212 protein-coding genes, 4 tRNA genes, 2 pseudogenes and 1 riboswitch (1 of these 219 only partly in view) are annotated in these 229,146 nt (G+C 56.9%); of the genes and pseudogenes, 127 read left to right on the plus strand and 91 right to left on the minus strand.

Annotation, left to right across the window (positions count from 1 at the left end):
- From DBY73_RS00005 to DBY73_RS00020, 4 genes and pseudogenes are all read left to right on the plus strand, one after another.
- Nucleotides 1-143: pseudogene (locus DBY73_RS00005) on the plus strand (dimethyl sulfoxide reductase subunit B); the annotation flags it as partial.
- A 1-nt stretch (nt 144) separates the two neighbouring features.
- Entirely contained in the window at nt 145-1,008 is an 864-nt protein-coding gene (locus DBY73_RS00010; protein WP_112009197.1) for a dimethyl sulfoxide reductase anchor subunit family protein, read from the plus strand.
- Between the two features lie 275 nt (nt 1,009-1,283).
- A complete protein-coding gene (locus DBY73_RS00015) occupies nt 1,284-2,432 on the plus strand; it encodes an MFS transporter (protein ID WP_112009198.1) in 1,149 nt (382 codons plus the stop codon).
- Nucleotides 2,433-2,555: 123 nt separating this feature from the next.
- The gene (locus DBY73_RS00020) at nt 2,556-3,077 is read left to right on the plus strand and encodes an anti-virulence regulator CigR family protein (protein ID WP_112009199.1); all 522 of its coding nucleotides are present in this window, start codon (nt 2,556-2,558) and stop codon (nt 3,075-3,077) included.
- 36 nt (nt 3,078-3,113) lie between these two features.
- On the opposite strand, the gene pflA is transcribed toward DBY73_RS00020, so the two are convergent.
- From pflA to ycaO, 4 genes are all read right to left on the minus strand, one after another.
- Nucleotides 3,114-3,854 (minus strand): pyruvate formate lyase 1-activating protein, encoded by a 741-nt coding sequence (gene pflA, locus DBY73_RS00025; protein WP_014883212.1) that lies wholly within the window; start codon nt 3,852-3,854, stop codon nt 3,114-3,116.
- Nucleotides 3,855-4,056: 202 nt separating this feature from the next.
- Nucleotides 4,057-6,339 carry a formate C-acetyltransferase gene (gene pflB / locus DBY73_RS00030; RefSeq protein ID WP_112009200.1) on the minus strand — a complete coding sequence of 761 codons (2,283 nt, stop codon included), beginning with the start codon at nt 6,337-6,339 and terminating at the stop codon, nt 4,057-4,059.
- Nucleotides 6,340-6,390: 51 nt separating this feature from the next.
- Entirely contained in the window at nt 6,391-7,248 is an 858-nt protein-coding gene (focA, locus tag DBY73_RS00035; RefSeq protein WP_146745730.1) for a formate transporter FocA, read from the minus strand.
- Between the two features lie 405 nt (nt 7,249-7,653).
- Entirely contained in the window at nt 7,654-9,414 is a 1,761-nt protein-coding gene (ycaO, locus tag DBY73_RS00040) for a 30S ribosomal protein S12 methylthiotransferase accessory factor YcaO (protein WP_181573180.1), read from the minus strand.
- A 127-nt stretch (nt 9,415-9,541) separates the two neighbouring features.
- Here ycaO and DBY73_RS00045 point away from each other — a divergent pair, with 127 nt between their 5' ends.
- The 13 genes and pseudogenes from DBY73_RS00045 to DBY73_RS00105 all read left to right on the plus strand — a co-directional run bounded on the left by DBY73_RS00045 (nt 9,542) and on the right by DBY73_RS00105 (nt 24,449).
- The gene (locus tag DBY73_RS00045; RefSeq protein WP_112009203.1) at nt 9,542-10,234 is read left to right on the plus strand and encodes a DUF421 domain-containing protein; all 693 of its coding nucleotides are present in this window, start codon (nt 9,542-9,544) and stop codon (nt 10,232-10,234) included.
- A 162-nt stretch (nt 10,235-10,396) separates the two neighbouring features.
- The gene (serC, locus tag DBY73_RS00050) at nt 10,397-11,485 is read left to right on the plus strand and encodes a 3-phosphoserine/phosphohydroxythreonine transaminase (protein WP_112009204.1); all 1,089 of its coding nucleotides are present in this window, start codon (nt 10,397-10,399) and stop codon (nt 11,483-11,485) included.
- 69 nt (nt 11,486-11,554) lie between these two features.
- Entirely contained in the window at nt 11,555-12,838 is a 1,284-nt protein-coding gene (gene aroA, locus DBY73_RS00055) for a 3-phosphoshikimate 1-carboxyvinyltransferase (RefSeq protein ID WP_112009205.1), read from the plus strand.
- Nucleotides 12,839-13,023: 185 nt separating this feature from the next.
- Nucleotides 13,024-13,707, plus strand: a complete 684-nt coding sequence (gene cmk / locus DBY73_RS00060; RefSeq protein ID WP_112009206.1) for a (d)CMP kinase — start codon at nt 13,024-13,026, stop codon at nt 13,705-13,707.
- Nucleotides 13,708-13,818: 111 nt separating this feature from the next.
- Nucleotides 13,819-15,492 carry a 30S ribosomal protein S1 gene (gene rpsA / locus DBY73_RS00065; RefSeq protein ID WP_010429251.1) on the plus strand — a complete coding sequence of 558 codons (1,674 nt, stop codon included), beginning with the start codon at nt 13,819-13,821 and terminating at the stop codon, nt 15,490-15,492.
- 168 nt (nt 15,493-15,660) lie between these two features.
- Nucleotides 15,661-15,948: an integration host factor subunit beta gene (gene ihfB, locus DBY73_RS00070; RefSeq protein ID WP_014069584.1), complete on the plus strand. Its 288-nt coding sequence runs from the start codon at nt 15,661-15,663 to the stop codon at nt 15,946-15,948.
- A gap of 201 nt (nt 15,949-16,149) precedes the next feature.
- Nucleotides 16,150-18,413, plus strand: a pseudogene (locus DBY73_RS00075) (ComEC family protein).
- A 36-nt stretch (nt 18,414-18,449) separates the two neighbouring features.
- Complete coding sequence (gene msbA, locus DBY73_RS00080) at nt 18,450-20,198, plus strand: lipid A ABC transporter ATP-binding protein/permease MsbA (RefSeq protein ID WP_112009207.1); 1,749 nt, start codon at nt 18,450-18,452, stop codon at nt 20,196-20,198.
- On the plus strand, nt 20,195-21,172 hold the full coding sequence (gene lpxK / locus DBY73_RS00085) for a tetraacyldisaccharide 4'-kinase (protein ID WP_112009208.1): 978 nt from the start codon (nt 20,195-20,197) through the stop codon (nt 21,170-21,172). The genes msbA and lpxK overlap by 4 nt, the downstream gene beginning before the upstream one ends.
- A gap of 44 nt (nt 21,173-21,216) precedes the next feature.
- A complete protein-coding gene (locus DBY73_RS00090; RefSeq protein ID WP_112009209.1) occupies nt 21,217-22,446 on the plus strand; it encodes a winged helix-turn-helix domain-containing protein in 1,230 nt (409 codons plus the stop codon).
- A 45-nt stretch (nt 22,447-22,491) separates the two neighbouring features.
- Nucleotides 22,492-22,674, plus strand: coding sequence for a protein YcaR (ycaR, locus tag DBY73_RS00095; protein WP_112009210.1), 183 nt, complete (start codon nt 22,492-22,494; stop codon nt 22,672-22,674).
- Nucleotides 22,671-23,417 (plus strand): 3-deoxy-manno-octulosonate cytidylyltransferase, encoded by a 747-nt coding sequence (kdsB, locus tag DBY73_RS00100; RefSeq protein ID WP_112009211.1) that lies wholly within the window; start codon nt 22,671-22,673, stop codon nt 23,415-23,417. Before ycaR ends, kdsB begins: the two co-directional genes overlap by 4 nt.
- Nucleotides 23,418-23,555: 138 nt before the next feature.
- On the plus strand, nt 23,556-24,449 hold the full coding sequence (locus DBY73_RS00105; RefSeq protein ID WP_112009212.1) for a YcbJ family phosphotransferase: 894 nt from the start codon (nt 23,556-23,558) through the stop codon (nt 24,447-24,449).
- Here the strand turns inward: DBY73_RS00105 and elyC are convergent.
- Nucleotides 24,426-25,205, minus strand: coding sequence for an envelope biogenesis factor ElyC (elyC, locus tag DBY73_RS00110; protein WP_112009213.1), 780 nt, complete (start codon nt 25,203-25,205; stop codon nt 24,426-24,428). The two genes, DBY73_RS00105 and elyC, sit on opposite strands and share 24 nt — an antisense overlap.
- A 124-nt stretch (nt 25,206-25,329) precedes the next feature.
- Between elyC and cmoM the strand changes: the two genes are divergently transcribed.
- The 7 genes from cmoM (at nt 25,330) to DBY73_RS00150 (ending at nt 35,961) form a co-directional block, all read left to right on the plus strand.
- Nucleotides 25,330-26,109, plus strand: coding sequence for a tRNA uridine 5-oxyacetic acid(34) methyltransferase CmoM (gene cmoM, locus DBY73_RS00115; RefSeq protein WP_112009214.1), 780 nt, complete (start codon nt 25,330-25,332; stop codon nt 26,107-26,109).
- 3 nt (nt 26,110-26,112) lie between these two features.
- Nucleotides 26,113-27,435 (plus strand): chromosome partition protein MukF, encoded by a 1,323-nt coding sequence (mukF, locus tag DBY73_RS00120; RefSeq protein WP_112009215.1) that lies wholly within the window; start codon nt 26,113-26,115, stop codon nt 27,433-27,435.
- On the plus strand, nt 27,416-28,120 hold the full coding sequence (gene mukE / locus DBY73_RS00125; RefSeq protein WP_112009216.1) for a chromosome partition protein MukE: 705 nt from the start codon (nt 27,416-27,418) through the stop codon (nt 28,118-28,120). Before mukF ends, mukE begins: the two co-directional genes overlap by 20 nt.
- Nucleotides 28,120-32,568 carry a chromosome partition protein MukB gene (gene mukB, locus DBY73_RS00130; protein ID WP_112009217.1) on the plus strand — a complete coding sequence of 1,483 codons (4,449 nt, stop codon included), beginning with the start codon at nt 28,120-28,122 and terminating at the stop codon, nt 32,566-32,568. Before mukE ends, mukB begins: the two co-directional genes overlap by 1 nt.
- Nucleotides 32,569-32,744: 176 nt before the next feature.
- Nucleotides 32,745-34,565, plus strand: coding sequence for a L,D-transpeptidase (gene ldtD / locus DBY73_RS00135; RefSeq protein WP_112009218.1), 1,821 nt, complete (start codon nt 32,745-32,747; stop codon nt 34,563-34,565).
- Between the two features lie 176 nt (nt 34,566-34,741).
- The gene (locus DBY73_RS00145) at nt 34,742-35,293 is read left to right on the plus strand and encodes a YcbK family protein (protein ID WP_112009219.1); all 552 of its coding nucleotides are present in this window, start codon (nt 34,742-34,744) and stop codon (nt 35,291-35,293) included.
- A gap of 20 nt (nt 35,294-35,313) precedes the next feature.
- Complete coding sequence (locus DBY73_RS00150; protein ID WP_112009220.1) at nt 35,314-35,961, plus strand: MBL fold metallo-hydrolase; 648 nt, start codon at nt 35,314-35,316, stop codon at nt 35,959-35,961.
- Between the two features lie 51 nt (nt 35,962-36,012).
- Here DBY73_RS00150 and DBY73_RS00155 read toward each other — a convergent pair whose 3' ends face one another.
- From DBY73_RS00155 to pncB, 4 genes are all read right to left on the minus strand, one after another.
- Nucleotides 36,013-37,203, minus strand: a complete 1,191-nt coding sequence (locus tag DBY73_RS00155; protein WP_112009221.1) for an amino acid aminotransferase — start codon at nt 37,201-37,203, stop codon at nt 36,013-36,015.
- 185 nt (nt 37,204-37,388) lie between these two features.
- Nucleotides 37,389-38,447 carry a porin OmpF gene (gene ompF / locus DBY73_RS00160; RefSeq protein ID WP_112009222.1) on the minus strand — a complete coding sequence of 353 codons (1,059 nt, stop codon included), beginning with the start codon at nt 38,445-38,447 and terminating at the stop codon, nt 37,389-37,391.
- A gap of 605 nt (nt 38,448-39,052) precedes the next feature.
- Nucleotides 39,053-40,453, minus strand: coding sequence for an asparagine--tRNA ligase (gene asnS, locus DBY73_RS00170; RefSeq protein ID WP_112009224.1), 1,401 nt, complete (start codon nt 40,451-40,453; stop codon nt 39,053-39,055).
- Between the two features lie 166 nt (nt 40,454-40,619).
- Nucleotides 40,620-41,822, minus strand: a complete 1,203-nt coding sequence (pncB, locus tag DBY73_RS00175; RefSeq protein ID WP_112009225.1) for a nicotinate phosphoribosyltransferase — start codon at nt 41,820-41,822, stop codon at nt 40,620-40,622.
- 255 nt (nt 41,823-42,077) lie between these two features.
- On the opposite strand from pncB, the gene pepN reads away from it, so the two are divergent.
- Nucleotides 42,078-44,690, plus strand: coding sequence for an aminopeptidase N (pepN, locus tag DBY73_RS00180; protein ID WP_112009226.1), 2,613 nt, complete (start codon nt 42,078-42,080; stop codon nt 44,688-44,690).
- 102 nt (nt 44,691-44,792) lie between these two features.
- Here pepN and ssuB read toward each other — a convergent pair whose 3' ends face one another.
- The 6 genes from ssuB to DBY73_RS22030 are packed head-to-tail and all read right to left on the minus strand — an operon-like array spanning nt 44,793 to nt 49,285.
- Nucleotides 44,793-45,563, minus strand: a complete 771-nt coding sequence (gene ssuB, locus DBY73_RS00185; protein WP_112009227.1) for an aliphatic sulfonates ABC transporter ATP-binding protein — start codon at nt 45,561-45,563, stop codon at nt 44,793-44,795.
- On the minus strand, nt 45,560-46,351 hold the full coding sequence (gene ssuC / locus DBY73_RS00190; RefSeq protein ID WP_112009228.1) for an aliphatic sulfonate ABC transporter permease SsuC: 792 nt from the start codon (nt 46,349-46,351) through the stop codon (nt 45,560-45,562). Before ssuC ends, ssuB begins: the two co-directional genes overlap by 4 nt.
- 10 nt (nt 46,352-46,361) lie before the next feature.
- Nucleotides 46,362-47,507, minus strand: a complete 1,146-nt coding sequence (gene ssuD / locus DBY73_RS00195) for an FMNH2-dependent alkanesulfonate monooxygenase (protein WP_112009229.1) — start codon at nt 47,505-47,507, stop codon at nt 46,362-46,364.
- Entirely contained in the window at nt 47,504-48,466 is a 963-nt protein-coding gene (locus tag DBY73_RS00200) for a sulfonate ABC transporter substrate-binding protein (RefSeq protein WP_112009230.1), read from the minus strand. The genes ssuD and DBY73_RS00200 overlap by 4 nt, the downstream gene beginning before the upstream one ends.
- Entirely contained in the window at nt 48,459-49,034 is a 576-nt protein-coding gene (ssuE, locus tag DBY73_RS00205) for an NADPH-dependent FMN reductase (protein ID WP_112009231.1), read from the minus strand. The genes DBY73_RS00200 and ssuE overlap by 8 nt, the downstream gene beginning before the upstream one ends.
- 29 nt (nt 49,035-49,063) lie before the next feature.
- Nucleotides 49,064-49,285, minus strand: coding sequence for a hypothetical protein (locus DBY73_RS22030; protein ID WP_146745731.1), 222 nt, complete (start codon nt 49,283-49,285; stop codon nt 49,064-49,066).
- On the opposite strand from DBY73_RS22030, the gene pyrD reads away from it, so the two are divergent.
- Together pyrD and zapC are read left to right on the plus strand one after the other, a co-directional pair.
- Nucleotides 49,284-50,294 carry a quinone-dependent dihydroorotate dehydrogenase gene (pyrD, locus tag DBY73_RS00210; protein WP_112009232.1) on the plus strand — a complete coding sequence of 337 codons (1,011 nt, stop codon included), beginning with the start codon at nt 49,284-49,286 and terminating at the stop codon, nt 50,292-50,294. The two genes, DBY73_RS22030 and pyrD, sit on opposite strands and share 2 nt — an antisense overlap.
- Before the next feature lie 166 nt (nt 50,295-50,460).
- Nucleotides 50,461-51,003 (plus strand): cell division protein ZapC, encoded by a 543-nt coding sequence (gene zapC / locus DBY73_RS00215; RefSeq protein WP_112009233.1) that lies wholly within the window; start codon nt 50,461-50,463, stop codon nt 51,001-51,003.
- Here the strand turns inward: zapC and DBY73_RS00220 are convergent.
- Nucleotides 51,000-52,109, minus strand: coding sequence for a YcbX family protein (locus tag DBY73_RS00220; RefSeq protein ID WP_112009234.1), 1,110 nt, complete (start codon nt 52,107-52,109; stop codon nt 51,000-51,002). The genes zapC and DBY73_RS00220 overlap by 4 nt on opposite strands.
- A 98-nt stretch (nt 52,110-52,207) precedes the next feature.
- Here DBY73_RS00220 and rlmKL point away from each other — a divergent pair, with 98 nt between their 5' ends.
- The 6 genes from rlmKL (at nt 52,208) to rmf (ending at nt 60,133) form a co-directional block, all read left to right on the plus strand.
- Nucleotides 52,208-54,316: a bifunctional 23S rRNA (guanine(2069)-N(7))-methyltransferase RlmK/23S rRNA (guanine(2445)-N(2))-methyltransferase RlmL gene (gene rlmKL, locus DBY73_RS00225; protein WP_112009235.1), complete on the plus strand. Its 2,109-nt coding sequence runs from the start codon at nt 52,208-52,210 to the stop codon at nt 54,314-54,316.
- A gap of 12 nt (nt 54,317-54,328) precedes the next feature.
- On the plus strand, nt 54,329-56,236 hold the full coding sequence (locus DBY73_RS00230) for an ABC transporter ATP-binding protein (RefSeq protein WP_112009236.1): 1,908 nt from the start codon (nt 54,329-54,331) through the stop codon (nt 56,234-56,236).
- 13 nt (nt 56,237-56,249) lie between these two features.
- Nucleotides 56,250-57,503: a membrane integrity-associated transporter subunit PqiA gene (gene pqiA, locus DBY73_RS00235; protein WP_112009237.1), complete on the plus strand. Its 1,254-nt coding sequence runs from the start codon at nt 56,250-56,252 to the stop codon at nt 57,501-57,503.
- Nucleotides 57,504-57,507: 4 nt separating this feature from the next.
- Complete coding sequence (gene pqiB, locus DBY73_RS00240) at nt 57,508-59,148, plus strand: intermembrane transport protein PqiB (protein ID WP_112009238.1); 1,641 nt, start codon at nt 57,508-57,510, stop codon at nt 59,146-59,148.
- The gene (gene pqiC, locus DBY73_RS00245; RefSeq protein WP_112009239.1) at nt 59,145-59,711 is read left to right on the plus strand and encodes a membrane integrity-associated transporter subunit PqiC; all 567 of its coding nucleotides are present in this window, start codon (nt 59,145-59,147) and stop codon (nt 59,709-59,711) included. Before pqiB ends, pqiC begins: the two co-directional genes overlap by 4 nt.
- A gap of 254 nt (nt 59,712-59,965) precedes the next feature.
- Nucleotides 59,966-60,133 carry a ribosome modulation factor gene (gene rmf, locus DBY73_RS00250; protein WP_010429337.1) on the plus strand — a complete coding sequence of 56 codons (168 nt, stop codon included), beginning with the start codon at nt 59,966-59,968 and terminating at the stop codon, nt 60,131-60,133.
- Nucleotides 60,134-60,204: 71 nt separating this feature from the next.
- Here the strand turns inward: rmf and fabA are convergent, their stop codons facing one another.
- The gene (fabA, locus tag DBY73_RS00255) at nt 60,205-60,723 is read right to left on the minus strand and encodes a 3-hydroxyacyl-[acyl-carrier-protein] dehydratase FabA (RefSeq protein WP_006174537.1); all 519 of its coding nucleotides are present in this window, start codon (nt 60,721-60,723) and stop codon (nt 60,205-60,207) included.
- Between the two features lie 68 nt (nt 60,724-60,791).
- Nucleotides 60,792-62,552, minus strand: coding sequence for a Lon protease family protein (locus DBY73_RS00260; RefSeq protein WP_112009240.1), 1,761 nt, complete (start codon nt 62,550-62,552; stop codon nt 60,792-60,794).
- Between the two features lie 185 nt (nt 62,553-62,737).
- Between DBY73_RS00260 and matP the strand changes: the two genes are divergently transcribed.
- Entirely contained in the window at nt 62,738-63,190 is a 453-nt protein-coding gene (gene matP, locus DBY73_RS00265; RefSeq protein ID WP_112009241.1) for a macrodomain Ter protein MatP, read from the plus strand.
- 64 nt (nt 63,191-63,254) lie between these two features.
- On the opposite strand, the gene ompA is transcribed toward matP, so the two are convergent.
- Nucleotides 63,255-64,310 carry a porin OmpA gene (gene ompA / locus DBY73_RS00270; protein ID WP_112009598.1) on the minus strand — a complete coding sequence of 352 codons (1,056 nt, stop codon included), beginning with the start codon at nt 64,308-64,310 and terminating at the stop codon, nt 63,255-63,257.
- Between the two features lie 355 nt (nt 64,311-64,665).
- Nucleotides 64,666-65,175, minus strand: a complete 510-nt coding sequence (gene sulA, locus DBY73_RS00275; RefSeq protein WP_112009242.1) for an SOS-induced cell division inhibitor SulA — start codon at nt 65,173-65,175, stop codon at nt 64,666-64,668.
- Nucleotides 65,176-65,392: 217 nt separating this feature from the next.
- Between sulA and DBY73_RS00280 the strand changes: the two genes are divergently transcribed.
- Entirely contained in the window at nt 65,393-66,019 is a 627-nt protein-coding gene (locus DBY73_RS00280) for a TfoX/Sxy family DNA transformation protein (RefSeq protein WP_112009599.1), read from the plus strand.
- Here DBY73_RS00280 and yccS read toward each other — a convergent pair.
- Together yccS and DBY73_RS00290 are read right to left on the minus strand one after the other, a co-directional pair.
- A complete protein-coding gene (gene yccS, locus DBY73_RS00285) occupies nt 65,976-68,138 on the minus strand; it encodes a YccS family putative transporter (protein WP_112009243.1) in 2,163 nt (720 codons plus the stop codon). The two genes, DBY73_RS00280 and yccS, sit on opposite strands and share 44 nt — an antisense overlap.
- Before the next feature lie 18 nt (nt 68,139-68,156).
- Nucleotides 68,157-68,603: a YccF domain-containing protein gene (locus DBY73_RS00290; RefSeq protein WP_112009244.1), complete on the minus strand. Its 447-nt coding sequence runs from the start codon at nt 68,601-68,603 to the stop codon at nt 68,157-68,159.
- A 122-nt stretch (nt 68,604-68,725) separates the two neighbouring features.
- Between DBY73_RS00290 and helD the strand changes: the two genes are divergently transcribed.
- Nucleotides 68,726-70,780 carry a DNA helicase IV gene (helD, locus tag DBY73_RS00295; RefSeq protein WP_112009245.1) on the plus strand — a complete coding sequence of 685 codons (2,055 nt, stop codon included), beginning with the start codon at nt 68,726-68,728 and terminating at the stop codon, nt 70,778-70,780.
- Between the two features lie 84 nt (nt 70,781-70,864).
- Here helD and mgsA read toward each other — a convergent pair whose 3' ends face one another.
- Complete coding sequence (mgsA, locus tag DBY73_RS00300; RefSeq protein WP_112009246.1) at nt 70,865-71,323, minus strand: methylglyoxal synthase; 459 nt, start codon at nt 71,321-71,323, stop codon at nt 70,865-70,867.
- A gap of 80 nt (nt 71,324-71,403) precedes the next feature.
- Nucleotides 71,404-72,066: a DUF2057 family protein gene (locus tag DBY73_RS00305; protein ID WP_112009247.1), complete on the minus strand. Its 663-nt coding sequence runs from the start codon at nt 72,064-72,066 to the stop codon at nt 71,404-71,406.
- A gap of 173 nt (nt 72,067-72,239) precedes the next feature.
- Here DBY73_RS00305 and DBY73_RS00310 point away from each other — a divergent pair, with 173 nt between their 5' ends.
- Nucleotides 72,240-72,653 carry a CoA-binding protein gene (locus DBY73_RS00310; protein ID WP_112009248.1) on the plus strand — a complete coding sequence of 138 codons (414 nt, stop codon included), beginning with the start codon at nt 72,240-72,242 and terminating at the stop codon, nt 72,651-72,653.
- Nucleotides 72,654-72,690: 37 nt separating this feature from the next.
- On the opposite strand, the gene hspQ is transcribed toward DBY73_RS00310, so the two are convergent.
- Both hspQ and rlmI read right to left on the minus strand, forming a co-directional pair.
- A complete protein-coding gene (gene hspQ, locus DBY73_RS00315; RefSeq protein ID WP_112009249.1) occupies nt 72,691-73,008 on the minus strand; it encodes a heat shock protein HspQ in 318 nt (105 codons plus the stop codon).
- Nucleotides 73,009-73,068: 60 nt separating this feature from the next.
- Entirely contained in the window at nt 73,069-74,259 is a 1,191-nt protein-coding gene (gene rlmI, locus DBY73_RS00320) for a 23S rRNA (cytosine(1962)-C(5))-methyltransferase RlmI (RefSeq protein WP_112009250.1), read from the minus strand.
- Nucleotides 74,260-74,351: 92 nt separating this feature from the next.
- On the opposite strand from rlmI, the gene yccX reads away from it, so the two are divergent.
- A complete protein-coding gene (gene yccX / locus DBY73_RS00325) occupies nt 74,352-74,633 on the plus strand; it encodes an acylphosphatase (protein WP_112009251.1) in 282 nt (93 codons plus the stop codon).
- On the opposite strand, the gene tusE is transcribed toward yccX, so the two are convergent.
- From tusE to DBY73_RS00355, 6 genes are all read right to left on the minus strand, one after another.
- Nucleotides 74,630-74,959, minus strand: coding sequence for a sulfurtransferase TusE (gene tusE, locus DBY73_RS00330; protein ID WP_112009600.1), 330 nt, complete (start codon nt 74,957-74,959; stop codon nt 74,630-74,632). The genes yccX and tusE overlap by 4 nt on opposite strands.
- 68 nt (nt 74,960-75,027) lie before the next feature.
- A complete protein-coding gene (locus tag DBY73_RS00335) occupies nt 75,028-75,579 on the minus strand; it encodes a LuxR C-terminal-related transcriptional regulator (protein WP_112009252.1) in 552 nt (183 codons plus the stop codon).
- 10 nt (nt 75,580-75,589) lie between these two features.
- Nucleotides 75,590-76,747, minus strand: a complete 1,158-nt coding sequence (locus DBY73_RS00340; protein ID WP_112009253.1) for a CfaE/CblD family pilus tip adhesin — start codon at nt 76,745-76,747, stop codon at nt 75,590-75,592.
- A 15-nt stretch (nt 76,748-76,762) separates the two neighbouring features.
- Nucleotides 76,763-79,465 (minus strand): TcfC E-set like domain-containing protein, encoded by a 2,703-nt coding sequence (locus DBY73_RS00345; RefSeq protein ID WP_112009254.1) that lies wholly within the window; start codon nt 79,463-79,465, stop codon nt 76,763-76,765.
- A gap of 74 nt (nt 79,466-79,539) precedes the next feature.
- Entirely contained in the window at nt 79,540-80,046 is a 507-nt protein-coding gene (locus tag DBY73_RS00350) for a CS1 type fimbrial major subunit (RefSeq protein ID WP_112009255.1), read from the minus strand.
- A 76-nt stretch (nt 80,047-80,122) separates the two neighbouring features.
- Nucleotides 80,123-80,749, minus strand: a complete 627-nt coding sequence (locus DBY73_RS00355; RefSeq protein WP_258458331.1) for a fimbrial protein — start codon at nt 80,747-80,749, stop codon at nt 80,123-80,125.
- A gap of 490 nt (nt 80,750-81,239) precedes the next feature.
- Here DBY73_RS00355 and DBY73_RS00360 point away from each other — a divergent pair, with 490 nt between their 5' ends.
- Together DBY73_RS00360 and DBY73_RS00365 are read left to right on the plus strand one after the other, a co-directional pair.
- Entirely contained in the window at nt 81,240-81,947 is a 708-nt protein-coding gene (locus DBY73_RS00360; RefSeq protein ID WP_258458332.1) for a winged helix-turn-helix domain-containing protein, read from the plus strand.
- Nucleotides 81,944-82,420: a hypothetical protein gene (locus DBY73_RS00365; protein ID WP_112009257.1), complete on the plus strand. Its 477-nt coding sequence runs from the start codon at nt 81,944-81,946 to the stop codon at nt 82,418-82,420. The genes DBY73_RS00360 and DBY73_RS00365 overlap by 4 nt, the downstream gene beginning before the upstream one ends.
- Nucleotides 82,421-82,478: 58 nt before the next feature.
- On the opposite strand, the gene yccA is transcribed toward DBY73_RS00365, so the two are convergent.
- Nucleotides 82,479-83,138: an FtsH protease modulator YccA gene (yccA, locus tag DBY73_RS00370; protein WP_112009258.1), complete on the minus strand. Its 660-nt coding sequence runs from the start codon at nt 83,136-83,138 to the stop codon at nt 82,479-82,481.
- A 269-nt stretch (nt 83,139-83,407) separates the two neighbouring features.
- Between yccA and DBY73_RS00375 the strand changes: the two genes are divergently transcribed.
- The 3 genes from DBY73_RS00375 to DBY73_RS00385 all read left to right on the plus strand — a co-directional run bounded on the left by DBY73_RS00375 (nt 83,408) and on the right by DBY73_RS00385 (nt 85,488).
- Nucleotides 83,408-85,036, plus strand: coding sequence for an ABC transporter substrate-binding protein (locus DBY73_RS00375; protein WP_112009259.1), 1,629 nt, complete (start codon nt 83,408-83,410; stop codon nt 85,034-85,036).
- Nucleotides 85,037-85,180: 144 nt separating this feature from the next.
- A tRNA-Ser gene (locus DBY73_RS00380) sits at nt 85,181-85,268 on the plus strand.
- A gap of 132 nt (nt 85,269-85,400) precedes the next feature.
- Nucleotides 85,401-85,488 (plus strand) — tRNA-Ser (locus DBY73_RS00385).
- A 386-nt stretch (nt 85,489-85,874) separates the two neighbouring features.
- On the opposite strand, the gene puuE is transcribed toward DBY73_RS00385, so the two are convergent.
- From puuE to puuD, 5 genes are all read right to left on the minus strand, one after another.
- Nucleotides 85,875-87,143, minus strand: a complete 1,269-nt coding sequence (puuE, locus tag DBY73_RS00390) for a 4-aminobutyrate transaminase (protein ID WP_112009260.1) — start codon at nt 87,141-87,143, stop codon at nt 85,875-85,877.
- A 26-nt stretch (nt 87,144-87,169) separates the two neighbouring features.
- Nucleotides 87,170-88,450, minus strand: coding sequence for an FAD-binding oxidoreductase (locus DBY73_RS00395; protein WP_112009261.1), 1,281 nt, complete (start codon nt 88,448-88,450; stop codon nt 87,170-87,172).
- Between the two features lie 2 nt (nt 88,451-88,452).
- Nucleotides 88,453-89,940: an aldehyde dehydrogenase PuuC gene (puuC, locus tag DBY73_RS00400; RefSeq protein ID WP_112009262.1), complete on the minus strand. Its 1,488-nt coding sequence runs from the start codon at nt 89,938-89,940 to the stop codon at nt 88,453-88,455.
- Nucleotides 89,941-90,098: 158 nt separating this feature from the next.
- Nucleotides 90,099-90,656 carry an HTH-type transcriptional regulator PuuR gene (gene puuR / locus DBY73_RS00405; protein WP_112009263.1) on the minus strand — a complete coding sequence of 186 codons (558 nt, stop codon included), beginning with the start codon at nt 90,654-90,656 and terminating at the stop codon, nt 90,099-90,101.
- A 25-nt stretch (nt 90,657-90,681) separates the two neighbouring features.
- Nucleotides 90,682-91,434 (minus strand): gamma-glutamyl-gamma-aminobutyrate hydrolase, encoded by a 753-nt coding sequence (gene puuD, locus DBY73_RS00410; protein WP_181573182.1) that lies wholly within the window; start codon nt 91,432-91,434, stop codon nt 90,682-90,684.
- 224 nt (nt 91,435-91,658) lie between these two features.
- Between puuD and DBY73_RS00415 the strand changes: the two genes are divergently transcribed.
- Nucleotides 91,659-93,077, plus strand: a complete 1,419-nt coding sequence (locus tag DBY73_RS00415; protein ID WP_112009265.1) for a glutamine synthetase family protein — start codon at nt 91,659-91,661, stop codon at nt 93,075-93,077.
- A gap of 358 nt (nt 93,078-93,435) precedes the next feature.
- The gene (locus DBY73_RS00420) at nt 93,436-94,827 is read left to right on the plus strand and encodes an APC family permease (RefSeq protein ID WP_112009266.1); all 1,392 of its coding nucleotides are present in this window, start codon (nt 93,436-93,438) and stop codon (nt 94,825-94,827) included.
- Between the two features lie 47 nt (nt 94,828-94,874).
- Here the strand turns inward: DBY73_RS00420 and DBY73_RS00425 are convergent, their stop codons facing one another.
- Nucleotides 94,875-95,876, minus strand: coding sequence for a magnesium transporter (locus DBY73_RS00425; RefSeq protein WP_112009267.1), 1,002 nt, complete (start codon nt 95,874-95,876; stop codon nt 94,875-94,877).
- 60 nt (nt 95,877-95,936) lie between these two features.
- Nucleotides 95,937-96,108: riboswitch (M-box (ykoK) riboswitch) on the minus strand.
- A 330-nt stretch (nt 96,109-96,438) separates the two neighbouring features.
- Between DBY73_RS00425 and DBY73_RS00430 the strand changes: the two genes are divergently transcribed.
- A complete protein-coding gene (locus DBY73_RS00430) occupies nt 96,439-97,452 on the plus strand; it encodes a helix-turn-helix domain-containing protein (RefSeq protein WP_112009268.1) in 1,014 nt (337 codons plus the stop codon).
- 31 nt (nt 97,453-97,483) lie between these two features.
- Here DBY73_RS00430 and DBY73_RS00435 read toward each other — a convergent pair whose 3' ends face one another.
- Both DBY73_RS00435 and yddG read right to left on the minus strand, forming a co-directional pair.
- Nucleotides 97,484-98,869 (minus strand): MFS transporter, encoded by a 1,386-nt coding sequence (locus tag DBY73_RS00435; protein WP_112009269.1) that lies wholly within the window; start codon nt 98,867-98,869, stop codon nt 97,484-97,486.
- 246 nt (nt 98,870-99,115) lie between these two features.
- Entirely contained in the window at nt 99,116-100,033 is a 918-nt protein-coding gene (yddG, locus tag DBY73_RS00440) for an aromatic amino acid DMT transporter YddG (RefSeq protein WP_112009270.1), read from the minus strand.
- A gap of 383 nt (nt 100,034-100,416) precedes the next feature.
- Between yddG and DBY73_RS00445 the strand changes: the two genes are divergently transcribed.
- The 5 genes from DBY73_RS00445 to DBY73_RS00465 all read left to right on the plus strand — a co-directional run bounded on the left by DBY73_RS00445 (nt 100,417) and on the right by DBY73_RS00465 (nt 105,728).
- The gene (locus DBY73_RS00445; RefSeq protein ID WP_112009271.1) at nt 100,417-101,319 is read left to right on the plus strand and encodes a dihydrodipicolinate synthase family protein; all 903 of its coding nucleotides are present in this window, start codon (nt 100,417-100,419) and stop codon (nt 101,317-101,319) included.
- Between the two features lie 9 nt (nt 101,320-101,328).
- Nucleotides 101,329-102,828, plus strand: coding sequence for an aldehyde dehydrogenase (locus DBY73_RS00450; protein ID WP_112009272.1), 1,500 nt, complete (start codon nt 101,329-101,331; stop codon nt 102,826-102,828).
- 68 nt (nt 102,829-102,896) lie between these two features.
- The gene (locus tag DBY73_RS00455; RefSeq protein WP_112009273.1) at nt 102,897-103,574 is read left to right on the plus strand and encodes a GntR family transcriptional regulator; all 678 of its coding nucleotides are present in this window, start codon (nt 102,897-102,899) and stop codon (nt 103,572-103,574) included.
- 258 nt (nt 103,575-103,832) lie between these two features.
- A complete protein-coding gene (locus DBY73_RS00460; RefSeq protein ID WP_112009274.1) occupies nt 103,833-105,152 on the plus strand; it encodes an FAD-binding oxidoreductase in 1,320 nt (439 codons plus the stop codon).
- 72 nt (nt 105,153-105,224) lie between these two features.
- Entirely contained in the window at nt 105,225-105,728 is a 504-nt protein-coding gene (locus tag DBY73_RS00465) for a DedA family protein (RefSeq protein WP_112009275.1), read from the plus strand.
- Nucleotides 105,729-105,789: 61 nt separating this feature from the next.
- Here the strand turns inward: DBY73_RS00465 and DBY73_RS00470 are convergent, their stop codons facing one another.
- Genes DBY73_RS00470 through DBY73_RS00480 form a run of 3 tightly spaced genes read right to left on the minus strand, consistent with a single transcriptional unit; the run spans nt 105,790 to nt 108,589 of the window.
- Nucleotides 105,790-106,545: an ABC transporter ATP-binding protein gene (locus DBY73_RS00470; RefSeq protein ID WP_181573183.1), complete on the minus strand. Its 756-nt coding sequence runs from the start codon at nt 106,543-106,545 to the stop codon at nt 105,790-105,792.
- Nucleotides 106,546-106,547: 2 nt separating this feature from the next.
- Nucleotides 106,548-107,576, minus strand: coding sequence for an iron chelate uptake ABC transporter family permease subunit (locus DBY73_RS00475; protein WP_112009277.1), 1,029 nt, complete (start codon nt 107,574-107,576; stop codon nt 106,548-106,550).
- Nucleotides 107,577-107,578: 2 nt separating this feature from the next.
- The gene (locus DBY73_RS00480) at nt 107,579-108,589 is read right to left on the minus strand and encodes an ABC transporter substrate-binding protein (protein ID WP_220092918.1); all 1,011 of its coding nucleotides are present in this window, start codon (nt 108,587-108,589) and stop codon (nt 107,579-107,581) included.
- Between the two features lie 191 nt (nt 108,590-108,780).
- Between DBY73_RS00480 and agp the strand changes: the two genes are divergently transcribed.
- Nucleotides 108,781-110,022, plus strand: coding sequence for a bifunctional glucose-1-phosphatase/inositol phosphatase (agp, locus tag DBY73_RS00485; protein WP_112009279.1), 1,242 nt, complete (start codon nt 108,781-108,783; stop codon nt 110,020-110,022).
- A gap of 35 nt (nt 110,023-110,057) precedes the next feature.
- On the opposite strand, the gene DBY73_RS00490 is transcribed toward agp, so the two are convergent.
- Both DBY73_RS00490 and wrbA read right to left on the minus strand, forming a co-directional pair.
- Nucleotides 110,058-110,285, minus strand: coding sequence for a YccJ family protein (locus DBY73_RS00490; RefSeq protein WP_112009280.1), 228 nt, complete (start codon nt 110,283-110,285; stop codon nt 110,058-110,060).
- 19 nt (nt 110,286-110,304) lie between these two features.
- Entirely contained in the window at nt 110,305-110,901 is a 597-nt protein-coding gene (wrbA, locus tag DBY73_RS00495; protein ID WP_112009281.1) for an NAD(P)H:quinone oxidoreductase, read from the minus strand.
- 391 nt (nt 110,902-111,292) lie between these two features.
- Between wrbA and DBY73_RS00500 the strand changes: the two genes are divergently transcribed.
- From DBY73_RS00500 to rutR, 5 genes are all read left to right on the plus strand, one after another.
- Entirely contained in the window at nt 111,293-111,463 is a 171-nt protein-coding gene (locus DBY73_RS00500) for a general stress protein (protein ID WP_059354485.1), read from the plus strand.
- Nucleotides 111,464-111,613: 150 nt separating this feature from the next.
- Nucleotides 111,614-112,519, plus strand: coding sequence for a DMT family transporter (locus DBY73_RS00505; protein WP_112009282.1), 906 nt, complete (start codon nt 111,614-111,616; stop codon nt 112,517-112,519).
- Between the two features lie 73 nt (nt 112,520-112,592).
- Complete coding sequence (locus DBY73_RS00510) at nt 112,593-112,862, plus strand: DUF1778 domain-containing protein (protein WP_112009283.1); 270 nt, start codon at nt 112,593-112,595, stop codon at nt 112,860-112,862.
- A gap of 3 nt (nt 112,863-112,865) precedes the next feature.
- Nucleotides 112,866-113,393 (plus strand): GNAT family N-acetyltransferase, encoded by a 528-nt coding sequence (locus DBY73_RS00515; RefSeq protein ID WP_112009284.1) that lies wholly within the window; start codon nt 112,866-112,868, stop codon nt 113,391-113,393.
- Nucleotides 113,394-113,428: 35 nt separating this feature from the next.
- The gene (gene rutR, locus DBY73_RS00520) at nt 113,429-114,082 is read left to right on the plus strand and encodes an HTH-type transcriptional regulator RutR (RefSeq protein ID WP_112009285.1); all 654 of its coding nucleotides are present in this window, start codon (nt 113,429-113,431) and stop codon (nt 114,080-114,082) included.
- 144 nt (nt 114,083-114,226) lie between these two features.
- On the opposite strand, the gene DBY73_RS00525 is transcribed toward rutR, so the two are convergent.
- Together DBY73_RS00525 and putA are read right to left on the minus strand one after the other, a co-directional pair.
- Complete coding sequence (locus DBY73_RS00525; protein WP_112009286.1) at nt 114,227-114,628, minus strand: lysozyme inhibitor LprI family protein; 402 nt, start codon at nt 114,626-114,628, stop codon at nt 114,227-114,229.
- A 51-nt stretch (nt 114,629-114,679) separates the two neighbouring features.
- A complete protein-coding gene (gene putA, locus DBY73_RS00530) occupies nt 114,680-118,642 on the minus strand; it encodes a trifunctional transcriptional regulator/proline dehydrogenase/L-glutamate gamma-semialdehyde dehydrogenase (RefSeq protein ID WP_112009287.1) in 3,963 nt (1,320 codons plus the stop codon).
- Between the two features lie 422 nt (nt 118,643-119,064).
- Between putA and putP the strand changes: the two genes are divergently transcribed.
- Both putP and DBY73_RS00540 read left to right on the plus strand, forming a co-directional pair.
- On the plus strand, nt 119,065-120,573 hold the full coding sequence (gene putP / locus DBY73_RS00535) for a sodium/proline symporter PutP (protein WP_112009288.1): 1,509 nt from the start codon (nt 119,065-119,067) through the stop codon (nt 120,571-120,573).
- Between the two features lie 114 nt (nt 120,574-120,687).
- On the plus strand, nt 120,688-121,107 hold the full coding sequence (locus DBY73_RS00540) for a DUF3574 domain-containing protein (RefSeq protein ID WP_112009289.1): 420 nt from the start codon (nt 120,688-120,690) through the stop codon (nt 121,105-121,107).
- A 71-nt stretch (nt 121,108-121,178) separates the two neighbouring features.
- Here DBY73_RS00540 and DBY73_RS00545 read toward each other — a convergent pair whose 3' ends face one another.
- Nucleotides 121,179-122,363 carry a nucleoside transporter C-terminal domain-containing protein gene (locus DBY73_RS00545; RefSeq protein ID WP_112009290.1) on the minus strand — a complete coding sequence of 395 codons (1,185 nt, stop codon included), beginning with the start codon at nt 122,361-122,363 and terminating at the stop codon, nt 121,179-121,181.
- Between the two features lie 251 nt (nt 122,364-122,614).
- Here DBY73_RS00545 and efeU point away from each other — a divergent pair, with 251 nt between their 5' ends.
- From efeU to phoH, 4 genes are all read left to right on the plus strand, one after another.
- On the plus strand, nt 122,615-123,448 hold the full coding sequence (efeU, locus tag DBY73_RS00550) for an iron uptake transporter permease EfeU (RefSeq protein WP_112009291.1): 834 nt from the start codon (nt 122,615-122,617) through the stop codon (nt 123,446-123,448).
- A gap of 40 nt (nt 123,449-123,488) precedes the next feature.
- On the plus strand, nt 123,489-124,616 hold the full coding sequence (gene efeO / locus DBY73_RS00555; protein ID WP_112009292.1) for an iron uptake system protein EfeO: 1,128 nt from the start codon (nt 123,489-123,491) through the stop codon (nt 124,614-124,616).
- A gap of 5 nt (nt 124,617-124,621) precedes the next feature.
- Nucleotides 124,622-125,905, plus strand: coding sequence for an iron uptake transporter deferrochelatase/peroxidase subunit (gene efeB / locus DBY73_RS00560; RefSeq protein ID WP_112009293.1), 1,284 nt, complete (start codon nt 124,622-124,624; stop codon nt 125,903-125,905).
- Nucleotides 125,906-126,403: 498 nt separating this feature from the next.
- Nucleotides 126,404-127,192 (plus strand): phosphate starvation-inducible protein PhoH, encoded by a 789-nt coding sequence (gene phoH / locus DBY73_RS00565; RefSeq protein WP_003858070.1) that lies wholly within the window; start codon nt 126,404-126,406, stop codon nt 127,190-127,192.
- Between the two features lie 246 nt (nt 127,193-127,438).
- Here the strand turns inward: phoH and DBY73_RS00575 are convergent.
- From DBY73_RS00575 to DBY73_RS00585, 3 genes are all read right to left on the minus strand, one after another.
- A tRNA-Ser gene (locus DBY73_RS00575) sits at nt 127,439-127,526 on the minus strand.
- Nucleotides 127,527-127,673: 147 nt separating this feature from the next.
- The gene (locus DBY73_RS00580; RefSeq protein ID WP_112009296.1) at nt 127,674-128,351 is read right to left on the minus strand and encodes an isochorismatase family protein; all 678 of its coding nucleotides are present in this window, start codon (nt 128,349-128,351) and stop codon (nt 127,674-127,676) included.
- An 18-nt stretch (nt 128,352-128,369) separates the two neighbouring features.
- The gene (locus tag DBY73_RS00585) at nt 128,370-129,230 is read right to left on the minus strand and encodes a pirin family protein (RefSeq protein WP_112009297.1); all 861 of its coding nucleotides are present in this window, start codon (nt 129,228-129,230) and stop codon (nt 128,370-128,372) included.
- 109 nt (nt 129,231-129,339) lie between these two features.
- Here DBY73_RS00585 and DBY73_RS00590 point away from each other — a divergent pair, with 109 nt between their 5' ends.
- Nucleotides 129,340-130,245, plus strand: a complete 906-nt coding sequence (locus DBY73_RS00590; protein WP_112009298.1) for a LysR family transcriptional regulator — start codon at nt 129,340-129,342, stop codon at nt 130,243-130,245.
- 109 nt (nt 130,246-130,354) lie between these two features.
- A complete protein-coding gene (locus tag DBY73_RS00595) occupies nt 130,355-130,627 on the plus strand; it encodes a hypothetical protein (RefSeq protein ID WP_112009299.1) in 273 nt (90 codons plus the stop codon).
- A 321-nt stretch (nt 130,628-130,948) separates the two neighbouring features.
- Here DBY73_RS00595 and DBY73_RS00600 read toward each other — a convergent pair.
- Nucleotides 130,949-131,036 (minus strand) — tRNA-Ser (locus DBY73_RS00600).
- 231 nt (nt 131,037-131,267) lie between these two features.
- Between DBY73_RS00600 and ghrA the strand changes: the two genes are divergently transcribed.
- The 4 genes from ghrA to DBY73_RS00620 all read left to right on the plus strand — a co-directional run bounded on the left by ghrA (nt 131,268) and on the right by DBY73_RS00620 (nt 134,182).
- Entirely contained in the window at nt 131,268-132,206 is a 939-nt protein-coding gene (ghrA, locus tag DBY73_RS00605) for a glyoxylate/hydroxypyruvate reductase GhrA (RefSeq protein ID WP_112009300.1), read from the plus strand.
- Between the two features lie 84 nt (nt 132,207-132,290).
- Complete coding sequence (locus DBY73_RS00610) at nt 132,291-133,028, plus strand: phosphatase (protein WP_112009301.1); 738 nt, start codon at nt 132,291-132,293, stop codon at nt 133,026-133,028.
- Nucleotides 133,029-133,048: 20 nt separating this feature from the next.
- A complete protein-coding gene (locus DBY73_RS00615; RefSeq protein WP_112009302.1) occupies nt 133,049-133,603 on the plus strand; it encodes a molecular chaperone in 555 nt (184 codons plus the stop codon).
- A 96-nt stretch (nt 133,604-133,699) separates the two neighbouring features.
- Nucleotides 133,700-134,182 carry a DUF1097 domain-containing protein gene (locus DBY73_RS00620; RefSeq protein ID WP_146745732.1) on the plus strand — a complete coding sequence of 161 codons (483 nt, stop codon included), beginning with the start codon at nt 133,700-133,702 and terminating at the stop codon, nt 134,180-134,182.
- A 43-nt stretch (nt 134,183-134,225) separates the two neighbouring features.
- On the opposite strand, the gene csgG is transcribed toward DBY73_RS00620, so the two are convergent.
- Genes csgG through csgD form a run of 4 tightly spaced genes read right to left on the minus strand, consistent with a single transcriptional unit; the run spans nt 134,226 to nt 136,573 of the window.
- Nucleotides 134,226-135,059 (minus strand): curli production assembly/transport protein CsgG, encoded by an 834-nt coding sequence (gene csgG / locus DBY73_RS00625; protein ID WP_112009304.1) that lies wholly within the window; start codon nt 135,057-135,059, stop codon nt 134,226-134,228.
- A gap of 26 nt (nt 135,060-135,085) precedes the next feature.
- Nucleotides 135,086-135,502, minus strand: a complete 417-nt coding sequence (gene csgF / locus DBY73_RS00630) for a curli production assembly/transport protein CsgF (RefSeq protein ID WP_112009305.1) — start codon at nt 135,500-135,502, stop codon at nt 135,086-135,088.
- A 26-nt stretch (nt 135,503-135,528) separates the two neighbouring features.
- Nucleotides 135,529-135,918 carry a curli production assembly/transport protein CsgE gene (gene csgE, locus DBY73_RS00635; protein WP_112009306.1) on the minus strand — a complete coding sequence of 130 codons (390 nt, stop codon included), beginning with the start codon at nt 135,916-135,918 and terminating at the stop codon, nt 135,529-135,531.
- Between the two features lie 4 nt (nt 135,919-135,922).
- Nucleotides 135,923-136,573, minus strand: coding sequence for a biofilm master transcriptional regulator CsgD (csgD, locus tag DBY73_RS00640; RefSeq protein WP_112009307.1), 651 nt, complete (start codon nt 136,571-136,573; stop codon nt 135,923-135,925).
- A gap of 747 nt (nt 136,574-137,320) precedes the next feature.
- On the opposite strand from csgD, the gene csgB reads away from it, so the two are divergent.
- From csgB to ymdB, 5 genes are all read left to right on the plus strand, one after another.
- A complete protein-coding gene (gene csgB, locus DBY73_RS00645) occupies nt 137,321-137,776 on the plus strand; it encodes a curli minor subunit CsgB (RefSeq protein WP_112009308.1) in 456 nt (151 codons plus the stop codon).
- A 40-nt stretch (nt 137,777-137,816) separates the two neighbouring features.
- The gene (gene csgA, locus DBY73_RS00650) at nt 137,817-138,269 is read left to right on the plus strand and encodes a curli major subunit CsgA (RefSeq protein WP_112009309.1); all 453 of its coding nucleotides are present in this window, start codon (nt 137,817-137,819) and stop codon (nt 138,267-138,269) included.
- A gap of 59 nt (nt 138,270-138,328) precedes the next feature.
- Nucleotides 138,329-138,652 (plus strand): curli assembly chaperone CsgC, encoded by a 324-nt coding sequence (gene csgC, locus DBY73_RS00655; protein WP_112009310.1) that lies wholly within the window; start codon nt 138,329-138,331, stop codon nt 138,650-138,652.
- A gap of 173 nt (nt 138,653-138,825) precedes the next feature.
- Complete coding sequence (locus tag DBY73_RS00660; protein ID WP_112009311.1) at nt 138,826-139,146, plus strand: type 1 fimbrial protein; 321 nt, start codon at nt 138,826-138,828, stop codon at nt 139,144-139,146.
- Between the two features lie 99 nt (nt 139,147-139,245).
- Complete coding sequence (gene ymdB, locus DBY73_RS00665; protein ID WP_112009312.1) at nt 139,246-139,788, plus strand: O-acetyl-ADP-ribose deacetylase; 543 nt, start codon at nt 139,246-139,248, stop codon at nt 139,786-139,788.
- Nucleotides 139,789-139,819: 31 nt separating this feature from the next.
- On the opposite strand, the gene mdoC is transcribed toward ymdB, so the two are convergent.
- Entirely contained in the window at nt 139,820-140,959 is a 1,140-nt protein-coding gene (gene mdoC / locus DBY73_RS00670) for a glucans biosynthesis protein MdoC (protein ID WP_112009313.1), read from the minus strand.
- 255 nt (nt 140,960-141,214) lie between these two features.
- On the opposite strand from mdoC, the gene mdoG reads away from it, so the two are divergent.
- The 3 genes from mdoG to DBY73_RS00690 all read left to right on the plus strand — a co-directional run bounded on the left by mdoG (nt 141,215) and on the right by DBY73_RS00690 (nt 145,601).
- On the plus strand, nt 141,215-142,768 hold the full coding sequence (gene mdoG / locus DBY73_RS00680; protein WP_181573184.1) for a glucans biosynthesis protein MdoG: 1,554 nt from the start codon (nt 141,215-141,217) through the stop codon (nt 142,766-142,768).
- A complete protein-coding gene (mdoH, locus tag DBY73_RS00685; RefSeq protein ID WP_112009316.1) occupies nt 142,761-145,289 on the plus strand; it encodes a glucans biosynthesis glucosyltransferase MdoH in 2,529 nt (842 codons plus the stop codon). Before mdoG ends, mdoH begins: the two co-directional genes overlap by 8 nt.
- An 84-nt stretch (nt 145,290-145,373) precedes the next feature.
- The gene (locus tag DBY73_RS00690) at nt 145,374-145,601 is read left to right on the plus strand and encodes a YceK/YidQ family lipoprotein (RefSeq protein ID WP_112009317.1); all 228 of its coding nucleotides are present in this window, start codon (nt 145,374-145,376) and stop codon (nt 145,599-145,601) included.
- A 6-nt stretch (nt 145,602-145,607) separates the two neighbouring features.
- On the opposite strand, the gene DBY73_RS00695 is transcribed toward DBY73_RS00690, so the two are convergent.
- The 3 genes from DBY73_RS00695 to DBY73_RS00705 form a co-directional block, all read right to left on the minus strand.
- On the minus strand, nt 145,608-145,982 hold the full coding sequence (locus DBY73_RS00695) for a MysB family protein (protein WP_112009318.1): 375 nt from the start codon (nt 145,980-145,982) through the stop codon (nt 145,608-145,610).
- An 86-nt stretch (nt 145,983-146,068) separates the two neighbouring features.
- Nucleotides 146,069-147,298, minus strand: coding sequence for a multidrug efflux MFS transporter MdtG (gene mdtG, locus DBY73_RS00700; protein WP_112009319.1), 1,230 nt, complete (start codon nt 147,296-147,298; stop codon nt 146,069-146,071).
- A 141-nt stretch (nt 147,299-147,439) separates the two neighbouring features.
- On the minus strand, nt 147,440-148,366 hold the full coding sequence (locus tag DBY73_RS00705; RefSeq protein WP_112009320.1) for a Kdo(2)-lipid IV(A) acyltransferase: 927 nt from the start codon (nt 148,364-148,366) through the stop codon (nt 147,440-147,442).
- Between the two features lie 221 nt (nt 148,367-148,587).
- Between DBY73_RS00705 and DBY73_RS00710 the strand changes: the two genes are divergently transcribed.
- The gene (locus DBY73_RS00710) at nt 148,588-149,637 is read left to right on the plus strand and encodes a rhodanese-related sulfurtransferase (RefSeq protein ID WP_112009321.1); all 1,050 of its coding nucleotides are present in this window, start codon (nt 148,588-148,590) and stop codon (nt 149,635-149,637) included.
- A 39-nt stretch (nt 149,638-149,676) separates the two neighbouring features.
- On the opposite strand, the gene DBY73_RS00715 is transcribed toward DBY73_RS00710, so the two are convergent.
- The 9 genes from DBY73_RS00715 to mdtH all read right to left on the minus strand — a co-directional run bounded on the left by DBY73_RS00715 (nt 149,677) and on the right by mdtH (nt 156,356).
- The gene (locus tag DBY73_RS00715) at nt 149,677-150,255 is read right to left on the minus strand and encodes a YceI family protein (RefSeq protein ID WP_112009322.1); all 579 of its coding nucleotides are present in this window, start codon (nt 150,253-150,255) and stop codon (nt 149,677-149,679) included.
- Nucleotides 150,256-150,257: 2 nt separating this feature from the next.
- Nucleotides 150,258-150,824, minus strand: coding sequence for a cytochrome b (locus DBY73_RS00720; protein WP_112009323.1), 567 nt, complete (start codon nt 150,822-150,824; stop codon nt 150,258-150,260).
- Between the two features lie 217 nt (nt 150,825-151,041).
- On the minus strand, nt 151,042-151,155 hold the full coding sequence (locus DBY73_RS00725; protein ID WP_112009602.1) for a DUF2770 family protein: 114 nt from the start codon (nt 151,153-151,155) through the stop codon (nt 151,042-151,044).
- 59 nt (nt 151,156-151,214) lie between these two features.
- Nucleotides 151,215-152,330 (minus strand): N-methyl-L-tryptophan oxidase, encoded by a 1,116-nt coding sequence (solA, locus tag DBY73_RS00730; protein ID WP_112009603.1) that lies wholly within the window; start codon nt 152,328-152,330, stop codon nt 151,215-151,217.
- 116 nt (nt 152,331-152,446) lie between these two features.
- Complete coding sequence (gene bssS, locus DBY73_RS00735) at nt 152,447-152,701, minus strand: biofilm formation regulator BssS (protein ID WP_008500827.1); 255 nt, start codon at nt 152,699-152,701, stop codon at nt 152,447-152,449.
- A gap of 270 nt (nt 152,702-152,971) precedes the next feature.
- Complete coding sequence (dinI, locus tag DBY73_RS00740; protein WP_112009324.1) at nt 152,972-153,217, minus strand: DNA damage-inducible protein I; 246 nt, start codon at nt 153,215-153,217, stop codon at nt 152,972-152,974.
- A gap of 73 nt (nt 153,218-153,290) precedes the next feature.
- Complete coding sequence (gene pyrC, locus DBY73_RS00745; protein WP_112009325.1) at nt 153,291-154,337, minus strand: dihydroorotase; 1,047 nt, start codon at nt 154,335-154,337, stop codon at nt 153,291-153,293.
- A 126-nt stretch (nt 154,338-154,463) separates the two neighbouring features.
- A complete protein-coding gene (locus DBY73_RS00750) occupies nt 154,464-155,024 on the minus strand; it encodes a lipoprotein (protein ID WP_112009326.1) in 561 nt (186 codons plus the stop codon).
- A gap of 123 nt (nt 155,025-155,147) precedes the next feature.
- On the minus strand, nt 155,148-156,356 hold the full coding sequence (gene mdtH / locus DBY73_RS00755; RefSeq protein WP_112009327.1) for a multidrug efflux MFS transporter MdtH: 1,209 nt from the start codon (nt 156,354-156,356) through the stop codon (nt 155,148-155,150).
- A 236-nt stretch (nt 156,357-156,592) separates the two neighbouring features.
- On the opposite strand from mdtH, the gene rimJ reads away from it, so the two are divergent.
- The 4 genes from rimJ to murJ all read left to right on the plus strand — a co-directional run bounded on the left by rimJ (nt 156,593) and on the right by murJ (nt 160,409).
- The gene (rimJ, locus tag DBY73_RS00760; protein ID WP_112009328.1) at nt 156,593-157,177 is read left to right on the plus strand and encodes a ribosomal protein S5-alanine N-acetyltransferase; all 585 of its coding nucleotides are present in this window, start codon (nt 156,593-156,595) and stop codon (nt 157,175-157,177) included.
- 9 nt (nt 157,178-157,186) lie between these two features.
- Nucleotides 157,187-157,837 (plus strand): YceH family protein, encoded by a 651-nt coding sequence (locus tag DBY73_RS00765; RefSeq protein WP_112009329.1) that lies wholly within the window; start codon nt 157,187-157,189, stop codon nt 157,835-157,837.
- A gap of 2 nt (nt 157,838-157,839) precedes the next feature.
- Nucleotides 157,840-158,763 carry a Gfo/Idh/MocA family oxidoreductase gene (locus DBY73_RS00770; RefSeq protein WP_112009330.1) on the plus strand — a complete coding sequence of 308 codons (924 nt, stop codon included), beginning with the start codon at nt 157,840-157,842 and terminating at the stop codon, nt 158,761-158,763.
- Between the two features lie 110 nt (nt 158,764-158,873).
- A complete protein-coding gene (murJ, locus tag DBY73_RS00775) occupies nt 158,874-160,409 on the plus strand; it encodes a murein biosynthesis integral membrane protein MurJ (RefSeq protein WP_112009604.1) in 1,536 nt (511 codons plus the stop codon).
- A 57-nt stretch (nt 160,410-160,466) separates the two neighbouring features.
- On the opposite strand, the gene flgN is transcribed toward murJ, so the two are convergent.
- The 3 genes from flgN to flgA form a co-directional block, all read right to left on the minus strand.
- A complete protein-coding gene (gene flgN / locus DBY73_RS00780) occupies nt 160,467-160,892 on the minus strand; it encodes a flagella biosynthesis chaperone FlgN (protein ID WP_112009331.1) in 426 nt (141 codons plus the stop codon).
- Nucleotides 160,893-160,896: 4 nt separating this feature from the next.
- Nucleotides 160,897-161,190: a flagellar biosynthesis anti-sigma factor FlgM gene (gene flgM, locus DBY73_RS00785; protein WP_112009332.1), complete on the minus strand. Its 294-nt coding sequence runs from the start codon at nt 161,188-161,190 to the stop codon at nt 160,897-160,899.
- A 93-nt stretch (nt 161,191-161,283) separates the two neighbouring features.
- On the minus strand, nt 161,284-161,943 hold the full coding sequence (flgA, locus tag DBY73_RS00790; protein WP_112009333.1) for a flagellar basal body P-ring formation chaperone FlgA: 660 nt from the start codon (nt 161,941-161,943) through the stop codon (nt 161,284-161,286).
- A 157-nt stretch (nt 161,944-162,100) separates the two neighbouring features.
- Between flgA and flgB the strand changes: the two genes are divergently transcribed.
- The 11 genes from flgB to flgL all read left to right on the plus strand — a co-directional run bounded on the left by flgB (nt 162,101) and on the right by flgL (nt 171,997).
- Nucleotides 162,101-162,517 (plus strand): flagellar basal body rod protein FlgB, encoded by a 417-nt coding sequence (gene flgB / locus DBY73_RS00795; protein WP_112009334.1) that lies wholly within the window; start codon nt 162,101-162,103, stop codon nt 162,515-162,517.
- Nucleotides 162,518-162,520: 3 nt separating this feature from the next.
- Nucleotides 162,521-162,925 carry a flagellar basal body rod protein FlgC gene (flgC, locus tag DBY73_RS00800; protein ID WP_025755830.1) on the plus strand — a complete coding sequence of 135 codons (405 nt, stop codon included), beginning with the start codon at nt 162,521-162,523 and terminating at the stop codon, nt 162,923-162,925.
- An 11-nt stretch (nt 162,926-162,936) separates the two neighbouring features.
- Nucleotides 162,937-163,647 (plus strand): flagellar hook assembly protein FlgD, encoded by a 711-nt coding sequence (flgD, locus tag DBY73_RS00805; RefSeq protein ID WP_112009335.1) that lies wholly within the window; start codon nt 162,937-162,939, stop codon nt 163,645-163,647.
- A 26-nt stretch (nt 163,648-163,673) separates the two neighbouring features.
- Nucleotides 163,674-164,924, plus strand: a complete 1,251-nt coding sequence (flgE, locus tag DBY73_RS00810) for a flagellar hook protein FlgE (RefSeq protein WP_112009336.1) — start codon at nt 163,674-163,676, stop codon at nt 164,922-164,924.
- A 20-nt stretch (nt 164,925-164,944) separates the two neighbouring features.
- The gene (locus tag DBY73_RS00815) at nt 164,945-165,700 is read left to right on the plus strand and encodes a flagellar basal body rod protein FlgF (RefSeq protein ID WP_112009337.1); all 756 of its coding nucleotides are present in this window, start codon (nt 164,945-164,947) and stop codon (nt 165,698-165,700) included.
- An 11-nt stretch (nt 165,701-165,711) separates the two neighbouring features.
- A complete protein-coding gene (gene flgG / locus DBY73_RS00820) occupies nt 165,712-166,494 on the plus strand; it encodes a flagellar basal-body rod protein FlgG (protein ID WP_112009338.1) in 783 nt (260 codons plus the stop codon).
- Nucleotides 166,495-166,551: 57 nt separating this feature from the next.
- Nucleotides 166,552-167,250 (plus strand): flagellar basal body L-ring protein FlgH, encoded by a 699-nt coding sequence (flgH, locus tag DBY73_RS00825; RefSeq protein ID WP_112009339.1) that lies wholly within the window; start codon nt 166,552-166,554, stop codon nt 167,248-167,250.
- 12 nt (nt 167,251-167,262) lie between these two features.
- On the plus strand, nt 167,263-168,360 hold the full coding sequence (locus DBY73_RS00830; RefSeq protein WP_112009340.1) for a flagellar basal body P-ring protein FlgI: 1,098 nt from the start codon (nt 167,263-167,265) through the stop codon (nt 168,358-168,360).
- Nucleotides 168,360-169,313, plus strand: coding sequence for a flagellar assembly peptidoglycan hydrolase FlgJ (gene flgJ / locus DBY73_RS00835; RefSeq protein WP_112009341.1), 954 nt, complete (start codon nt 168,360-168,362; stop codon nt 169,311-169,313). The genes DBY73_RS00830 and flgJ overlap by 1 nt, the downstream gene beginning before the upstream one ends.
- A gap of 75 nt (nt 169,314-169,388) precedes the next feature.
- On the plus strand, nt 169,389-171,029 hold the full coding sequence (flgK, locus tag DBY73_RS00840; RefSeq protein ID WP_112009342.1) for a flagellar hook-associated protein FlgK: 1,641 nt from the start codon (nt 169,389-169,391) through the stop codon (nt 171,027-171,029).
- Nucleotides 171,030-171,043: 14 nt separating this feature from the next.
- Nucleotides 171,044-171,997, plus strand: a complete 954-nt coding sequence (gene flgL / locus DBY73_RS00845; protein WP_112009343.1) for a flagellar hook-associated protein FlgL — start codon at nt 171,044-171,046, stop codon at nt 171,995-171,997.
- Between the two features lie 78 nt (nt 171,998-172,075).
- Here flgL and DBY73_RS00850 read toward each other — a convergent pair whose 3' ends face one another.
- The gene (locus DBY73_RS00850) at nt 172,076-173,290 is read right to left on the minus strand and encodes an MFS transporter (protein WP_112009344.1); all 1,215 of its coding nucleotides are present in this window, start codon (nt 173,288-173,290) and stop codon (nt 172,076-172,078) included.
- Nucleotides 173,291-173,399: 109 nt separating this feature from the next.
- On the opposite strand from DBY73_RS00850, the gene DBY73_RS00855 reads away from it, so the two are divergent.
- Nucleotides 173,400-174,338: a LysR family transcriptional regulator gene (locus DBY73_RS00855; protein WP_112009345.1), complete on the plus strand. Its 939-nt coding sequence runs from the start codon at nt 173,400-173,402 to the stop codon at nt 174,336-174,338.
- A 40-nt stretch (nt 174,339-174,378) separates the two neighbouring features.
- Here the strand turns inward: DBY73_RS00855 and rne are convergent, their stop codons facing one another.
- Nucleotides 174,379-177,501 carry a ribonuclease E gene (gene rne / locus DBY73_RS00860; RefSeq protein WP_112009346.1) on the minus strand — a complete coding sequence of 1,041 codons (3,123 nt, stop codon included), beginning with the start codon at nt 177,499-177,501 and terminating at the stop codon, nt 174,379-174,381.
- A gap of 571 nt (nt 177,502-178,072) precedes the next feature.
- On the opposite strand from rne, the gene rluC reads away from it, so the two are divergent.
- Complete coding sequence (gene rluC, locus DBY73_RS00870) at nt 178,073-179,020, plus strand: 23S rRNA pseudouridine(955/2504/2580) synthase RluC (protein ID WP_112009347.1); 948 nt, start codon at nt 178,073-178,075, stop codon at nt 179,018-179,020.
- Nucleotides 179,021-179,103: 83 nt separating this feature from the next.
- Here the strand turns inward: rluC and DBY73_RS00875 are convergent, their stop codons facing one another.
- Entirely contained in the window at nt 179,104-179,688 is a 585-nt protein-coding gene (locus DBY73_RS00875; RefSeq protein ID WP_112009348.1) for a nucleoside triphosphate pyrophosphatase, read from the minus strand.
- A 140-nt stretch (nt 179,689-179,828) separates the two neighbouring features.
- Here DBY73_RS00875 and yceD point away from each other — a divergent pair, with 140 nt between their 5' ends.
- The 14 genes from yceD (at nt 179,829) to ptsG (ending at nt 192,155) form a co-directional block, all read left to right on the plus strand.
- Nucleotides 179,829-180,350, plus strand: coding sequence for a 23S rRNA accumulation protein YceD (yceD, locus tag DBY73_RS00880; RefSeq protein ID WP_112009349.1), 522 nt, complete (start codon nt 179,829-179,831; stop codon nt 180,348-180,350).
- 16 nt (nt 180,351-180,366) lie between these two features.
- Nucleotides 180,367-180,540, plus strand: coding sequence for a 50S ribosomal protein L32 (gene rpmF, locus DBY73_RS00885; RefSeq protein ID WP_003857964.1), 174 nt, complete (start codon nt 180,367-180,369; stop codon nt 180,538-180,540).
- A gap of 80 nt (nt 180,541-180,620) precedes the next feature.
- Nucleotides 180,621-181,655 (plus strand): phosphate acyltransferase PlsX, encoded by a 1,035-nt coding sequence (gene plsX, locus DBY73_RS00890; RefSeq protein WP_112009350.1) that lies wholly within the window; start codon nt 180,621-180,623, stop codon nt 181,653-181,655.
- Nucleotides 181,656-181,661: 6 nt separating this feature from the next.
- The gene (locus DBY73_RS00895) at nt 181,662-182,615 is read left to right on the plus strand and encodes a beta-ketoacyl-ACP synthase III (RefSeq protein ID WP_112009351.1); all 954 of its coding nucleotides are present in this window, start codon (nt 181,662-181,664) and stop codon (nt 182,613-182,615) included.
- Between the two features lie 15 nt (nt 182,616-182,630).
- Nucleotides 182,631-183,560 (plus strand): ACP S-malonyltransferase, encoded by a 930-nt coding sequence (gene fabD, locus DBY73_RS00900; RefSeq protein ID WP_112009352.1) that lies wholly within the window; start codon nt 182,631-182,633, stop codon nt 183,558-183,560.
- 12 nt (nt 183,561-183,572) lie between these two features.
- Nucleotides 183,573-184,307 carry a 3-oxoacyl-ACP reductase FabG gene (gene fabG, locus DBY73_RS00905; RefSeq protein ID WP_112009353.1) on the plus strand — a complete coding sequence of 245 codons (735 nt, stop codon included), beginning with the start codon at nt 183,573-183,575 and terminating at the stop codon, nt 184,305-184,307.
- A gap of 154 nt (nt 184,308-184,461) precedes the next feature.
- The gene (acpP, locus tag DBY73_RS00910) at nt 184,462-184,698 is read left to right on the plus strand and encodes an acyl carrier protein (RefSeq protein WP_003857954.1); all 237 of its coding nucleotides are present in this window, start codon (nt 184,462-184,464) and stop codon (nt 184,696-184,698) included.
- Between the two features lie 92 nt (nt 184,699-184,790).
- Nucleotides 184,791-186,032: a beta-ketoacyl-ACP synthase II gene (gene fabF / locus DBY73_RS00915; RefSeq protein WP_112009354.1), complete on the plus strand. Its 1,242-nt coding sequence runs from the start codon at nt 184,791-184,793 to the stop codon at nt 186,030-186,032.
- Nucleotides 186,033-186,152: 120 nt separating this feature from the next.
- Nucleotides 186,153-186,962 (plus strand): aminodeoxychorismate lyase, encoded by an 810-nt coding sequence (gene pabC, locus DBY73_RS00920; protein ID WP_112009355.1) that lies wholly within the window; start codon nt 186,153-186,155, stop codon nt 186,960-186,962.
- A gap of 2 nt (nt 186,963-186,964) precedes the next feature.
- Nucleotides 186,965-187,987 carry a cell division protein YceG gene (yceG, locus tag DBY73_RS00925; protein WP_112009356.1) on the plus strand — a complete coding sequence of 341 codons (1,023 nt, stop codon included), beginning with the start codon at nt 186,965-186,967 and terminating at the stop codon, nt 187,985-187,987.
- Entirely contained in the window at nt 187,977-188,618 is a 642-nt protein-coding gene (tmk, locus tag DBY73_RS00930; RefSeq protein ID WP_112009357.1) for a dTMP kinase, read from the plus strand. Before yceG ends, tmk begins: the two co-directional genes overlap by 11 nt.
- On the plus strand, nt 188,615-189,619 hold the full coding sequence (gene holB, locus DBY73_RS00935) for a DNA polymerase III subunit delta' (RefSeq protein ID WP_112009358.1): 1,005 nt from the start codon (nt 188,615-188,617) through the stop codon (nt 189,617-189,619). The genes tmk and holB overlap by 4 nt, the downstream gene beginning before the upstream one ends.
- 10 nt (nt 189,620-189,629) lie before the next feature.
- Nucleotides 189,630-190,424, plus strand: a complete 795-nt coding sequence (locus DBY73_RS00940; protein ID WP_112009359.1) for a metal-dependent hydrolase — start codon at nt 189,630-189,632, stop codon at nt 190,422-190,424.
- 297 nt (nt 190,425-190,721) lie between these two features.
- Complete coding sequence (ptsG, locus tag DBY73_RS00945) at nt 190,722-192,155, plus strand: PTS glucose transporter subunit IIBC (protein WP_112009360.1); 1,434 nt, start codon at nt 190,722-190,724, stop codon at nt 192,153-192,155.
- A gap of 109 nt (nt 192,156-192,264) precedes the next feature.
- Here the strand turns inward: ptsG and fhuE are convergent, their stop codons facing one another.
- The gene (fhuE, locus tag DBY73_RS00950; RefSeq protein ID WP_112009361.1) at nt 192,265-194,481 is read right to left on the minus strand and encodes a ferric-rhodotorulic acid/ferric-coprogen receptor FhuE; all 2,217 of its coding nucleotides are present in this window, start codon (nt 194,479-194,481) and stop codon (nt 192,265-192,267) included.
- 352 nt (nt 194,482-194,833) lie between these two features.
- On the opposite strand from fhuE, the gene hinT reads away from it, so the two are divergent.
- The 8 genes from hinT to DBY73_RS00990 all read left to right on the plus strand — a co-directional run bounded on the left by hinT (nt 194,834) and on the right by DBY73_RS00990 (nt 200,902).
- Nucleotides 194,834-195,193: a purine nucleoside phosphoramidase gene (gene hinT / locus DBY73_RS00955; protein WP_006809243.1), complete on the plus strand. Its 360-nt coding sequence runs from the start codon at nt 194,834-194,836 to the stop codon at nt 195,191-195,193.
- Nucleotide 195,194: 1 nt separating this feature from the next.
- A complete protein-coding gene (locus tag DBY73_RS00960; protein WP_112009362.1) occupies nt 195,195-195,569 on the plus strand; it encodes a YcfL family protein in 375 nt (124 codons plus the stop codon).
- Between the two features lie 10 nt (nt 195,570-195,579).
- On the plus strand, nt 195,580-196,221 hold the full coding sequence (gene lpoB, locus DBY73_RS00965) for a penicillin-binding protein activator LpoB (protein WP_112009363.1): 642 nt from the start codon (nt 195,580-195,582) through the stop codon (nt 196,219-196,221).
- Entirely contained in the window at nt 196,202-197,026 is an 825-nt protein-coding gene (thiK, locus tag DBY73_RS00970) for a thiamine kinase (protein WP_112009364.1), read from the plus strand. The genes lpoB and thiK overlap by 20 nt, the downstream gene beginning before the upstream one ends.
- 11 nt (nt 197,027-197,037) lie before the next feature.
- On the plus strand, nt 197,038-198,063 hold the full coding sequence (gene nagZ / locus DBY73_RS00975) for a beta-N-acetylhexosaminidase (protein WP_112009605.1): 1,026 nt from the start codon (nt 197,038-197,040) through the stop codon (nt 198,061-198,063).
- A gap of 33 nt (nt 198,064-198,096) precedes the next feature.
- The gene (ycfP, locus tag DBY73_RS00980) at nt 198,097-198,639 is read left to right on the plus strand and encodes an alpha/beta hydrolase YcfP (protein ID WP_112009365.1); all 543 of its coding nucleotides are present in this window, start codon (nt 198,097-198,099) and stop codon (nt 198,637-198,639) included.
- 236 nt (nt 198,640-198,875) lie between these two features.
- The gene (locus DBY73_RS00985; RefSeq protein ID WP_112009366.1) at nt 198,876-200,180 is read left to right on the plus strand and encodes an NAD(P)/FAD-dependent oxidoreductase; all 1,305 of its coding nucleotides are present in this window, start codon (nt 198,876-198,878) and stop codon (nt 200,178-200,180) included.
- 182 nt (nt 200,181-200,362) lie between these two features.
- Complete coding sequence (locus tag DBY73_RS00990; protein ID WP_112009367.1) at nt 200,363-200,902, plus strand: glycine zipper 2TM domain-containing protein; 540 nt, start codon at nt 200,363-200,365, stop codon at nt 200,900-200,902.
- Between the two features lie 72 nt (nt 200,903-200,974).
- Here DBY73_RS00990 and comR read toward each other — a convergent pair whose 3' ends face one another.
- The gene (gene comR / locus DBY73_RS00995; RefSeq protein ID WP_112009368.1) at nt 200,975-201,610 is read right to left on the minus strand and encodes a TetR family copper-responsive transcriptional repressor ComR; all 636 of its coding nucleotides are present in this window, start codon (nt 201,608-201,610) and stop codon (nt 200,975-200,977) included.
- 245 nt (nt 201,611-201,855) lie between these two features.
- On the opposite strand from comR, the gene bhsA reads away from it, so the two are divergent.
- Nucleotides 201,856-202,113 (plus strand): multiple stress resistance protein BhsA, encoded by a 258-nt coding sequence (gene bhsA, locus DBY73_RS01000; protein ID WP_112009369.1) that lies wholly within the window; start codon nt 201,856-201,858, stop codon nt 202,111-202,113.
- 74 nt (nt 202,114-202,187) lie between these two features.
- Here the strand turns inward: bhsA and DBY73_RS01005 are convergent, their stop codons facing one another.
- The 3 genes from DBY73_RS01005 to DBY73_RS01015 all read right to left on the minus strand — a co-directional run bounded on the left by DBY73_RS01005 (nt 202,188) and on the right by DBY73_RS01015 (nt 207,969).
- The gene (locus DBY73_RS01005; protein WP_112009370.1) at nt 202,188-203,153 is read right to left on the minus strand and encodes a L,D-transpeptidase family protein; all 966 of its coding nucleotides are present in this window, start codon (nt 203,151-203,153) and stop codon (nt 202,188-202,190) included.
- Between the two features lie 147 nt (nt 203,154-203,300).
- Nucleotides 203,301-206,747, minus strand: coding sequence for a transcription-repair coupling factor (gene mfd / locus DBY73_RS01010; RefSeq protein WP_112009371.1), 3,447 nt, complete (start codon nt 206,745-206,747; stop codon nt 203,301-203,303).
- A gap of 148 nt (nt 206,748-206,895) precedes the next feature.
- On the minus strand, nt 206,896-207,969 hold the full coding sequence (locus DBY73_RS01015; RefSeq protein WP_112009372.1) for an acyltransferase family protein: 1,074 nt from the start codon (nt 207,967-207,969) through the stop codon (nt 206,896-206,898).
- A gap of 256 nt (nt 207,970-208,225) precedes the next feature.
- On the opposite strand from DBY73_RS01015, the gene lolC reads away from it, so the two are divergent.
- From lolC to cobB, 5 genes are read left to right on the plus strand one after another with little or no spacing between them, the layout of a single operon-like run.
- Nucleotides 208,226-209,428, plus strand: coding sequence for a lipoprotein-releasing ABC transporter permease subunit LolC (gene lolC / locus DBY73_RS01020; RefSeq protein ID WP_112009373.1), 1,203 nt, complete (start codon nt 208,226-208,228; stop codon nt 209,426-209,428).
- Nucleotides 209,421-210,122, plus strand: coding sequence for a lipoprotein-releasing ABC transporter ATP-binding protein LolD (gene lolD / locus DBY73_RS01025; protein ID WP_112009374.1), 702 nt, complete (start codon nt 209,421-209,423; stop codon nt 210,120-210,122). Before lolC ends, lolD begins: the two co-directional genes overlap by 8 nt.
- A complete protein-coding gene (lolE, locus tag DBY73_RS01030; RefSeq protein WP_112009375.1) occupies nt 210,122-211,366 on the plus strand; it encodes a lipoprotein-releasing ABC transporter permease subunit LolE in 1,245 nt (414 codons plus the stop codon). Before lolD ends, lolE begins: the two co-directional genes overlap by 1 nt.
- 54 nt (nt 211,367-211,420) lie before the next feature.
- Nucleotides 211,421-212,332 carry an N-acetylglucosamine kinase gene (nagK, locus tag DBY73_RS01035; protein WP_112009376.1) on the plus strand — a complete coding sequence of 304 codons (912 nt, stop codon included), beginning with the start codon at nt 211,421-211,423 and terminating at the stop codon, nt 212,330-212,332.
- A gap of 15 nt (nt 212,333-212,347) precedes the next feature.
- Nucleotides 212,348-213,169, plus strand: coding sequence for a Sir2 family NAD+-dependent deacetylase (gene cobB, locus DBY73_RS01040; RefSeq protein ID WP_112009377.1), 822 nt, complete (start codon nt 212,348-212,350; stop codon nt 213,167-213,169).
- Between the two features lie 159 nt (nt 213,170-213,328).
- Here cobB and potD read toward each other — a convergent pair whose 3' ends face one another.
- From potD to potA, 4 genes are read right to left on the minus strand one after another with little or no spacing between them, the layout of a single operon-like run.
- On the minus strand, nt 213,329-214,363 hold the full coding sequence (gene potD / locus DBY73_RS01045; RefSeq protein ID WP_112009378.1) for a spermidine/putrescine ABC transporter substrate-binding protein PotD: 1,035 nt from the start codon (nt 214,361-214,363) through the stop codon (nt 213,329-213,331).
- Nucleotides 214,360-215,151 carry a spermidine/putrescine ABC transporter permease PotC gene (gene potC, locus DBY73_RS01050; protein ID WP_112009379.1) on the minus strand — a complete coding sequence of 264 codons (792 nt, stop codon included), beginning with the start codon at nt 215,149-215,151 and terminating at the stop codon, nt 214,360-214,362. The genes potD and potC overlap by 4 nt, the downstream gene beginning before the upstream one ends.
- A complete protein-coding gene (potB, locus tag DBY73_RS01055; protein ID WP_112009380.1) occupies nt 215,148-216,005 on the minus strand; it encodes a spermidine/putrescine ABC transporter permease PotB in 858 nt (285 codons plus the stop codon). Before potB ends, potC begins: the two co-directional genes overlap by 4 nt.
- Nucleotides 215,989-217,116: a spermidine/putrescine ABC transporter ATP-binding protein PotA gene (potA, locus tag DBY73_RS01060; protein ID WP_181573185.1), complete on the minus strand. Its 1,128-nt coding sequence runs from the start codon at nt 217,114-217,116 to the stop codon at nt 215,989-215,991. The genes potB and potA overlap by 17 nt, the downstream gene beginning before the upstream one ends.
- A gap of 258 nt (nt 217,117-217,374) precedes the next feature.
- Between potA and pepT the strand changes: the two genes are divergently transcribed.
- Complete coding sequence (gene pepT / locus DBY73_RS01065; protein ID WP_112009382.1) at nt 217,375-218,598, plus strand: peptidase T; 1,224 nt, start codon at nt 217,375-217,377, stop codon at nt 218,596-218,598.
- 95 nt (nt 218,599-218,693) lie between these two features.
- Here pepT and DBY73_RS01070 read toward each other — a convergent pair whose 3' ends face one another.
- The 3 genes from DBY73_RS01070 to phoP all read right to left on the minus strand — a co-directional run bounded on the left by DBY73_RS01070 (nt 218,694) and on the right by phoP (nt 222,041).
- Nucleotides 218,694-219,815, minus strand: coding sequence for a cupin domain-containing protein (locus DBY73_RS01070; protein ID WP_112009383.1), 1,122 nt, complete (start codon nt 219,813-219,815; stop codon nt 218,694-218,696).
- Between the two features lie 90 nt (nt 219,816-219,905).
- A complete protein-coding gene (gene phoQ / locus DBY73_RS01075) occupies nt 219,906-221,369 on the minus strand; it encodes a two-component system sensor histidine kinase PhoQ (protein WP_112009384.1) in 1,464 nt (487 codons plus the stop codon).
- On the minus strand, nt 221,370-222,041 hold the full coding sequence (gene phoP / locus DBY73_RS01080; RefSeq protein ID WP_112009606.1) for a two-component system response regulator PhoP: 672 nt from the start codon (nt 222,039-222,041) through the stop codon (nt 221,370-221,372).
- 939 nt (nt 222,042-222,980) lie between these two features.
- Here phoP and DBY73_RS22160 point away from each other — a divergent pair.
- The 3 genes from DBY73_RS22160 to DBY73_RS01095 are packed head-to-tail and all read left to right on the plus strand — an operon-like array spanning nt 222,981 to nt 226,082.
- On the plus strand, nt 222,981-223,637 hold the full coding sequence (locus DBY73_RS22160; RefSeq protein ID WP_181573186.1) for a PDC sensor domain-containing protein: 657 nt from the start codon (nt 222,981-222,983) through the stop codon (nt 223,635-223,637).
- Nucleotides 223,638-223,647: 10 nt separating this feature from the next.
- Complete coding sequence (locus DBY73_RS01090) at nt 223,648-224,607, plus strand: GGDEF domain-containing protein (protein WP_181573187.1); 960 nt, start codon at nt 223,648-223,650, stop codon at nt 224,605-224,607.
- The gene (locus DBY73_RS01095; RefSeq protein ID WP_112009386.1) at nt 224,607-226,082 is read left to right on the plus strand and encodes a sensor domain-containing diguanylate cyclase; all 1,476 of its coding nucleotides are present in this window, start codon (nt 224,607-224,609) and stop codon (nt 226,080-226,082) included. Before DBY73_RS01090 ends, DBY73_RS01095 begins: the two co-directional genes overlap by 1 nt.
- A gap of 743 nt (nt 226,083-226,825) precedes the next feature.
- Here the strand turns inward: DBY73_RS01095 and purB are convergent.
- The 3 genes in view from purB to mnmA are tightly spaced (at most 27 nt apart) and all read right to left on the minus strand, a layout consistent with a single transcriptional unit that may run on beyond the window.
- The gene (purB, locus tag DBY73_RS01100) at nt 226,826-228,196 is read right to left on the minus strand and encodes an adenylosuccinate lyase (protein WP_112009387.1); all 1,371 of its coding nucleotides are present in this window, start codon (nt 228,194-228,196) and stop codon (nt 226,826-226,828) included.
- 19 nt (nt 228,197-228,215) lie between these two features.
- Complete coding sequence (gene hflD / locus DBY73_RS01105; RefSeq protein WP_112009388.1) at nt 228,216-228,845, minus strand: high frequency lysogenization protein HflD; 630 nt, start codon at nt 228,843-228,845, stop codon at nt 228,216-228,218.
- A 27-nt stretch (nt 228,846-228,872) separates the two neighbouring features.
- Nucleotides 228,873-229,146 carry the 3' end of a tRNA 2-thiouridine(34) synthase MnmA gene (gene mnmA / locus DBY73_RS01110; RefSeq protein ID WP_112009389.1) on the minus strand. 839 nt of this gene lie beyond the right edge of the window, so the window shows 274 of its 1,113 coding nt (coding positions 840-1,113); the start codon falls outside the window, past its right edge; its stop codon occupies nt 228,873-228,875.

The following is a 229,146-nucleotide window of genomic DNA, read 5'->3' on the forward strand; positions in this document are numbered from 1 at the left end:
GTCAAAAGCACGGCCAGCTGGCGGCGGTTGCGCCGCTGCCGTCCGCGCACTTTACGAAGCCAAGCATTGTGATTAAACCTAACGCCAATAGCCGTCCGACGGGTGACACCACCGGCTACCTGGCTAACCCGAAGGAGGTGTGAGATGGGAAGTGGATGGCATGAATGGCCGCTGATGATCTTCACGGTCTTTGGGCAGTGCGTGGCGGGCGGGTTTATTGTTCTCGCGCTGGCGCTGTTAAAGGGTAACCTCACCGCCAGCCAGCAGCAGCGCCTGGTGCTGAGCATGTTTGGCCTGTGGGTGCTGATGGGGATTGGGTTTATCGCCTCTACGCTGCACCTCGGTTCGCCGATGCGTGCGTTTAATTCGCTGAATCGCGTGGGGGCCTCGTCGCTCAGCAACGAGATTGCCAGCGGGGCGATCTTCTTCGCCATCGGCGGCCTCGGCTGGCTGCTGGCTGCGCTGAACAAGCTGCCTTCAGGATTGCGCAGCCTGTGGCTTATTGTCACGATGGTTCTGGGCGTGGTGTTCGTGTGGATGATGGTGCGGGTTTATAACACCATCGACACCGTGCCAACCTGGTACAGCATCTGGACGCCGATGAGCTTCTTCCTGACGATGTTTATCGGCGGACCGCTGCTCGGCTTTCTGCTGCTGCGCGTGGCGGGCGTGGACGGCTGGGCGATGCGTTTGCTTCCGGCGGTATCCCTGCTGGCGCTGGTCGTCAGCGCTATCGTGGCGCTGATGCAGGGTGCGGAACTTGCCACGATCCACAGCTCCATTCAGCAGGCCTCCGCTCTGGTGCCGGATTATGGCTCCCTGATGGCGTGGCGAGTCGTGCTGCTTACCGTTGCGCTGGTGTGCTGGATTGCGCCGCAGCTTAAGGGCTACCAGCCCGCGCTGCCGCTCTTATCGCTGGCGTTTGTGCTGGTATTAGCAGGGGAGCTAATCGGTCGCGGCGTGTTCTATGGTCTGCATATGACGGTCGGCATGGCTATCGCCAGCTAAAGCTGATTTTTTATTATATAAAGCCGGGACTTAATGCCCGGCTTTTCTTTTTTTAATCATGAAATTTTTCGACTGATGTCCAAAAAGCATTTTCACCATAAACAAATAAAAACAATCAGATAATAAATATCGATAGCAACCGCTCCGTTAGCAGGATGAGTTTTTTAAATCGACGAGGCGCATATCGTGCGTAGCGCCTGAAGCGGTGGATTGACTTTGTTTTTGCCGGTGGCATGATGCGCACGAAATCTGAACTTCCTCACGGTTTTTAATCCATGACCACCTATACCCGGCCAGTGCTGCTGTTGCTCTGTGGCCTACTTTTGCTGACGCTGGCGATCGCGGTGTTAAACACGCTCGTCCCGCTGTGGCTTGCCCATGAAAACTTACCGACCTGGCAGGTGGGTATGGTTAGCTCATCCTTTTTTACCGGCAATCTTCTTGGCACATTATTAACCGGCAGCCTGATCAAGCGTTTCGGCTTTAACCGCAGCTATTATTTTGCGTCATTACTTTTCGCCGCGGGATGCGCCGGTTTAGGGCTGATGGTGGGCTTCTGGAGCTGGATGGCCTGGCGCTTTATCGCGGGCGTGGGCTGCGCGATGATCTGGGTCGTGGTCGAAAGCGCCCTGATGTGCAGCGGTACTTCCCGCAACCGGGGTCGCCTGCTGGCGGCCTATATGATGGTCTACTATATTGGCACCGTCCTGGGCCAGCTGATGGTCAGCAAGCTGCCAACCGACCTGATGAGCGTTCTGCCGTGGGTCACGGGCATGGTGCTGGCCGCGATCCTGCCGCTGCTTTTCACGCGGATTGTGAACCAGAACAGCGAGCATCAGGAAGCCACGCACGTCTGGCCCATGCTCAGACTGCGCCAGGCGCGTCTTGGTGTAAACGGCTGTATCATCTCCGGGATCGTACTGGGCTCTCTCTATGGCCTGATGCCACTCTATCTTAACCATCAGGGCGTCAGCGATTCCGGCATCGGCTTCTGGATGGCGGTAATGGTCAGCGCCGGCATTGTCGGCCAATGGCCGATTGGTCGCCTGGCCGATCGCTTTGGTCGCCTGCTGGTGCTGCGCGTGCAGGTCTTTGTGGTGATCATGGGATGCCTGGCAATGCTTAGCAATGCAGCCATGGCTCCCGCGCTGTTTATCCTGGGGGCGGCGGGCTTCACGCTCTATCCGGTTGCGATGGCCTGGGCCTGTGAGAAAGTTGAGCATCACCAGCTGGTGGCGATGAACCAGGCGCTGCTGTTGAGCTACACCATCGGCAGCCTGCTCGGACCCACCTTTACCTCAGTGTTAATGCAGAACTATTCCGACAATCTTCTGTTTATCATGATTGCCAGCGTGTCGTTTATCTATCTCCTGATGCTGCTGCGAAAAGCGGGCGAGCATCCGACGCCTGTGGCACATGCCTGATGAAATAAAAGCCCGTTAATGACGGGCTTTTTTGTCCACATCACATATAAGACTTTTACGCATTGTTTGTTTTACCCGCCAGGCGATAATTCAAATGAGTTCTACCACTAAAAGGCAACAATCATGTCTAAAGGTCGTTTTTCCACTACCGCGCTTGCCGTAGTGTTGTCTTTAACGTTTGCAACGGCTCCGGTCATGGCTAATCCTGGAAACGGGAATGGCGGTGGACACGGAAACGGTGGCGGACAAAATAATGGCGCAAATCATGGTAACGGGAACTCGGGTAACCATGGTAATAAGCAAAATAGCGGTCATGAAAACCCCGGAAAATCAGATAAGAGTTTTAAAAACGGCAAAGACGTCAGTAATGATGTCGATGCTCGCGTTAGCTTCGATCGTGCCCGACACCTCGCACTGAATTACGGCCTAACGGGATATGATTCTCTGCCTCCGGGTATTGCGAAAAACCTCGCACGCGGTAAACCACTTCCTCCGGGTATTGCCAAGAAGGCCGTGCCAGCCTCCATGCTCGGCCAGCTCCCATCCTATCCGGGTTATGAATGGCGCGTAGTGGGTGACGATTTGGTACTTATTGCGCTGAGTACGGCGATTGTGACCACTATTATTAACGGTGTCTTTAAATAGAATAAAAAACGCCCGGTTATTATACCGGGCGTTTTATTAATACATCACCTTGTGACCGTACTGTTCAAGAATACCTTTCACGCGCTCCATGGTCTCTTTCTTCGGCGGCTTAACGCCATCAAGCTTATATTCTTCGCCCATCGCAACCCACTTGTGTTTACCCAGTTCGTGATAGGGCAGGAGTTCAATTTTCTCCACGTTGCCCATATCCCGGGTAAATTCGCCCAGGCGGTGCGCGGAATCATCATCATCTGACCATCCCGGTACGACGACGTAGCGTATCCAGGTTTTGATGCCCTTATCGGCGATGTATTTTGCAAACTCGAGCGTACGGTGGTTAGAGACGCCAACCAGGTTCTGGTGGATCTCATCGTTCATTTGTTTGAGATCGAGCATCACCAGATCGGTGACTTCAAGCAGTTCGTCAATGACCGGATCGTAGCGACGAACAAAACCGTTGGTGTCGAGGCAGGTGTGAATGCCTTCTTTACGGCAGGCGCGGAACCAGTCGCGCACAAACTCTGCCTGAAGAATAGCCTCACCGCCGGATGCGGTTACGCCGCCGCCGGACGCGTTCATGAAGTGGCGGTAGGTCACCACCTCTTTCATTAAATCTTCAACGGTGACTTCTTTGCCGCCGTGGGTATCCCAGGTATCGCGGTTGTGACAGTACAGGCAGCGCATCAGGCAGCCCTGGAAGAAGGTGATGAAGCGAATGCCTGGGCCATCGACGGTGCCACAGGATTCAAAGGAGTGAATACGACCAATAGTTGACATTGCGGTGATATCTCCAGATTCGGCCCGTCCGGGACCTGAGTATGCACAGCTCAATCCGGCTGTGTTAAGTCTGTTTTGGCTGCTATCCAATCATTATAGATAGCGGCCAAAAGAGACTGAGAAGGAGAGGGTGCTAAAAAGGCCCCACTTGCGTGGAGCCTTTATTGTACGCTTTTTAACGCGTGATTTCAGTCAAATCCACTTACATGGACTGAGTGAAAGTACGGGTAATAACGTCCTGCTGCTGTTCTTTAGTCAGGGAGTTAAAACGTACTGCGTAGCCGGATACGCGGATGGTCAGCTGAGGATATTTCTCAGGGTGTTCCATCGCATCAAGCAGCATTTCACGGTTCATGACGTTCACGTTCAGGTGCTGACCACCTTCGATGGACGCTTCGTGGTGGAAGTAACCATCCATCAGACCCGCGAGGTTAGTTTTACGCACTTCGTCGTCTTTACCCAGCGCGTTTGGCACGATGGAGAAGGTATAAGAGATACCATCTTTCGCGTAAGCAAACGGCAGTTTAGCCACGGAGGTCAGAGAGGCAACCGCACCTTTCTGGTCACGACCGTGCATTGGGTTAGCACCTGGTCCGAATGGCGCGCCAGCACGACGACCGTCTGGAGTGTTACCGGTTTTCTTACCATACACAACGTTAGAGGTGATGGTCAGAACAGACTGAGTCGGGATAGCGTTACGGTAGGTAGTGAGTTTCTGAATTTTCTTCATGAAACGTTCTACCAGGTCAACCGCCATGTCATCAACGCGAGAGTCGTTGTTACCAAACTGCGGGTATTCGCCTTCGATTTCGAAGTCCACGGCCAGGCCGTCTTCGTCACGAATTGGTTTAACTTTCGCATACTTGATTGCAGACAGGGAGTCAGCAGCAACGGACAGACCTGCGATACCACACGCCATGGTGCGAACAACGTCACGGTCGTGCAGCGCCATCAGAGAGGCTTCGTAGCTGTACTTGTCGTGCATGTAGTGGATAACGTTCAGCGCAGTCACGTACTGCTTAGCCAGCCAGTCCATGAAGTGGTCCATGCGTTCCATGACTTCGTCATAGTTCAGCACGTCGCCTTTAATTGGCTCAGACTTAGGACCAACCTGCATTTTCAGTTTTTCATCAACGCCGCCGTTGATTGCGTACAGCATGGTTTTCGCCAGGTTTGCACGTGCACCGAAGAACTGCATTTGTTTACCAACGACCATTGGGCTTACGCAGCATGCGATAGCGTAGTCATCGTTGTTGAAGTCCGGACGCATCAGGTCATCGTTCTCATACTGCAGAGAAGAGGTATCGATGGACACTTTAGCCGCGAATTTCTTGAAGTTCAGAGGCAGTTTTTCAGACCACAGAACGGTGATGTTCGGCTCCGGAGAAGGACCCATGGTGTACAGGGTGTTCAGGAAGCGGAAGCTGTTTTTGGTTACCAGAGTACGGCCGTCAACGCCCATACCGCCGATAGATTCAGTTGCCCAGATTGGGTCGCCGGAGAACAGCTCATCGTATTCAGGGGTACGCAGGAAGCGAACCATACGCAGTTTCATGACCAGGTGGTCAATCATTTCCTGAGCGTCTTGCTCGGTGATTTTGCCCGCTTTGATGTCGCGTTCGATGTACGCATCCAGGAAGGTGGACACACGACCGAAGGACATTGCTGCACCGTTCTGAGACTTAACAGCGGCCAGGTAGCCGAAGTAGGTCCACTGGATAGCTTCCTGAGCGTTGGTTGCAGGACCGGAGATATCGCAGCCGTATTTTGCTGCCATTTCTTTGATCTGACCCAGCGCACGGTGCTGTTCAGCAATCTCTTCGCGCAGACGGATAGTCGCTTCCAGGTTTACGCCGTTTTCCAGATCGGACTGCAGGGAAACAAACTGCGCGTATTTGTCTTTCATCAGGAAGTCGATACCGTACAGCGCAACGCGACGGTAGTCACCGATGATACGGCCACGGCCATACGCATCTGGCAGACCTGTCAGCACGCCAGATTTACGGCAGTTCAGGATGTCTTTGGTGTAAACATCGAATACGCCCTGGTTGTGGGTTTTGCGGTATTCGGTGAAGATTTTTTTCAGCATTGGGTCCAGCTCGCGGTTATACGCTTTGCATGAACCTTCAACCATTTTGATACCACCAAACGGAATGATTGCGCGTTTCAGTGGTGCTTCAGTCTGCAGACCAACGATTTTCTCAAGGGCTTTGTTGATGTAGCCAGCATCGTGAGAAGTGATGGTGGAAGCAACGGAGGTGTCAAAATCAACTGGCGCGTGAGTGCGGTTTTCCAGTTTAACGCCTTCCATTACGCTGTCCCACAGCTTGGTGGTCGCTTCAGTTGCGCCAGCCAGGAAGGATTCGTCACCTTCATACGGGGTATAGTTTTTCTGAATGAAGTCACGGACGTTTACTTCATTCTGCCAGTCACCTTTAGTAAAACCTTCCCAGGCTGTGGCTAACTTTTCATTAAGCTCGGACATGTAACACCTACCTTCTTAAGTGGATTTTTTATTTACTGCCTGAGACAACCATTAATGATGATTGTCGCCACGCAGGTAAATGACCCAGTATGTCAACCCAACTAACAGACCCCCACCGATAATGTTCCCGATAGTGACAGGGATCAGGTTATCAGTAATGAAATTCATGATAGTCAGGTGTGAGAAACTTTCCGGGGTTGAACCAACTGCAGTCCAGAACTCCGGGCTCGCAAAGTTGCGAATAACAATCTCCATCGGGATCATAAACATATTCGCGATACTGTGTTCGAAGCCGCTGGCAACAAACATCGCAACCGGCAGAACCATAATCATGGCTTTGTCCATCAGGCTACGACCAGAGTAGCTCATCCAGACCGCCAGGCAGACCATCAGGTTTGCGAGGATGCCGAGAGCAACGGCTTCGATAAATGTATGGTGCATTTTGTGGTCAGCGGTTTGCAGGACGTTAAGCCCCCAGCCACCGTTGGCGGTCATATACTCGCCAGAGAGCCACATCAACAAAACAAAGAGCAGACAGCCAAACAGGTTACCCACATAGACGTTGAACCAGTTGCGCGCCAGTTGGCCCCAGGTAATTCTTCCGCTGGCTTTCGCTACGACGATCAGTACCGTTGAGGTAAAGAGGTCAGCACCGCAGATGACGCAAAGAATCAGACCCAGTGAGAAGCAGATACCACCAATCAGTTTCGCGATGCCGAAAGGCATGTCGGCCGTGCCGGTAGTGGCAGTGATGTAGAAGACAAAAGCAATGGAGATGAACACACCAGCGGTAATCGCCAGGAAAAACGTGGTCATCGGGTGTTTCGTTGCTTTATAGACACCCGCTTCTTCGGCCACTTTGGCCATTGCAGCTGGGAGTAAAAGATCAAAAGGGTTGTCAGCTTTCACACTAACTCTCTCTTTATTAAGTCGGCGACGAGATACTAACAAAGCATTATAGAAGAGAAATTGATATAGATCATATCTCGCCTGGCTTATAGGCCCGCTATGTGTATGGTTTTACAGCAAAAGCGGAGTAAGTTTTTGATTATCCGAATAAAAATAAATTTTAAAAGTTATGAAAAGAGTTGAATTATTTCGTTCAGCCTCCCTTAAAACAGTTAATTAAAATGGAGTATTTACCATAAAAGGTAACACTAAAGCCCGGGTAAGTATTTTTATATTTACCTTGATTTAACTATAATATTACATTCAATTGTCATTGCCGGAAAAATATAAAACGGGGCAATGAAATTGCCCCGTAATATAGCCCAGGCGAGAGAGTTCGCCTACAGTTAGTAATGTTATATGCGCTTATTTTGACCAGTAAGCGGCTTTTGCTTTCTGCAATTTCTCATAGGCTTTTAGCAGCGACTGATGCGCCGGGAAGGCTTTGAGATCGCTATCAACCGCCTGCAGGCCGTAGAACGGCTCTTCACCGCTCAGCGCCGCGCTGGCGGCTTCAACCGCCTCTGCGCCGTACATACGCACAAACGCATTAAGATATTGCAGCGGCTCTCGCTCTTCTTCCTGAGAGAGCAGAAGCAGCGTTTGCAGGCAGCGGTAGTAGTTAGTGCGCTCGGCAGAGAATACGGACTGGTTGAATTCCATCGTCCATTCCGTCCAGGCCAGAGCCTGATCCAGATCGCCGCCCGCCAGCGCCAGCATCGCCTTGAGTTCACCGATACGCAAAGTGTACCAGCCGTTGTCTTTCCCGGTCGCCAGGCCCAGCAGCTCGCGCACGCGAGTAAAGTCATCGTGGCCTTCTTCGTCCAGCTGGGCGATCAGGTTCAGATAATCTTCTTTTTCCCATTCGCTGCCCGGCAGGGCCAGCAGCGTTTCACGAAGGTGCGCGCCCATGCTGTTGTTCGCCAGCCACAGATCTTCCGCCGGATAAATATCGGACATGCCCGGCACGATAATACGGCAGGCGTAAACGCCCAGATGCTCATAGTCAGCAATGTAGACTTCCCGATCTTCCGCGCTGAAGATTGCCATCAGCGTGGCGAACTCTTCTTCCGTGGTGCCCGCAAAGCTCCAGTCGACGAAAGGATAATCTGCGTCCTGTTTGAACATATCCCAGGAGATCAAACCGCTGGAATCGATGAAGTGGGTCTCAAGGTTGGTATGTTCGGCCACTTCTTCGTCATCAAAGGTCGGCGGGGTAAACACGTCAAGATCCTTCAGGCTACGGCCCTGCAGCAGCTCGGTCACGGTACGCTCCAGCGCTACGCCGAAGTCCGGGTGTGCGCCGAAGGAGGCGAAGCAGGTTCCGTTTGCCGGGTTGAACAGTACCACGCAGATAACCGGGTATTTACCGCCCAGAGAACCGTCATACGCAAAGATTGGGAAGCCTTCTGCTTCCAGCTTCGCGATGGATTCCACTACGCCCGGATAGCGCGCCAGCACGTCAGCCGGGATTTCAGGCAGGCTGATGGATTCAGCAATAATGCGGTTTTTAATGTGGCGTTCGAAAACTTCAGACAGGCCCTGAACGCGCGCTTCGTTGCGGGTATTACCGGCAGACATGCCGTTCGATACATACAGGTTGCCGACGATGTTCATCGGGATATACACCGTCTGCTCGTCGGACTGACGGGTAAACGGCAGGGCGCAGACACCGCGATCCTCATTGCCGGACTGAAGATCGATCAGCATGCTGGCGGTGAGCTCGTTCTCCGGATCGTAGAACGCACGCAGGCGAGCGTCGAGAATGCCTTCCGGCAGCGCATCGTCGTCGGTCAGCGGGAACCATTTTTCATTTGGATAGTGGACGAACGGGCCGTTGGCGATGGTTTCGCCCAGCCAGAAATCGGCGAAGAAATAGTTAGTCGAGAGACGCTCAAAATACTCACCCAGCGCGGAGGCCAGCGCGGCTTTTTTAGTGGCGCCTTTGCCGTTGGTAAAGCACAGCGCGCACTCTTTGTCGCGAATATGCACGGACCAGACGTGAGGCACCGGGTTCAGCCAGGAGGCTTCTTCAATATTAAAGCCCAGGTCGGTCAGTTTTTGCTGGAAGCGAGCGATGGAATCTTCCAGGGCGGCGTCTTTGCCGGGGATAAACGTTTGAGTCATGGCGTTCACTTTTATCGTACGTAAAGCGCGCAATGATACGGGTTTTGCGTGACGGGTGCTATCTCCGGCGAAAATAAATGCCTGAGCTATGCTTATAACCAGTAACCTACTGTTAAGGCATAAAAAAATGAAAGCATTCGACCTCCAGCGGATGGCGTTTGATAAGGTCCCCCCTGAGTTTTTAGGCGAAGTGGCGCTACGAAGCTTATATACCTTCGTGCTGGTCTTTCTGTTTCTCAAAATCACCGGACGGCGCGGCGTACGCCAGATGTCGCTCTTCGAAGTGCTCATCATCCTGACGCTAGGCTCGGCGGCAGGGGACGTAGCCTTTTATGACGACGTGCCGATGGTACCCGTCTTCATCGTCTTCGTTTCGCTGGCGCTGCTCTACCGTCTGGTGATGTGGCTAATGTCGAAAAGCGAAAAGCTGGAGGACCTGCTTGAAGGCAAGCCGGTCGTTATCGTTGAGGACGGGCAGCTGGCGTGGGAGAAAGTCAAAAGTGCCAACATGACGGAGTTCGAGTTCTTCATGGAGCTGCGGCTTAACAGCGTAGAACAGCTGGGGCAGGTGCGGCTGGCCATTATGGAAACGAACGGGCAGATCAGCGTGTACTACTATGCCGATGACGAGGTTAAGCCCGGCCTCTGCATCTTGCCCGACATGCTGGTGGAACGCTTTCGTGTTGTGCCAGAAACCGAAATGTATGCCTGCGTAAGATGTAGCCATGTCGTTCCCATGAAGGCCGGCGATCGTCAATTATGTCCTCGCTGCGCAAATCCGGAATGGACGAAGGTAAGCCGGGCCAAACGGCTAACCTGACAGCCTTTTTGTCGGTTTTGTCACGAACCGCTGGCAGATTGTATTGTGTGATGATGGCCACATTTTTCCGGCCATCCGTTTTAGCCATTGCGGCGCGTGTCGCTGGATGATAAAACCGATAGCCACAGTAATAACTTATTGCTTTTAGCGTGGTGAGGGGAAATGGCTCAAGTTTATAATTTCAGTTCAGGCCCGGCAATGTTACCGGCCGACGTGCTTAAACAGGCTCAACAGGAGCTGTGTGACTGGAACGGTCTGGGAACGTCGGTAATGGAAATCAGCCACCGTGGAAAAGAGTTTATCCAGGTGGCGGAAGAGGCAGAAAAGGATTTTCGCGATCTGCTGAACATCCCCTCGAACTACAAAGTATTGTTCTGCCACGGCGGCGGCCGCGGTCAGTTTGCGGGTATCCCGTTAAACCTGCTGGGCGACAAAACCACCGCCGACTACGTTGATGCAGGTTACTGGGCGGCCAGCGCGGTGAAAGAAGCGCACAAATATTGCACGCCAAACGTTATCGACGCCAAAGTGACCGTTGACGGACTGCGCGCCGTGAAGCCGATGAGTGAATGGCAGCTTTCCCGTGACGCGGCGTACCTTCACTATTGCCCGAACGAGACTATCGACGGCATCGCGATTCACGAAGAGCCAAACTTTGGCGAAGATGTGATCGTGACCGCGGATTTCTCTTCCACCATTCTTTCTACGCCGCTGGACGTCAGCCGCTACGGCGCGATCTACGCGGGCGCACAGAAAAATATCGGCCCTGCAGGCCTGACAATCGTTATCGTACGTGAAGATTTGCTGGGCAAAGCGCATACATCATGCCCGTCGATCCTGGATTACTCCGTACTGAACGACAACGACTCGATGTTCAACACCCCGCCGACCTTTGCCTGGTATCTCTCCGGCCTGGTCTTCAAATGGCTGAAGCAAAAGGGCGGCGTGGCGCAGATGGACAAGATCAATCAGCAAAAAGCCGAGCTGCTGTACGGCGTGATTGATAAGAGCGACTTCTACCGCAACGACGTTGCCAAAGCCAACCGCTCACGCATGAACGTGCCGTTCCAGCTGGCGGACAGCAGTCTTGACAAAGTCTTCCTCGAAGAGTCTTTCGCGGCCGGTCTACACGCACTGAAAGGTCACCGCGTGGTGGGCGGCATGCGCGCCTCCATCTATAACGCGATGCCGCTGGAAGGCGTCAAAGCGCTAACCGATTTCATGGTCGACTTCGAACGTCGTCACGGTTAATTTCGCAGTTTTTCACCCCCGCGGCTCCGCTGCGGGGTTTTTATTATGTCGAGTTGAGAGTTAAGTTTCATGGAATCCCTGACGTTACAACCTATCGCGCGCGTAGACGGCACCATTAACCTGCCAGGTTCAAAAAGCGTCTCGAACCGCGCGCTGCTGCTGGCAGCTCTGGCAAACGGCACCACCGTCCTTACCAATCTTCTGGACAGCGATGACGTGCGCCATATGCTCAATGCGCTGAAAGCGTTGGGAGTTCACTATACGCTGTCTGACGATCGTACCCGTTGTGAAGTGACCGGCAACGGCGGCGCGTTGCGTTCGACAGAAGAGCTTGAGCTGTTTCTGGGGAATGCCGGAACGGCTATGCGTCCGCTGGCTGCGGCGCTCTGTCTGGGCAACAGCAACGTTGTGCTGACCGGCGAGCCGCGCATGAAAGAGCGGCCGATCGGCCATCTGGTGGATGCCCTGCGTCAGGGCGGCGCGCAGATTGACTATCTTGAGCAGGAAAATTTTCCGCCGCTGCGCCTGCGCGGCGGCTTCACCGGCGGCTGTGTAGAAGTTGACGGCAGCGTCTCCAGCCAGTTCCTGACCGCGCTGCTGATGACGGCACCGCTGGCACCGCAAGATACCGTAATTACCATCAAGGGGGAGCTGGTCTCTAAGCCGTACATTGATATCACGCTGCACCTGATGAAAACCTTCGGCGTTGAGGTGGATAACCAGTCTTACCAGCGCTTCGTGGTGCGCGGCGCACAGCAGTACCAGTCTCCGGGCAATTATCTCGTTGAAGGTGATGCTTCTTCAGCATCCTACTTCCTCGCGGCAGGCGCGATTAAAGGCGGTACCGTAAAAGTGACCGGTATTGGCCGCAACAGCGTGCAGGGCGATATCCGCTTTGCAGACGTGCTGGAGAAAATGGGCGCGCTGGTGACCTGGGGCGAGGACTTCATCGCCTGTACGCGCGGCGAGCTTAACGCCATTGATATGGATATGAACCATATCCCGGACGCGGCCATGACCATTGCCACGGCGGCGCTGTTTGCCAAAGGCACCACCACGCTGCGCAACATCTACAACTGGCGTGTGAAAGAAACCGACCGCCTGTTCGCGATGGCGACCGAGCTGCGCAAAGTGGGCGCAGAAGTGGAAGAGGGTGAAGACTACATTCGCGTCACGCCGCCGGCAAAGCTGCAGTTTGCCGAAATCGGCACCTATAACGATCACCGCATGGCGATGTGCTTCTCGCTGGTGGCGTTGTCCGACACGCCGGTGACGATCCTCGACCCGAAATGTACGGCAAAAACCTTCCCGGACTACTTCGAACAGCTGGCGCGCATTAGCACGCTGGCCTGATAACGTTTTGCCGCATCGCCCGATGCGGCATTTCCTTACGCTTCCTGACGTTCATCTTCGCACGTTTCTTCTACACTCAGCTTCATTCATTCCGTATTTTGCACGCAAAGGTAACAGTTGCGCACGTTGGCGCGTATAATGCGCGGCGTTCATGTTAACGGTATGCCTTTATTAAGGAGAAAACGATGACGGCAGTTGCCCCGGTAATCACCATTGATGGGCCAAGTGGCGCAGGGAAAGGAACCTTGTGCAAAGCGATGGCAGAAGCATTGCAATGGCATCTGTTAGATTCGGGAGCAATCTATCGCGTGCTGGCTTTGGCAGCGCTACATCACCATGTGGATGTAGCCTCTGAAGAAGCGCTGGTACCGCTGGCTGCGCATCTGGATGTACGTTTTGTCTCAACCGATGGCAACCTTGAAGTGATTCTGGAAGGGGAAGACGTCAGCGGTGAAATCCGTACCCAGGAAGTGGCCAACGCGGCCTCACAGGTGGCTGCTTTCCCACGCGTTCGCGAGGCGCTTTTACGCCGCCAGCGAGCGTTCCGCGAAGCGCCAGGGCTGATCGCCGACGGTCGTGATATGGGAACCGTAGTTTTCCCAGAGGCTCCTGTAAAAATTTTCCTCGACGCCTCTTCGGAAGAACGCGCTCAGCGACGTATGCTTCAGTTGCAGGAAAAGGGGTTTAGTGTTAACTTTGATCGCCTTTTGTCCGAGATAAAAGAGCGCGATGACCGCGATCGTAACCGCGCCGTCGCCCCACTTGTTCCTGCAGAAGATGCATTAGTTCTGGATTCAACCAGTTTAACTATTGAGCAAGTGATTGAAAAAGCGCTACAATATGCGCGCCAAAAACTGGCACTCGCGTAATCGCGACCGATTTAGCAGTACCCCCGCTGCAAAGGATTGACGGCGGGTATGTGAAACAACCCCATCCGGCACGGAGCCAGGTGGACGTTAATATTAACCTGAAGATTAAACATGACTGAATCTTTTGCTCAACTATTTGAAGAATCCTTAAAAACAATCGAAACCCGTCCGGGTTCCATCGTTCGTGGTGTTGTTGTTGCTATCGACAAAGACGTAGTACTGGTTGACGCCGGTCTGAAATCTGAGTCCGCCATTCCGGCAGAGCAGTTCAAAAACGCCCAGGGCGAGCTGGAAATCCAGGTTGGTGACGAAGTTGACGTTGCACTGGACGCAGTAGAAGACGGCTTCGGCGAAACCCTGCTGTCTCGTGAGAAAGCTAAACGTCACGAAGCATGGATCACGCTGGAGAAAGCTTACGAAGAAGCTGAAACTGTGGTCGGTGTTATCAACGGCAAAGTTAAAGGTGGCTTCACTGTTGAGCTGAATGGTATTCGTGCGTTCCTGCCAGGTTCACTGGTAGACGTTCGTCCAGTCCGTGACACCCTGCACCTGGAAGGCAAAGAGCTTGAGTTCAAAGTAATCAAGCTGGACCAGAAGCGTAACAACGTTGTTGTATCCCGTCGTGCCGTTATCGAATCCGAAAACAGCGCAGAACGCGATCAGCTGCTGGAAAACCTGCAGGAAGGCATGGAAGTCAAAGGTATCGTTAAGAACCTCACTGACTACGGCGCATTCGTTGACCTGGGCGGCGTTGATGGCCTGCTGCACATCACCGACATGGCGTGGAAACGCGTTAAGCACCCAAGCGAAATCGTGAACGTGGGCGACGAAATCACTGTTAAAGTGCTGAAGTTCGACCGCGAGCGTACTCGTGTATCCCTCGGCCTGAAACAGCTGGGCGAAGATCCATGGGTAGCTATCGCTAAGCGTTACCCAGAAGGTACTAAACTGACTGGTCGCGTTACCAACCTGACCGACTACGGCTGCTTCGTTGAAATTGAAGAAGGCGTTGAAGGCCTGGTGCACGTTTCCGAAATGGACTGGACCAACAAAAACATCCACCCATCCAAAGTTGTTAACGTTGGTGATGTAGTGGAAGTGATGGTTCTGGATATCGACGAAGAACGTCGTCGTATCTCCCTGGGCCTGAAGCAGTGCAAAAACAACCCATGGCAGCAGTTCGCGGAAACCCACAACAAGGGTGACCGTGTTGAAGGTAAAATCAAGTCTATCACTGACTTCGGTATCTTCATCGGCCTGGACGGCGGCATCGACGGCCTGGTTCACCTGTCTGACATCTCCTGGAACGTTGCAGGCGAAGAAGCAGTTCGTGAATACAAAAAAGGCGACGAAATCGCTGCAGTTGTTCTGCAGGTTGACGCAGAGCGTGAGCGTATCTCCCTGGGCGTTAAGCAGCTCGCAGAAGATCCGTTCAACAACTGGGTTGCACTGAACAAGAAAGGCGCAATCGTAAACGGTAAAGTGACTGCAGTTGACGCGAAAGGCGCAACCGTAGAACTGGCTGACGGCGTTGAAGGTTACCTGCGCGCTTCCGAAGCTTCACGTGACCGCGTTGAAGATGCCACTCTGGTTCTGAGCGTTGGCGACGACGTTGAAGCGAAGTTCACCGGTGTTGACCGTAAGAACCGCGCAATCAGCCTGTCTGTTCGTGCTAAAGACGAAGCTGACGAGAAAGATGCAATCGCAACTGTTAACAAACAGGAAGATGCAAACTTCTCTAACAACGCAATGGCTGAAGCTTTCAAAGCAGCTAAAGGCGAGTAATTCAAGTTCTGGCTTCCTTTGAGCTGTAACGCATTTACAGTGATAAGGGTAAGAAGCGGACTTGACAGATTGCAGGATTCGTCCTGTAATCAATAACAAAGGGCGGCTACGGCCGCCCTTGTTTAATGAGCTATCAAGCTAATTGGTTTGAAAGGAACCGGAGGAATCATGACCAAGTCAGAATTGATTGAAAGACTTGCCAGTCAGCAGCCGCATGTCCCGGCAAAAGCCGTGGAAGATGCTGTAAAAGAGATGCTGGAGCATATGGCCACCACTCTTGCCCAGGGCGAGCGCATTGAAATCCGCGGTTTCGGTAGTTTTTCTTTGCACTATCGTGCTCCACGCACCGGGCGTAACCCGAAGACTGGCGATAAAGTCGAGCTGGAAGGTAAATACGTTCCACACTTTAAGCCGGGTAAAGAGCTGCGCGATCGCGCCAATATTTACGGCAACTGAGTCTCTGACTTGGTTATCAACAGAAAAGCACCTGCGGGTGCTTTTTTTGTGTCCGGCGTTCCGTACTGGAAGCCATCTCGCAGTTGTGATTGTCCGCTGCTGTAAGCGGCTATATTTCTGCCGGCGCTTCTCGTAAAACCGTTCTATTCGCTCTGACATTTCACGGCACAACCCTCACACTTCCCAAAACAGGGAGGTCCAATGAGTATTGCCGCCGTAAGCGTTTGTCTGATTTTGTCCATTATCCCGTTGCTATGGCTGCCGTCTCTGCCTGATATGCCGACGATATGGACCCTTATTGCGCTCGCCTTTGCACTCACATTTTTCCCCTTCCGCAGGCTGCGCTATGTGCAGCTGGGTCTACTTTTTTTCGCCTGGGGAATACTGGCTGCGCAGGAGGTGGTCTGGCCAACGGAGCACCTTACGAAAGGGCCGAAGCATGTTGAGGTGGTCATCACCGAGACCGATGGCGCAACCACGCACAAAGGACGCATTGTCAGCCTTGATCACGCTTCGTGGTACGGTAGAACCGGGATCGTCCTGTACGGCAACTACCTGCCGCAGCCCGCCTGCGCCGGACAGCGTTGGGCAATGACCGTACGCCTGCGGGCCGTTCACGGTCAGCTAAACGATGGCGGCTATGACTCACAGCGCGCGGCGCTGGCGCAGCACCAGCCGCTGACGGGGCGCTTTACGCATGCAGAAGTCATCGATGCGTCCTGTAGCCTGCGTACGCAGTATCTCAGCTCGCTGACTTCAACGCTTTCAACCTACCCGTGGGGGAGCGTCATTCTGGGGTTGGGAATGGGGGAGCGCCTGGCCGTTTCAGCAGACGTAAAAAATCTGATGCGTGAAACCGGAACGCTGCACCTGATGGCGATATCAGGGCTGCATATAGCGCTAGCGGCCTCCATCGTGTGGCTGCTTGCACGGGGGATACAATTTTTGCTTCCCTGTCGATGGATAGACTGGCGGATGCCGCTCATTGCCGGTACCGGTTTTGCCCTCTTTTACGCCTGGCTGACCGGATTACAGCCCCCTGCGCTTCGCACGGCGGTTGGGCTGATCGTGCTTGCGCTTTTAAAGATGAGCGGCAGGCAGTGGTCCCCCTGGCTGGTCTGGTCAGGCTGCGTGGCGGCGATCCTGTTTGTCGATCCGCTGGCGGTCCTCTCTCAAAGCCTGATGCTCTCCGCTTTTGCGGTCGCGGCCCTTATATTCTGGTATCAATGGCTTCCGCTACCGGCCTGGCGTTTACCTCGCGTCGTAAAGCCGATGATAAACCTGCTGCATTTGCAGCTGGGAATGCTATGTCTGCTGCTGCCTTTACAGGTTTCCCTCTTTCATGGCATTAGCCTCTCTTCACTCGTTGCCAATCTTTTCGCGGTCCCGCTGGTAACGTTTATCTCGGTGCCGCTGATTTTGGCCGGCATGCTGCTGCACCTGTTCCCCCTGGCTCACCTTGAGCTGGCCGTTTGGTGGATGGCGGACAAATCGCTGGCCGTGCTGTTCTGGCTTTTACAACAGCTGCCAAACGGCTGGCTGGACGTCGACGGGCGCTGCAGCTCCTGGCCGTTGCGCCCTGGCTGGTTGTAATTGGATGGCGTTTGCGTTCATGGCGTTCCGTTCCCGCCGTTTGTCTGGCGCTGGGCGCCGTGCTCATCTTCCCACTCTGGCGGGACAAAAGGGATGATAGCTGGACGTTGCACATGCTTGATGTAGGGCAGGGGCTGGCGATGGTCATCGAGCGAAACGGGCATGCGATACTTTACGATACGGGGCTTGCGTGGCCGGGCGGTGACAGCGCGCAGCAAATTATTATTCCCTGGCTGCGCTGGCACCACCTAACGCCGGAAGGCGTCATCATTAGCCACGAACATGCCGATCATATCGGAGGGTTATCGTCTCTTCACGCCGCATGGCCTGGGATGTGGATAAAAAGCCCGCTGAAGCGTGCTGGGCATCAGCCATGCTTACGCGGCGAGCGCTGGGAGTGGCAGGGCCTGACCTTTACGGTGCACTGGCCCTCGGCGGATTATCGACAGCAGGGGAACAACCGCTCATGCGTGGTAAAGGTCGACGACGGGCGACAAAGCGTACTACTGACCGGCGATATTGAAGCGCAGGCTGAACGGGCGATGCTAAGCCACCATTGGCAATATCTTACGTCTACACTTATCCAGGTGCCGCACCATGGCAGCAATACCTCTTCTTCGTCGCCGCTGATTCAGCGCGCTGCCGGTAGCCTGGCGCTGGCTTCCGCGGCGCGATATAACGCCTGGCGATTTCCGTCATCACGCGTAGTGAAACGCTATCAAAAAGAGGGCTACGCATGGTTCGATACCCCTCAGAGCGGGCAAATTTCGGTGACGTTTTCGCGACATGGCTGGCTAATGCGGCGCTTACGCGATCAATTTTTACCGCGTTGGTATCATCAGTGGTTTGGCGCGCCCGTCGATAACGGGTAGAATATGCGGCTATTTCAACAAATGCTGGTTTTTTGAATGCATAACGACAAAGATCTCTCCACGTGGCAAACGTTCCGCCGACTCTGGCCGATGATTGCACCTTTTAAAGCAGGCTTGATCGTGGCGGGCGTAGCGTTAATCCTCAACGCAGCCAGCGATACTTTTATGTTATCGCTTCTTAAACCGTTACTGGATGACGGTTTTGGTAAAACGGATCGCTCAGTGCTGCTATGGATGCCTCTGGTGGTTATTGGACTGATGATCCTGCGCGGTATCACCAGCTATATCTCCAGCTACTGCATCTCCTGGGTATCCGGAAAGGTGGTTATGACCATGCGCCGTCGGCTGTTTAGCCACATGATGGGCATGCCGGTTGCGTTCTTTGACAAGCAGTCCACCGGGACGCTGCTGTCGCGCATTACCTATGATTCAGAGCAGGTCGCGTCGTCGTCTTCCAGCGCGCTGATTACCGTGGTGCGTGAAGGCGCCTCGATCATCGGCCTCTTTATCATGATGTTCTACTACAGCTGGCAGCTGTCGATTATCCTCATTGTCCTGGCGCCGATTGTCTCCATTGCGATCCGCGTGGTGTCCAAGCGGTTCCGCAATATCAGTAAGAATATGCAGAACACGATGGGGCAGGTGACGACCAGCGCTGAACAAATGCTGAAAGGGCATAAAGAAGTGCTTATTTTTGGCGGCCAGCAGGTTGAGACCTCGCGCTTTGATAAGGTCAGCAACAAAATGCGCCTGCAGGGCATGAAGATGGTTTCTGCGTCTTCAATCTCCGACCCGATCATCCAGCTGATTGCCTCTCTGGCGCTGGCGTTCGTGCTCTACGCGGCCAGCTTCCCAAGCGTAATGGAAACCCTCACTGCGGGCACCATCACCGTCGTCTTCTCATCGATGATTGCGCTTATGCGTCCGCTGAAATCCCTGACCAACGTCAACGCGCAGTTCCAGCGCGGGATGGCGGCATGCCAGACGCTGTTCAGCATCCTGGACTCCGAGCAGGAAAAAGACGAAGGCCAGCGCGAGATCACCCGTGCGAAAGGGGATCTTGAGTTCCGCAACGTGACCTTTACCTACCCGGGCCGCGAAGCACCGGCGCTGCGCAAGATTGATCTCTCCATTCCTGCGGGGAAAACCGTTGCGCTGGTGGGCCGTTCAGGTTCCGGTAAGTCAACGATTGCCAGCCTGATCACGCGTTTTTACGATATCGACGAAGGCGAAATTCTCTTAGACGGACACGACCTGCGGGAATACACCCTGCAGTCGCTGCGTAACCAGGTCGCGCTGGTCTCTCAGAACGTGCACCTGTTTAACGATACGGTCGCCAACAACATCGCCTACGCGCGTACGGAAGAGTACAGCCGCGAGCAGATCGAGAATGCCGCGCGTATGGCCTACGCGATGGACTTTATCAACAAAATGGATAACGGCCTGGATACGATTATTGGCGAGAACGGCGTGCTGCTCTCCGGCGGCCAGCGCCAGCGTATCGCCATTGCGCGCGCGCTGCTTCGCGATAGCCCAATTCTTATTCTTGATGAAGCCACCTCGGCGCTGGATACCGAATCCGAACGCGCTATTCAGTCCGCCCTGGACGAGCTGCAAAAGAACCGCACGTCGCTGGTGATTGCGCACCGCTTGTCAACTATCGAGCAGGCGGATGAAATCGTTGTGGTTGAAGATGGCGTGATTGTCGAGCGCGGAAGCCACGCGGACCTGCTGGCCCATCGCGGCGTCTACGCTCAGCTTCATAAGATGCAGTTCGGCGAATGATTGCACGCATCTGGGCAGGGGAGTCTCCTCTGTGGCTGCTGCTGTTACCGCTCTCCTGGCTGTACGGCCTGGTGAGCGGCGGCATTCGGCTGCTTTACCGTCTGGGGCTGAAACGCGCCTGGCGCGCGCCGGTGCCCGTGGTGGTAGTGGGCAATCTCACTGCGGGTGGTAACGGTAAAACGCCGGTTGTGATCTGGCTGGTAGAGCAGCTTCAAAAGCGCGGGATCCGCCCTGGCGTGGTGTCGCGTGGTTACGGGGGCAAAGCGGCACGCTATCCGCTGCTGTTGAACCCGCAAACCACCGCTGAGGAAGCCGGAGATGAGCCGGTGCTGATTTATCAGCGCACGGGAGCGCCGGTTGCCGTATCACCAGCGCGCAGCGAGGCCGTACGGGCGCTTCTGGCCGAACACGCCGTGCAAATTATAATTACTGACGATGGCCTACAGCATTACGCGCTGGCGCGGGATAAGGAAATCGTGGTCATTGACGGCGTGCGTCGCTTTGGTAACGGCTGGTGGTTACCCGCCGGCCCGATGCGCGAGCGTGCGTCGCGCCTCAAGACCGTTGATGCGGTAATCGTTAACGGCGGCGTGGCAAAGCCAAGCGAGATCGCCATGCTGCTGCGGCCCGGACGTGCGGTGAATCTGCTCACCGGGGAACGTAGGGAGATCTCACAGCTCCCGTCCCTGGTGGCGATGGCTGGGATAGGCCATCCTCCGCGCTTCTTTACGACGCTTGAGCAATGCGGTGCCCGGCTTGAAAAACGCATCCCGTTGGCCGATCATCAGCTGCTGACGCCGGAACAGGTTAAGGCGTTTACGGTCCCCGGCCAGACGCTAATCATGACCGAAAAAGACGCGGTAAAATGTCGCGCCTTCGCACAACCCCACTGGTGGTATCTGCCGGTTGACGCCGAACTCAGCGGCGAGCAGCCGGAACAATTGCTCAATGAACTGATAGCGCTGGTGCATTAACGGCTTATGCGGTTCTGACGGCGCTTTGACTGACAGGAAAACGCATGTCTTTACCGCAACTCTCTCTTTCGGCAGCGCGTCATTTGCATCTTGCTGCGCAGGGGCTGCTGAAGAAGCCCCGCAGACGCGCAAAGCCCACCGATATTCTCCCGACTATTCAGCGCATGTCGTTGCTGCAAATCGACACCATTAATATTGTGGCCCGCAGCCCGTACCTGGTGCTGTTTAGCCGCTTGGGCGATTATTCGCCGCAGTGGCTGGACAATGCGCTCAGCCGGGGCGAACTCATGGAGTATTGGGCGCACGAAGCCTGCTTTCTCCCGCGCAGTGATTTCGCGCTTGTTCGCCACCGCATGCTCTCCCCGGACAAAATGGGCTGGAAATATCGCCAGGAGTGGATGCAAGAGCACGCCGCTGAAATCGACCAGCTTATCGCGCATATCGAGGAAAACGGCCCCGTACGCTCCGCTGACTTTGAGTATCCGCAAAAAGGGGCCAGCGGCTGGTGGGAATGGAAGCCGCACAAGCGCCATCTCGAGGGATTATTTACCTCAGGCAAGGTCATGGTGGTTGAGCGGCGTAATTTCCAGCGCGTTTACGACCTTACGCATCGCGTTATGCCGCGCTGGGACGATGAGCGCGACCTGCTGACCCAGACGGCGGCAGAAGCCCTCATGCTGGAGAACAGCGCCCGGAGTCTTGGCATTTTTCGCCCACAGTGGCTGGCAGATTACTACCGCCTGCGTCAGCCTGCGCTCGGACCGCTGCTGGATGCGTGGCAGCGCGAGCAAAAGGTAATCCCCGTTGCTGTCGAGACGCTGGGTGAAATGTGGCTGCATGAAGATCTGTTCCCGCTGTTGGCGCAGGCAGAGGCCGGAAAGCTTCAGGCCACCCACAGCGCGGTGCTTTCGCCGTTCGACCCGGTGGTCTGGGACAGAAAGCGCGCCGAACAGCTGTTTGATTTCACCTACCGGCTGGAGTGCTATACCCCTGCGCCAAAGCGTCAGTACGGCTATTTTGTCCTGCCTCTGCTGCACAAAGGGCGCCTTGTGGGGCGTATGGATGCCAAAATGCACCGTAAAACGGGCGTTCTTGAGGTTATCGCCCTATATCTTGAAGAGGGGATAAAAGTGACCGCGACGCTGGAGAAAGGGTTGTTCAGCGCCATTAGCGAATTTGCGCTCTGGCAGGATGCTCGCGAGGTCACGCTGTCGCGCCTGCCGGACGGGCTATTCACCACCTGCCTGAGCGGCTGGGAAACAGGCACTGCCTGAAAAAAGAATGTGGTAAGCTTTAGCTATTACCCATACGGAGGAACTATGGATCACCGTTTACTTGAAATTATTGCCTGCCCGGTGTGCAACGGCAAACTCTACTACAGCCAGGACAAACAGGAGCTGATTTGCAAGCTCGACAGCCTGGCATTCCCGCTGCGCGACGGTATTCCGGTCCTGCTGGAAAACGAAGCCCGCTCCCTGGCCGCAGAAGAGAGCAGACCATGAGTTTTGTCGTCATTATTCCTGCGCGCTATGCGTCTACCCGCCTGCCGGGCAAGCCGCTGGTCGACATTAACGGCAAGCCGATGATCGTGCATGTGCTCGAGCGCGCGCGCGAATCGGGTGCCGATCGCGTTATCGTTGCCACCGATCACCCGGACGTGGCGCGCGCGGTGGAAGCGGCGGGTGGTGAAGTGTGCATGACTCGCGCCGATCACCAGTCCGGTACGGAGCGTCTGGCTGAAGTGGTCGAAAAATGCGGCTTTAGCGACGATACGGTTATTGTTAACGTGCAGGGCGATGAGCCAATGATCCCGGCAGTTATCATTCGTCAGGTGGCGGAGAACCTTTCCCAGCGCCAGGTGGGAATGGCCACGCTCGCGGTGCCCATTCATCACGTTGAAGAAGCCTTTAATCCTAACGCGGTAAAGGTGGTCATGGACGCAGAGGGCTACGCGCTTTACTTCTCCCGCGCCACCATCCCGTGGGATCGGGATCGTTTTGCCGCGTCAAAAGAGACCATTGGCGACACCTTCCTGCGCCATCTGGGAATTTACGGCTATCGAGCGGGCTTTATTCGCCGCTACGTGACCTGGGCCCCCAGCCCGCTCGAACATATCGAAATGCTCGAGCAGCTTCGCGTGCTGTGGTACGGCGAAAAGATCCACGTCGCGGTCGCTCAGGAAGTGCCCGGCACCGGGGTTGATACGCCTGAAGATCTTGAGCGCGTACGCGCCGAAATGCGTTAATGTTGCTGCTATCCCCTCGTTCGGGGGGGATAGCTCCCCTCCAGATTGTTTTCTTTCCCCTATTTGATCGCTTCCGGGTGACATCTGCCCTTAGCACGCTCATTATAAAAGCAGTAGTCTTCATGGGGGTAATCTCATATGGAACAGCTGCGTGCTGAACTCAGCCATCTGCTTGGCGAAAAATTGAGCCGGGTCGAGTGTGTGAATGAAAAAGCGGATACCGCGCTATGGGCGCTGTATGACAGTCAGGGAAATCCAATGCCGCTGCTGGCGAGGAGCTTTACCTCACCGGGCGTGGCAAGGCAGCTCGCCTGGAAAATGTCGCTGCTGGCGCGTGAAGGAACGGTGCGCATGCCAACGGTCTACGGCGTAATGACGCATGAGGAGCATCCCGGCCCGGACGTCCTGCTTATTGAGCGATTGCGCGGCGTGCCCGTAGAGGCGCCGGCGCGAACGCCGGAACGCTGGGAGCAGCTTAAGGACCAGATCGTCGAGGGGCTGCTGGCCTGGCATCGTCAGGACAGCCGCGGGCTGGTGGGGGCCGTCGACAGCACCCAGGAAAACCTGTGGCCGCTCTGGTATCGCCAGCGGGTGGAGGTGCTGTGGGGAACGCTTAACCAGTTCAGCAATACCGGCTTAACGATGCAGGACAAACGCATTTTGTTCCGCACCCGCGAGTGCTTGCCCGCGCTGTTTGAAGGCTTTAACGACAACTGCGTGCTGGTGCATGGCAACTTCACGCTGCGCAGTATGCTAAAGGACTCGCGCAGCGACCAGCTGCTGGCGATGGTAGGGCCGGGCATTATGCTCTGGGCACCGCGCGAATATGAGCTTTTCAGGCTGAGCGAAAGCGGCTTAGCCGAAGATTTGCTGTGGCACTATCTGCAGCGCGCGCCCGTGGCGGAGGCCTTTCTCTGGCGGCGCTGGCTCTATCTGCTGTGGGATGAAGTGGCGCAGCTGGTTAATACCGGGCGGTTCAACCGCGCCAACTTCGATCTGGCGACAAAATCACTCCTGCCGTGGCTCGCCTGACGAGCCTTTGAGCCACTGCCAGAGGCGTCCCAGCGTCTCGTAGCCCACGCGATCGCTGTGCATCAGCCAGGCCGGGGATGGGATCGCCCGTTCCCACGGATTCAGCGGCGCGTCGATCGCCAGCTGATTGGCCGGGGCAGGTAGCGGATGCAATCCCTGATTCTCAAAGAAAATCATGGCTCTTGGCAGGTGCGATGCGGAGGTGACCAGCAGGAAGGGCGCATCGCCGATCGCCTGCTTCACCGCTGCCGCTTCCTCTTCGGTATCCTTCGGGCTGTCCAGTGTGATAATGGCCGAGCGCGGCACGCCAAGCGACTCGGCAACGCGGGCGCCCGCCTCGGCGGTGCTCACCGGATTCGTTTTTGCCGCCGCGCCGGTAAAGATCATTTTCGAGCCCGGATTTGCCAGCCACAGGCGGATGCCCTCGTTCAGGCGCGGGAGGCTGTTGTTGATGAGGTTTGAACTCGGCGCCCAGTTTGGGTCCCAGGTATAGCCCCCGCCCAGCACCACGATGTACTCCACCTTTTGATTTCCCTGCCATGTCGGATAGCTGTTTTCAATGGGGCGTAACAGCCCGTCGGCGACCGGCTGCAGGCTCAGCAGCAGCAGCGCCAGCCAGCCGAAGGTGATGAGCGATTTGCCGCTTTTCTGAAAGCGGCTAAACCAGACCAGTCCAAGGCCGAGCGCAATAAGCAGCAGCAGCAGCGGAAGAGGCAGCATCATGCCTCCGACATATTTTTTTAGGGTAAAAAGCATCCTTTTTGGTTCCTTTTTTAACCATATAGCAGGTGATTAGCCGTGATATTACACCAGACAGGTTCATTCTCCGCGCGGGTATGACAAAATAGCGGTTTTGCAGTTATCGAGTGGAACTCTCCCAATGCGGGATCGCAATTTTGATGACATCGCGGAAAAGTTTTCGCGCAACATTTATGGCACCACCAAAGGGCAGTTGCGCCAGACGATCCTCTGGCAGGATTTGGACACCATCCTGGCGGGTTTTGGCGGCCAAACGTTGCGCGTGCTGGATGCGGGCGGCGGCGAAGGCCAAACGGCCATAAAGATGGCGCAGCGCGGCCATCACGTCACGCTTTGCGATCTTTCTGCTGAGATGGTCGCGCGCGCGACGCGTGCAGCAGAAGAGAAAGGTGTGAGCGACAACATGCATTTTATACAATGCGCCGCTCAGGACATTGCACAGCATTTGGAAACCCAGGTTGATCTGATATTGTTTCATGCGGTGCTGGAGTGGGTGGCCGATCCGCAAAGCGTGCTACAGGCGCTGTGGTCGATGCTGCGCCCCGGCGGCACGCTGTCGCTGATGTTCTACAATGCAAACGGCTTCCTGATGCACAACATGGTTGCGGGTAATTTCGACTATGTGCAGGTCGGGATGCCGAAAAAGAAAAAGCGCACGCTTTCACCGGACTATCCGCGCGATCCTCAACAGGTCTACGGCTGGCTTGAAGCGATCGGCTGGGAGATAACCGGCAAGACGGGCGTGAGGGTGTTTCATGATTATCTGCGTGAAAAACATAAACAGCGTGACTGTTTTGACACCTTAACAGAATTAGAAACGCGGTATTGCCGCCAGGAGCCCTTTATCAGCCTTGGCCGTTATATACATGTCACTGCTCGCAAACCGCAGATGCAAGGATAACCTATGAGTGAATTTTCCCAGACAGTCCCCGAACTGGTTGCCTGGGCCAGGAAAAATGATTTCTCCATCTCGCTGCCGGTCGACAGGCTCTCATTCCTGCTGGCGGTGGCCACGCTGAACGGCGAGCGTCTGGATGGTGAAATGAGCGAGGGTGAACTGGTGGACGCGTTCCGCCACGTCAGTGATGCGTTTGAGCAAACCAGCGAAACCATTAGCGTGCGTGCCAACAACGCAATCAACGATATGGTGCGTCAACGTCTGCTGAACCGCTTTACCAGCGAGCAGGCGGAAGGAAACGCCATTTATCGTCTGACGCCGCTGGGCATCGGCATCACGGATTATTACATTCGCCAGCGCGAATTTTCGACGCTGCGTCTTTCCATGCAGCTCTCGATCGTGGCGGGCGAGCTGAAGCGCGCTGCCGACGCCGCGGACGAAAACGGCGATGAGTTTCACTGGCATCGTAACGTCTATGCGCCGCTCAAATACTCGGTTGCCGAGATTTTTGACAGCATCGATCTGACCCAGCGCCTGATGGACGAACAGCAGCAGCAGGTGAAAGACGATATTGCCCAACTGCTGAACAAAGACTGGCGTGCGGCCATCTCTAGCTGCGAAATGCTGCTGTCAGAAACGTCCGGCACGCTGCGCGAGCTGCAGGATACGCTGGAAGCGGCGGGCGATAAGCTGCAGGCCAACCTGCTGCGTATTCAGGATGCCACGATGGCGCATGACGATCTGCACTTTGTCGATCGCCTTGTCTTCGATCTGCAAAGCAAGCTCGACCGCATTATCAGCTGGGGCCAGCAGTCCATCGACCTGTGGATCGGCTACGACCGGCACGTACACAAGTTTATTCGTACCGCCATCGATATGGACAAAAACCGCGTCTTTGCACAGCGGCTGCGCCAGTCGGTACAAACCTATTTCGATGCGCCGTGGGCGCTCACCTATGCCAACGCCGATCGTCTGCTCGACATGCGTGATGAAGAGATGGCGCTGCGCGACGAAGAGGTGACCGGGGAACTTCCGCCGGATCTGGAATTTGAAGAATTTAACGAAATTCGCGAACAGCTTGCGGCGATGATCGAAGAACAGCTGGCGGTCTACAAAACCAGACAAGTGCCGCTGGATCTGGGCCTCGTGGTGCGCGAGTATCTTGCGCAATATCCGCGTGCGCGCCATTTTGATATCGCCCGCATTGTCGTCGACCAGGCCGTGCGCCTGGGTATTGCACAAGCCGATTTTACCGGGTTGCCGCCGAAGTGGCAGCCAATCAACGATTACGGAGCCAAGGTACAGGCGCATGTCATTGACAAATATTGAACAAGTGATGCCACTTAAGATGGCGCAGGCGCTGGCGAATCCGTTATTTCCGGCGCTGGACAGCCAGCTGCGTGCCGGTCGTCACATTGGCCTTGACGAGCTGGACAACCACGCTTTTTTGATGGACTTCCAGGAGTATCTGGAAGAGTTCTACGCTCGCTATAACGTGGAGCTGATTCGCGCGCCGGAAGGTTTCTTCTATTTGCGCCCGCGCTCCACGACGCTGATCCCGCGCTCGGTTCTGTCCGAGCTGGATATGATGGTGGGCAAAATTCTTTGCTATCTCTATCTCAGTCCCGAGCGTCTGGCGAATGAAGGTATCTTCACCCAGCAGGAACTTTACGATGAGCTGTTGACGCTGGCGGATGAGAGCAAACTGCTCAAGCTGGTGAACAACCGCTCCACGGGGTCGGATCTTGACCGTCAGAAATTACAGGAAAAGGTTCGTTCTTCCCTGAACCGCCTGCGTCGTCTGGGGATGGTCTGGTTTATGGGCCACGACAGCAGCAAGTTCCGCATCACCGAGTCCGTGTTCCGCTTTGGCGCCGACGTGCGTGCGGGCGACGACGCGCGTGAAGCACAGCTGCGCATGATCCGCGACGGGGAAGCGATGCCGGTGGAAAATCACCTGCAGCTCAATGACGAGCATGAAGACAATCAGCCGGATAGCGGGGAGGAAGAGTAATGATTGAACGCGGTAAATTTCGCTCACTAACGCTGATTAACTGGAACGGTTTCTTTGCGCGAACCTTCGATCTTGATGAGCTGGTAACGACGCTGTCCGGCGGTAACGGTGCGGGCAAGTCCACCACCATGGCGGCGTTTGTGACGGCCCTAATCCCCGATCTGACCCTCCTGCACTTCCGCAACACCACCGAAGCGGGGGCCACAAGCGGCTCCCGAGATAAGGGCCTGCACGGCAAGCTGAAGGCCGGCGTCTGCTACTCCGTACTGGACGTGATCAACTCTCGCCACCAGCGCGTGGTGGTCGGCGTACGTCTCCAGCAGGTTGCCGGTCGCGATCGTAAAGTCGATATCAAACCGTTTGCGATCCAGGGGCTGCCAACCTCCGTGCAGCCTACCGCGCTGCTGACGGAAACCCTGAACGAACGCCAGGCGCGCGTGCTGACGCTGCAGGAGCTGAAGGACAAGCTCGAAGCCATCGAGGGCGTTCAGTTTAAGCAGTTCAACTCGATTACCGATTACCACTCCCTGATGTTCGATCTGGGCGTGGTAGCGCGTCGTCTTCGCACGGCGTCCGATCGCAGCAAATACTACCGCCTTATCGAAGCGTCGCTGTATGGCGGTATTTCCAGCGCCATTACCCGCTCGCTGCGTGACTACCTGCTGCCGGAAAACAGCGGCGTGCGCAAGGCCTTCCAGGATATGGAAGCCGCGCTGCGTGAAAACCGCATGACGCTGGAAGCGATCCGCGTCACCCAGTCTGACCGCGATCTGTTCAAGCATCTGATCAACGAAGCCACCAACTACGTGGCGGCGGACTACATGCGTCACGCCAACGAGCGCCGCATTCATCTCGATCAGGCGCTGGAATACCGCCGCGAGCTGTTCACCTCCCGCAAACAGCTGGTGGCCGAGCAGTACAAGCACGTTGAAATGGCGCGCGAGCTGGGCGAACACAACGGTGCCGAAGGGGATCTGGAAGCGGATTATCAGGCGGCCAGCGATCACCTGAACCTGGTGCAAACCGCGCTGCGCCAGCAGGAAAAAATCGAGCGCTATGAGGCGGATCTTGACGAGCTTCAAATTCGTCTCGAAGAGCAGAACGAAGTGGTGGCGGAAGCCGCCGATATGCAGGAAGAGAACGAAGCCCGCGCCGAAGCCGCCGAGCTGGAAGTGGATGAGCTGAAAAGCCAGCTTGCCGATTACCAGCAGGCGCTGGACGTCCAGCAGACGCGTGCGATTCAGTACAACCAGGCGCTGCAGGCGCTGCAGCGGGCAAAAGAGCTTTGCCATCTGCCTGACCTGACGCCGGACAGCGCTGACGAATGGCTTGAGACCTTCCAGGCGAAAGAGCAGGAAGCCACCGAGAAGCTGTTGGCGCTCGATCAGAAAATGAGCGTGGCGCAAACGGCGCACAGCCAGTTTGAGCAGGCTTATCAGCTTGTCGTGGCGATTAACGGCCCCGTCGCGCGAAGCGATGCGTGGAACGTTGCCCGCGAGCTGCTGCGCGATGGCGTGAACCAGCGTCACCTGGCCGAGCAGGTTCAGCCGCTGCGCATGCGCCTGAACGAGCTGGAACAACGCCTGCGCGAGCAGCAGGAAGCCGAGCGTCTGCTGGCTGAGTTCTGCAAGCGTCAGGGCAAAAGCTACGATATCGACGATCTCGAAGCCCTCCATCAGGAGCTGGAAGCGCGCATCGCGGCGCTCTCGGACACCGTGTCCAACGCCAGCGAGCAGCGCATGACGCTGCGCCAGGAGATGGAACAGCTTCAGGCCCGGTCAAAAACCCTGCTGCAGCGCGCGCCGGTGTGGCTCGCGGCGCAAAGCAGCCTGAGCCAGCTCAGCGAGCAGTGCGGCCAGGAGTTTGAATCCAGTCAGGACGTGACCGAATACCTGCAGCAGCTGCTGGAGCGCGAGCGTGAGGCGATTGTTGAACGCGATGAAGTTGGCGCTCGCAAGCGCGACGTTGACGATGAAATTGAGCGCTTAAGCCAGCCGGGCGGCTCCGAAGATGCCCGCCTGAATACCCTGGCAGAGCGCTTCGGCGGCGTGCTGCTCTCGGAAATTTACGACGACGTTGGTCTGGACGACGCGCCGTACTTCTCCGCGCTGTATGGCCCTTCACGTAACGCGATCGTGGTGCCGGATCTGTCGCTGATTTCCGATCAGCTGGCCGGTCTGGAAGATTGCCCGGAAGATCTCTACCTGATCGAAGGGGACCCGCAGTCGTTCGATGACAGCGTCTTCAGCGTGGATGAGCTGGAAAAAGCGGTGGTGGTCAAAATCGCCGATCGCCAGTGGCGTTATTCCCGCTTCCCGGAGCTTCCGCTGTTTGGCCGCGCGGCGCGCGAAAGCCGTATCGAAAGCCTTCACGCCGAGCGCGAAACCCTGTCCGAACGTTTTGCGACCCTGTCGTTTGACGTGCAGAAAACGCAGCGTCTTCACCAGGCCTTCAGCCGCTTCATCGGCAGCCACCTGTCGGTTGCGTTTGAAGCCGACCCGGAAGCGGAAATCCGCAAGCTCAACACCCGCCGCGGCGAGCTGGAGCGCGCGATTGCGAATCATGAAAATGATAACCAGCAAAACCGCGTGCAGTTCGAACAGGCGAAAGAGGGCGTTGCCGCGCTGAACCGCATTCTGCCGCGCCTGAATCTGCTGGCGGATGATACGCTGGCCGATCGCGTGGACGAAATCCAGGAACGTCTGGACGAAGCGCAGGAAGCCGCGCGCTTCGTGCAGCAGCACGGTAACCAGCTGGCGAAGCTGGAGCCGGTTGTCTCCGTTCTGCAAAGCGACCCCGAGCATTATGAGCAACTGAAAGAAGATTACGCCTGGTCACAGCAGGTGCAGCGCGAGGCGCGTCAGCAGGCGTTTGCCCTGACCGAAGTCGTGCAGCGCCGCGCCCACTTTGGCTACTCTGACTCGGCGGAAATGCTGAGCGGCAATAGCGATCTGAATGAGAAACTGCGCCAGCGTCTGGAGCAGGCCGAAGCGGAGCGTACGCGCGCTCGTGAAGCCATGCGTACGCACGCCGCGCAGCTGAGCCAGTACAGCCAGGTCATGGCCTCGCTGAAAAGCTCCTTTGATACCAAGAAGGAGCTGTTAAACGATCTGCATAAAGAGCTGCAGGACATCGGCGTGCGCGCCGACAGCGGGGCGGAAGAGCGGGCGCGTATTCGTCGCGACGAGCTGCACGCTCAGCTCAGCAACAACCGCGCGCGCCGCAACCAGCTGGAAAAAGCGCTCACCTTCTGCGAAGCGGAAATGGACAACCTGACCCGCCGGCTGCGCAAGCTGGAGCGTGACTATCACGAAATGCGCGAGCAGGTCGTTAGCGCGAAAGCGGGCTGGTGCGCTGTGATGCGAATGGTGAAAGACAACGGCGTTGAGCGTCGTCTGCACCGTCGCGAGCTGGCCTATCTTTCCGGCGACGAGCTGCGCTCCATGTCGGATAAGGCGCTGGGTGCGCTGCGCCTGGCGGTGGCGGATAACGAGCACCTGCGCGACGTGCTGCGCATGTCTGAAGATCCAAAACGCCCGGAGCGTAAGATTCAGTTCTTCGTGGCGGTGTATCAGCACCTGCGCGAGCGTATTCGTCAGGACATCATCCGCACCGACGATCCGGTTGAAGCCATTGAGCAGATGGAAATCGAGCTGGGCCGCCTGACGGAAGAGCTGACCTCGCGCGAGCAAAAGCTGGCAATCAGCTCCCGCAGCGTGGCGAACATTATTCGCAAAACCATTCAGCGCGAGCAGAACCGCATCCGTCAGCTGAACCAGGGCCTGCAGAGCGTGTCGTTTGGTCAGGTGAACAGCGTGCGTCTTAACGTGAACGTGCGTGAAGCGCACGCTACGCTGCTGGACGTACTCTCAGAACAGCACGAGCAGCATCAGGATCTGTTCAACAGCAACCGTCTGACCTTCTCTGAAGCGCTGGCGAAGCTGTACCAGCGCCTGAACCCGCAGATCGATATGGGCCAGCGCACGCCGCAAACTATCGGAGAAGAGCTGCTGGATTACCGTAACTACCTGGAGATGGAAGTTGAGGTTAACCGTGGCTCTGACGGCTGGCTGCGCGCGGAATCCGGCGCGCTCTCTACGGGTGAGGCTATCGGTACGGGGATGTCGATTCTGGTGATGGTGGTGCAGAGCTGGGAAGACGAATCTCGCCGCCTGCGCGGAAAAGATATTTCTCCGTGCCGTCTGCTGTTCCTTGATGAAGCGGCGCGTCTGGATGCTCGCTCCATTGCTACGCTGTTTGAGCTTTGCGATCGTCTCGACATGCAGCTCATCATCGCGGCGCCGGAAAACATCAGTCCGGAAAAAGGCACGACGTACAAGCTGGTGCGTAAGGTGTTCCAGAATACCGAGCACGTGCACGTTGTCGGTCTGCGGGGCTTTGCGCCGCAGCCGCCGGAATCCTTGCCGGGTACGGCCGACGCGTCTTAACGCGGTTCATGACATCAAGCGGCGCATCAGCGCCGCTTTTTTTTCACTTATCCTATACACCCGGCTGCGTTATCTTTAAACTTCTTTACATAAGGTAAGGCAACAGCGTTTAAGCCTTTCTATAATGAAGAAAAGCCCCAGAATGATGGGCATGTCGTAAAAACAGGGGGCAAGGGATGTTGCTAAAGAAAAATCGTGGTCATCAGCTGTCCGCGCTGAGTTTATGCCTGACGGTGATGTTTGCTCCACTGTTAAGTGCACGGGCCGACGAGCCTGAAATGGTACCGACGGACAGCTCCGCAACCGTGGGCGCGCAGCCGACATCGCTGTCGCAGCCGCTGGAGCAATCTCCGGCGACGGCCATCATGGCCGGCATCAGGCCGCTGCCTGAAGGTATTGATACGGAATCACTTCGCCAGCAGCTCATGACAGGGCTGCCTTCCGGCTACACGCCTGCGTACATCAATCAGCTAACGCTCTTGTATGCGGCGCGCGACATGAAGCCCATGTGGGAAAATCGCGATGCGGTCAGGGCGTTTCAACAGCAGCTGGCAGAAGTGGCGATTGCGGGCTTCCAGCCGCAATTTACCACCTGGGTTGAGCTATTGACCGATTCGGCTGTGACCGGCCAGGCGCGCGACGTCGTGCTGTCCGACGCCATGATGGGTTATCTGCAGTTCGTTGCGGGCATCCCGGTCAACGGCGGTCGCTGGCTCTATAGCGATAAGCCCTACAAGCTTGCCACGCCGGCGCTGTCGGTAATTAATCAGTGGCAGCTTTCGCTCGATAACGGCGAGCTGCCGCGCTTTATTGCGAGCCTGGCACCCGCACACCCTCAATATGCCACTATGCATCAGTCCCTGCTGGACCTGGTGGCGGATTCTCGTCCGTGGCCGCAGCTGCGCGCTACCGCCACCCTGCGTCCGGGGCAGTGGAGCAGCGATGTGCCTGCATTGCGTGAAATCCTCGCGCGCTCCGGCGTTCTGAACGGGGGGCCCAAAATTGCGCTTCCCGGCGACGAGCCAGAAAGCGCGGTGGTTAGCCCTTCGGCGCCGGTGAAGGAACGAAAAGGCGCCGTGAGTAATAAACCGGCGGTATACGATCGCGAGCTGGTGGCTGCGGTCAAGCAGTTCCAGGCCCTGCAGGGGCTGGGCGCTGACGGCGTCATCGGTCAGTCCACCCGCGACTGGCTCAACGTTTCGCCTGCTCAGCGGGCCGGCGTGCTGGCGCTGAACATCCAGCGTCTGCGGCTGCTGCCCGGCACCTTGTCGACCGGCATTATGGTAAATATCCCGGCATACTCGCTGGTTTACTATCAGAACGGGAGCGAAGTCCTGGCCTCACGCGTGATTGTCGGTCGTCCCGATCGCAAAACGCCGATGATGAGCAGCGCATTGAATAACGTGGTGGTCAACCCGCCGTGGAACGTGCCGCCGACGCTGGCGCGTAAGGATATTCTGCCTAAGCTGTGGAGTGACCCGGGATACCTTGAACGGCATAACTACACGGTGATGCGCGGCTGGAACAGCAAAGAGGCCATCGATCCTTACATGGTGGACTGGTCGACGATCACCGCATCTAACCTGCCGTTCCGCTTCCAGCAGGCACCCGGCGCGCACAACTCGCTTGGGCGTTACAAATTCAATATGCCGAGCTCGGACGCTATTTATCTGCACGATACGCCAAACCACAATCTGTTCCAGAAGGACACTCGCGCGCTCAGCTCAGGCTGCGTTCGCGTGAATAAGGCCTCAGAGCTGGCGAATATGCTGTTACAGGATGCAGGCTGGAACGACGCGCGGATTTCCGATGCGCTTAAGGAAGGAAATACGCGCTACGTGAATATTCGCCAAAATATTCCTGTTAATCTTTATTACCTGACGGCCTTCGTCGGAGAAGATGGTCGTACCCAATATCGTACAGATATTTACAATTATGATCTCACCGCGCGATCTGGCGCACAAATTTTGCCAAAAGCGGAACAATTAATCAGGTAAATGAAGTAGTTCGGGGAAAACGATTGTCGTAAGTTATGGTAAGCATTAGGCGATCTGGCTGTAAGCCGCATGTTTACTGGGGTTGGGCACCTTGACTTACAGGTTTAAGCCAGTTATGGTGCCCATCGTGCGCTATGCATACTTACGATAACTTTTGACCTGTAGACCTGATTATCATGGACAAATTTGACGCTAATCGCCGCAAACTGCTGGCGTTAGGTGGTGCTGCGCTGGGCGCTGCTGCCATCCTGCCGACGCCAGCATTTGCCACCCTCTCGACACCTCGACCGCGCATATTAACGCTAAATAACCTGCATACAGGTGAAACGCTTAAAGCGGAGTTTTTCGATGGCAGAGGCTATATTCAGGATGAATTAGCTCGACTTAACCATTTTTTCCGTGATTTCCGCGCGAATAAAGTTAAAGCCATCGACCCTGGACTTTTCGATCAGCTGTTCCGCCTACAGGGCATGCTTGGAACCCGCAGGCCCGTGCAGCTTATTTCCGGCTATCGCTCTCTTGATACCAATAACGAGCTGCGCGCCCATAGCCGTGGCGTAGCGAAAAAAAGCTACCACACGAAAGGGCAGGCGATGGACTTTCATATTGAGGGCGTTTCGTTAGCCAATATTCGCAAAGCTGCGTTATCTATGCGCGCAGGTGGTGTAGGATATTACCCCAGCAGCAACTTTGTGCATATTGATACCGGGCCGGTTCGGCACTGGTAATAACGAAACACAGGAGCAGTATGAACTATCGTATTATTCCGGTTACCGCGTTCTCCCAGAACTGTTCATTAATCTGGTGCGAGCAAACCAAACTGGCCGCGCTTGTCGATCCCGGCGGTGACGCTGAGAAAATCAAGCAGGAAGTCGCAGCAAGCGGCGTGACGCTGATGCAGATTTTGCTCACCCATGGTCATCTTGATCATGTGGGCGCTGCGGCTGAACTGGCTCAACATTACGGTATCCCCGTGATTGGCCCGGAAAAAGAAGATGAGTTCTGGCTGCAGGGACTGCCTGCCCAAAGCCGTATGTTTGGCCTGGATGAGTGCCAGCCGCTGACGCCCGATCGCTGGCTGAACGAAGGCGATCGCATAAGCGTAGGGAATGTGGCTTTACAGGTGCTGCATTGTCCTGGGCATACGCCGGGCCATATCGTTTTCTTTGATGACCAGTCGCGTCTGCTGATTTCCGGCGATGTGATTTTCAAAGGCGGCGTAGGGCGCAGCGATTTTCCGCGTGGCGATCACGGTCAGCTGATTCAGTCGATTAAGCAGAAGCTGTTGCCGCTTGGCGATGACGTAACGTTTATTCCGGGTCACGGACCGCTATCAACGCTCGGATACGAGCGGCTGCATAATCCGTTCCTTCAGGATGAAATGCCAGTCTGGTAACCGAATAAAAAAAGCCTGCGCTAAGCAGGCTTTTTTATGGGCGCTGAATGATTACAGCACGGCGACGATGGCTTCGCACAGCGGCGCCATATTATCTGGCGTCATGCCCGCCACGTTCACGCGGCCAGAGGCGACGGCGTAAACGCCAAACTCCTCACGCAGGCGCATAACCTGCTCTTTGGTCAGGCCGCTGAAGGAGAACATGCCGTTCTGCTTGATGATAAAGCTAAAGTCTCGGTCGGCGCCTTTCTCGGCCAGCGTGCTCACAAACAGCAGGCGCATGCGCTGGATGCGCTGGCGCATGTCGTTCAGCTCTTGTTCCCAGATAGCGCGCAGGGCGTCGTTGCTCAAAATGGTCGCCACCACGGACGCACCGTGTGCCGGTGGGTTGGAGTAGTTGGCGCGGATCGCGGATTTCATCTGGCTGAACGCGCGGTCAACGGTTTGCTCATCGGCGGCAACCAGCGTGCAGGCGCCCACGCGCTCGTTGTACAGGCCAAAGTTCTTGGAGTAGGAGCTCGCGACAATCAGCTCCTGGTGAACGGCAGCGAACGCGCGTAAGCCTTCCGCATCTTCTTCCAGACCGCGGGCAAAGCCCTGGTAGGCGAAGTCGAACAGCGGCAGCCAGCCTTTTTCGACGGACAGCTTCGCCAGATGCTCCCACTGCTCCAGCGTCGGATCGATACCCGTTGGGTTATGGCAGCAGCCGTGGAACAGCACTACGTCACCCGCCTGCGCGTCGTTCAGGCTTGCCAGCAGGCCGTCAAAGTCCAGGGAGTGGTTTGCCGCGTCGTAATAGGCGTACTCGCGCACTTCCAGACCCGCAGAGTTAAAGACGCTCTTGTGGTTAGGCCAGCTTGGGTTGCTTACCCAGACGCGCTTAACGGAGGTGTTTTTCGCCAGGAAATCCGCCGCCACGCGCAGCGCGCCGGTACCGCCTGGGGTTTGCGCAGTGCGAGCACGTTTGTCGCTCACAATGGTGCTGCCTTTACCGAACAGCAGCTCCTGCGTGCAGCGACCGAATTCCGGAATACCATCAATACCGAGGTAGTTCTTGGTGGTTTCGTTTTCCAGCAGATACTGCTCTGCTTTTTTAACGCTGGTCAGAACCGGTGTTTTGCCGGTTTCATCTTTATACACACCAATACCCAGGTTGATTTTGCCAGGGCGGTCGTCGGCACGAAACAGATCGGCCAGGCCCAGAATAGGGTCGGCAGGAGCGGCGGTAATGTTCTCAAACATGACGAAGTTCCATTGTGATGACAGAAGTGAAATCCGCTATCAGGTTAACGGGAGATTTACAAAATGCCAACCGTTTGCGATGAAAAGCGTGCGGCTTTTCAAAAGTCGCTATTATTTTCTGACAGCCATAAAAAAAACAGGGCCGAAGCCCTGTCTCTTATGCATATAACAGCGTGGTGTACTGATTAGAACTGGTAAACAATACCCAGAGCCACGATGTCGTCGCTGCTCATGCCCAGCTTGTTGTCGCTTTTCAGCTGGTTGATCATGTAGTCAACGTAGGTGGACATGTTTTTGTTGAAGTAGTAGGTTGCGCCAACATCGATGTAGTTGATGTAATCTTCGTCACCAATACCCTCTACGTCTTTCGCTTTAGATTTGTAGTAAGCGATGGACGGACGCAGGCCGAAGTCGAACTGGTACTGTGCAACAACGGAGAAGTCCTGAGTTTTGTTAGCGAAGCCGCGGCTGCTCAGACGTGCTGCGTTGCGCATTTCACCGTACAGCGCTGCCAGGTAGATGTTGTTCGCGTCATATTTCAGACCGGTTGCCCACTGCTCAGCTTTGTCGCCTTTACCCCATGCCAGGTTCTGCTGTGCGTTGGTACGGTCAGCAGCGCCATAAGCACCCAGTACGGAGAAGCCGTCAAACTCGTAGCTCATAGACGTTGCCCAACCGTCGCCGTTAGAGCGAACAGCGTCGTCACGTTCGTTTTTGCCCAGGTACTGAACGCCGAAGTTCAGACCATCAACCAGGCCGAAGAAGTTGTTGTTGCGGTAAGTTGCCAGGCCACCGGTACGGCCAGCGAAGAAGTCATCGCTCGCGCCAGTGTCGCCACCGAACTCAGGCAGCATATCGGTAATACCGATTACGTCGTACACCAGGCCGTAGTTACGACCGTAGTCGAAGGAGCCTGCGTCACCAAATTTCAGACCAGCATAGGCCAGACGGGTTTTGTTACCGGTCTGCGCGTCGCTGCCTTCAGAGTTGTTACCCTGGAAGTTATATTCCCACTGGCCGTAACCGGTCAGCTGGTCGTTGATCTGAGTTTCACCTTTGAAGCCCAGACGCGCGTAGGTTTTGTCGCCATCGTTGCCGGAATCATCAGAGAAGTAGTGCAGACCAACGGCTTTACCGTACAGGTCCAGTTTGTTGCCGTCTTTGTTATAGATTTCTGCAGCGTTAGCTGCACCGGCTACCAGCAGGGCAGGGATCACCGCTGCCAGAATATTGCGCTTCATCATTATTTATTACCCTCATTGGTTTTTTTATGACACTCGCCACTGCCGCCAATAAATTCTGTCAATAAATATTTCCGGAACTATTGATGAGAGTTTGGTGTCTTTATGTGTCTGACAGGCATCTTTCCATTCACCGAACCGTTTCGCTAGCCTGAAAATGCTACAAACATCAAGATTGAGTAACAAAAAGAAATAATGTGTAAGAAAATATGTAAAACAGGGAACTTTGTGAACCACCTCAAATTTCGGGACTGAATGGTTAATAAATCTGCACCCCTATATGTATCTATATGAATTTCTTATATTTAATTTAGATAAAAGCGCTTCCTCTAAACAAACCTTCAACGAGTCGTTTTTTCTTATACGCTAAATAAGACTTCTGGATGGCTGTGAAATTGATTGAAAATTGTGCTAATGCTTCAGATTTGTATTAGGCGCAATGATGGTGTGGTTTCTTTTTTGTTGACAGATATTTCGCGGAAATAAAACGTAACAGGCAGTGGTTTTTGCGGGGTTGATGTTTAATGAAGCTGACTTATCGCTGACGGAAACTGACAGTGCAGAATAAAATAATGGCCAGCATAGCTGGCCATTGAGATTGATGCTGATTAGAAGCTGGCGTTACGCGGGGTACGCGGGAACGGAATGACGTCGCGCACGTTCTGAACGCCGGTCACGTAGGCAATCAGACGCTCGAAGCCGAGGCCAAAACCGGAGTGCGGTACGGTGCCGTAGCGGCGCAGATCGCGATACCAGCTGTAGTCCGCCGGGTTGAGCCCCATCTCTTCCATACGTGCATCCAGTACGTCCAGACGCTCTTCACGCTGGGAACCCCCGATGATTTCACCGATGCCCGGCGCCAGAACGTCCATTGCGGCAACGGTTTTACCGTCTTCGTTAAGGCGCATGTAGAAGGCCTTAATGTCTTTCGGGTAGTTTTTCACAACAACCGGCGCTTTGAAGTGCTTCTCGGCCAGGTAGCGTTCGTGTTCGGAAGAGAGGTCCACGCCCCAGTAAACCGGGTTCTCGAACTTCTCACCGCATTTTTCGAGGATTGCCACCGCGTCGGTGTAATCCACCTGGGCGAAGTCAGCGGACACGAAGCGCTCAAGGCGGGCAATCGCGTCGTTGTCCACGCGCTCGGCGAAGAATTTCATGTCGTCAGCGCGCTCTTCAAGCACCGCTTTGAACACGTATTTCAGCATGGCTTCAGCCAGCGCGGCAGCGTCGTCCAGATCGGCAAAGGCCACTTCCGGCTCCAGCATCCAGAACTCCGCCAGGTGGCGGCTGGTGTTGGAGTTTTCCGCACGGAAAGTTGGGCCAAAGGTGTAGATCTTAGACAGCGCGCAGGCGTAGGTTTCGCCGTTGAGCTGGCCGGACACCGTCAGGAAGGCCTCTTTACCAAAGAAGTCTTTGTCAAAGTCTACTTTGCCTTCCGGCGTGCGCGGCAGGTTTTCCATATCCAGCGTGGAAACGCGGAACATTTCACCGGCACCCTCGGTATCGGACGCGGTAATCAGCGGGGTAGAGACCCAGAAATAACCCTGCTCGTTAAAGAAGCGATGCAGCGCCTGCGCCAGCGTATGGCGTACGCGAGCTACGGCACCAATCAGGTTGGTGCGCGGACGCAGATGCGCCACTTCGCGCAGATACTCAATGCTGTGGCGTTTTGCCGCCATTGGGTAGGTATCCGGATCTTCAACCCAGCCGGTCACTTCGATGGCAGAAGCCTGAATTTCGAAACTCTGGCCCTGGCCCGGTGAGGCGACAACAACACCGGTCACGATAACGGAGCAGCCTGTTGTCAGGTGCAGCACGTCATCATTGTAATTGGGCAGAGAATTATTAATGACGGCCTGTACAGGATCAAAGCAGGAACCGTCATAGACGGCGAGGAAGGAGATGCCAGCTTTAGAATCTCGGCGAGTACGCACCCATCCGCGCACGGTGACTTCCTGGTCAACGGCGACACGGCCCTGGAGTACGTCGGCTACAGGCACAACGCTCATAATATTCTCTCTGTTAATAGTCGGAAAAAATAAACACTTGTCCACCCTTATGGGGGGATATCTATGTTACCTGCCATCCGCCATCAGACAAGTAAATTTCGCAGCCAAAAGAGAAGAATTAAGAAAAAATAAGGGGAGGGGGAGCCATTAAGGCTCCCCCAGGCGCTTAGCTGGCCTTTTTAATCTGCGGGAGATCGAACGCTTTGCGCAAGGCGCGAACGAAGGCTTTATCATGGCAGATGGTTTTTCCCGGGCTGTCGGAGAGCTTTGCTACCGGCTTACCGTTACATTCCACCAGCTTAATAACGATATTCAGAGGTTTTACCTGAGGAATATCGCACGTTAAGCGGGTGCCAATACCAAAGCTCAGGTTCACTCGGGAAGAGAAATGACGGTACAGGTCGACGGCCTTCGCCAGATCGAGATTGTCGGAGAAGACCAGCACCTTGCTCATGGGATCAATGCCGAGCTTTTCATAGTGAGCGATGGCTTTCTCGCCCCACTCAACGGGATCGCCGGAATCATGGCGCAGGCCCTGATAGCGTTCGGCAAACTCAGGACCAAAGTCGCGCAGGAACGCGTCCATAGTAATGCAGTCGGTCAGCGCGATACCGAGGCGATCTGGATATTCTTCAAGCCACGCGGCCAGGGCGGCGCGCTGGCTGTTCGCAAGGTCGGGGCTGATCTGCTGATGCGCCTGGAACCACTCGTGCGCCTGGGTGCCCATCGGCGTTAAGTCCAGTCGACGCGCCAGGTCGTAGTTGCTGGTGCCGACAAACCACGGTTCCTGCTGCAGGCGCTCAACGATGGCCTGCTGTACCTCGCGTGAGAATCGACGGCGGGTACCAAAGTCCATCAGGCGGAAGCGTGACATATCCAGCCCGTCGGTCAGCGCAGTAAACTCAACCAGCTTTTTCTCCAGCGAGTCCAGCGCCTGCTCAACGCCCATTTCCGGCGAGCGGTAGCGGTGGGCCAGCTCGCTGATGACGGCCAGCAGCGGCACCTCCCACATGATCACTTCGCGCCACGGCCCTTCAAGACGGATGTTGAGCTTGCCGTTATCGTTAGAGATGGTGACCTGCTCAGGCTTATAGCGGAAGTCGCGCAGCCAGTTGAGGTAGTCTTCTTTAAAGAACGGCAGGCCGGAAAGCCATTGATACTCATCGTCCTGCAGCGCCAGATGCTGCATGGCATCGACCTGTTCGCGAATGGAATCCGCATAGATACCCAGCAAGTCGTCGCCCCGGCAGCGAAACTCCGCCGCAACATGGACATCATGATAGTGGTGAAACACGGCTTGCTGCATATGCAGTTTATACGCGTCGGTATCCAGCAACGTATGCAGAACAGGGGAAGCGAATTGAGTCATAGGTGCGCAGTAGCATCCTCTCACGGGAGCGTTTAGTACAATAAACAACGCTGAAGTATACCGTGTTTATCAATTTATTGAACCCCGATCACACCATAAGGTGTCTTTAGGGTCGAGCGCATTTCGTGCCCCGTGTTATAAAAATGTAGCGAAAAAGGGCGTTGTCACTGAAAAGATGAACATTCTGCGTAGCGCGTTTTCCGCAACAGGAATAGACTGGATTCGATATTCGACAAACGATGCATAAGGTTTTCTATGACACAACAGCCACAAGCCAAATACCGCCACGACTACCGTGCGCCGGATTACCTGATTAGCGATATCGATCTGACTTTTGACCTGGATGCCACTAAAACCGTTGTTACGGCGGTAAGCCAGGTCATGCGCCAGAGCGCGACGGCTGTGCCGCTGCGCCTGGATGGCGAAGACCTGACGCTGGTTTCCCTGCATATTAATGATGTAGCCTGGACAGACTATAAAGAAGAAGGCAACCAGCTGGTCATCGATAATCTGCCGGAACGCTTTACGCTGCGCATCGTCAATGAAATTAGCCCTGCTGCTAACACCGCGCTGGAAGGGCTTTACCAGTCGGGCGTGGCGCTGTGTACCCAGTGTGAAGCCGAAGGCTTCCGCCATATCACCTGGTATCTTGACCGCCCGGACGTGCTGGCGCGTTTTACCACCAAAATTATCGCCGATAAAACGCTGTATCCCTTCCTGCTTTCCAACGGGAACCGCGTAGGCGAAGGCGAACTGGAAAACGGGCGTCACTGGGTGCAGTGGCGGGACCCGTTCCCGAAACCGTGCTACCTGTTTGCGCTGGTGGCGGGGGACTTCGACGTCCTGCGCGACACTTTCAAAACCCGTTCAGGCCGCGAGGTGGCGCTGGAGCTGTTTGTTGACCGCGGCAACCTCGACCGCGCGCCGTGGGCGATGACCTCCCTGATCAATTCCATGAAGTGGGACGAGGAGCGCTTCGGCCTCGAATACGATCTCGACATCTATATGATCGTCGCCGTCGACTTCTTCAACATGGGCGCGATGGAGAACAAGGGCCTTAACGTCTTTAACTCCAAATACGTCCTCGCCCGCACCGATACCGCCACCGATAAAGATTATCTCGATATTGAGCGCGTTATCGGCCACGAGTATTTCCACAACTGGACCGGTAACCGCGTGACCTGCCGCGACTGGTTCCAGCTGAGCCTGAAAGAGGGCCTGACCGTCTTCCGCGACCAGGAGTTCAGCTCCGATTTGGGTTCGCGCGCGGTCAACCGTATCAATAACGTGCGCACCATGCGCGGCCTGCAGTTTGCGGAAGACGCCAGCCCGATGGCGCACCCGATTCGCCCGGATAAAGTTATCGAGATGAACAACTTCTACACCCTGACGGTGTACGAGAAGGGCGCTGAGATCATTCGCATGATCCACACCCTGCTGGGCGAAGAAAACTTCCAGAAGGGCATGCAGCTTTACTTCGAGCGTCATGACGGCAGCGCGGCTACCTGCGATGATTTCGTTCAGGCAATGGAAGATGCCTCGAATGTCGACCTGTCCCACTTCCGCCGCTGGTACAGCCAGGCCGGCACGCCGATTGTGACCGTTAAAGACGACTACAACCCGGAGACCGAGCAGTACACGTTGACCATCAGCCAGCGCACGCCGCCGACGGCCGAGCAGGAAGAGAAGCATCCTTTACATATTCCGTTCAGCATTGAGCTGTACGATAACGAAGGCAAAGTCATCCCGCTGCAGAAGGGCGGCCATCCGGTCCATCACGTGCTCAACGTGACCCAGGCCGAGCAGACCTTTATCTTCGATAACGTCTACTTCCAGCCGGTCCCGGCGCTGCTTTGCGAATTCTCCGCGCCGGTGAAGCTGGAGTACAAGTGGAGCGACCAGCAGCTGACCTTCCTGATGCGCCACGCGCGCAACGACTTCTCCCGCTGGGATGCGGCGCAAAGCCTGCTGGCAACCTACATCAAGCTGAACGTTAACCGATACCAGCAGGGTCAGCCGCTGACTCTGCCGGTGCATGTCGCCGACGCGTTCCGCGCGATCCTGCTGGATGAGCACATTGACCCGGCGCTGGCGGCTGAAATCCTGACGCTGCCGTCCGCGACGGAAATCGCCGAGCTGTTCGACATTATCGACCCGATCGCGATTGTTGCCGTGCGTGAAGCGCTGACCCGCACGCTGGCGACCGAGCTGGCGGACGAGTTCCTCGCAATTTACAACGCCAACCGGCTGGACGCGTATCGCGTTGAGCATGCGGATATCGGCAAGCGTTCTCTGCGCAATACCTGCCTGCGCTATCTGGCGTTTGGCGAGGTCGAGCTCGCAGACGCGCTGGTGAGCAAGCAGTATCACGATGCGGACAACATGACCGACGCGCTGGCGGCCCTGGCGGCAAGCGTCGCCGCCGAACTGCCGTGCCGCGATGCGCTGATGCAGGAATACGATGACAAGTGGCATCAGGATGGTCTGGTGATGGACAAGTGGTTCATCCTGCAGGCCACCAGCCCGGCGGCCGACGCGCTTAGCAACGTGCGCAGCCTGCTGAAGCATCGCTCGTTCACCATGAGCAACCCGAACCGCGTGCGCTCGCTGATCGGCGCGTTTGCCAGCAGCAATCCGGCCGCGTTCCACGCGGAAGACGGCAGCGGCTATCAGTTTATGGTGGAAATGCTGACCGAGCTGAACAGCCGTAACCCGCAGGTGGCGTCGCGCCTGATTGAGCCGCTGATCCGCCTGAAGCGCTACGATGCGAAGCGTCAGGCGAAGATGCGCGCCGCGCTTGAGCAGCTAAAAGGGCTGGAAAACCTGTCCGGCGATTTGTACGAGAAGATCGCTAAAGCCTTAGCGTGATGTAAAAAAGCCCGGTGGGCAGCTAAAAGCAAAACGGCAACCTCGGTTGCCGTTTTTAGTGTTTTCTCCCTCTCCCTGCGGGAGAGGGCCGGGGTGAGGGCATCAGGCATTAGCCTTCGCCCGCCTTAGCTCCGTTTCCCCGCGCTTCATCACCCGCTCAAGAACCTGCGCCTCCAGCTCCGCCAGCCTGGCCGAGCCCACGCGGCGTGGACGCGGAATATCCACCGTCAGATCCAGCCCAATTCGTCCTTCTTCTATGAGCAGCACGCGGTCGGCCATCGCGACGGCTTCGCTGACGTCGTGCGTGACCAGAATGACCGTAAAGCCGTGGGTCTGCCATAGCGAAACGATTAGCTCCTGCATTTCAATGCGCGTCAGGGCATCCAGCGCGCCGAGCGGTTCATCGAGCAGCAGCAGGCCGGGGCGATGGATCAGCGCCCTTGCCAGCGCCACGCGCTGCTTTTGACCGCCGGATAGCGCGGCTGGCCACTCTGCCGCACGGTTTTCCAGCCCGACGGCGGCCAGCGCATGACGCGCGCTATCGCGCCAGCTTCCCTTTAGCCCCAGGCCGACGTTATCAATGACCGATTTCCACGGCAGCAGGCGCGCGTCCTGAAACATCATCCGCGTATCGTCCTGAATGTTCGCCAGGGGCGTCGTGCCTGCGAGAATTTCACCGCCGTTCGGCGCTTCCAGCCCGGCCAAAAGCCGCAGCAGCGTGCTTTTTCCGCCGCCGCTGCGGCCCACCACGGCCACGAACTGTCCGGCGGGAATGTGAAGATCCAGCGCGTTAAGAATTGTGTTATCGCCGTAGCGCTTGGTTACGCCGTTAAGCAGCAGCGGCGTACCCTGGTTCAGTCGAGCCGTATTCATGCTTTTGCCTCCTGAGCGGTATAGGCCGGGTTCCAGCGCAGCCAGGTGCGCTCCAGCCACTGGGCGCTGACGTCGGCAAGCTTGCCGAGCAGGGCGTAGAGAATGATGGCAACCACCACCACGTCCGTTTGCAGGAACTCGCGGGCGTTCATTGCCAGATAGCCGATGCCGGAGTTAGCCGAAATAGTTTCAGCAACGATCAGCGTCAGCCACATCAGGCCCAGCGCAAAGCGCACGCCGACCATAATGGAGGGCAGGGCGCCCGGCAGGATCACGTGGATAAACAGCGCGAAGCCGGAGAGCCCGTAGCTGCGCGCCATCTCCACCAGCCCGCGATCGATGCTGCGAATGCCGTGCCAGGTATTGATGTAAATCGGGAACAGCGTCCCCAGCGCCACGAGGAAGATCCTGGCGCTCTCATCAATGCCGAACCACAGGATAACCAGTGGGATCAGCGCCAGATGCGGCACGTTGCGCAGCATCTGAACGGACGTGTCCAGCAGGCGCTCTCCCCAGCGCGACAGGCCGCTAATCAGCCCCAGCGCCAGGCCGATGCTGCCGCCAATCGAAAAGCCAATCGCCGCGCGCCAGGAGCTGATCGCCAGGTGCTGCCACAGCTCGCCGCTCACGCTCAGCGACCAGAAGGCTTCGACAACGCCCTCGGGTGAGGGCAGTATGCGGCTGGAGAGCCAGCCGACCGAGGACGCCAGCTGCCAGAAGGCGACAATGCCGACGGGGAGAAACCAGGGGGCGGCGCGCAGCAGCCATTTTTGTGCGGTGGCAGACATGGTTGTCTCCTTAGCTTTGCGCCGCTTTTCGCGGGATAAACTCGTTTGCAATTGCTTCGCCCTGAAGCTGAAGGCGCTGCGGCTGCGGTATCTCCGGGATGGCGACATCCAGATGCGGAAATAACAGCTCGCCTACCCTGTAGGCCTCTTCAAGATGCGGATAGCCGGAGAGAATAAAGCTGTCGATGCCCAGCTCCGCGTACTCGTTGATACGCGCCGCCACGGTTGGGCCATCGCCCACCAGCGCCGTTCCCGCGCCGCCGCGCACCAGGCCAACGCCCGCCCACAGGTTGGGGCCGATCTCCAGATCCTCGCGCTTGCCGTTGTGCAGCGACGCCATCCGGTGCTGCCCCACGGAGTCGGTTTTGGCAAACGCCGCCTGGGCCTTGGCTATGGTGGCATCATCGAGATGTGAAATCAGCCGGTCCGCAGCCTGCCAGGCCTCTTGAGTGGTTTCGCGCACGATGACGTGCAGGCGAATGCCGAAGCGGACCCTGCGGCCACGCGCTGCCGCTTTGGCACGGACCTGTTCAATTTTCTCCTTCACCAGATGCGGCGGCTCGCCCCACGTTAGGTAGAGATCGACCTGTTCGGCCGCCAGATCCTGCGCCACGTCCGACGAACCGCCGAAATAGAGCGGCGGACGCGGCTGCTGCACCGGCGGGAAGTAGAGCTTCGCATCGCGAACGTGGACGTGTTTGCCCTCGAACGTCACCGTCTCGCCCTCAAGCAGGCGGCGCCAGACGCGGGTAAACTCGGCGGACGCCTCATAGCGTTCGGTATGATCGAGGTACACGCCGTCGCCCGCCAGCTCCTGCGGATCGCTGCCGGTCACCAGGTTAAACAGCGCGCGTCCGTTGGACAGCCGATCCAGCGTGGCGGCCTGGCGCGCGGCCACCGTCGGGGAAACGACGCTTGGGCGCAGCGCGACGAGAAACTTCAGCCGCTGGGTGACCGGGATCATCGAGGCTGCGACCAGCCAGGCGTCCTCGCAGGAGCGTCCGGTCGGGATCAGCACGCCGGTAAAGCCGATGCGGTCCGCCGCCTGCGCAATTTGCTGCAGGTAGCCATGGTCAACGGGACGAGACCCTTCTTCGGTACCCAGATAGTGGCCGTCACCGTGGGTAGGTAAAAACCAGAAAAGATTCAGACTCATGATTTGGTTCCTTCTTTGCCGGCAGGCTGCCAGATGCGTTCGCGAATATTGACCTGTTTTGGCACCAGGCGGTTTTGATAAAAGAGATCTGCGGTTTGCTGCTGAAGCGCGGCGACGCGCGCGTCCACGGGAGTAATCCGGGTGGGCGGCCGATGATTGAGGTAGCTCGCAATTACCGGTTCAGGCAAGCCCATGGTTTTGGCCAGCAGGGCGATGCTCGCCTGTCGCTGGGTTTGCGTCAGCGCATCGGCCTCGGTAAAGGTATCCAGCACGCCCTGAATAAAGGTGCCGTTCTTTTCCGCATACGGACGTGCGGCGAGATAGAACGAACCGGTCTGCTTCAGCGTGGTGCCGTCTTTGAGCACGCGCACGCCGCCCTGCAGCAGCGCGGCGGAGTAGTACGGGTCCCAAATGGCCCAGGCATCCACGTTCTTTTGCTGGAACGCGGCGCGGGCGTCGGCGGGCGTCAGGTAAACGGGCTGAATGTCGGTAAACTTCAGCCCGGCCTCCTGCAGCGCGCGCAGCAGCAGGTTGTGCGAGCTGGAACCTTTCTGGAACGCGACCTTATGGCCCTTAAGGTCGGCGACGCGCTTAATGTCGCTGTTCTCTGGAACCAGGATCACTTCCGCTTTGGGCTTGGCGGGCTCAACGCCAACGTAAACCAGATCCGCGCCCGCGGCCTGCGCAAAGATCGGCGGAATATCGCCCGTGCTGCCAAGATCGATACTGCCGACATTGAGCGCTTCAAGCATTTGCGGCCCGGCCGGGAACTCTATCCAGGAGAATTTCGTTTCAGGAAAACGCTTTTCCAGAAGCTGGTGATTTTTTGCCAGCACCATGCTGACGCTGCCTTTCTGATAGCCGATGCGCAGGCTGTCGGGCGCCGCGTCGGCCGCATTCGCCAGAGACGACATCGCCAGCAGGCCTGCGAGTCCGATTCGGGTTAACGTTTTAAACATGGGCCACTCCTTGCAGCTGCTTGAACGCAGGCACCGTGGCATCGCGACGGTGGAGGGCCTGCCAGAACGTTTCCAGCGCGCTATCGAGGCGGGTTTGCAGGTTCGGCGTGAAGTGCGGCCTGTGCTGATAATCGATAACCTGCGAATCGTCAGCAAAGACGCCGTGCAGGATCTCCTGCGCTTTAAGCGCGCTGAGCACCGGCTTGAGGGCGTAGTCCACCGCCAGAAGATGGGCGATGGTGCCTCCGGTTGCCAGAGGCAGGACAACTTTGCCGTCCAGCGCGCGTTCGGGCAGCAGGTCAAGCAGGGTTTTCAGCGCGCCAGAAAACGAGGCTTTATACACCGGCGTCGCGACGATTAGGCCATCCGCACCGTTCAGCTGTTCGATGAACGTCTTCAGCGCCGGACTGTCAAAACGGGCGTACAGCAGATCCTCAGGCTCGAAGTTGTGCAGGTTCCAGTGACACACTTCCACGTTTAGCGCATTGAGCTTTTCGCGGGCATATTCCAGTAGCGAACTGGAACGAGAGGGGAATCGGGGACTTCCGGCCAGGGTGATAACGCGCATGCAGGCTCCTTATAACTAATTGTTTGCTTTTATCTAACATTGATAACAATTTTCAGGAGTGTGACATCGCGGGCGTTCTCCGCTAAATGATTTATCCGCACAATAAATGCCATAAACCGCATAAGAAATGCGCTGAAAGGTAAACGTTTGCGTTTTAACCCGCTTTTTTTGCCACAGGTCAATTCCCTTTCCGCGCCGGATCGCTGATAATCCCCTCCCGGTTTGCACACCGGGAATCCAGGAGAGTTCATGTACTACCCCTTCGTTCGTAAAGCCCTTTTCCAGCTCGATCCAGAGCGCGCCCATGAATTAACATTTCAGCAATTACGCCGCATTACCGGAACGCCGCTGGCGGCGCTGGTGCGTCAAAACGTGCCGGAGAAACCGGCGCAGTGCATGGGTCTGACCTTTAAAAATCCGCTGGGCCTCGCGGCTGGCCTTGATAAGAACGGTGAATGTATTGATGCGCTGGGCGCGATGGGGTTTGGCTCTATCGAGATCGGGACGGTGACGCCGCGCCCTCAGCCTGGCAACGACAAGCCGCGCCTGTTCCGGCTGGTCGAGGCCGAAGGGCTGATCAACCGCATGGGCTTCAATAACCTCGGCGTCGATCGCCTGGTCGAGAACGTAAAAAAATCCCATTACGATGGCGTATTAGGCATCAATATTGGCAAGAATAAAGACACGCCAGTTGAGCAGGGTAAAGATGACTATCTGATTTGTATGGAAAAAGTCTATGCCTACGCCGGTTATATTGCGATAAATATTTCATCGCCGAATACCCCGGGCCTACGCTCATTACAATATGGCGAAGCGCTGGACGATCTTCTGAGCGGTATTAAAAATAAGCAAAATGAACTTCAGGCGATCCACCATAAATATGTTCCGGTGGCGGTTAAGATCGCCCCGGATCTTTCCGTTGAAGAATTGATCCAGGTGGCCGACAGTTTAGTTCGCCATAATATTGATGGCGTTATTGCCACCAATACGACGCTCGATCGCTCCCTCGTGCAGGGAATGAAACACTGTGACGAAGCGGGTGGTTTAAGCGGTCGTCCGGTGCAATTAAAAAGTACCGAAATTATTCGTGCCCTGTCGGCCGAATTAAACGGTCGTCTCCCGATTATCGGCGTTGGGGGAATCGACTCCGTCATCGCCGCGCGCGAGAAGATGGCGGCGGGGGCATCGCTGGTCCAAATTTATTCCGGCTTTATTTTTAAAGGCCCGCCGCTGATTAAAGAAATCGTTACGCATATCTAATCTTTTCTCTGAATCAGACAACCAGGGCTTTATTTCCGGCCCTGGTTGTTTTATATTCCGTCACTGTTGCTTATTTAGACATTATAGTCTTTTATTAATGTGGTAATAAACGAAGCGGCAATCAGGACATTTTTAGAACAGGACGTTCCGGGGACGGGAGAGAAACATGCGTATTAAACCTGACGATAACTGGCGCTGGTATTTTTGCGACGAGCACGATCGAATGATGCTCGATTTAGCCAATGGCATGCTGTTTCGTTCTCGTTTTCCACGCCGCATGTTGACCCCCGATGCTTTCTCACCTTCGGGATTCTGCGTTGAGGATGCCGCTCTTTATTTCTCCTTTGAAGAGAAATGCCGTGACCTCGTCCTTTCAAAAGAACAGCGCGCCGAGCTGGTGTTAAATGCCCTGGTCGCCATCCGTTTCCTCAAGCCACAGATGCCAAAAAGCTGGCACTTTCTCGCGCACGGCGTGAACTGGTCACCGACAACGGGGGATGCAGCAAGCGTGAATTTAAGCGATACCGCGGAAGAGGTGAACCTGCTGGTGGTTGAGCCCGGTGAAAACGCGGCGCTTTGCCTGCTGGCCCAGCCCGGCGTGACGTTCGCCGGGCGAATGATGCAGCTTGGCGATGCGATTAAAGTGATGAACGACAGGCTGAAGCCTCAGCTTCGCGTTGATGCATTCAGCCTCGAGCAGGCGGTTTAAGCTTCCAGCTGTACCGACGTGACGGGAACGCAGCTGCAGCACAGGATCGTACCGTCTTCCCCAATCGCCGATTTTTTCAGCCCGGTGACTTCGCCTTCAATCAGTTTAATTCGACAGCATCCGCAGATCCCCGCGCGGCAGGAATAGGGAACGCGTATTCCCGCTTGTTCAAGCTGCTCAAGCAGCACCTGCTGGTTGTTCCCCTTGATGACTTTGCCTTCCCAGTGAATGTCCACGCTCGACGCTGGCGCCGTTTCGAGATCGACGAACTCCTCTTCCTGACCGGATCCGTACGCTCTGGCAGGGCCGCGGGCGAGGATCTCGACGTCATCGCCCACGCGGATCACGCCGCTTGAGCGGGGGATAAGGTTTTGGCCGAAATCCACGTCGCCGTTATCCTGCGCGGTGCGGAAGGACTGCAGGGTTTTTAGCGGCTCGCCGGAAGGGTGCTTTTGGCCTTTCTCAGGGCTCACGGTGGTGAAAATGCAGCGGCTGCACGGCTTCACCACGTCAAAAATCACGCTGCCGATTCGAATGACTTTCCAGGTGTCCTCATCCCAGGCGTCTGCGCCCGTCACCACCAGGTTAGGACGGAACTGCTCCATCTTCACGCTGGCCTTGCAGCGGTTTTGCAGATCGCGCAGGGACGCTTCGCTGGTGAGCAGGAACGGGAAGCCGTCAGCGAAGGAGAGCGGAACGGCATCATGTCGCTTAACGCGGCGCGTTAGCTCGGGGCCGACCCAGCGCAGCTGAACGTCGCGGGCAAAAAAGCCGCTCAGCCAGCGGTTAACGTCGTCAGGGGCGATGCGCGCGGTAAAATGATTGCCCCACACTTCCGTTGGCGCATCCACGGGCGCAAAATCGCTGAAGCGCACGACCGCGCTGGAGCCGTCCGGTGCGGTCAGGTGCAGCCCATCATGCAGCGGGGAAGGGGTAAAGCGAACCATTTGCGGGAACTGTCTTGCTGTGATAAACGTGCCGTCAGGCTCGGTGACCATAAAAATACGATCGAAGGCAAATCCGCTCATGTCGGCAAGCGCGTGAGAAACGCCAATGCCGCGCATGGATTTCACCGGATGGATAAAAAGCCTGGATAACGTCGCCACTGCACACTCCCACAAATGAAAATAAGCCTTCAACTTTATGACATACACGCCATATTAGCTATAATGCGCGACAATTTTCTAAGAGTAAAAGTGACGATATGAATTCTCTGTTTGCCAGTACGGCCCGTGGGCTGGAAGAGCTGTTAAAAACTGAACTGGAAGCCCTGGGCGCGCAAGCCTGCCAGGTGGTTCAGGGTGGTGTCCATTTCGAGGGCGACACGCGGCTTATTTACCAGAGCCTGATGTGGAGCCGCCTGGCGTCGCGCATCATGCTTCCGATGAAGGAGTGCAAGGTCTACAGCGATCTTGACCTCTACACCGGCGTACAGATGATCGACTGGACAGAGATCTTCACGCCGGGCGGCACCTTCGCCGTGCATTTCAACGGCGTGAACGATGAAATCCGCAACAGCCAGTACGGCGCGCTGCGCGTCAAAGACGCCATCGTTGACTGCTTTACCCGTAAAAATAAAGAGCGCCCGAACGTTGACCGCGAAAATCCCGATCTGCGCATCAACGTCTGGCTGAACGGCGACACTGCCAGCATTTCTCTGGATCTGAGCGGCCACGGTCTGCACCTGCGCGGCTACCGCGATCGCACGGGCATCGCGCCGATTAAAGAGCCTCTGGCCGCAGCCATTGTGATGCGCTCAGGCTGGCAGCCAGGAACGCCGCTGCTGGACCCGATGTGCGGTTCCGGTACGCTGCTGATTGAAGCGGCCATGCTGGCGACCGATCGCGCGCCGGGGCTGCACCGCGGCCACTGGGGCTTTAGCGGCTGGGCGCAGCACGACGAGGCTATCTGGCAGGAGGTGAAAGCCGAAGCGCAGGCCCGCGCGCGCAAAGGTCTGGCGGAGTACACGTCCCGTTTCTACGGCTCCGACAGCGACCCGCGCGTGATTGAGCGCGCCCGCAGCAACGCCCGCCGTGCCGGTATCGGCGAACTAATCACCTTCGAGGTGAAAGACGTCGCGAATTTAACCAATCCGCTGCCAAAAGGCCCGTACGGCACCGTGGTCAGCAACCCGCCGTACGGCGAGCGTCTGGACAGCGAACCTGCGCTGATTGCGCTGCACAGCCTGCTGGGCCGCAATATGAAGGACCACTTCGGCGGCTGGAACCTCTCCCTGTTCAGCGCGTCGCCAGAGCTGCTGAGCTGCCTACAGCTGCGCGCCGACCGTCAGTTTAAGGCGAAAAACGGTCCTCTGGACTGCGTGCAGAAAAACTACCATCTGGCCGAGAAAGCGGCGGACAGTAAGCCGTCCGGCGTAGCGGAAGACTACGCCAACCGTCTGCGCAAAAATTTGAAGAAATTCGAAAAATGGGCGAAGCAGGAAGGCATTGAATGCTATCGCCTGTACGATGCCGATCTGCCGGAATATAACGTTGCGGTTGACCGCTACGGCGACTGGGTGGTGGTGCAAGAGTACGCGCCGCCGAAAACGGTTGATGCACAAAAGGCCCGCCAGCGCATGCTGGACGTGATCGCTGCAACCATCGGCGTGCTCGGCATTGCGCCGAACAGGCTGGTGCTGAAAACCCGCGAGCGCCAGAAAGGGAAAAATCAGTATCAGAAGATGGGCGAGAAGGGCGATTTCATCGAAGTGGGTGAATACAACGCGCGCCTGTGGGTCAACCTGACCGACTACCTTGATACCGGCCTTTTCCTCGACCACCGCATTGCCCGCCGCATGCTGGGACAGATGAGCAAGGGCAAAGACTTCCTGAACCTGTTCTCCTACACCGGCAGCGCCAGCGTTCATGCAGGCCTGGGCGGCGCGCGCAGCACCACCACGGTGGATATGTCCCGCACCTATCTGGAGTGGGCCGAGCGTAACCTGCGTCTGAACGGCTTAACCGGACGCCAGCATCGCCTGATGCAGGCCGACGTGCTGGGCTGGCTTCGCGAAACCGACGAGCAGTTCGACCTGATCTTCATCGATCCGCCGACGTTCTCCAACTCCAAGCGCATGGAGGATAGCTTTGACGTTCAACGCGATCACCTGCGCCTGATGACCGACCTCAAGCGCCTTCTGCGCAAGGGCGGCACGATTATGTTCTCGAACAACAAACGCGGATTCCGCATGGATCACGACGGCCTGGCGGCTCTGGGGCTGAAAGCACAAGAAATCAGCCAAAAAACGCTGTCTCAGGACTTCGCCCGTAACCGTCAGATCCACAACTGCTGGTTAATCACCGCGGTCTGAAAGGAAAAATAAATGTCATTAATTAGTATGCACGGCGCGTGGCTCTCCTTCAGCGACTCGCCGCTTCTCGATAACGCAGAGCTGCACATCGAAGATAACGAGCGCGTTTGTCTGGTAGGCCGTAACGGCGCGGGCAAATCCACGCTGATGAAAATCCTCAACCGCGAGCAGGGGCTGGACGACGGCCGCATTGTCTACGAACAGGATTTGATCGTCTCCCGCCTGCAGCAGGACCCGCCGCGTAACGTGACGGGAAGCGTCTACGATTTTGTGGCTGAGGGCATCTCCGAGCAGGCTGAATACCTGAAGCGCTACCACGAAATTTCGCATCTGGTGATGACCGACCCGAGCGACAAAAACCTGAACGAGATGGCGCGCCTGCAGGAGCTGCTGGACCACCACGGCCTGTGGCAGCTGGAAAGCCGTATCACCGAGGTGCTGGATCAGCTTGGCCTGGAAGCGGATATGGAGCTGTCGGCGCTGTCCGGCGGCTGGCTGCGTAAAGCGGCGCTGGGCCGTGCGCTGGTCAGCGGGCCGAAGGTGCTGCTGCTGGACGAGCCAACGAACCATCTCGATATCGAAGCGATTGACTGGCTGGAAGGGTTCCTGAAAACCTTTAGCGGCACCATTATCTTTATCTCCCATGACCGTTCGTTTATTCGCAATATGGCAACCCGCATTGTCGATCTCGATCGCGGCAAGCTGGTGACCTATCCGGGCGATTACGACACCTACCTGCTGGAGAAAGAAGAAAACCTGCGTGTGGAAGAGCTGCAAAACGCCGAGTTCGACCGCAAGCTGGCGCAGGAAGAGGTGTGGATCCGCCAGGGCATCAAAGCCCGCCGTACCCGCAACGAGGGGCGCGTTCGCGCCCTGAAGGCGATGCGTCGCGAGCGCAGCGAGCGCCGCGAAGTGATGGGCAGCGCCAAAATGCAGGTTGAAGAAGCCTCCCGCTCAGGAAAAATCGTCTTTGAGATGGAAAACGTCAACTATCAGGTTGATGGCAAAGTGCTGGTGAATGATTTCTCTGCGCAGGTTCAGCGTGGAGACAAAATCGCGCTGATTGGCCCGAACGGCTGCGGCAAAACCACGCTGCTCAAGCTGATGCTCGGCCAGCTGCAGGCCGACAGCGGCCGCATTCACTGCGGCACCAAGCTGGAAGTCGCTTACTTCGACCAGCACCGTGCGGAGCTGGACCCGGACAGAACGGTGATGGACAACCTGGCCGAAGGTAAGCAGGAAGTGATGGTGAACGGTAAGCCGCGTCACGTTCTGGGCTATCTCCAGGACTTCCTGTTCCATCCTAAGCGGGCGATGACGCCGGTGCGCGCGCTGTCCGGTGGGGAACGAAACCGTCTCCTGCTCGCGCGCCTGTTCCTGAAGCCAAGCAACCTGCTGATCCTCGATGAACCGACGAACGATTTGGATGTCGAAACGCTGGAGCTGCTTGAAGAGCTAATTGACGGCTATCAGGGCACCGTGATGCTGGTGAGCCACGATCGTCAGTTTGTGGATAACACCGTGACGGAATGCTGGATCTTCGAAGGCGCAGGGCGCATTGGCCGCTACGTTGGCGGCTATCACGACGCGCGCGGCCAGCAGACGCAGCATCTGGCGCAAAAACAGGCGAAATCCAAAGCTGCGCCGGAACCTGCTGTTACAAAAGCAGAAACTGTTAAAAAAACCTCGGCTAAAATGAGCTATAACCTGCAGCGCGAGCTGGAAGGGTTACCGCAACGGCTGGAAGAGCTGGAGGCCGCGCTTGAAGCGCTGCAGGCTCAGGTCGCGGACGCTTCATTCTTTACGCAATCGCACGACTATACTCAGAAAGTATTGGCTGATCTGTCCGCGGCTGAAAAAGCCCTGGAAGAGGCTTTTGAGCGCTGGGAGTATCTTGAGTCACTGAAAAACGGCGCATAACCAGGGATAAACTATGTGTGACCAGCACCATGCCGACAGGCATATATTATGCTCGCAATGCGATATGCTCGTGGCGTTGCCAGAGCTTGGTCACGGACATAAGGCCTTGTGCCCGCGCTGTGGTACAACGCTGACAACCGAGTGGGATGCGCCGAGGCAGCGTCCCACTGCCTACGCTATCGTCGCCCTGTTCATGCTGGTGCTCTCTAATCTCTTCCCCTTCATTTATATGAAGGTGGGGGGGATGACCAGCCAGGTTAAGCTGCTTGAAATTCCGGGCGTGATGTTCTCGGAAGATTACGCCAGCCTCGGTACATTTTTCCTCCTGTTTGTCCAAATCGTTCCCGCGTTTTGCCTGATCGTCATTCTGCTGCTCGTTAACCGGGTGAGAATGCCGGATGCCCTTAAAATCAGGCTCGCGCGATTCCTTTTCCAGCTTAAGAGCTGGGGAATGGCGGAGATCTTCCTGGCCGGAATACTGGTTAGCTTCGTCAAGCTGATGGCCTATGGCGATGTGGGCATTGGCAGCAGCTTTATTCCGTGGTGTTTGTACTGCATATTGCAGCTTCGCGCGTTTCAGTGCGTTGACAGGCGCTGGGCCTGGGACGACATCGCGCCTGCGCCGCATCTTAACCGTACGGTTAAAGTGGGCGTGACGGGCATTCGTCAGGGGCTGCGCTCCTGCTCGTGCTGTACGGCGATACTGCCTGCGGATACCGAAGTGTGTCCGCGCTGTGAGACAAAAGGCCACGTGCGGCGCAAAAACAGCCTGCAGTGGACCATGGCGCTGCTGGTGACCTCCATCATGCTCTATTTGCCCGCCAATATTCTGCCCATCATGATCACCGATCTGCTGGGCGACAAAATGCCCTCAACGATCCTGGCCGGGGTAATTTTGCTGTGGGGCGAGGGGTCATATCCCGTTGCTGGCGTGATTTTCATTGCCAGCATCATGGTGCCGACCCTGAAGATGATTGCGATTGCCTGGCTCTGCTGGGACGCCAAAGGACACGGCAAGCGCGACAGCGAGCGCATGCATCTTATCTACGAAGTTGTCGAATTTGTCGGACGCTGGTCCATGATTGACGTGTTTGTCATTGCCGTTCTCTCTGCGCTGGTGCGCATGGGGGGACTGATGAGTATTTATCCCGCAATGGGTGCATTAATGTTTGCGTTGGTCGTCATTATGACCATGTTTGCGGCCATGACCTTCGACCCTCGTCTATCGTGGGATCGTGAGCCAGAGTCAAGCCATGAGGAAGAGTAAGAGCATGGAAAATAAGAGTGGAGAGGCGAAAGTGCAGAAGGTCAAAAACTGGTCGCCGGTGTGGATTTTTCCCATCGTGACCGCGCTGATCGGTGCCTGGATCCTGTTTTATCACTACAGCCATCAGGGGCCTGAAGTGACGCTTATCACCACCAACGCAGAAGGTATTGAGGGGGGCAAAACCACCATCAAAAGCCGCAGCGTCGATGTGGGCGTCGTGGAAAGCGCAACCCTGACCGATGACTTAACGCACGTTGAGATCAAGGCTCGCCTGCACGCCGGCATGGAAAAGCTGCTGCACGGCGATTCCGTCTTCTGGGTGGTGAAACCGCAGGTCGGGCGTGAAGGGATCAGCGGCTTGGGCACGCTGCTTTCCGGTGCCTATATTGAGCTGCAGCCGGGGAGTAAAGGTGCTCAGCCAGCCGACTATCAGCTGCTGGACGCTCCGCCTCTGGCACCCCCTGACGCAAAAGGCATCCGCGTGATCCTCGACAGCAAGAAGGCGGGGCAGCTTTCGCCCGGCGATCCCGTGCTGTTTAGGGGCTATCGCGTCGGCTCGGTCGAAACCAGCACGTTTGATCCGCAAAAGCGCGCCATCAGCTATCAGCTGTTTATTAACGCGCCAAACGATCGCCTGGTCACCAGCAACGTTCGCTTCTGGAAAGACAGCGGGATCGCGGTCGATCTAACATCTGCCGGCATGCGCGTGGAAATGGGCTCCCTGACCACGCTATTCGGCGGCGGCGTAAGCTTTGACGTGCCGGAAGGGATTGATCTTGGGCAACCTGTTGCGGAGAAAACGGCATTCAGGCTCTTTGACGATCAGAAAAGCATTCAGGATGCGCTATACACCGATCACATCGACTACCTGATGTTCTTTAAGGATTCCGTTCGCGGCCTGCAGCCTGGCGCACCGGTTGAGTTCCGCGGTATTCGTCTGGGTACGGTAGGACAGGTGCCGTTCTTTGTCCCTGGGCTCCAGCAGGTGCTGGATGATGATTATCGCATTCCGGTGCTGATTCGCATCGAGCCCGAGCGTTTGATCAATCAGATTGGCGTTACTCAGGATATTGGCGCGCATATTAATGACCTGCTGAACCGGGGCCTGCGCGGCTCGCTCAAAACCGGTAACCTGGTGACCGGCGCGCTGTACGTGGATATGGATTTCTATCCGAAAGCACCGCCGATTACCGGCATGCGCGACTTCGGCGGTTACACCATTATCCCAACGGTCAGCAGCGGCCTGGCGCAGATCCAGCAGCGGCTGATGGAGACGCTGGATAAGATTAACAATCTGCCGCTGAATCCGATGATTGAAGCCGCAACCAGCTCCCTGAGCGAGAGCCAGGCCACGATGCGTCGTCTGCAAACCACGCTGGATAACATCAACAAGGTGACCTCCAGCCAGTCCATGCAGCAGCTGCCGCAGGATATGCAGAAAACGCTGCGCGAACTCAACCGCAGCATGCAGGGCTTCCAGCCGGGCTCCGCGGCGTACAACAAGATGGTGGCGGATATGCAGCGCCTCGATCAGGTACTGCGTGAGCTACAGCCGGTGCTCAAAACGCTCAACGAGAAGAGCAATGCGCTGGTGTTCGAAGCGAAAGATAAAAAAGATCCTGAGCCGAAGAGGGCGAAACAATGAAAAAATGGCTAGCAATTGCGGGAGCACTGGTGCTTACGGCCTGTAGCTCAGGAAGCGAGACGAAAAGCTACTATCAGCTGCCGGTGTCCGCACAGGCTGGAATGCAGAGCAGTGCGGCCCAAGGGAACCGGCTGCTGTGGGTTGAGCAGGTCTCCGTGCCGGATTACCTCGCCGGAAACGGCGTGGTATATCAAACCAGCGACGTAAAATACGTGATTGCCAATAACAACCTGTGGGCCAGCCCGCTGGATCAGCAGCTGCGGAATACGCTGGTGGCTAACCTTGGCAGCCAGCTTCCGGGCTGGGTGGTGGCCTCGCAGCCTCTTGGCAGTGACCAGGACACGCTGAACGTGACGGTGACAGGATTCCACGGCCGCTATGACGGGGCGGTGGTGGTGAGCGGGGAGTGGCTGCTGAATCATCAGGGGCAGCTGATTAAGCGCCCTTTCCATCTTGAGCTAAAGCAGCAGCAGGACGGTTATGATGAGATGGTGAAAGTTCTGGCGCAGGGCTGGGCACAGGAGTCGGCCAGCATTGCGAGAGAGATTTCCCGGTTGCCATAAGTAAAATTCATCGACAAAAGCCGCTATCGGACCCTCGCTGATAGCGGCTTTTTTTTCGGTGTACCTTCAGAACGTTACTTGTGCTGTATCACATTTTTTGTACAAATGAACTTTTGCATAGCTCACATATATGACACCCGTATGAATTTTGAGCGTTGACGCTGCCGCTTATCCAGGGTATTCGTTATCTGTGGTTGCACACTTTGCAATCACTGTTTTCTTTCCACCAGACAAAAGAATGAGGGAAACGAGGCATGAAGAGACAGAAACGAGATCGCCTGGAAAGGGCTCATCAACGTGGTTATCAGGCTGGCATCGCCGGACGTTCTAAAGAAATGTGTCCCTATCAGACTTTGAACCAAAGGTCTCAATGGTTAGGGGGCTGGCGAGAAGCCATCGGAGACAGGGCAGTACTTGCTTGATAGCGTCTCTTTAAAAAAGAAACCTCCGCACTGCGGAGGTTTCGCCTTTCTGGACCTGGATAGCGCCTGAATCAGAACGCTGAGGTATCCTGGAACAAGCCCACTTTCAGATCGCTTGCTGAGTAAATCAGGCGGCCGTCAACCAGCACTTCACCATCGGCCAGGCCCATGATCAGACGACGGTTAACGATACGCTTAAAGTGAATACGGTAGGTCACTTTTTTCGCGGTTGGCAGAACCTGTCCGGTGAACTTCACTTCGCCCACGCCCAGCGCGCGGCCTTTGCCTTCGCCGCCGAGCCAGCCCAGATAAAAGCCAACCAGCTGCCACATGGCATCAAGGCCCAGGCAGCCAGGCATTACCGGATCGCCAATAAAGTGGCAACCAAAGAACCACAGGTCCGGGTTGATATCGAGTTCCGCTTCAACGTAGCCCTTATCAAAGTTGCCGCCGGTTTCGGTCATTTTCACGACACGGTCCATCATCAGCATGCTTGGGGCCGGTAACTGTGGGCCGTTCGCGCCAAACAGTTCACCGCGACCAGAGGCAAGAAGATCTTCTTTTGTATAGGATTCGCGTTTATCTACCATGTTCTCAGTAAGCCTTATTTTAGTGAAGCACGCAGGATAGCTAACACGTGTACGCTGAACAAGTCCGATCAGTTCGGACTAAACCAGCCCAGCCAGCGTAACGGCCATGGATAACGGTGTCGGGCATCCGGTTGTGTCGCCTGCGCAATGCGCTCCTGAATGGTTTGCAGAAGCGTAGTTTGACCTTCTCCATCCCAGACCAGGTTCGTCAGTAAGGGTAGTGCATCCTCAATACCTTCGATGGCCCAGATCGTAAATTGCTGCTGTTCTACCGCGTCAAGAACCGCCTGGCTCAGGCTTAAATGTCGGGCATTAGGGGCGGGAATAATTACGCCCTGCTTGCCGTTTAACCCGCGCTGTTGGCAGATGGCGAAAAATCCTTCAATTTTCTCGTTCAGGCCGCCTACCGGCTGGGCGCGACCAAACTGATCGACCGATCCGGTGATTGCGAGGTTCTGATTAATCGGTACTTCAGCGAGGGCGCTTATCAACGCGCACAGCTCGGCCATTGAGGCGCTATCACCGTCGACTTCGCTGTAGGATTGTTCAAAAGTCAGCGACGCCGAGAAGGGAATTTGCTGCTCAAGCTGGAGCTCAGACATCAGAAATGCCTGCATGATCATCATGCCTTTGGCGTGAATGTTTCCACCCAGCTCGGCTTTGCGTTCGATATCGGTAAATTCACCATCGCCCACGTGGACGACGCAGCTGATGCGCGAAGGCTCACCGAAGGCGCGAGGATGTCCTGGAAACTCAATCACCGAAAGGGCGTTAATCTGCCCGATGCGTTCGCCTTCCGTTTCAACAAGGATCTGCTCCAGCAGAATTTCGTCCTGCATCCGATCGGCAAGATAACCCTCTCGCCATTCGCGCTGGGCAAGCATTTGAGCAAACTGTTCACCCGTAAACGTCCCCTGACCGCTGATAACGCCCACTTCGCGAAGCTGTTTACCGATCCAGAGCGGGCAGAGCGGGAGCGTTTCCCGATCGCCGGTGTAACGAACGGCTTCGCGGATCAAGCCCTGCCACGCGTCTGCTGACGGGGCAGGGAGCGCGAAGCGTTTTGCAACGTCGAGAACCCATTGACGCCATAACGCCATATCATCAGCGTCAGCGATCTGAATATTATCTTCATATTCGCTATAAACGGCCTGCTCGGCCAGCTCGGGTTCCATCTCCTGGAAATCAGCCAGCGACTCGCGATCCCCCGTGAGGACCACGGTCAGAGACAGAGGCATAGAAGGAATGGAGACCGGCAGCGGGCGAGACTCATCGTAACCCACCCAGTCGAAGCGCTGCTGGCTTACAATCGTTTTCAGGCGCATCCACAGCAGCGGCTGAGCAAGCAAGGTACGCAGGGCGATAATTAACACCCCGCCGTTCGCGCGGTGTACCAGGCCCGGCTGTAGCGACAGCTCGCCGTTGAACTGGCGCAGACAGCCAAACAGCTGCTCGGCTTCAACCCAGCTAGCCGAGATGATTTCACCTTTTGCCGCAAAACGCGCGTCCGCCTGCTGTGCCGGTTCAAAAGTGATGCTGCGTCCCGCAATATGATATTGACCACCAAAGACCGTTTCCGCCTCCGGCTTTAGCTGGCGCATGGCATCGCTAAGAAGCGTCAAATACTCGGCTTCTTCCGGGGCCTTGAGCAGCATGAAGGGAGATGTCGCCCACGGGCTTATCATCTGCTCCAGCGCGTAATGCAAACGCGGTTGTGTGTCGCTAAGTATAAATTCGTTTTCTTCTGCGAGCTCTGGTTGTGTAAAAAGCGCCTGATAGCTTTCGGTATCCGGAACCAGATCGCGCCATGCAAGTTTCGTAATGGTCAAAGTTGATGTTTTTTAGTCAGATGTAAAAACGTGGAGTATACCGTAAGCGGAGGTCTCTTCCCAAGCAGGATTGGTTTTTCGCGGAGGGAATATCCTGGAATGCTTCACAGGGTATGATTTCTTTTCAGCAGATTGCAAAAAAACTGATATTCTGAACAGAGTTACGTGGTAACACTGAGAACGCAATGAAATATCAACAACTGGAAAACCTCGAAAGCGGCTGGAAATGGAAATATCTGGTCAAAAAGCACCGCGAGGGAGAGCTGATTACCTGCTATATCGAAGCCAGTGCTGCGCAAGAAGCCGTGGATATTTTGCTGACCCTCGAAAATGAACCGGTACAGGTCAATAGTTGGATTGCGAAACATATCAATCCCGCGCTGTTGAACCGCATGAAGCAGACTATCCGCGCGCGTCGTAAGCGGCATTTTAACGCCGAGCATCAGCACACCCGCAAAAAATCCATCGACCTGGAGTTCATGGTCTGGCAGCGGCTGGCCGGGCTGGCGCAAAGGCGCGGAAAGACGCTATCGGAAACGGTGGTGCAGCTGATAGAAGATGCGGAGCATAAAGAGAAGTATGCGAGCCAGATGTCGACGTTGAAAAACGATCTGCAGGCCTTGCTGGGTAAAAAGTAACTTTTTTCGTTTTCTACAGGCAATAAAAAACCCCGCAGCGCGGGGTTTTTTTTAAGACGATAACTTATGCCGCTGGCTGAGTTACAACGTCTTTAACGCCTTTAACTTCGATCTCAACGCGACGATCTGGAGCCAGGCAGTCGATCAGTGCAGCGCGAGCTTTCACGTTGTCACAGGTGTTGCCAGTAACTGGGTTAGATTCGCCCATACCGCGTGGGGAGATCTTGTTAGCTGGGATACCTTTAGAGATCAGGTAATCAACAACAGACTGAGCACGTTTCTCAGACAGTTTCTGGTTGTAAGCGTCAGAACCGATACGGTCTGTGAAGCCCAGAACCACAACGTTGCCGTCTTTAGGATCCAGGTTGCTCAGCTGGGTGTACAGCTGATCCAGTGCCTGCTGACCTTCTGGTTTCAGGGTCGCTTTGTTGAAGTTGAACAGAACGTCAGACTTCAGAGTGAAGTGCTTGGTCTGTACTTCTGGAGCTGGAGCCGGAGCTGGCGCTACGATTGGAGCAGCATCTTCCTGCTGACCGAAACGGTAGGAAACACCTACGCTCAGCATGCCGTTGTCTGGACGAACACCAACGGTGTTGCCGTCGCCGATGTTGTTAACCCACTGGTATTCCAGACGGGTAGCGATGTCACGGGTCATAGCCCACTCAACGCCACCAGCGAATACTGGGGAAACACCGGTATCGTGGTTGTCACCAGACTGGTTGTTGCTGGAATCTGCACGCCATACCATGCCGCCCAGACGGGTGTACACGTCCAGATCGTCAGTTACTGGGTAACCCAGTTTAGCGGTCAGCTGAACGCCCTGAGCTTTGAAAGCGCCATTAAAGTTGTCGCCTTTGTATGGCATACGACCTAACCAGTCGTAACCCATTTCAAAGCCAACATACGGGTTAACCTGATAGCCACCGAACGCACCTGCACCCAGCTGACTTTCGTGGGTTGGGCCGTCGTTGTTCAGGCTGCTGTTGTACCAGCCTGTGTCATGGAACTGAGACCAGCCCAGTTTACCACCTGCGTACCAGGTATTATCTTTCGGAGCGGCCTGCGCTACGGTAGCGAAGCCAGCCAGTGCCACTGCAATCGCGATAGCTGTCTTTTTCATTTTTTGCGCCTCGTTATCATCCAAAATTTGCCATGAAAATCTCAATAGAGGAATCACGGTTAAATCCTTCACCGGGGGGCGTGGTCAAATATAAGTCTACCGATATCTTCGGCTTAGGCCGAGCACCCCTGGCGATGTAAAGTCTACAACGTAGCTGAAAACTTACAAGTGTGAACTCCGTCAGGCATATGAAAAAAATTTTTCCGTATACCTATTATTTAACATTTTCTGAACGAATTTTAGCCAGTAAAATTAACGAGAACCGCACCAGACAAGCCTTGCCGTCATTTTTTCTTTTTGAACTAATTCCACATCGTGGGGTCAAAAAAAATTCCAGGAAAAATCTTAATTTTGCTCAATGATAGAGATTTGAGTGAATTTTTAACCCGGAAAGTTGTCCTTTGCGGTAAGAATCAGGGTGAACGGGACGCATGATAAACCCGATAGCATCTCCTTCTTCGGCCGCTTCCGTTAGGCGGCAATGTTCCTCTTCCGTCAGTTCATCAGGCAGCCAGCCAATCACCACGCTGTAATTTCCGGTGCGTAATGCACGGATCATCGACTCAACCGTATCGCACGGAGAGAGCTGATTAATCTGCATAACCTTTGCCAGCGGTAGGCCCGCAGACTGAACCCATTGGCGGCTCAGCTTTTGCTGCGGCGTCAGCCAGAGCTGCCAGCGTGACTGCTGACCCAGCTGCTGCAAAAGTGGCAGCAAAAGCAGCTGTGTTAACAAGGGCTGGTCTTCACGATAAACCACTTCACTGATTAGCCCTGTCGAAACGCGCCCGACGGATTTCTGCGTGACGCTGCCAGCGGTAGAGGAGAGAGATGTTAAGCGATTCGCATAGCCTGAAGTGTACATATTCATTCCAGCCCTGTAGTTACTGTATGGATATACAGTAACCCCTGTATGGCTAAAGATCAACTTCAATTTCTGAAAGCGACTCGCAAATTTCGTTGATTCTTGACCCGCCTGAAAAAATCATCTTGCTCACGGACGATAAGTTGCCTATTTTCCTGCTAACGGATCCGCTAGTAAGAAATGTTGTTGTTAATTTATGATTTTTAAGGGAATTATCATGAAAAAGATATCTTATGAACGGATTTATAAATCCCAGGAATACCTCTCTCCGTTGGGTGAGATTCATCATCGGGCCCTCTTCGGCGGATACACGCTGGCCGTTGATGATGCGGTTTTCGCCATGGTGTCTGACGGTGAACTCTATCTTAGAGCCTGCGAGCAGAGCGCAACCTACTGTGTGAAACACGCCTCTTCGTTTTTGACGCTGGTGAAACGTGGCAGACCCGTGTTGCTTAATTACTATCGCGTAGACGACGGCCTGTGGCAGGACAAAGAAAAGCTGCTTCAGCTCTCTTCGTTTGCGCTTGATGCGGCCAGAAACGAACGCAATCTGCGGCGTCAGCGCAACCGGCTGAAAGATCTTCCCAACCTGACGTTCCAGATTGAGGTATTGCTTTATGAAGCGGGGATCAGGGATGAAGAAACGCTGCGGGCGCTGGGTGCGAAAGAGAGCTGGCTCAAGATTAGGCAGATTAATAAGGCGCTGGGCATCAAGGTGCTGTTCGCGCTTGAGGGGGCTATCGAAGGCTTACATGAAGCGGCGCTCCCGGCTGACACTCGCCGGGAGCTAACGGAGTGGGTCAACGCGCTGCCAGAGCCGCGCGAGCATCATTCCGCCAGGTAGCCACAAGCTGCTGCAGGCGGCAAATTTCCGGCAGCAACGCGATCAGCAGGCCAATCTGCTGAAGCACAAGCGGCGCTTTGCTGTCGGTACCCGGATCGAGATGCGCAATGCGCTGAGAGAGTTCATCAAGAGATTGCTTGACGCGAGGTTCGTCGGCAGGCCGATGGTGCAGGGCATCATCGACATAACACACCGCGTCATCCAGCAGGCCGAGAATGGCGGGATTGGTCAGCTTTTCGCGGTGCGCGCCCAGGGTCGAAATGTAGCTGGTGAACGTGTGGTTCAAGCAAAGCAGCCTGAACGCCGTTTCGCGAATTTCTGCCGTGGCGCGGGGTTCCGTTGACATGTTGGAGACCACGGAAGCCAGCTCTGCGTCAGTGTTGTGCGCATCGCGGCGGGCGATACGGTAGGCCAGGCGGTTATCGCGGCCCTGGTGATACTGTTCAAGTATCGCATCCAGGTACCGGCAGTTTGCGTTCATTGCCCTGTCCAGCACGCGGGGCAAATTGCGAAAACGCCAGTCCGGCCAGATAAAGCTGACCGCGGCCCAGGCGATAGCGCAGCCAATTAAGGTATCAAACACGCGCGGCAGGGCGACTTCAAACCCCTCTCCGAGCAAATTAAAGCACAGCAGCACCAGCAGGGTGATGAACATGGTGGCATGCGCATACTGCACGTTGCGAAAAGCAAAGAACAGCACCCCCGTTATGACGATGAGGATGAGCTGACCCTCGATAGACGGCACGAAATAGAGCACCGGTAGCCCAATGGCGACGCCCACCAGCGTGCCGATGATTCGTAACGCGAGGCGGTGACGAGTTGCGTTGTAGTTAGGCTGGCAGACAAACAGGCTGGTCAGCAGGATCCAGTAGCCGTGGTGTAAACCGGTTATCTGGATAAAGGCATAGCCCACACACAGGACCAGCGACATTCGCACCGCATGGCGAAAGAGCGCGGACTCTGGCGTGAAATTCCGGCTCAGGCGCAGCCACATATCGCTAAAGCCATGCATGCTGTCGTCAGCGAGCTGGTTCTCGGCATCAGAGCCCGGCATCGCCAGCGCCTGCTCGGACTCGATGGTCGCCAGCTGGGCGTCGATCGCGCGCAGGTTATTGAGCAAGAACCCCAGGGCGTTGATATGTTCAGGCGACGTGCCGCTGGCCTTAACGCGATCGAGCGCTGCGTCAAGATGGCTGAATGCGCGCTCAAAGCGCGGATCGTGCTGGTACGGCGTGCGCAGCAGAATAGAGCGCGAAAGCTGCTGGCAGGCCTGAGACTGCATCGACAGCAGCCTCTGGAAGCGGAACATCACGTCGCTGTAGCGAAACTTCTCGCGCAGCGCCGCATACTGTACGTGCGAGGAGCTGGCGCGTTCGTGAATATCCTGAGCCACGAAGTAGTAATGCAGCGTTCGGCGGGTTCCACGCTGGCCGCGATCGCCCCGCAGTCGGGTCAGCAGCGAGGCTTTTGTCTGGTTGAGGGTCGCTACCAGCTGGCCGTTTGCCAGCGCCAAATCGTAAAGGGGCGCCTGGCTATCGTCTTCGATATCCGGGTCGAACAGGCGAGACTTCAGCTCAAGATAGTGCGCCAGCTGCTCGTAGCTGCGCGCGAGGTTATCCTGCAGCGCGCGAACCGGAAAGATGAGATGCCCGGTTAAGGTCAGCAGGTTATACCAGATGGCCCCCAGCAACAGCAGCACGGGTTGTTGATACCATTGGTCGTACAGCGAAACGCCCAGCATGGTGTAGATGGCAATCAGCAGTGCGCCAAAGGCGATAGTGGCATAGCGCTGTCCAAGGCCGCCGAGCAGGATAAACCCGCTGGTGGAAAGCGTCAGACCGAGCGCGAATAGCCAGGGCCATGGGAACAGCAGTTCAACGGAGGCCGATGCAATAAAGAAGGAGATCAGCGTAATAACAAGATTACGCAGGCGGCCGGTCAGGCGGTCATCAAGATCCGCCAGCGCGCCGGCAACCACGCCAAGCGTGAGCGGAATGGTGAGCTTTACGTCGTTAAGCCACCATGGCAAGGCCGTCGTTCCGCAAAGTGCGATAAAAATTCTGGCGTTATAGAGCCAGTTGCTGTTCCAGGTATAGCGGCGAAGCAGTGGGCTTAGCATCAGCGCGGCCACTCCTTTTTACTGAAAACGACGACGCGCATTTGCTTCTCGTGCGGCCTGCGCGACTTCAACCGATACCACTCTGCGCCCGACCGGCCACAGGGCAATCGCGGCAATCTTAAAGTTAGCAATGCCGACAGGAATGCCAATGATTGTGATGCACTGCGCGATCCCGGTGACGATATGCATCAGGCATAACCACCAGCCGAAGAAAATCAGCCACAGGATATTCAGCAGCGTCCCGCCGGTATTCATTAGCGCGTTTTGCCTCTCCGGATTCAGCTCATCCACGTGAACCGCTTCGTTACCGTAGGGGAACAGCGACAGCCTGGTGATTTCCCAGCATGAGCGCGTCAGTGGCAGCGTAAAAATCAGCACGATGCTGACCAGCGTGGCAAAAAGCCATGAAAGGGTGGTGGCAAAACCGCCAAGGACAAAATTCAGGACATTCAAAACGGTACGCATAAACCCTCAGTTCCTTTCGATATGATTAACGCCGGGGGATTGTAACGGTTTTTAGGCTGGAGCACCTTAAAACTGGCAGTTAAACTGTCAGGTAATTTATCTCATCGTGGATTTGGCGGGACATGGAACTTAAAGCAACTTCAATGGGCAAACGCCTGGCGCAGCATCCTTACGACAAGGTCGTCCTTCTCAATGCCGGGGTGAGGGTCTCTGGAGAACGCCACGAGTATCTTATTCCGTTTAATCAGCTGCTCGCGATCCACTGCAAGCGCGGGCTGGTATGGGGCGAGCTGGAGTTCGTGCTGCCGGACGATAAGGTGGTTCGGCTCCACGGCACGGAGTGGTCGGAAACTCAGCATTTCTATCACCATCTTAATGCACTCTGGCAGCGGTGGAGCCACGACATGAGCGTGATTGCGGCACAGGTGCTTGAGCAGGTGCTGGACGATATTGCCCAACGCGACGAGCAGCAAAAATGGCTCACCCGCCAGCAAACCGCGGAATTACAGCAAAAGATTTCGCAGGCCATCGCCGCGCTGCCGTTTCCCGCATCGCGTCTTGATGAATTTGAAAACTGCCGCGAGGCGTGGCGCAGGTGTCAGGCTTGGCTCGGCGACATAGATAAGAGCCGGATGGCGCATAATCAGGCATGGACCGATGCCATGCTGGTCCGGTACGCCGATTTCTTCCGCAATATTGAATCTTCGCCGCTTAATCCCGCTCAGGCGCGTGCGGTAGTCAACGGCGAGCGGTCGCTGCTGGTGCTGGCAGGGGCCGGAAGCGGCAAGACCTCGGTGCTGGTGGCGCGCGCGGGCTGGCTTCTGACGACGGGGGAGGCGGCCGCGGATCAGATTCTGCTGCTGGCGTTTGGCCGTAAAGCGGCGCAGGAAATGGATGAGCGCATCCAGCAGCGCCTGCACACCCAGGATATTTCGGCCCGCACCTTCCATTCCCTGGCGCTGCATATTATTCAGCAGGGCAGTAAAAAAGTCCCTGTCGTCAGCAGGCTGGAAAACGACGCCAAGGCGCGCCAGGCGCTGTTTATCAAGGCGTGGCGACAGCAGTGCAGCGAGAAAAAGGCGCAGGCAAAAGGGTGGCGGCAGTGGCTGGAAGAGGAGCTTGGCTGGGAGATGCCGGAAGGCTGCTTCTGGCAGGATGAAAAACTGGCGCGCCGCCTGGGTTCGCGCCTTGACCGCTGGGTGAGCCTGATGCGCATGCACGGTGGCACGCAGGCTGAAATGATTGAAAGCGCGCCGGAAGCGATCCGCGACCTCTTTTCAAAGCGGGTCAAGCTCATGGCGCCTATGCTTAAGGCGTGGAAGACGGCGCTGAAAGAGGAAAACGCCGTTGATTTTTCCGGCCTCATCCATCAGGCGATTATCATTCTGGAAAAAGGCCGCTTCGTTAGCCCGTGGAAGCATATTCTCATTGATGAGTTTCAGGATATCTCCCCTCAGCGCGCCGCGCTGCTTGCCGCGCTGCGCGCGCAAAATAAGCACACCTCGCTCTTTGCCGTTGGCGATGACTGGCAGGCCATTTACCGCTTCAGCGGTGCGCAGCTCTCGCTGACCACCGCGTTCCACCACTATTTTGGCGAGGGCGATCGCAGCGACCTCGACACCACCTACCGCTTTAATTCGCGAATCGGTGAAATTGCTAACCGCTTTATCCAGCAGAACCCGCACCAGCTTGCGAAGCCGCTGAACAGCCTGACGCCGGGAGATAAAAAGGCGGTGACGCTGCTTGCGGAGGATAAGCTCGAATCGCTGCTGGACAAGCTGAGCGGCTATGCCAAACCGGATGAGCGTATTTTGGTGCTGGCGCGCTACCATCACCTGAAACCTGCGGCGCTGGAAAAAGCGGCCACCCGCTGGCCGACGCTCCAGCTGGACTTTATGACCATTCACGCCAGCAAAGGCCAGCAGGCAGATTATGTCATCGTGATGGGATTAAAGGAGGGCAGCGACGGCTTCCCGGCCCCCGCGCGGGAATCGGTCATGGAAGAAGCGCTGCTCCCGGTTCCGGAAGATTTCCCGGATGCCGAAGAGCGTCGCCTGCTGTACGTGGCGATTACGCGCGCGCGCCATCGCGTCTGGCTGCTGTTCAACAACGATGCGCCATCGTCGTTTGTTGATATTCTAAAGGGGCTGGACGTGCCGGTGGCGAGAAAGCCTTAACGGAGTTGCCGGGCGGCGGCTGCGCCTGACCCGGCCTATAAAATGCGTAGGCTCGCGCAAGCGTCGCGCCACCGGGCAAAAAAACTACTTCAGCCTTTCGGCAAGATAGCGCGGATAGTCGGGGATCAGGATCTCAACCGGCGAGCCGAACTGCGGCGATTCAATGATGAAATCCGCCGTCGACAGGTTCGTGGCGACGGGAATATTCCACACCGTTGCCAGGCGCAGCAGCGCCTTTACGTCCGGGTCATGAGGCACCGCGTTCAGCGGGTCCCAGAAGAAAATCAGCACATCAATCTTGCCTTCCGAAATCTGCGCGCCAACCTGCTGATCGCCGCCCATTGGGCCGCTCAGCATGGCATTCACCTCAAGACCCGTTTCGCGATGGATCAGGTTGCCGGTAGTACCGGTTGCGGAAAGCGTATGCTGTTCCAGCAGCGCCTGATGGCGGCGAACCCAGTTGAGCAGCATCTGCTTACAGTGGTCGTGCGCGACCAGAGCAATGTGTTTGCGTTCGGGGAGGGTGCGTGTTGTCAGTTCCATAAATATATCCGTCAGTTTATCTGCCTACACGATGACGGGAAGCGCCTGACGCTGCAAGAGAAACGATGAAAAAATGTGGCTTAAGACGAGGGTTGCTGCTTTGCCCACTGCATAAAGCGGGCGCGCGTGTCCGGGTCGGCCTGCTGGAACCAGAATTTTAGCCGCTGCTCGGTGAGCGTCTGGGACTGGGGAGGAATAACGTCCAGCTCCGACACGCCGGATAACAGGGTGCTGTCGTCGGCCATCAGGGGGGCGAACTGGGGCAGGGAGGCGCGCCTGTTGGCTTTGTTATAGATTTCCGTGTCGGCTTCATAATCGGTGCCCTTGGGGGTTTGCGTCAGTGCCAGAATGTCGAGCTTAACGGGAATAGGCGTTGCATCGCCGTCAAGCAGCTCAACGCGCGGCGCGGCGTCGAATGCCATTGACTCTTTCTCCGTTTCAATGCGCGGAAGATGAAAGTTAACCTGGCTGACGCGCTGCGTGTCGAAGCTCATGACCAGCGGGGGAGAGATATACGTCCGCAGCTCGTGGTTCGTCAGGCGAATGGTCTTCTCAATGCGAAAAACCACCTGATGTGGCCCGTTATCCAGTTCGATGCTGTCAGCCCCGCGCAGCAGCGAGCTCGAGACTTTTTTCCCATCCAGCACCAGCAGATCGATATCGGTAGAGAGCCTCAGCGTCGTAGCAAAGACGCAAACCGGCATAATTAACGCAATCACCGCAGAGGCAAGGCCGGTTTTCATAGGGCGCTCCTGTTGAAAGGACGTGTGTCGTCATAATGTGTCTATATTTTTCGCGGTTCACGTTTACTAACATATAGACATAAAACCTCGTTTTGCCCTCATGCGTCCGTATGGGATAGATGGTTGTACCGCGTGCTATGACGTACACTTTGAAAAAAGCCAGGAGGAAGAGCATGAAAGAGAACGATATTGCCGGGATTCTGACGTCCACACGCACCATTGCGCTGGTCGGGGCAAGCGACAAACCCGATCGCCCAAGCTATCGGGTCATGAAGTATTTGCTCGATCAGGGCTATCACGTGATTCCCGTGTCGCCAAAGGTGGCGGGCAAAACGCTGCTGGGCCAGCAGGGTTACGCCACGCTGGCTGACGTGCCGGAAAAAATTGATATGGTCGATGTATTCCGCAACTCGGAGGCCGCCTGGGGCGTGGCGCAGGAGGCGATCGCCATTGGCGCGAAAACGCTGTGGATGCAGCTTGGGGTGATTAACGAGCAGGCCGCGGTGCTGGCGCGCGACGCGGGGCTGACGGTCGTGATGGACCGCTGTCCGGCGATAGAAATCCCCCGGTTGGGGCTGGCAAAGTAACAAAAAAAAGCCCGTTAATCGGGCTTTTTTTACACCGTTAGTTCCTCAGGCGGGGAGCCTGTAGCTGTTTACGGATCGTTTGTGCGAGTTCGTCCATGGTGGGTTGCTCCGGATGTTCTTCCTGCAGCTCACCGCTCAGCTGTGCTTCAGCAAGATAGGTGTGCACCGGCTGCCCGTCGTCGCCTTCCATGACCACGTGATACCAGGGCGCGGCGCGAAGCTCTGCGTCAACCGCCAGCTCGTCGGCTGACGGTTCATCGAGGGAATACTCCGGGTCGATATCCACGACCACACCCAAATACCCAAGCAAGGTGTGGCGGACCTGCTGGCCGATACCGAATTTGCTGGCAATCATAGTCACCTCCCGGGAAACATTGCTTACGCTCTATGTGCGGGCAATATTTCTCTTTTCAAGTTACATGACGCGACAGGCAAACCCTTTCAGATACAGCCCTTCCGGGTAGGTAGCGATCACAGGATGGTCTGCTGCCTGACGGAACTGCTCTATAAATTGTACATCACGACCCGCATCTATTGCGGCATCGGCGATGATTTTCTGAAATAAATCGGTGGTCATCAGCCCGGAGCAGGAGAAGGTCAGCAGCACGCCGCCCGGGTTCAGCAGCTGGATCGCCAGCATGTTGATGTCTTTGTAGCCGCGGCAGGCGCCCATCAGCTGGCTTTTGTTCTCGACGAACTTCGGCGGGTCCATCACGATGACGTCAAATTTTTCACCCTGGTCGCGATATTTGCGCAGCAGCTTGAACACGTCGTCGCGCACGAATTCGGCCTTGCTCAGGTCCAGCCTGTTCAGCTCGACGTTCTGTTTCGCCACGTCCAGCGCTTCCTGAGACGTATCAACGCTCACCACCTGCGCGCAGCCGCCCATCAGGGCAGAGACCGCAAAACCGCCGGTGTAGGAGAAGCAGTTCAGCACGCGCTTGTCGGCCACGTACTGGCGCGTCGCCAGACGGCTGTCGCGCTGATCGAGGTAATAGCCGGTTTTATGCCCGCCCTGAATATCCACCAGCAGCTTCATGCCGTGCTCTTCAATAGGCAGCAGGGCAGGCGGCAGTTCGCCGGTGACCGGGCCCTGCGTCAGCTCCAGCCCCTCCTTTTTACGTACCGCCACGTCGCTGCGGTCGTAAATGGCGCACTGCGGGAAAACGGACTGCAGGGCGCTAATCAGCGCGGCGCGCTGGTATTCGGCACCGGCGCTCAGCAGCTGCAGCACCAGGAAATCGCCAAAGCGGTCAATCGTCACGCCCGGCATGCCGTCTGATTCACCGGCAATCAGGCGATAGCTGTCCAGCCCGTCGCGCTTTGCCAGCCACTCGCGCCACTGCTGCGCCTGCTGCAGGCGGCGCACGAAGAAATCGATATCGATGGTTTCATCTTTATCGAACGTCCAGACGCGGGCGCGGATCTGGGACGCGGGCGAATAAGCGCCGCGGGCTAACCATTTCCCCTGATGGTCAACGATATCGATGGTTTCACCGAGGCTGGCTTTGCCTTCCATGCGGGCAACCGCGCCGGAGAAGACCCAGGGATGGCGGCGCAACAATGACTTCTCGCGCCCTTTGGCTAACACTAAACGTACGCTCATAATTTGCTATTCTGTCGATTCAAGAAAATGGCCGCCATTTTCCCGAGTTCAGTGGGGAAATGCAACGCGCCTGACGGATAAGGAGAGAGATGATGTCAAAAGTCTGCACAATGGCCTGGGTTCACGGCCTGGTTCAGGGCGTCGGGTTTCGCTACAGCACCCAGCGCGAAGCCGTTCAGCTTGGCCTCACGGGATACGCGCGCAACATGGACGACGGCAGCGTAGAGGTGCTGGCCTGCGGCGACGCGGAGCAGGTGGACAAGCTGATGGCGTGGCTAAAAGCGGGCGGGCCGCGCAGCGCGCGGGTTGATAAGGTCCTGACCGAACCGCACCAACCCGGCAGAGAATACGTGAACTTTGGTATTCGCTATTAAATGCACTTCACCGGCTTTGGCAGGCCGGCAATTTTGGTCGCCTGCTTGGCCGGGCCTTTCGGGAACAGGCGGTACAGGTAGCGGCTATTGCCTTTCTCTTCACCGAACGTATTCGCCATCGCCTTCACCAGCATACGGATTGCGGGCGAAGTGTTAAATTCGAGATAAAACGCGCGCACGAAGCGCACCACTTCCCAGTGTTCCGGGGTAAGGGCGATGGCCTCTTTTTCGGCAATCACCTCTGCCAGCGCTTCGCTCCACTGGCCGCTGTCTTTAAGATAGCCATCGTTATCGGTTTCGATCTCTTTACCTTCAAAGCTCAACATAATCATTCACACGTTAGTCAAAAACCTGCGAAGTGTAGCAAAAGAGCCGCCGTGGAATAAACAGTCCCCTACAGCAGCAGCTGGAGCAGGTTGTTGGCATTGAGCTTTTTTAGCGCGTTGCACTTGTGGGTGGAAACTTGCTTCTCCGCCATATTGGTCAGGATCGCGATATGGCGCACGGGTATGCCGCCAATCAGCAGGTCAAGCACGTTGAACTCGGTTCCCGTCAGGCAGCTGTCCAGGCTGCGCGTGCGCCGGGGCTCTTTGGCCAGCACGTACGGCGCGTCCGCAACGGCAACTCTGTCGTCGATGATGTAAATCGTAAGCCTCTGAAAGCGCTTGCGCAGGTGTGTCGCCAGCGCCCAGCCCTTTTCATTGCATATCAAATAGAGCGAACCCTGCCAGCGCGCGGCTTCAAGCCGGAAAAGAATATTGATCAGCGACTGATGGGCGGCCGTAATGGAGAAACGACAGCGGATCGCCAGCGTGTTGCGCGCCAGCAGCGCAGGATGCCAGCGAATGCCCTGGCTCTCCACCAGGGCCTGTGGGTGACGGCGCAGCAGGGAAAAGCGCAGGCCTTCGGCATAAAATCGGTTGTTATCAAGAATGGCGTAGCTCACGGTTCCCTCGTCATAGCGTGCTGGGGGTGTAGATCACGCGCAGCGTGCCGGTGTAGTCTCCGGCGTTTTTGCTGCTGGCGGCAAAGGCCGGCGTCGTCAGCGTGATGGGCGCCGGAATGCACAGCACGGTTTCGCGGCCACCGGGCAGGATGACCTGACGCAGATAATCAGGGTTATTGGTGCCTTGCCAGACGATCGCTTTGCCGTTCGTAACGCTCTCCTTCGCGCCGGTTATCGGGTTAGTCACCGACACGCGGTAGTCGAGGCGATCCCGCTCCTGTGTTGGGCTTCCTCCGCGGCGGCGAATGGAAAACGCGCCGTCCGCGCGTCCGGCCGCGGCCGCGCCGTCGTCCTCGAAGCGGATAAACGCGCGCGGGCTGGTGGCGTTATTGCCGTCGTACAGGCACATGTCGAGCGTGTTTTCGCCCTGAATCTCGCTGCCGCCGGGGCGGCCCGGGAAGTTGGTCAGGTTCAGGTTGACGATCGGCGTCGAGTGGGGAAACGCGGGCAGATAGATCTGCTGATTGCCTGAATCCACCACCTCGATGCGAATCGAGGCCTGCCAGCTGGCGATGGTCATATAGCCCGGGCAGCCCACGTTAAGATCACCGAAGTTTCCCCCGCAGGTGGCGCTTCCCCACTCGCGCAGGTTTTGCTTCAGCGTGGCGGTCCAGATGCCGGCCTGGTTAAGCTTGTTCAACTCGCTTTTCACGATGTAGTAATCAAAATAGGGTTCGCTGTTCCACGCCGCAATATCCTCCGAGCCGCCGGTCACGTAGCTGGCGAAGACGAAGGTTCTGCCGTTGATGAACATATGCTTTTCGCCATAGACCTTAACGTCCACCGTTTTTTTGGACACCGCGTGGGTGAAGCGCAGATTGATGGCATAGGGTGAGGCCGGGTTGGCCGTAAACCATACCGGCGCCGTCATGCAGGCCCCGAAGGTCGGGTCGGTGCGCGACGGGCAGGTGAGGGTATTTCGCCCCCACTTCTGCGGATTGCTGGCGATAAAGCCGCCCGACTCGTGCAGCCAGATGTCCAGGCGTGCGGGGGAGGCCAGGCGATCGAAGCTTACCCCGACGCTGGTGTTTCTGCCCCCCGCGCTGGCCGCCAGCGCCTGGCCGGCTCCTGCGCTTAACAGCAGTAAAACAAAGAGAAATTTTTTCACATCATGTTCCTGTCGTTATTTTTTAGCGTTCATCGCGGTTGGGCTGGCCAGCGGCGCGCGTCCGGCAAGCATCAGCTGCGCCTGCTGCTGCACCGTGTCCGGCAGCGCCGAGAACGTCAGCTCCTGGCAGGTCACCGCCCCCACGTAGCGCACCACGTCGCGCATGCTTTTTACCTGCAGCGCGCATTCGTAGAACTGCTGCTGTTTGACCAGGTAGAGGGCGTGGAGCAGGGCGTCGCTTTGCGCGCTAAAGCCGCCGTTGCCGAGATCGCTCCAGCCGTTAACGTTGAGCGGCACGCCACCGACGAACGGGGTGTGCTGGCCGTCGGTCAGCTGGCCGAGCCAGGTGTAGCGGGTCGTGGTTTGCACGTCGCGGCGCAGCATTTTTCCCGGCACCATAAAGACGGTCCGGCTGCCCGACCCCTGGGTGATCTCGCTGCCGGCTCCACGGGAAACGTCCAGCGATTCGTTCACCGTCAGGGTCGTCTGCTGGTAGCCCGGCAGGGCGAAAAGCGCCCGCGCGTTGGCCGGGACGTCCGCGCTTCCGCCGTTGTCCAGCGACACGGCAACGCGCGAATCCGGCGTCTCTTCCGGCGTGAGAACGTCCACCGCAATCGCGGAAGCAGGTCGGCCGTCGCTCCAGCGGCCAAACCACAGGCCGGAGCGCGAGAGGGCAAGCGTGGAGCTGTAGCTGCCGCTGCTGCTCAGCGTGTGCTTGCTGTCCTGACGATCCCAGGCGTCGCTGACCGTCAGGCTGGCGTTGCCGTATCGGCCCCCCTGGCGCGTATAGGCTGACGCGTTAACCGAGTCGCTGTTGATGCCCGAGGCGTTAAGGCCGTATTCGTTCTCGCCGCGCGCATCGGTATACCAGTTGTGCGACGCGCTGTAGCTCATCTGGTCCTTTTGACGCTGCTGGTGCTGCCAGGTCGCGCCCAGCGAGGTATAGCTTGACGCATCGCCCTGGCGGCTGTGCGCCATCGAGACGCTTACGCTGAGATAGGCCCCCTTGTCGCGGCCGTCGCGCGAGTGGTCGTTACGCATAAACAGGCTGACGCTGCTGTTGACGTTCAGCCCGCGGGTGCTAAAGCTGTTGCTCAACCCACCCTGCCACGCCTGCGAGCGCGAGCGGGTCATATAGACGTTGTCCCAGGGGAGCCCCTGGTCGTGGCGGTCATCGCCATCCGGAAGCTCGCGGCGGGAGACGTAGCGCCCTTCGTTGCGGTTGTCCGAGTAGCCCAGGCTTGCATACCAGCTGCCGACGGGGACGGAAAACATCACCGACAGCGAGCGGTAGCAGCCGTTGATGGCGTCAAAGCCGGTGCTGAGCGAGTCGCAGCTATCCGCGGACAGCGCGTTGCGGTAAACGCTCAGCGAAAAGCCGTCGCTGTAGCTCACCTGCTGGATGTTGCCGCGCTCGCCTTTGCTGCCGTACAGGTAGCTGAAGCGGGTGCTCAGGACGCCGTCAACAGGGCCCGCGTTGAACCCGCGGCTCCAGTCGAGCGCATTTTCCACAAACTGATGGTGTTTCGTGGTCGTCCCGCCGCTGGTCAGCGCCAGCGTCGGGGTTATGGGCAGGCGAACACCCGCCTGCGCCACGGCGGAGCGGGACGCACTGGGATCGTCGTTATCCGTTTCGCCCGCCTGCATAAACCACTCCACGCGGTCAAACGGAGTGATGCCGGTGCGGGTAAACGGTATCTGCTCGGTGCGCGTTAGGCGGTTGTTTTCATAGATGGAGAGCGTGACCGTGTAGCTGCCGTCCGGGAAGGCGCGGGTGTCCAGCGTTTGCGCCCCGGCGTTCAGGTAGAAGCTGGCCAGCAGCTGGCTGCCGCGCCGCGCGTCAATGCGCGCATCGTGGGAAAGCAGCACGGTAATCGGCGTGCCCTTTGACTGCTGGACCGGATTGATCCACGCGCGGGTCGAGCCCGCGCGCAGGCCGCGAATTTTGCCCAGCGGAAGCTGGCTAAGGTTGATGTTGCCGCCCGCGTTGCTGAACAGATCGCGGGTATCCATTTCGCCCGCCTGAAGGTAGTACTGGCGCAGAATATCCTGGCGAAACCACGCGTTGTTGATCGTGACATCCTGCTGCTGCCGGTGCCGCGAGCGCTGTCCCTGCCAGGTCCAGTCCAGGTTGAGATAGCCGTCCTGCGTAACGGCCAGCGCGCCGTTGCCCTGCACGGTGGCCGACTGGTAATCCTCGTCGGCGACGAAGTTGATGTTCTGCTGGTGGATCAGGGCGTTTTCCGCGTCGCTCGTCGGCTGATACCACTGGCTCTCCTCGGAGGGCTTAGGCAAGAAGGCTTTATCAAAAAACAGGTTAATGCGCGCGTTGTTTTCATCGTAAATAATCGCCGCGCTGCGGGTGTCGATGTAGTCACATCCGCTGGCGGAGCCGTTGCTGCTGCACGCCAGGTTTCCGTTACGCGCGAGCGGCGCGGACAAGGTCGCGCTGAGGGAGGCGATCAGTTTCGGATCGTCATTAAACCGGCGCTTAACGGCGGCGATCAGCGCGTCGGGCGCGACAAACGTGACCGTTTCAAGATTGATATCGGTTTCAAACAGGCCGAGCGAATCGCCGTAGAGGCTGACTTCGGTCCACAGGCGCTGCGTTTTCGCCAGATCTTCAAAGCCCAAAGGAACAGCCATATCGGCATGAACGAGTGGAGCGGAAGCGGGTAACAAAACGGCAAAGAGGAGAGTATTTCTGTGAAAAGCCATGAACGAGCCTCGACGTCATCCTGACATCAGAGGGTGGGCACCCTCTGATGTATTTCCTTTTACGAGCTGTGGGGTTACGCACCGCCTTCCGCAGTGGTCGCCTGGGTCAGCATCAGGCTTACGACGCCGCTGTACTGGCCGGTTTTGACGATGCCTTTCGTGGTCTGAGAAATGGTCAGCGGCAGCACGGCAGAACCGTTTTCAATGCTGCCCGGGAACAGCTCGGTGCCGGTAAATTCAGCGTCGGTGGTGTTCAGGGTTTTGTCGCCCAGCTTTACGGTCATCGGGATCGTTTCATCCCCATCGGCGTTGGTCAGTTTTGCCGCGCTGACAAGGCGCACCTTGACGTTGCTGGTCGCGGAGTTAGACCACACCTTGGTGTTAAGGCGATAGCTCTCCAGGCCGCGGCCCGGCAGGTACTGCATATCAATGCTGGCCGGCAGCGGGGTGTTGTCCGCCTGCGTCATGTCGAGCTGTGAATCGACGCTGGCATTTACCGTGATGTCTTTCTGGATAGCCATCGCGCTGAACGCCGTGGACATCGCGGCAACGATCATCAGAGGTTTAATATACTTTTTCATTGATATCTCCATATTTACAGACGAGCTCCATTAGCCCTTTTAAACAAACCACGAGGGGTTCTACAGTGACGTCGCGTTATTGCACGACGGGTAAATCTGCTTCCTCAGCCGTTTTATTTATCCAGTTGAAGTAGCGGAATTTGTATTTCTGGCCCTTGACCTTCGCGAGCGTTTTTAATTGACGCTCCGTATCGGGGTAAATCGTCGCGTCCTCCTTAATCCACCTGCAATTATCCGCCGCGTCGCACACGCCTATCTCCTTAAGCGGCACGCGCACGGTGCCGTCATTTTTCAGCGTTCCCCGCGCGGGGTTGATGCCCAGCGAGACCACCACCTTTTCCGGCGCGAGGTGTACCAGCGCGCCCCAGATGACGTTTACGCCGAGTTTGGCGCTGGCCGCAGGGCCGCCCGAGGGCGAGGGGATAATGCTTTCCGGCTGTTTGACGCCTTCAAAATAGACGCGCCACGTGCTCTCTTTCGCAGGCGCGGTCAGCGACACCAGGCGAACAACCCGTAACGCGCCTGCGGCAAGGGCAAATTTCTCCGGCGTGACGACAATGCCTCCTTCTTTCCATGCGGCCACGTCGATCTCTTTCTCCTGCGGCGTACCCGGATTAAGAATTTTCTTTTGCCTCACCCGAATGAACTGAATATCATCACTTTTAGATGCCACTTTTATCTGCGCTGCACCGGAACTTTCCACATTCAGTTCCATGGGATAAACGCTCATATTGGCCATTGTCATTTCGGAGAAAAATGACAATGAAATTGCGGCTGCGTAAAACGTGTTGGTCATATTCATTAATTTGTTCTGCTTCAAGATTGCCTGCCTGCTTTTGGTTCATTCACGGCGGTTGTCCACCCGTGTCCGTCCGCTGTCATCGTGCTTCAGGGCAGGGAAACTTTAACCAGAACAGCATGTTGTGAATGCTTGTATCGCTTAACTTGCTATGTATAGGTTTTTATTCTGCTTTGTCTGGTTTATAGTTGTTTGGTTAAAATAAAATGCCGTGACGGAGAGCGTTCAGGAAGAACCTTCTGATGCGAAAACAGGCGAGTCAATGCGCTATTTTCGCCGCCTGCCGTTCTTTATGAATACAGCGCAGGTGCACGGCATAACCTGAGAATAAAATATGTTTTTTATATGCAATAATTCGCTGTTATTTGATCCTGAAGCACACGTAATTAGTCCTGTGAGTCAACCTGAATCGGCAATTACCCTTTCGGCTCCCGCCGTGCGTCTTTTACAGGAATTTATTCGTAATAAGGGCAAAGACCTCAGCCGGGAGGAATTAATTACCCGCGTCTGGGAGGCGTTTGGCTTCACGCCGTCGGGGAATAATCTGAACAAAGCCGTGAGTGAATTACGCAAAGGCTTTCAGTCGCTCGGCGAGCACAACGACGTTATCGTGACCGTGCCGCGCTACGGATTCCGCTTTGAGGCGGACGTCAGCTGCCAGCCAAAAAAGCGCTTTTTGCCTGCCGACCCCGTTCCTGAGCCGAACGCCAGCGTGAAGAAACCGCCGATCGGGCGCTGGCCTGTCTGGGGGAAGAAGCGCGCGGCGCTGGCGGTAATCGCCGCGGTGGCGATGGGGCTTGTTATATACGCCTTCAGCCCCCGGGCGTTGACCGTACCCGCGATGCTCAAGCCGGTGAAGGAGAAAATTGGCCAGTGCAGCATCTGGCTTATCAACGATCACGGTCGACCGCTGGTGCTGTCAAAAATGGAACCGCTGCTGGAGGCGAACAACGTTGCGTGCCATCGCGAGGCGTACAACATCTACTATTTCAGCGCGCGCTTCACGATTGCCGCCGCGGACGAAGTGTTCATCGGCGCCTGTCCGGTAAGCCCAATCAGCTTTTGTAAAACCATTCGTTATAAGAGCGGGGCGGAGCAATGAAAATAACGCTGTTATCCGCGCTGGGCTGTGCGCTGGTGGGGGGAGCCGTGGGGCTCGCCATTTGCACAATTCTTACTCACAGAGGGGATGCGCTGGCCTGCAGCACGGAGTTCAATTTTATTCGCAATCAGGGAAGGGCAAGCGAGGTGAAGGTGAACGCGATCGCGCAGTTTTATTTCCACAAGGATGGGACGGGGCTGACGACGTATAAAGGCGCCGCGTCGGCGGAAGGGCGCAATATGATCATCGACAGAGACGTGGATTTTAGCTGGCACCGTCGAGACGATGACAACGTTATTGTTCTCACCTATACCAAAACCTGGCGGCGGCATAATGATAATACGCCCGATACGCAGTGGGGCAGTTTTGCTCGCCCGACGGCACGTTATTATCTGACGCTGTCTGAACTTTCGCCTTCGGTCTGGCTGATTCAGGACCGGCTCTATCCCACCTATGTTTGCCGGGGAGAGTAAGGCATAAAAAAAGGAGAATGCCTGAGGCATTCTCCTTTTCTGTTAGATATCAGTCGGCTTAATCGCGGCTGGCGAAGCCCAGGATGCTGAGCAGGCTGACGAAGATGTTGTACAGCGACACGTACAGGCTCACGGTGGCGCGGATGTAGTTGGTCTCACCGCCGTGAATGATGTTGCTGGTTTCATACAGGATCGCGCCGGATGAAATCAGGATGAACACCGCGCTGATCGCCAGGTGCAGCGCAGGCAGCTGCAGGAAGATGTTCGCCACCATGCCGATCAGCACCACCACGATACCCGCCATGAGCATCCCGCCGAGGAAGGACATATCCTTGCGGGTGGTCAGCACGTAGGCCGAGCAGCAGAAGAAGACCAGCGCGGTACCGCCCAGCGCCATGCCGATGACGTCACCCATTCCGGCAGACAGATAGGCGTTCAGGATCGGCCCCAGAATGTAGCCCAGGAAGCCGGTAAAGGCGAAGGCGGACAGAATGCCCACCGGTTTATCGGCGGTTTTGTAGGTCAGGAACATCAGGCCGTACATGCCCACCAGCGTCAGGATCAGCCCCGGAGACGGCAGCATCAGCACGGTGCTGGCCGTTGCGGTGATCGCCGAAAACGCCAGCGTCAGGCTGAGCATGAAATAGGTATTGCGCAGCACCTTGTGGGTGCTGAGTAGCGACGTGCGGTCGCGTGAAGAAGTAATTATACGGTCCATGAGTCACTCTCTTATGACAGATGTAATTGACGGCAAGCATAGGAAACGCAGCGCCAGACTCAAAATGGTTTTACCCATCTTTACTCAGTGCGTTAGGCCATTAGCTGGCTATTTATTCTGCAAAAATCCCTTTTCGTAGAAGGAATGGCGATTTAGCGATTTTATTCAGATCAAGCTCTTATAGGTTACTGAAAATTATTGCGTTATTACAGCCCCGGCGCTAAGAGTTATTTCCGGATCGTCATAAAACAGACAACAAGGCGAAGGAAATGAAACCACAAACACGCAATATCTTTACACTCTCTGTGTTAACCGCCGCGGTGCTTGGCGCGAGCGCCCCGGCGTGGGCGGCTAACGTCCCGTCAGGAACCGCGCTGGCAGAGAAGCAGGAGCTGGTTCGAAACAACGGTAATGAACCCGCGTCGCTTGATCCGCATAAAGTTGAAAGCGATGTTGAATTCAATATTATCAGTGATTTATTCGATGGGCTGGTCAGCGTCTCGCCGAAAGGTGAGATCCAGCCGCGCCTCGCGGAGAAATGGGAAAACAAAGACAACACCGTCTGGACGTTCCACCTGCGCCCGGGCATTACCTGGAGCGACGGCACGGCCATCACCGCGCAGGACGTGGTGTGGAGCTGGCAGCGGCTGGTCGATCCCAAAACGGCGTCCCCCTACGCCAGCTATCCAGGCAGCATGCGCATCGCCAACGCCGCTGAGATTGCCGAGGGCAAAGCGTCCCCCGAGTCGCTGGGCGTGAAGGCCATTGACGACGCGACTCTCGAAGTGACGCTCACCCAGCCGAACGCGGCCTTCCTGGCGATGCTGGCGCACCCGTCGCTGGTGCCGATAGATAAGGTGCTGGTCGGGCGCTACGGCGAGAAGTGGACCAAGCCCGAGCATATTGTCACCAGCGGGGCGTACAAGCTCTCTCAGTGGGTCGTCAACGAGCGCATCATTGCCGAGCGCAACCCGCGCTACTGGGATAATGCGCATACCGTGATCAACAAGGTGACCTATCTGCCAATTACCTCAGAAGCCGCGGACGTTAACCGCTATAAGGCGGGTGAGATTGATATCGTCTACACGGTGCCGATTAACCAGTTTGCGCTGCTGAAAAAAACGCTGGGCAGCGAGCTGGACGTGTCGCCGCAGCTTGCAACCTATTACTACGAATTTAATACTGCCCGTCCGCCGTTCAACGATGCCCGCGTGCGTCTGGCGCTGAACCTGGCGCTGGATAAGGACATTATTGCCGAGAAGGTGCTGGGGCAGGGGCAGCGCCCGGCGTGGCTTATCAGCCAGCCGGACATCGGCGGCGTGACGCTAAAAAACCCTGATTACGCCAGCTGGCCGATGGACAAGCGCATTGCCGAGGCGAAAAAGCTGCTGGCCGAGGCCGGATTTAATGCCGATCACCCCCTCAGCTTTAACCTGCTCTACAACACCTCCGAGTCGCACCAGCGCATCGCCATCGCCGCCAGCTCGATGTGGAAGAAAAATCTCGGCGTAGAGGCGAAGCTGCAGAACCAGGAGTGGAAAACCATGCTGGACACCATGCACACCCACAACTTTGACGCGGTGCGCTACGCGTGGATCGCAGACTACGACGATGCCTCAACCTTCCTGAATAACTTCCGCACCGGCGATAGCCAGAACACTACCCAGTACAGCAATCCCGCGTTTGACCAGGCGATGAGCGACGCGGCGAAGGCGAAAACGGCGCAGGCGCGCGGGACGTATTATCAAAAAGCGGAAGATTTACTGAGCCGCGACGTGCCGGCCATTCCGGTCTACCACTATGTGCGCACGCACCTGGTCAAACCGTGGGTGGGCGGGTTTACGCCGGATAAGCTTGGGTATTACTACACCAAAGATATGTACATCAAAAAGCACTGATCGATTTAAAGCTATTTTGTGCTGATAAAGTGGTCAATATGTTGTTGATTCAACCGATTAAACGGTTTTTGACTATTTTTCAGGCGAACGAATGCGCTGGCACTTTACAGCTTCCGGTGAGGTGTTTATAGTTCGCCTCACTTAGGAAGCGTGGCCGAGCGGTTGAAGGCACCGGTCTTGAAAACCGGCGACCCGAAAGGGTTCTAGAGTTCGAATCTCTACGCTTCCGCCAAATTCGAAAGCCCTGCGATAGCAATATCGCAGGGCTTTTTGCTTTTATGCGCTCATAAAATGGCCGCCCGCAAGATTAGAAAAATTCCTGCTTTACAAGGCGCTAATAGACGTTTATAGTGCGCCTCACTTTGGAAGCGTGGCCGAGCGGTTGAAGGCACCGGTCTTGAAAACCGGCGACCCGAAAGGGTTCTAGAGTTCGAATCTCTACGCTTCCGCCAAATTTAAACCCCAGCTGATTACGTCAGCTGGGGTTTTTCTTTTATCCGCTATCAATGTGTTTTCCTTTCTTTAGGCGAGTAGCGAATCCAGGTCTTTGGATAAAAGACTGGCGGCCTTATGTTGAAAGCCTTGTCCGATTGCGGCAAACAAAAAAAGCCTGCTCCGCAGAGGAGCAGGAAAATCACAAACACCAGTTTTACTTCACTCAGTTGGGATGTAACTTCAGGTAAGTTACCTTCTAAGTATGGCCTTAATGCCGCGTTTTTCCACCAGGTCAACTCATTGATAAGTCACCATAAATGAAGGTATTTATGCGCATTGCGTCTCTAAAACGAATCGCCAACAGCCCCTGCGATGTCGCTACCGCAGGGGCTGTTTTTACGGGTTACGCGTCGCGCATCGCCTGCTGAAGAATCGCCAGCGCCTGGGTGAACTGCGCGTCCGGGATGGTCAACGGATAGAGGAAGCGGATCACGTTGCCGTATTGCCCGCAGGTTAGCAGCAGAAGCCCCTGTTCAAGCGCCTTCTGCTGGATTTTCTGCGCAATCGCGGCAGACGGCTCGCGGGTGGTCGGGTCGAAAAACTCGGCGGCGATCATTGAACCGACGCCGCGCACCGCGGCAAGAGACGGGCAACCGCTTTTGATCTCCTCCAGCGTGGCCTTCAGCCGGTCGCCCAGCCGCTGCGCGCGCTCGCACAGCCCCTCGTTGTCGATAATATTCAGCACCGCGTGCGCGGCGGCGACGGCGAGCGGGTTCCCGGCATAGGTTCCGCCCAGGCCGCCGGGCGCGGGCGCGTCCATAATGTCGGCTTTGCCCACCACGCCGGAGAGCGGCATGCCGCCCGCCAGGCTTTTCGCCATGGTCATGAGATCGGGCCCGTCGGCGTAGTGGTCCATCGCAAACAGCCTGCCGGTGCGGGCAAAGCCGCTCTGGACTTCGTCGGCAATCATCACGATGCCGTGCTCGTCGCAGATGCGGCGAACGGCGGCGACCAGCTCCTTCGGCGCAACGTTAAAGCCGCCTTCGCCCTGAACCGGCTCGAAGATAATTGCCGCTACCTGCTTCGCCTCAATGTCGGCTTTGAACAGGCGCTCAATCGCCGTTAAGGCATCCTGCGTGGTGATACCGTGCAGCTCTGACGGGTACGGCACGTGGTAAACCGAGCCGGGGAAAGGACCGAAGCCGATCTTGTAGGGCGCGACTTTGCCGGTCAGCGCCATGGTCATATAGGTTCGGCCGTGAAACCCGCCGCCGAACGCAATCACGCCGGGGCGACCGGTGTGGGCGCGGGCGATTTTAACCGCGTTTTCGACCGCTTCGGCACCGGTTGTGAAGAAGGCGGTTTTGGCCGGGCCTTTTATCGGCGCCAGCTCGTTAAGCTTCTCCGCCAGCGAGACGTAGCTCTCGTAAGGCACGATCTGATACGCCGTGTGGGTAAACTGCTGAAGCTGTTTCTCCACGGCGGCAACCATATCCGGATGGCGATGGCCGGTATTCAGCACGGCGATCCCGGCGGCAAAGTCGATATACTCATTGCCTTCCACGTCGGTTAACGTAGCGTTCTGCGCCGACTCGGCAAAGAACTGGCACATCACGCCCACGCCGCGCGGGGTGGCAGAAAGACGACGCTGGTGAAATTCGTTGTTGCTCATGTTTAGCACCCTTTTAAAAGAAAAAATTACACGCCAAGACGATCGCGCAGGCTGTAGTACGCCGCGCCCATCGCGGTGAACGGGATGCGCAGGCTGCGTCCGCCCGGGAACGGGTAGTGCGGCAGATTCGCGAAGGCGTCGAAGCGCTCCGCGTCGCCGCGCAGCAGCTCCGATATCAGTCGGCCCGCCAGGTGGGTACAGGTCACGCCGTGGCCGCTGTAGCCCTGCATGTAGTAGATGTTTTTATCGAGGCGGCCAAACTGCGGCATGCGCGACAGCGTCAGCAGGAAGTTGCCGGTCCAGCGGTAGTCGATTTTTACGCCCTGCAGCTGCGGGAAGGTTTTCAGCAGCTTCGGCATGACCAGGCGCTCCACGTCGTCCGGATCGCGCGCGCCGTACACCACGCCGCCGCCGTACAGCAGGCGGTTGTCGGCGGTCAGGCGGTAGTAGTCCAGCAGGTAGTTACAGTCTTCCACGCAGTAGTTGTTCGGAATAAGCGAGCGGGCAAGATCCTCAGAAAGCGGCGCGGTAGTGACCACCTGCGTGCCGCAGGGCATGCTGCGCTTCGCCAGCTCGGGCTCGACCTTGTCGCCCAGGTAGGCGTTTCCGGCGACGATCACGTAGCGCGCGGTAACCTGGCCCTGCGCCGTACTCACTACCGCCGGGCTGGTGTGCGCGATGCGGGTCACCGGAGATTGCTCGTATACGCGGCCGCCGTTGAGGCGAATCGCGTCCGCCTCGCCGATGGCTAAATTCAGCGGATGAATATGTCCGCCGCTGTGGTCGAGCAGCGCGCCGGTATAGCGATCGCTGTCGACTTCACGGCGGATCGCGCTGGCGTCCAGCAGCTCCAGCTGGGTATTGCCGTAGCGCTCCCAGTTTTCCTTTTGCTCTTCCAGCGTCTCCATCTGCTTGCCGTTGAGCGCCACGAACAGGCCGCCGGGGCGATAATCACACGCGATCTGGTAGCGTTGGATCCGCTCGCGGATAATGTCGCCGCCCTCAAACATCATGCTGCCGAGCATTCTGGCGGCGTCCGGGCCGTAGGTTTTCTCAATAACGTCGATATCGCGGCTGTAGGAGTTAACCAGCTGCCCGCCGTTGCGCCCGCTGGCGCCATAGCCGATGCGCGCGCCTTCCAGCAGCACGACGTCGTAGCCCAGTTCGGCAAGGTGCAGGGCGGAGGAGAGGCCGGTATATCCGCCGCCGACCACGCACACGTCGCAGCTGATGGATTCGCTCAGCGTTGGGAACGGTTCATATTTATTGGCGCTGGCGGCGTAATAGCTGGTGGTATGTTCAGTCATGATTAGGGCTCCAGGGCAATCCAGATGGTTTTCAGTTCGGTGAATTTTTCCAGCGCGTGCAGGGACTTATCCCGTCCGTTGCCGCTCTGCTTGTAGCCGCCAAACGGCACGGTCATATCCCCGTCGTTGTAGTTATTCACGAAGACCGAGCCGGCCTTCAGGCGGCGGCTCATGCGGTGCGCGCGGGAAAGATCGCGGGTCCACACGGCGGCGCCCAGCCCGTACTGGCTGTTGTTGGCCAGGCGCAGCGCCTCTTCCTCGGTTTTAAAGCGGGTAACGACCAGCACCGGGCCGAAGATCTCCTCGGTGCAGACGGCGGAGGCCGGATCGGCGTCCACGATAATCGTCGGGCCCACGGCGGCGGGCCACGGATTTTTGCGCCCGTCCAGCAGCAGCGTGCCGGTGTTCATCCCCTCGCGGATAAAGGTGTGCACCGTATCAGCGTGGCCGTTATCAATAAGCATGCCCATGGCGGTGTCGGGATCGAGCGGGTTGCCCGGCTGCCATTTAAGCGCCTGGGCCTTCAGGCGGGTAAGAAATTCGTCCGCGATGCTCTCTTCCAGCAGCAGGCGCGTGCCCGCGATGCAGACCTGCCCCTGGTTGTAGAAAATGCCCGCCGCGGTGCCGCTGACGGCGGCGTCCAGATCCGGGCAGTCGGCGAAAACGACGTTGGCGCTTTTGCCGCCGGCTTCAAGCCACACGCGCTTCATGTTGCTGTCGCCCGCATCCTTCATCAGCTGCTTGCCGGTGCGCGTCGAGCCGGTGAAGGTCATGACGTCCACGTCCGGATGCAGCGAAAGCGCCTGGCCCGCCTCGTGACCCAGGCCGGTGATGACGTTGAGCACGCCGTCCGGCAGCCCGGCTTCTTTCGCCAGTGCGGCGAGCCGGATGGCGGTCAGCGGGGATTTCTCAGAGGGTTTTAACACCACGCTATTGCCCGCAGCCAGCGCCGGGCCGAGCTTCCAGCAGGCCAGCAGCAGGGGGAAGTTCCAGGGCACAATCGCCGCTACCACGCCGATCGGCTCGCGAACGATCATCGCCAGCGCGCTGCTGTCGGTGGGCGCCACTTCGCCATACGCTTTATCCACCGCTTCGGCGTACCAGCGAACGGCGCGCGCCGCGCCGGGCACGTCGTCGCGCAGGCTGTGGCGGATCGGCTTGCCGGTATCCAGCGTTTCCAGCAGCGCCAGCTCTTCAGCGTGCTTTTCCATCAGGTCAGCCAGCGTATTAAGTACCGCCTTGCGACGGGCCGGAGAGGCCTGCGACCAGTCGCCGCGCTCGAAAACGCCGCGCGCAGCCTCTACCGCACGATCGACATCCGCTTTCTTACCGCGCGAGACCTGGGCAAGCGCCTGCTGCGCGCCAGGGTCGATCGTCTCGAACGTCGTATTATCGACGGCATGGCAATATTCGCCGTTAATAAAGAGGCGCGTCTCGATGTGGATATTTTTTGCTTTATCCTGCCAGTAGGTCAGGTTCTGAAAATTCATATTCTCTCCTTCCTGTCGCAATCAGATAAATAAGCGCGGTAGCCGCTTACAGGCAGCAAAAGGGCGCGGGGCGTCCCAGGCGATGTCCTGTGAAATACCGTTAATAACGTTTTAGTCGAGGCCCCGACGAGATTTATGCCGTCGGGGCGGGTCTGGCATTAGAATGTGGTAGGCGTATGGGCACTGATAATTCGGCAAATCCCTGCCGACGTGTTGCTGAAGCTGTGCGGGATCCCGGTATTAATGGCATAGCTTTGCCCCGCGACGAGGTGATAATGCTGGCCGTTAATGGTCAACACGATCTCCCCCTCCAGTATGGTGCCGATCTCCTCACCCTGATGTTTGATTCTTTCTCCGGTTGTGGTTCCAGGCTGGTAAGTTTCAAAAATCATCGCCAGCGTACGGTTCGGATTTCCGTTATGAACCAGCTTCATCGAAACGCCCTGACTGCCCATTTCGATAAGATCGTCCTGATTAATAACCACCTGCGGTTCATCAGGCTTTTCGGGTTCAGAAAAGAATTCCGAGAGCGACAGCCCATAAACTTTCAGCAGCTTTTGCAGCGTACTGATGGCAGGACTGACTTTGTCCTGCTCTATGGTGCTGATGGCACTGTGTGTCAATCCAGACAGTTCGGCGGCACGACGCTGTGAGAGACCCAGCCGTTGGCGGATCTCTGACAGACGTTTCCCTGGCGCCAGTCCGTCATCGCTCATAGTTGCATTTCCTTAACTGTAGTGGTCAAAGCCGCTGTTTCTCAGCAATGTAGCTCTGACAGGCGGTGATAAAACCCTCAAACAACATACGCGACAGGGCATATTCGCTGCTGTACCATTCGGGGTGCCACTGGACGCCGAGCGCAAAAGGATGACCGGTCACACTGACCGCCTCAACCAGCCCATCCGTTGAGCGTGCCTCCACGCGCAGCCGCGACCCAAGCGTTTTTGAGCCTTGCCCGTGCAGCGAGTTTACCCAAAACGTGTTGCAGCCCGGTATCAACTGAGAAAGTAATCCTCCTTCCTGAACCTGAACTTCATGTGAGGGTGCGTACTGCATCTCAACCGGAAGCTCAGGATCTTCGCGGTGCTCAAGAAGCTCTGGCTCCTCGAAGAGACGACGATACAGAGTCCCGCCGGTGGCGACAACCAGTTCCTGTAGCCCTCGGCAGATGGCGAAAATGGGGATGCGCCTTTGAAGCGCGGCGTCGATCAGCGCCATGCTCAGAAGATCACGCCCGGGATCGGCGTAAGGCTCATCGCCGTTTTCACCATAAAGGTGCGGCTGCACGTTGCTGGGGCTGCCCGGGAGGTAAATGCCGTCCAGCCTGGGGAGAAGGGTATCAAGCAGTTCCGGCTCGGCCAGCGCGTGCGGCAGGGCAATCGGCAGGCCGCCCGCGTGGATAATCGCATTCAGGTACTTTTCTTGCAGGGTCTGGGTCTCAAGACCCTTAAGCCTGTTTCTACACATCACGACGCCAATAACTGGCTTGTACATTATATTTTCCATGATCGCCCTCACAAAGTGGACTAAATTTAGGCCGGTTTTGCCGTTTAAACGGCCATTTCGTTCAATATTTTCTCAATCTAGCAGTGAGATCTGCCCTTTGCAAACTTAATTTAACATTTGACAAACAATTTGTTTGCATACAGATTCGATAGTATGGACATTATATTTGACAGTCGACGTCCGCGAACGCAAACCCAAAACGGTGGTAAATCATGGAAACCAATATCGTAGAAGTTGAGAACTTTGTTCAGCAGTCGGAAGAGAGGCGGGGAAGCGCATTTAGCCAGGAGGTGAAGCGCTATCTCGAGCGGTACCCGAATACGCAGTTTATCGACGTTTTGCTTACCGATCTTAACGGCTGCTTCCGCGGGAAGCGGATCCCGGTGGCGGGTTTAGCCAAGCTGGAGAAGGGCTGCTATTTCCCGGCCTCGGTGTTTGCGATGGATATTCTCGGCAACGTCGTAGAAGAAGCAGGCCTGGGGCAAGAGCTGGGCGAGCCGGACTGCACCTGCGTGCCGGTGCTGGGCACGCTGACGCCTTCCGCCGCTGATCCGGAGTATATTGGTCAGGTCCAGCTGACGATGATGGATGAAGATGGCGCTCCCTTTGACGTTGAGCCACGGAACGTACTGAACCGCCTCTGGCAGCAGCTGCGCCAGCGCGGGCTGTTCCCGGTGGTAGCGGTAGAGCTGGAGTTCTATTTACTTGACCGTCAGCGCGATGCCGAAGGCTACCTGCAGCCGCCCTGCGCGCCGGGCACCGACGTGCGTAACACCCAGAGCCAGGTCTACTCCGTGGATAACCTCAACCATTTTGCCGACGTGCTGAACGACATCGACGAGCTGGCGCAGCTTCAGCTGATCCCCGCCGACGGCGCGGTGGCGGAAGCCTCGCCCGGCCAGTTTGAGATCAACCTTCACCACACCGAAAACGTGCTCGACGCCTGCGATGACGCGCTGGCGTTAAAACGCCTCGTGCGTCTGATGGCGGAAAAACATAAGATGCACGCCACCTTTATGGCTAAACCCTATGAAGAGCATGCGGGAAGCGGGATGCATATCCACATCAGCATGCAAAACGCCAAGGGGGAGAACGTGCTGGCGGATAAGGACGGCGAGGATTCCGCGCTGCTCAAGCGCGCGCTGGCGGGGATGATCGATCTGATGCCCGCCTCAATGGCGCTGCTGGCCCCGAACGTCAACTCGTACCGCCGCTTCCAGCCGGGCATGTACGTGCCGACGCAGGCGTCGTGGGGGCATAACAACCGCACGGTGGCCCTGCGCATTCCGTGCGGCGACCGCCATAACCACCGCGTGGAGTATCGCGTGGCGGGCGCGGACGCCAACCCGTATCTGGTGATGGCGGCGATTTTTGCCGGTATTTTGCACGGCCTGGACAACGATTTACCGCTTCAGGAAGAGGTGGAAGGCAACGGGCTTGAGCAGGACGGCCTGCCGTTCCCGATTCGCCAGAGCGACGCGCTGTGGGAGTTTATGCAAAACGACGACCTGCGCGAGCGGCTGGGCGAGCGTTTTTGCCACATTTACCACGCCTGTAAAAACGATGAATTACTGCAGTTTGAGCGTCTTATCACAGAAACCGAAATTGAGTGGATGTTGAAAAACGCCTGATGACGGCCCCCGCAAGGGGCCCGCTTTATCCCTCTAATCAGTAGCATCATACGGCCTGCGCGGAGCCTGGCCGAAAACTTGCTGGAAACCCAGCCATTTCCCGGGTGTCGCGTTATGGAGCGCAGGCGGCAACGGGGCTTCAGTTAACGACACTGTGTGTGACGAGGAAATGAAATGATGCAGATGTTTAAATATCCGCAAGGAGAGGGGGGCCTGTGCGCCCGCCGTCATGAATGCGAGCCGGTTCTGGCCCGCAGCACTTCTCACCTTCACGTTTTGGCTTCACCTCCCTTGCTCTACAGGGTTGTCAAAAGGCTTCTGCCCCGACAGCTCGCGGTAAGCACGGGAGGGCTGGCCTATGGCGACTAACACCTCTCTCAACGTTCCGGCCGCCGCGGAAAAACCCCGGCTGCGTAAATCGCTCAAGCTCTGGCAGGTGGTGATGATGGGCCTGGCCTATCTCACGCCGATGACGGTGTTTGACACCTTTGGGATCGTCTCCGGCATCAGCAACGGTCACGTGCCGGCCTCCTATCTGCTGGCGCTGGCGGGCGTGCTGTTCACCGCCATTAGCTACGGCAAGCTGGTGCGCCAGTTCCCGGAGGCGGGGTCGGCCTATACCTACGCGCAAAAATCGATTGGCCCCCACGTGGGCTTTATGGTCGGCTGGTCGTCGCTGCTGGACTATCTCTTTTTACCGATGATTAACGTCCTGCTGGCGAAAATCTACCTCGCGGCGATGTTCCCGGACGTGCCGCAGTGGATTTGGGTAGTCACCTTCGTGACCATCCTGACGCTGGCGAACCTCAAGAGCGTGAGCCTGGTGGCGAACTTTAATACCCTGTTCGTGCTGGTGCAGGTGTCGATCATGGTGGTGTTCGTGGTGCTGGTGGTGCAGGGGCTGCACAAGGGCGAGGGGGTGGGCACCGTCTGGTCGCTTCAGCCGTTTATCAGCCAGAACGCGCACTTAATTCCGATTATCACCGGGGCGACCATCGTCTGCTTCTCGTTCCTCGGCTTTGACGCGGTGACCACGCTCTCCGAGGAGACGCCGAACGCCGGGAAGGTTATCCCGAAAGCGATTTTCCTGACCGCGCTGTACGGGGGGCTGATCTTCATCATTGCGTCGTTCTTTATGCAGCTGTTCTTCCCGGACATCAGCCGCTTTAAGGACCCGGACGCGGCGCTGCCGGAAATAGCGCTGTACGTCGGCGGCAAGCTGTTCCAGTCCATTTTCCTCTGCACCACCTTTGTGAATACGCTGGCGTCCGGGCTGGCCTCGCACGCCAGCGTGTCGCGCCTGCTGTACGTGATGGGGCGCGATAACGTCTTCCCGGAGCGGGTGTTTGGCTACGTTCATCCGAAGTGGCGCACCCCCGCGCTGAACGTGATCATGGTTGGCGTGGTTGCGCTGTCGGCGCTGTTCTTCGACCTGGTAACCGCGACGGCGCTGATCAACTTCGGCGCGCTGGTGGCCTTTACCTTTGTGAACCTGTCGGTCTTTAACCACTTCTGGCGCCGCAAGGGCTATAACAAAACGTGGAAAGACCGCTTTCACTACCTGCTGCTGCCGATGATCGGTGCGGTGACGGTCGGCGTGCTGTGGATCAACCTGGAGGCCACCTCGCTGACGCTGGGCCTGGTGTGGGCTTCTCTCGGTGTGCTTTACCTCACGTACCTGACCCGCCGCTTCCGCAGGCCGCCGCCGCAGTTTGCCGCGGGCAAAACGGAGCAGGCCTGGGAATCCTAGCCGGCAACGACGCGAGCCTCCCGCGCTTAGAGAGGCTCGCGTCAGTCTTATGACAGGCCGAGCGTGTACTGGGCAATCTTGAAGTAGATGATCAGCCCGGTACCGTCGATAAGGGTAGCGATAAACGGCGCGGATACCACCGCCGGGTCGATGCCGCAGCGCTTGAGCACCATCGGAATGATCGACGACACAATCGCGCTCCACAGGGTGATACAGATCAGCGTCAGGCTGACGATAAGCGTGATCTCCAGCCCAATCCCCATCATCCAGGCGCGGAAACAGCCCGCCAGGCCCAGCGTCACCGCAATCATAAACGAGGTGGTCATCTCCTTTTGCAGCACGCGGCCCACGTCCTTTAGCCCCACCTCGCCCAGCGCCATGGCGCGCACCAGCGTGGAGGTGATCTGCGTGCCGCTGTTCCCCCCGGTGCCGATCAGCAGCGGGATAAAGAACGCCAGCGCGATGGCGGACTCCAGCGCCTCTTCAAAGTGCTGAATGACGGAGCTGGTGTAGGCTTCCGCGACAAACAGCAGCAGCAGCCAGACGGAGCGCTTTTTCCACAGGCTGACCGGGCTGGTTTCCAGATAGGGCTTTTCCAGCGGCAGCGTTGCCCCCTGCAGCTGGGCATCTTCCGTTACGTCATCTTCCAGCAGGTGGGCGATTTCGCGCTCGGTCAGGCAGCCGACCAGCTTGCCGTGCGTAACCACCGGCACCACGTCCGCCTCGCCGTGGGCCAGCAGCCTGGCCACGTCGGCGCGCTTATCTTCCGGTTTCACCTGAATAAAATGGGAAATCATCAGCGCCTTAACGGGCTGTACCGCATCCGTTTCCTGCAGCAGTTTGCGCACGGCAATCATGCCCGCCAGACGGCCACTGTCCTCGATGAAAATATGCGAAGGAATATCGTCGCTTTTTAATTTCTCAAAAAACTGCTCGCGCGCCAGCGCCACGCAAAGTGAAATATCAATAACGATGAAATCGGTATTCATATATTGCGCGATCGCGCTGTCGATGAATGCCGGATTCTGATTGTGAATAGCGAAAGACATAGTGAATTCCCTTTGAATAATAAAATCTCTCAGGGGCGAGCAAGACAGGGCATATCGTAGAGGAGATCCCCACGTCCTGGGTTCAGCACTGTACACCGTATCCTTAAATGAGGAAGTTATACTGACAAAGCCTTGATTCGACAGTGCCTGTTTTACCCTGTGCCGGTTCTCTCGAACCCACCAGAGCGATAACGTGTATTTGTACAGGAGCCTCGCCATAACGAGATCGTTGTAAACGAGGGGAATAATACGCATTTTTTTTCCGGGTGCCGCGGAATCTAAATAATGTTTAAGGAACGTTTAAGAGAATATATTTTATGCGTTTATTGACCAACGGTTTAATAATGCCTCTGGAAATCCGCTGGTTATTCCGCTATTCGTTATCCGGCACGCGCTGGCGAATTGCCTCGGGATAACCCAGGGCAAAAGAGGCGTGCAGATAACGTCTCATGCGGCACGCCTCAGGCCCGGCGTGGAAACAGCCTGTCGAATGCGATACAGTCCGTTCAGGGTTATAGTTTACTCTCAAACTCTGATTTTGAGATGACGAGGAGCCAGCGTAATGCCCCTATACGACGCCGGGCCGAAGCCGGATTTGACCATCGGCTTTCTGCTGATGCCCCAGTTCACCCTTGCTTCCGTCGCCGGGCTGGTGGAGTCTTTGCGCTTTGCGGCGGACGAATCTTTCTCCAGCCGCCAGATATTTTGCCGCTGGGAGTGGATGACCTGCGATAACCAGCCGGTCACGGCCAGCTGCGGCCTGCCGGTTTCCCCGACGGCGACGCTCGATTTCAGCAAGGAGTGGGACTACGTTGTGGTGGCGGGCGGGCTGCTCGAAGAGACGCGCCATCCGCCGCGCTGGCTGCTGCAGGCGCTGCGCGACCTGCACGCGAGAAATATCCCGATTATCACCCTGTGCAGCGGCGCCTTTGTGGCCGGTAACGCCGGGCTGCTGGACGGGCGTCACTGCGCGATCCACTTCACCACCCGCGACGAGTTTCGGATGCGTTTTCCGAAGGCGATCCCGGTCATCGATAAAACCTACATTAAAGACGGCGGGATAATCTCCTGTCCCGGCGGCACGGCGATCGATCTTGCCGCCGACCTGATCCGCCAGCACTGCGGGCTGGTTCGCTCCCAGAAGGTGCTAAAATATCTGCTGGTGGACGATGCCCCCCAGCCCGCCAGAAGGACGAAGCAAAAAGTCCCGCTCAACGCCCCGGACGTGTATGAAAACGAGCTGGTAAGCAGGGTGATTGGCTTTATGAAGCACCACCTCGATTCACCGATCCCGCTGAGCGAGGTGGCGGAATTTGCGGGCGTCACCTTCCGCCAGCTGAACCTGATCTTTACCCAGTGTACCGGCCATTCCGCGGCCGTGTACTGGCGCACCCTGCGTCTTGAACAGGCGCGCAAGCTGATGGCTGACTCAAGCAACAGCATCACGGCCATCGCCGCCGCCACCGGCTTTTCGGACGCCTCGCATCTGATTGCGTGGTTTCGCAAGCAGTACGGCGAAACGCCCAGCTCGTTTCGCAAGCGGCGCAGGGAGGTCGAGAAGCTGGTGAGGGAATAAGGCCAGGCGCGGCGCGGCCTGGCATAACGCGTTAGAAGCTCTGCCGTTTCGGCATCGCCGCCTGCATAGACACCCTGTCGCGCGGAGGTGTCTCCTCAAGCGATGCGGCCTCTTCCAGGCTGCGGGCCGTGGTCTCCGGCGCGAGGAACCACGACACCACCAGGCCAAAGAAGGTGATGGCCGCCGCAATATACATCGTCGGGCCGATGCCCAGGCTTTGCAGCGATACCGGCACCAGCCAGGTCCCCACGGCTGCGCCAATGCGCGACAGCGAGGTGCCAACGCCGACCGCGCCCGCGCGGATCTCGGTGGGAAAAATCTCGTTAGGGTAGACCAGCTGTAGCACCTGCGCGCCGCCGATGAACAGGGCGTACAGGCCAAACATCAGCAGGATCAGCGCAGAGGGGCCGTCGCGCAGCAGCCCTAACAGCAGCAGCGCCAGGCCTGACCACAGGAAGCTGTGCAGCAGCAGCCTGCGGCGGCCGAGAACGTTGACCAGGCGAGTGGCGATAACGCAGCCGACGACAAACAGCAGCGTAATGGCAACCGAGCCGTAGGATGCCCAGCCGCCGGTCAGGTGCAGCGCGTCCAGCACCTTCGGCGCAAAGGCATACACGGCGAAAACCGGGATGACGGAGCAGGTCCAGAAGACGGTGACGAACGCCATCCGCTTGCCGTAGCCGGAATGCAGCAGGCTGGCAAAGGAGAGGTTTTTGCTCTCGGCCTGCACGGGCAGGTTATCCAGACCAAAGCCGGGGCCGTAGACGCGGCGAATTATCGCTTCGGCCTCCGCGTGGCGGCCTTTGCTCATCAGCCAGCGCGGCGATTCCGGGGTACCCAGACGCACCAGAAACAGCAGGACGCCAATAACGGCGGTGCTGGCCAGCGTCAGACGCCAGGCGTCAGGCCCGCCAAACCGGAGGATCGCTTCGCCCGTCAGATAGGCGGTGGCCGCCCCCGCGAACCACAGAATGGTCAGGGTGGCGAGGCAGGGCCCGCGGTTTTTCTTCGGCAGAAACTCCACCAGGAAGGCGGTTGCCACCGGGTATTCAATTCCCACGGCCACGCCGTTCATAAAGCGCAGGGCAAAGAGCATTTCGCCGCTCTGCACCCAGTACTGCGCCACGGAGCAGACCACGAACAGCGTAGGGCCCACGAAATAGAGCACGCGGCGGCCGAGGCGGTCGGTCAGCGCGCCGCCGATAAAGCCGCCGAAGAAAATGCCGATCAGCGCCGAGGCGGCGATCAGCCCCTCCCAGAAGGCGCTCAGGCCCAGCGCGGGAGAGACTTTCATCATCGCGATGCCGATGATGCTCAGCACGTAGCCATCAACAAAGGAGCCGCCGCCCGAGCGCACGGTCAAAAGCCGGTGGAAGCGGTTAAGGGGGACATCTTCTACAGAAATAGTTTTTGACATGGTAACTCCTGTCTTTCCCCGACGTCGTTGAATTAACGGCTGTAACAGTCCTTAAAAGCGATGGAGGCTTATTACAGGCGCACGCAGACGGTGCCGTTAATCAAACGATTACGGTATAAATGTAGGTCAGGTAAAATAAATAACGGGTTATGAATAAAAACGCTTTTCTGTTATTGAGGGACTTTCATTATTAATACTCCTCCGGTGCAGGATGGTCGGATAAGATGTTTTTTTATTATTAATGTCTTACTTGCCTTCATGAGTAACGGGTAATTTCTTTGCGGCCACGCTGCGGGTAGACCACCAGCACATCAGCGACCCCAGGCTCACCATGGCGGTGCCCTGCCAGAAGGAGAGCGTCAGGTGTGAGTTCAGCATAAACGCGGCGAGCACCGCCGAGATAATCGGAATAAAATACGAGGCGGCGGCCAGCACCGTCACGTTGCCGTGGAGAATACCGACGTTCCAGGCGGCGTAACCAAAGCCCATCGCGATGGCGGCCAGCAGCAGGCTTATCCAGGCGTGCCAGGAGAGCACAAATTCCGGCTGCGGCGACGTCAGATATTTAATCCATAAGGTCAGGGCGGTTAAAATAAAGAATAAGGTGATCCCGTTGCTGCCCTTGGCGATTATTTTGGTGACCACGCAGTATATGGCCCAAATAATGGCGCCGGTAAAGGCCAAACCATAGCTGAGCGGGTTTTCCATCACGTTGCGGCTCATTTCGCTGAAGGAGAATCCCTGTTCACCGCCCAATACCCGGCATATTCCGGCTATCGCCAGGATCACGCCCGGAATAATCAGCGGGCTAGTCTTTTGCCGGTTGACGATCACCGCCAGCAGAATAGTCATGCTCGGCCAGAGATAGTTCACCATGCCGACCTCAATCGCCTGACGGCCCGAATGGGTAAAGCCCAGCGACAGGGACAGGCAAAGTTCATAGCAAACAAAAAGCAGGCTGCCGAGGATCAGGTAGCTCGGCGGAAACTGCCGCAGCTTCGGAAAGCCAACGGTGAACAACAGCAGCACCGCGCTGCAGCTGTAAATCAGCGCCGCGCCGCCCACCGGCCCGAAGCCTTCGCTCACGCTTTTGATCAGCCCAACGATCGCGCTCCACAGCAGGATGGCGATCAGCCCGATGAGCGTGGCTTTATTCTGCGGCATACCCTGTACCTCTGTTTACATTTCAATCACAACCGGATCGGCTGACTGTTAAAATCTGGTTAAATATATTTCTTAAAACTATGCCGCCGTCGGGACGCTGTAAATACGTCTCAGGAGCCCATCATTCCGGAATGTGATCGCTATCTGAAATCATGTATAAAATTACTACGAAAAAAATCAATCAATAACTTATTGATATTAAATATTTTTAATGATTGCTAATGTAGAAATCTACTATTAAAGCGTATTAACTTTGTATTTTTAATGTATACAAAAAATATTCATTCGTTGACCTCCTTCACGCCAGTGTGCAAATTTTTAACAAACGCAGCTGACGTGCTGCCGTACCGACCCTGTGGTCGCGCATTTATCTGGAGGTTAACGTGTTCACATTTGAAGGTATCTACACCCCGGCAATTACCCCTTACGCGGCCGATGGCAGCATTGATTTCGCGCGCTTCGCCGAGGTGCTGGAGAGCCTGATTGAGGCCCGCGTGCACGGCATCATCATCGGCGGCTCGACGGGCGAGTACTATGCCCAAAGCGCGCAGGAGCGCAAGGCGCTGGCCGAGCGCGCGCGCCAGGTCATTGGCAACCGCCTGCCGCTGATTGTCGGCACCGGGGCCATACGCACCGAGGACGCGGTGGATTACGCGAAGCACGCCCGCGAAATCAAGGCCGATGCGATTCTGGTCACTTCGCCGCCGTACGCGCTGCCGACCGAGCTGGAAAACGCCCACCACGCGCTGACGGTCGATAAAGCCGCCCAGCTGCCGATCATGCTCTACAACTACCCGGGCCGCATGGGGATCACCATGGGCGAAACCTACTTCCGCGAGGTGAGCCGCTCACCAAACGTTGTCGCCATCAAAGAAAGCTCCGGAGATTTCAACAACCTGCACCTGCTGGCCTGCACCTTCCCGAACATTGCGCTCTCCTGCGGCTGGGACGATCAGGCGCTGGAGTTCTTCGCCTGGGGCGCGCAAAGCTGGGTCTGCGCCGGATCGAACTTTATTCCACGCGAACACGTGGCGCTGTATGAAGCCTGCGTGGTGGAAAAAGACTTCGACAAAGGCCGCAAAATCATGGCGGCCATGATGCCGCTGATGAACTTCCTCGACGGCGGCAAGTTTGTGCAGTCCATCCGATACGGCTGCGAGCTTAACGGCCTGGCGTCCGGCCAGGTTCGCGCTCCGCTGCAGGATCTCGATGAACAGGAAAAAGCGCAGCTGAAGGCGGTGATTGCCGACGTTAAACGCAACGTGGCGGCGGCAGCGTCGGCGTAAGGAGGAAAAATGAAACAGCTTCAGACGCTCGGGGACGTGACGCGCCTTGCGAACGATCTTCAGATCCCGAACAGGGCCTTTATCAACGGCGCTTTTACCGCGGCTCGTTCAGGTGAAACCCTGATGACCCATAACCCGGCGACCGGTGAGCCCATCACCGCTATCGCCGCCTGCGATGAGCGCGACGTGAACGCGGCGGTCAGCGCGGCGCGTGATGCGTTCGAGGCCGGCAGCTGGCGCAGTCTGGCTCCCGGCGAGCGCAAGGCGGTCTTGCTCAGGCTGGCGGCGCTGATGGAGCAGGAGCGTGAGCCGCTGGCGGCGCTGGAAAGCCTCGACAGCGGCAAGCCGTTCAGCGAGTGCCTGGCGGTGGACGTGCCGGAAACCATTCACGTTCTGAAGTGGCACGCGGAGGCCATCGACAAGCTGTATGACCATACCGCGCCAACGGGCAGCGCGCTGGCGCTGGTGGTTCGTGAGCCGATTGGCGTGGTGGGCTGCGTTCTGCCGTGGAACTTCCCGCTGCTGATGCTCGCCTGGAAGATTGGTCCGGCGCTGGCGGCGGGCTGTTCCGTGGTGGTGAAACCGGCAGAGCAGACCTCGCTGACGTCGCTGCGCGTGGCGGAACTGGCGCATGAAGCGGGCGTTCCGGCGGGCGTGCTGAACATCGTCACCGGAACAGGAAAGGCGGTCGGTGAACCGATTGGCCTGCATCCCGACATCGACATGGTCAGCTTCACCGGGTCGACCGCGACCGGGCGCCGCTTTCTGCACTACGCCGCGGAATCTAACCTGAAAAAGATCGTACTGGAGTGCGGAGGCAAAAACCCGGCGCTGGTGTTTAACGATGCCGACGATATCGCCGCGGTTGCCGGGCATGTGCTTAACGGCGCGTTCTGGAACATGGGCGAAAACTGCTCCGCCACGTCGCGCCTGCTGGTGCAGGAAGAGGTGAAAGAGGCGCTGCTGGCGGAGATGGCCAAGCAGATCGGCGGCTGGACGATGGGCAATCCGCTCGATCCGAATAACCGTCTGGGGACGATGGTCTCGCCGGAACACTTCAGCAAGGTGAGCGACTATCTCGATATTGCGCGCCAGGAAGGGCTGCGCGTGCTGCACGGCGGCGGCACGGAGCTCGGGGCTTACGTTCAGCCGACGGTGATCGACGGCGTGACGCCGGAAAGCGCGCTCTTCCGCGAGGAGATCTTCGGCCCGGTTCTGTGCGTGACGACCTTTAAAACCGAAGCCGAAGCGGTCGCGCTGGCCAACGACACGCCTTACGGACTGGCGGCGTCGGTCTACACCGGCAGGCTCAACCGCGCCGTTCGCGTTTCCCGCGCCATCCGCGCCGGGACGGTGACCGTGAACTGCTTCGGGGAAGGCGACGCCACGACGCCGTTTGGCGGCTACAAGCAGTCCGGCTTTGGCGGGCGCGATAAATCCGCCTTCGCGCTCGATCAGTACACCGAGCTGAAAACAATCTGGATTGACGTTCCTGACGAGGATGCCTGAGAGAATTTGCCGTCGCGCGCCTTTATCTGTAGGTTAATCAGCATTACAGGCAGTTTCTGGAGGCGATAATGAGAACGGGCAAAGCCGCGCTGTATGAAGATCTCAAGCGGCTTATCTTGACGATGGAATTGGATCCCGATGCGCTGCTGGATGAAGCCAGCCTGACGGCGCAGTACGGTCTGTCGCGCACTCCGGTGCGCGAAGTGTTTCAGCGCCTCGCGGGGGAAGGGTACCTCGAGATTGTCGAAAAGCGGGGCGTCAGGGTGATCCCCATGAGCCACGCCACGCTGCGCAACTTTTTTCTCGTGGCCCCGATGATCTATGCTGCGGTGGGGCGTCTTGCGGTGCAGCACTACAAGCCTGCGCAGCTAAAGGCGCTTAAAGAGACGCAAAAGCGCTTTCGCAAAGCGGTGCAGAACCATGACGCCGAAGCGCTGGCGCTGGAGAATAACCGCTTTCACGAGATCATGGGCGAGATGGCGGCGAACCCCTATCTGCAGCCGAGCCTTGGCCGCCTGCTGATTGACCATTGCCGGATCGGCCATACCTTTTTCCGCCCGCAGAATGAGGACATGGAGCGGCGGCTACAGCTGTCCGCCGACCATCACGATGCGTTTATCGCCGCGCTGGACGCGCGCGACGAGCAGAAGGTGGTGGACCTGGTATTTGAACACTGGGAATTGTCCCGGGAGAACATGGAGATCTTCATCGCGCCGCAGGGGCTTAAGGCCGATGAGCGCGTTTAGCCAACTGATTACGATCGCCTGACGTTTCGCCCGCGGCGTTCGCCGGCGGGCGTTTTACACCGCATGACCACTCTTTGCTCGCCGCTCGCCGGGGGCTTTCTCACGTCTTTATTAACCTGGATTTAACTATTTTTATACTTGTTGTATACATGAGATATACATCACGTATTCGTTTTCCGGGTCTGGCTACCATGATTTCAGCAACGCTTAGTCGTCGTAAGCGAAAAGAAAAAATGACAGCGTACCGGAGTAAATCACGTGCAAAAGATCACCTCACTGCCTGCCGATGACGCCCTGCCAGGGTGGTATCACACCAGTCCATCGCGCATCCCTCGTCCTGCCCATGTAGGGCAAAAGCACGCCCGCTGGGCAATCGTTGGAGCCGGATTAACCGGGCTTGCCGCCGCCCGCCAGATGGCGCTGAATTTCCCTGATGATGAAATTGTCCTGATTGAGGCGCAGGAGGTGGGCTTTGGCCCGTCCGGGCGCAACGCGGGCTTTGCCATCGACGTCCCGCACGACATTGGGGCGAAGGACTACATCGGCGATGTCAAAACGGCAAACCTGATCCTCCGGCTCAACACGCTGGGGCAAAACTATCTGCGCGAGGTTGTTCAGGAGCACGGCATTGCCTGCCAGATGTCCGAGTCCGGGAAATACCAGGCGGCGGTAGGGGAGCAGGGGATCGCGATTCTGGAAGCCTACCGCAGGGGGCTGGAGAAGATCGGCCGGGAAACGCAGATGATTGCGGGTAAGGATCTTCCCGACCACATCGGCACCTCGTACTACAAGCAGGCGCTCTATATTCCCGGCACGATGCTGTTGCAACCGTCGGCGCTGGTAAAGGGGCTGGCAAACAGCCTGCCCGCGAACGTCACGCTCTACGAGTACACGCCCATTACCTCGATTAACTACGGCGATAAAGTGACGCTGTTGCACGATAAAGGCAGCATCACGGCGGATACGCTGATCCTGGCGAACAATGCCTTTGCGTCGCACTTTGGCTTTCTGCGCGGGCGGCTGCTGCCGACCTTCCTGTACGGCAGCCTGACGCGGCCGCTCACCGCAGACGAGCAGTCTCAGCTGGGCGGCAAGCCGGTCTGGGGCGTGATCCCGGCGCATCCGTTTGGCAGCACCGTGCGCCGGACGGTGGACAACCGCATCCTGGTGCGCAACAGCTTCAGCTTCCATCCGGATGGCCGCCCGCGCGAGCACCACCTGAAGCGGTTTATCGCCAACCACCGTAAATCCTTTGAGCGCCGCTTCCCGACGCTACACCAGGTGGATTTCGAATACTCCTGGAGCGGCGCGATTTGCCTGTCGGAGAATCACGAGGGCTTCTTCGGCCAGCTTGCGCCGAACGTTTATGGCGCGCTGTGCTGCAACGGCCTGGGGATCACCCGCGGCACGGCAACCGGCAAGCTGCTGGCGGATATGATTGCCGGCGAGCGCAATGAGCTGATTGATTTTCTCGCCGCCTCGCCGGGGCCGAATAAGACCCCGCCGGAGCCGTTCCTCTCCGTGGGCGTCAATTCGGTGCTGAAGTGGGGGCAGTACCGGGCGGGGCTGGAGGTGTAAGCGGTTTAGACGCCATTCAGGCGCGTTCGTTTCTAATAGCAGGACCGACGAAACAACGAACCGGAGCGGCGCATGGCGTGGCTGGACAATCTGCTTAATCATTTTGCGCTCTATCCGACGCACCTCTTCGCGCTGCTCTTTTTAACGGCGCTGTGTAAGTCGACGGTGCTGGTCTCTTCCGTTCTCCCGCCCGCTTCGGTGATGCTCATCGCGGGGGTTACCGCCGGCCTTTCCAGCCTGCATCCGGGGCTGGCGTGGCTGGCGGTGGTGCTGGGGGCAACGGCCGGCTCGGTGCTGAATTACCACATCGGCCAGCGGATGGGGAACACGCGAACCATTGCGCGGCTCACCGCAAAACATGCCGCTGCATTTTTGCGGGTGCAAAACCAGCTGCAGAAAAACGGCGTGCTGGTGCTGTTCACCGCGCGCTTTCTGGCGGTACTGCGCTATATCGTGCCGCTGGCGGCGGGAATGCTGAGGCTTAGCGCGGTAAAGGTCTATGTCATCAGCCTGATTTCCGCCTGCGTATGGGCCGCGCTGTATGTCGGAGCCGTAACGGGGATTAGCGCTTTCTGAGGCGCGCCAGCAGCGGGCATGTCGGCGACGGAGTTGATCGGGGTTTCTCCGCCGCCCCCTTTCAGGCGTACTGGATATTCATCATTCCCTGCGACGTTCGTGAGATGGTCGCATCGACCTGCCAGGTGGACTGTATCAGTTCCGGCGTAAGCACGGCGGCAGGCTCACCGGACGCCGCCACGCGGCCTTCATGCAGCACGACCAGATGCTGGCAATATTTTGCAGCCAGATTCAGATCGTGCAAGGCCATAATCACGGTCAACGGCAGCGCGGAAATAAGGCGCATCAGCTCCAGCTGGAACTGGATATCCAGATGGTTAATCGGCTCATCCAGCAGCAGAATGTCCGGCTGCTGGGCGAGCGCCCGGGCGATCTGACAGCGCTGACGCTCGCCGCCCGACAGACGCTGCCAGGCTCTGTGGGCCAAATCGCCAAGCCTCATCATCGAAAGCGCCTGTTGAACCGCATCCTCATCAGCCTGCCGCCACGGCGTGAAGGCATTGCGATGCGGCGTGCGGCCGAGGCGAATAATATCCATTACGCTCATCTCCCCCTCTGCCTCCGCGTGCTGCGGCACGAAAGCAAGCGTGCGGGAACGCTGGCGCGGGCTCAGGTGGCCCGTCGGCGTGCCGCCCATTTTCACGCCCGCATACGCGCAGGGCTGGACGCCAGCCATCGCGCGGATCAGCGTGGATTTTCCGGAGCCGTTGGGACCGAGTAGCCCTACCGTGTGCGATCGCTGCACGGCAAAGCTGATATCAGATAGCACCCGGCGGGCCTGGAGCGTCACATTCAGCTTATCAATCACCACGTGCATTATCATTTCTCCCGGTTGCGGTACAAAATCATGGCAAAAACAGGCGCGCCCACCAGCGCCGTGACGACGCCAATCGGCAATACCTGATGGCTAATCAGGGTGCGTGAGATCAGGTCTGCGAGGATCATAAAATGGCATCCGGCAAGAAACGCGACGGGGATCGTGAGCAGATGGCGATGTCCGGCGATCATGCGGGTGACGTGCGGAATGACCAGCCCGACAAAGCCCACGGCGCCGATGGCGCTGACGATGACCGCCGTCATTAGTGCGGTAGTCAGCAGCAAAATCACGCGGACCTGCATCACGCGCGTTCCAAGCGTCGCGGAGACGTCCGTGCCGACGTTAAAGGTGTCCAGCGAGCGGCCGTAGCAAATCACAATCAGCAGCCCGAGGACGACGACAGCGAAGCACAGCAGCGCGTCGGGCCAGCGTACGCCGCTCAGGCTGCCCAGCAGCCAGAACATCACCCCGCGCGACTGCTCGGCGTTGGCCGCCGTGCTGACAATGTACGACGTTAGCGCGTTAAACAGCTGCGTGCCGGCGATACCGGCCAGAATAATGCGCGCCGTATTGCCGCGCATTCCGCCCGATAGCGCGACGATCAGCATAAACGCGGTACAGGCTCCGATAAACGCCCCGGCTCCGATCGTGATTGCGCCGCTGCCGATACCCAGCAGCATCACGCTGACGGCGCCGGTCGAGGCTCCGGCAGAGATGCCCAGCAGGTAAGGATCGGCCAGCGGATTACGCAACAGCGACTGCAAAACCAGCCCGCATAGCGCCAGCCCGCCACCGCAGCTGGCGGCCATCAGCGCGCGGCTCATGCGGTACTGCCAGACGATCCCGGCCTCGACCGCAGGCAGGTTGAAGTGTGTTAGGCCCAGACCATTAGTCATTGCGCGAAAGGCGGTGGCGAAACCTATCGGTATATCGCCGGTTGCCGCGGCAAGGGCCATCATGACCGGCAGGCTCAGGATCCCGCAGAAAATGAGAAGGCCGGTACGCCAGTAATAAACGGATTGGTCGGTCATCTTTAAGGCGCGAACGCGTTAATCTGCTGGCTAATCAGCTCGACGGCTTCTACGTTACGCATTGAGGGATTCAGCGACATGGCCGGAACCACCACGATATGCCCTTGCCTGACCGCAGGCATTTCGCGCGTCACGGGATCGGTTTCGAGGAAACGTTTTTTCGTCGCAACGTCGTCGGCGGGGTAAAGCCGTCTTTCCATACTCGCGATAACAATAATATCAGGCTGAGACTTCACGATATGTTCCCAGGTCACCGCAGGCCACTCTTCATCAGAATCGATGATGTTGTTCAGGCCGAGCGTCTTATTGATCCAGCCCGGTGCGCCTTTACTGCCTGCTATCCACGGATCGCCCTTCAGGCGGCTGCTTGAAAACCAGTAAACCACCTTAAGCGGCGCTTTTGGCTGGACGGGAACGTGCTGCTGCGCGGCGCTAATGCGGTCAGACAGCTTCTGCTTAAGCGCCTCGCCGCGCGCGGGCACGTCAAACACGCGCGCCAGCGCCGTGATTTCATCAAAGATGATATCGATGGAGTAAGGTTTTGAGCGCGCGCCGTCGCCGTTGGAGGCCGCCGTGACGCTTTTGGCCGTGCAGTCGGCGGGCGAGATCCAGGTTCTGATGCCCAGCTGCTCAAACTGCTGACGCGTGGCGACCTCTCCCTGCGGGCCAACGTGCCAGCTGTACTGAGCAAGAACAAGCTCAGGACGCTGGGCCGCAACGGCTTCGAATCCGGGGGCATTCTCCGCCAGCCGCTTCAGCTTTGCCCCCTGGGCTTTCAAGTCATCCGGCAAGGGGCCAAACCAGACCGCGGTGCCCGCAATCTTATCCTGCAGATCCAGCGCCAGAAGCAGCTCCGTTTCGTGCTGACCAATTGTCACCACGCGTGAAGGGGCGTGGGTAAAGGTTTCTTTCACGCCGCAGTTTTCAATCGTTAGCGGATAGCCGTCGGCAACGGCGTTAGCCAGGGGAAGCGACAGCAGTAAAGACAGCAATAATGGGAGGGTCGGTTTCATCATTTCACTCATTGTAATGTTATACCATAACAATATTGCATTTGCCTGTTCGCTGTCAACGCGTCGCGCGCCTCGCCTGTAGCCATCTTCAGTTTGAACGGACGTATTGATAACTTTGAGAAATCCTTCCCGGAAAATTGTTATTAATCTGTCACACTCAGGGGATTATTAAACCGAGTAAGGATCTAGGGATGAGAAAAGCACTACTCGCTGTTGCAGTGGCAGGTACCCTTTCAATGTCTTTCGGCGCCCAGGCGCAGGACGCGCCGGACGGGTATCAGCTTGAACAGGTATTAATCATGAGCCGCCACAACCTGCGCGCGCCGCTCGCCAATAACGGCAGCGTGCTGGAGCAGTCCACGCCGAAGCAGTGGCCGGAATGGGACGTGCCGGGCGGCCAGCTCACCACCAAGGGCGGCGTGCTTGAGGTCTACATGGGCCACTACATGCGCGAGTGGCTGGCAGAGCAGGGGATGGTGACCACGGGCGAATGTCCACCGGCCAATGCCGTCTATGCCTACGCCAACAGCCTGCAGCGTACCGTTGCCACCGCGCAGTTCTTTATCACCGGGGCCTTCCCGGGGTGCGACGTTCCTGTTCATCATCAGGAAAAAATGGGCACCATGGACCCGAACTTCAATCCGGTCATCACCGATAACTCCCCAGCGTTCCGCGAAAAAGCGCTGAAGGCGATGGAGGCGGAGCGCCAGAAAATGCAGCTTGATGAAAGCTACAGGCTGCTGGAGCAGATGACCAACTACGCGCAATCCCCGTCCTGCAAAGAGAAAAAAGCCTGCTCCCTGACCGACGCCAAAGATACCTTTAGCGCCGAATATGAAAAAGAGCCGGGCGTCTCCGGGCCGCTTAAGGTGGGGAACTCGCTGGTGGATGCCTTCACGCTGCAGTATTACGAAGGCTTCCCGATGGACCAGGTGGCGTGGGGAGAGATCAACACCGACCAGCAGTGGCGCGTGCTGTCGAAGCTGAAAAACGGCTACCAGGATTCGCTCTTTACCTCTACGGAAGTGGCGCAGAACGTCGCGAAGCCGCTGGTGAAGTACATCGATAACGCGCTGGTGGCGGACCAGGCAAAGGCGGCAAAAATCACGCTGCTGGTGGGGCATGATTCCAACATCGCGTCCCTGCTGACCGCGCTGGACTTCAAGCCGTATCAGCTGCATGACCAGCAGGAGCGCACGCCGATTGGCGGCAAAATTGTCTTCCAGCGCTGGCACGATAAGGGCGCCAATCGCGACCTGATGAAGATTGAATACGTTTACCAAAGCTCGGAGCAGCTGCGCAACGCCAGCGTGCTTTCCCTCAAATCCCCGGCGCAGCGCGTCACGCTTGAGCTGAAGGGATGCCCGATCGATGCGGACGGCTTCTGCCCGATTGATAAGTTTAATACCGTGATGAACGACGCGGCGAAATAGCAGGATAACCCCCCCGCCATCGCGGGGGGATTCGATCAGACGTTTTTACGTTCGATGGTTTGCTCGCCCCAGAAGAGCGAATCTTTGTCCGTTTTCTCAAAGGCGCGAACCAGCACGTCGTCGCTGCCTTCTTCCCAGATTTGCTCCGCCAGCTTTTCGTCATAGTTCGCGACTTCAAAGATGGCTTCGGCAATTTCCGGAGAGGTGTTGCGTAAACTGGCCCATTCGCCCACGCGATGAGCCTTAGATTCTTGAGTTGGCATGCATATCCTCCTGTTGGGGTTAGCCGTGCAGTTTTTTGGCAAGACCCGCGACGTATTCACCCTGATAGCGGGCGATAGCCAGTTCTTCATTACTTGGCTGGCGCGAGCCATCGCCACCGGCAATGGTGGTTGCGCCGTAAGGCGTCCCGCCGCGCACCTGAGAAACGTCAAACAGCTCCTGCGCGCCGTAGCCAATCGGCACTATCACCATCCCATGGTGAGCAAGGGTAGTCCAGGTTGAGGTGATGGTCTGCTCCTGGCCGCCGCCGGTGCCGGTAGAACTAAATACGCTGGCGAGCTTGCCGTAGAGGGCGCCGGATGCCCACAGCCCGCCCGTCTGATCGAGGAAGGTGCGCATCTGGCCCGACATATTGCCGAAGCGGGTAGGGGTACCGAAGATAATGGCATCGTAGTCGGCCAGCTCCTGCGGGGTTGCCTGCGGCGCGTTTTGCGTTTTACCGCCGGCTTTTAGGAACGCCTCGGCATTCATGGTTTCCGGTACGCGTTTCACCACAACCTCGACGCCGTCTACCTTGTTTGCACCTTCAGCGACCGCGTGAGCCATGGTTTCGATGTGTCCATACATGGAATAATAGAGCACCAGAACTTTTGCCATTTTGCATCACTCCTCGTTTGTGTTTTCTGACAGCGATTCGCTGCGTTCCTTTAAAGATATGACATCACAGCCAGACTGCAAAAATGAACGGCATTTCTTTGATTTATAACAAATTATAAACAATTGGGCTTTGTAGCAAATTGAAACAACTTTAAGGGAGGGAATTTTGGAAAGTATAAGAAAGAGTTATGAATCGCCGCCGCATCGTCTCACACAAAAGGCTGAGATCATGTTGCAGAATATTACCTATCGCTTGCCGGATAGCCTCACTCCACTAAGCTTAGTTTCACGCGGCGCAGATAAAGGCTCTGTCCTTGCGCCGCCAGGTGAAAGAATCCTCTTTTACTGAATGCAGTATGATGTCTAATGTTTCACACTCTGGAGGTTCGAGATGGCAAACCATCGTGGTGGTTCAGGTAATTTCGCAGAAGACCGTGAAAGAGCATCAGAAGCAGGCCGTAAAGGTGGCCAGTCGAGCGGGGGGAATTTCAAAAATGACCCTCAGCGCGCGTCAGAAGCTGGCAAAAAAGGGGGTAAAAACAGCCATGGCAGCAGCAAATAGCTGAGGCCGGGTTGTTTAAAACGATTTTAACCTGAAGGTTGAAGTCATCCCTGCCGCCGGATAAGTCCGGCGGTTTTTTTATTTGTGCAACATTGAACTGTAACCAAAGGCATCGCACACTACGCCATTAGTCCTTATTTCTGGTGTCCCATGTTGTCGTCTCGCTTCACCTTTTCCGTAAAACCTCAGGAAGCCATCCTCATTCTGATCACCATGTTCTGGGGCGGAACCTTCCTTGCCGTCCAGTACGCGGTCACGATGAGCGACCCGTTCTTTTTTGTCGGGCTGCGCTTTGCTACCGCGGCGATTGCCGTGGCGCTGATCTCACTTAAAACCCTGCGCGGGTTAACCCTTAAAGAGCTTCAGGCCGGCGTGGTTATTGGGATTGCCATCGCCATGGGCTACAGCCTGCAAACCTGGGGGCTACAGACCATCTCCAGCAGTAAATCTGCCTTTATCACCGCCATGTATGTCCCGCTGGTGCCGCTCCTGCAGTGGCTGTGCCTGGGCAGAATGCCGGGGCTAATGTCCTGCATCGGCATCGTGCTGGCGTTTATCGGCCTGATTCTGCTGGCCGGGCCGGGCGATAACCTGCTGGCGATGGGGCCGGGCGAGATGATTACCCTCGTGGGCGCGGTGGCCATCGCCGCGGAAATTATCCTGATCGGCGCCTGGGCGGGGAAGGTTGACGTCAAGCGGGTCACCGTCGTCCAGCTGGCGACCGCCTCGCTGGTGGCGTTCGCCGCGATGGTCCCGGCAGGGGAGTCAGTTCCGCCGATGTCCACCGGGCTGGTGGTGGTCGCACTGGGCTTGGGAATTTTTAGCGCCATTATTCAGGTGACGATGAACTGGGCGCAGCGCAGCGTCTCCCCGACGCGTGCGACGGTCATCTACACCGGAGAACCCGTGTGGGCGGGCATTTTTGGCCGTCTCGCCGGGGAGCGCCTGCCGCTGCTGGCCCTGCTGGGCGCGGCGTTTATCGTGGCGGGCGTGCTGGTGAGCGAGCTGAAGCTCAGAAAGAAGAAGCGGGACGTGGCCAACCTGACGGCAGAGTGAGGTTGTTATTGATAAAGTCGTCCGGGCGCCTTACATTATGTACGGATAAATGCCGTACATAATGAGGTAAACCATGCCGGCACTGAAAAAACAGCGTATCGATCTCCGCCTGACCGACGAAGATAAAAATATGATTGAAGAAGCCGCCGCAATGACGAACCAAACCGTCACCCAGTTTATGGTGAACAGCGCGTCGGAACGGGCGGCGCAGGTCATTGAACAGCATCGCCGTTTGATTCTCAACGACGCTTCTTGGAATGCGGTAATGGAGGCTATCAGCAACCCGCCAGAGCCAAATGAAAGGCTAAAACGCGCCGCCAGGCATCTTCTAAACGGGGAGTAAGGCGTGGCCGATTTAACGATAGAACTGTTTTCAGAGGGAAAAGATTACGGTTTTGCCGGTTTTGACTGCGGTGAACCTTCGCTCAACGCGTTTCTCACCGAGCATCTGGAGCGCCAGCATGCGAATCGTATCTTAAGAGGCTACCTCCTCCTCGAGCGGGGCGATTGTCCCAGAGTGCTCGGATATTACACCCTGTCCGGCAGTTGCTTTGAAAAAGCGCTTCTGCCGTCGAAGACCCAGCAGCGCAAAGTTCCCTATTTTAACGTGCCCAGCGTCACGCTGGGGCGGCTCGCGATTCATCGGGAGCTGCAGGGGGAAGCGTGGGGAACCCTGCTGGTCACACACGCAATGAAGACCGTCTACCGGGCCTCTCAGGCCGTCGGCGTGCATGGCCTGTTTGTCGATGCGCTTAGCGAAGGGGCCAAAACCTTTTACATGAAGCTCGGGTTTGTTCCGCTGACGGGCGAAAACAGCCGTTCGCTTTTTTATCCCACCAAATCCATTGAGCGCCTGTTTAGCGACGCGCTTTGAATGAAAAGATGTCCATGCCAAAACGGAGAGCGGGAATGACGCAAAGCGAAGTGAAAATACAGGGAAAACGCTCTAAGGCCGTTAGCGCGAAAAAGCAGGCCATTCTCGGCGCGGCGCTGGAAACCTTCTCGCAGTTTGGCATCCACGGCACGCGGCTCGAACAGGTCGCGGAGTGCGCCGGGGTGTCGAAAACTAACCTGCTTTATTATTACCCCTCCAAAGAGGCGCTCTACGTCGCCGTGATGCAGCAGATCCTCGATATCTGGCTCGCGCCGCTGAAGGCCTTCCGCGCAGAGCTGGCCCCGCTGGTGGCGATTAAAGAGTACATTCGCCTGAAGCTGGAGGTGTCGCGCGATTATCCGCAGGCATCACGGTTGTTTTGCCTTGAGATGCTGCAGGGCGCGCCGCTGCTGCAGGCGGAACTAACCGGGGATTTAAAACAGCTGGTGGACGATAAGTCGGCCATTATTGCCGGGTGGGTCGCCAGCGGCCAGCTGGCCCAGGTCGAACCGCACCACCTGATCTTTATGATCTGGGCCGCAACCCAGCACTACGCTGACTTTGCGGCCCAGGTAGAGGCGGTGACCGGAAAAACGCTTCAGGACGAAGCATTTTTCCACAGCACGCTCGAAAACGTGCAGCGGATGATTATCGAAGGGATCCGCGTGCGCGAGTTCCCCTCACCCTAACCCTCTCCCCAAAGGGGAGAGGGGATTGTTCTGTGCGGTCTTTTCTCGCTCGCCCCTATGGGAAAGGGGACTGTTTTGTGCGGTCTTTTCTCGCTCGCCCCTATGGGAGAGGGGACTGTTCTGCGCGGTTTTTCTCCCTCGCCCCTATGGGGAGAGGGCCGGGGTGAGGGGACAGCTTAGGTCGCCCTCTTCACACTGCATCAGCGAGGCGAGAAACGCTTCGCGCTCGACGGTTTTTTCCGCCAGGCACTGGTTCATAATCATTGGCTGAACGCTTCCCCCTTCCGTACCCGAACCGATAAACGCGCAGTCCGCATCCCGCAGGGTAATCCACGCCTGCTGCGCTTTTTTCAGCAGATCGCGCTGGGGGGCTGCCGCACGCGCAATGGCGGCCTGATACGTCTGGTTGAGCTTTTTATCGGCAGCCTGATATTGCTGCGCGCTACAGGTGTTCAGTTCAAGCTGGGTGGTGGCTTTGTCACACTCGTTGGCCAGCGCGCTGGCGCTCAGCAGCATTGCGGTACCGGCGATAATAAATCGTTTCATACACTCCCCAATAAAATAAGGCTCCGTTTCCGGAGCCTTATTAGCACAGCGTTAGCCGATTGTCATCAGGCTGGCGTTCCCGCCCGCCGCCGCGGTGTTGACGCTGAGGGAGCGCTCGACGTACAGGCGCTCCAGCAGCAGGTTGGTCTCGCCGCGGGCGAAGCCCTGCACCGACACGATCGCGCCGCTGCGGGCCGCAACCTGTTCGCACAGCTCGCGAAGCTGGTCGGAGTCCCCGTGGTAGATCACGGCTTCAAACGGCTGGGCAAGCAGCACGTCCGGTTTCGCAAAGTGAATGCGGGCAGAGACGGCTTTCGGCAGCTGTTTTGCCAGGTCGCGATGCAGCGCGTCTTCCTGCCACAGCACTTCGCACCCGGTCGCCATTGCCGCGGCCAGCTGAACCAGCGCGTCCTGCTCGTTATCCGCCACGCACAATACGCGCTCGCGCGGCATCAGCGTCCAGGTGTTACGCTCGCCGGTAGGCCCCGGCAGCAGGCGCTGCGTGCCGGCCTGCGCCAGCTCGCCGTACTGCCGCGCCGCGTCGCGCAGTTCAGGGCGGTTCTCCGCCCAGCCGATCAGCGCTTCAAGCGGCTGCGTCAGCACGGCTTTCACCTGGGCGTCCACCGGGTATTCCGCGTCCTGGCGCGCCAGCGTCACGCCCAGCGCATTTTCCGGACGGTTAGCCAGCAGGCGGTACAGGTACAGCGGACCGCCCGCTTTCGGACCGGTGCCGGACAGGCCTTCGCCGCCGAACGGCTGCACGCCGACGACCGCGCCGACCATGTTGCGGTTCACGTACAGGTTGCCGACCTTGGCGCTGCCGGTCACCTGGGCGATGGTTTCGTCGATGCGGGTATGCACGCCGAGCGTCAGGCCATAGCCGGAAGCGTTAATCTGATCGATCAGCTCGCTGAGGTTGTTACGGTTGTAGCGCACCACGTGGAGCACCGGGCCGAAGACCTCCTTTTTCAGCTCGTCGAAGCTCGCCAGCTCAATCAGCGTCGGCGGCACGAAGGTGCCGGTCTGCCACTCGCGGGCGTCTTCGCTATTCTGGCGCACCGCCTGGTAGACCGGACGGCCCTTGGCGCGCATCGCCTGAATGTGGTTGTCGATATTGGCTTTGGCTTCCGCGTCGATCACCGGCCCGATGTCGGTGGTGAGGCGGCCCGGGTTGCCCATCCGGCATTCGCCCATCGCGCCGCGCAGCATTTTCAGCGTGTGGTCGGCCACGTCGTCCTGCAGGCAGAGCACGCGCAGCGCGGAGCAGCGCTGGCCCGCGCTGTCGAACGCCGAGGCCAGCACGTCCACCACCACCTGCTCGGTGAGCGCGGAGGAGTCGACGATCATCGCGTTCATGCCGCCGGTTTCCGCGATGAGCGGGGTAGGACGACCCTGCGCATCCAGACGGGTAGCAATGTTGCGCTGCAGCAGAGAGGCAACTTCGGTCGAGCCGGTAAACATTACGCCGCGTACGCGGTTATCGGAGGTCAGCTTCGCGCCGACCGTTTCACCGCGTCCCGGCAGCAGCTGGACAACGCCCGCAGGCACGCCGGCTTCAAGAAGAATGTTGATCCCCTGGGCGGCGATCAGCGGCGTTTGTTCAGCCGGTTTCGCCAGCACGCTGTTGCCTGCGGCAAGGGCGGCGGCAATCTGGCCGGAGAAGATCGCCAGCGGGAAGTTCCACGGGCTGATACACACCACCGGGCCCAGCGGACGGTGGGTTTCGTTGTCGAAATCATCGCGCACCTGTCCCGCGTAGTAGTGCAGGAAATCCACCGCTTCGCGCACTTCGGCGATGGCGTTGCTGAAGGTTTTACCCGCTTCGCGCACCAGAATGCCGATAAGCTGCTGCATCTGATCTTCCATCAGCACCGCGGCGCGCTCCAGAATGGCGGCGCGCTCCTGCGGCGGGGTGGCGAACCAGATAGGCGCGTTGTTCACCGCGCTGTCCAGCGCCTGGTCCACTTCCGCTTCGGTGGCTTCACGCACGTAGCCGACGATGTCCTTTGGCTCCGCCGGGTTGATCACCGGCTGCATGTCGCCGTCGGCGGCGGGCTGCTCAAGGATCGGTTTCGCCTGCCATTTCTGCAGTGCGCTGTTGAGCAGGGCAGAGGAGAGAGAGGCCAGGCGATGCTCGTTGGACAGGTCGAGGCCCGCCGAGTTGACGCGGCCTTCACCGTATAGCTCGCGCGGCAGGGCAATCTTCGGATGCGGCAGGCCGATCTGGCCTTCCTGCGCCGCCATTTTCTCGACGGCCTGCACCGGGTCGGCCACCAGCTCGTCGAGCGGCAGGGTGGTATCGGCGATGCGGTTAACGAAAGAGGTGTTCGCGCCGTTTTCCAGCAGGCGGCGCACCAGGTACGCCAGCAGCGTTTCGTGGGTGCCCACCGGCGCATAGATACGGCACGGGCGGTTCAGCTTGCCGTCCGCGATTTTCCCCGTGACCTGCTCGTACAGCGGTTCGCCCATGCCGTGCAGGCACTGGAACTCGTACTGGCCCGGATAGTAGTTCTGCCCCGCCAGGGTGTAGATCGCCGCCAGGGTATGGGCGTTGTGGGTGGCGAACTGCGGATAAATCAGGTTCGGCACGCCGAGCAGCTTTTTCGCACAGGCGAGGTAAGAGACGTCGGTGTAGACCTTGCGGGTATAGACCGGATAGCCCTCCAGCCCTTCCATCTGGGCGCGCTTGATCTCGCTGTCCCAGTAGGCGCCCTTCACCAGGCGGATCATCAGGCGACGGCGGCTGCGGCTTGCCAGATCAATCAGGTAATCAATGACGAACGGACAGCGCTTCTGGTAGGCCTGGATGACGAAGCCAATCCCGTTCCAGCCCGCCAGCTCCGGCTCGAAGCACAGCTTTTCCAGCAGATCGAGGGAAATTTCCAGGCGGTCGGCCTCTTCGGCATCGATGTTAATGCCGATGTCGTACTGGCGCGCCAGCAGGGTCAGGGACTTCAGGCGCGGGTACAGTTCTTCCATCACGCGGTCGTACTGCGCGCGGCTGTAGCGCGGGTGCAGGGCGGAAAGCTTGATGGAGATGCCCGGACCTTCATAAATGCCGCGCCCGTTGGAGGCTTTACCGATGGCGTGGATCGCCTGCTGGTAAGAGACCATATACGCCTGCGCGTCGGCGGCGGTCAGCGCCGCTTCGCCCAGCATGTCATAGGAGTAGCGGAAGCCTTTGTCTTCCAGCTTGCGCGCGTTTGCCAGCGCTTCGGCAATGGTTTCGCCGGTCACGAACTGCTCGCCCATCAGGCGCATCGCCATGTCCACGCCTTTGCGGATCAGCGGCTCGCCGCTTTTGCCGATGATGCGGTTCAGGGAGCGGGAGAGGTTGGCCTCGTTGTGGGTGGAGACCAGCTTGCCGGTAAACAGCAGGCCCCAGGTGGCGGCGTTAACGAACAGCGACGGGCTGCGGCCAATGTGGGAATGCCAGTTGCCGTTGCTGATCTTGTCGCGGATCAGCGCGTCGCGGGTGGCTTTGTCAGGAATGCGCAGCAGCGCTTCCGCGAGGCACATCAGCGCCACGCCCTCCTGCGAGGAGAGGGAGAACTCCTGCAGCAGGCCCTGCACCATTCCGGCGCGGCCGCTGGCGGTTTTCTGGTTACGCAGCCTGTCGGCCAGCTGATAGGCGAGGTCGTGCGCCTTCGACGCGATGGCGTCCGGCAGGCGAGCCTGCTCCAGCAGCATTGGCACCGCGTCGGTTTCGGCACGGCGGTAGGCCCCGGTGATGGCAGCGCGGCTGACGGACTGCGGCAGGATCTGCTCGGCAAATTCAAGGAACGGCTGGTGGCTCTCTTCAACGATTGCGGCAGCGTCTTCGCTCTCATTCGCCGCGCCCGCCAGCAGGGCAGGCAGCTCGGGCAGGCTGTCTTCGCTTTCCAGCCTTTCCAGATAGTTAAAAATCGCCTGCTTGATTAACCAGTGCGGTGTGCGGTCAATGCGGGTCGCTGCGGTTTTAATCCGTTCGCGGGTAGCGTCATCCAGCTTAACCCCCATGGTGGTCATCCCCATGCCAAAACTCCTGTTGTTCTGTAATCGCGTTTTGTAGATGGCATGAAATATCCACCATGTTGCAACTTTGTGCAACCGTGTTAAATGTGACCTGGTTTGCAACCCAGAAAATGAAAGAGTTGTTAACGAATGGTTAGCTGTAAAAAAGCGCTGGCATCTGCATGGGAAGCCTCTTTTTATGCGGGAGTTAACACTTTTAAAAGGTGCAACCCTTAAAAGCGTGAGCGAGTGCAACCTATAGGAAACTCGTATCAAAGCGGGGATGAATTTGATGTAAATGCAGTGTTAAATCGTTTGTCAGCGGGATGCGCATACGGCAGGATAGCGCGCCCAACGGAAACACATACACACATCACTACGTTCCGGTGATGACATAACAAGGCAGCCCGGACGGCTGTCGCTCGATATTTTGGAGAATTTGAATGGCTATTAGCACACCGATGCTGGTGACATTTCTCGTTTATATTTTTGGCATGATCCTGATAGGGTTTTTGGCATGGCGTTCAACAAAGAACTTTGACGACTACATCCTCGGCGGCCGCAGTTTGGGCCCGATGGTGACCGCGCTGTCTGCGGGCGCATCCGATATGAGCGGCTGGCTGCTGATGGGGCTGCCGGGCGCAATTTTCATCTCCGGTATCTCTGAAAGCTGGATTGCAATCGGCCTGACCGTCGGGGCGTGGATCAACTGGAAGCTGGTGGCAGGCCGCCTGCGCGTGCATACCGAGGCCAACAACAACGCCCTGACGCTGCCGGATTACTTCACCGGACGGTTTGAAGATAACAGCCGCATATTGCGTATTATCTCCGCGGTGGTGATCCTGCTGTTCTTCACCATCTACTGTGCTTCCGGCATCGTGGCGGGCGCGCGCCTGTTCGAGAGCACCTTCGGCATGAGCTATGAAACCGCGCTGTGGGCGGGTGCCGCGGCGACCATCCTCTATACCTTCGTGGGCGGATTCCTGGCGGTAAGCTGGACCGACACCGTGCAGGCGAGCCTGATGATCTTCGCCCTGATCCTGACGCCGGTGATTGTAATTTTCACCGTCGGCGGCTTCGGCGAATCGCTGGAAGTGATCAAGCAGAAGAGCATTGAAAACGTCGACATGCTGAAAGGGCTGAACTTCGTGGCCATCGTGTCGCTGATGGGCTGGGGGCTGGGCTACTTCGGCCAGCCGCACATCCTGGCGCGCTTCATGGCGGCGGATTCTCACCACACCATCGTTCACGCGCGCCGCATCAGCATGACGTGGATGATCCTCTGCCTGGCAGGCGCGTGCGCCGTCGGCTTCTTCGGCATCGCCTACTTCAACAACAACCCGGCACAGGCGGGCGCGGTGAACCAGAACGCCGAGCGCGTGTTCATCGAGCTGGCGCAGATCCTGTTCAACCCGTGGATTGCCGGTATCCTGCTCTCCGCCATTCTGGCGGCGGTAATGTCTACGCTGAGCTGCCAGCTGCTGGTGTGCTCCAGTGCCATCACCGAAGACTTGTACAAAGCGTTCCTGCGCAAAGGCGCGAGCCAGAAAGAGCTGGTGTGGGTCGGGCGCTTTATGGTGCTGGTGGTGGCGTTAATTGCCATTGCGCTGGCGGCCAACCCTAATAACCGCGTTCTGGGCCTGGTGAGCTACGCGTGGGCAGGTTTCGGGGCGGCATTTGGCCCGGTAGTCCTGTTCTCCGTTCTGTGGTCACGTATGACACGCAACGGCGCGCTGGCGGGGATGATCATCGGCGCGGTCACCGTTATCGTCTGGAAGCAGTTCGCGTGGCTGGGCCTGTACGAAATCATCCCGGGCTTTATCTTCGGCAGCATCGGCATCGTGGTGTTCAGCCTGCTGGGCAAAGCACCGTCTGCCGCGATGCAGAAACGCTTTGCGGAAGCGGACGCGCACTACCACTCCGCGCCGCCGTCTAAGCTCCAGGCTGAGTAATTTCCCCCCTCACCCTAACCCTCTCCCCGGTGGGGAGAGGGAATAAACCTCTCTTGCTAAATTCTGCAATTTACGTTGATATCGCTGCACTTATAACAATGAGGATAGCGAACAATGACCATCAAAACAGGGCTTATGGCGGCGGCATTATTCTTGCTCGCAGGCTGCAACGCACCATCGCAGCACGCGGCAATGGAGACCTGCAAAGCGGATAACCAGATGCAGCAGACCACGCTCTATTTCGGCCTCAACCGTCCGGCGGGGGCGCAGATTACCCCCAGCGAGTGGCAGCAGTTTGTTGACCAGGACGTGACCCCGCGCTTTCGCGATGGCCTGACGGTGTTTGAGGCGCGCGGGCAGTGGCTGGGCAACGACGGGAAGGTGGCGCGCGAGCCGAGCAGGGCGCTGATGCTGATCCACGGTAAAGATGCGCAGAGCGAGAAGAACATTGAAGCGCTGCGCGGGATCTATAAATCACGCTTTGCGCAGGAATCGGTGATGCGGGTCGATCAGCCGGTGTGCGTGCAGTTTTAAAATAAAACGGCGGGAAAACCCGCCGTCATTATTTTGTAAGCCGGGTAAACGACGCGCCACCCGGCATGGCGTTACAGCACCAGCCCCGCAAAGCTCGCCGATAGCAGGCTTACCAGCGTGGCCCCGTACACCAGGCGCAGGCCAAAGCGCGACACCACGTTGCCCTGCTGCTCATTCAGACCCTTAATGGCCCCCGCGACGATGCCAATCGAGGCGAAGTTAGCGAACGACACCAGGAAGATGGAGAGGATCCCCAGCCCGCGCGGCGTCATCTGATGGGCGATTTTTTGCAGCTCTATCATCGCCACAAATTCATTCGCCACCAGCTTGGTCGCCATAATACTTCCCGCGTGCAGGGCGTCGCTCAGCGGAATACCAATCAGCCACGCCAGAGGATAAAAGACGTAGCCGAGGATCTGCTGGAAGCTCATGCCGAATACGCTTGAGAAAAGGGCGTTGACGGCGCTAATCAGGGCAATAAAGCCAATCAGCATCGCCAGAATAATCATCGCGACCTTAAAACCGGCCAGAATATATTCGCCGAGCATCTCAAAGAAGCTCTGGGATTCGTGCAGTTTTTCGAGCTTAATCTCCGGCTCCGCTTCCGGACGTACCGGGTTGATCACCGAAAGGATAATAAAGGTGCTGAACATGTTCAGAATTAGCGCCGCGACCACAAATTTGGCGTCCAGCATGGTCATATAGGCCCCGACAATCGACAGCGAAACGGTCGACATTGCCGTGGCGGCCATGGTGAACAGGCGACGCGAGGAGAGATCGCCCAATACCCCTTTGTATGCAATGAAGTTTTCAGACTGGCCGAGGATCAGCGAGCTCACCGCGTTAAAGGATTCCAGCTTGCCCATGCCGTTAAGCTTTGACAGCAGCGTGCCGATGACGCGAATAAATATTGGCAAAATTCGCCAGTGCTGGAGAATACCGATCAGCGCAGAGATGAAAATAATTGGGCAAAGCACGCCGAGGAAAATAAACGCCAGCCCTTTTTCGCCCATTCCGCCGAAGACGAAATTAGTGCCTTCGCCGGCGAATTTAAGCAGCGATTCAAAAAATCCCGACACGTATTTAATAACGAACAGACCGCTTTCCGCATGCAGGAAAAAGAAGGCGAGGGCCATTTCAATAACGATAAGCTGCAAAATATAACGAATGCGGATCTTGCGGCGGTCAAAGCTCACCAGCCAGGCCAGCGCCAGAATAATCACCAGGGCCAGCAGAAAATGGAGGATGTGATACATAATCAGTTTTCGGTTAGTTTTCGAGGCGCTTATTTAGCCACAGCGACAGTTAACCGTAAACGGGCATTTACGTTATAACTTATAAACATAAAAGTAATACCGGAAACCATTATCAGGCGAAGGGTTTACATCTCGTCATTAAAACTCAACACATTTCGCTTGTTTTTCTTCTCGCCGTAATGATAATCACTATCACAAGAATTTACCTTTCTTTGCATCACTTGACCGCGATAAACATTTAAGGTGTCCGCATGTTTGTTCCATTTCTCATTATGTTACGTGAAGGCCTAGAAGCGGCCCTGATTGTGAGCCTTATCGCCAGCTACCTGAAGCGAACCCAGCGCGGGCGCTGGATTGGCGTGATGTGGATTGGGGTTTTCCTCGCGGCCGCGCTCTGTCTTGGGCTTGGCATTCTCATCAATGAAACCACGGGCGAGTTCCCGCAGAAAGAGCAGGAGCTATTTGAGGGGATCGTGGCGGTGATTGCGGTCTTTATCCTCACCTGGATGGTGTTCTGGATGCGCAAAGTCTCCCGCAACGTCAAGGTTCAGCTGGAGCAGGCGGTGGATACGGCGCTGCAAAAGGGCAACAACCACGGCTGGGCGCTGATCGCGATGGTCTTTTTCGCCGTCGCGCGTGAAGGGCTGGAGTCGGTCTTCTTCCTGCTGGCCGCCTTCCAGCAGGACGTGGGCATCTGGCCGCCGCTCGGGGCGATGCTCGGGCTGGCGACCGCGGTTGTGCTCGGCTTCCTGCTCTACTGGGGCGGCATTCGTCTTAACCTCGGTGCCTTCTTCAAATGGACCAGCCTCTTCATTCTGCTGGTTGCGGCAGGGCTGGCGGCGGGCGCCGTTCGCGCGTTCCACGAGGCCGGGCTGTGGAATCACTTCCAGGACGTGGCGTTCGACCTCAGCACTATCCTGTCAACGCATTCGCTGACCGGCACGCTGCTGGAAGGGATCTTTGGCTATCAGGAGACGCCGAGCGTCAGCGAAGTCGCGATGTACTTTATCTATCTGGTGCCGGCGCTGGTGCTGTTCGCGATGCCGCCGCGTACCGGCTCCCAGGCGACGCGCGTCGCCCCGTAATTCGTTATTTAGTGACAACATACTTTTAAAGGGAAGAGTCATGGCAATTCAGTTCCGTCGTAGTGCGTTATGCGCAGGTATTGCCGCGCTGTTCGCTTCTGCCTTCGCCGCCCAGGCAGCAGATATCCCGCAGGTAAAAATTACCGTCAATGATAAGCAGTGTGAGCCGATGACCGTGACGGTCAACAGCGGTAAAACCCAGTTTATTATTCAGAACCACAGCCAGAAAGCGCTGGAGTGGGAGATCCTCAAAGGCGTGATGGTGGTGGAAGAGCGCGAAAACATCGCCCCCGGCTTTAGCCAGAAGATGACCGCCAGCCTGCAGCCGGGCGAGTACGACATGACCTGCGGCCTGCTGACCAACCCGAAAGGCAAGCTGATCGTGAAGGGCGAAGCTACCGCTGATGCGGCCAAAGGCAATGCGCTGATGAGCCTCGGCGATGCCATTACCGCCTATAAAGCCTACGTCACCAAAGAGACGGCGGATCTGGTGGCGAGCACCAAGGCCTTTACCGACGCGGTGAAAGCGGGCGATATCGAAAAAGCGAAATCCCTCTACGCGCCAACGCGCCAGCACTACGAGCGTATCGAGCCGATTGCCGAGCTCTTCTCCGATCTGGACGGCAGCATTGACGCCCGCGAAGATGACTACGAGCAGAAGGCCGCCGATCCGAAATTCACCGGCTTCCACCGTCTGGAAAAAGCGCTGTTTGGCGATAGCTCTACCAAAGGGATGGAGAAATACGCGGAGCAGCTGAACGGCGACGTGCTGGAGCTGCAAAAGCGCATTAGCGAGCTGGCCTTCCCGCCGTCAAAAGTGGTGGGCGGCGCGGCCGGGCTGATTGAAGAAGTGGCCGCGAGCAAAATCAGCGGCGAAGAAGATCGCTACAGCCACACCGACCTCTGGGACTTCCAGGCCAACGTCGACGGCGCGCAGAAAATTGTTAACCTGCTGCGCCCGCAGCTGCAAAAAGAGAACGGTGACCTACTGGCGAAAGTGGATGCCAACTTCAAAAAGGTCGACGCGATTCTGGCGAAGTACCGCACCAAAGACGGTTTCGAAACCTATGACAAGCTGACCGATGCCGACCGTAACGCGCTGAAAGGCCCGATTACCACGCTGGCGGAAGATCTGGCGCAGCTGCGCGGCGTTCTGGGTCTGGACTAAGCACGATGAAAAAGCACGACGAGTACGACGTGGCTGAACCTTCACGACGTCGGTTGTTAAAAGGGGTGGGGGCGCTGAGCGGCGCGCTCGCCCTGGCGGGAGGCTGTCCGGTGGCGCATGCGGCGAAACCGCAAAGCGCGCCCGGCACGCTGTCGCCCAATGCCCGCATGGAGACGCAGCCTTTCTACGGTGAGCACCAGTCGGGCATTCTCACGCCGCAGCAGGCTTCCATGATGCTGGTGGCGTTTGATTCGCTGGCGAGCGATAAGGCGGATCTTGAGCGTCTGTTCCGCCTGCTGACGGCGCGCATTGCGTTTCTGACCGCCGGCGGCCCGGCACCGGAAACGCCGAACCCGCGCCTGCCGCCGATGGACTCCGGTATTCTTGGGCCGTTTATCGCCCCTGACAACCTGACCATTACCGTGTCGGTCGGCGAGTCGCTGTTTGACGCGCGCTACGGCCTGGCGAATCAGAAGCCGAAGGCGCTGCAGAAAATGACGCGCTTCCCGAATGACTCCCTCGACGCGGCGCTGTGCCATGGCGATCTGCTGCTGCAGATTTGCGCCAACACGCAGGACACGGTGATCCACGCCCTGCGCGACATCATCAAGCACACGCCGGATCTGCTGAGCGTGCGCTGGAAGCGGGAGGGGTTCATCTCCGATCACGCGGCGCGCAGCAAAGGCAAAGAGACGCCGGTAAACCTGCTGGGCTTTAAGGACGGTACCGCCAACCCGGACAGCAGCGATGCCGCTCTGATGAAGAACGTGGTGTGGGTCACTGCCGACCAGGGCGAGCCTGCGTGGGCGGCTGGCGGCAGCTACCAGGCGGTGCGTATTATCCAGTTCCATGTGGAGTTCTGGGACCGCACGCCGCTGAAAGAGCAGCAGACCATTTTTGGCCGCGACAAGCAGAGCGGGGCGCCGCTCGGGATGAAGAATGAGCATGACGTGCCGGACTACGCCAGCGATCCAAACGGCGACGTTATCGCGCTGGACAGCCATATTCGCCTTGCCAACCCGCGCACCAAAGAGACGCAGTCCAGCCTGATGATGCGCCGCGGCTACAGCTACTCACTGGGCGTGACTAACTCCGGCCAGCTCGATATGGGGCTGCTGTTTGTCTGCTATCAGCATGACCTTGAAAAAGGTTTCCTGACCGTGCAGAAGCGCTTAAACGGTGAAGCGCTGGAAGAGTACGTCAAGCCCATCGGTGGCGGCTATTTCTTTGCCCTGCCGGGCGTGCGCGATCGCAACGCGTATCTCGCTCAGGGGCTCATAGAAGCCTGATAGTTGTCCCTGCGACAGTTCGCAGGGACATTATTTTTTTCTATGACTAACGCACTGTTATATTACTGTAATATTTGTATATGAGACTGAATCCGCTGCAGGCGCAGTCTTAAAAGTTGCTCTCAGGTAAAATAAATGTTGCATTTGTGATAATTGGTGATGTACTTACTATAAGACAGCGGTAGTTCCCGGCAGTGATGCTGTATCACTATGGAGATCGCGAATGGTTGCGTCCTGTACTGGACAAGGTAAACATAACAACCGCAACACCCGGCGCGGAGGCTCAGACTCCGGCAGCGATTTCTTCACTCCCACATTCTCCTCATCTCTTCAAAAACGCATTCTACCGACGTGCAAAACAGTGCGCGTAGCTGTGTTGTATCGTCATCCGGAAAGGCAAGCAATGGCTTACAAGGAAGCCAACCCTCAGATGTTCGTGCGCATAATCGTGCCGATGCCGGCGCGTGTGATGAATACCAACAACTCAAGGTGCTATCCATGGGAAGACAAAAAGCAGTGATCAAAGCTCGTCGCGAAGCAAAACGCGTGCTGAGACGGGATTCACGCAGCCATAAACAGCGTGAAGAAGAATCGGTCACCTCGCTTGTGCAGATGAGTGGCGTTGAATCAATTGGCATGGCGCGGGATAGCCGTGATGCTTCTCCAATTGTGGCCCGCAATGAGGCTCAGGCGCACTACCTGAATGCTATCGAGAGTAAACAGCTTATCTTTGCAACCGGTGAAGCCGGATGCGGGAAAACCTGGATCAGCGCGGCCAAAGCGGCGGAAGCGCTGATTCATAAGGACGTGGAGCGCATTATTGTTACCCGTCCGGTACTGCAAGCGGATGAAGATCTCGGCTTCTTGCCCGGCGATATCTCGGAGAAGTTTGCCCCGTACTTCCGGCCCGTCTATGACGTGCTGGTGAAGCGGCTGGGCGCATCCTTTATGCAGTACTGCCTGCGGCCGGAGATTGGTAAGGTGGAAATCGCGCCGTTCGCCTATATGCGCGGACGTACATTTGAAAATGCGGTCGTCATTCTTGACGAGGCTCAGAACGTGACCGCTGCGCAGATGAAGATGTTTTTAACGCGCCTCGGGGAGAACGTGACGGTCATCGTCAATGGCGATATTACCCAGTGTGACCTGCCTTCCGGCGTGAAATCCGGGCTGAGCGACGCTATGTCGCGTTTCGAAGAAGATGAAATGATCGGGGTGGTGCGCTTTACCAAAGAGGACTGCGTGCGTTCGGCACTGTGCCAGCGCACGCTGCAAGCGTACTACTGAATTAGCCGTTGTGTTCAAGGCCCGGGCAACCGGGCTTTGTTTTTTGTGCGGGGTTTGATGTCGGGTGGCGCTGCGCTTGCCCGACCTGCGGGGCCGGTGCGGTTTTCCCAGAGGGTTAGAGGTGAGATGTAACGTTTTCCCTCTCCCTTGGGGAGAGGGTTAGGGTGAGGGGCCCAGACCGCACAAGGGTAAAGTGCAATATGCGAAAAAAAAGCCCGCATTTTCATGCGAGCTCTTCTTTAAATATGGCGGTGAGGGGGGGATTCGAACCCCCGATACGTTGCCGTATACACACTTTCCAGGCGTGCTCCTTCAGCCACTCGGACACCTCACCATATTGTTTGCTGCCTGACCGCTTGGGGGGGCAACGGGGCGCTACTATAGGGAGTTGCGCTAAAGCGGTCAAGCAGATTTTCTGGTTTAGTGCCCGTTCGGTTAAGCAATAGTCAGCTCCACGGTTTTTACACCGCGGAGCGGGGGATTAACGCTGGGAATCGAGCGCTTCGCTGTTCTTAACCACTTCCTGCGCCTTGCTGTAGCTTTCGATCAGCAACTGGTAGGCAGGGAAGATATGGGTGTACACCTCAGCCCATTCTGCCGCATCCGCACGATTCCAGGTGCGCTGGATCTCGGAGGCAACCGCCGCCGTATCCATCGGCACAACGCCCGCCTGGACTACCCGCGCCAGCGTAATTTCCTGCGCCATCTTGCTGTAGGTGCCGGAAGCATCGATAACCGCGAAGACCTTATAGCCGTCCGCCACCGCGCTGATGGACGGAAACGCCATGCATACGCTGGTGATGGTGCCCGCGATAATCAGCGTTTTACGTCCTGTCGCTTTAACCGCCGCAACAAACTCCGGGTTATCCCAGGCGTTGATCTCGCCCTTGCGCGCCACGTACTGCGCATGCGGCGCGTTGGCGTGGATCTCCGGAATAAGCGGTCCGTTGGGGCCCTGCGGCACGGACGCTGTGGTAATCACCGGAATTTCGGCAAGCGTAGCGATTTTTGCCAGCGCCGCCGCACGGGCGCGCAGCTCCGGCATCGGCATGTCGCCGACGGTCTGGAACAGACCGCTCTGGTGATCGATAAGCAGCATCACCGCGTCATTCACGTCAATCACGGGACGTGCGCCGTTGAAGTTAGCAGGGGTAGACATGGTTCTCTCCTTTATTTATCAGATCTGGCCGAAGCGGCCGGAGTTGAAATCGCGAATGGCTTCGGCGATTTCGGTTTTACTGTTCATCACAAACGGGCCGTAACCTACAATCGGCTCGTTTAGCGGCTCGCCCGCCATCAGCAGCACTTTGGCGTCGCTGCTGGCTTCCAGATGCAGCCTGTCGCCGTCCTGGCTCAGAACGACCAGCTGCGCTTCACCTGCCTGTGCGGTGCCGTTTACCGTCACGCTGCCTTCGAGCACCACCAGCGCAGTGCTCCAGCCGTCAGGCTGTTCAAGCGTGATATGGCTTCCCTGACGCAGCGCAATGTCCCAGACGTTCAGCGGTGAAAAGGTATGCGCCGGGCCAGCGGCGTCGCCATAGCGCCCCGCAATCACCCTCAGCGAGCCGCTGTTGTCAGGCAGCGCTACTACCGGGATTTGGCTTTTGGTGATGCTCTGATAGCCCGGCGCCGCCATCTTGTCTTTGGCCGGCAGGTTGACCCACAGCTGGATCATTTTTAGCTCGCCGCCTTTTTGCGAAAACGCGCTGGAGTGGAACTCCTCGTGCAAAATGCCCGCGCCCGCCGTCATCCACTGCACGTCGCCCGGGCCGATGACGCCGCCCCTGCCGGTAGAATCGCGATGTTCAACCTCACCGGAATAGACGATGGTGACCGTTTCAAAGCCGCGGTGCGGATGCTCGCCCACGCCGCGCTTGACGCCATCCGCCGGAAAGGTATGCGGGCCCGCGTAGTCCAGCAGCAGGAACGGGCTGAGCGGTTCGCCGTGGGTTTGATAAGAAAACATCGAACGAACCGGGAAACCATCGCCAACCCAGTGTGGACGGGGCGCGGTATAAACACCTGTCACGTTTTTCATGATGAGCTCCTGATGTTTTGTTGATGTAATTAGCTTATATTCAGCATTAATGTTCCGGTAGAGTGTGAAAATGACATTCACTGTTCCAAAAATAGAACGATGAGGGGCTATGCAGGATCTCAATGATTTTGTTTGGTTTGTGAAGGTGGTGGATCACGGCGGATTTGCGGCGGCCGGTCGGGCGTTGGATCAGCCTAAGTCGAAGCTCAGCCGCCGCATCGCCCAGCTTGAGGAGCGCCTGGGCGTGCGGCTAATCCAGCGCACAACCCGGCAGTTTACGGTGACGGAGGTGGGGCACACGTTCTATCAGCACTGCAAAGCGATGCTGGTTGAAGCGGAGGCCGCTGAAGAGGCCGTTGCGGCACTTCAGGCCGAGCCGCGCGGTATCGTGCGGATCACCTGTCCGGTAACGCTGCTGCACGTGCACGTGGGGCCGATGCTGGCGCGGTTTATGGTGCGCTATCCGGGAATTAACCTTCAGCTTGAGGCCACCAACCGGCGCGTGGATCTGGTTGGAGAGGGGGTCGACGTGGCGATCCGCGTGCGCCCGCGTCCGTTTGACGATAGCGATCTGGTATTAAGGGTGCTCGCTGACAGGGGACACTGCCTGGTGGCCGGACCGACGATGATTGAACGAATGGGCAAGCCTTCCGCGCCTTCTGAGCTGAGCGAGTGGCCAGGCCTCAGCATGGGGGCGAGTAAGCAGGTGCATAAGTGGGACTTATGCGGTCCGGAAGGGGCAAAAGCGGAGATACACTATACGCCGCGCTTTATTACATCCGACATGCTCGCCCTGCGGGAAGCCGCTGCAGCAGGCGTGGGCGTGGTGCAGCTGCCGATACTGATGGTTAAAGATCAGCTTGCATCGGGTGAGCTCGTTCGGGTGCTTGAACAGTGGGAGCCACGGCGGGAGGTGATTCATGCGGTATATCCGTCGCGTCGCGGGCTGCTGCCGTCCGTCAGAACGCTGGTGGATTTTCTCACCGAAGAGTATGCGCGGATGGTGGAGGAATAAGGGGACAACGGATCTCAACCGCATTTTTTGCAACCCCGAAGCCTGGCACCTTAATTTTGGCTTAAGCTATTTCTCAAATAATAACGCCTCTTTTTAAAGGGGATATTTAATGAAGAAATTACTGATTTCACTGGTGATGATGGCGGCATGCGCCGGAACGGCGATGGCGCAGCCTGTTACGGTCGATGTTCCCAGCGGCTACAAGGTCGTGGTTGTTCCTTCTTCAGAAACGGTCACGGGCGCAATTTCTACTGCCGTACCTCAAGCCGCGTATGTCGCACCTGCCGCGGCTCCGGCGCCGGTTTATCATCCACGCGCCCGGCATATTGCCAGCGTTGCCGAGGGAATGGTGATTGAACATCAGCATGATGATCATCACTAGGTCGAACACCTTTTTGATGTCAGGTGGCGCTACGCCACCTGGCATAAAGAGCGCAGGGAGTATCAGGTTCTCATCCCCCGCAGACGTGCGACATGCGAAAAAAAAAGCCCGCATTTTCATGCGAGCTCTTCTTTAAATATGGCGGTGAGGGGGGGATTGACTCGCTGCGCTCACCCTACGGGCAGCCTGTTCGCGTTGCTCTCAGTCTGTCCAACGGGCTGACGCCCGTTGTCGAACCCCGGTCGGGGCTTCTCATCCCCCCTTTTCGGAGAACATAAACGAAAAAAGCCCGTACTTTCGTACGAGCTCTTATCTTAAATATGGCGGTGAGGGGGGGATTCGAACCCCCGATACGTTGCCGTATACACACTTTCCAGGCGTGCTCCTTCAGCCACTCGGACACCTCACCATATTGTCATCCCATTGTTGCTGGGACGGGCGCTAATGTAAGGAAAAGCCGAAGCGCCGTCAACTCACTTTTTCAGTAAATCAGCGCATTTAGACAAACTTCAAACAACCTGATTCCTAAATGTGCTGAAAGCGCTTTTTTTATCAGCAACCGGTTCGCCCATAATTTTGATATGCTGGCAATCCAGTTGAAAATGAAAACAAAACAGCGCAATAAAAGGCAGGAATGACTATGGATATTCTCTTCTATCACCCCACTTTTGATACGTCTTACTGGATTAAGGCGCTTTCAGCTGCGCTACCTGGCGCTCGCGTGCGCGAATGGAAGCAGGGCGACAATGAACATGCCGACTATGCGCTGGTCTGGCATCCTCCCGTCGAGATGCTGCAGGGCCGAAAGCTGAAGGCCGTTTTTGCCCTCGGGGCAGGCGTGGACTCTATCCTCAGCAAGCTGAAGGTGCACCCCGAAATGCTGCCCGAAAATATCCCCCTGTTCCGCCTGGAAGATACCGGCATGGGCGAGCAAATGCAGGAGTATGCCGTAAGCCAGGTGTTGCACTGGTTCCGACGCTTTGACGATTATCAGGCGCTTAAGCTGCAGTCCCGCTGGGAGCCGCTGCCGGATTATCAGCGTGAAGATTTTACGATTGGCATCCTCGGCGCGGGCGTGCTGGGATCGAAAGTGGCGCAGGCGCTTGCTCCGTGGGGGTTCCCGCTGCGCTGCTGGAGCCGCAGCCGTAAAGATTATCCCGGCGTAGAAAGCTTTGCGGGAGCGGATGAACTCCCGGCGTTCCTCAAAGGCACCCGCGTGTTAATTAATTTGCTGCCCAATACGGCGGAGACGGTGGGGATTATTAACGCTCAGCTTCTTAACCAGCTTGCTGACCAAAGCTACGTCATGAACCTTGCGCGCGGCGTACATCTGGTTGAGGAGGATTTACTGCAGGCGCTGGACGCTGGCAGGCTTAAGGGCGCCATGCTGGACGTATACGGCAAAGAGCCGCTGCCTGCCGACAGCCCGCTCTGGACGCACCCGCGCGTGGCGATGACGCCACACGTGGCGGCCGTGACGCGCCCGGCAGAAGCCGTGGCGTTTATCTCACGCACCATCCGCGGGATAGAGAAGGGCGATGCGGTGACCGGGCAGGTCGACAGACAGCGCGGCTACTGAGAGAAACCCGGCGTTTGCCGGGTTTTTGCTAATATTCGCCGCTGATTACTGCTATCCTTTGAAAAAAATCACGAGGAGAGGAAGATGTATCCCGTTGACCTGCATATGCACACCGTCGCCAGCACCCACGCGTACAGCACCCTTCATGACTACATCGCGCAGGCTAAACGCAAGGGCATTACGCTCTTTGCCATAACCGATCACGGTCCCGACATGGCGGATGCGCCGCACTACTGGCATTTTGTGAATATGCGCGTCTGGCCGCGTCTCGTTGACGGCGTCGGTATTCTGCGCGGCATTGAGGCGAACATCAAAAACACCGACGGTGAAATTGACTGTACCGGCCCGATGCTGACCTCGCTCGATCTGATTATCGCCGGTTTCCACGAGCCCGTGTTTGCCCCGCAGGATCGGGAAACGAACACGAAGGCGATGATCGCGACCATCGCCAGCGGCAATGTTCACATCATTAGCCATCCTGGAAACCCGAAATTCCCCATCGATATCCAGGCGGTTGCCGAAGCGGCAGCCAAACATCGCGTGGCGCTTGAAATTAACAACTCCTCCTTTACCCACTCGCGCATCGGCAGCGAGGCGAACTGCCGCGCGGTGGCGGCTGCCGTTCGCGACGCCGGCGGTATGGTGGCGCTGGGCTCGGATTCGCACACCGCCTTCACGCTGGGCGATTTTGGCGAATGCCGAAAGGTGCTGGACGACGTGGGGTTCCCGGAGGAGAAGATTTTAAACGTCACGCCGCGCCGGATGCTCGATTTTCTTGAATCACGCGGCATGACGCCGATTGATGAATTTGCCGACCTTTAATTGTGTAATGGAATAATAAAATGAATGAGTTTTCCATCCTCTGCCGCGTGCTGGGTACGCTTTACTATCGTCAGCCGCAGGACCCGCTGCTGGTTCCGCTCTTTACCCTGATCCGCGAAGGGAAGCTGGCGCAGAACTGGCCGCTGGAGCAGGATGATTTGCTGGAAAGGCTGAAAAAGAGCTGTGATATGCAGCAGATTTCAACGGATTACAACGCCTTGTTCGTGGGCGAAGAGTGTCGCGTATCGCCATACCGCTCCGCCTGGCAGGAAGGCACCACGGAAGCTGAAGTGCGCGCATTTCTCTCCGAACGCGGAATGCCGCTGACGGATGCTCCGGCCGATCATATCGGCACGCTGCTGCTGGCGGCTTCCTGGATTGAAGACAACTCGGGAGACGATGAAAATGCAGCTATCGAAACCCTGTTCGAAGAGTACCTGCTGCCGTGGTGCGGGACTTTCCTCGGCAAAGTGGAAGCCCATGCGACCTCGCCATTCTGGAGAACGCTGGCCCCCCTGACGCGCGATGCGATAGCGGCCATGTGGGACGAGCTGGAAGAAGAGAACGAAGAGTGATTTAAGTCTCAAAATTCCTGCAACGATACATTTCATCGTTCATAAAGTGTGCTTCACCTCTCATTTCTATGGCGCGCTTCTGCTAAGATGCGCGCCATGAACATACTACTTTGCATTGCACTCACGACGGGCATTCTCTCCGGGCTTTGGGGATGGGTGGCTGTCTCGCTGGGATTATTAAGCTGGGCCGGTTTTCTCGGCTGCACGGCCTACTTCGCCTGTCCTCAGGGCGGCATCAGGGGTTTCTTTATTTCAGGCTGCACGCTGATGAGCGGGGTGATCTGGGCGCTGGTGATTATGAAAGGCAGCGCGCTGGCTCCGCATCTTGAGATCCTGGGATACGCGATGACCGGCGTGGTTGCCTTTTTAATGTGTATTCAGGCAAAACACCTTCTGCTCTCATTCGTGCCGGGAACCTTTATCGGGGCGTGCGCCACCTTTGCGGGGCAGGGCGACTGGAAGCTGGTTGTCCCTTCGCTGGCGCTGGGGCTGGTATTTGGCTATGCCATGAAGAACAGCGGACTCTGGCTGGCCGCACGCCGTGAGAAAGCGGGAACCACCACAACGGTGAGTGAATAAAAAAAGGCGAGAATATTCTCGCCTTTTTTCTGCGCGCGTTCCGTCAGGACTCCGGCGGCACCGACATTTCGCGGTACTTCACCAGCACGTCATTCTTCACGTCACTCTTATTCTGCAGATCCCAGAGCCCGCGATCGATACCGTCGTTAATCAGGAAAATAACCCCCGTTTCGATGGCGGACATCAGGCACAGCATCACCGGTTCGTTAGAGGTATACCCGATTTCACCCTCCAGCAGGCGCTGGTAGTCGATGAAGCGGAACACGCCCGCCTGCACCTCGTAAGAGAGGATGGTTTTGCTGGTATTCACCGAGGACAAAATTTCACCCGTGCTGACGTTGACCACCCGCAGGTTCACAGCAATCTGATCGAGCTGATACTGCGTATCCGCGCCGATACCGAAGTAGCGGGCACCCGCACCACCGGACTTCACGTTGCTTTCGTAGCCGATGATAGAACCTTCCACCATAATATTGGCCGCGGTGAGGGACTGGAGCGGCGTGCGGTTATTCACCCCAACCGTACCATTCTCCTGAGCGGCGCGAATGATTTTTCGCTCGTTCAGCAGGTTTTGCAGGCCCTGGCGTTCCAGAGGGATAAACCAGCGCGAATCCTTCAGCGCGGTGACCAGCATTGCGGTGGCGCTTTGCGGTACGGCGGTCGAGAAGTTGCTTGCCGGGTAGGGTTTAAACTGTCCCGTCTCGTCCTGGATGTTATATACCGAGACGAATATCTTCCCGGTGGGTATCGGCAGATGGGTTAAATCACGGTAGCTTTGTGCCCGAGGCATTAACGTTGGCTTAGCGGCTTCTTTGGGAGGAGCGGTTAAACAACCGCTCAATAAGCACACTGCAACAAGAATCAATAAGCGCTGCATGATGATTGTCCTTATTTCGACGTCGACTAGAAGTCAGTTGAGTTAGACTGCAGTCCCGAAACCTGGATGGTTGATGTCTTCCCGGTTTTTCGGTCCGTCACGTTTAACTGAAGCTGCCCATCTTTGTTGGCGATATCGACGATAAAGTCGTTAGTCACCATGCGGCCGGGTTTACCCGTATTGATGTTGGTTAATAAGCCACCTAATATTTGCGACTGAATGGCCTGAGTAAAATTATCCAGCGCTGACGGCGTTTCGATGCCGAAATTGTCGTCATAGCTGGGGTCTTTATAGGAATTTTGTGCCTGAGCTTCGTTAAGCATGAATGCCCCGTTATTTGGGTTGCCGCCAAAATTCGGGTTGCGGAACTGGAACGTCATATTCCCGGCCCAGCTTAGCGGCGCAATGAGCATTAACGAAATCACCGTGTGTGCGAGACGCATTACAGCCTCCAAAATTGGTATCGTTGCTAGAACTCATCTTTTGCTAAATCACCCGTGCTCAGGAGCGCTTTATCGAGCTGCAGGCGGTTAATAGCCTCTTCTGTTTTTGCCAGCGCAAAAGCGACGTTCTTGTCGAAGTCTCTTTTGGTTGGAAAGAGAAAGGTCTGGTAAATAACATCCTGATTGGCTGTTATCGTTATCCAGCTTCCCCATCGTGCGCTGGGCCGTTCGTTGATTGTTAAATTTCCAGGGTATTCACTTTCCCAGTTATCGCTGAATGCGCGGTAAAAATCGTGCCCGATAGATGAGACGGTATGGTCAGTTAACAATCCGGGAACCTCAACTTCCACCGCCTGGAGGTGCCCGGCAGCAAGCAGAAAGCCCGCTGCGGTAATCCAACTCAACGTGCGTTTCATACCGTTAACGCCTGAGGTTGTCGTTTGCCCATGAGACCGCCTGAGTTCGGTTTTTAACCGCTATTTTCTTGAAAAGGTTATAAAGGTGCGTTTTAACCGTGTTTTCGCTGATAAATAACGAACGGGCAATCTCAATATTCGAAGCTCCAATCCGCAGCTTGTTCAGGATCTCCTTTTCGCGGTGCGTAAGCAGCGCGGATTCCGAACTGTTATAACGATAATTTCCTGAGTGGGTGATGAGATAGCTGGCAAGCTTTTGCGAGAAATAGCATTCTCCTCGCAAAATGCCCTGCAGCCCCTCAACAACGCGGTTTTCTTCTTCAGTAACGTAAAAAACACCATTGATATGCGGCCAGCTTTCAATATCTCTGTAAGGATATTCATCAGGTGTATTCAATAATAACAGTCTGATATTATTGTTTTTCCTGCTTAAGTTATCTTGCCAGTAATGGATGAGCTTTTTATCCGCTTCCATCATGTCAAGCAGAACGATACTTCCAGGCACAATATCGTCACAAGATCGTTGAATATTATGCAGTTTCCCATTAACGGAAAGCGATTGTTTTAAATGCTGCAATAATGCTGTTGCTTGTAAAGATGGCTTGGTGATCAACAGTAATGTATGACCATGTAAACTATGGACTTCATTAAACATGATGAAACCCCACTTTATTTATGGCACCTGGCAGCTATCCCTTCGTAAATAAGAAAGGACACCAGAAGTACTGACAGATATGAGACTGCTGTGTGTAGAATCAAACCATGCCCCATGGGGGACAGGTAATTTAAAGAAATAACGTACTGCTGTTTTCAATCTAGCTATTACGAACTTTAAAGCAAGTGTTAATGATGTAACAGAATGTAAAATTCAATATTAAATTGTTAATATCAGGTCGTTATTAAAATTATAATTAATGAAAAAGTTGTACAGGTAAATAGCCTTGCACACATTTTAAAAATCATACAAATTATAGTAATTTATTGATAAATATGATTTTGATTTAATTAATTTCTAAGGCGCTAAGGTATGAGTGAACGGTAAAAACTGAGCGCCACGCCGATTGTATTTACATCTTAAGAAAACGCGCCTTGTGTCACGCGAGTTGCAGAATGCGGCACTTCAGACTGTTGGGCGCACGCCTCACTATGCCGCACGGAGTGGTTTTGAAGATGATCCAGTACATCTCATTGTTTTAGGCGAACTTAACCTGCGCTGCTTTCAGCGAATTTTTCTTAAATTAATGCTTTGGGGTGAAAACAATAATAAAAATAGGTCTCGTGGGTGAGATATTTAAATTGTTTCGGTAGACATACTCTTCACCGTAACGCAGCGTTAACAAAAAACGAATCGCGATAACTTAACTCGAACCATTATGATGAATAACCAGGTCCAGGTGACAACATGAAAAACAGAACGTTATTTATGATGTTTACATTACTGGGAGCGCCTGGCGTAGTAACCGCAACGGGTTCAGATTTAGCGAATTCTGAATATAACTTTGCGGTTAATGAACTAAGTCAGTCTTCATATAATCAGGCGGCTATTATTGGGCAGCGAGGTACGGGTAATAATGCCAACGTGCGCCAGGAGGGTTCTAAATTACTGTCCGTTGTTTCACAGGATGGTGTTAGCAACAGAGCGAGAGTTGATCAATCAGGGACTTATAATCTTGCTTATATCGATCAGTCTGGTTACGGCAATGATGCGAGTATTAAACAAGAGGCTTTTGGTAATACGGCAATGATTATCCAAAAAGGGTCGGGTAATAGAGCAAATATTACGCAGTACGGTACGCAAAAAACAGCAGTTGTAGTACAGAGACAGTCGCAAATGGCGGTTCGCGTTATTCAGCGCTGACGCAGTGTGACGGCTTAAATCAATCCGATGGGGGTTTACCATGAAACTTTTCAAAGTAGCAGCAATTGCAGCAATCGTAGTTTCTGGCAGTGCTTTCGCTGGTGCGGTACCACAATTTGGTGGTGGCGGCGGTGGCTGGGGCGGCGGTAATAACGGCCCTGAGTCAACCCTGAGCATTTACCAGTACGGTGGCGGTAACTCAGCTGTTGCCTTGCAAACCGATGCTAAAAAATCTGATCTGACCATTACCCAGCACGGCGGCGGTAACGGCGCAGACGTCGGACAAGGCTCTGATGAAAGCAGCATCGATCTGCTCCAGAAAGGCTTTGGTAATAGCGCAACCATCGATCAGTGGAACAGCAAAGACTCGATCATCAATGTTAAACAGTTCGGCGGCGGCAACGGCGCGGCGGTCGATCAGACGGCGTCCGGATCAACGGTTACCGTGCACCAGGTTGGTTTCGGCAACAACGCGACGGCGCATCAGTACTAGTTCAGATTTTGTCTTACGGAAAACAGGGCGCATGCCCTGTTTTTTTTCGGGAGGCCATCATGCAAACCCTCATACTCCTTGCCGCACTGTCCAGCCAAATCACCTTCAAAACCTCACGGGACGGTGCAATGACAACCGTCATTCCTCAGGTGACGTTAACGCAGCCCTGCCAGTGTCAGGTGCAGATGCGCTTTGTGCGGAAAGGGCAGGGGGGCGAAAGTACCTCCGTGCAGCGAAATAATTTAAGTATCCCCGCCAATCGGCCGATAGATCTCTCACGACTCAGCGTCAATATTGAACCCACGGATTCGGTGACACTTATTGTTACCGTTTCTGACGGGCAGTCGCTGAATTTAACACAGCAATGGCCGCCCTCCGAGTGATGGTCATATAAATATACATAAAATCAATATGTTGAAAGGGATGGCGGTCTTCGGAAGTTGTTACTATGCTCAAACTAGCGGCACATAAAACCGCGCTGGATCAGAGTGACGTATAGGCTTCACACAGGAAGGCTTCCCCCCTCAAGGATGAATGACTCATTGAGGAGATTATTATGGCTACGTCCTTTTCACGATTCCTTTCAGGCTTTACCTTACTCTGTTCCCTGTCGTTAACGCCTGCCATGGCTGCCTCCGAGGCGCAGGGCGGCGTTATCCATTTTCGCGGAATGATCGTCGAAGATCCGTGTGTCATTACCTCTCAGCACCAGCAATTTGATTTAACCTGTCCTCACAACGGACGTATGCAAACGCAGACGATCAACTATCGCGATGTGCTGAACGGCCATCAGTCACCCTCCAGCGCGGTGGAGGTCAGTATGAAATATCTCGACCAGCAGAAAAAATTAGCTGTCGTTCTCGTGAATTATCGCTAAGGTTCGTACCTTCGCCCGTGGCGGGGGACGTTTCAAATCCTTTTTCAATGAAATCCCTCTGCTATACACTGATCTATCAGGTGGGTAGTAGGGGGAGATATGAAACCTAAAATAGACATTGTCCGCGGCGACATCACCACGTTCGCGGGTGACGTGATTGTGAACGCAGCCAACCCTTCGCTGATGGGCGGGGGCGGCGTTGACGGCGCCATTCATCGTGCGGCCGGCCCACAGCTACTCGAAGCGTGTAAAACAGTGCGTCAGCAGCAGGGCGAATGCGCGCCCGGCCACGCGGTGATCACGATTGCCGGCGATCTTCCGGCAAAAGCGGTCATTCATACCGTCGGGCCCGTATGGCACGGCGGGGAGCGCGATGAAGCGCGAACGCTGGAAGATGCTTACCGCAACTGCCTGCGCCTTGCTGCCGATAACGGCTATAAATCGATGGCGTTTCCGGCTATTAGCACCGGCGTGTATGGCTATCCCAAAGCGGCGGCAGCGGCCATCGCGGTAGATACCGTTTACCGCTATCTTTCCCTAAAGCCGATGCCGGAAGAGGTGACCTTCGTTTGCTTCGATGAAGAAACGGCGCAGCTCTATCAGCAGCGCCTGCGGGAGCGAGAGACGGAGTTTGATGTTTGATTTTAAAAAAGGCGCCCGCAGGCGCCTTTTTTTAACTCGCTTTTACCTGCGGTTTCCCTGAGAAGAGGAAACGCAGCAAAGGAATTCTGAGATGGATTTCGTATAGCACCAGCGCCAGCCCAATGACGAACACCAGCCCGGTAAAGAACCCCAGCGTGTTGGACGCAATATGCGGCGTGATGTAAGCCCCAAAAAACAGCGTCAGGGGATGGTGTACGAGGTAGATAAACAGCGACGCATTGACGAAGTAGGTCACGCGTGCGGACTTGAAGTTCAGCAGACGGTGGCCCAGCGCGAACACCACGTTGACCATCCACAGGCCAAGCAGCATCGTTATCACGCTCTCGGTTTCATACATCCAGGCATCGCCGCTGCCGTATTTCTGATTAAGCAGATAGGCCGCAAACGCGACGGCTGCACCCACGGCACAGCCGCGTGAAGGAGTGGTAAAGAGCGATTTAAGCTGCGGATAGACAAACGCCAGCGCGCCGATCGTGAAGAAAGGGATATAGAACAGGGTTTGCATGACCACAAAGTTGAACAGCCCGTCGCTCAGTATCGGCGGATAGACGACAAACAAGGTTCGTCTGATTGCCGCGTAAACGATGCCGAATACCAAAAACAACAGCGACAGTTTGCCTAACGTGACAGTGGCGAAGAAACTGTTGGAGCTCTCGCTCAGGTGGCGGCGCAGGCGGCTGAATATCACCAGGCTCACCGTCGTCAGCACGACCAGCACCAGCAGGAACCACAGGTGAGAGATCAGCTCCCAGGCCAGCGTATTGTATTTTTCATAAAGCGACAGGTTCGGCCAGTTTTCCGCTTTTCCTTTTACATACTGCAGCATGATGAACTGGGGCAGCGTCAGCAGCGGGATCGCCGTCAGCATTGGAATGCCGACGCGCTCGACGCGCACCTTCCACCACTTCTTCATGGGATAGCGCAAAAACAGCATGTAGGAAAAGTAGCCGGAAATGACAAAAAACACCTGCATGCGGAAGGCGTGGATAAAGTCATTAAACAGCGTGAGCCACCAGGAGGGCATCGCGCTATTCACGTGCCAGGTGTGGCTGGAATAAATCAGTGAAATATGAAAGGGGATCCCCAGCAGCATTAGCCATGCGCGGATCGAATCAAGAAAATATTCACGTTGTACAGGGGTTGTGGTCATATAACTTTGCGCATTCTCAGACTTTTCGTCTTATCCCTAAGACTCATAATGGTTACATTCGGAGCCAACCCTACACCAAGACCGACACCCTGTCTCCAGGATAAGCACGCAAAGTGAAAAGCGGGTTCTTTCATTTGCTTAATCCCTGAGCCAGCGAGATGAACAAAGCAGTGATAATGTTGTCGGATTGCCTGAGTTTCCATTAAAATGGATCGGATCGATATAAGCACACAAAGGGGGAAGTGCTTACTTATTATGAAACATAAACCACAAATGATGAAAATGCGTTGGTTGGGTGCTGCAGTGTTGTTATCCCTGTATGCCTCATCAGCTTGGTCCTTCAGTATCGATGACGTCGCAAAACAGGCGAAGTCGATGGCAGGTAAGAGCTACGAAGCGCCAAAAAGTAACTTGCCCTCCGTTTTCCGCGACATGAAATATGCGGATTATCAGCAGATCCAGTTTAATCACGACAAAGCTTACTGGAACAATATTAAGACCCCGTTCAAACTTGAGTTTTACCATCAAGGGATGTACTTCGATACCCCGGTCGCTATCAATGAAGTGACGGCCACCGCGGTGCGTAAAATTAAGTACAACCCGGACTATTTCAACTTTGGCGATGTCCAGCACGACAAAGACACGGTTAAAGACCTCGGCTTCGCAGGCTTTAAGGTGCTTTACCCTATCAACAGCAAAGATAAAAACGACGAAATCGTCAGCATGCTCGGTGCCAGCTACTTCCGCGTGATCGGCGCGGGGCAGGTGTACGGGCTTTCTGCGCGTGGTCTCGCCATTGATACCGCGCTGCCATCAGGTGAAGAGTTCCCTCGTTTCCGCGAGTTCTGGATTGAGCGTCCAAAACCAACGGATAAACGTCTGACCATTTACGCACTGCTGGACTCCCCGCGTGCGACGGGCGCCTATCGCTTCGTCGTGATGCCTGGCCGCGACACGGTGGTAGACGTGCAGTCTAAGGTTTACCTGCGCGATAAGGTGGGCAAACTGGGCGTTGCGCCGTTGACCAGTATGTTCCTGTTCGGGCCGAACCAGCCTTCTCCGGCAACCAACTTCCGCCCGGAACTGCATGATTCTAACGGTCTCTCCATTCATGCCGGCAACGGTGAGTGGATCTGGCGTCCGCTGAATAACCCGAAACATTTGGCCGTCAGCAGCTACGCGATGGAAAACCCGCAGGGCTTCGGCCTGCTGCAGCGCGGCCGCCAGTTCTCACGCTTTGAGGATCTGGACGATCGTTACGATCTGCGCCCTGGCGCGTGGGTTACGCCAAAAGGTGACTGGGGCAAAGGCAAGGTAGAGCTGGTTGAGATCCCAACCAACGATGAAACGAACGACAACATCGTTGCCTACTGGACGCCGGACCAGCTTCCGGAAGCCGGTAAAGAGATGAACTTTAAGTACACCATCACCTTCACCCGTGACGAAGACAAGCTGCATGCCCCGGACAATGCGTATGTGATGCAAACGCGCCGTTCCACCGGTGATGTGAAGCAATCTAATCTTATTCGCCAGCCGGATGGGACGATTGCGTTCGTGGTGGACTTCACCGGCCAGGATATGAAAAAACTGGCTCCGGATACCGCCGTCGCTGCGCAGGCCAGCATTGGTGACAATGGTGAAATTGTTGAAAACAGCGTGCGTTACAATCCAGTAACCAAAGGGTGGCGTTTAACCCTGCGCGTGAAAGTGAAAGATCCGAAACAGACCACAGAGATGCGCGCTGCGCTGGTCAGTAACGATCAGCCGCTGAGTGAAACCTGGAGCTATCAGCTACCTGCCAATGAATAATACATCTGAATATATTGATGCCCTGCCGCTGACGGATATTGAAAAAGCGGCGCTGCCTAAGAGCGATATCCGCGCGGTGCATACCGCGCTGGATGGTGAACATCATCAGTTTACTCGCGATGATGATACGCCGCTCGGGTCAGTGAAGCGTCGTCTGGAGCGTACGTGGCCAGACTCGCTGGGCGAGGGGCAACTGATTAAGGACGATGAAGGGCGTGACCAGCTCCAGGCGATGCCGAAAGCGACGCGTTCTTCCATGTTCCCCGACCCGTGGCGCACCAACCCGGTGGGTCGTTTCTGGGATCGCCTGCGCGGGCGTGACGTTACGCCGCGCTATCTGTCGCGGCTGACGAAAGAAGAGCAAGCCTCTGAACAGAAATGGCGTACCGTGGGCACGATTCGCCGCTACACGCTGCTGCTGCTCACGCTGGCGCAGACGGTGGTGGCGACGTGGTACATGAAGACCATTTTACCGTATCAGGGCTGGGCGCTGATCAATCCTGCCGATATGGTCGGCCAGGATATCTGGGTCTCCTTCATGCAGCTGCTGCCGTATATTCTGCAAAGCGGCATCCTTCTGCTGTTTGCCGTCCTTTTCTGCTGGGTTTCCGCCGGTTTCTGGACCGCGCTGATGGGCTTCCTGCAGCTGCTGATGGGGCGTGACAAATACAGCATTTCAGCGTCGACGGTCGGAGATGAACCTCTGAATCCTGAGCACCGCACCGCGCTGATTATGCCTATCTGTAACGAAGACGTTGACCGCGTGTTTGCGGGGCTGCGCGCAACCTGGGAGTCCGTTAAGGCGACCGGTAACGCGGAGCATTTCGATGTCTATATCCTGAGCGACAGCTACAACCCGGATATCTGCGTGGCCGAACAAAAGGCCTGGATGGAGCTGATTGCAGAAGTGCAGGGCGAAGGGCAGATTTTCTACCGCCGTCGTCGCCGTCGCGTGAAGCGTAAAAGCGGTAACATTGATGACTTCTGCCGTCGCTGGGGTAACCAGTACAGCTACATGGTAGTGCTGGACGCTGACTCGGTGATGAGCGGCGAGTGCTTATCTGGCCTCGTGCGCCTGATGGAAGCCAACCCGAACGCCGGTATTATCCAGTCTTCGCCAAAAGCATCCGGTATGGACACGCTCTACGCGCGCTGCCAGCAGTTCGCGACGCGCGTCTACGGGCCGCTGTTTACCGCAGGTCTGCACTTCTGGCAGCTGGGTGAATCCCACTACTGGGGCCACAACGCCATTATCCGCGTAAAACCGTTTATTGAGCACTGTGCGCTCGCGCCGCTGCCGGGTGAAGGCTCTTTTGCCGGGTCTATTCTGTCGCATGACTTCGTGGAAGCTGCGCTGATGCGTCGCGCAGGGTGGGGCGTCTGGATTGCCTACGACCTGCCTGGCTCTTATGAAGAGCTGCCGCCGAACCTGCTCGACGAGCTCAAGCGCGACCGCCGCTGGTGTCACGGTAACCTGATGAACTTCCGCCTGTTCCTGGTGAAAGGGATGCACCCGGTGCACCGCGCGGTGTTCCTGACGGGCGTGATGTCCTATCTCTCCGCGCCGCTGTGGTTTATGTTCCTCGCGCTTTCTACGGCGCTACAGGTTGTGCACGCCCTCACGGAACCGCAATACTTCCTGCAGCCGCGCCAGCTGTTCCCGGTGTGGCCGCAGTGGCGTCCCGAGCTGGCGATTGCGCTATTTGCCTCAACCATGGTGCTGCTGTTCCTGCCGAAGCTGCTCAGCATCATCCTGATCTGGTGCAAAGGCTCGAAAGAGTACGGCGGGTTCTGCCGCGTCACGCTCTCGCTGCTGCTTGAAGTGCTCTTCTCGGTGCTGCTGGCTCCGGTGCGCATGCTGTTCCACACCGTGTTTGTGGTCAGCGCATTCCTGGGCTGGGAAGTGGTCTGGAACTCGCCGCAGCGTGACGATGACTCCACGCCGTGGAGTGAAGCCTTCATGCGTCACGGCTCTCAGCTGCTGCTGGGTCTGGTATGGGCCGCCGGTATGGCGTGGCTGGATCTGCGCTTCCTGTTCTGGCTGGCGCCGATCGTCTTCTCCCTGATCCTGTCGCCGTTTGTGTCCGTTATCTCAAGCCGCTCAACGGTTGGGCTGCGCACCAAGCGCTGGAAGCTGTTCCTGATCCCGGAAGAGTATTCTCCGCCGAAGGTGCTTGTGGATACCGACACGTATCTTGAGATGAACCGCAGCCGCTCGCTGGATGATGGCTTTATGCACGCCGTGTTTAACCCGTCATTCAACGCGCTGGCAACGGCCATGGCTACGGCGCGTCACCGCGCGAGCCAGGTGCTGGAGATCGCCCGCGATCGCCACGTTGAGCAGGCGCTGAACGAAACGCCGGAGAAGCTGAACCGCGACCGCCGTCTGGTCCTGCTGAGCGATCCGGTAACAATGGCGCGCCTTCACTACCGCGTATGGTCCGCGCCGGAGAAATACTCTTCGTGGGTGAATTACTACAAAGACGTGAAGCTTAATCCGCTCGCACTGAAGGCGAAGTAAGCTGTTAAATAGGGCGAGTAAGCAAAGCGCCATCCGCCAAATAAAATACCGGCTGTGAAGCCGGTATTTTTTTAGAGGTACGAAATGAGAATAATCATCGTTGTCCTGATGGCCTGCCTGCTCAGCGGCTGCGGCAGCATCATTAGCCGGACCATCCCCGGGCAAGGCCACGGCAATCAATACTACCCGGGCGTGAAATGGGACGTTCGCGATTCAAAATGGCGCTATTTAACGGTGCTCGATCTGCCGTTTTCGCTGATATTCGACACGCTATTGCTGCCCATTGACGCCAGCCATGGTCCTTACGAGTAATAACACTTAACGCTCGTCCCACTCATCCGCAGCGGTTTGACCTTCTTCAGTATCCAGCGGCGGTTCGAGCTGAAACTCACCCTCATCCCATTCGTGGAGAGTATTTTCTTCAAGCCACTCCTGGCGCAATTCAATTTCATCATAATCGCCGTCAAATACGGCCTGCGCACCTTCACCGCTCTGTATCGGCAGGCATTCTCCGTCCTCGCCTTCGTCAGCGAAAAATTCGGCCTGCCACATAATATCGCCGTCCTGCAGAACGTATTTTTGAATATTGAGCTGCTGCACGTTGGCGTCTTCTTCCTCTACGCCAGGATTATCGGCAAGGAACTCCTCACGAGCGGCATCAATTGCTTCTTCCAGCGTGGCGTACATGGTCATTGGTGTCTCCCTGTTTTTCCAGAAGGTATTCAGGGAAAGAATAGCTGATTATCCGGTTTTGCAAGTATGAATGCGAAAATAAGCCGTCAGGCGTTTGTCCTGTTTGGCGCAGACCTGGAGACCCGGGTTAAGGTTAGCCAGGAGTACAAGGCGTTGAACAGCACCACCCCGGCCGTCACGATGAAGACGGTGCGGAAACCGAAGCTGGCGGATACGCTAGCCCCCAGCAGCGGGCCGGTGACGTTGCCGATATCGCGGAAGGATTGGTTATAGCTGAAAATTCGCCCGGCAATTTGATTGGTGGAGTTGTACACCAGCAGGGTCTGCACCGCGGGGAGCAGCGCGCCGTCGGCCGCCCCCAGCAGAAAGCGCAGCACGCCAAGCTGCCACGGCGTTTGCACCATCGACATGGGGATCAGCAGCATAACGGAGATCGCCAGCGCGCAGATTAAGATCTTTTCAGGGCCAATGCGATCGCCCAGCTTCCCAAGGCGCGGCGCGCTCAACAGCGCCGCTACGCCCGGAACGGAGGCAATCATCCCGCTGATGAAGGCGATATTGCTGACGTTGCCCGCCAAATCGCGGACGTAAAGCGTGAGGATCGGCGCGATTGAACCGGTCGCGACCTGGATAATGAGCGTGGTCACGAACAGGCTTAACACCAGTTTTGGGTTTTTCAGCGACGCCAGCACCTCCCGCGCATGCAGCATCTCTTTTTTGGCAACGGGCGTGAAATTCTCGCGGATGCACAGCAGGGTGACGATGAAGCACAGAAACAGCACGCTGGCGGTAATGAAAAAGACCGGACGCAGGCCGTAGCTGTCAGCCAGCAGTCCCCCCGCCAGCGGGCCCAGCAGCGCGCCGCTCACCGCCCCCGTGGAAAGCGTACCCAGCGCCCAGCCGCTTTTATGGCGGGGGATCTGGGTGGCGATAAGCGCGTTGGCGTTAGGGATAAAGCCGCCGAGCAGGCCCAGCAGCGCGCGCAGAATCAGAAACTGCCAGACGTTCTGCGCCAGCCCCATCAGCACCATGATAATCGACATGCCCAGCGCCGAGCGCAGCAGCATGATTTTACGTCCTTTGCGGTCGGCCAGGCTTCCCCAGAAGGGTGACGCGATGGCGGAGAAAAGGAAGGTGATGCTGAAGACCAGGCCGGACCACATGTTCAGCTCGCTGTGGCCCGTTACGCCAAGCTGCTCAACGTATAGCGGCAGGAAGGGCATCACCAGGCTAAACGCCGCGCCGGTGAGAAAACAGCCGAGCCAGGCAACGGTGAGATTGCGTTTCCAGTTTATGGGGGCATCTGAGGGTGACATAACTATCCGCATAAGAGGTGCAGAGCACCATGATGAGAGAAGTAATAAGCCTGCTAATTATGCGCCTGGGTTATGAATGCCGCAATCATGGGGAGCTTTTAAAGCTAAAACAGCGTGCGGCCTGCGCGGCCGCACGGGGGATCAGTAGCGAGAAGGGACGCCCTCAGGGCGGGTTTTGAAGCGGCGGTGCAACCACATATACTGTTCAGGAGCGAGCATAATGCATTGTTCCACAATGCCGTTCATCCACCGGGCGGTGGTTTCAGCATCGTCCAGCGGCGGCGACATCTCCGGCTCCAGCATAATCAGCTGATAGCCGGAACCGTCCGGCTTGCGGCGCGGAACGAAGGGAACGATGGCCGCTTTGGACATGCGCGCGAGCATCCACGTTCCGGAGGTGGTCGCAGCGTCTTCGACGGCGAAAAACGGCACAAACACGCTGGCCTGCGGGCCGTAATCGTGGTCAGGGGCATACCAGACCACCTCACCCGCTTTCAGGGCGCGGATCATGCCCTTCAGATCCTTTCGGTCGATCATGCTTTTATTCGAGCGCATGCGGCCGTTGGTCTGCACCAGGTCGATAACCGGGTTGTCGTTAGGACGGTAAACGCCAATACCGGGAGCCTGCATGCCGAACATGCGGGCGCCAATTTCAAGCGTCAGAAAATGCACGCCGATCAGCAGAACGCCGGTTTGGTTCGCCTGGAGGGTATGCACGGGCGCCATGCCCGTGCCGGCGACTTCCGTCCAGCGCGCCATGCGCTTATCGGTCCAGAACCAGGCCATTCCCGTCTCCATCAGCCCCATGCCAACGGACTCAAAATTCTTTACCACCGTGTCGTGGCGCTCCGCTGCGCTCATCTGCGGGAAGCAAAGCTCAAGGTTGCGATACGCAATGCGCGCGCGGCGTTTCATGAACGGCCGGGCAATACGACCCAAAGCTTTACCCAGGCGAAAAATGACGGGATAGGGGAGTTGTACAATAAGCCATAATAAGCCAATGCCAATCCAGGTCATCCAGTAGCGAGGGTGCAAAAGGGCGGCAGTAAATTTGGGTAACTGGGTCATGTCTTTCCTGTGTTCTAACGTCCTGATTAGCTATTGTCTCATTTTTTGGGGCATAGCCAAAATGTCTGTCCTCGAAAGGTGTGCAAATGCCGCAAATGTTAATCCTGATTAATCAGGCTGATGAAATGTAGCGTAAATTGTGTGGATGTAAATTGTTATTGTTTGCTATATGATGCCGACCGTTTTTCCTTTCTCACCAACGATTGCAGGACTTGTACACCATGCCAGTGTTACACAACCGCGTATCGAATGAGATGCTAAAGGCGCGCATGTTGGCGGAAACCGAGCCGCGCACCACCATCTCATTCTATAAGTATTTCACCATCAATGACCCCCAGGCCACCCGCGATGCGCTTTACCAGGCCTTCACGACGCTGAACGTGTTTGGCCGCGTCTATCTGGCGCGCGAAGGCATCAATGCGCAGATCAGCGTGCCTGAAAGTAAAGTAGAGGCTTTCCGCGATCTCTTATACGGCTTCGATCCGGCGCTCAGGGATTTGCGCCTGAATATTGCCCTCGATGACGACGGTAAATCCTTCTGGGTGCTGCGCATGAAGGTGCGCGAGCGTATTGTTGCCGACGGTATTGACGATCCGAGCTTCAATGCGGGCGACGTGGGCGAATACCTCAAGGCCGCAGAGGTTAACGCAATGCTCGACGATCCCGATGCGGTATTCATCGATATGCGTAACCACTACGAATACGAGGTGGGGCATTTTGAGAACGCGATGGAAATTCCTGCGGATACCTTCCGCGAGCAGCTTCCGAAAGCGGTCGAGATGATGCAGGAGCACAAAGATAAAAAAATCGTTATGTACTGTACGGGCGGGATCCGCTGCGAAAAAGCCAGCGCATGGATGAAGCACAACGGCTTTAACAAAGTCTGGCACATCGAGGGTGGGATCATAGAGTACGCCCGCCGCGCCCGCGAGCAGGGGCTGCCGGTGCGTTTTATCGGCAAGAACTTTGTCTTTGACGAACGGATGGGCGAGCGTATTTCCAACGACGTTATTGCGCAGTGTCACCAGTGCGGCGCGCCGTGCGACACGCACACCAACTGCAAAAACGACGGCTGTCATCTGCTGTTTATTCAGTGCCCAGCCTGCGCCGAGAAATATCACGGCTGCTGCAGCGAGCTGTGCAGCGAAGAGAGTATTTTGCCGGAAGAAGAGCAGCGTCGCCGTCGCGCCGGGCGTGAAAACGGGAATAAGATCTTTAATAAATCCCGAGGCCGTCTGAATACCAAGCTCGGTATTCCAGACCCCGAGTAAGCGAAGCGCCCGGCTGCTTATCGCTGCCGGGCGTTATTATTATGACTTCTGCTGAACGCCTTCCACGGAAATAATCAGCTCAACGTCCTGCGACGCGGGGCCTAAATCCGTCGTGATGTTGTAATCTTTCAGGTGAATTTTGCCGGAAGCCTCAAAGCCTGCGCGTTTGCCTCCCCACGGATCGTCACCCTGACCGATTAATTTCGCGTCAAGGGTAAGCGGCTTTGTGACGCCGTTCAGCGTCAGATTACCGGTAATATCCAGCTTATCGCCGTCCTTTTTCACCTCGGTAGAGGTAAATGTCGCCTGCGCGAATTTAGCTACGTTCAGGAATTCCGCGCTGCGTAAATGCTTATCGCGCTCGGCGTGGTTGGTATCCACGCTGGTGGTATTGATCGTGACGTTAACCTTATCGGCGGCCGGGTTTTTCTCATCGAAGGTGAATGTACCGTCGAAATCTTTAAATGTGCCGTACAGCCAGCTGTAGCCGAGGTGCTGAATGCGGAAATTGACGAAGGCGTGCTGGCCCTCTTTATCAATTTTATAATCCGCGGCTACGGCAGAACCGGTGGTGAATAACAGCGAACCTAACGCGATGGCCAGCAGGTGTTTTTTCATTTTTACGCTCCAGAGTCAATGGACGAACGGCCAAGCATGCGCTTCAGCGTGTCGTCTTTATCAATAAAATGGTGTTTAAGGGCGGCGAGGCCGTGCAGGACCGAGAGGATCACCACGCTCCAGGCAAGCCAAAGATGGACGACGCCCGCGGTGTCCGCCTGAGCACCCGCATCGGCCAGCGTGGCCGGCACGTCGAAAAGCCCGAAGACGCTAATCGGCTTGCCGTCGGCGGTGGAAATCAAATAGCCGCTGATCAAAAGGGCAAACAGCAGGGCGTACAGGGCAATGTGCGCGCCCGCCGCGCTGAGGCGCGTCAATGTGCTATAGCTTTTTAGCGGCGGAGGCGGTGGGGAAATATGGCGCCAGATAATGCGGATCGCCAGCCCCATCATGAGCAGAATACCGATGCTTTTATGCAGTTCGGGCGCCTGGTGATACCAGCCGTCATAATAGCTCAGCGTCACCATCCACAGGCCAAGCCCAAACATGGCATAAACAGCAATAGCAAATATCCAGTGCAGGCACAGGGATATTATTCCATAGCGGCTGGAAGAGTTACGCAATTGCATGTGGGTTATCGTCCTCAGAAATGTGAACAGTAAAAATGAACGGGATGAAAATATATTGCAACTGAAATAAAAGAATAATGTTATTAAATTAATTTATTTCAGTTATTTTGAATGGGATCGCAATGTCTACTTCAGAAACTTACTGCAATTAGCGGGAGAGGGATATTTGAAAATTAAAATATTACAAAGTAATGTCAATCAGTGTAAATATTAAGGTTTAATAAAAAAGAATATAAATAACGTCGATGATGGCCAGCAGGGACCATAATAAAATATAGAGCATCAGGTGCTCACGAATGTTATTGATGATAAAACCGACAACTTTACGCATGAATTTCACCATTTCAGTGAAGTAACAGGCCCCGCATTTGCGGAGCCCGGTACGTATTATCAGCCAAAACGGGACAGAGAGAACGGGCTGAGATCAAACTCAGATGCTTTGCCCACGGCAAACTGCGCGGCGATTTCGCCCAGCACTGAGGCAAACTTGAATCCGTGACCGCTAAGGCCGGTCACGATCAGCGTATTCTCATGGTCCGGCAGCGTGTCGATGATAAAGTCTTCGTCCGGCGTATTGTCATAGGTGCAGGCCGCGCCGTAGAGAAGCCCGCCCACACCCGGCAGAATGTTGCGCAGGAAAGTAAAGGCCTCTGAACCGTCCTGAGGATAGGCGCCGTACGGCTTACGCTCTTCCGGCGACGTAATGACCTGTCCGCCGTTGTGCTTGCCGATTTTCAGGGCATCTTTTTCCGACGGGAAGCCGTAGAACTGATCGCCGTTCGGCAGTTCGCCGGTAAAGGCCGGGAATTTATTCTGGCTGCTGTAGCGCCCGTCGGACTGGAACCACGAGAAGACCTTGCGCACCGGCTGGAGGGGCAGGTCCGGCAGCAGTTTCGTTATCCACGTTCCCGCGCTAATCAGCAGGCGCGATCCGGAAAACTCTCCTTCAGGCGTGGTCACGGTAACGCCGTCGGCATGATGGGCGATGCCGCTCACGGGGCAATTAAACAGCTGCGCGCAGCCCGCTTTTTCCGCTAACGCCACCCAGGTTTTGATCGCCGTTTCACAGTGCAGTACGCCCGAGTTGGCTTCGAACAGCCCGATGTAATCATCCGGAACGGTGATTTCCGGCCAGCGCTGCATGACGGCTACGGCATCCATTCGCTCAACGTCCAGCGCGAAGGCTTTCGCGCTTTGCTCGACCGTCGAGAGAAATTCGGAGTTTGCCGGGCCAAGGTTGATGACGCCTGTACGTTCAAATATGCGCTCTTCGGTCAGCGTCGCCAGCTCGTCCCACAGCGCCTGCGCGCGGAGCACCAGCGGAACGTAGCGTTCCCCTTCGCCGTAAGCGTGGCGAATGAGGCGCGTATCGCCGTGGTGGCTTCCTTCGGAATGGGGAGGGAGGTGGGCATCGATCATCAGGACCTTAAGACCCGCCCGTGTGGCGTAATAACCGGCCGCGGAGCCTACGGAACCGCTGCCAATAATGATTAAGTCATATTTCATCTGCATCTCTTCCTGTCACGCTTTGTTAGCAGAGTAATTAACATCGGCAGCGTATACAAGGGAGAAATAAATAAGGCACCCTGAGGGTGCCTGTTGAGCGACATGTAGGCATGAACTTAATGCCGTTTATACTCATTTTCCTGGTAGTCGCCAGATTCTATTTTTGCGATACCTGCTTCTAAAATAGAAATAAACTGGCGCGCGACGTCTGTTGTAAGCCACAGCGTCTGTCCAACTTCCGCTTCTTCACGGTTGAGTTGATTCGGGGTCTGGTAGTGCAAACGCAGCATCAGCGCATCGTAGCTGTCTACGGTGCTGATATCCCAGCCAACGAGCGGATGGGTCTGGATGACTTCACTATTCTTTTCCATTATAACCCCCTAATTGCGTGTTAGAAGACAACGGCTTTGAGGTTCAATGCATGTTTTTCTGAAAGCATCTTCAGTATATCAATAAATAAGGGTTATGAAGGCAAAAATAAAGACCCGGCAACACATTTTTCTGCTTTTTAGGAATTTTCAAACAATAAAACACCGTCTTGTTCACGCTTTTTAAAGAAGATGCCGAATTAATTTGAACTTTCGTAGTGCAAAAAAAAGCCGGGGCGACCCGGCAAAAAAAACACAATGAGGGAGCAAGAGTTAATCCGTGATGAACCAGTCGTCGGCGCTTTCCCAGGCCTCCTGAAGAATGTCGCTTATACGATCTTTATCTTCTTTTGCCGCACCGATAACGGAAAGATTATTAGCCGATGCGTAGCGCACCGTCACGGCACCGGCATTTTCTGGAAATGTGTTGTTAATACGACGGGATAATTCACCCGCCAGCGCATCCAGCGCGCCAGCAGGCAGAACGGTTGTTTTGGCAATGGTGACTTCAATACGCATAAATGCCCCCTGTGTAATATACTGTTTATTTATACAGGTAAATTATCGATTTGACAACAAGGGGCACTGTTTTTTAGCGTTTTACCGTCCAGGCGACCGTTTCTCCCGCCAGGAACGGGATGAGCGTGTCGTCGGTCAGCGGAATAGACGCCTCGACCTGGCTCTCTTTACGCTCCAGCTCGACGAAGGTTTCGTTGACCGGCAGGCCGTAGAAGCGCGGGCCGTTGAGGGAGCAAAACGCTTCAAAATGCTGCAGGGCATCCATCTCTTCAAACACCGTGGCATAGCTCGCCAGCGCCGTAGGGGCGTTAAAGCAGCCCGCGCAGCCGCAGCTTGCCTCTTTGCGATGGCGCGCGTGCGGCGCGGAGTCCGTACCCAAAAACGCGCGAGAGAAGCCGCTGGCAACCAGCTCGCGCAGCGCCTGCTGGTGAATGTTGCGCTTCAGAATGGGCAGGCAGTACAGGTGAGGGCGCACGCCGCCGACCAGCATATGGTTGCGGTTAAACATCAGGTGCTGAGGGGTGATGGTGGCGGCGATCAGCTCATTGCCGTCGCGCACGTATTCGGCCGCGTCTTTGGTGGTGATGTGTTCAAAGACCACCTTCAGCGCGGGAAGACGCTGGCGCAGCGGCTCCATCACGGTATCGATAAAGCGGGCTTCGCGGTCGAAGATATCAATTTCCGCGTGCGTCACTTCACCATGCACCAGCAGCGGCATCCCCAGCTTTTGCATTCTTTCCAGCACCGGCATGATGGCATCGATGCTGGTCACGCCGTGGCTGGAGTTGGTGGTGGCATTCGCCGGATAGAGCTTGGCGGCGGTAAATACGCCCTCGTTGAATCCGCGCTCAACTTCGTTTGGGTCGAGCGAATCGGTCAGGTAGCAGGTCATCAGCGGAGTAAAATCGTGCCCGGCGGGAACGGCATCCAGAATACGCTGACGATAGGCGATAGCGGCCTCGACGGTGGTGACTGGCGGGACCAGGTTTGGCATAACAATCGCGCGGCCATAATGTTCGCTGGTATACGGCACGACGGTTTTCAGCATGTCACCATCGCGCAGATGGATATGCCAGTCGTCAGGGCGGCGGATTTTAAGAACCTGGGATTGTGCAGTCATGGAAGCTCCGGCTTGAGTGGAATCAGTCATTAGGATGGCTGTTTTTGCCGGACACAAATCATAAGCGGAAACGTTTTCGTTTGCACTTGTTTCCGTAAAAAAAAGGGCGCTCGTGCGCCCCCTGGGTTAATCGGTGAAGGGAATAATGATTTCTCCCGGCTTCACCTCGATTCCCTTGGCATACTTTTTCGCCAGCGCCTCGCCCTTGCTGTTGTCCTCGCTCAGGACGTAAGCGGGCTGCTGGTTAAAGTAGTTTTGCAGCGACTGGTTGAGATAGGGCATCAGGGTCTGGAGCACCGGCTTCATTTTGTCCGGCGTCACGACGGCGTCAACCACTTCCATCTCCTGCAGATAGATCGCGCCTTTCTCTTTATTGAATACCGGCAGCGCCTTGAGCTTCAGCTTAATGTTTGCTTTCTGATTGCCGAACAGCGAGGTCATATCCAGATTCGCATCGCCGGAAAGGGTGACCTTGTTCGGCTCCTCGCGGCCAATCTGGCTGGTCAGGTTGCTAAGCACGATATGGGCGTCGGCAAGCCCCGGCACGCCGATGTCCTTCGAGAAGTTATTGCGTTTTTCAAGCGCCTGATTAATTTCCTGCTCGCTGACGGTGTACTGCGTAAGCTGGTTACATCCCACCAGCAGGCCGCTAACGACGAGCGCAGCGGCAATGACGATTTTCTTCATGGCGTTCCTCAACATAAAATCGGCGCTTCTGTCCTGTCGCGTCAGTATGTCAGCCTGAATTGGCGGAAACCAGCAGAAAAAACTGATTGTGACGGCGGAAAGGGTTCCCGCCGTAGGGAGAAATCAGGCGCCAGGCTCCAGCATGCCGCTGGCGCTGCGCTTTTGGCTAAACTGCCACCACAGGGCAAAGAGCGTGATAAACCCGACAACGCCCAGCATCATCCACGGCAGCTCCGGCTGGCTTAACGCTTTTCCTGCGTCAAACAGCCAGCCTCCCCCGGCGTAGCCCAGCGCGCCGCCGAAGGCCAGGCCCAGACGGCTAAAGCCCATGTAGCTGCCCCGGGCGCGGGCGTCGGCAAGCGAAGCGCCCAGCGTTTCGCGCGCCGGTTCGGCGATGATAGAGCCAATGTAGAACGTGCAAATCAGGGTAAACAGCTGCTGCAGCGAGCCGACAAGGCCAATCGGCATCATGCTCACTGTCATCAGCAGCAGGCCAGCCATCAGGCGGTGCTCAAGACGAAAGCGCCGCTCGCTCCAGCGGGCGATAGGGTAGAGCAGCGTGAGCGACAGGCACGCCTCTATGGCGTACATCCACTTCACCGCGGCGGGCGTGCCCGCAATGTCGTTGACCATGATCGGCAGCATCAGCATCACCTGTACCGCCAGCATGTAGTAGCCCGTCAGCGTCAGGACATAGGTCACGAAGCGCCTGTCGCTCAGCACGCGCCCAAGGCCTTCACGGACGGGTGTTTTTACCGTCGACAGCTTCCACGCGGGCAAATAGAGCCCGTTAAACAGCGCACACAGAATAAAGAGCACGGCCCCGGTGGCGCAGACCAGACGAAAGTCGTATTGCAGCAGCCAGCTGCCGAGCAGGGCGCCAATCACCGCCCCGGCGCTGTCCTGCATCATCAAAAGGGAGAAAAAGCGGCCGCGATGCTGGGGGCGAATCAGCTTCACCACCAGCGCGGTGCGCGGCGGGTCAAACAGCGTGCCGCCAATGCCTGAAAGGAAGCAGGAGAACCACAGCAGCCAGGGCTCGTGGGCAATCGCCATGGTGGCAAACCCCGCGGCCCGCAGCAGCATGCCGGTGACGATCATCGGCTTGGCGCCAAAGCGATCGGCGATGGCGCCCCCAAATACGCCCAGCCCCTGCTGGACGAGCTGGCGTAGCCCCAGCGCAATGCCAACCACGAGTGCCGCCCAGCCCATCTGATCGACAAAGCGAATCGAGATAAGCGGAAAAACGACAAAAAAGCCGAGCACGACCAGCATGTTATCGACGAGAAGGAAGTATTTACCCAGGTTCCTGGCCTGCGATACGCGGGACATTTCCCCTCCAGGGAAAAGAGACGGTGAGCACGCTAATATTCTGCGGCGTTGCCACGCCTTTTCCCACCCCCGTCGGCGACAATATTTTTTTATCAAAAGAGTGCTTTGATAGAGAGTTCTCATCGAAAAATGTGAAAACAGGTGAAAATGGTATGTCACTGTTTTCACAGAAGGCTCAGGCACAGGTATAGTAAAGATAATGGGTAGAGTCGACGTGACGGGAAGGAGTGGTATCGATGTTTGGCTATCGCAGCAATGTGCCAAAAGTGCGTCTGACGACGGACAGGCTGGTTGTCCGTCTGGTGCACGAGCGTGATGCCTGGCGGCTGGCGGATTATTACGCCGAGAATCGCCAGTTTTTGAAGCCCTGGGAACCCGTTCGGGATGAAAGCCACTGCTACCCCTCCGGCTGGCAGGCGCGCCTCAGCATGATCGCCGAATTTCATAAGCAGGGCAGCGCCTTCTATTTTGCGCTGCTGGATCCTGACGAAAAAGAGATCCTCGGCATCGCCAATTTTTCTAACGTGGTGCGCGGGTCCTTTCACGCCTGTTATCTGGGCTATTCCATCGGCCAGAAGTGGCAAGGGCAGGGGCTGATGTTCGAGGCGCTGACGGCGGCGATTCGCTATATGCAGCGTACCCAGCATATCCACCGCATCATGGCGAATTACATGCCGCACAATAAGCGCAGCGGGGATCTGCTGGCGCGTCTGGGTTTTGAAAAAGAGGGTTACGCCAAAGACTATCTGCTGATTGATGGGGAATGGCGCGACCACGTGCTGACGGCATTAACCACTCGGGAATGGAGCGCAGGTCGCTAAGGAGAAAAGATGAAATATCAGTTAAGCGGGACAGAAGCCCGCGTGATTGGCTGCCTGCTGGAAAAGCAGATCACCACGCCGGAGCAGTATCCGCTCTCCGTCAACGCCGTGACGATGGCCTGTAACCAGAAGACCAACCGCGATCCGGTCATGAACCTGAGCGAGCACGACGTGCAGGACATTCTGGACGCGCTGGTAAAGCGCCATTACCTTCGCACCGTCAGCGGGTTCGGTAACCGCGTGACGAAATATGAGCAGCGCTTCTGCAACTCGGAATTTGGCGACCTGAAGCTGAGCCCCGCCGAAGTGGCGATTGTCGCCACGCTGCTGCTGCGCGGCGCGCAGACTCCGGGCGAACTTCGCTCCCGCGCGTCCCGCATGCACGAGTTTCGTGACGTGCAGGAAGTGGAGGCGACGCTGGAAGGGCTGGCCTCCCGCGAGGATGGCCCCTACGTGCTGCGCCTTGCGCGCGAGCCCGGCAAGCGCGAAAGCCGCTACCGCCATCTGTTCAACGACGAAACGGATGCTTCAGAGATCGCGTTTATTGCCGATAGTAAAGAGAGTGACGCTAGCCTGGCGGCGCGCGTAGACGCGCTGGAAAACGAAGTCGCCGGTCTGAAGCAGCGTCTGGACGCGTTGCTGGCACATTTGGGAGATTAACGGTGGCAAAATTACGGGTAGGTGTAGTCGGACTAGGCGGCATTGCGCAAAAGGCCTGGCTTCCGGTGTTAGGCGCGGCGGCGGACTGGACGCTGCAGGGCGCATGGTCGCCCACGCGCGAGAAGGCGGAGCGGATCTGCGAAACCTGGCGAATGCCGTATGCGAACTCGCTGCAGGATCTGGCCCGCGACTGCGACGCGGTGTTCGTGCATACCTCTACGCCGACGCACTTTCAGGTGGTGAGCGAGCTATTGAACGCGGGCGTTCACGTCTGCGTCGACAAGCCGCTGGCGGAGAGCGTGCAGGACGCCGAACGCCTGATCGAGCTGGCGGCACGTAAGAATTTGACGCTGATGGTCGGCTTTAACCGCAGGTTTGCGCCGCTCTACCAGCAGCTGAAGGCGCAGTCAGGGCGTTTTGCATCCCTGCGCATGGATAAGCACCGTACCGACAGCGTTGGGCCGAACGACCTGCGCTTCACCCTGCTGGACGACTACCTTCACGTGGTGGACACGGCGCTGTGGCTTGCAGGAGGCAGCGCGCCGCTCAAGAGCGGCACGCTGCTGACGAATGATGAAGGGCAAATGGTCTACGCCGAGCACCATTTTGCGGCCGACCACGTGCAGATTACCACCAGCATGCACCGCCGCGCCGGCAGCCAGCGGGAATCCGTTCAGGCGGTGACGGACGGCGCGCTGTATGACGTCACCGACATGCGCGAATGGCGGGAGGAGAAGGGCGGCGGCGTCGTAGCGCTTCCGGTTCCCGGCTGGCAGAGCACGCTGGAGCAGCGCGGCTTCGCGGGCTGCGCTCGCCACTTTATCACCTGCGTGCAGAATCAGACGGTTCCGGAAACCTCCGGAGAGCAGGCGATTGCGGCCCAGCGCGTCGTGGAAAAGCTCTGGCGCGACGCCATGAGTGAATAACCCGCTGTAACATCTGCGGATAGTAATTCGTTAAAATCCGGGTAGACTAAGCGCTTCTTCAACGCCTGCACTGCAGGCGTTTTGCCGTGTGGTTGTGGAAATTCACGTTAATGAACTTATTAAAATCGCTGGCTGCCGTCAGCTCGATGACCATGTTCTCTCGCGTGCTTGGCTTTGCGCGAGACGCGATTGTGGCAAGGATTTTTGGTGCCGGAATGGCAACGGATGCCTTTTTCGTGGCGTTCAAGCTGCCGAATCTGCTGCGCCGTATTTTTGCCGAAGGGGCATTCTCGCAGGCGTTTGTGCCGATCCTCGCGGAGTACAAAAGCAAGCAGGGCGAAGAGGCAACCCGCGTGTTTGTCTCCTACGTATCGGGGCTGCTGACGCTGGCGCTGGCGGTAGTGACCGTGCTGGGGATGCTGGCCGCACCGTGGGTGATCATGGTCACCGCGCCGGGCTTCGCCGACACCGCGGATAAATTCGCGCTGACCTCGCAGCTTCTGCGCATTACGTTCCCCTATATTCTGCTGATTTCCCTGGCCTCGCTGGTGGGGGCGATCCTCAATACCTGGAACCGCTTTTCCGTACCGGCCTTTGCGCCAACGCTGCTGAACGTCAGTATGATCGGCTTTGCGCTGTTCGCCGCGCCGCACTTCAACCCGCCGATTCTGGCGCTGGCCTGGGCCGTCACCGTCGGCGGCGTGCTGCAGCTTGCCTATCAGCTCCCCCACCTGAAAAAGATTGGCATGCTGGTGCTGCCGCGCATTAGCTTCCGCGATGCCGGGGCGATGCGGGTCATCAGGCAGATGGGCCCGGCGATTCTGGGCGTCTCCGTCAGCCAGATTTCACTGATCATCAACACCATCTTCGCCTCTTTCCTCGTCTCCGGTTCGGTCTCGTGGATGTACTACGCCGACCGCCTGATGGAGTTTCCGTCCGGCGTGCTGGGCGTGGCGCTGGGCACCATTCTGCTGCCGTCGCTGTCGAAAAGCTTCGCCAGCGGCAACCACGACGAGTACTGTCGCCTGATGGACTGGGGGCTGCGCCTCTGCTTCCTGCTGGCGCTGCCGAGCGCGGTGGCGCTGGGGATTCTGGCGAAGCCGCTGACCGTATCGCTGTTCCAGTACGGTAAATTTACCGCGTTCGATGCCGCGATGACCCAGCGCGCGCTGGTGGCCTATTCCGTCGGGCTGATGGGGCTGATCGTCGTGAAGGTGCTGGCGCCGGGCTTCTACTCCCGTCAGGACATCAAAACGCCGGTCAAAATTGCCATCGTCACGCTGGTAATGACGCAGCTGATGAACCTGGCGTTTATCGGCCCGCTCAGGCACGCCGGCCTGTCGCTGTCGATTGGTCTGGGGGCCTGCCTCAACGCTTCGCTGCTTTACTGGCAGCTGCGCAAGCAGGATATCTTTACGCCGCAGCCGGGCTGGACGCGTTTCCTGGTGCGTTTAGTGATTGCCGTGGTAGTGATGTCGGCGGCGCTCGTTGGCATGCTGTACGTAATGCCGGACTGGTCCATCGGCACGATGCCTTACCGCCTCGTGCGTCTGTTTGCCGTAGTGGTGGTGGGCGTTGTGGCGTACTTTGCGACCCTGGCGATACTGGGGTTCAAAGTGAAAGAGTTTGCCCGCCGAACGGCGTAAACAGAAAAGGGGAGCTCCCTAAGGGGGCTCCCCGCTGCATGACCTGCCGCGTAGGCGTCAAATCGAAATCTTTTTTCCACCGTTCAGCCGCGACGGCGATGTTTGACCATCCGCACCGTACAGGCCGGGCTCTTTATGGGGCTTTAACACCTCCAGAGCCTGCTGATTACGCTCGATCTGTCCCTCCAGCAGCCAGCCGTTGTGCTGGTTGAGATGGCGAAGATGCTGGGTTTTTTCCGTAATCGTTTGCCAGCGCTCAACGATCTCATCGTTGGCGCTGCGCGTCGAATCTTGCTCCGCGCGCCGCTGCTGTTCCAGATAGTCCAGCGTCGCCAGCAGCGAGCTTTTATCTTCCGTGATGCGCTGCAGCGCGCTGCCGTTGATCTGACCGGAGGAGAGATGCTGCTGCTCTGCGTCCATTACCGTTTTCAGGTCGTTCAGGACAACCGTCATCTGATCCAGTATTTCTGACAGTCGACTCATACGGTTAGTTACTCTGTAAGAAACTCTGTGCTTCCTGAATCAGCGCATCAGCAATTTTGCTGGTATCCATCTTCAGTTCGCCGTTGCGGATCGCGGTTTTCAGCGTTTCAACACGTTCCATGTTGATATCGCTGCCGCCTGGCTGCATCAGTTTTGACTGCGCATCGCTCAGGGTGACGCTGGTGCTGTTGGCCGTCGACGTTTTTTCCAGACGCGTCTTCTGCGGCGTCGCGTCGCTTGTTTCGCGAGGTTGTACAGTGCTAACCGGCTTCAGGGCTGATGTACGATCAATGCTCATAGGGTTGTCCTCATCGAGGGTTCGCGGCGATGGCGCCTGCTCTCATCATTCGTTGAATATTTATCGGCAGTCGCCGCGAAATCTTTAAAAAGATTATAGGTTAATCAGAATATTCCCATCGGTATCGACGGTGCCGCTCACCACCTGGCCGGAAGACATCCTGACGCGGGCGTTTTGCGCCACGGCAGCATTGTTTAGCGCCTTGCCTTCACTGTTGATGCTAAAGCCGTCGCCGTTGGCCACCACCATCACGCGCTGCCCGGCTTTCACCCGCCACGCCTGACGCAGCATAAAGAGCTGAATCGGCTGGCCCGGCGCCACGTCGCGCAGGGTCACGGCTTCCTGTGCCTGGCTGATGTCCAGCATCGTTTTTGGCGGAAGCTGATCCAGACGGCCACGCTTGAGCGTTACGCTGCTGGCCTGCAGCACGCTGCCGCGCGCGATCGGCTGGGCGGCAACAACATAATTCCCCGTCGCCTGAACGGCAACCTGTAAATAGCGCTTCTCGCCGGGACAGCGCGCCAGCACGTTCACATTGCCCCACAGGCGGGCGCTGCCGGTCACGCTAAAGGACGGCGCTTCGCAGGAGGGAAGCAGGTTGGGCGGCGTGCGCACGTTAATCACGACTTCATCGCTAAAGCCTGCCAGCTGCTGCGTAAAAAACGCGGTCAGCTGGCTACTAAGATCGTCAGCCTGCACAAGGGGGCTTAAAAGCATCAAGGCCGCCGCCAGGCCTCGTTTTAACGTCCGCATCGCAAGTTCCACCGTTTCCTGAGTTGAGCAAATTCTACCTGCAGTGGTTTTGCATCAACGCAACAAATAGCGACGCATTTTGCCCTTATTCCTTCGATAGGGGGGATGCCTTGAGATTTAAGCTGTGAACTGAAATTTTGCCATCAGCGGAGGAGACATGCTCGATAAACTCGACGCCGCGCTACGTTTTCAGCAGGAAGCGCTCAACTTGCGCGCCCAGCGGCAGGAGATTTTAGCCGCGAATATCGCGAACGCGGACACCCCCGGGTTTCAGGCGCGCGATATTGATTTTTCCAGTGAGCTTAAAAAAGTGATGGAGCGCGGGCGCGCTGAAGGGACGGGCGTAGCGCTTGCGCTGACCTCTTCTCGCCATATTCCCGCTCAGGCGATGACCACACCGGCGGCGGATTTACTGTACCGCATTCCCGACCAGCCCTCTCTCGACGGTAACACCGTGGACATGGACCGGGAGCGCACGCAGTTCGCCGATAACAGCCTCAAGTACCAGATGGGCCTGACCGTTCTCGGCGGGCAAATCAAAGGCATGATGAACGTCCTGCAGGGGGGCAACTGATAAATGGCCTTGCTGAATATTTTTGATATCGCCGGTTCGGCGCTCACGGCGCAGTCGAAACGCCTGAACGTGGCGGCCAGTAACCTGGCGAACGCCGACAGCGTCACCGGGCCGGACGGCCAGCCGTACCGCGCGAAGCAGGTGGTCTTTCAGGTTGATGCTGCGCCGGGCGCGGCAACGGGCGGCGTAAAAGTCGCTGACGTGGTGGAAAGCCAGGCCCCCGACAGGCTGGTGTACGAGCCCGGCAATCCTCTTGCTGACGCCAACGGCTACGTGAAAATGCCAAACGTGGACGTCGTGGGGGAAATGGTGAACTCCATGTCCGCCTCGCGCAGCTACCAGGCCAACGTCGAAGTGCTCAATACCGTGAAGAGCATGATGCTCAAAACGCTCACTCTCGGCCAGTAAAGGAGACAAGCATGTCCATCGCCGTAAATCTTAATGACCCCACAAACTCGGGCGTCAGTGGCGCGAGCAGCGCTTCCGGCAGCAAATCCCTCACCGGAAGCAGCGCCAACGATCTGCAGAGCAGCTTTCTGACGCTGCTGGTTGCGCAGCTCAAAAACCAGGACCCGACCAACCCGATGCAGAACAACGAACTGACCACGCAGCTTGCGCAGATCAGTACCGTCAGCGGCATCGAGAAGCTCAATACCACGCTCGGCTCCGTCTCGGGCCAGATCGACAACAGCCAGTCCCTGCAGGCCGCAAACCTGATTGGGCACGGCGTGATGATCCCGGGCACCACCATTCTGGCGGGCAGCAGCACCACGGACGGTACGACCACCACCACCACCACGCCGTTTGGCGTTGAGCTGCAGCAGCCGGCGGACAAGGTGACGGCGACCATCACCGATGCCAACGGCACGGTGGTGCGCACGATCGAGATCGGCGCGCTGAAGGCGGGCGTTCATACCTTCACCTGGGATGGCAGCCTGACGGACGGCACCACGGCGCCGAATGGTTCCTACAAGGTGGCGATCAACGCCAGCAATGGTGCCACCCAGCTGGTGGCGCAGCCGCTGCAGTTCGCGCTGGTGCAGGGCGTCATTAAGGGCAGCGACGGCAACAAACTGGATTTGGGTACTTCCGGTACCACCACGCTCGACGAAGTTCGGCAGATTATCTAAGCCTTAACACTTATCAGGAGTAAGTCATGGCCTTTTCTCAAGCGGTCAGCGGCCTGAATGCTGCGGCCACCAACCTGGACGTCATTGGCAACAACATCGCCAACTCCGCGACCTACGGTTTCAAATCCGGTACGGCGTCTTTCGCAGACATGTTTGCCGGTTCCAAAGTGGGCCTGGGCGTTAAAGTCGCCGGGATCACCCAGGACTTCACCGACGGTACCACCACCAACACCGGCCGCGGCCTGGACGTGGCGATCAGCCAGAACGGTTTCTTCCGCATGGTGGATTCGAACGGCTCCGTGTTCTACAGCCGTAACGGCCAGTTCAAGCTGGATGAAAACCGCACGCTGGTGAACATGCAGGGCATGCAGCTGACCGGCTATCCGGTTGCCGGTACGCCGCCAACGGTGCAGACCGGCGCAAACCCGCAGGCGATCACCATCCCGAACACCCTGATGGCGGCGAAATCCACCACCACGGCGACGCAGCAGATCAACCTGAACTCCACGGACGCCGCGCAGACCGATCCGTTTGATGCGGCCAACCCGGACACCTACAACAAAAAAGGGACCGTGACCGTCTTCGACAGCCAGGGTAACGCCCACAACATGTACGTCTACTACGTTAAAACGGCGGACAACAAGTGGGATCTCTACACCCAGGACGGCAGCGTAGCGGGTTCCGCCGCCAGGAAAGCGGCGCAGATGAGCTTCGACAACAACGGCAACCTGGCGGGCGTTTACAACTACAATGCCGCGGGCGTGCTGAGCACAACGCCTAACGCCACCCCGGCTATCGATATCACCACCGGTTCCATCAGCGGCGCGACGCCTGCGCAGTTCTCCCTGAGCTTCCAGAACTCCATGCAGCAGAACACCGGCGCGAACAACATTGTTGCCACCAACCAGAACGGCTTCAAGCCGGGCGACCTGGTGAGCTACCAGATCAACGACGACGGTACCGTGGTTGGTAACTACTCCAACGAGCAGACCCAGGTGCTGGGGCAGATCGTGCTGGCGAACTTTGCCAACAACGAAGGCCTGCAGTCCGAAGGCGATAACGTCTGGTCTGCGACCCAGTCTTCCGGCGTGGCGCTGCTGGGCACCGCGGGCACCGGTAACTTCGGCAAGCTGACCAACGGCGCGCTGGAAGCCTCCAACGTGGATCTGAGCAAAGAGCTGGTCAACATGATCGTCGCGCAGCGTAACTACCAGTCCAACGCGCAGACCATCAAAACCCAGGACCAGATCCTCAACACGCTGGTTAACCTGCGTTAACAGGCTGACGGGATAGCGCTATGGATCACGCAATATACACGGCGATGGGCGCGGCAAGCCAGACGCTCAATCAGCAGGCCGTTACCGCCAGCAACCTGGCAAACGCCTCTACCCCCGGCTTTCGCGCGCAGCTCAATGCGCTGCGCGCGGTGCCGGTTGAAGGGCTTTCGCTTCCGACGCGTACGCTGGTAACGGCCTCTACGCCGGGCGCAGACATGACGCCGGGCCAGATGGATTACACCTCGCGCCCGCTGGACGTGGCGCTTCAGCAGGACGGCTGGCTGGCGGTGCAGACCGCGGACGGCAGCGAAGGCTACACCCGCAACGGTAACATCCAGGTCAGCGCGACCGGGCAATTGACCATTCAGGGGCACCCGGTGATGGGTGAAGCGGGGCCGCTCACCGTGCCGGAAGGCTCAGAGCTGACCATCGCGGCGGACGGGACAATCTCGGCGCTGAACCCCGGCGATCCGGCGAATACCGTCGCCCCGGTTGGTCGGCTCAAGCTGGTGAAGGCGGAAGGTCGGGACGTGCTGCGCGGTGATGACGGCATGTTCCGTCTGACCCCTGCGGCGCAGGCCGCGCGAGGTCCGATCCTTCAGGCCGATCCGACCATCCGCGTGATGTCCGGCGTGCTGGAAGGCAGCAACGTCAAGCCGGTCGCGGCCATGAGCGACATGATCGCCAGCGCCCGCCGTTTCGAAATGCAGATGAAGGTGATTAGCGGCGTGGACGAAAACGAAAGCAAAGCCAACCAACTTCTGGCTATGGGTTAACAGGACTACTTATGATCAGCTCTTTATGGATCGCGAAAACCGGCCTGGACGCGCAGCAAACCAACATGGACGTGATTGCCAACAACCTGGCAAACGTCAGCACCAACGGGTTTAAGCGTCAGCGTGCGGTATTCGAAGATTTGCTTTATCAAACCATTCGCCAGCCGGGCGCTCAGTCTTCCGAGCAAACCACGCTGCCGTCTGGCCTACAGATTGGTACCGGCGTGCGCCCGGTGGCGACCGAGCGTCTGCACAGCCAGGGCAACCTGTCTCAGACCAACAACAGCAAGGACGTGGCGATCAAGGGGCAGGGCTTCTTCCAGGTGCAGCTGCCTGACGGCACCTCTGCCTACACCCGCGACGGCTCCTTCCAGGTGGATCAAAACGGCCAGCTGGTGACGGCGGGCGGTTTCCAGGTGCAGCCTGCCATCACCATCCCGGCGAACGCCCTGACCATTACCATCGGTCGCGACGGCATCGTGAGCGTGACCCAGCAGGGGCAGGCGGCGCCGGTTCAGGTTGGACAGCTGAACCTCACCACCTTCATGAACGATACCGGCCTGGAAAGCATTGGTGAGAACCTCTACACCGAAACGCAATCCTCCGGTACGCCAAATGAAAGTACCCCCGGCTTGAACGGCGCGGGCCTGCTGTACCAGGGCTATGTTGAAACCTCTAACGTGAACGTGGCGGAAGAGCTGGTCAATATGATCCAGGTTCAGCGCGCGTATGAAATTAACAGTAAAGCAGTGTCGACGACCGACCAGATGCTGCAAAAACTGACGCAACTCTAAAGGGCGGTCCGGCGCGGTGAACGCCGCGTCGGCTCCCTGTTTTCGAAGATGAAGGCAATGCAAAAAAACGCGGCGTTTCGTTATCCGATACTGACTGTTCTGGCCGTCTCCCTCAGCGGATGTGCCTGGATACCCTCTAAACCGTTGGTGCAGGGTGCGACAACCGCCCAACCCGTCCCTGGCCCCGCGCCGGTGGTAAACGGCTCTATTTTCCAGACCGCGCAGCCGATTAACTACGGCTATCAGCCGCTGTTTGAAGATCGCCGTCCGCGTAATATCGGCGATACCTTGACCATTGTGTTGCAGGAAAACGTCAGCGCGAGCAAAAGCTCGTCCGCGAACGCCAGCCGCGATGGCAAAACCAATTTCGGTTTCGACACCGTACCGCGCTATCTGCAGGGCCTGTTTGGCAATGCGCGTGCCGATGTGGAAGCCTCTGGCGGCAACACCTTTAACGGCAAAGGCGGCGCGAACGCCAGCAATACCTTCAGCGGAACGCTGACGGTGACGGTTGACCAGGTGCTGGTGAACGGCAACCTGCACGTCGTGGGTGAAAAACAGATCGCCATCAACCAGGGAACGGAGTTTATCCGCTTCTCCGGCGTGGTGAACCCGCGCACCATCAGCGGCAGCAACACCGTACCGTCCACGCAGGTGGCGGATGCGCGCATTGAGTATGTCGGCAACGGCTACATCAACGAAGCGCAAAATATGGGCTGGCTGCAGCGCTTCTTCCTTAACTTATCGCCGATGTAAGCGAGGTGACCCATGTTTAAATCCCTCTTCGCCGTGGCGCTGGCCCTGGTGGCAACGTTTGCCCAGGCCGACCGCATACGCGATCTCACCAGCGTGCAGGGCGTGCGTGAAAACTCCCTGATCGGCTACGGCCTGGTCGTGGGGCTGGACGGTACGGGTGACCAGACGACCCAAACGCCGTTCACCACGCAAAGCCTGAACAACATGCTCTCCCAGCTCGGTATCACCGTACCGACGGGCACCAACATGCAGCTGAAAAACGTGGCGGCGGTGATGGTCACCGCCTCCTTCCCGGCCTTCGCGCGCCAGGGGCAAACCATCGACGTGGTGGTTTCCTCGATGGGTAACGCCAAAAGCCTGCGCGGCGGAACGCTGCTAATGACGCCGCTGAAAGGCGTCGACAGCCAGGTTTACGCGCTGGCGCAGGGCAACATCCTGGTCGGCGGCGCGGGCGCTTCTGCGGGCGGCAGCAGCGTGCAGGTTAACCAGCTGAACGGCGGGCGTATTACCAACGGGGCGATCATCGAGCGCGAGCTGCCGACGCAGTTTGGCGCCGGGAACACCATCAACCTGCAGCTGAACAACGAAGACTTTACGATGGCGCAGCAGATTGCGGACACCATCAACCGCAGCCGCGGCTACGGCAGCGCCACCGCGCTGGATGCCCGCACGGTGCAGATCCGCACCTCGACGGGCAGCAGCAATCAGGTGCGCATGCTGGCGGATATCCAGAATATGGAAGTCAACGTGCCGCTTCAGGACGCGAAGGTCATTATTAACTCCCGTACCGGATCGGTGGTAATGAACCGCGAGGTAACGCTGGACAGCTGCGCCGTGGCGCAGGGTAACCTCTCCGTGACGGTCAACCGCAGCGCGAACGTGAGCCAGCCGGATACGCCGTTTGGCGGCGGGCAGACGGTGGTGACGCCGCAAACGCAGATTGACCTGCGCCAGAGCGGCGGCTCGCTGCAGAGCGTGCGCTCCAGCGCCAACCTTAACAGCGTCGTCCGCGCTCTGAACGCGCTGGGCGCCACGCCGATGGACCTGATGTCCATTCTGCAGTCGATGCAAAGCGCGGGCTGCCTGCGCGCTAAGCTGGAAATCATCTGATGCTGACCGATAGCAAGCTGTTGACCAGCGCGGCCTGGGACGCCCAGTCGCTCAACGAGCTGAAATCCAAAGCGGGTAAAGATCCGGCCGGAAATATCCGCCCGGTAGCCCGCCAGGTGGAGGGGATGTTCGTGCAGATGATGCTGAAAAGCATGCGTGAGGCGCTGCCGAAGGACGGCATTTTCAGCAGCGACTCCACGCGGCTTTACACCAGCCTGTATGACCAACAGATTGCGCAGCAGATGACCGCCGGAAAAGGACTCGGTCTGGCCGACATGATTGTCAAACAGACCGAAGCGGCGCAGGGCGTACAGCCGGACGGCGAGCAGCAGCAGGTGCCGATGAAGTTTTCACTGGAAACGGTGACCCGCTATCAGAATCAGGCGCTGACCCAGATGGTGCGTAAAGCGATGCCGAAACCCGCCGCGACCAGCGACGAGCCGCTCTCCGGCGACAGCAAAGACTTCCTGGCACAGCTGTCGCTGCCCGCGCGCCTGGCGAGCGAGCAGAGCGGCGTGCCTCACCACCTGATACTGGCGCAGGCCGCGCTGGAGTCGGGCTGGGGCCAGCGGCAGATCCGCCGTGAAAACGGCGATCCGAGCTTCAACATCTTTGGCGTTAAGGCCACCTCCAGCTGGAAAGGGCCGACGACGGAAATCACCACCACGGAATATGAGAACGGCGCGGCGGTGAAGGTGAAGGCCAAATTCCGCGTGTACAGCTCGTATCTGGAAGCGCTGTCCGATTACGTGGGGGTGTTGAGCCGCAACCCGCGCTACGCCGCCGTCACGCAGGCCGCGACGCCGGAGCAGGGCGCGCAGGCGTTGCAAAACGCCGGTTACGCGACCGATCCCAACTACGCGCGCAAGCTCACCAGCATGATTCAGCAGCTTAAAGCGATGGGCGAGAAGGTCAGCAAAGCCTACAGCACCGATCTCGAAAAACTGTTCTGAAAGCTCTCAAGTCCCGATGGAGGCTGCCGATAACCTTCATCAGGACTCGTGTCTGAATGTATAAAAGGAACTCCCATGTCCGGTTTGATTAACAGCGCCATGAGTGGCCTCAGTGCTGCCCAGGCGGCACTTAATACCGTCAGTAATAATATTTCAAGCTATAACGTGGCGGGTTACACCCGCCAGTCCACCGTTCTGGGTGCATCCAACAGCACGTTGACCGGCGGCGGCTGGGTGGGTAACGGGGTTTACGTTTCAGGTGTTCAGCGTGAGTATGATGCGTTCATCACCAACCAGCTGCGCGCGGCCCAGACCCAGAGCAGCGGCCTGACCACGCGCTATCAGCAGATGTCGAAAATTGACGACGTGCTCTCTGATACCACCAATTCGCTCTCCACCACCCTGCAGGATTTTTTTAAAAGCCTGCAAACGCTGGTCAGCAACGCAGAAGATCCGGCGGCGCGCCAGACGGTGCTGGGCAAAGCGGATGGCCTGGTCAATCAGTTCAAAACCAACGACCAGTACCTGCGCGAGCAGGATGCGCAGGTGAATACCGCGATTTCGACCAGCGTCGATCAGATCAATAACTACGCCAAACAGATCGCCAACCTGAACGATCAGATTTCACGCCTCACTGGCGTCGGCGCGGGCGCATCGCCAAACGAGCTGCTCGACCAGCGCGACCAGCTGGTGACCGAGCTGAACAAGATTGTCGGCGTAGAAGTCTCCGTGCAGGACAGCGGCACCTACAACGTCTCCTTCGGCAACGGCTACAGCCTGGTGCAGGGCGGCAAAGCGAACCAGCTGGCGGCGGTGAAATCGAGCGCGGATCCCGGGCGCACCACCATTGCTTACGTGGATGACGTGGCCGGAAACGTGGAAGTGCCCGAGAAGCTGATTACCACCGGTTCGTTAGGCGGGCTATTAACGTTTCGCAATGAAGACCTGGACAAGGCGCGCAACAGCCTGAACCAGATGGCGCTGGCCTTCGCAGACGCGATGAACAAGCAGCATCAGGCCGGTTTTGATGCCAACGGCGACGCGGGCGGCAAGCTGTTTGACTTCGGCTCCCCGGCGGTGCTGAGCAACAGCAAAAACAGCGGCACGGCGTCCGTTACCGCCTCGGTGGCAGACAGCACCAGGGTGCAGGCGACGGACTACAAGCTGCAGTTCAACGGCACCGACTGGACCGTGACCCGCACCGCGGATAAGACCAGCTTCACCCTGAGCCCGGACGCGAGCGGCAACCTCTCCTTTGACGGCCTGAACGTTAACGTGAGCGGCGCGGCCAGCGCGAAGGACAGCTTTATCGTGAAGCCGGTTTCTGACGTCATTATGAACATGGACCTGGCGATAAGCGATGAGTCAAAGCTGGCGATGGCGCAGGCGGACAACGGCGGTGAGAGCGACAACCGCAACGGCCAGAAAATGCTGGATCTGCAAAACAGCAAGGTCGTCGGCGGCAATAAAACCTTCAACGATGCCTATGCCTCACTGGTCAGCACCGTGGGCAGCACCACCGCGACGCTGAAGTCGAGCACCGAAACGAAGGCTAACGTGGTCGTTCAGCTGACGAAGCAGCAGCAGTCCATCTCCGGGGTTAACCTGGACGAGGAGTATGGCAACCTGCAGCGCTATCAGCAGTATTACCTCGCCAACGCGCAGGTGCTGCAGACGGCCAGCACGCTTTTCGACGCAATTATCAATATTCGCTAAGGGTGAGGTGAACCATGCGTATTAGCACCCAGATGATGTACGAGCAGAACATGCGGGGGATCACCGATTCCCAGAGCAGGTGGCTGAGCTACGGTGAACAAATGTCCACCGGCAAACGCGTGAACCGCCCGTCGGACGACCCGATCGCGGCGTCGCAGGCTATCGTGCTGTCGCAGTCTCAGTCGCAGAACAGCCAGTTTGCGCTGGCGCGTACCTTTGCGACCCAAAAGGTATCGCTGGAAGATAACGTGTTATCTCAGGTTGATACGGCGCTCTCAGGCGTGCGCGAAAAGCTCGTCTACGCCGCAAACGGTACGCTCAGCGATGACGATCGTCTTTCGCTGGCAACCGACCTCCAGGGCCTTCGCGATCAGCTGATGAACCTGGCAAACACCACCGACGGCAACGGCCGCTATATTTTTGCCGGGTACAAGACGGAAAGCGCGCCGTTTGATGCCGCAACGGGCGATTACAGCGGTGGCACTGAGGCCATCACCCAGCAGGTGGATACGGCGCGCAACATGACCATCAGCCATACCGGCACGCAAATTTTCGACAGCATTACCAGCAATGCGCAGGAGCTTCCCGGGGGCGGATACGGTGAAACCAACATGTTCAAGATCCTCGACGGCGCGATTGCCTCGCTAAAAACGCCGATTGAAAACGATCCGGCGGCCGCGGCTGCACAGGGCCAGGTTATCGCCAACTCGCAGGTCGGCATCAAGAACGCGCAGAACAACGTCCTGACGGTCGTGGCTGACGTGGGTACCAAGATGAGCGAGCTGGAAAAGCTGGACACCCTGGGCGATGACCGCGCGCTGGGTCAAACGCAGCAGATGAGTGACCTGGTGGAAGTCGACTGGAACGCGGCGATTTCTTCCTACACCATGCAGCAGGCGGCGCTGCAGGCATCCTATAAGGCGTTCAGCGATATGCAGGGCATGTCCCTTTTCCAGCTGAATAAATAAGGTTTGACCTCTTAGAACATGTCTTGAAACTGGACATGTTTTGTCTGCCCAATCCGGTGCGCTGGATTGGGCATTTTTTTATGCAACGTCTGCCTGGGCGGATGCGACGCGGGCGTTTTCAATCAGGCGGATTGCCAGCGCGATCCCCCCGCAAAGCGTCGCCAGCGCGACAACGCCGGACCAGCCCGCAAGGGTATAAATCTTGCTCCCTGCCGCAGAGCCTAGCGCCATCCCGATAAACACCACCGTAAACAAGACCGCGTTAAGGCGACCACGGGCCTGCGGCTCAAGGCTATAGACCAGATTCTGGTGAGCCACCAGGCTTGACTGCAGGCCGAGATCGAAGCCCACGGCGGAAACGGCGATCAGGGCAAGCTGTCCATAAACGCTAAGCCAGGGCATGGCAAACATCAGCGCAAAGGAGACGGTCACCAGCGCGGCACCCAGCTGCGTGACTTTTCCTGCGCCCAGCCTGTCGGCCAGGCCACCGGCAAGAGGCGCCGTGAGCGCGCCTGCCGCACCTGCAATCCCAAAGCCGCCCGCTACGGCGCTGCCCATGTGATAGCGTTCAAGCAGCATCACCGCCAGCGTTGACCAAAATGCGCTGAAGGCGATCGAGAGAAAGCCCTGCGCCAGCGCCGCACGGCGCAGCGCCGGATAGCGGCGCCACAGATGCGCCATTGAGTGCATCAGCGCGGGGTAGCTCAGCGTTGAATGGACGGCAAAGCGGGGGAGAACGGCCCACATCACGACGCCAACAGAGGCAATGCTCGCGGCGGCCAGCTGGTACATCAGCCGCCAGCTAAACGCTTCGCCGACGACGCCGCTGACGGTCCTGGAGAGCAAAATCCCGAGCAGCAGGCCGGTCATCACCGTACCGACGGTTTTGCCCTGCTGACCTTCCGGGGCAAGGATGGCGGCGGCGGGAACGATATCCTGCGCCATGGTCGCGGCCATCCCGATAAGCAGGCTCGCCAGCAGCAGCGAATGCAGCTGCCCGGTCAGGCTACAGCCCAGCAGAAAAAGCGCCAGCGCCGCGCTTTTTATCAGAATTAACGTTCGGCGGTCGTGGCGGTCGCCAAGCGGCAGCAGGAAGAGAATGCCGAACGCATAGCCCGCCTGGGTGAGCGTTGGAACCATCCCCATGCCTTCAATGCTCAGGTGCAGATCGCTGCCCATCAGCGGCAGCAGGGGCTGAGCGTAGTAAATGGATGCCACGCTAAAACCGGCGCCCAGCGCCAGCATGAAAATGACCCAGCGGCTGACGGCGCGGGGGGACGTTGTGGTGTTCATAAGGCGTTCCTCAATCAGAATGTGAGGGGATTTTTCACCAAAGCGCATTGCGGCGGTAGAGGGCCCGGTGGTAAAACGCTTATACGTTTAACGTATGGCAGTGAAATAAATGAAGCGAATAGAACGTATAGACAGGGTGGAGCTGATGCGCACCTTCGTGCGCATCGTCGAGGCAGGCTCGCTTTCGGCGGCGGCCAGGCAGCTTGAGACAACGCAGGCAACGGTGAGCAGACGGTTGCAGTCGCTGGAAACGCTGCTGGGGGTCCGGCTGCTGCTGCGTACAACCCACACCACGCGGCTGACCGATGACGGAGAACGCTGCTATCAGCACGCGCGGCGGGTGATAGACAGCTGGCTGGCGCTGGAGGATGAAGTCGCCCATGCTGAAGACGAGCCGGTCGGCGTGCTGCGGGTGCGTGCGCCGCACGCCTTTGGGCAGGATCAGCTTTTGGCTCCGCTAACCGAATTTTTGCAGCGCTACCCTCAGCTGTCCGTCGAATGGGTGCTCAATGACAGCTCCGTGGATTTTCTGGGCGATAACCTTGACTGCGCTATCCGCGTGGGCGCCGACGTTGACCCTGCGACGGTCTCCGTGCTGCTGGCTGAAGTGCCGCGTTCGGTAGTGGCCTCTCCAGAACTCCTCGCGCGCGCTCCCGCGATTAACGGGCCTGAGGATCTCGAGGCGCTGCCGTGGGTTGCCATTAGCACCTTTTATCAGCGGCACATAGAGCTTTTCAACGGCGAGTTGAATCAGGCGCGTCGGCTGACGATCGTCCCGCGCCTGAGCACGGACAGCCTGTACGTGGCGCGTAAGACCGCGCTGACCGGACTGGGTGCTGCGGTGGTGTCGAGCTGGGCGGTTAAAGAGGATATTGAGGCGGGAAGGCTGGTGCACGTGCTGCCCGAATGGCAGCCGTCGGCTCTGCCGGTGCATCTGGTCTACCCGTGGTCACGCTACTATCCCGCGCGCCTGCGGCTTTTCCTGGAGATGATGCGAACGGTGATGCCGGAGATTGCCGGGATGAGGTCGGCCGGGAAAGGGCAATAAAAAAGCCGACCCGAAGGTCGGCTTTTCACGCTACGGTCGCTTAGTCAACGGACTGTGGGCGGGTAGCCGGAGCGGTCGCCTGGTGCGTTGCGCTGTGACCACCCGCGGAACCTTTACCGTCGAAGTTAAAGCCAGGGCGCACCCAGTCGCTGTGGCGCGGCGCTTCCGGCACATACTCTGGTGCTGGCGCGCGCGTCATCGGGGCGCTAGCCACGCGAGCCGCAGCTGCAACAACCGGCTCAGGCTTCACTTCCGGCGCTTTCACTTCCACTGGCGCAGGTTCACGAACCGGTTCAACGACAACCTCGACCGGCTGAACAACTTCCTCAACGGCGGTTTCAACGACTGCTTCAGGGGTTTCCTCAACCGGCGCGGCAGGTTGAACCTCTTCCACGATCTCTTCCGCTACTGCCGCATCTTCTTCGGCGATAATCTGCGGCGCGGCGTCGACCGGTGCTGCAATCACTTCAGGATGCGTCGTGTCCACTTCAACGGCCTGTGGAGCCGCTTCAACAACCTGTGGCTCAACCACGGTAGCGGTTTCCGTCTCAACCGCTTCAACCGCGGCAACCGGTGCAACCACCTCTTCGGTGACGGTCTGTTCTTCAACCGCCTGCTCAGGGCGAGCGACCGGGTAGCGGATCCAGACTTTACCCGAGGCCATTTCCGGGGATGCACAGGCGATGGTTAACGGCATCGGTGACTGAGTCGGGTAACGCTCGTCGCGGTAACGACGACGACGCTGGCCGCTCACGCGCAGATGGCGCGGAGAACGGCGTGAGCGACGCGGCATGCCCGCGTTTTCACGACCTTCACCGTTGTCATCCTGCTCAACGTTGCTTTCCACCACGGCTGGCAGATCGACCTTCGCAAGCTGGGTACTCTGTACGCTTTCGGCAGGCTCCGCGGCAATGACTGCAGTTTCTTCTACCTGCACTTCACCAATGCGAACTTTCTGCGCCAGCTGACGCTGCTTGCGGCGCGGCATGACCTGAGTACGTTCTTCCTGCTCGGCATCCTGCTGTTCAACAGGCGCTTCGCGATTCAGGTTTTTAACTTCCTGCTGAGCCTGACGCTTCTCGTCGTTGCGGCGACGGCTGCGCTCGCGGCGAGGCTGCTGCTCGTCACGCTGTTTGGTTTTTTCAGACTCATCGCCCGGCTGCTGGCGAACTTCGCGATCTTCAACGTTTTGCTGTTGCTTCTCGCGACGGTTACGGCGGTTCTCTTCGCGCTGCTCGCGGCCTTCGCTGTTGTCTGAACGGTTGTCACGACGCTCGTTGCGATCGCCGCGTTCGTTACGGTCATTGCGGTCGTTACGATCGCGACGGTTGTTCTGACGCTTGCGGCGATCCTGCTGACGTTCCGGCTTGGCTTCTTTTGGCGCTTCTTTTGGTTGCTCCGCCTGAGGCTCTTCACCCGCAAACATCTTCTTCAGCGCGCCGAAGAGGCGGCTCAGCAGGCCAGGCTGTTTTGGCTGTGCTTTTGCAGCCGATGCGGCAGGTTTCTGCGCGGCAGGCTTAGCGGCTGGTTTTTCCAGCACGGCTTCCGGCGGCGCTTCCGGCATGATGAAGGTTGCCAGTGCAGGCTGCTCAGGCAATTTACGCTCGGCAGGCTCGTCATCGGATGGCAGCGCCATCTCTTCTTCATGCAGCTTCGGCAGCAGGTAGCTGAGCGTGCTGGTCTCTTCACCTTTACGCACGCGCAGAACGTGGTAATGCGGAGTTTGCATCTCGTCGTTTGGCACGATGATGCAGCGAACGCCGCCCTGACGCGATTCGATTGCGCTCACCGCCGCACGCTTTTCGTTCAGCAGATATGAGGCCACCGGCACAGGGACAATGGCGTGAACCTCTTTGGTGTTCTCTTTCAGCGCTTCTTCTTCAATCAGACGCAGAATGGAAAGGGAAAGGGATTCGTTGTCGCGAACGGTACCCGTACCGGAACAGCGCGGGCATACGTGGTGGCTGGACTCACCCAGCGACGGGCTCAGACGCTGACGGGACATCTCCAGCAGGCCAAAGCGAGAGATATGGCTGATCTGGATACGCGCACGGTCCTGGCGCACCGCTTCGCGCAGGCGATTTTCAACCGCGCGCTGGTGGCGAACCGGGGTCATGTCGATGAAGTCGATAACAATCAGACCGCCCAGGTCGCGCAGGCGGAGCTGGCGGGCAATTTCATCAGCGGCTTCAAGGTTGGTGTTGAAGGCCGTCTCTTCGATATCGCCACCGCGCGTCGCGCGGGCGGAGTTGATGTCGATAGCGGTCAGCGCTTCGGTAGTATCAATAACGATAGAACCGCCGGACGGCAGACGCACTTCGCGCTGGAAGGCGGACTCAATCTGGGATTCAATCTGATAGTGGCTGAACAGCGGGATTTCACCGGTGTACAGCTTAATTTTGCTGGTGAAATCAGGACGACCCAGCGCGGCGATGTGCTGGCGAGCCAGCTCGAGCACTTTCGGGTTATCAATCAGAATTTCGCCGATGTCCTGACGCAGATAATCGCGGAAGGCACGTACGATAACGTTGCTTTCCTGGTGGATCAGGAATGGAGCAGGGCGGCTTTCCGCTGCTTTCTGGATAGCTTCCCAGTGCTTCAGGCGGAAGCTGAGGTCCCACTGCAGCGCTTCGGCAGATTTGCCGACGCCCGCGGTACGCACGATAAGCCCCATGCCGTCTGGCAGCTCGAGGCTAGCCAGCGCTTCTTTCAGCTCGGTACGGTCATCACCTTCGATACGGCGTGAGATACCGCCCGCACGCGGGTTGTTTGGCATCAGAACCAGATAGCTCCCCGCCAGGCTGATAAAGGTGGTCAGCGCGGCACCTTTGTTGCCACGCTCTTCTTTATCGATCTGAACGATAACTTCCTGGCCTTCGCGCAGTACATCTTTGATGTTCGGACGACCGTGGGCGTTATAGTTGGAAGGGAAATATTCGCGGGCGATTTCTTTCAGAGGGAGGAAACCATGACGCTCAGCACCGTAATCGACAAATGCAGCTTCAAGGCTTGGTTCAATGCGGGTGATTTTGCCTTTGTAAATGTTCGCTTTTTTCTGTTCGTGTCCAGGACTTTCGATATCCAGATCGTACAGGCGCTGCCCATCCACAAGGGCGACACGCAACTCTTCTTGCTGAGTTGCGTTGATTAACATTCTTTTCATCGTAACTTACTCGTTATTCTTACATTGACGACAAAGCTGCGGGCAAGGTGACGCTGTCCGGGGTATGAACCGATGGCCTCGTGACTATTCACGTCGCCAACCTCACGGTTGTCGCTCGCTTAAGAGGCGCAAAGTGTCGGTTGCCTGTATTTCATACGGAAATACAGCGCATTTATCAGGGGAATTGCCTGGGAACACTCTCCAGAAAACAATCCTTATACCGGGAAGTACTGCAACCCGCAGCCCGCTAACTGCCTGAAAGATCAATACGTCTTACGCCATTGCTGCGTGGATGATCGGTCAGACAAAATTGGTCATTCCGTCGATTTCCTTACTTAACCAGGATTTAACACGGAAAACGGGTTCATTATTCCATTGCTCGCCGGGTTATAGCAAGATGACTTTTACCAATTATCACCCGGTTACTCACAGTTTCTCCACTTCACGGTAGTGATTGGTTTAATAACCACCAAATCGATTGCGCGAAACGAGGGGCAGGCCGGATAAAAGTAAATATAAGCATAGAAAAATGAGTGGCGCTAATGCCTGACGATATTTAGAATCGCCAACCATGAAAACAGAGACTCCAGCCGTAAAAATGGTTGCGATCGCGGATGACTACGCGGGGCAACGTATCGATAACTTTTTGCGCACCCAGCTTAAAGGCGTGCCAAAAAGTATGATCTATCGCATCCTGCGCAAGGGCGAGGTGCGGGTGAATAAAAAGCGCGTCAAGCCAGAGTATAAGCTTGAGGCGGGTGATGAAGTGCGTATTCCGCCGGTGCGCGTCGCCGAGCGAGAAGAAGAAGCGGTATCGCCTAAGCTGCAGAAGGTTGCGGCGCTGAGCGACGTTATCCTTTATGAAGACGACCACATCCTGGTGCTGAACAAACCGTCCGGCACGGCAGTGCACGGCGGCAGCGGGCTAAGCTTTGGCGTGATAGAAGGCCTGCGCGCGTTGCGCCCGGAAGCGCGCTTCCTGGAGCTTGTCCACCGTCTTGACCGCGACACCTCCGGCGTGCTGCTGGTGGCGAAAAAGCGTTCCGCGCTGCGCTCCCTTCATGAGCAGCTTCGCGAAAAGGGGATGCAGAAAGATTATCTGGCGCTGGTTCGCGGCCAGTGGCAGTCCCACGTTAAAGTGGTGCAGGCTCCGCTGTTGAAAAATATTTTGCAGAGCGGCGAGCGCATCGTGCGGGTGAATCAGGAAGGTAAACCGTCCGAGACGCGCTTTAAGGTTGAAGAACGGTACGAGTTTGCCACCCTTGTGCGCTGTAGCCCCGTTACGGGCAGAACCCACCAGATCCGCGTGCATACCCAGTTTGCCGGGCATCCGATTGCGTTTGACGACCGCTATGGCGATCGCGAGTTTGACAAGCAGCTGGCGGGGACGGGGCTTTCACGACTGTTCCTGCATGCGGCCGCGCTGAAGTTTACCCATCCGAATACCGGAGAAATCATCCGTATCGAAGCGCCGCTGGATGAGCAGTTGAAACGCTGCCTGAAGGTTTTACGCGGCTAAACGTGTGCCGGGTGGCGCTGCGCTTACCCGGCCTACATGTTTTCCTTTCTCTCTCTGTGGGTGAGGGCATCAGGCAGCAACGGTCACACCGTCAGCGGATTATACTCTTCTCGTCGCAACATCTGGCACAGCGCGATCAACGGCAAGCCAACCAGCGTATTCGGATCGCGCCCGTCCAGCTTATCGAACAGCGCAATCCCCAATCCTTCACTTTTAAAACTTCCCGCGCAGTTCAGCGGCCGTTCCCTGCGCACGTAGTCTACAATCTCCTGCTCGCTGAGGTGGCGGAAGTGGACGTCAAAGGGCTCGCATTCGGTTTGCAAGTGCCCGACGGCGGAGTTATAGAGCGCAAGTCCGGTATAAAAGGTGACGATGCTGCCGCGGGCGCGCATAAGCTGCCTGCAGGCATTCTCTTCGGTATGCGGCTTGCCGGTGATTTCGCCGTCCAGCACACAGACCTGATCCGAGCCTATAATCAGATGGGCGGGATAGCGTGCGGCCAGCGATTGTGCCTTTTCCTGCGCCAGGCGGGTCACCAGATGACGCGGTGATTCCCCTGGCTGCGGCGTTTCGTCAACCTCAGGCGCTGCGCATTCAAATGGAATGCCGAGCTTTTCCAGCAGCATTCTGCGGTAGGGTGACGTGGAGGCGAGAACGAGATTTGGCATATTTTTATCACCAGATATAGCGTATCGATGCCAGCCATTTTAAACTACAGGCCGCAATGTGTGCGAATAATTGGCAAAAGGCAGCTGTGGTTGCCTTTTTCTTTGACTCTATGACGTTACAAAGTTAATATGCGCGCCCTATGCAAAAGGTAAAATTACCCCTGACTCTTGATCCGGTACGTACGGCTCAAAAACGCCTCGATTACGAAGGTATCTATTCTTCCGATCAGGCTGAGCGTATTGCCGCATCTGTAGTCAGTGTGGACAGTGATGTGGAATGCTCCATGTCGTTTGCTATCGATAACCAGCGCCTTGCCGTTTTAACCGGTGATGCAAAGGTGACGGTAACGCTCGAATGTCAGCGTTGCGGGAAACCGTTCACACAGCATGTTCACACAACGTATTGTTTTAGCCCGGTTCGTTCCGACGAACAGGCTGAAGCACTCCCGGAAGCGTATGAGCCGATTGAGGTTAACGAATTCGGTGAAATCGATCTGCTGGCAGTGGTTGAAGATGAAGTCATCCTCGCCTTGCCGGTAGTTCCGGTGCATGATTCTGAACACTGTGAAGTGTCCGAGGCGGACATGGTCTTTGGGGAACTGCCTGATGAAGCGCAAAAACCAAACCCATTTGCCGTATTAGCCAGCTTAAAGCGTAAGTAATTGAGGAGTAAGGTCCATGGCCGTACAACAGAATAAACCAACCCGTTCCAAACGTGGCATGCGTCGTTCCCATGACGCGCTGACCGCAGTTACCAGCCTGTCTGTAGACAAGACTTCTGGTGAGAAACACCTGCGTCACCACATCACCGCTGACGGTTTCTACCGCGGCCGCAAGGTTATCACTAAGTAATCACGCGCAAGCGTGATTAGGCTTAGTGAGGGTTTCCCCGTGAAAGCGGGGAACATACCGAACCAGGCTGCGACGATACCTTGACACGTCTAACCCTGGCGTTAGATGTCATGGGGGGAGATTTTGGTCCCTCCGTGACAGTGCCTGCAGCATTGCAGGCACTGAATTCTAATTCGCAACTCACACTTCTTTTAGTCGGTAATCCCGACACAATCACGCCATTACTCGCAAAAGCTGACTTCGAACAACGTTCGCGTCTGCAGATTATCCCTGCGCAGTCAGTTATTGCCAGTGATGCAAGGCCATCGCAGGCTATACGCAATAGCCGCGGCAGCTCAATGCGAATGGCGCTTGAGCTGGTGAAAGAAGGGCGAGCGCAGGCTTGCGTCAGCGCGGGGAATACCGGCGCGCTGATGGGGCTGTCTAAATTACTGCTCAAGCCGATAGAGGGCATTGAGCGACCCGCGCTGGTGACGGTGTTACCGCACCAGCAAAAGGGTAAAACGGTGGTGCTCGATCTGGGCGCTAACGTGGATTGTGATAGTACAATGCTGGCGCAGTTTGCCGTTATGGGCTCGGTGCTGGCGGAAGAAGTGGTCGGAATCACCGCGCCTCGCGTGGCGTTGCTAAACATTGGTGAAGAAGAGACGAAAGGCCTGGACAGTATTCGCGATGCAGCGGAAATACTCAAGCAGGTGCCGTCCATCAACTATATTGGTTATCTCGAAGCCAATGAGTTGCTGACGGGCAAAACGGATGTATTGGTCTGTGATGGCTTCACCGGGAACGTGACGTTGAAGACCATGGAAGGGGTCGTACGAATGTTTCTCTCTCTGCTTAAATCGCAGGGAGAAGGGAAAAAAAGGTCCTGGTGGCTGATTTTATTAAAGCGTTGGTTACAAAAAAGCCTGACGCGGCGATTCAGTCACCTCAACCCCGACCAGTATAATGGCGCCTGTCTGTTAGGATTGCGCGGTATCGTGATTAAGAGTCATGGTGCGGCCAATCAGCGAGCTTTTACCGTCGCAATTGAACAGGCAGTGCAGGCGGTGCAGCGACAAGTCCCACAGCGGATTGCCGCTCGCCTGGAATCTGTATTAGCTAAAAGTGACTGAGCGTACATGTATACGAAGATTTTAGGTACCGGCAGCTACCTGCCAAAACAAGTGCGTACCAACGCCGATCTGGAAAAAATGGTAGATACGTCTGACGAGTGGATTGTCACGCGCACAGGTATCCGTGAACGTCGTATTGCCGCGCCAGACGAAACCGTGTCGACCATGGGTTACGAAGCCGCACAGCGCGCTATCGAGATGGCCGGCATAGATAAAGAACACATCGGCCTGATCGTCGTTGCGACGACTTCTGCCACACACGCGTTCCCGAGCGCAGCCTGCCAGGTACAAAACATGCTGGGCATTAAAGGCTGCCCGGCGTTTGACGTTGCCGCGGCGTGTGCCGGTTTCACCTATGCGCTGAGCATTGCTGATCAGTACGTTAAGTCCGGCTCGGTAAAATACGCGCTGGTGATCGGTGCCGACGTGCTGGCGCGCACCTGCGATCCTACCGATCGCGGAACGATCATTATTTTCGGTGATGGTGCAGGCGCAGTGCTGCTGGGGCAGTCTGATGAGCCGGGTATCATCTCCACGCATCTGCATGCCGATGGCCGCTATGGTGATTTACTGACGCTGCCTAACGCCGATCGCGTTAACCCGGATAACTCCATTTACCTGACAATGGCAGGTAATGAAGTGTTCAAGGTAGCAGTAACCGAGCTTGCGCACATCGTTGAAGAGACGCTGGAAGCGAACAATCTTGAGCGCTCCGCGCTTGACTGGCTGGTGCCGCACCAGGCTAACCTGCGTATTATCAGTGCGACCGCCAAAAAACTGGGCATGTCGATGGATAACGTTGTGGTGACGCTGGATCGTCACGGCAACACCTCTGCGGCGTCGGTACCGTGCGCGTTTGATGAAGCGGTACGCGATGGACGAATTAAACGAGGCCAGCTGGTCTTGCTTGAAGCCTTCGGTGGTGGTTTCACCTGGGGCTCCGCACTGGTTCGTTTCTAGAATAAGGATAAAAAGATGACGCAATTTGCTTTTGTCTTCCCGGGCCAAGGTTCTCAAACCGTTGGGATGTTGTCTGAAATGGCAGCAAACTATCCGGTCATTGAAGAGACATTCCGTGAAGCTTCCGATGCGCTGGGCTATGATCTGTGGGCATTGACCCAGCAGGGGCCGGCTGAAGAGCTGAATAAAACCTGGCAGACCCAGCCAGCGCTGCTGACCGCATCCGTTGCGCTGTGGCGCGTTTGGCAGCAGCAGGGCGGCAAAGCACCAGCGCTGCTTGCCGGTCACAGCCTGGGTGAATACTCTGCGCTGGTGTGTGCTGGCGTAATCGCGTTTGCCGACGCGGTGCGTCTGGTTGAAATGCGCGGTAAGTTCATGCAGGAAGCGGTACCAGAAGGAACGGGCGGCATGTCTGCCATCATCGGTCTGGACGATGCGGCGATTGCGAAAGCCTGTGAAGAATCTGCCGAAGGGCAGGTGGTTTCTCCGGTCAACTTTAACTCGCCGGGCCAGGTGGTGATCGCCGGTCATAAAGAAGCGGTTGAACGTGCGGGCGCGGCCTGTAAAGCAGCAGGCGCGAAGCGTGCGCTGCCCCTGCCTGTGAGCGTGCCGTCTCACTGTGCGCTGATGAAGCCAGCGGCCGATAAGCTGGCGATCGAGCTGGAAAAAATCACCTTCAACGCACCGACGATTTCGGTCGTGAATAACGTCGATGTGAAATGCGAAACCACCCCGGAAGCCATCCGTGATGCGCTGGTTCGCCAGCTCTACAGCCCGGTACAGTGGACCAAAACCGTTGAGTTTATGGCTTCTCAGGGCGTTGAGCATCTGTATGAAGTTGGCCCTGGTAAGGTCCTCACCGGTCTGACTAAACGTATTGTTGACACCCTGACTGCCTCGGCGATTAACGAGCCGGAAGCGATGTCAGCGGCACTCTCGCAATAAAAGAGGAATACCATGAGTTTTGAAGGAAAAATCGCGCTGGTAACCGGCGCAAGCCGCGGTATCGGGCGTGCAATTGCTGAAACACTGGTTGCGCGCGGCGCGACAGTGATTGGTACAGCAACCAGCGAGAATGGCGCTAAGGCCATCAGCGACTATTTGGGTGCGAACGGTAAAGGTCTGGTCCTGAATGTGACCGAGCCTGCATCCATCGAATCTGTACTGGAAAATATTCGCGCAGAGTTTGGTGAAGTGGATATTCTGGTTAATAATGCCGGGATCACTCGCGACAACCTGCTGATGCGAATGAAAGATGATGAGTGGAACGATATTATCGAAACCAATCTTTCATCTGTATTCCGCCTGTCAAAAGCGGTAATGCGCGCTATGATGAAAAAGCGTCATGGTCGCATTATCACTGTTGGTTCTGTGGTTGGTACCATGGGAAATGCTGGTCAGGCTAACTACGCTGCGGCGAAAGCGGGTCTGATCGGTTTCAGTAAGTCGCTGGCGCGTGAAGTTGCGTCCCGCGGTATTACTGTAAACGTTGTTGCTCCGGGCTTTATTGAAACGGACATGACGCGTGCGCTGACTGATGATCAGCGTGCGGGTACGCTGGCGGCAGTTCCGGCGGGTCGTCTTGGCGACCCTAAAGAAATCGCCAGCGCGGTTGCATTTTTAGCCTCTGACGAAGCGGGTTACATCACTGGTGAAACCCTCCACGTCAACGGCGGGATGTACATGGTTTAATCACGATCGAAAATATTTGCGTTATGAGGGCGAATGGCCTCAAAATAACGTAAAATCGTGGTAAGAACTGCCGGGATTTAGTTGCAAATTTTTCAACATTTTATACACTACGAAAACCATCGCGAAAGCGAGTTTTGATAGGAAATTTAAGAGTATGAGCACTATCGAAGAACGCGTTAAGAAAATTATCGGCGAGCAGCTGGGCGTTAAGCAGGAAGAAGTTGTGAACTCCGCTTCCTTCGTTGAAGACCTGGGCGCAGATTCTCTTGACACCGTTGAGCTGGTAATGGCTCTGGAAGAAGAGTTTGATACTGAGATTCCGGACGAAGAAGCTGAGAAAATCACCACCGTTCAGGCTGCCATTGATTACATCAACGGTCACCAGGCGTAAGTGAACATCTCCAGGCGGTCATTCGACCGCCTGAGTTTTATCTTTTTTAGTCCCACGAATCTCTTTTTTTTATCCCTCCCTGGAGGACAAACGTGTCTAAGCGTCGTGTAGTTGTGACCGGACTTGGCATGTTGTCTCCTGTCGGCAATACCGTAGAGTCCACCTGGAAAGCTCTCCTTGCCGGTCAGAGCGGCATCAGCCTAATCGACCATTTCGATACTAGCGCCTATGCAACGAAATTTGCTGGCTTAGTAAAGGATTTTAACTGTGAAGAGATCATCTCGCGCAAAGAGCAGCGCAAGATGGATGCCTTCATTCAATATGGAATTGTCGCTGGCGTTCAGGCCATGCAGGATTCTGGCCTTGAAATTACGGAAGAGAACGCAACCCGTATTGGCGCCGCTATCGGCTCCGGGATTGGCGGTCTTGGCCTGATCGAGGAAAACCATACGTCTCTGATGAATGGTGGTCCGCGTAAAATCAGCCCGTTCTTCGTTCCGTCCACGATTGTTAACATGGTGGCAGGTCACCTGACCATCATGTTTGGCCTGCGTGGTCCAAGCATTTCTATCGCTACCGCCTGTACGTCCGGCGTGCACAATATCGGCCAGGCCGCGCGCATGATTGCGTACGGTGATGCTGATGCGATGGTTGCGGGCGGCGCAGAAAAAGCCAGTACCCCGCTTGGCGTGGGCGGCTTTGGCGCAGCGCGTGCGCTGTCTACCCGGAACGATAACCCTCAGGCGGCGAGCCGTCCGTGGGATAAAGATCGTGACGGTTTCGTGCTCGGCGACGGTGCGGGCATGCTCGTGCTGGAAGAGTATGAACACGCGAAAAAGCGCGGCGCGAAAATGTATGCTGAAGTCGTTGGCTTTGGTATGAGTAGCGATGCTTACCACATGACGTCACCTCCAGAAAACGGCGCGGGTGCTGCGCTGGCGATGGAAAACGCGATCCGCGATGCCGGCATCACGCCTGCACAGATTGGCTACGTCAACGCGCACGGCACGTCGACGCCGGCAGGCGATAAAGCAGAAGCGCAGGCTGTGAAGTCTATCTTCGGCGAATCTGCCCGCAGCGTAATGGTCAGTTCCACGAAATCCATGACCGGTCACCTGTTGGGTGCCGCAGGTGCGGTTGAGTCTATCTACTCAATCCTTGCGCTGCGCGATCAGGCCGTACCGCCAACCATCAACCTGGATAACCCGGATGAAGGTTGCGATTTGGACTTCGTTCCACATGAAGCGCGTCAGGTGAGCGGAATGGAATACACCCTGTGTAACTCCTTCGGCTTTGGTGGTACCAACGGTTCACTGATCTTCAAAAAGATCTGAGCCTGACTGCCCGATGGCTATTAAAAAGGTCCGCTTGTCGGGCCTTTTTTATTAAGCCCTGTCTTCTTGTCCGGTGCGTAATATCCTGCCAGACTGATCCTCCACGCATAAGGAGCCACCATGTTTTTAATCAATGGCCTCGAGCAAGATTCGCTGCCTGCGGGCGACAGGGCGACTCAGTTTGGTGATGGCTGCTTTACCACGGCGCGCATTCTGGACGGCCGCGTATGCCTGCTCGACGCTCATATACGTCGCCTGCAGCTTGCCTGTGAAACCCTGCTGATCCCCTTTACGCATTGGGACACGCTGCGGCGTGAAATGCGCCAGCTTGCGTCCGGGAACCGCCGCGGCGTGCTCAAAACGATCGTCAGCCGCGGCAGCGGTGGTCGCGGCTACAGCGGCGCCAGCTGCGAACACCCTACGCGAATACTGACGGTATCCGCGTATCCAGACCACTACGCGCGCTGGCGCGAAGAGGGCGTAACGCTGACGCTCAGCCCGGTGCGGCTGGGGCGCAATCCGATGCTTGCCGGAATTAAACATCTTAACCGGCTCGAACAGGTGCTAATTCGTACTCATCTTGAACGGACGGACGCCGATGAGGCGCTGGTTCTTGACAGCGAAGGGTTCATTACGGAATGCTGTGCGGCTAATTTACTCTGGCGGAAGGGGCGTGATGTGTTCACGCCTTCGCTGAAACAGGCCGGGGTGAACGGCATTATGCGCCAGTTTTGTTTGCAGCAGCTGGCACGCTCAGACTTTCGCGTTGTCGAAGTTAGCGCAGGGGAAGAGGCGTTGCGGACGGCCGATGAGGTTGTGGTATGTAACGCGCTGATGCCCGTTGTTCCCGTTCGCGCATACGGCCAGCAGCGCTGGTCCTCGCGCGAGCTGTTTCAGTTTTTAGCCCCGATATGTGAGCAAATCCGATAGTCATGAAGAAAATGTTGCGCTTTGTCCTCCTCCTTATTGTCGCGCTGGGTATTGCTGGCGGAGCGGGAGTCTGGAAGGTTCGTCAGATGGCGAACAGTAAGATCCTGATCAAAGAAGAGACCCTGTTTACGCTGAAAGCAGGCACCGGGCGCATGGCGCTGGGCGAGCAACTGTATCGCGACAAAATTATTAACCGCCCGCGCGTCCTCCAGTGGCTGCTGCGCGTTGAGCCCGAGCTGTCCCACTTTAAGGCGGGCACCTATCGTTTTACGCCGGGCATGACCGTCAGAGAGATGCTGCAGCTGCTGGAGAGCGGTAAAGAGGCGCAGTTCCCGCTGCGCTTTGTGGAAGGCATGCGCTTAAGCGACTACCTGAAACAGCTGCGCGAGGCGCCTTACATCAAACATACCCTGAAGGATGACAGCTATCGGACGGTGGCTGAGGTGCTGAAATTTGAACATCCTGAGTGGGTGGAAGGCTGGTTCTGGCCGGATACCTGGATGTATACCGCGGGTACGACCGACGCGGCAATTCTGAAGCGCGCGCACAACAAGATGGTGGCGGCAATCACCTCTGCGTGGGAAGGGCGTGCCGAGGGGCTGCCGTATAAAGATCAAAACCAGTTCGTCACGATGGCATCGATAATTGAAAAAGAGACCGCCGTCGCGTCGGAGCGGGACCAGGTCGCCTCGGTGTTTATCAACCGGCTACGCATTGGTATGCGGCTGCAAACCGACCCAACCGTAATTTACGGAATGGGGGATCGCTATACCGGAAAAATATCCAGAAAAGATCTGGAGACGCCAACCGCATATAATACCTACGTCATCGCTGGCTTACCGCCAGGCCCGATTGCGACGCCGAGCGAAGCGTCACTGCGCGCCGCCGCGCATCCGGCCAAAACGCCGTATCTCTATTTTGTCGCCGACGGCAAGGGTGGGCACACGTTTAATACCAATCTTGCGGGCCACAATCGCTCTGTTCAGGACTATCTGAAGGCACTTAAGGAAAAAAATGCGCAGTAAATACATTGTCATTGAGGGACTCGAAGGGGCGGGTAAAACCACTGCCCGCAATGTGGTTGTCGACACGCTCAGCGCGCTTGGCGTCGCAGATATGACGTTTACCCGCGAGCCGGGCGGCACGCAGCTGGCTGAAAAGCTGCGCAGCCTGGTGCTGGATATTAAATCCGTCGGCGACGAGGTGATTGATGACAAAGCGGAAGTGCTGATGTTTTATGCCGCGCGCGTGCAGCTGGTTGAAACGGTGATTAAGCCCGCGCTGGCGGAAGGCAAATGGGTGATTGGCGACCGTCACGATCTGTCGACCCAGGCTTATCAGGGAGGCGGGCGCGGCATCGACCAGACCTTGCTGGCAACGCTGCGCGATGCGGTTTTAGGGGATTTCCGTCCCGACCTGACGCTCTATCTGGACGTTACGCCGGAAGTGGGCCTCAAGCGCGCGCGCGCGCGCGGCGAGCTGGACCGAATTGAACAGGAGTCGTACGACTTCTTTAACCGCACCCGCGCGCGCTATCTTGAGCTCGCTGAACGGGACGCCTCCATTCGCACCATTGATGCGACCCAGCCGCTGGACGCGGTCACTCTCGCCATTCAGAAAACGGTTCGCCAGTGGTTCGAGGAGCAACGGGCATGAAATGGTATCCCTGGCTGCGCCCGCACTTTGAACAGCTGATCAACAGCTACCAGGCTGGACGGGGGCATCATGCGTTACTGATTCAGGCCCTGCCGGGGATGGGCGACGATGCGCTGATTTACGCCATCACCCGTTTTTTGATGTGTCAGCAGCCGGAAGGGCACAAAAGCTGCGGCAAATGCCGCGGCTGCCAGCTCATGCAGGCGGGAACTCATCCCGATTACTATACGCTTGAGCCTGAGAAGGGGAAAAACACGCTCGGCATCGATGCGGTGCGCGAGGTAAGCGAAAAGCTCTATGAGCACGCGCGCCTCGGCGGGGCAAAAGTTGTTTGGCTGAAAGACGCCGCGCAGCTTACCGAAGCGGCGGCGAATGCGCTGCTTAAAACCCTGGAAGAGCCGCCGGAAAAAACGTGGTTCTTCCTGTCTTGCCGCGAACCCGGTCGTTTACTGGCCACTTTACGCAGCCGCTGTCGCCTCCACCACCTTGCAGCGCCGCAGGAAGCATGGGCGTTAGGCTGGCTGCAGAGAGAGGTGACAGTGTCACAGGATGCGGCGCTTTCCGCGCTGCGCCTGTGCAGCGGTGCGCCCGCCGCGGCGCTCGCCATCCTCCAGCCCGAGCGCTGGTCTCAGCGCGAAGCCCTGTGCCAGGCGGTACAGTCGGCGATTGAAACTCGCGACTGGCTGAGCCTGCTGTCGGCGCTCAACGGCGAACAGGCTGCGGAGCATCTGCACTGGCTGGCTTCCCTGATGCTGGATGCGCTGAAAATCCAGCAGGGCGCCACGCTATTGACCAATATCGACGTTTGGCCGCTGCTGAGCACCCTGGCGAACCACCTGCCGGGCGCCACGCTGCGCGCTATCCTTCATGAGGTGTGCCAAAGCCGCGAGCAGCTTTTAACCGTAACGGGCCTTAATCGCGAGCTTTTATTAACCGACCGGTTACTGCAAATCGAACATTACCTGCAACCAGGCGTTATTCCGCCTGCATTCCATCTTTGAGAGAGACATTATGTTTTTAGTCGACTCACACTGCCATCTCGATGGCCTGGATTATCAATCCCTGCATAAGGACGTGGACGACGTGCTGGCGAAAGCTGCCGCCCGCGACGTGAAGTTTTGCCTGGCCGTAGCCACGACGCTGCCGGGCTATCGCACCATGCGCGAGCTGGTGGGCGTTCGCGATAACGTGGTCTTCTCCTGCGGCGTGCATCCGCTCAATCAGGACGAAACGTATGACGTGGACGAGCTGCGCCGCCTGGCGGCAGAGGAGGGCGTCGTGGCGATGGGGGAGACCGGCCTGGACTATTTTTACACGCCGGAAACTAAACCCCTTCAGCAGGCGTCTTTCCGTAACCATATCCGCATTGGCCGCGAGCTGAATAAGCCGGTTATCGTTCACACCCGCGATGCGCGCGCCGATACGCTGGCAATCCTTGAGGAAGAAAAGGTGACGGATTGCGGTGGCGTACTACACTGTTTCACAGAAGACAGAGAAACGGCGGGTAAGCTGCTTGATTTGGGGTTTTATATCTCTTTTTCGGGGATTGTGACGTTCCGGAATGCTGAACAGCTGCGTGATGCCGCACGCTATGTACCGCTCGATCGTATCCTGGTGGAGACGGATTCTCCTTATCTGGCACCTGTGCCGCATCGCGGTAAAGAGAATCAGCCGGCCATGACGAGAGACGTGGCAGAGTACATGGCCGTTCTGAAGGGCGTAAGCGTGGAAGAACTGGCGCGCACCACAACCGAAAACTTCGCAAATCTGTTCCATATCGACCCCGCCCGCCTGCAATCTGTCTGATAGAACTGTTTTTTTTAGGCTCGTAATTAATCCGCAAAGCGAGTAAAGTTCACCGCCTCATTTGGGGCGGTGAGGGTGTTTTTAGACACATCCCGACATGCTTTTTGTAAATAACTGAAAGTTTTTCGACCATCTCAAACTGAAACGTGATAGCCGTCAAACAAACATGGCGTGAATTATTTTACTCTGTGTAATAAATAAAGGGCGCTTAGATGTCCTGTCCACGGCGCGGTACTCCCCCCGGGCCAATGCGTGAAAGCGTAAAAAAAGCACAAATACTCAGGAGCACTCTCAATTATGTTTAAGAATGCATTTGCTAACCTGCAAAAGGTCGGTAAATCGCTGATGCTGCCAGTATCCGTACTGCCTATCGCAGGTATCCTGCTGGGTGTCGGTTCTGCTAACTTCAGCTGGCTGCCAGCCGTAGTTTCCCACGTGATGGCCGAAGCAGGCGGTTCTGTTTTTGCTAACATGCCGCTGATCTTCGCTATCGGTGTTGCTCTGGGCTTCACCAATAACGACGGTGTATCTGCTCTGGCCGCCGTTGTGGCTTACGGCATCATGGTGAAAACCATGGCTGTGGTTGCGCCGCTGGTTCTGCATTTACCGGCTGAAGAGATCGCAGCGAAACACCTGGCAGATACCGGTGTTCTCGGCGGTATCATCTCCGGTGCGATTGCCGCCTATATGTTTAACCGCTTCTATCGCATCAAGCTGCCTGAGTATCTGGGCTTCTTCGCGGGCAAGCGTTTCGTACCGATCATCTCTGGTTTGGCGGCTATCTTCACTGGCGTGATCCTGTCCTTTATCTGGCCACCAATCGGTACTGCTATCCAGACCTTCTCTCAGTGGGCTGCTTACCAGAACCCGGTTGTCGCGTTCGGTATCTACGGCTTCATCGAGCGCTGCCTGGTGCCGTTCGGCCTGCACCATATCTGGAACGTTCCATTCCAGATGCAGATTGGTGAGTACACCAACGCAGCAGGTCAGGTGTTCCACGGTGATATCCCACGCTACATGGCAGGCGACCCAACTGCGGGCAAACTGTCCGGTGGCTTCCTGTTCAAAATGTACGGCCTGCCAGCCGCTGCGATTGCAATCTGGCACTCTGCTAAACCAGAGAACCGTGCAAAAGTGGGCGGTATCATGATCTCCGCAGCGCTGACCTCGTTCCTGACCGGTATCACCGAGCCGATCGAGTTCTCCTTCATGTTCGTTGCGCCGATCCTGTACGTTATCCATGCCATTCTGGCTGGTCTGGCATTCCCAATCTGTATTCTGCTGGGTATGCGTGACGGTACGTCCTTCTCCCACGGCCTGATCGACTTTATCGTTCTGTCCGGTAACAGCAGCAAGCTGTGGCTGTTCCCAATCGTGGGTATTTGCTACGCGATCGTCTACTACACCATCTTCCGCGTGCTGATCAAAGCGCTGGATCTGAAAACTCCGGGTCGTGAAGATGCGTCAGAAGACGCCAAAGCGACCGCGACCAGCGAAATGGCTCCGGCTCTGGTTGCCGCGTTTGGCGGTAAAGAAAACATCACCAACCTGGATGCATGTATCACACGTCTGCGTGTGAGCGTTGCAGACGTAGCGAAAGTCGATCAGCCTGGTCTGAAGAAACTCGGTGCGGCAGGCGTGGTTGTTGCTGGTTCAGGCGTTCAGGCTATCTTCGGGACTAAGTCCGATAACCTGAAAACCGAAATGGATGAGTACATCCGCAACAGCTAAGTTGTGATGTGGGGAGACTAAGGCAGCCGAATGGCTGCCTTTTTTACGCCTGGTGTTTAGAGGACATAAAAAAGGGAGCCTAATGGCTCCCTTTTTCGCACACAGAATCTTAGAAACTGTAGCTTCCGCTTACCGAGAAGTTACGCGGTGCGCCGTAGACGCCGTACGTGCCCAGGTAATCGTAGTACTCTTTGTCGAAGACGTTATTCAGGTTGCCCTGTACCGCAAAGTTTTTGGTGACCTGATAGCGGGTAAACAGATCGATGACGGTATAACCGTTTTGCGTGATGTGGCTAATGCCGTCAGGGCCCGGCGTTTCAAAATCATACCAGGTTTTATTCTGCCAGCGCGCGCCGCCGCCAACCGTGACCTCAGGCAGCATCGGCAGCTGGTAGCGGGTAAACAGCTTCAGCGTTGTGCGAGGCTGCTGCGGGTTCACCGCGTTGCCGTCCTCATCTTCCGCAACGTAGCGGCTGCCGCCGAAGGTCAGCTGCCAGTTGTCGGTCAACGCGCCGTTCAGCTCAAACTCCACGCCTTTGCTCACGGTTCCGTCTATTGACTTATAGGCGCTTTGGCCGCCGGAGCCAGGAATCGTCATACCGGTGTTCACCGCGACGTTATCCTGCTCAATGCGGAAGACCGACAGGCTGGCGGTCAGGCGGGTGTTAAACCAGTCGCCCTTCACGCCGGCCTCGTAGCTTTTCCCGGTCGTTGGATCGATAAACTTGCTGTTGATATCGCGCTGGCCGGAAGGCTGGAAAATCGAGGTATAGCTCGCGTATACCGACCACGTATCGTCGATATCGTAAATCAGCCCGGCGTAAGGCGTAACGTCATCAAACTTCGCGTTGCGGATTTCGTCGGGCTTACGCTCCAGATTGTATTTGGCGCTCCACTCGGTGTAGCGCGCGCCCAGAATCAGGTGAAGCGGGTCGGCCAGGGAGAGGCGCGTGGCGGCGTAGACTGACTTCTGACGAATCACGTCGCGCTGGTAAAGTGCAAAATCAGACCACGTTGGATCGGCCAGTTTTCCGGTGTAATCATAAATACTGCCTACGTCCATCAGGCCGTAATTATCGTTGACCGGGTAGGAATTATCATAGTTGTTGCGCTGACGGCTGTAGCTGCCGCCCAGCATCAGCTCGTGCTGACGGCCCAGAAGATCGTAGCCACCGCGAACAAACGCATCTACGGAGTCCTGCTTGCGCTGGCCTCTGTTCCAGCCGCCCCACGCGCCCTGGAAGCTGGCGGCATCGTACAGGCCGGTCGTCTTGTCCGGATAGCCGTCGATGTACATCAGCTTGCTGTCGAAGTTGGTTTCCGCATGCATGGCGTTCACCTTTGCTTCCCAGCCGTTGTCGAACCGCTGGGTCAGATTCGCAAAGACTTTGGTGGAATCCTGATTCGAATAGGTCCAGTCGGCGGCGGTATTAAACCCGCGGCGGAAGTGCGTTTTGCTGCCGTCGCTGAACAGGGAAGGGAAGCCGCCCCAGGTCGGGCTGTCTTCCTCGCTCTCCTGATAATCGTAACCGAGGGAGAGCGTGGTTGAGTCGGTCAAATCCGCATCAACCACGCCGTAGACGAACTTTTTACGGTAGTGGTTTCGCTCAACCCAGGAATCTCTGTCCTCATAGCCCGTAATCACGCGTCCGCGCACCTTGCCGGACTCGGTAAGCGGAGCCTGAAGATCGAGCACGTAGCGCTGCTTGTCCCAGCTGCCGTAGGTGGCAGAAACCGAGCCCTTAAATGCTTTACTGTCCGCATGCTTGCGCACCATGTTGACGTAAGCGGAAGGATTCCCCGTCCCGCTCATCAACCCTGCCGCGCCGCGGACCACCTCTATCTTGTCGAAGATCGCCGTATCGCCTGCGGTATCACCGAAATTCCAGCGGTTGTCGAGGAAGGTCGGCATGTCTTCGTAGGCGAAGTTGCTGATAAAGAAACCGCGCGCGTAGAAATTCGTGCGGCTGGTATCGATGCGGGAAGCGCTCACCCCGGTGGTGTTATCCAGCACCTGGCCGATGGTATTCAGCGCCTGGTCCTGCATACGCTGCTGGCTGATGACGCTAACGGACTGCGGAATATCGCGCGGTACGAGCAGCAGCTTGGTCCCGGTGGTGGTGGTTTTTACGCTATAGTCCCGATCTTGATCGGCAGGCGGTTCCTGTGCGTTGTCAAAACCACCGTCAACGACGAGGGTATCTTCCGTCTCTGCGGCGGCGAAACTTACGGTTGGCGTCAATGCCATAGCAATGCAGGCGGCCAGCAACGAAGGCGTTGCGGCAGGCTGGCGTTGCCCATCCCTGGTAAGATTAATGAAAGACATCATCAAACCCTTAATGAATGGAGAGCGTGGTGTGCGTCAGTCCCGAGGAGACGGGCTGCCGTCGTTTTCTATGTTGAAAATGCGCATGAAAATGCAAATGCGAAATATACGCATTGAGATTGGCGCTGTAAACAGATGTTTCGGATGTAACTGAAATAATGTTTCAGCGGGTTTAGCCGCCCGGCAGGTCACTATCCAGCCAGCGGGAAGGAGATAAGGAAAGAAATCACGGGATAAGGTTGAAAGGACAGGAGAAAGTCGCTCATACTCTTCTATCGCGCCGCGCGATCGCAGTGACAATCTGTATCGCGAGGAACGCGCTACGCCAGCTTAAACAAAAAAGGAAAAGGTCATGGCTGAAGAAACGATTTTTAGTAAAATTATTCGCCGCGAAATCCCGTCTGATATCGTCTATCAGGATGAGCTGGTCACGGCTTTCCGGGATATTTCTCCTCAGGCGCCGACGCACATCCTCATCATTCCTAATATTCTGATTCCTACCGTAAATGACGTAAAAACCGAGCATGAAGTCGCTTTAGGCCGTATGCTGACGGTAGCAGCGAAAATTGCAGAGCAGGAAGGGATTGCTGAAGACGGCTATCGTCTGATCATGAACTGCAATCGCCACGGTGGTCAGGAAGTTTATCATATTCACATGCATCTGCTTGGCGGCCGCCCGCTGGGACCGATGCTGGCGCATAAAGGTCTTTGACATGTTGAAAGGGTGTAGTGCTGCGCTGATATTGACGCTCGTTCTCGCGGGATGCAGTTCGCGTCCGGCGATACCGGTCAGCGACGAACAGACGCTGGTGATGGAGTCCTCCGTGCTAGCCGCTGGCATTACGGCAGGAGAACCTTCGCTCACCTTAAGTGAAATCCAGTCTTCTGCTTCCTCTACGCTCTTTAATGAAAGACACGAGCCGGTAACGGTCCATTACCGTTTCTACTGGTATGACGTTAGAGGTCTTGAAATGCACCCGCTGGAAGCGCCGCGAAGCATCACTATTCCGGCAAGATCGTCGGTGACGCTTTACGGCAGCGCCAGCTATCTGGGTGCGCATAAGGTGAGACTTTATCTTTATCTCTAAGGGGTGAACCTTGATTAAAAATGTGAGCCGCTATGCGCTCGTGACGGCATTTGCTCTTTTTCTGGCCGGGTGTGTGACCCGAACCGAGCAGCCTGCACCTGTTGAAGAAGCGAAGCCAGGCACTGAACAACCGACGCAGCCGACTGAACCGGTTCCGACGGTGCCTTCCGTGCCGACGATCCCGGCGCAGCCGGGTCCGATTGAGCACCCGGACGCACAGCCGACGCCGCGCGTTCGCCACTACGACTGGAATGGCGCCATGCAGCCGATGGTCGGCAAAATGCTTCAGGCCGAAGGCGTTACGCCAGGAGGCGTGCTGCTGGTCGATAGCGTCAATAACCGTACCAACGGTTCACTGAACGCGGGCGAAGCGACCGAAACGCTGCGCAACGCGCTGGCCAATAACGGCAAGTTTACGCTGGTCTCTTCCCAGCAGCTGGCCGTTGCGAAGCAGCAGCTTGGCCTGTCGCCGCAGGACAGCCTCGGCTCGCGCAGCAAAGCAATCGGCATTGCCCGCAACGTTGGCGCGCAGTACGTGCTCTATTCAAATGCTACCGGCAACGTCAACACGCCAGCGCTGCAAATGCAGCTGATGCTGGTGCAGACGGGCGAGATTATCTGGTCAGGTAAAGGTGCGGTTTCGCAACAATAACCCTACGCGCGCAGAGATCCTGATGCGCTACTTTCCCGAGCATCGCCTCATCGCGCCGCAGGCCCATTCCGGGCTTGGCGGCGCGAGCTGCATTATTGAGCTGGGAAATCGTCGGCTGGTGCTGCGCCAGCATCACGATGACTCCGCCCCGGCGTCCCATTTTCGCCGTCAGCTGCGCACCCTGCAGCGTCTCCCCGCAGACATTGTTCCCAAGCCGCATTTTTACGCTGAAGGCTGGATGGCGGTGGACTATCTTGCGGGCGAGATCAAAAGCGCGCTACCAACCCCCCCGCGGCTTGCCTCCTTGCTGTATCATCTGCACCGTCAGAAACGGCTGGGCTGGCGCATCGCGCTGCTGCCGCTGCTCGAACAATACTGGCAGCAATCATCGCCCGAAAGGCGCACGCCGTTCTGGCTTGCTCAGCTCCGACGATTGCGAAAAGCCGGTGAGCCGCGCCCGCTGCGTCTTGCGCCGCTGCACATGGACGTTCACGCGGGGAATATTGTGCATACCTGTGCAGGTGAGCGGCTCATCGACTGGGAATACGCCGGAGACGGTGACGTGGCTCTGGAACTCGCCGCGGTATGGACGACAGATGACGCCGAGCGGCGGGCGCTGATCGCCGCCTATGGGCAAACGGCACGGCTAAACGAACGCCTGCTGGTGCGCCAGGTCAAACGCTGGCAACCGTGGGTCCTGATGCTGATGGCGGGCTGGTTTGAGCTTCGCTATCACAAAACAAACGATAAACACTTTATTGCGCTGGCCGATGACGTCTGGCGTCAGTTACAAACGAAAGGATAAGAGAGGTGCGTGTGGGTCCGGTCATGTTGAATGTCGAAGGGTTTGAGCTGGATGCGGAAGAGCGCGAAATACTGGCGCACCCGCTGGTGGGCGGGCTGATTCTGTTTACCCGCAACTATCACGACCCTGAGCAGCTGCGCGAGCTGGTGCGCCAGATCCGTGCCGCGTCGCGTCATCGTCTGGTGGTCGCGGTCGATCAGGAGGGCGGGCGCGTGCAGCGTTTTCGCGAAGGTTTCACGCATTTGCCTGCGGCGCAGTCTTTTGCCGCGCTACTGGGTACGGAAGAGGGCGGCAGGCTGGCGCAGGAGGCTGGCTGGCTGATGGCAAGCGAAATGATCGCCATGGACATCGACATTAGCTTCGCGCCGGTGCTGGACGTCGGGCATATCAGCGGCGCCATTGGCGAGCGCTCGTATCATGAAGACCCGCGTATTGCGCTGGAAATGGCGACCCGTTTCATCGACGGTATGCACGATGCGGGCATGAAAACCACCGGCAAGCATTTCCCGGGGCACGGCGCCGTCACGGCGGATTCTCACAAAGAAACCCCGTGCGATCCGCGCCCTGAAGCGGAAATACGCGCGCATGATATGTCCGTCTTCCGTTCGCTGATTACCGACAACAAGCTGGACGCCATCATGCCCGCGCACGTTATCTATAGCGACGTTGACCCGCGCCCGGCCAGCGGCTCTCCGCACTGGCTGAAAACCGTGCTGCGTCAGGAGCTGGGTTTTAAAGGCGTCATTTTCTCCGATGACCTGTCGATGGAAGGCGCGGCGATTATGGGGAGCTACGCGGAGCGCGGGCAGGCGTCGCTGGATGCAGGTTGCGATATGATCCTGGTCTGCAATAATCGTAAAGGTGCCGTTAGCGTGCTGGATAACCTGTCGCCGATCAATGCTGAACGTGTTACACAATTGTATCATAAAGGTTCATTTAGCCGTCAGGAGCTGATGGACTCAGCGCGCTGGAAGACGGTGAATGCACAACTTGAGGCGCTGAACGAGCGCTGGCAGGCCCATAAAGCCGGCCTGTAACCCTCCCCGAAGGCCTAGCGTGGTGAGAAGAGAATGATCATCTATTTACACGGTTTTGACTCAAACAGCCCAGGTAATCACGAAAAGGTGCTGCAGCTGCAGTTTATCGACCCGGACGTTCGCCTGATAAGCTACAGCACGCGCCATCCGAAGCATGACATGCAGCATTTGCTTAAGGAAGTTGACAAGATGCTGCAGCTTAACGTCGACGATCGCCCGCTGATTTGCGGCGTCGGTCTGGGCGGATATTGGGCCGAGCGCATCGGTTTTTTATGCGATATCCGCCAGGTCATCTTCAATCCTAACCTGTTCCCGCATGAGAACATGGAAGGCAAGATTGACCGCCCGGAAGAGTATGCGGATATCGCCACCAAGTGCGTGAGCAATTTTCGCGAGAAGAACCGCGATCGTTGTCTGGTGGTGCTCTCGCGCAGCGATGAGGCGCTGGACAGCCAGCGTTCGGCGGAGCTGCTGCATCATTTCTACGAGATCGTCTGGGATGAAGAGCAGACCCACAAGTTCAAGAATATCTCCCCGCATCTGCAGCGCATAAAAGCCTTCAAAACGCTGGGGTGACAGGCCCTGCATCTCCTCAAGCCCGGCCGCGAAAGCGTGCCGGGCTATCTTTTATCTCAGACTTGTCTACTTTTAAGCCATCAAAACTTGATGCACATCAATTTTGGTATGACCAATGCGCCTGACGTGTTATTCTCAAATCACCTGAATGGTTTCAGTGCTGTAACCTGTTGTTAATTAAGGGTTATTTTTATAACTTTTAATTAACAATTGGTTAATATCTTGAGGGGGTCACGTTGACTACGCCATTGAAAAAAATAGTGATTGTAGGCGGTGGTGCTGGCGGGCTGGAGCTGGCTACTCAGCTTGGCAAAAAGCTGGGGCGCGGTAAAAAAGCGAAAATTACGCTGGTCGACCGTAACCACAGCCACCTGTGGAAACCGTTGCTACACGAAGTGGCAACCGGTTCGCTGGATGAGGGCGTTGACGCGCTGAGCTATCTGGCGCATGCGCGCAATCATCACTTCCAGTTCCAGCTGGGTTCCGTGATGGATATCAACCGCGAAAATAAAACCATTACCCTCGCGGAGCTGCGTGACGAAAAGGGCGAGCTGCTGGTGCCCGAGCGCAAGCTGGCGTACGACACGCTGGTGATGGCGCTGGGCAGTACCTCAAACGACTTCAATACGCCGGGCGTGAAAGATCACTGCATCTTCCTCGATAACCCGCACCAGGCGCGCCGTTTCCATCAGGAAATGCTTAACCTGTTCCTGAAATACACTAATAACATGGGTGCCAACGGCAAGGTCAACATCGCGATTGTCGGCGGCGGTGCTACGGGCGTTGAGCTGTCTGCTGAGCTGCACAACGCGGTTAAACAGCTGCACAGCTACGGCTACAAAGGCCTAACCAACGACGCGCTGAACGTGACCCTCGTCGAGGCGGGTGAACGTATCCTGCCTGCGCTGCCGCCGCGTATTTCCGGTGCGGCACACAGCGAGCTGACCAAGCTGGGCGTGCGCGTGCTGACCCAAACCATGGTGACCAGCGCCGATGAAGGCGGTCTGCACACTAAAGAGGGCGAGTATATCCAGGCCGACCTGATGGTGTGGGCGGCAGGCATCAAGGCGCCTGACTTTATGAAGGATATCGGCGGGCTTGAGACCAACCGCATCAACCAGCTCGTCACCGAGCCAACGCTGCAAACCACGCGCGATCCGGATATCTACGCCATTGGCGACTGCGCATCCTGCGCGCGCCCGGAAGGCGGGTTCGTGCCGCCGCGTGCCCAGGCGGCGCACCAGATGGCAAGCCTGGTGCTTCACAACATCCTGGCGCAAATGAAGGGCAAGCCGATGAAGTCGTATGTTTATAAAGACCACGGCTCGCTGGTTTCTCTCTCTAACTTCTCCACCGTGGGAAGCCTGATGGGTAACCTGATGCGCGGTTCGATGATGGTGGAAGGACGCATCGCGCGCTTCGTCTATATCTCCCTGTACCGTATGCACCAAATTGCGCTGCACGGCTACTTTAAAACCGGCCTGATGATGCTGGTGGGCAGAATCAACCGCGTGATCCGTCCTCGCCTCAAGCTCCACTGATCGCTCTCTCCCTCCGGTCAACCCGGAGGGAGTTTTAGCCGATCGTGCTGCATATCCCCCATTACGTGCTTAAGAGTTCTCTTAAACGCGCTATATCCCTGGTTTTTTGATCCTTTATCTTATTGGCGACGCCTCTTCTAAAGAGCAGAATTGTTACCAATAGAAACAAAGGAGGACTTCCCGTGAATAAATCAATGTTGGCGGGTATAGGGATTGGCGTCGCGGCCGCGTTAGGTGTGGCAGCCGTTGCCAGTCTCAACGTTTTTGAGCGTGGCCCGCAGTATGCGCAGGTGGTTTCCGCCACCCCGATTAAAGAAACCGTTAAGACGCCTCGCCAGGAGTGCCGCAACGTTGCCGTTACGCACCGTCGCCCGGTTCAGGATGAAAACCGCATTGCCGGTTCCGTTCTGGGGGCCGTAGCGGGCGGGGTGATTGGGCATCAGTTCGGCGGCGGTCGCGGTAAAGACGTGGCGACGGTGGTCGGTGCGCTGGGCGGCGGCTATGCCGGTAACCAGGTGCAGGGCGCAATGCAGGATAATGACACCTACACCACGACCCAGCAGCGCTGCAAAACCGTTTACGACAGGTCGGAAAAAATGCTGGGCTACGATGTGACCTACAAAATCGGCGATCAGCAGGGTAAGATCCGCATGGATAAAGACCCAGGCGCGCAAATCCCGCTTGATGGCAACGGTCAGCTGGTGCTGAACAACAAAGCCTAAAAATGTGGTTATCTGAATTTAGCTCCTCACGCGCTCAGGCTGAGGAGCTTTTTTTTGACTCAAGAAACGGGATCAGGCTTTGAGCAGCTCAGGCCACAGGCGCATCGTGGTCGTGGTGATGCTCTGAAGTTTTTCCAGGCTTGCCCCTTCGCGCGCGCTAATAGACATTCCCTGCAAAATGCAGTTCAGGTACTGCGCCAGCATCTGCGGCTGGCAGTGCGACGGGATCTCTCCCCGCTGCTGGCGCTGCGTCAGGAAGGTGCTCAGCGTCTCTTCCTGCATGGCGTGCCGGGATTTCACGGTATTCGCGATCTCTTTCGACGAGGCGGCTAGCGTAGCGGAGGTGTTGATCATAAAGCAGCCCGCGGGCGTATCCTTGCTGGTAAAACAGGTGGCGACGGCGGTGAAATAGTCCTGCAGCGCCGCCTCTACCGTTTTCTCCTCGCAGAAAAGCTGCGCTTCATGCTTCGCCGCAAAGCGCGAGATGTATCTGTCCAGTACCGCCCTGAACAGCCCCTCTTTATTCGTAAATTCCGCATACAGCGTCGGCGCTTTGGCTCCGGTGGCTTCCACCAGATCGGAAAGCGAGGTTGCTTCATACCCATGCTGCCAGAAAAGCGTCATGGCCTTATCGAGCGCCGCATCCCTGTCGAACACTTTCGGTCGGCCACGGCTTTTTTTTGCGCAACTCGTAACGTCGGTTGTCATAGGCCGTAGGTCCTCAATTGATTTGTTGAACAACCATTATAAAAAGTATATCCGGCTACGACCAGTGCAGATTTATTAAAAATATATTTGTCCTATGAATATGAATTTTAAGGGGTTTAAATTTAGTTTAACGGTCATTACAAAAATGAGTTGACGTGTGACCTGGATCACATCTATCATTTACCTATCGATCGTTAAGTAATTAGCTTGCGACATCAAATTCATCTGCATAAAGGTCAAAAATCATGAAAAACGTAAAAACCCTCATCGCCGCTGCCGTCCTTAGCTCACTCTCTTTCTCCAGCTTCGCGGCTGTTGAAGTGCAATCTTCTCCGGCTGACCAGCAAAAAGTGGGCACCATCTCCGCAACAGCCGGGACTAACCTGGGCTCGCTGGAAGATCAGCTGGCGCAAAAGGCTGACGCTATGGGCGCAAAATCTTTCCGCATTACCTCTGTGACCGGTCCTAACACCCTCCACGGGACTGCCGTCATCTACAAATAAGCCTGGCTAAACCCTCATTTATGCCACTGCTATAAAAAAACGCCCTGCATTTGCAGGGCGTTTTTCGTTGCGTCTTACATCGCCTGTTCGTTTGTTAGGTGATGCCGCGTCACGTCAACCGGCATCCCGGAGCGCGCCTCCATTACGCGCTGCATCACATCGCTATTCGTTTTCGCATTCGTTTTAAAGGTCACCATCGCGGCGTTAAGGTTAATCGGCAGCGTCTGCGGATCGTCATTAATATTCTTCGATAAAGGCTGGTGTACCTCGACCAGCCTCACGCCGCCCGGCTCCTCTGAAACCTTAATCGGCGTATTGATGATGTTGACCTTCGTGCCCGGCGTAATCACCTCGTAGAGCGTTTTAATATCGTCATCGCGCAGCCGAATACAGCCGGAGCTGACGCGCATGCCGATGCCAAAGTCCGCGTTGGTTCCGTGCAGCAGATATACGCCGCCGTAGGCCGCCAGGCGGATCGCATGGTGGCCCATCGGGTTGTCAGGACCGGCAGGCACCACGGCAGGCAGATCTATTCCCTGAGCCTTATAGCGCGCGCGGATATTGGCGGTTGGCGTCCACGTCGGGTTTGCCCGCTTGTCCGATACCGTCGTTACCATTGTTGGCGTCAGCGTATCGCCGCCAAGCTGACCGATCCCGATAGGGTAGACGGTGACCTCATTCTTGCCCGGCGGATAGTAGTAGAGGCGCAGCTCCGCAAGGTTAATCACCAGCCCCTCGCGCGGCGCATCCGGCAAGATGGTCTGAAGCGGAATGGTCAGCACGCTTCCCGCGCGCGGAACGTAAGGGTCCACGCCCGGGTTGGCCTGCAGCAGGGCGAGAAAGCCGACGTTGTACTTTTTGGCGATCGCCTCAAGGGAGCCACCGTTATTTTCCACCACGTGAAAGCGGTTTTGCCCGACGACGCTGCTGCCAGCGGGCGGGAGTGGCCAGGTATTTGCGCGTGCCGGAAGCGCAACGGCAACCGCGGCGGCTAGCGCAAATAAGGTGACCCAGCGGGTAAAACGCGTAGAGGTTATCATCACCATAATCCATATATATAGTAAGGTTATTGTTATATAACGAGTTAATGATAATTATGGCGAATGAGTGTGTCGGGAAATCCAGGAGGATTGCAAAGAGTTGTAAAGAGTTCCCCCGCCAGCCTGCGCTCGCGGGGGGAGGGGAGGTTAAGCGATCGCGTTCTCTTCCAGCTGGCGCATAAAGTCGCGCACCCAGTCCATGCGGGTTTTACGTTCAGCCAGCTCCTGCGTAAACTTCAGGCGCGTCGGGCCATCAAGGCGGAAGTGCTGCGGCTGCTTTTGCAGAAGGCCGATAAGCCACGCCGGGTTGACGTGGTTTTTCTCGGCGAACTCAATTACGCCGCCTTTTTCGTTGCCTTCCAGCTTGCGGATGCCCAGCTTCTGCGCCTGCTGGCGAAGTCGGGCGATATCCAGCAGGTTGCGCGCCGGATCGGGCAGCAGGCCAAAGCGGTCGATCAGCTCCACCTTGATCTCCTCCAGCTCGCCTTCGCTTTTCGCGCTGGCGATCCGCTTATAGAAGGAGAGGCGCGTATTCACGTCTGGAATAAAATCATCCGGCAGCAGGGAAGGCATGCGCAGCTCGACTTCGGTCTGCTGGCTGGTGAGATCCTCCAGCGACGGCTCGCGGCCTTCCTTCAGCGCGTCAACCGCGTTCTCCAGCAGCTCCATATACAGCGAGAAGCCGATGGTTTCCATTGAACCGCTCTGGTCTTCACCCAGCAGCTCGCCGGCACCGCGGATCTCCAGGTCGTGAGTCGCCAGCGCAAAGCCTGCGCCCAGGTCTTCCAGCGAGGCGATGGCTTCCAGACGCTTTTGCGCGTCGGTGGTCATCGCTTTCGGATGCGGCGTGAGCAGCCAGGCGTAGGCCTGATGGTGCGAACGCCCGACGCGTCCGCGCAGCTGGTGAAGCTGCGCGAGGCCGAAGTGGTCCGCGCGCTCGATGATGATGGTGTTGGCGGTGGGGATGTCGATCCCGGTCTCAATGATGGTCGTACACACCAGCACGTTAAAGCGCTGGTGGTGGAAGTCGTTCATCACCCGCTCAAGCTCGCGCTCGCGCATCTGCCCGTGGCCGATAGCCACGCGCGCTTCCGGCACCAGCTCGGCCAGCCTGTCCGCCGCTTTCTGGATATTTTCCACGTCGTTGTAGAGGTAGTAGACCTGGCCGCCGCGCAGGACCTCGCGGAGGATCGCCTCGCGAACCACCAGATTATCGTACTCCCGCACGAAGGTTTTCACCGCCAGACGGCGCGCGGGCGGGGTGGCGATAATCGACAGATCGCGCATGCCGCTCATCGCCATATTCAGCGTGCGCGGGATCGGCGTGGCGGTCAGGGTCAGAATGTCGACGTCGGCGCGCATCGCCTTAATGCGCTCCTTGTGGCGAACCCCGAAGCGATGTTCTTCATCGACGATGAGCAGGCCTAAATCCTTCCACTTCACGTCGCTTTGCAGCAGCTTGTGGGTGCCGATCAGAATGTCGATCTTGCCTTCGCTCGCCAGCTCCAGAATTTGCGTTTGCTCTTTGGCGCTGCGAAAACGCGACAGCATCTCAATGCGCACCGGCCAGTTGGCGAAGCGGTCGCGGAAGTTGTCAAAGTGCTGCTGGGCAAGCAGGGTGGTCGGCACCAGCACCGCCACCTGCTTGTTGTTCTCGACCGCAAGGAAGGCGGCGCGCATCGCCACTTCGGTTTTGCCGAAGCCCACGTCGCCGCAGACCAGCCTGTCCATCGCCAGCGGCTGGCACATGTCGCTCAGCACGGCGTTGATCGCTTGGGCCTGATCCGGCGTGGTTTCGAACGGGAAGCTGTCGCAGAACAGCTGATACTGTTCCTTATCATGCTTAAAGGCGAAGCCCTCTTTGGCCGCGCGCTGGGCGTAAATGTCCAGCAGCTCGGCGGCCACGTCGCGGACCTTTTCCGCCGCCTTCTGACGCGCGCGCGCCCAGGCGTCTCCGCCCAGCTTGTGCAGCGGGGCATTGTCCTCCGCGCCGCCCGCATAGCGGCTAATCAGGTGCAGGGACGACACCGGCACGTACAGCTTTGCGTCGTTGGCATAGGTCAGCATCAGGTATTCGCCCTTAATGCCGCCGGCCTCCAGCGTCGTCATTCCCTGATAGCGCCCCACGCCGTGTTCGAGGTGAACAATCGGCTGGCCGGGGTGCAGCTCCGCCAGGTTGCGGATCAGCGTATCCGGGTTGATGGTGCGGCGGCTGTCCTGACGACGGCGCGCCACGCGCTCCCCGAGGAGGTCGCTTTCGCAAATCAGCGCCAGGTTGTTCAGGGTATCGATAAAGCCATGCTCGGCGGCGCCGATCATCAGGAAGCGCCCGTTTCCGCTGGCTTCGCTCAGGCGATGGATGCGTTTGGGTAAAACTTTAATCCGACCCAGCAGCTCGCCAAGGGCCTCGCGGCGGCCTTCGCTCTCAACCGAGAACACCACCGGCCCGGTGAAGGACTCGAGAAATTTGCGCAGGTTATCCAGCGGTGATTTCTGCTGTGCCTGCACGGAGAGATCCGGCAGCGTCTGGAAGCCCAGATTGGTGTTCGCCGCTTTGTCCGCCAGAACGTCGGTTTTGAGCTGCATGCGCGGCCAGCGCTTGAGCTCGGAATTAAGTTCGTCGGTGCGCAGCCAGAGCGCTTCCGGCGGCAGAAGCGGGCGCATCGGGTCGACGCCGCGGTTTTCAAAGCGCGCGCGCGTCTCGCTCTCAAAGCGGCTGGCGCTGGCGTCAATGTCGCCGGTATTCACAATCAGCGTGTTCGCCGGGAAGTAGCTGAACAGCGGCGGCAGCGGCTCATTGAAGAACAGGGGTTGCCAGTATTCGATTCCGGCAGGCAGCGTGCCTTTGCTCACCTGCTGGTAGATATGCTCAGCGTCGCGCTTGACGTCGAACCTGTCGCGCCACTGGCTGCGGAACAGCTCGATGGCGGTTTTGTCGGTTGGAAACTCGTGTGCGGGCAGCAGGTTGATGGAGTCGACCTCATCGAGCGTGCGCTGGGTATCGGCGTCGAAGACGCGCAGGCTGTCGATTTCGTCATCGAAGAAGTCCAGGCGGTAAGGCTGGTCGCTGCCCATTGGGTAGAGATCCAGCAGCGCGCCGCGCGTGGCGTATTCGCCGTGCTCCATCACCTGATCGACGTGGCGATATCCGGCGCTGTCGAGCTGCGCGCGCAGGGCGTCGCGGGACAGGCGCTGGCCCTTTTTCATTACCAGCGCATGGCCGTGCAGATAGCTGTGCGGACAAACCCGCTGCATCAGCGTGTTGACCGGCACAATCAATACGCCGCGCTGCATCGTCGGCAGCTGGTACAGGGTCGACAGGCGTGAGGAGATGATTTCCTGATGCGGCGAGAAGCTGTCGTACGGCAGCGTTTCCCAGTCGGCGAGGCTGAACACCAGGCTGTCGGTGAACTGGCGGATTTCGTCATGCAGGCGCAGGGCGTTTTGCATATCCGGGGCAACCAGAACGACCGGGCCGGGGTGTCGTTCCGCAATTTCAGCCACCAGCGTGGCGCAGGCGGCACCCGTAAGTTCACCGAGCTGGCGCTGATCGCCCGCTTTGACGGGCAAGGAATAACGATAGTGTTCAGGCATGTCTTTATCAGAGTCTCTTATGGATATACCTACAGTATTGGGGCATATCACTGATACGCAATGTCTTTATTATCCTCGATCGTTTTACATTAGCAAACCGTAACCGCACGACGGGGAAAATCGCCCCGAAAGCGGGGCGACGAGGGGGCTAGCGTGCGGCCGGATCCGGGGCGAGGCGAGCCGGAGGGGAGAAGAAAACGTCGCCAAAGAGCGCGGTAGAGGCCTTGCGGGCACCGAGGCCGACCAGCGTACAGATCAGCAGGCTGGCAAATGGATAGAACAGAATCAGGGCGAGTTCGGCCCAAACCGGCCAGGTCGCGGCGTTCATTTCGCCAATCAGGAACAGGCTAAAGGCCTCAATCAGGATGCGGTGGGTGGTGTAGATCGCAATGGTGTTTGACCCCACCACGTTCAGCAGGTTGTTGGGATGAACGGCGTAGCGCTGCTCAACGCTGTAGAAGACTTTCATGATCAGCAGGATCGACAGCAGCGAAAGCAGCAGCGGCACGTTCGCGAACCACAGCGCCACGGACGCCGCGCCGAAAGCGATAACGGGCAGCCACGCGCGGCGAAGCGCCAGCCCTTTCATCCACGCCATCAGCTCCGCGCCGAACCATGCGCCCAGGCTGTAGTAAATGATATTACGCACCACGCTGTTCATGCCCCACCACGGCAGCGGCATGAAGTTAATCGCCACGCTCGCCAGTGCGAACAGGGCGAGCACCGGCAGCTTCCAGCGGCTCAACGCTTTGCACAGCGTGAAGTAGACCACCAGCGCGTACAGATACCAAAGGCTGGTGCTGGCGGCGATCATGCCGCGAATAAATCCGGCAAACGAATCGGCGTAGGCGGCGTTGGAGGCGGTGGCCAGCTCCCGCTCCGGCGCAAGCCAGGCGTTGAGATGGGTCAGCGCCTGCCACTGCAGCACGCCCCACAGCGCCAGCACCCAGACGATGCTCCAGATGCGTTTATCGAGGCTTCCGCGCCAGTCCACCTCGTCAATGTAGCGGCGGATTAAATATCCTGAGATAAAGAAAAAGACCGGCATGCGAAACGGCGCGAGGTAAAGATTGAAATAGACCCAGCACTTGGCGAGCAGCCCCGAGTACGGATGCTGTAGCCCTTCAAGATGCGGGTAAAAGGTGATGACCGAGTGGTAAATCACCACCAAGCAGATGCACAATCCTTTTATCTGGTTAATCCATAATGCTTTTTGTTTCATCGGGAACCGATACCTGTTTTGCCATAAATAGGCGGTTATCCTGGGTGAACGGGGAGGGGAAGTAATCGGTAAGAGTCTGTATCGGGACGATTTTCGGAAAAGGTGGAGGCCTCAGAGAGCTTGTCAGGCAATTAGCACTATGATTTATCTGAATTTTTTGGAAAAATGATTACCGAAGCTTACGGTTTCAGTCATTTACGCTTCGCGGATTCGCTTATATACTCGTGGGTCTGCTACCAGCAAACAGACGGATTTCATGTACCAACCTGTCGCACTTTTCATAGGCTTACGCTACATGCGTGGGCGCGCCGCGGACCGCTTCGGTCGCTTTGTCTCCTGGCTTTCTACCATTGGCATTACGCTTGGCGTGATGGCGCTGGTGACGGTGCTTTCCGTCATGAACGGCTTCGAACGCGAGCTGCAAAACAACATTCTGGGGCTGATGCCGCAGGCCGTGCTCTCTTCGAACAACGGTTCCGTTAACCCGCAACAGCTGCCGGAAAAAAGCGCGGCGACGTTACAGGGTGTCACGCGGGTTGCGCCGCTAACCACCGGGGACGTGGTGCTGCAAAGCGCCCGCAGCGTGGCGGTGGGCGTGATGCTGGGCATCGACCCGGCGCAAAACGACCCGCTGACGCCGTACCTGGTCAACGTGAAGCAAACCGACCTGGAAGCGGGCAAATACAACGTCATTCTGGGCGAACAGCTTGCCGGACAGCTTGGCGTCAACCGCGGCGATCAGCTGCGCGTGATGGTGCCGTCTGCGAGCCAGTTTACGCCGATGGGACGCCTGCCAAGCCAGCGCTTGTTCAACGTCGTAGGCACGTTTGCGGCCAATAGCGAAGTCGATGGCTACCAGATGCTGGTCAACATTCAGGACGCCTCGCGCCTGATGCGCTACCCGGCGGGCAACATTACCGGCTGGCGCCTGTGGCTCGACGCGCCGCTGAAGGTGGACACGCTCAGCCAGCAGAAATTGCCGGAAGGGACAAAATGGCAGGACTGGCGCGACCGCAAGGGCGAGCTGTTCCAGGCCGTGCGCATGGAAAAGAACATGATGGGGCTGCTGCTGAGCCTGATCGTCGCCGTGGCCGCGTTCAACATCATCACCTCGCTGGGGCTGATGGTGATGGAGAAGCAGGGCGAAGTGGCGATACTGCAAACGCAGGGGCTGACGCCGCGCCAGATCATGGCGGTCTTTATGGTGCAGGGGGCCAGCGCGGGGATTATCGGCGCGCTGCTCGGCGCCGTGCTGGGGGCGCTTCTCGCCAGCCAGCTTAACAATTTAATGCCGATTATCGGCGCATTGCTTGACGGCGCGGCGCTGCCGGTGGCCATTGAGCCGCTGCAGGTTATCGGTATTGCGCTGGCCGCGATGGCCATTGCGCTGCTTTCAACGCTTTATCCTTCCTGGCGCGCTGCCGCCACCCAACCCGCTGAGGCTTTACGCTATGAATAAGATCCTGCTGCAATGCGACAACCTGTCCAAACGCTATCAGGAAGGCGCCGTGCAGACCGACGTGCTGCACAACGTAAGCTTTAGCGTGGGTGAAGGCGAGATGATGGCGATTGTCGGCAGCTCCGGTTCCGGCAAAAGTACCTTGCTGCACCTGCTGGGCGGGCTGGATACGCCGACCGAAGGCGACGTGATTTTTTCCGGCAAGCCGCTAAGCAAAATGTCTTCAACCGCGAAAGCGGAGCTGCGCAACCGCGAATTAGGCTTTATCTATCAGTTCCACCATCTGCTTCCGGACTTTACGGCGCTGGAAAACGTGGCAATGCCGCTGCTGATCGGCAAAAAGAAACCGGCAGAAATTAACGCCCGCGCCAGCGATATGCTGAAAGCGGTTGGGCTGGGGCACCGTGGAAACCACCGCCCTTCCGAACTGTCCGGCGGCGAGCGCCAGCGCGTGGCGATTGCGCGCGCGCTGGTCAACAACCCGCGCCTGGTGCTGGCGGATGAACCGACCGGAAACCTGGACGCCCGCAACGCGGACAGCATTTTCCAGCTGCTGGGCGAGCTAAACGCGTCTCAGGGCACCGCGTTCCTGGTGGTGACCCACGATCTGCAGCTGGCGAAACGAATGGGGCGCCAGCTGGAGATGCGCGACGGTCATCTGAACGCCGAGCTGACCCTGATGGGGGCCGAGTAATGGCTTCACCGTTATCGCTACTCATTGGGTTACGCTTTAGCCGCGGTCGCCGCCGCGGCGGCATGGTATCGCTGATCTCCGTCATCTCCACGATCGGCATTGCGCTGGGCGTGGCGGTGCTGATCGTTGGGCTTAGCGCCATGAACGGCTTTGAGCGCGAGCTGAACAACCGCATTCTGGCCGTGGTCCCGCACGGCGAGATCGAGCCGGTTAACCAGCCGTGGACCAGCTGGCGCGATGCGCTCGCCAAGGTGGAGAAAGTCCCGGGCGTCGCGGCGGCGGCGCCGTACATTAACTTTACCGGGCTGGTGGAAAGCGGCGTTAACCTGCGCGCCATTCAGGTGAAAGGGGTGAATCCGGCACAGGAAGCACGCCTGAGCGCGCTGCCGCAGTACGTGCAGAACGGCGCGTGGGCAAACTTTAAGGCCGGCGAGCAGCAGATCATCATGGGCAAAGGCGTGGCCGATGCGCTGAAGGTGAAGCAGGGCGACTGGGTTTCGATCATGATCCCGAACGCCAGCGCCGACCACAAGCTGCAGCAGCCCAAGCGCGTGCGCCTGCACGTCACCGGCATTCTTCAGTTAAGCGGGCAGCTTGACCACAGCTTTGCGATGGTGCCGATGGAAGACGCGCGGCAGTATCTGGACATGGGCGAGAGCGTGACGGGCATTGCCATTAAGGTGAACGACGTCTTTAACGCCAACAAGCTGGTGCGCGATGCGGGCAGCGTGACCAATAGCTATGTCTACATCAAAAGCTGGATCGGCACTTACGGCTATATGTACCGCGATATCCAGATGATCCGCGCCATTATGTATTTGGCGATGGTGCTGGTGATCGGCGTGGCCTGTTTCAACATCGTTTCAACGCTGGTGATGGCGGTGAAGGACAAGAGCGGCGACATCGCCGTGCTGCGCACCCTGGGGGCCAAAGATGGCCTCATTCGCGCCATCTTCGTCTGGTACGGCCTGCTGGCAGGGCTGTTCGGCAGCCTCTGCGGCGTGGTCATCGGGGTGGTGGTTTCGCTCCAGCTGACGCCAATCATCAACGGCATCGAGAAGCTGATCGGTCACCAGTTCCTGTCGGGTGATATCTATTTTATCGATTTTCTGCCGTCCGAGCTGCACTGGCTGGACGTCATTTACGTGCTGGTAACAGCACTTTTGCTAAGTCTGCTGGCAAGCTGGTACCCGGCGCGTCGCGCAAGCCGAATCGACCCGGCGAGGGTATTAAGTGGCCAGTAATTTCGTCATGGTTTAGCGGTCTTTTGGCCGCTGAATCAAACAGAGGAATGCATCATGTATTACGGATTTGATATTGGCGGCACCAAGATTGCGCTCGGCGTGTTCGATAAAGACCTTAAGCTACAGTGGGAAACGCGCGTTCCCACGCCTCGCGAAAGCTACGATGAATTCTTAACCGCCATCGCCGCGCTGGTGGCCCAGGCGGATCAACGCTTTGGCGTGAAGGGCAGCGTCGGCATCGGCATCCCGGGCATGCCCGAAACCGATGACGGCACGCTGTACGCCGCCAACGTTCCCGCGGCCAGCGGTAAACTGTTGCGCGCCGACCTCTCTGCTCTCCTTGAACGCGACGTGCGTTTAGATAACGATGCCAACTGTTTTGCCCTCTCGGAAGCGTGGGACGATGAATTTCGCGCCTATCCGCTGGTGATGGGGCTGATCCTCGGCACCGGAGTGGGCGGCGGGATCGTCATTAACGGCAAACCGATTACCGGGCGAAGCTACATCACGGGCGAATTTGGCCATATTCGCCTGCCCGTTGACGCGCTGGAGGTGGTAGGGCGTGATTTTCCGCTGACGCGCTGCGGCTGTGGCCAGCACGGCTGTATAGAGAATTACCTCTCCGGACGCGGGTTTGCATGGCTTTACGAACACTTCTATCATCAGAAACTTGAGGCCCCGCAGATCATTACCCTGTGGGAGCAAGGGGATGCGCAGGCGCGCGAGCATGTCGAACGCTATCTCGATCTGCTGGCGGTATGCCTGGGTAATATCCTGACGATTGTCGACCCGGGCCTGCTGGTGATCGGGGGCGGGCTGTCAAACTTTAGTGCGATTACGGAACAGCTGTCGGGGCGCCTGCCGCGACATTTATTGCCGGTCGCCCGCGTGCCGCGCATTGAACGCGCGCGTCACGGGGACGCAGGAGGCATGCGCGGAGCCGCATTCCTTCATCTTACCGATTAAGTTAACGAGGTTGCTATGCTGTCGCGTCGCCAGGGTCGACTCAGCCGTTTTCGCAAAAACAAACGCCGCCTGCGCGAACGCCTGCGCCAGCGGATATTTTTCAGAGACAGGATGATGCCAGAAGCGATGGATAAACCCAGAGTGGTGGTATTGACCGGGGCGGGGATCTCCGCCGAGTCCGGTATTCGTACCTTTAGGGCGGCCGACGGCCTGTGGGAAGAGCACCGCGTAGAAGATGTGGCGACGCCGGAAGGCTTCGCCCGCGACCCGGAGCTGGTGCAGGCGTTTTATAACGCGCGCCGACGCCAGCTCCAGCAGCCGGAGATTGCGCCGAACGCGGCGCATCTTGCGCTGGCTAAGCTCGAAGAGGCGTTAGGCGATCGTTTTATGCTGGTAACGCAGAATATCGATAACCTGCACGAAAGAGCGGGCAATAAAAACATCATCCACATGCACGGCGAGCTGCTGAAGGTTCGCTGCGACTGGAGCGGTCAGGTGCTTGACTGGAAAGACGACGTGCTGCCGGAAGATAAATGCCACTGCTGCCAGTTCCCGGCGCGGCTGCGCCCGCACGTGGTTTGGTTTGGTGAAATGCCGCTGGGGATGGATGAGATTTACAGCGCGCTGGCCATGGTGGACGTCTTTATTGCGATTGGCACTTCCGGGCACGTTTACCCGGCTGCGGGATTTGTTCACGAAGCGAAGCTGCAGGGCGCCCATACGGTGGAGCTCAATCTCGAGCCAAGCCAGGTGGGAAGCGAGTTTGAAGAGAAGCACTATGGGCTGGCGAGCGAAGTGGTGCCGGAATTTGTGGATCGGCTGCTGAAAGGGCTTTAAGGGTTATCTCTCACCCCTCACCCTAACCCTCTCCCCATAGGGGAGAGGGGATAGCATGGAGCCGTCTTTTCCCCTCCACTCCAGAAAGGGCACGGATCGGTCTTTTCCCCCTCGCCCCTATGGGGAGAGGGCCGGGGTGAGGGGAAGACAGGCGCTACATTAACGACCCGCTTTTAGCTTCTGGTAATACTCTTCATACAGGCGGCTTGCATCGCCCACGTCGTTCTGCCATTCACCTTTGCTGACGGTTTCCGCATCCGGATACAGCGACTTGTCGTTGGCCACTTCCGGACTGAGCAGCTTACGCGCCGCCAGGTTTGGCGTAGGGTAACCGATCGTTTCCGCGACCTGTTTCGCCACGTCCGGGCGCAGAAGGAAGTTGATCAGCTTCAGCGCGCCGTCGACGTTTTTGGCGTTAGACGGGATCGCAAGGCTGTCCATCCAGAAAATCCCGCCTTCCTTCGGCCAGACGATCTCGAGCGGCGTTCCCGCTTCGCGCGCCACGAACGCGGAACCGTTCCACACCATGCCCAGGTTTACCTCGCCTTCCATATACGGATTCGCCGGGTTATCCGAGTTAAACGCCGCCACGTTCGGCATCAGCTTTTTCAGCTCGTTGTAGGCGGCTTCAATCTCTTTCGGGTCGGTCGTGTTGCCGGAAAGCCCAAGCTTGCGCAGCGCAACCTGGAACACTTCGCGCGCGTCGTCGGTCAGCAGCAGGCTGCTTTTATACTCCGGCTTCCACAGGTCGGCCCAGCTGGTCACGCTCTTCGGATCGATGGCGTCGCTGTTGACGCCGATCGCCGTTGCGCCCCAGATGTACGGAATGGAGTAGTCATTGCTCGGGTCAAACGGCTTGTTGAGCATCTCCGGATCGAGGTTTGAAAAATTCGTTAGCTTCGTTTTGTCGATCTTCTGGATCATGCCCTCTTTGCGCATCTTGTCGACGAAGTAGGTCGATGGCACCACCAGATCGTACGCACCGTCTTTGTAGGTTTTGAGCTTGGCGTACATAGTTTCATTCGACTCGTACGTCGAATAGATGACCTTGATCCCCGTCTCCCTGGTGAACTGCTCCAGCAGGCCCGGCGGAACGTACTCGGTCCAGTTGTAGAAATAGAGCGTTTTACCGTCGTCAGCGTGCGCCGCACCCATGCCGAGCGCCAGCGCCGCGGCGGCAAGTATTTTTTTCATTTCATTGTCCCCTGAGATTTTGTTTTATCACGCGCAATAATCTGGCTGGCAACCACCAGAACCAGCGATAACATCAGCAGAATGGTGGCCAGCGCATTCACTTCGGGTGAGACCCCGACTTTTACCATGGAGTAAATCTTCAACGGCAGAATTTCATAGCTCGGCCCGGTCACGAAGGAGGACACCACCACGTCGTCCATCGACAGGGTAAAGCTTAACAGCCATCCCGCCGCCACGGCGGGCATCGCCAGCGGCAGGATGATTTTGCGCAGAATGGTCATCTCGCTGGCACCGAGATCTTTCGCGGCCTCCAGCATGCGCACGTCAAAGCCCTTCAGGCGGGCGTAAACGGTGACAACCACAAACGGCAGGCAGAAGGTGATGTGCGAGAACAGCAGCGACCAGAAGCCCAGCTGCACGCCCAGCAGCATAAACAGTACCAGCAGCGAAATGGCCATCACGATGTCCGGTGACATCATCACCACAAACAGCATGCCGCTGACGAACGGCTTGCCGCGAAAGCGGTAGCGATAAAGCGCTACGGCGGTGAGGGAACCAATCAGCGTGGCGAAGGTGGCCGAGACGATCGCCATTGTGAGCGAGTGCAGGGCCGCCTGCAGCAGGCTGTCGTTGTTCATCAGCAGGCTATACCATTTGGTGGTAAACCCCTGCCAGCTAATCCCGAAGCGCGAGCTGTTAAACGAATTCACGATCAAAATGATAATCGGAATATACAGATAGGCATAAATGGCGGTCATAAAACCGCCGCGAAGCAGTCGACCGATCATTCGAGTTCCACCTTCTTGTTCAGCAGGCGCGACGCGCGCCAGTAGACCAGCAGCATCAGCCCCATCACCACCGTCAGCGTAATGCTGGTGGCGGAGCCAAACGGCCAGTCGCGGATGTTGAGGAACTGGCTTTTGATCACGTTACCGATAAGCAGGTTTTTCGCGCCGCCCATCAGGTCCGAAACGTAGAACAGCCCCATCGCGGGAAGCATCACCAGCAGGCAGCCCGCGACGATGCCCGGCATGGTGAGCGGAAGGATGATGCGGATAAAAGTTTGTAGCCTGCTGGCACCCAGATCTTTCGCCGCTTCCAGCAGCGGTTTATCGAGCTTCTCGATGCTGGAGTAGAGCGGCATCACCATGAACGGCAGCAGGATATAGACCAGGCCAATGATAACCGCGCTCGGGGTAAACATGATGCGTATCGGCGTATCAATCACCCCCAGCCACAGCAGGAACTCGTTGAGATAGCCCTTGGTGCTGAGAAAAATCTTCAGCCCATAGATGCGGATCAGCGAGTTGGTCCAGAACGGGACGATCAGCAGGAACAGCAGCAGCGGGCGCACCTTGTGCGGCAGGCGCGCGAGGAACCAGGCGAAGGGATAGCCCAGAACCAGACAGGCGAGGGTGGCTATCAGCGCCATATTCAGCGAGTGCAGCAGCACGTCGAAGTAGAGCGGATCGAGCAGCCGCGCGTAGTTATCCAGCGTAAAGACGAGCTTGACGAAGCTGACGTCATCGCGGGTCAGGAAGCTGGTGGCAACGATCATCAGGTTGGGTAAAAAGACGAACAGCACAAGCCAACCGACGATCGTGGCAATCACCACATTCTGGAATTTACTTGTGTTCTTCATCAGCCAGCACAACCTCCCAGCTTTCTACCCAGTTAATCACCATTTTCTGGTCGAGCGAGTGGTCAAAGTCCGGGTCGTCCTCGTTAAAGAACTCGCTGACCATCACCATCTTGCCGTTTTCCAGCTCAACCACGGATTCCAGGGTCATGCCCTTATAGTTACGCTCGCGTATGTAGCCAATTAAGCCTTCCGCTTCGCTCTGGTCGTGAATTTCATCGACGCGTAAATCTTCCGGGCGCAGCAGCACGTTGAGGCGTTGTCCCGGTTCGACGGCAAAATTGACGTAAATATTACACTCGCGGCCCTCAACGCTGGCGCGCACCCGCTGCGCGTCCAGGCGCTCGATCACCGTTGCGCTGAAGATATTGATCTCGCCAATGAAGCTGGCGACGAACAGGTTCTTCGGCTCTTCGTAGATTTCGCGCGGCGTACCGTCCTGCTCGATTTTGCCGTCGCGCATCACGACGATCCTGTCGGACATGGTCAGCGCTTCTTCCTGGTCGTGGGTCACGAAGACAAAGGTAATGCCAAGCTTGCGCTGTAGCGCCTTCAGCTCGTTTTGCATCTGCTTGCGCAGCTTATAATCCAGCGCGGAAAGGGACTCGTCCAGCAGGAGCAGGCGAGGCTTGTTCACCACGGCGCGCGCAATCGCGACGCGCTGCTGCTGGCCGCCGGAAAGCTGGTGCGGCTTACGCTGGGCAAACTCTTCAAGCTGAACCATCCGCAGCGCATCGGTCACGCGCGGGGCGATCTCGCTCGCGGGCGTTTTTTGCATGCGCAGGCCAAACGCCACGTTCTCAAACACGGTCATGTGCGGGAACAGGGCATAGCTCTGGAAAACGGTATTCACGTGACGCGCTTCGGCGGGAACCTGGGTTATCTCCTGGTTCTCAAGATGGATGTGTCCGCGATCGACGCTTTCAAGGCCGGCGATCAGGCGCAGAACGGTTGTTTTGCCGCAGCCGGAAGGGCCAAGCAGCGTGAGAAACTCACCGTCGTTGATGGTCAGGCTGAGGTCGGAAATCACCTCTTTGCCATCGTAAATTTTACGGATTCGTTCCAGCTGCACCAGCGGTGAAAGGGAACGGGGTTGTGTATTCAATTTTTGCACTGTCCCATATAGACGCTTCAGGCCGCAGGCCGAAGCGGGGTTTGTGTGTAACCACCTTGGTGACTCTTAAAGAGGGCGGACATTCTACGGCAAACCCCCACTCTCGCCAATCCTTGTGACTGATTCATAAGCTACATTTATTAACGAATAACGACATAAACGGAAAATATTCTCGTTTGCGGGATAAAAGTGACCTGACGCAATATTTGCGGTTTCATGCTTAATGATAATGTTGTCACAAAAAGTGAGGGTGGCTGCATGGATAAATTACTTGAACGTTTTTTACAGTACGTTTCGCTGGATACCCAATCTAAGCCGGGTGTCCGCCAGGTGCCGAGCACCGAAGGCCAGTGGAAATTATTGAATCTTCTTAAAGAGCAGCTTGATGCCATGGGGCTGGTCAACGTCACGCTCAGCGAGAAAGGGACTGTGATGGGCACGCTACCGGCTAACGTTGAGGGCGATATTCCGGCGATTGGCTTTATCTCCCATGTTGATACCTCACCTGATTTTAGCGGTAAACATGTTAATCCGCAGATCGTTGAAAACTACCGCGGCGGTGACATTGCGCTGGGCATTGGCGATGAGGTGCTGTCGCCGGTGATGTTCCCGGTGCTGCATCAGCTGCTCGGCCAGACGTTGATTACCACCGATGGCAAAACGCTGCTGGGCGCCGATGACAAAGCCGGTATCGCGGAAATCATGACCGCGCTGGCGGTGCTGAAAGGCAAAAACATTCCCCACGGTGATATTCGCGTGGCGTTTACGCCGGACGAAGAGGTGGGGAAAGGGGCGAAACACTTTGACGTGGAAGCCTTCAACGCGAAGTGGGCCTATACCGTTGACGGCGGCGGGGTGGGCGAACTGGAGTTTGAAAACTTCAACGCGGCCTCAATTACGATCAAAATCGTCGGCAATAACGTTCATCCGGGCTCTGCAAAAGGCGTGATGGTGAACGCGCTGTCGCTGGCCGCACGCATCCACGCCGAGGTCCCTGCCGAAGAGAGCCCCGAGCAGACGGAAGGCTATGAGGGCTTCTACCATCTGACCAGCATTAAGGGCACCGTAGACAGCGCGCAGATGCACTACATCGTCCGCGACTTTGACCGCAAGGCCTTCGAAGCGCGCAAGCGCAAGATGATGGAGATTGCGAAGAAGGTCGGCAAGGGGCTGCACCCGGACTGCTACATTGAGCTGATCATCGAAGACAGCTACTACAACATGCGCGAGAAGGTGATGGAGCATCCGCATATTCTCGATATCGCCCAGCAGGCGATGCGTGACTGCGATATTGAGCCCGAGCTTAAGCCTATCCGCGGCGGCACTGACGGTTCCCAGCTGTCATTCATGGGGCTGCCGTGCCCTAACCTGTTTACCGGCGGATATAACTACCACGGCAAGCACGAGTTCGTCACCCTCGAGGGGATGGAAAAAGCGGTGAAGGTGATTGTGCGCATTGCGGAGCTGACGGCGAAGCGGTAGCTGTTAAAAAGCCGGGTGGCGGCTGCGCCTTGCCCGGCCTACTATCATGGGTTTGTAGGCCCGGTAAGCGAAGCGCCTCCGGGCGTCAAAGCGACTTAGTCCTCAAAGAACCAGTACCCGCTGTTAACCAGCGCGGCAAGCATGGCGAGGAATGAAGGATCTTCCAGCGCGTCGCCGAAGGTCTCTGCGCTTAAGACCATATGGCTGGCGATAGCCTCCAGCGCGGGACGGTGCGGGGAATCCAGCTTCTCGCCGTTAACGAATACCTCTTCGCCAATACGCAGCACGCGCAGGCCGCCCAGTCGCACAAGCTTGTCGCCCTGCTGAAGCGCATCGTAAATCTCGTCAGCCTGATACGGCGGCTCTGGCGGCGCGACGTCCAGCTCGTGACGTGACTGGCTGATAAACTCACCAAACCACTGCTTAAACTGTTCCGGCTCGTTAATTAAATCCAGCATCATACCGCGCAGCTTATCCAGCTCCTGCGGCAGGATATCCGCCGGGTGCTCACGCGCGGGCACGTCCGGATCGCTGTAGCGATAGCTGCCCAGCTCGCGCTGAAGAACGTAGTCCGCAAAGCCGCTGATCATTTCGCGACCGCTTGGCGCGCGGAAGCCGACCGAGTAGTTCAGCGAGTTTTCCAGCGAATACCCTTCGTGCGGGAATCCTGGCGGAATGTAGAGGATATCGCCCGGCTCCAGCTCTTCATCGATAATCCCTTCAAACGGATCGACCTGAAGAAGGTCTGGATGCGGACAATGCTGCTTCATCGGCACTTTCTCACCAACGCGCCAGCGGCGGCGGCCCGTGCCCTGAATGATAAAGACGTCGTACTGGTCCAGATGCGGGCCGACGCCACCGCCGGGCACGGAGAAGGAGATCATTAGATCGTCCATTCGCCAGTCGGGCAGGGCGCGGAACGGACGCATCAGGGCTGCGGTCGGCTCGTGCCAGTGGTTAACGGCCTGTACCAGCAGCGACCAGTTGTTCTCACCGAGATGATCGTAGCTTTCAAACGGACCGTGGCTGACCTGCCATTTTCCGTCCTGATGGCTGACCAGGCGGCTGTCTACCTCGCTTTCCATCGCCAGGCCGGCGAGTTCGTCAGGGGAGAGGGGATCGACAAAATTGCTGAACCCGCGTTTCAGAACGACCGGGCGTTTTTGCCAGTAACGTTCGATAAAATCGGGCCAGTTAAGCGTTAAGTGATAATCCATAGTTATTATTCCGCAGGCTCTTACTGAGTCGGATTATAACGGAAGCGCAGGCCACCGGGGGCGAGAACCTCGCATTTTTCGCACGACGGGCTAACTATCGTGCGATGTGGGGTGCTGAAGGCCAAACACAACCTCCATTTTTGCACCGCCCAGCAGGCTTTCGCCGGTTTCAATTCTTCCGTCGTATTGATCGACAATCTCTCGCGCAACGGACAATCCCACGCCCTGACCGGGGCGCAGCGTATCTACGCGCTGGCCCCGATCGAAGACCAGATCGCGCTTGTTGTGCGGAATACCGGGGCCATCGTCCTCGACGATGATATGCAGCTCGTCATCCGTCAGGCGGGCAGAGACCTCAACAAACTCAAGGCAATATTTGCAGGCGTTATCAAGCAGGTTGCCCATAACTTCCATAAAGTCATTTTTCTCGCCAACGAAGCTGATTTCCGGCGAGATATCGAGGCTAATATTGACCCCTTTACGCTGATAGACCTTATTCAGCGCGGAGGTGAGGTTATCGAGAATCGGAGCCACGGGGTGCAGCTCGCGGCTCAATATCGCGCTGCCGGAGCGCATGCTGGCGCGATGGAGATAGTAGCCAATCTGCTGGGAGATGCGGCTGATCTGCTCCAGCATCACCGGCTCGGCGTCGTCGACGCTCAGCTTTGCGCTACGCATCGAGCGCAGGGTGCTTTGCATCACCGCGAGCGGCGTTTTGAGGCTGTGCGTCAGATCGGTCAGCGTGGTGCGATACTTATCATTGCGCTCCCGCTCGCTGCTCAGCAGGCGGTTGAGGTTCTGCACCAGGCTGGTCAGCTCGCGGGTTGTCTGCGGGTTAAGGTTTTCACGATGGTGTTCCTCCAGTTCGCGTACCTCTTTCGCCAGCGACTCAATTGGGCGCAGGCTCCACCAGGCGGCAATCCACAGCAGCGGGATCACCAGCAGCAGGTTGGCAGCCAGAACATAGATGAACCAGCTCCAGACCATATAGGAGCGTTTAAGCTCAACCGGTATGGTGTCGACCACCACAATGGTCAGCTGCGGCATATCCGTCGTGGCGGGATAAAGGTTAATGGCGACGGAGTGCGTCATCTCCGTTTCGTCGTCATCGGCGCGGATCTCGTTCAGCTTCTGCTGCAAAGAGCGATCGTCGCGGATAAGCGAGCTGGTGGCGTTAAGATCGGCTTCAATCTCGTGGAAACCGTTGGTTCGGAGCCATTCAGGGCGAATGCGTTTCGTCAGCCAGGGGACGTCGCGCTGCGCCCACAGCAGCTTACCCTTCTCGTTATAGATCAGCGCCAGCGTGGGGCTTTGCTGGTTGAGGTTCTCCGGCATCTCGACGCTGATCCGATTGTTTTCCCATTTTGCCAGGGTATAGAACAGGTTACTTTCGCCGCGCAGCAGGCGGAAGGTGGTTTTATCGAAGCTGACGCTGTACCCCACCAGCGCCACCATGCCGTAGGAGAGGGACAGCACCAGCACCACGGCGGCGGTGGCCAGTAAAAAGCGGACCCGCAGCGAAAGGGGCAGGATGAGGCGCAAAATCTTTTTCATTTAGCGCAGTTCGAACAGGTAGCCCTGGCCGCGCACCGTGGTGATCACATCATCAGGATACTGTGCCTGAATTTTCTTGCGCAAACGCCCCATCAGCACGTCAATGGTATGGCTTTCGCGCAGCTCGGCGTCAGGATAAAGCTGGAGCATGAGGGAATCTTTGCTCACCACTTTGCCGTTGTTGCGGATCAGCGTTTCCATAATGGTGTATTCAAACGCGGTGAGCTTAATCACTTCATCATTGATGGAAAACTCACGGCGAGAGAGATCGACCTGAAACGGCGGAATGGAAATAACCTGCGACGCCAGGCCGCTGTTGCGGCGCAGCAGCGCCTGCATGCGCGCGGCGACTTCTTCAATATGGAAAGGCTTGGTCACGTAGTCGTCCGCACCCGCGCTAAGCACTTCCACTTTGTCCTGCCAGCCTTCGCGGGCGGTTAGTACCAGCACCGGCAGCGAAACATCGTGGCTGCGCCAGCGGCGGATCAGCGACAGACCGTCCTCATCCGGCAGCCCTAAATCGACGATGGCAATATCCGGCATGTGTTCATTGAGATAATAATCGGCTTCTTTTGCATCTTCGGCATCGTCCACCTGATGTCCCATCTCCTGAAGCTGAACCTTCAGGTGATGGCGCAGCAATGCATTATCCTCAACAACCAATACGCGCATCATCTCTTCTCCCTAAATAATTGGTATGAATAGTTTAACGCTGATTATTGATGTTGGAACCAGCGTAATGACATTAAATGACTTTTTTCAGAGGTACAGACCTTTTGGGAGCGTACTGGGGTACTGCTGTTGGCATCCGATTGCGGGGAAGGGCTGCAATTAGCGCCTGGTACTCATGCAGTCGACGCGGGTCCGGGTCTGTCTCAGTTAGCCAGAGCCTGGGTACGCCCTCATAAGGAGCGTGTAATATAAACTGACTTCAATGAGTAAGCTTCTGCATTTCTGAGAAAACAGCCATTTGTTTATTGACCGTTGAGGGCGCACGGTACCGTCGCGCTGTGTTCGGCATTGCCGGGTTAGACATCGTTCCGACAGGCTGTTCCTCCCGCTTAACAAAGACATATTTGCCTGACTGGTTGGCAGCGCCCGGATGAGAGATAAAAAATGACGGTTTCCGTTCTGGTATCGAGCCCCTCTATTTTGAGCGGGTTAAGGTTTTGGCCCTATGACCGGAAAACATCCTGTGCCTGTATGCCATAGAAGGGATAGTCATGGAAAAGCAGTAGCCAGACGGTACACAGAAAATGTAATGGGAAAACTATCTACTATTAAAGGCATGCCAGTAAAAAAATAAGTCTAAATAACAATTCATTAAATTTCTTTAACTAATATTAAATATTTTTACACGAGAAAATGAGTTTGTTGGCATAGCTCATTATTTAACGAATCGTGTTATTTAATTAGGGTCTGGAGCAAGGTTATGGCTTGCAGGTAAAAATAATTCGTACCAAAGAATCAAATCGAAGGCGCTCAACGTCAAAAAATTGATCGCTGTCAACGATCGATAGAAAGATATTAATCGGTATTGGCGATAGATATAAAGAAATTGATCGCTGCTAGCGATCAATGGTTCTTTTCATGTAATATTAACGGGCTTATATGTCTGCAAGAGATCTCCCGTGCAAGGCTGATTGCAAATCGAATCCTGGAATTTCAAGTGATTTTTTTATTTTTGGACTTACGCTTATGAAGATAACATTCCTCAGGGGGAAACTTAATTTCCGGAAGCCCGTGAATATATTTTTCCTGTGTCTGATTGGGGTGACAGTTTTAGTGATTGCAATTGCAAGCTGTCTTCAGTGGCAGGAGCAGGTAAATGTTTACGACCGTCTAAGCCTTGACGCGGTAAATAATGCCCGTGTCGACTTTGAGCTGGCGTTTGACGAAGTTGGCACGCAACTCAATGAGTTAGGTCATGCTCTGGAAAATGCAAAAAACATTGACAATATTTACAGTCATATCCCCCAGCTTAGGCGATCTTTGATGATTGCGCTGGCGCTCATCTCCATTGCTGACTCCCTCTACATAGCGGATACCAAAGATCGTTTATTCCTTGCCCCCTATTTTCAGCATGAGAAAATACCCAGTTTTAAACCGTCAGAACGTCCGTGGTTTATCCAGCATGCTTCAAATTCACGGCAAACCAAATTTTCGAGTGGTTATTATGACCTCTTTACCAACAAAGAAGTGTTTTCGCTATCCAGACGCATACTTAATAGGGGGGGGGGACTACAATGTTGCAGGGGTAGACATTAATGCTGAAAGGGTGACCAATACGCTAAAGAAAATGAAGTTGACCCTTTCTGCTCAGGTATTTCTCATTAACGAAGAAGGGCAACGGATCCTGGGTAACGAAAAAAAATGGCAACCCCTGACGAAGGCGCAGCTCTCCCGTCTCTATGGCACAGAGGGTATTATCAGAGACCCGGAGAATGGCCGCAGGATTTATTACAGCAGAATGCTATACCCCGAATGGACTGTTCTGATGGTTGCCGACCATTCGATAATGAATCAAATCCTGCTTGAGGAAAGTATCATGCCCGCAGTCACATTGCTGACAGCGATTGGTTTGCTGCTTGTGGCATGGTGGCGGTCCCTGCAAAATCTGCATCTTTTTTACCTCAAGCTTGCAAGCACGCTCAACAGCGACACGGCCCACCCCATGGATGTTGACAAGCTGTTGGAAACGGAGCTGGTTAAAAACCAGGTTACCCTTCGCGATATTGAGCAGCAGAGCCGAACAGACAGCCTTACCGGACTGTTAAACCGCCAGGCCTTCAATGACGATATTGATAGGCTTATCGGGCAGAACACCGACAGGCTGACTCTGGCCTTAATCGACCTCGATAACTTTAAGACGATTAATGATACTTTCGGACATCAGACCGGGGATGAAGTTCTGAAAGCATTTGCGTCCGCCGCCCGCGCTGGGCTTGATGAAGCGGTTGCAAGGCTTTATCGCTACGGCGGAGAGGAGTTTGCCGTTATCTACACCCATATCTCACCCGAACAGGCAAAGGATATGCTGGATGCTGTCCGCCTGGCGTTCAGCACGCGCAAATGGCGTGAAGGAATGAAACACGTTTCATTTAGCGCCGGAATGAAAACCCGCATCGATGAGAGCGTCCAGGAGTTGATTGCAGGTGCAGACACATACCTCTACAGGGCGAAGCGCTGCGGGAAAAATAAGATTGTGGACAACCCTCAGACAGGAGATGTCAGGTAATGAAAACGCTCAATATCACCCGTTACCTGAACCTGACTTTTGGAGGTCTGACGCTGAGTGCGGTGATACTGTTTAGTCTCTATTACGTGGGCCAGCGACACATCATCGCCGAGTCCTATCATCGCCTGAGCCGGGAATACACTGAAAACATGCACAATTTCATCCAGCAACGGTTTGAGGAATATGAACATCAGATAAAGTCTCTGACGCGCGCTATGGGTAAATATAATGACATTGAATCTATTATTACCTCCCCTGATAAGACTAAATTTAGCCAGGCACTGAACCTTATGCCTCAGGCCAGCGCCCTGATTATCAGCGATATGACCGGTCGTTTTGTTCGCTTTCCTGAGCTGGATAAGAAGACGGCCTCCAGGGATTTCGATCCCCGTACGCGTCCCTGGTTTATCGCTTCCGCCAGCTTTGACTCGCAGGCCAAATTTGTACCTCCCTACAGTGATAGTTTTACGCGCCAGGAATGGTTTTCCGTCTCCTCAGCTATCTTCGATCAACGCGGGCTTCAGTCGGGCGTAGCGGCAATCGCGATTAAAACGCCAGCCCTCATGAAAAAGCTGGAGCGCTTCCGGGGGCCAGCTCCCGGCAGATTGCGGCTGGTTAACGACAGCGGGGAAATTATTATGGGACCCGATATAGTCGATAAAAGCGTGTTTAAAAAAAGCGGCAGAAGCCAGGGCTATTTCGAGACTACCAATGCCTGGATCTATTATTACCAACTGGAACACCCAAAGTGGTATCTGGCCTACGAATTTCCTAAGCACGAGTTCTACTCACGGGTCAGAGGCGAGAGCATGACGGTCATATATTCTGCCTGTTTCGGGCTGATGATGCTCTTCATCTGCTGGGGAGGGATGCACTTCGTAGCAGGGCGCATTGAAAACGTACTGACCGGCGCAATCTTGCGCAAAAAGTCGGCTGGCAACAATATTGATCTTCCCTCAGCCATGGAAAACGTTCATCAGCGTCGCATGAAGTTACATAGTCAAGCGATGCATGATGGTCTCACCGGCCTGCTTAACCGACGGGCATTCGACCATCTTTTACAGGATATTCAGGAAAATAAGCGCGCCTGCTGCATCGCGCTGCTGGATATTGATAACTTCAAGTCTATCAACGATGAATGGGGCCATCTGATGGGCGACGATGTGCTGCGAAGACTTTCGTCGCTCGCGGGAGAGTACCTTAATCAGGGAGATATCCGGATATTCCGCTATGGCGGGGAGGAGATAGCGATAGTGTTCCTTGAAATCTCAACTGACCGTGCGTTGGATGCACTTGAAAAATTGCGCGTGGCGACAGAATCGCAAAAGTGGCCTCATGGACGTGGGCCTGAACGCGTGACTTTTAGTGCTGGATTAACCTCATGCGACTTGCTGGGCGTTCATGCTGCCGTCAGAAAAGCAGATGCCCTGCTCTATGAAGCCAAAAGACAGGGAAAAAACAGGATATTAACGTGATTACTCATCGCCCTTAAGGGCGATGCTTCTCAAAATGTTGGCCGCAATACTGAAAATATTCATAGAGTTCCTGCAACATTTTTGGCAATACGTCATGTGCGTAATACGCCGGGCAACGCTTCTTGTTTGATGTGCGGAGGCAGTACATATTGATTGTTCTGATAAGTGGTTTTGATTTATAACTATGGTGTATTGCTTCTACTTGAAGGGCGACATTCGACAGCATACGTAGGTATGCGAGCAACTTCGATAGCAAGAGATACATCACCGGGAGTTACCCGGCGCTCCATCATTTCAGTTAATTTTTCCCAATGGAAGGGTTTAAAGTGTTCAAGCTAAGTTCATCAATACTCGCCATTTTCCTGCTGTCCGGCTGTACTTCTGACGTTACTATCCACCCTCCTCAAAGACCTGAGTATAAAACGATGCCAGAGATATCTCAGTCTGTTACGCCAACGCAGCAGCGTGCCATCATGGCGGGTGAGCGGCCTGACTGGTCGGAACGGACGACAGTCCCCACGATGAGACGATATTAATAAGCTAAGGCTGCCATTCGGTGGCCGTTTTTTATTTTCTAAGAACAGCGCCCACTGAATACTGCGGCGTTGATAATGACGCGACCAGCCAAACCGTGGCCGCGGCGACAATGTTGCGGAACGCAAAAAGTGAAGATTTGGGCACATCAACATTGAGTAAACCGGGGAAAAGCAGTCCCCTTTCCGGGCGGAAAGGGGAGCGGGGAGTTATTTCAGCTCGTCGACCATGGTGATAGCGCGGCCGATATAGTTGGCTGGTGTCATGGCCTTCAGGCGCGTCTTTTCTTCTTCCGGCAGTTCCAGCCCGTCGATGAACTGTTTCATGCCTTCGGCGTCAACGCGCTTGCCGCGGGTCAGCTCCTTCAGCTTTTCGTACGGCTTTTCGATCCCGTAGCGGCGCATCACGGTCTGAATCGGCTCCGCCAGCACTTCCCAGTTGTGATCCAGCTCGTCCAGCAGGCGATCGCGGTTAACTTCCAGCTTGCTCACGCCCTTCAGGGTTGACTGGTAGGCGATCAGCGCGTAGCCAATGCCCACGCCCAGATTACGCAGCACGGTGGAGTCGGTCAGGTCGCGCTGCCAGCGGGAAACCGGCAGCTTGCTGGCCATGTGCTGCAGCACCGCATTTGACAGCCCCAGGTTGCCTTCGGAGTTCTCGAAGTCAATCGGGTTGACCTTGTGCGGCATGGTGGAAGAACCAATTTCGCCGGCAATGGTTTTCTGCTTGAAGTGGTTCAGCGCGATGTAGCCCCACACGTCGCGATCGAAGTCGATCAGGATGGTGTTGAAGCGCGCGATGCAGTCGAACAGCTCGGCGATGTAGTCGTGCGGCTCAATCTGCGTGGTGTACGGGTTCCACTGAATGCCCAGAGAGGTCACGAACTCTTCGCTGAACTGGTGCCAGTCCACTTCCGGGTAAGCGGCAATGTGGGCGTTGTAGTTGCCGACCGCACCGTTGATTTTGCCCAGAATTTCAACCTGCTCCAGCTGGCGATACTGGCGCTCCATGCGGTACGCCACGTTGGCCATTTCTTTACCCATGGTAGATGGGGTGGCGGGCTGGCCGTGGGTACGGGAGAGCAGCGGAATGTCGCGGTATTCCACGGACAGCGCTTTCACCGCATCAATAATTTTACGCCAGTACGGCAGAACAACCTCTTTGCGCGCGGTGGAAAGCATCAGCGCGTGGGAGAGGTTGTTGATGTCTTCAGAGGTACAGGCGAAGTGAATAAACTCAGATACCGCGTGCAGGGCAGGAACGCTTTCCACTTTCTCTTTGAGGAAGTATTCAACCGCCTTCACGTCGTGGTTGGTGGTGCGCTCGATGGTCTTAATGCGCGCGGCGTCTTCTTCGTTAAACCCGGCAACGATTCGATCAAGGTAATCGTTTGCCTTTTCATCAAAAGCAGGAACTTCCTTGATTGCTGCCTGGGCGGCCAGCTTTTGCAGCCAGCGTACTTCAACCTGAACACGGAACTTCAGCAGGCCATATTCGCTGAAGATCCCGCGCAGCGCGCTGACTTTATCGCCGTAGCGTCCGTCGACAGGGGATACGGCGGTCAGTGAGGATAATTCCATAATTCGCAACTCCGGGAGGTTAACAATGAGCAAGAATTTGTTTTGCCTGAGTCGTCAGGCGATTACGAGAGAACATCAGCTGCAGGCGGCCACCGCCAACCTGGTGCCACAGCACGGCGGCACGAATGCCGGCCAGCAGCGAGGCGCGAACCTTCGCCTGAACCTGCGGGCTTTGCAGAACCGCAGGTGAGCCGGTGACCTGAATGCGCGGCCCCAGCGGGCTGATCACGTCAACGTAGATACCGGCCATGGCGCTCAGCAGCGTTTCGGACTGCAGGTCGAAGTGATCGAGCTGGCGCTGCAGCCCGGCGATGCGATCGCCGAGGGTGTCCAGCGCGCCTTTTGCGGCGCTGAGCTTACGTTCGAGAACCATCAGGCTAAGCGTGTAGCGGGTGAGCTCCGCGTTGAGTCCCTGACGGTTGCTGGCGTTGAGCACGCCGAGAAGCGTTTCCAGACCGAGGCGAAGGTTGGTTTCACTGCCGCCAAACACGCCAAGCGTCGAGCCTGGGTTGAGATCGATGACGCTATTAAGTGAAACGTGCAGGGCGTCAGCGTCGCAATGACCCTGATGCGCGAGCTGTTGCACCAGACGGGCTGACTGGCAAATTCCCGCCAGCGCCAGGGTGATGTCGTAGTAGTTCTTCGCCACACGCTCTCCTTTATGTGTGTAATCGTTTTAAACGGCTGGCAGCGGCTGGCGCTGTTCAATAATTCCGCCACCCAGGCAGATTTCACCGCTGTAGAACACGGCGGACTGGCCGGGCGTGACGGCAGAAACCGGTTCGTCGAAACGCACCTCAATGCGATCGTCGCCCAGCGCGGTCACGGTGCACGGGATGTCGGTCTGGCGATAGCGGGTTTTTACCGTGCAGCGCAGCGTGCCCTGAAGCGGCTCGCGATCGACCCAGTGCAGCTGCTGGGCAATCAGCCCAACGGACATCAGGCGCGGA

This window comes from Enterobacter sp. RIT418, from assembly GCF_003057745.1.
GTDB lineage: Bacteria > Pseudomonadota > Gammaproteobacteria > Enterobacterales > Enterobacteriaceae > Enterobacter.

Coding starts and splice junctions, on each gene's coding strand:
- bssS (WP_008500827.1), bottom strand. CDS start 152,701: ATGGAAAAGAATAGTGAAGTCATCCAGACCCATCCGCTCGTTGGCTGG.
- rmf (WP_010429337.1), top strand. CDS start 59,966: ATGAAGAGACAGAAACGAGATCGCCTGGAAAGGGCTCATCAACGTGGT.
- yccA (WP_112009258.1), bottom strand. CDS start 83,138: ATGGACCGTATAATTACTTCTTCACGCGACCGCACGTCGCTACTCAGC.
- cobB (WP_112009377.1), top strand. CDS start 212,348: ATGCTGTCGCGTCGCCAGGGTCGACTCAGCCGTTTTCGCAAAAACAAA.
- yceD (WP_112009349.1), top strand. CDS start 179,829: ATGCAAAAGGTAAAATTACCCCTGACTCTTGATCCGGTACGTACGGCT.
- lolD (WP_112009374.1), top strand. CDS start 209,421: ATGAATAAGATCCTGCTGCAATGCGACAACCTGTCCAAACGCTATCAG.
- mukE (WP_112009216.1), top strand. CDS start 27,416: ATGTCATTGACAAATATTGAACAAGTGATGCCACTTAAGATGGCGCAG.
- DBY73_RS00145 (WP_112009219.1), top strand. CDS start 34,742: ATGGACAAATTTGACGCTAATCGCCGCAAACTGCTGGCGTTAGGTGGT.
- DBY73_RS00155 (WP_112009221.1), bottom strand. CDS start 37,203: ATGTTTGAGAACATTACCGCCGCTCCTGCCGACCCTATTCTGGGCCTG.
- murJ (WP_112009604.1), top strand. CDS start 158,874: ATGAACTTATTAAAATCGCTGGCTGCCGTCAGCTCGATGACCATGTTC.
- ssuE (WP_112009231.1), bottom strand. CDS start 49,034: ATGCGCGTTATCACCCTGGCCGGAAGTCCCCGATTCCCCTCTCGTTCC.
- DBY73_RS00435 (WP_112009269.1), bottom strand. CDS start 98,869: ATGTCAAAAACTATTTCTGTAGAAGATGTCCCCCTTAACCGCTTCCAC.
- pqiC (WP_112009239.1), top strand. CDS start 59,145: ATGAAAAAATGGCTAGCAATTGCGGGAGCACTGGTGCTTACGGCCTGT.
- DBY73_RS01095 (WP_112009386.1), top strand. CDS start 224,607: ATGAAAACGCTCAATATCACCCGTTACCTGAACCTGACTTTTGGAGGT.
- flgE (WP_112009336.1), top strand. CDS start 163,674: ATGGCCTTTTCTCAAGCGGTCAGCGGCCTGAATGCTGCGGCCACCAAC.
- phoP (WP_112009606.1), bottom strand. CDS start 222,041: ATGCGCGTATTGGTTGTTGAGGATAATGCATTGCTGCGCCATCACCTG.
- DBY73_RS22030 (WP_146745731.1), bottom strand. CDS start 49,285: ATGAACTCTCCTGGATTCCCGGTGTGCAAACCGGGAGGGGATTATCAG.
- dinI (WP_112009324.1), bottom strand. CDS start 153,217: ATGCGTATTGAAGTCACCATTGCCAAAACAACCGTTCTGCCTGCTGGC.
- matP (WP_112009241.1), top strand. CDS start 62,738: ATGAAATATCAACAACTGGAAAACCTCGAAAGCGGCTGGAAATGGAAA.
- csgF (WP_112009305.1), bottom strand. CDS start 135,502: ATGCGTCTCGCACACACGGTGATTTCGTTAATGCTCATTGCGCCGCTA.
- efeU (WP_112009291.1), top strand. CDS start 122,615: ATGTTTGTTCCATTTCTCATTATGTTACGTGAAGGCCTAGAAGCGGCC.
- flgB (WP_112009334.1), top strand. CDS start 162,101: ATGCTCGATAAACTCGACGCCGCGCTACGTTTTCAGCAGGAAGCGCTC.
- DBY73_RS00415 (WP_112009265.1), top strand. CDS start 91,659: ATGGAAACCAATATCGTAGAAGTTGAGAACTTTGTTCAGCAGTCGGAA.
- purB (WP_112009387.1), bottom strand. CDS start 228,196: ATGGAATTATCCTCACTGACCGCCGTATCCCCTGTCGACGGACGCTAC.
- cmoM (WP_112009214.1), top strand. CDS start 25,330: ATGCGGGATCGCAATTTTGATGACATCGCGGAAAAGTTTTCGCGCAAC.
- DBY73_RS00500 (WP_059354485.1), top strand. CDS start 111,293: ATGGCAAACCATCGTGGTGGTTCAGGTAATTTCGCAGAAGACCGTGAA.
- puuD (WP_181573182.1), bottom strand. CDS start 91,434: ATGTACAAGCCAGTTATTGGCGTCGTGATGTGTAGAAACAGGCTTAAG.
- solA (WP_112009603.1), bottom strand. CDS start 152,330: ATGAAATATGACTTAATCATTATTGGCAGCGGTTCCGTAGGCTCCGCG.
- mfd (WP_112009371.1), bottom strand. CDS start 206,747: ATGCCTGAACACTATCGTTATTCCTTGCCCGTCAAAGCGGGCGATCAG.
- wrbA (WP_112009281.1), bottom strand. CDS start 110,901: ATGGCAAAAGTTCTGGTGCTCTATTATTCCATGTATGGACACATCGAA.
- DBY73_RS00620 (WP_146745732.1), top strand. CDS start 133,700: ATGAACATACTACTTTGCATTGCACTCACGACGGGCATTCTCTCCGGG.
- ompF (WP_112009222.1), bottom strand. CDS start 38,447: ATGATGAAGCGCAATATTCTGGCAGCGGTGATCCCTGCCCTGCTGGTA.
- mdtG (WP_112009319.1), bottom strand. CDS start 147,298: ATGTCACCCTCAGATGCCCCCATAAACTGGAAACGCAATCTCACCGTT.
- ompA (WP_112009598.1), bottom strand. CDS start 64,310: ATGAAAAAGACAGCTATCGCGATTGCAGTGGCACTGGCTGGCTTCGCT.
- phoQ (WP_112009384.1), bottom strand. CDS start 221,369: ATGAAAAAGATTTTGCGCCTCATCCTGCCCCTTTCGCTGCGGGTCCGC.
- DBY73_RS00365 (WP_112009257.1), top strand. CDS start 81,944: ATGAAAATAACGCTGTTATCCGCGCTGGGCTGTGCGCTGGTGGGGGGA.
- DBY73_RS00940 (WP_112009359.1), top strand. CDS start 189,630: ATGTTTTTAGTCGACTCACACTGCCATCTCGATGGCCTGGATTATCAA.
- DBY73_RS00705 (WP_112009320.1), bottom strand. CDS start 148,366: ATGACCCAGTTACCCAAATTTACTGCCGCCCTTTTGCACCCTCGCTAC.
- lolE (WP_112009375.1), top strand. CDS start 210,122: ATGGCTTCACCGTTATCGCTACTCATTGGGTTACGCTTTAGCCGCGGT.
- DBY73_RS00350 (WP_112009255.1), bottom strand. CDS start 80,046: ATGAAAAAGTATATTAAACCTCTGATGATCGTTGCCGCGATGTCCACG.
- asnS (WP_112009224.1), bottom strand. CDS start 40,453: ATGAGCGTTGTGCCTGTAGCCGACGTACTCCAGGGCCGTGTCGCCGTT.
- DBY73_RS00525 (WP_112009286.1), bottom strand. CDS start 114,628: ATGAAACGATTTATTATCGCCGGTACCGCAATGCTGCTGAGCGCCAGC.
- rimJ (WP_112009328.1), top strand. CDS start 156,593: ATGTTTGGCTATCGCAGCAATGTGCCAAAAGTGCGTCTGACGACGGAC.
- DBY73_RS00765 (WP_112009329.1), top strand. CDS start 157,187: ATGAAATATCAGTTAAGCGGGACAGAAGCCCGCGTGATTGGCTGCCTG.
- mdoG (WP_181573184.1), top strand. CDS start 141,215: ATGAAACATAAACCACAAATGATGAAAATGCGTTGGTTGGGTGCTGCA.
- DBY73_RS00725 (WP_112009602.1), bottom strand. CDS start 151,155: ATGCGTAAAGTTGTCGGTTTTATCATCAATAACATTCGTGAGCACCTG.
- DBY73_RS00090 (WP_112009209.1), top strand. CDS start 21,217: ATGTCTTTACCGCAACTCTCTCTTTCGGCAGCGCGTCATTTGCATCTT.
- flgM (WP_112009332.1), bottom strand. CDS start 161,190: ATGAGCATTGATCGTACATCAGCCCTGAAGCCGGTTAGCACTGTACAA.
- flgN (WP_112009331.1), bottom strand. CDS start 160,892: ATGAGTCGACTGTCAGAAATACTGGATCAGATGACGGTTGTCCTGAAC.
- comR (WP_112009368.1), bottom strand. CDS start 201,610: ATGACAACCGACGTTACGAGTTGCGCAAAAAAAAGCCGTGGCCGACCG.
- DBY73_RS00595 (WP_112009299.1), top strand. CDS start 130,355: ATGAAGAAATTACTGATTTCACTGGTGATGATGGCGGCATGCGCCGGA.
- DBY73_RS00490 (WP_112009280.1), bottom strand. CDS start 110,285: ATGCCAACTCAAGAATCTAAGGCTCATCGCGTGGGCGAATGGGCCAGT.
- ycfP (WP_112009365.1), top strand. CDS start 198,097: ATGATCATCTATTTACACGGTTTTGACTCAAACAGCCCAGGTAATCAC.
- DBY73_RS00720 (WP_112009323.1), bottom strand. CDS start 150,824: ATGCAATTGCGTAACTCTTCCAGCCGCTATGGAATAATATCCCTGTGC.
- hinT (WP_006809243.1), top strand. CDS start 194,834: ATGGCTGAAGAAACGATTTTTAGTAAAATTATTCGCCGCGAAATCCCG.
- DBY73_RS00430 (WP_112009268.1), top strand. CDS start 96,439: ATGCCCCTATACGACGCCGGGCCGAAGCCGGATTTGACCATCGGCTTT.
- ssuB (WP_112009227.1), bottom strand. CDS start 45,563: ATGAATACGGCTCGACTGAACCAGGGTACGCCGCTGCTGCTTAACGGC.
- DBY73_RS00425 (WP_112009267.1), bottom strand. CDS start 95,876: ATGTCTTTCGCTATTCACAATCAGAATCCGGCATTCATCGACAGCGCG.
- pepT (WP_112009382.1), top strand. CDS start 217,375: ATGGATAAATTACTTGAACGTTTTTTACAGTACGTTTCGCTGGATACC.
- flgJ (WP_112009341.1), top strand. CDS start 168,360: ATGCTGACCGATAGCAAGCTGTTGACCAGCGCGGCCTGGGACGCCCAG.
- DBY73_RS00540 (WP_112009289.1), top strand. CDS start 120,688: ATGACCATCAAAACAGGGCTTATGGCGGCGGCATTATTCTTGCTCGCA.
- fabG (WP_112009353.1), top strand. CDS start 183,573: ATGAGTTTTGAAGGAAAAATCGCGCTGGTAACCGGCGCAAGCCGCGGT.
- DBY73_RS00690 (WP_112009317.1), top strand. CDS start 145,374: ATGAGAATAATCATCGTTGTCCTGATGGCCTGCCTGCTCAGCGGCTGC.
- mdoC (WP_112009313.1), bottom strand. CDS start 140,959: ATGACCACAACCCCTGTACAACGTGAATATTTTCTTGATTCGATCCGC.
- DBY73_RS00580 (WP_112009296.1), bottom strand. CDS start 128,351: ATGTCTACCCCTGCTAACTTCAACGGCGCACGTCCCGTGATTGACGTG.
- rlmI (WP_112009250.1), bottom strand. CDS start 74,259: ATGAGCGTACGTTTAGTGTTAGCCAAAGGGCGCGAGAAGTCATTGTTG.
- rpsA (WP_010429251.1), top strand. CDS start 13,819: ATGACTGAATCTTTTGCTCAACTATTTGAAGAATCCTTAAAAACAATC.
- flgH (WP_112009339.1), top strand. CDS start 166,552: ATGCAAAAAAACGCGGCGTTTCGTTATCCGATACTGACTGTTCTGGCC.
- mukB (WP_112009217.1), top strand. CDS start 28,120: ATGATTGAACGCGGTAAATTTCGCTCACTAACGCTGATTAACTGGAAC.
- pqiB (WP_112009238.1), top strand. CDS start 57,508: ATGGAAAATAAGAGTGGAGAGGCGAAAGTGCAGAAGGTCAAAAACTGG.
- rutR (WP_112009285.1), top strand. CDS start 113,429: ATGACGCAAAGCGAAGTGAAAATACAGGGAAAACGCTCTAAGGCCGTT.
- DBY73_RS00470 (WP_181573183.1), bottom strand. CDS start 106,545: ATGCACGTGGTGATTGATAAGCTGAATGTGACGCTCCAGGCCCGCCGG.
- ghrA (WP_112009300.1), top strand. CDS start 131,268: ATGGATATTCTCTTCTATCACCCCACTTTTGATACGTCTTACTGGATT.
- DBY73_RS00475 (WP_112009277.1), bottom strand. CDS start 107,576: ATGACCGACCAATCCGTTTATTACTGGCGTACCGGCCTTCTCATTTTC.
- kdsB (WP_112009211.1), top strand. CDS start 22,671: ATGAGTTTTGTCGTCATTATTCCTGCGCGCTATGCGTCTACCCGCCTG.
- putP (WP_112009288.1), top strand. CDS start 119,065: ATGGCTATTAGCACACCGATGCTGGTGACATTTCTCGTTTATATTTTT.
- fhuE (WP_112009361.1), bottom strand. CDS start 194,481: ATGTCTTTCATTAATCTTACCAGGGATGGGCAACGCCAGCCTGCCGCA.
- DBY73_RS00750 (WP_112009326.1), bottom strand. CDS start 155,024: ATGAAGAAAATCGTCATTGCCGCTGCGCTCGTCGTTAGCGGCCTGCTG.
- DBY73_RS00960 (WP_112009362.1), top strand. CDS start 195,195: ATGTTGAAAGGGTGTAGTGCTGCGCTGATATTGACGCTCGTTCTCGCG.
- DBY73_RS00305 (WP_112009247.1), bottom strand. CDS start 72,066: ATGAAAACCGGCCTTGCCTCTGCGGTGATTGCGTTAATTATGCCGGTT.
- pqiA (WP_112009237.1), top strand. CDS start 56,250: ATGTGTGACCAGCACCATGCCGACAGGCATATATTATGCTCGCAATGC.
- cmk (WP_112009206.1), top strand. CDS start 13,024: ATGACGGCAGTTGCCCCGGTAATCACCATTGATGGGCCAAGTGGCGCA.
- DBY73_RS00150 (WP_112009220.1), top strand. CDS start 35,314: ATGAACTATCGTATTATTCCGGTTACCGCGTTCTCCCAGAACTGTTCA.
- putA (WP_112009287.1), bottom strand. CDS start 118,642: ATGGGGATGACCACCATGGGGGTTAAGCTGGATGACGCTACCCGCGAA.
- flgD (WP_112009335.1), top strand. CDS start 162,937: ATGTCCATCGCCGTAAATCTTAATGACCCCACAAACTCGGGCGTCAGT.
- DBY73_RS22160 (WP_181573186.1), top strand. CDS start 222,981: ATGTCTGCAAGAGATCTCCCGTGCAAGGCTGATTGCAAATCGAATCCT.
- msbA (WP_112009207.1), top strand. CDS start 18,450: ATGCATAACGACAAAGATCTCTCCACGTGGCAAACGTTCCGCCGACTC.
- csgB (WP_112009308.1), top strand. CDS start 137,321: ATGAAAAACAGAACGTTATTTATGATGTTTACATTACTGGGAGCGCCT.
- flgG (WP_112009338.1), top strand. CDS start 165,712: ATGATCAGCTCTTTATGGATCGCGAAAACCGGCCTGGACGCGCAGCAA.
- DBY73_RS00375 (WP_112009259.1), top strand. CDS start 83,408: ATGAAACCACAAACACGCAATATCTTTACACTCTCTGTGTTAACCGCC.
- flgA (WP_112009333.1), bottom strand. CDS start 161,943: ATGCGGACGTTAAAACGAGGCCTGGCGGCGGCCTTGATGCTTTTAAGC.
- DBY73_RS00855 (WP_112009345.1), top strand. CDS start 173,400: ATGAAGCGAATAGAACGTATAGACAGGGTGGAGCTGATGCGCACCTTC.
- elyC (WP_112009213.1), bottom strand. CDS start 25,205: ATGCTTTTTACCCTAAAAAAATATGTCGGAGGCATGATGCTGCCTCTT.
- lpxK (WP_112009208.1), top strand. CDS start 20,195: ATGATTGCACGCATCTGGGCAGGGGAGTCTCCTCTGTGGCTGCTGCTG.
- nagK (WP_112009376.1), top strand. CDS start 211,421: ATGTATTACGGATTTGATATTGGCGGCACCAAGATTGCGCTCGGCGTG.
- rne (WP_112009346.1), bottom strand. CDS start 177,501: ATGAAAAGAATGTTAATCAACGCAACTCAGCAAGAAGAGTTGCGTGTC.
- hspQ (WP_112009249.1), bottom strand. CDS start 73,008: ATGATTGCCAGCAAATTCGGTATCGGCCAGCAGGTCCGCCACACCTTG.
- potC (WP_112009379.1), bottom strand. CDS start 215,151: ATGATCGGTCGACTGCTTCGCGGCGGTTTTATGACCGCCATTTATGCC.
- tmk (WP_112009357.1), top strand. CDS start 187,977: ATGCGCAGTAAATACATTGTCATTGAGGGACTCGAAGGGGCGGGTAAA.
- ldtD (WP_112009218.1), top strand. CDS start 32,745: ATGTTGCTAAAGAAAAATCGTGGTCATCAGCTGTCCGCGCTGAGTTTA.
- lolC (WP_112009373.1), top strand. CDS start 208,226: ATGTACCAACCTGTCGCACTTTTCATAGGCTTACGCTACATGCGTGGG.
- DBY73_RS00045 (WP_112009203.1), top strand. CDS start 9,542: ATGAAAGCATTCGACCTCCAGCGGATGGCGTTTGATAAGGTCCCCCCT.
- DBY73_RS00585 (WP_112009297.1), bottom strand. CDS start 129,230: ATGAAAAACGTGACAGGTGTTTATACCGCGCCCCGTCCACACTGGGTT.
- fabD (WP_112009352.1), top strand. CDS start 182,631: ATGACGCAATTTGCTTTTGTCTTCCCGGGCCAAGGTTCTCAAACCGTT.
- DBY73_RS00455 (WP_112009273.1), top strand. CDS start 102,897: ATGAGAACGGGCAAAGCCGCGCTGTATGAAGATCTCAAGCGGCTTATC.
- acpP (WP_003857954.1), top strand. CDS start 184,462: ATGAGCACTATCGAAGAACGCGTTAAGAAAATTATCGGCGAGCAGCTG.
- pyrD (WP_112009232.1), top strand. CDS start 49,284: ATGTACTACCCCTTCGTTCGTAAAGCCCTTTTCCAGCTCGATCCAGAG.
- rluC (WP_112009347.1), top strand. CDS start 178,073: ATGAAAACAGAGACTCCAGCCGTAAAAATGGTTGCGATCGCGGATGAC.
- DBY73_RS00505 (WP_112009282.1), top strand. CDS start 111,614: ATGTTGTCGTCTCGCTTCACCTTTTCCGTAAAACCTCAGGAAGCCATC.
- pabC (WP_112009355.1), top strand. CDS start 186,153: ATGTTTTTAATCAATGGCCTCGAGCAAGATTCGCTGCCTGCGGGCGAC.
- DBY73_RS01015 (WP_112009372.1), bottom strand. CDS start 207,969: ATGAAACAAAAAGCATTATGGATTAACCAGATAAAAGGATTGTGCATC.
- mukF (WP_112009215.1), top strand. CDS start 26,113: ATGAGTGAATTTTCCCAGACAGTCCCCGAACTGGTTGCCTGGGCCAGG.
- DBY73_RS00660 (WP_112009311.1), top strand. CDS start 138,826: ATGGCTACGTCCTTTTCACGATTCCTTTCAGGCTTTACCTTACTCTGT.
- efeB (WP_112009293.1), top strand. CDS start 124,622: ATGAAAAAGCACGACGAGTACGACGTGGCTGAACCTTCACGACGTCGG.
- mgsA (WP_112009246.1), bottom strand. CDS start 71,323: ATGGAACTGACAACACGCACCCTCCCCGAACGCAAACACATTGCTCTG.
- serC (WP_112009204.1), top strand. CDS start 10,397: ATGGCTCAAGTTTATAATTTCAGTTCAGGCCCGGCAATGTTACCGGCC.
- puuC (WP_112009262.1), bottom strand. CDS start 89,940: ATGAATTTTCAGAACCTGACCTACTGGCAGGATAAAGCAAAAAATATC.
- ptsG (WP_112009360.1), top strand. CDS start 190,722: ATGTTTAAGAATGCATTTGCTAACCTGCAAAAGGTCGGTAAATCGCTG.
- agp (WP_112009279.1), top strand. CDS start 108,781: ATGAGAAAAGCACTACTCGCTGTTGCAGTGGCAGGTACCCTTTCAATG.
- DBY73_RS00875 (WP_112009348.1), bottom strand. CDS start 179,688: ATGCCAAATCTCGTTCTCGCCTCCACGTCACCCTACCGCAGAATGCTG.
- DBY73_RS00830 (WP_112009340.1), top strand. CDS start 167,263: ATGTTTAAATCCCTCTTCGCCGTGGCGCTGGCCCTGGTGGCAACGTTT.
- pepN (WP_112009226.1), top strand. CDS start 42,078: ATGACACAACAGCCACAAGCCAAATACCGCCACGACTACCGTGCGCCG.
- csgC (WP_112009310.1), top strand. CDS start 138,329: ATGCAAACCCTCATACTCCTTGCCGCACTGTCCAGCCAAATCACCTTC.
- DBY73_RS00815 (WP_112009337.1), top strand. CDS start 164,945: ATGGATCACGCAATATACACGGCGATGGGCGCGGCAAGCCAGACGCTC.
- DBY73_RS00395 (WP_112009261.1), bottom strand. CDS start 88,450: ATGACTGAACATACCACCAGCTATTACGCCGCCAGCGCCAATAAATAT.
- aroA (WP_112009205.1), top strand. CDS start 11,555: ATGGAATCCCTGACGTTACAACCTATCGCGCGCGTAGACGGCACCATT.
- DBY73_RS00450 (WP_112009272.1), top strand. CDS start 101,329: ATGAAACAGCTTCAGACGCTCGGGGACGTGACGCGCCTTGCGAACGAT.
- pncB (WP_112009225.1), bottom strand. CDS start 41,822: ATGACTCAATTCGCTTCCCCTGTTCTGCATACGTTGCTGGATACCGAC.
- DBY73_RS00615 (WP_112009302.1), top strand. CDS start 133,049: ATGAATGAGTTTTCCATCCTCTGCCGCGTGCTGGGTACGCTTTACTAT.
- ycaO (WP_181573180.1), bottom strand. CDS start 9,414: ATGACTCAAACGTTTATCCCCGGCAAAGACGCCGCCCTGGAAGATTCC.
- DBY73_RS00545 (WP_112009290.1), bottom strand. CDS start 122,363: ATGTATCACATCCTCCATTTTCTGCTGGCCCTGGTGATTATTCTGGCG.
- potB (WP_112009380.1), bottom strand. CDS start 216,005: ATGAAGAACACAAGTAAATTCCAGAATGTGGTGATTGCCACGATCGTC.
- sulA (WP_112009242.1), bottom strand. CDS start 65,175: ATGTACACTTCAGGCTATGCGAATCGCTTAACATCTCTCTCCTCTACC.
- ssuC (WP_112009228.1), bottom strand. CDS start 46,351: ATGTCTGCCACCGCACAAAAATGGCTGCTGCGCGCCGCCCCCTGGTTT.
- yceG (WP_112009356.1), top strand. CDS start 186,965: ATGAAGAAAATGTTGCGCTTTGTCCTCCTCCTTATTGTCGCGCTGGGT.
- ymdB (WP_112009312.1), top strand. CDS start 139,246: ATGAAACCTAAAATAGACATTGTCCGCGGCGACATCACCACGTTCGCG.
- DBY73_RS00510 (WP_112009283.1), top strand. CDS start 112,593: ATGCCGGCACTGAAAAAACAGCGTATCGATCTCCGCCTGACCGACGAA.
- DBY73_RS00020 (WP_112009199.1), top strand. CDS start 2,556: ATGTCTAAAGGTCGTTTTTCCACTACCGCGCTTGCCGTAGTGTTGTCT.
- DBY73_RS00610 (WP_112009301.1), top strand. CDS start 132,291: ATGTATCCCGTTGACCTGCATATGCACACCGTCGCCAGCACCCACGCG.
- DBY73_RS00280 (WP_112009599.1), top strand. CDS start 65,393: ATGAAAAAGATATCTTATGAACGGATTTATAAATCCCAGGAATACCTC.
- DBY73_RS00310 (WP_112009248.1), top strand. CDS start 72,240: ATGAAAGAGAACGATATTGCCGGGATTCTGACGTCCACACGCACCATT.
- DBY73_RS00480 (WP_220092918.1), bottom strand. CDS start 108,589: ATGAAACCGACCCTCCCATTATTGCTGTCTTTACTGCTGTCGCTTCCC.
- DBY73_RS00420 (WP_112009266.1), top strand. CDS start 93,436: ATGGCGACTAACACCTCTCTCAACGTTCCGGCCGCCGCGGAAAAACCC.
- DBY73_RS01005 (WP_112009370.1), bottom strand. CDS start 203,153: ATGATAACCTCTACGCGTTTTACCCGCTGGGTCACCTTATTTGCGCTA.
- ycaR (WP_112009210.1), top strand. CDS start 22,492: ATGGATCACCGTTTACTTGAAATTATTGCCTGCCCGGTGTGCAACGGC.
- DBY73_RS00715 (WP_112009322.1), bottom strand. CDS start 150,255: ATGAAAAAACACCTGCTGGCCATCGCGTTAGGTTCGCTGTTATTCACC.
- DBY73_RS00345 (WP_112009254.1), bottom strand. CDS start 79,465: ATGGCTTTTCACAGAAATACTCTCCTCTTTGCCGTTTTGTTACCCGCT.
- flgK (WP_112009342.1), top strand. CDS start 169,389: ATGTCCGGTTTGATTAACAGCGCCATGAGTGGCCTCAGTGCTGCCCAG.
- rpmF (WP_003857964.1), top strand. CDS start 180,367: ATGGCCGTACAACAGAATAAACCAACCCGTTCCAAACGTGGCATGCGT.
- fabA (WP_006174537.1), bottom strand. CDS start 60,723: ATGGTAGATAAACGCGAATCCTATACAAAAGAAGATCTTCTTGCCTCT.
- DBY73_RS00230 (WP_112009236.1), top strand. CDS start 54,329: ATGTCATTAATTAGTATGCACGGCGCGTGGCTCTCCTTCAGCGACTCG.
- mdtH (WP_112009327.1), bottom strand. CDS start 156,356: ATGTCCCGCGTATCGCAGGCCAGGAACCTGGGTAAATACTTCCTTCTC.
- flgC (WP_025755830.1), top strand. CDS start 162,521: ATGGCCTTGCTGAATATTTTTGATATCGCCGGTTCGGCGCTCACGGCG.
- mdoH (WP_112009316.1), top strand. CDS start 142,761: ATGAATAATACATCTGAATATATTGATGCCCTGCCGCTGACGGATATT.
- pflA (WP_014883212.1), bottom strand. CDS start 3,854: ATGTCAACTATTGGTCGTATTCACTCCTTTGAATCCTGTGGCACCGTC.
- DBY73_RS00695 (WP_112009318.1), bottom strand. CDS start 145,982: ATGACCATGTACGCCACGCTGGAAGAAGCAATTGATGCCGCTCGTGAG.
- DBY73_RS00200 (WP_112009230.1), bottom strand. CDS start 48,466: ATGTTTAAAACGTTAACCCGAATCGGACTCGCAGGCCTGCTGGCGATG.
- DBY73_RS00105 (WP_112009212.1), top strand. CDS start 23,556: ATGGAACAGCTGCGTGCTGAACTCAGCCATCTGCTTGGCGAAAAATTG.
- zapC (WP_112009233.1), top strand. CDS start 50,461: ATGCGTATTAAACCTGACGATAACTGGCGCTGGTATTTTTGCGACGAG.
- yddG (WP_112009270.1), bottom strand. CDS start 100,033: ATGCCGCAGAATAAAGCCACGCTCATCGGGCTGATCGCCATCCTGCTG.
- DBY73_RS00895 (WP_112009351.1), top strand. CDS start 181,662: ATGTATACGAAGATTTTAGGTACCGGCAGCTACCTGCCAAAACAAGTG.
- DBY73_RS00465 (WP_112009275.1), top strand. CDS start 105,225: ATGGCGTGGCTGGACAATCTGCTTAATCATTTTGCGCTCTATCCGACG.
- tusE (WP_112009600.1), bottom strand. CDS start 74,959: ATGTTGAGCTTTGAAGGTAAAGAGATCGAAACCGATAACGATGGCTAT.
- potD (WP_112009378.1), bottom strand. CDS start 214,363: ATGAAAAAAATACTTGCCGCCGCGGCGCTGGCGCTCGGCATGGGTGCG.
- DBY73_RS00290 (WP_112009244.1), bottom strand. CDS start 68,603: ATGCGTACCGTTTTGAATGTCCTGAATTTTGTCCTTGGCGGTTTTGCC.
- yccX (WP_112009251.1), top strand. CDS start 74,352: ATGTCAAAAGTCTGCACAATGGCCTGGGTTCACGGCCTGGTTCAGGGC.
- DBY73_RS01070 (WP_112009383.1), bottom strand. CDS start 219,815: ATGGATTATCACTTAACGCTTAACTGGCCCGATTTTATCGAACGTTAC.
- helD (WP_112009245.1), top strand. CDS start 68,726: ATGGAACTTAAAGCAACTTCAATGGGCAAACGCCTGGCGCAGCATCCT.
- puuR (WP_112009263.1), bottom strand. CDS start 90,656: ATGAGCGATGACGGACTGGCGCCAGGGAAACGTCTGTCAGAGATCCGC.
- DBY73_RS00590 (WP_112009298.1), top strand. CDS start 129,340: ATGCAGGATCTCAATGATTTTGTTTGGTTTGTGAAGGTGGTGGATCAC.
- rlmKL (WP_112009235.1), top strand. CDS start 52,208: ATGAATTCTCTGTTTGCCAGTACGGCCCGTGGGCTGGAAGAGCTGTTA.
- holB (WP_112009358.1), top strand. CDS start 188,615: ATGAAATGGTATCCCTGGCTGCGCCCGCACTTTGAACAGCTGATCAAC.
- csgD (WP_112009307.1), bottom strand. CDS start 136,573: ATGTTTAATGAAGTCCATAGTTTACATGGTCATACATTACTGTTGATC.
- csgG (WP_112009304.1), bottom strand. CDS start 135,059: ATGCAGCGCTTATTGATTCTTGTTGCAGTGTGCTTATTGAGCGGTTGT.
- csgE (WP_112009306.1), bottom strand. CDS start 135,918: ATGAAACGCACGTTGAGTTGGATTACCGCAGCGGGCTTTCTGCTTGCT.
- pflB (WP_112009200.1), bottom strand. CDS start 6,339: ATGTCCGAGCTTAATGAAAAGTTAGCCACAGCCTGGGAAGGTTTTACT.
- DBY73_RS00850 (WP_112009344.1), bottom strand. CDS start 173,290: ATGAACACCACAACGTCCCCCCGCGCCGTCAGCCGCTGGGTCATTTTC.
- phoH (WP_003858070.1), top strand. CDS start 126,404: ATGGGAAGACAAAAAGCAGTGATCAAAGCTCGTCGCGAAGCAAAACGC.
- efeO (WP_112009292.1), top strand. CDS start 123,489: ATGGCAATTCAGTTCCGTCGTAGTGCGTTATGCGCAGGTATTGCCGCG.
- DBY73_RS00010 (WP_112009197.1), top strand. CDS start 145: ATGGGAAGTGGATGGCATGAATGGCCGCTGATGATCTTCACGGTCTTT.
- DBY73_RS00710 (WP_112009321.1), top strand. CDS start 148,588: ATGCCAGTGTTACACAACCGCGTATCGAATGAGATGCTAAAGGCGCGC.
- pyrC (WP_112009325.1), bottom strand. CDS start 154,337: ATGACTGCACAATCCCAGGTTCTTAAAATCCGCCGCCCTGACGACTGG.
- csgA (WP_112009309.1), top strand. CDS start 137,817: ATGAAACTTTTCAAAGTAGCAGCAATTGCAGCAATCGTAGTTTCTGGC.
- bhsA (WP_112009369.1), top strand. CDS start 201,856: ATGAAAAACGTAAAAACCCTCATCGCCGCTGCCGTCCTTAGCTCACTC.
- DBY73_RS00015 (WP_112009198.1), top strand. CDS start 1,284: ATGACCACCTATACCCGGCCAGTGCTGCTGTTGCTCTGTGGCCTACTT.
- puuE (WP_112009260.1), bottom strand. CDS start 87,143: ATGAGCAACAACGAATTTCACCAGCGTCGTCTTTCTGCCACCCCGCGC.
- ihfB (WP_014069584.1), top strand. CDS start 15,661: ATGACCAAGTCAGAATTGATTGAAAGACTTGCCAGTCAGCAGCCGCAT.
- yccS (WP_112009243.1), bottom strand. CDS start 68,138: ATGCTAAGCCCACTGCTTCGCCGCTATACCTGGAACAGCAACTGGCTC.
- ssuD (WP_112009229.1), bottom strand. CDS start 47,507: ATGAGTCTGAATCTTTTCTGGTTTTTACCTACCCACGGTGACGGCCAC.
- flgL (WP_112009343.1), top strand. CDS start 171,044: ATGCGTATTAGCACCCAGATGATGTACGAGCAGAACATGCGGGGGATC.